The organism is Stenotrophomonas sp. Steno-Z10-BAI, assembly GCF_056393115.1.
Genome location: NZ_JBWJOZ010000002.1, coordinates 743,305 through 909,780 on the forward strand (window position 1 = coordinate 743,305; position 166,476 = coordinate 909,780).

142 protein-coding genes, 1 tRNA gene and 1 pseudogene (1 of these 144 only partly in view) are annotated in these 166,476 nt (G+C 66.6%); 73 read left to right on the forward strand and 71 right to left on the reverse strand.

The window, feature by feature from the left end; genetic code table 11:
* From AC06E9_RS08150 to AC06E9_RS08245, 20 genes and pseudogenes are all read left to right on the forward strand, one after another.
* Positions 1-526 carry the 3' portion of a protein phosphatase CheZ gene (locus AC06E9_RS08150; protein WP_121036727.1) on the forward strand. 89 nt of this gene lie to the left of the window's left edge, so 526 of the gene's 615 nt are visible here — the last part of the coding sequence; the start codon falls outside the window, past its left edge; the stop codon is at positions 524-526.
* Between the two features lie 5 nt (positions 527-531).
* Positions 532-2,364 (forward strand): chemotaxis protein CheA, encoded by a 1,833-nt coding sequence (locus AC06E9_RS08155; RefSeq protein WP_121036726.1) that lies wholly within the window; start codon positions 532-534, stop codon positions 2,362-2,364.
* Positions 2,365-2,443: 79 nt separating this feature from the next.
* Positions 2,444-3,184: a flagellar motor protein gene (locus AC06E9_RS08160; RefSeq protein WP_478055865.1), complete on the forward strand. Its 741-nt coding sequence runs from the start codon at positions 2,444-2,446 to the stop codon at positions 3,182-3,184.
* A 1-nt stretch (position 3,185) separates the two neighbouring features.
* Positions 3,186-4,187, forward strand: coding sequence for a flagellar motor protein MotD (motD, locus tag AC06E9_RS08165; RefSeq protein WP_121036724.1), 1,002 nt, complete (start codon positions 3,186-3,188; stop codon positions 4,185-4,187).
* 5 nt (positions 4,188-4,192) lie between these two features.
* Positions 4,193-4,975, forward strand: coding sequence for a ParA family protein (locus AC06E9_RS08170; protein ID WP_088435041.1), 783 nt, complete (start codon positions 4,193-4,195; stop codon positions 4,973-4,975).
* The gene (locus AC06E9_RS08175) at positions 4,972-5,985 is read left to right on the forward strand and encodes a chemotaxis protein CheW (RefSeq protein WP_478055866.1); all 1,014 of its coding nucleotides are present in this window, start codon (positions 4,972-4,974) and stop codon (positions 5,983-5,985) included. The genes AC06E9_RS08170 and AC06E9_RS08175 overlap by 4 nt, the downstream gene beginning before the upstream one ends.
* Positions 5,986-6,055: 70 nt before the next feature.
* On the forward strand, positions 6,056-6,364 hold the full coding sequence (locus tag AC06E9_RS08180) for an STAS domain-containing protein (protein WP_121036722.1): 309 nt from the start codon (positions 6,056-6,058) through the stop codon (positions 6,362-6,364).
* Entirely contained in the window at positions 6,361-6,726 is a 366-nt protein-coding gene (locus AC06E9_RS08185) for a response regulator (protein ID WP_088435039.1), read from the forward strand. The genes AC06E9_RS08180 and AC06E9_RS08185 overlap by 4 nt, the downstream gene beginning before the upstream one ends.
* A 45-nt stretch (positions 6,727-6,771) precedes the next feature.
* A complete protein-coding gene (locus AC06E9_RS08190; RefSeq protein ID WP_282259418.1) occupies positions 6,772-8,739 on the forward strand; it encodes a chemotaxis protein CheA in 1,968 nt (655 codons plus the stop codon).
* A gap of 392 nt (positions 8,740-9,131) precedes the next feature.
* Positions 9,132-11,375 carry a methyl-accepting chemotaxis protein gene (locus AC06E9_RS08195; RefSeq protein ID WP_152150760.1) on the forward strand — a complete coding sequence of 748 codons (2,244 nt, stop codon included), beginning with the start codon at positions 9,132-9,134 and terminating at the stop codon, positions 11,373-11,375.
* 182 nt (positions 11,376-11,557) lie between these two features.
* A complete protein-coding gene (locus AC06E9_RS08200; RefSeq protein ID WP_121036719.1) occupies positions 11,558-12,337 on the forward strand; it encodes a flagellar brake protein in 780 nt (259 codons plus the stop codon).
* 215 nt (positions 12,338-12,552) lie between these two features.
* Positions 12,553-13,044, forward strand: a complete 492-nt coding sequence (locus AC06E9_RS08205; RefSeq protein WP_121036718.1) for a chemotaxis protein CheW — start codon at positions 12,553-12,555, stop codon at positions 13,042-13,044.
* Positions 13,045-13,217: 173 nt separating this feature from the next.
* Positions 13,218-13,601: a hypothetical protein gene (locus AC06E9_RS08210; protein WP_121036717.1), complete on the forward strand. Its 384-nt coding sequence runs from the start codon at positions 13,218-13,220 to the stop codon at positions 13,599-13,601.
* Positions 13,602-13,697: 96 nt separating this feature from the next.
* Entirely contained in the window at positions 13,698-16,058 is a 2,361-nt protein-coding gene (locus AC06E9_RS08215) for a methyl-accepting chemotaxis protein (protein ID WP_121036716.1), read from the forward strand.
* A gap of 218 nt (positions 16,059-16,276) precedes the next feature.
* A complete protein-coding gene (locus AC06E9_RS08220) occupies positions 16,277-18,550 on the forward strand; it encodes a methyl-accepting chemotaxis protein (RefSeq protein ID WP_282262981.1) in 2,274 nt (757 codons plus the stop codon).
* Between the two features lie 53 nt (positions 18,551-18,603).
* Positions 18,604-19,464, forward strand: a complete 861-nt coding sequence (locus AC06E9_RS08225; protein WP_121036714.1) for a CheR family methyltransferase — start codon at positions 18,604-18,606, stop codon at positions 19,462-19,464.
* Positions 19,461-20,057: a chemoreceptor glutamine deamidase CheD gene (gene cheD / locus AC06E9_RS08230; protein WP_121036713.1), complete on the forward strand. Its 597-nt coding sequence runs from the start codon at positions 19,461-19,463 to the stop codon at positions 20,055-20,057. The genes AC06E9_RS08225 and cheD overlap by 4 nt, the downstream gene beginning before the upstream one ends.
* A complete protein-coding gene (locus AC06E9_RS08235; protein WP_282262987.1) occupies positions 20,054-21,124 on the forward strand; it encodes a protein-glutamate methylesterase/protein-glutamine glutaminase in 1,071 nt (356 codons plus the stop codon). Before cheD ends, AC06E9_RS08235 begins: the two co-directional genes overlap by 4 nt.
* A gap of 109 nt (positions 21,125-21,233) precedes the next feature.
* The gene (locus tag AC06E9_RS08240) at positions 21,234-22,472 is read left to right on the forward strand and encodes a hypothetical protein (protein ID WP_478055867.1); all 1,239 of its coding nucleotides are present in this window, start codon (positions 21,234-21,236) and stop codon (positions 22,470-22,472) included.
* A gap of 48 nt (positions 22,473-22,520) precedes the next feature.
* A pseudogene (locus tag AC06E9_RS08245) lies at positions 22,521-22,619 on the forward strand (LysR substrate-binding domain-containing protein); the annotation flags it as partial.
* 96 nt (positions 22,620-22,715) lie between these two features.
* On the opposite strand, the gene acnB reads toward AC06E9_RS08245, so the two are convergent.
* The 8 genes from acnB to AC06E9_RS08285 all read right to left on the reverse strand — a co-directional run bounded on the left by acnB (position 22,716) and on the right by AC06E9_RS08285 (position 31,466).
* The gene (gene acnB, locus AC06E9_RS08250; RefSeq protein WP_152150751.1) at positions 22,716-25,301 is read right to left on the reverse strand and encodes a bifunctional aconitate hydratase 2/2-methylisocitrate dehydratase; all 2,586 of its coding nucleotides are present in this window, start codon (positions 25,299-25,301) and stop codon (positions 22,716-22,718) included.
* A 49-nt stretch (positions 25,302-25,350) separates the two neighbouring features.
* Complete coding sequence (locus AC06E9_RS08255) at positions 25,351-25,749, reverse strand: type II toxin-antitoxin system VapC family toxin (RefSeq protein ID WP_121036709.1); 399 nt, start codon at positions 25,747-25,749, stop codon at positions 25,351-25,353.
* 7 nt (positions 25,750-25,756) lie between these two features.
* Positions 25,757-25,981: an AbrB/MazE/SpoVT family DNA-binding domain-containing protein gene (locus AC06E9_RS08260; RefSeq protein WP_121036708.1), complete on the reverse strand. Its 225-nt coding sequence runs from the start codon at positions 25,979-25,981 to the stop codon at positions 25,757-25,759.
* Positions 25,982-26,080: 99 nt separating this feature from the next.
* Positions 26,081-27,493 (reverse strand): OprO/OprP family phosphate-selective porin, encoded by a 1,413-nt coding sequence (locus tag AC06E9_RS08265; protein ID WP_478055868.1) that lies wholly within the window; start codon positions 27,491-27,493, stop codon positions 26,081-26,083.
* A gap of 121 nt (positions 27,494-27,614) precedes the next feature.
* Positions 27,615-28,391: an ABC transporter permease gene (locus AC06E9_RS08270; protein WP_121036706.1), complete on the reverse strand. Its 777-nt coding sequence runs from the start codon at positions 28,389-28,391 to the stop codon at positions 27,615-27,617.
* Positions 28,375-29,208, reverse strand: coding sequence for an ABC transporter ATP-binding protein (locus AC06E9_RS08275; protein WP_478055869.1), 834 nt, complete (start codon positions 29,206-29,208; stop codon positions 28,375-28,377). The genes AC06E9_RS08270 and AC06E9_RS08275 overlap by 17 nt, the downstream gene beginning before the upstream one ends.
* A 19-nt stretch (positions 29,209-29,227) precedes the next feature.
* A complete protein-coding gene (locus AC06E9_RS08280) occupies positions 29,228-30,274 on the reverse strand; it encodes an ABC transporter substrate-binding protein (protein ID WP_121041034.1) in 1,047 nt (348 codons plus the stop codon).
* A gap of 85 nt (positions 30,275-30,359) precedes the next feature.
* On the reverse strand, positions 30,360-31,466 hold the full coding sequence (locus AC06E9_RS08285) for a 4-oxalomesaconate tautomerase (RefSeq protein WP_478055870.1): 1,107 nt from the start codon (positions 31,464-31,466) through the stop codon (positions 30,360-30,362).
* A gap of 108 nt (positions 31,467-31,574) precedes the next feature.
* On the opposite strand from AC06E9_RS08285, the gene AC06E9_RS08290 reads away from it, so the two are divergent.
* From AC06E9_RS08290 to AC06E9_RS08305, 4 genes are all read left to right on the forward strand, one after another.
* The gene (locus AC06E9_RS08290) at positions 31,575-32,477 is read left to right on the forward strand and encodes a LysR family transcriptional regulator (RefSeq protein WP_121036703.1); all 903 of its coding nucleotides are present in this window, start codon (positions 31,575-31,577) and stop codon (positions 32,475-32,477) included.
* 175 nt (positions 32,478-32,652) lie between these two features.
* On the forward strand, positions 32,653-35,424 hold the full coding sequence (gene acnA, locus AC06E9_RS08295) for an aconitate hydratase AcnA (RefSeq protein WP_478055871.1): 2,772 nt from the start codon (positions 32,653-32,655) through the stop codon (positions 35,422-35,424).
* A gap of 248 nt (positions 35,425-35,672) precedes the next feature.
* Positions 35,673-37,349, forward strand: a complete 1,677-nt coding sequence (locus tag AC06E9_RS08300) for a long-chain fatty acid--CoA ligase (protein ID WP_152150741.1) — start codon at positions 35,673-35,675, stop codon at positions 37,347-37,349.
* Between the two features lie 158 nt (positions 37,350-37,507).
* A complete protein-coding gene (locus AC06E9_RS08305) occupies positions 37,508-38,377 on the forward strand; it encodes a crotonase/enoyl-CoA hydratase family protein (protein WP_121036700.1) in 870 nt (289 codons plus the stop codon).
* Between the two features lie 63 nt (positions 38,378-38,440).
* On the opposite strand, the gene AC06E9_RS08310 is transcribed toward AC06E9_RS08305, so the two are convergent.
* From AC06E9_RS08310 to AC06E9_RS08330, 5 genes are all read right to left on the reverse strand, one after another.
* The gene (locus AC06E9_RS08310) at positions 38,441-40,615 is read right to left on the reverse strand and encodes an ATP-binding protein (protein WP_478055872.1); all 2,175 of its coding nucleotides are present in this window, start codon (positions 40,613-40,615) and stop codon (positions 38,441-38,443) included.
* A gap of 1 nt (position 40,616) precedes the next feature.
* Entirely contained in the window at positions 40,617-41,756 is a 1,140-nt protein-coding gene (gene rpfG, locus AC06E9_RS08315; protein WP_152150734.1) for a cyclic di-GMP phosphodiesterase response regulator RpfG, read from the reverse strand.
* A gap of 201 nt (positions 41,757-41,957) precedes the next feature.
* Positions 41,958-43,475 carry a lysine--tRNA ligase gene (gene lysS / locus AC06E9_RS08320; RefSeq protein WP_121036697.1) on the reverse strand — a complete coding sequence of 506 codons (1,518 nt, stop codon included), beginning with the start codon at positions 43,473-43,475 and terminating at the stop codon, positions 41,958-41,960.
* Positions 43,476-43,601: 126 nt separating this feature from the next.
* Positions 43,602-44,727 (reverse strand): peptide chain release factor 2 gene (gene prfB, locus AC06E9_RS08325; RefSeq protein ID WP_121036696.1). Its coding sequence is split into 2 segments (ribosomal slippage): positions 43,602-44,651 and positions 44,653-44,727, totalling 1,125 coding nucleotides; the frame shifts between segments, so codons are not numbered across the junction.
* 105 nt (positions 44,728-44,832) lie between these two features.
* Positions 44,833-45,702 carry a LytTR family DNA-binding domain-containing protein gene (locus tag AC06E9_RS08330; protein WP_121036695.1) on the reverse strand — a complete coding sequence of 290 codons (870 nt, stop codon included), beginning with the start codon at positions 45,700-45,702 and terminating at the stop codon, positions 44,833-44,835.
* A gap of 175 nt (positions 45,703-45,877) precedes the next feature.
* On the opposite strand from AC06E9_RS08330, the gene AC06E9_RS08335 reads away from it, so the two are divergent.
* Positions 45,878-47,104 carry an acyltransferase family protein gene (locus AC06E9_RS08335; protein ID WP_478055928.1) on the forward strand — a complete coding sequence of 409 codons (1,227 nt, stop codon included), beginning with the start codon at positions 45,878-45,880 and terminating at the stop codon, positions 47,102-47,104.
* 4 nt (positions 47,105-47,108) lie between these two features.
* Here AC06E9_RS08335 and AC06E9_RS08340 read toward each other — a convergent pair whose 3' ends face one another.
* Positions 47,109-49,988: a VIT domain-containing protein gene (locus tag AC06E9_RS08340; protein WP_478055873.1), complete on the reverse strand. Its 2,880-nt coding sequence runs from the start codon at positions 49,986-49,988 to the stop codon at positions 47,109-47,111.
* Positions 49,989-50,136: 148 nt separating this feature from the next.
* Here AC06E9_RS08340 and AC06E9_RS08345 point away from each other — a divergent pair, with 148 nt between their 5' ends.
* Positions 50,137-51,186 (forward strand): DUF1176 domain-containing protein, encoded by a 1,050-nt coding sequence (locus AC06E9_RS08345; RefSeq protein ID WP_478055874.1) that lies wholly within the window; start codon positions 50,137-50,139, stop codon positions 51,184-51,186.
* Between the two features lie 15 nt (positions 51,187-51,201).
* On the opposite strand, the gene recJ is transcribed toward AC06E9_RS08345, so the two are convergent.
* The 7 genes from recJ to dapB all read right to left on the reverse strand — a co-directional run bounded on the left by recJ (position 51,202) and on the right by dapB (position 60,383).
* Entirely contained in the window at positions 51,202-52,866 is a 1,665-nt protein-coding gene (gene recJ / locus AC06E9_RS08350) for a single-stranded-DNA-specific exonuclease RecJ (RefSeq protein WP_478055929.1), read from the reverse strand.
* Between the two features lie 155 nt (positions 52,867-53,021).
* A complete protein-coding gene (locus tag AC06E9_RS08355; RefSeq protein WP_461770444.1) occupies positions 53,022-53,942 on the reverse strand; it encodes a phosphoglycerate mutase in 921 nt (306 codons plus the stop codon).
* Positions 53,943-53,947: 5 nt separating this feature from the next.
* A complete protein-coding gene (gene greA, locus AC06E9_RS08360; protein WP_183073734.1) occupies positions 53,948-54,412 on the reverse strand; it encodes a transcription elongation factor GreA in 465 nt (154 codons plus the stop codon).
* A gap of 8 nt (positions 54,413-54,420) precedes the next feature.
* Complete coding sequence (gene carB / locus AC06E9_RS08365; RefSeq protein WP_478055875.1) at positions 54,421-57,663, reverse strand: carbamoyl-phosphate synthase large subunit; 3,243 nt, start codon at positions 57,661-57,663, stop codon at positions 54,421-54,423.
* Positions 57,664-57,717: 54 nt separating this feature from the next.
* Positions 57,718-58,275, reverse strand: a complete 558-nt coding sequence (locus tag AC06E9_RS08370) for a hypothetical protein (RefSeq protein ID WP_152150721.1) — start codon at positions 58,273-58,275, stop codon at positions 57,718-57,720.
* Complete coding sequence (carA, locus tag AC06E9_RS08375; RefSeq protein WP_152150719.1) at positions 58,272-59,402, reverse strand: glutamine-hydrolyzing carbamoyl-phosphate synthase small subunit; 1,131 nt, start codon at positions 59,400-59,402, stop codon at positions 58,272-58,274. Before carA ends, AC06E9_RS08370 begins: the two co-directional genes overlap by 4 nt.
* 240 nt (positions 59,403-59,642) lie before the next feature.
* Positions 59,643-60,383, reverse strand: a complete 741-nt coding sequence (gene dapB, locus AC06E9_RS08380) for a 4-hydroxy-tetrahydrodipicolinate reductase (protein WP_152150717.1) — start codon at positions 60,381-60,383, stop codon at positions 59,643-59,645.
* A 94-nt stretch (positions 60,384-60,477) separates the two neighbouring features.
* Between dapB and AC06E9_RS08385 the strand changes: the two genes are divergently transcribed.
* Entirely contained in the window at positions 60,478-61,239 is a 762-nt protein-coding gene (locus AC06E9_RS08385) for a 3-oxoacyl-ACP reductase (RefSeq protein WP_121036684.1), read from the forward strand.
* Positions 61,240-61,274: 35 nt separating this feature from the next.
* On the opposite strand, the gene AC06E9_RS08390 is transcribed toward AC06E9_RS08385, so the two are convergent.
* The 3 genes from AC06E9_RS08390 to AC06E9_RS08400 are packed head-to-tail and all read right to left on the reverse strand — an operon-like array spanning position 61,275 to position 63,642.
* Positions 61,275-61,529, reverse strand: a complete 255-nt coding sequence (locus AC06E9_RS08390; protein ID WP_121036683.1) for a DUF6587 family protein — start codon at positions 61,527-61,529, stop codon at positions 61,275-61,277.
* Positions 61,529-63,388 carry a ferrous iron transporter B gene (feoB, locus tag AC06E9_RS08395; RefSeq protein ID WP_121036682.1) on the reverse strand — a complete coding sequence of 620 codons (1,860 nt, stop codon included), beginning with the start codon at positions 63,386-63,388 and terminating at the stop codon, positions 61,529-61,531. The genes AC06E9_RS08390 and feoB overlap by 1 nt, the downstream gene beginning before the upstream one ends.
* Positions 63,385-63,642, reverse strand: coding sequence for a FeoA family protein (locus tag AC06E9_RS08400; protein WP_121036681.1), 258 nt, complete (start codon positions 63,640-63,642; stop codon positions 63,385-63,387). Before AC06E9_RS08400 ends, feoB begins: the two co-directional genes overlap by 4 nt.
* A 114-nt stretch (positions 63,643-63,756) precedes the next feature.
* On the opposite strand from AC06E9_RS08400, the gene AC06E9_RS08405 reads away from it, so the two are divergent.
* The 7 genes from AC06E9_RS08405 to AC06E9_RS08435 all read left to right on the forward strand — a co-directional run bounded on the left by AC06E9_RS08405 (position 63,757) and on the right by AC06E9_RS08435 (position 70,499).
* The gene (locus tag AC06E9_RS08405) at positions 63,757-64,545 is read left to right on the forward strand and encodes an enoyl-CoA hydratase-related protein (RefSeq protein ID WP_121036680.1); all 789 of its coding nucleotides are present in this window, start codon (positions 63,757-63,759) and stop codon (positions 64,543-64,545) included.
* 11 nt (positions 64,546-64,556) lie between these two features.
* Positions 64,557-64,943, forward strand: a complete 387-nt coding sequence (locus AC06E9_RS08410; RefSeq protein ID WP_282261354.1) for a VOC family protein — start codon at positions 64,557-64,559, stop codon at positions 64,941-64,943.
* A 168-nt stretch (positions 64,944-65,111) separates the two neighbouring features.
* Entirely contained in the window at positions 65,112-66,005 is an 894-nt protein-coding gene (locus tag AC06E9_RS08415) for a hydroxymethylglutaryl-CoA lyase (RefSeq protein WP_121036678.1), read from the forward strand.
* Positions 66,002-68,590, forward strand: a complete 2,589-nt coding sequence (locus tag AC06E9_RS08420) for a sensor domain-containing protein (RefSeq protein WP_152150711.1) — start codon at positions 66,002-66,004, stop codon at positions 68,588-68,590. Before AC06E9_RS08415 ends, AC06E9_RS08420 begins: the two co-directional genes overlap by 4 nt.
* A 52-nt stretch (positions 68,591-68,642) precedes the next feature.
* A complete protein-coding gene (locus AC06E9_RS08425; protein WP_121036676.1) occupies positions 68,643-69,413 on the forward strand; it encodes an SDR family NAD(P)-dependent oxidoreductase in 771 nt (256 codons plus the stop codon).
* 68 nt (positions 69,414-69,481) lie between these two features.
* Positions 69,482-70,048, forward strand: coding sequence for an elongation factor P-like protein YeiP (gene yeiP, locus AC06E9_RS08430; protein WP_121036675.1), 567 nt, complete (start codon positions 69,482-69,484; stop codon positions 70,046-70,048).
* Between the two features lie 70 nt (positions 70,049-70,118).
* A complete protein-coding gene (locus tag AC06E9_RS08435; protein WP_478055876.1) occupies positions 70,119-70,499 on the forward strand; it encodes a hypothetical protein in 381 nt (126 codons plus the stop codon).
* Between the two features lie 60 nt (positions 70,500-70,559).
* Here AC06E9_RS08435 and AC06E9_RS08440 read toward each other — a convergent pair whose 3' ends face one another.
* The 4 genes from AC06E9_RS08440 to AC06E9_RS08455 all read right to left on the reverse strand — a co-directional run bounded on the left by AC06E9_RS08440 (position 70,560) and on the right by AC06E9_RS08455 (position 74,967).
* Positions 70,560-71,303, reverse strand: a complete 744-nt coding sequence (locus AC06E9_RS08440; RefSeq protein ID WP_478055877.1) for an MliC family protein — start codon at positions 71,301-71,303, stop codon at positions 70,560-70,562.
* 103 nt (positions 71,304-71,406) lie between these two features.
* A complete protein-coding gene (locus tag AC06E9_RS08445) occupies positions 71,407-73,221 on the reverse strand; it encodes a DUF7844 domain-containing protein (protein ID WP_478055878.1) in 1,815 nt (604 codons plus the stop codon).
* Entirely contained in the window at positions 73,221-73,517 is a 297-nt protein-coding gene (locus tag AC06E9_RS08450; RefSeq protein ID WP_282261365.1) for a DUF2388 domain-containing protein, read from the reverse strand. The genes AC06E9_RS08445 and AC06E9_RS08450 overlap by 1 nt, the downstream gene beginning before the upstream one ends.
* 61 nt (positions 73,518-73,578) lie before the next feature.
* Positions 73,579-74,967, reverse strand: a complete 1,389-nt coding sequence (locus tag AC06E9_RS08455; protein WP_478055880.1) for an FAD-binding oxidoreductase — start codon at positions 74,965-74,967, stop codon at positions 73,579-73,581.
* A gap of 204 nt (positions 74,968-75,171) precedes the next feature.
* Here AC06E9_RS08455 and serA point away from each other — a divergent pair, with 204 nt between their 5' ends.
* Positions 75,172-76,413, forward strand: coding sequence for a phosphoglycerate dehydrogenase (gene serA / locus AC06E9_RS08460; RefSeq protein ID WP_478049726.1), 1,242 nt, complete (start codon positions 75,172-75,174; stop codon positions 76,411-76,413).
* A 42-nt stretch (positions 76,414-76,455) separates the two neighbouring features.
* On the opposite strand, the gene AC06E9_RS08465 is transcribed toward serA, so the two are convergent.
* Entirely contained in the window at positions 76,456-77,037 is a 582-nt protein-coding gene (locus AC06E9_RS08465) for an NUDIX hydrolase (protein WP_121036667.1), read from the reverse strand.
* A gap of 185 nt (positions 77,038-77,222) precedes the next feature.
* Between AC06E9_RS08465 and AC06E9_RS08470 the strand changes: the two genes are divergently transcribed.
* The 5 genes from AC06E9_RS08470 to mtnC all read left to right on the forward strand — a co-directional run bounded on the left by AC06E9_RS08470 (position 77,223) and on the right by mtnC (position 82,331).
* Positions 77,223-78,701 carry an amino acid permease gene (locus AC06E9_RS08470; RefSeq protein WP_282261371.1) on the forward strand — a complete coding sequence of 493 codons (1,479 nt, stop codon included), beginning with the start codon at positions 77,223-77,225 and terminating at the stop codon, positions 78,699-78,701.
* A gap of 68 nt (positions 78,702-78,769) precedes the next feature.
* On the forward strand, positions 78,770-80,194 hold the full coding sequence (locus AC06E9_RS08475) for an amino acid permease (protein ID WP_121036665.1): 1,425 nt from the start codon (positions 78,770-78,772) through the stop codon (positions 80,192-80,194).
* A gap of 112 nt (positions 80,195-80,306) precedes the next feature.
* The gene (locus AC06E9_RS08480; protein ID WP_121036664.1) at positions 80,307-80,948 is read left to right on the forward strand and encodes a methylthioribulose 1-phosphate dehydratase; all 642 of its coding nucleotides are present in this window, start codon (positions 80,307-80,309) and stop codon (positions 80,946-80,948) included.
* Positions 80,949-81,065: 117 nt separating this feature from the next.
* The gene (locus AC06E9_RS08485) at positions 81,066-81,629 is read left to right on the forward strand and encodes a 1,2-dihydroxy-3-keto-5-methylthiopentene dioxygenase (protein ID WP_121036663.1); all 564 of its coding nucleotides are present in this window, start codon (positions 81,066-81,068) and stop codon (positions 81,627-81,629) included.
* Positions 81,630-81,632: 3 nt separating this feature from the next.
* Positions 81,633-82,331: an acireductone synthase gene (mtnC, locus tag AC06E9_RS08490; protein WP_282258856.1), complete on the forward strand. Its 699-nt coding sequence runs from the start codon at positions 81,633-81,635 to the stop codon at positions 82,329-82,331.
* Positions 82,332-82,404: 73 nt separating this feature from the next.
* Here the strand turns inward: mtnC and AC06E9_RS08495 are convergent, their stop codons facing one another.
* The 6 genes from AC06E9_RS08495 to AC06E9_RS08520 all read right to left on the reverse strand — a co-directional run bounded on the left by AC06E9_RS08495 (position 82,405) and on the right by AC06E9_RS08520 (position 92,331).
* Positions 82,405-85,047 carry a beta-mannosidase gene (locus AC06E9_RS08495; RefSeq protein WP_478055881.1) on the reverse strand — a complete coding sequence of 881 codons (2,643 nt, stop codon included), beginning with the start codon at positions 85,045-85,047 and terminating at the stop codon, positions 82,405-82,407.
* A gap of 87 nt (positions 85,048-85,134) precedes the next feature.
* Positions 85,135-86,328, reverse strand: coding sequence for an AGE family epimerase/isomerase (locus tag AC06E9_RS08500; protein WP_478055882.1), 1,194 nt, complete (start codon positions 86,326-86,328; stop codon positions 85,135-85,137).
* Positions 86,325-87,320 carry a carbohydrate kinase family protein gene (locus tag AC06E9_RS08505; RefSeq protein WP_152150688.1) on the reverse strand — a complete coding sequence of 332 codons (996 nt, stop codon included), beginning with the start codon at positions 87,318-87,320 and terminating at the stop codon, positions 86,325-86,327. The genes AC06E9_RS08500 and AC06E9_RS08505 overlap by 4 nt, the downstream gene beginning before the upstream one ends.
* Before the next feature lie 7 nt (positions 87,321-87,327).
* Positions 87,328-88,638, reverse strand: coding sequence for an L-fucose:H+ symporter permease (gene fucP / locus AC06E9_RS08510; protein ID WP_282258864.1), 1,311 nt, complete (start codon positions 88,636-88,638; stop codon positions 87,328-87,330).
* Between the two features lie 44 nt (positions 88,639-88,682).
* Complete coding sequence (locus AC06E9_RS08515) at positions 88,683-89,726, reverse strand: LacI family DNA-binding transcriptional regulator (protein ID WP_121036657.1); 1,044 nt, start codon at positions 89,724-89,726, stop codon at positions 88,683-88,685.
* Positions 89,727-89,844: 118 nt separating this feature from the next.
* On the reverse strand, positions 89,845-92,331 hold the full coding sequence (locus AC06E9_RS08520; RefSeq protein ID WP_478055883.1) for a GH92 family glycosyl hydrolase: 2,487 nt from the start codon (positions 92,329-92,331) through the stop codon (positions 89,845-89,847).
* A 568-nt stretch (positions 92,332-92,899) separates the two neighbouring features.
* On the opposite strand from AC06E9_RS08520, the gene AC06E9_RS08525 reads away from it, so the two are divergent.
* Complete coding sequence (locus AC06E9_RS08525; protein ID WP_478055884.1) at positions 92,900-95,965, forward strand: TonB-dependent receptor; 3,066 nt, start codon at positions 92,900-92,902, stop codon at positions 95,963-95,965.
* 120 nt (positions 95,966-96,085) lie between these two features.
* Here AC06E9_RS08525 and AC06E9_RS08530 read toward each other — a convergent pair whose 3' ends face one another.
* The 15 genes from AC06E9_RS08530 to hisS form a co-directional block, all read right to left on the reverse strand.
* The gene (locus tag AC06E9_RS08530) at positions 96,086-96,835 is read right to left on the reverse strand and encodes a copper homeostasis protein CutC (protein ID WP_478055885.1); all 750 of its coding nucleotides are present in this window, start codon (positions 96,833-96,835) and stop codon (positions 96,086-96,088) included.
* Positions 96,832-97,830 (reverse strand): glycosylasparaginase, encoded by a 999-nt coding sequence (locus AC06E9_RS08535; RefSeq protein WP_478055886.1) that lies wholly within the window; start codon positions 97,828-97,830, stop codon positions 96,832-96,834. The genes AC06E9_RS08530 and AC06E9_RS08535 overlap by 4 nt, the downstream gene beginning before the upstream one ends.
* A gap of 33 nt (positions 97,831-97,863) precedes the next feature.
* Entirely contained in the window at positions 97,864-98,865 is a 1,002-nt protein-coding gene (locus tag AC06E9_RS08540; protein WP_336619079.1) for a glucokinase, read from the reverse strand.
* 145 nt (positions 98,866-99,010) lie between these two features.
* Entirely contained in the window at positions 99,011-100,609 is a 1,599-nt protein-coding gene (locus AC06E9_RS08545; protein ID WP_121036651.1) for a calcineurin-like phosphoesterase C-terminal domain-containing protein, read from the reverse strand.
* 93 nt (positions 100,610-100,702) lie between these two features.
* On the reverse strand, positions 100,703-101,341 hold the full coding sequence (gene hisIE / locus AC06E9_RS08550; protein ID WP_152150673.1) for a bifunctional phosphoribosyl-AMP cyclohydrolase/phosphoribosyl-ATP diphosphatase HisIE: 639 nt from the start codon (positions 101,339-101,341) through the stop codon (positions 100,703-100,705).
* Positions 101,331-102,107 carry an imidazole glycerol phosphate synthase subunit HisF gene (gene hisF / locus AC06E9_RS08555; RefSeq protein ID WP_121036649.1) on the reverse strand — a complete coding sequence of 259 codons (777 nt, stop codon included), beginning with the start codon at positions 102,105-102,107 and terminating at the stop codon, positions 101,331-101,333. Before hisF ends, hisIE begins: the two co-directional genes overlap by 11 nt.
* On the reverse strand, positions 102,101-102,835 hold the full coding sequence (hisA, locus tag AC06E9_RS08560; protein WP_478055887.1) for a 1-(5-phosphoribosyl)-5-[(5-phosphoribosylamino)methylideneamino]imidazole-4-carboxamide isomerase: 735 nt from the start codon (positions 102,833-102,835) through the stop codon (positions 102,101-102,103). The genes hisF and hisA overlap by 7 nt, the downstream gene beginning before the upstream one ends.
* The gene (hisH, locus tag AC06E9_RS08565; RefSeq protein WP_478055888.1) at positions 102,832-103,434 is read right to left on the reverse strand and encodes an imidazole glycerol phosphate synthase subunit HisH; all 603 of its coding nucleotides are present in this window, start codon (positions 103,432-103,434) and stop codon (positions 102,832-102,834) included. Before hisH ends, hisA begins: the two co-directional genes overlap by 4 nt.
* Positions 103,431-104,504, reverse strand: a complete 1,074-nt coding sequence (gene hisB, locus AC06E9_RS08570) for a bifunctional histidinol-phosphatase/imidazoleglycerol-phosphate dehydratase HisB (RefSeq protein ID WP_478055889.1) — start codon at positions 104,502-104,504, stop codon at positions 103,431-103,433. The genes hisH and hisB overlap by 4 nt, the downstream gene beginning before the upstream one ends.
* Positions 104,501-105,589, reverse strand: a complete 1,089-nt coding sequence (hisC, locus tag AC06E9_RS08575) for a histidinol-phosphate transaminase (RefSeq protein WP_478055890.1) — start codon at positions 105,587-105,589, stop codon at positions 104,501-104,503. Before hisC ends, hisB begins: the two co-directional genes overlap by 4 nt.
* Positions 105,586-106,881 carry a histidinol dehydrogenase gene (gene hisD / locus AC06E9_RS08580; protein ID WP_478055891.1) on the reverse strand — a complete coding sequence of 432 codons (1,296 nt, stop codon included), beginning with the start codon at positions 106,879-106,881 and terminating at the stop codon, positions 105,586-105,588. Before hisD ends, hisC begins: the two co-directional genes overlap by 4 nt.
* Complete coding sequence (hisG, locus tag AC06E9_RS08585; RefSeq protein ID WP_478055892.1) at positions 106,878-107,789, reverse strand: ATP phosphoribosyltransferase; 912 nt, start codon at positions 107,787-107,789, stop codon at positions 106,878-106,880. The genes hisD and hisG overlap by 4 nt, the downstream gene beginning before the upstream one ends.
* 11 nt (positions 107,790-107,800) lie before the next feature.
* Complete coding sequence (locus AC06E9_RS08590) at positions 107,801-108,121, reverse strand: YerC/YecD family TrpR-related protein (RefSeq protein ID WP_121036642.1); 321 nt, start codon at positions 108,119-108,121, stop codon at positions 107,801-107,803.
* 166 nt (positions 108,122-108,287) lie between these two features.
* Positions 108,288-108,554 carry a hypothetical protein gene (locus tag AC06E9_RS08595; RefSeq protein WP_259462065.1) on the reverse strand — a complete coding sequence of 89 codons (267 nt, stop codon included), beginning with the start codon at positions 108,552-108,554 and terminating at the stop codon, positions 108,288-108,290.
* A 23-nt stretch (positions 108,555-108,577) separates the two neighbouring features.
* Positions 108,578-109,975, reverse strand: a complete 1,398-nt coding sequence (hisS, locus tag AC06E9_RS08600) for a histidine--tRNA ligase (RefSeq protein ID WP_478055893.1) — start codon at positions 109,973-109,975, stop codon at positions 108,578-108,580.
* A 141-nt stretch (positions 109,976-110,116) separates the two neighbouring features.
* Between hisS and AC06E9_RS08605 the strand changes: the two genes are divergently transcribed.
* On the forward strand, positions 110,117-110,878 hold the full coding sequence (locus AC06E9_RS08605) for a Crp/Fnr family transcriptional regulator (RefSeq protein ID WP_019183011.1): 762 nt from the start codon (positions 110,117-110,119) through the stop codon (positions 110,876-110,878).
* A 7-nt stretch (positions 110,879-110,885) separates the two neighbouring features.
* On the opposite strand, the gene thrC is transcribed toward AC06E9_RS08605, so the two are convergent.
* From thrC to AC06E9_RS08635, 6 genes are all read right to left on the reverse strand, one after another.
* A complete protein-coding gene (thrC, locus tag AC06E9_RS08610) occupies positions 110,886-112,178 on the reverse strand; it encodes a threonine synthase (protein ID WP_478055894.1) in 1,293 nt (430 codons plus the stop codon).
* A gap of 31 nt (positions 112,179-112,209) precedes the next feature.
* Entirely contained in the window at positions 112,210-113,127 is a 918-nt protein-coding gene (locus tag AC06E9_RS08615; protein ID WP_478049734.1) for a homoserine kinase, read from the reverse strand.
* A gap of 11 nt (positions 113,128-113,138) precedes the next feature.
* The gene (gene thrA / locus AC06E9_RS08620; RefSeq protein ID WP_478055895.1) at positions 113,139-115,661 is read right to left on the reverse strand and encodes a bifunctional aspartate kinase/homoserine dehydrogenase I; all 2,523 of its coding nucleotides are present in this window, start codon (positions 115,659-115,661) and stop codon (positions 113,139-113,141) included.
* Positions 115,662-115,750: 89 nt separating this feature from the next.
* Positions 115,751-115,891, reverse strand: coding sequence for a hypothetical protein (locus AC06E9_RS08625; RefSeq protein WP_478055896.1), 141 nt, complete (start codon positions 115,889-115,891; stop codon positions 115,751-115,753).
* A gap of 129 nt (positions 115,892-116,020) precedes the next feature.
* Complete coding sequence (locus tag AC06E9_RS08630; RefSeq protein ID WP_121036637.1) at positions 116,021-116,968, reverse strand: DMT family transporter; 948 nt, start codon at positions 116,966-116,968, stop codon at positions 116,021-116,023.
* 67 nt (positions 116,969-117,035) lie between these two features.
* A complete protein-coding gene (locus tag AC06E9_RS08635; RefSeq protein WP_152150647.1) occupies positions 117,036-117,725 on the reverse strand; it encodes a helix-turn-helix domain-containing protein in 690 nt (229 codons plus the stop codon).
* A gap of 103 nt (positions 117,726-117,828) precedes the next feature.
* Here AC06E9_RS08635 and AC06E9_RS08640 point away from each other — a divergent pair, with 103 nt between their 5' ends.
* Positions 117,829-118,317: a GNAT family N-acetyltransferase gene (locus tag AC06E9_RS08640; RefSeq protein WP_478055897.1), complete on the forward strand. Its 489-nt coding sequence runs from the start codon at positions 117,829-117,831 to the stop codon at positions 118,315-118,317.
* A 58-nt stretch (positions 118,318-118,375) separates the two neighbouring features.
* Here the strand turns inward: AC06E9_RS08640 and AC06E9_RS08645 are convergent, their stop codons facing one another.
* The 10 genes from AC06E9_RS08645 to AC06E9_RS08690 all read right to left on the reverse strand — a co-directional run bounded on the left by AC06E9_RS08645 (position 118,376) and on the right by AC06E9_RS08690 (position 124,919).
* The gene (locus tag AC06E9_RS08645; RefSeq protein WP_046272599.1) at positions 118,376-118,663 is read right to left on the reverse strand and encodes a hypothetical protein; all 288 of its coding nucleotides are present in this window, start codon (positions 118,661-118,663) and stop codon (positions 118,376-118,378) included.
* 159 nt (positions 118,664-118,822) lie between these two features.
* On the reverse strand, positions 118,823-119,272 hold the full coding sequence (locus tag AC06E9_RS08650; protein ID WP_019183020.1) for a PA2169 family four-helix-bundle protein: 450 nt from the start codon (positions 119,270-119,272) through the stop codon (positions 118,823-118,825).
* Between the two features lie 169 nt (positions 119,273-119,441).
* A complete protein-coding gene (locus tag AC06E9_RS08655) occupies positions 119,442-119,711 on the reverse strand; it encodes a PQ-loop domain-containing transporter (protein ID WP_121036634.1) in 270 nt (89 codons plus the stop codon).
* Positions 119,711-120,424: a glycosyltransferase family 2 protein gene (locus AC06E9_RS08660; protein WP_121036633.1), complete on the reverse strand. Its 714-nt coding sequence runs from the start codon at positions 120,422-120,424 to the stop codon at positions 119,711-119,713. Before AC06E9_RS08660 ends, AC06E9_RS08655 begins: the two co-directional genes overlap by 1 nt.
* Complete coding sequence (locus tag AC06E9_RS08665; RefSeq protein WP_152150636.1) at positions 120,421-121,008, reverse strand: class I SAM-dependent DNA methyltransferase; 588 nt, start codon at positions 121,006-121,008, stop codon at positions 120,421-120,423. The genes AC06E9_RS08660 and AC06E9_RS08665 overlap by 4 nt, the downstream gene beginning before the upstream one ends.
* Complete coding sequence (locus AC06E9_RS08670; protein WP_478055898.1) at positions 121,005-121,763, reverse strand: PIG-L deacetylase family protein; 759 nt, start codon at positions 121,761-121,763, stop codon at positions 121,005-121,007. The genes AC06E9_RS08665 and AC06E9_RS08670 overlap by 4 nt, the downstream gene beginning before the upstream one ends.
* On the reverse strand, positions 121,751-122,743 hold the full coding sequence (locus AC06E9_RS08675) for an acyl-CoA dehydrogenase (protein WP_478055899.1): 993 nt from the start codon (positions 122,741-122,743) through the stop codon (positions 121,751-121,753). The genes AC06E9_RS08670 and AC06E9_RS08675 overlap by 13 nt, the downstream gene beginning before the upstream one ends.
* Position 122,744: 1 nt before the next feature.
* Positions 122,745-123,908 (reverse strand): zinc-dependent alcohol dehydrogenase, encoded by a 1,164-nt coding sequence (locus tag AC06E9_RS08680; RefSeq protein WP_019183026.1) that lies wholly within the window; start codon positions 123,906-123,908, stop codon positions 122,745-122,747.
* Between the two features lie 190 nt (positions 123,909-124,098).
* A complete protein-coding gene (locus tag AC06E9_RS08685) occupies positions 124,099-124,338 on the reverse strand; it encodes a hypothetical protein (RefSeq protein WP_121036629.1) in 240 nt (79 codons plus the stop codon).
* A gap of 92 nt (positions 124,339-124,430) precedes the next feature.
* Entirely contained in the window at positions 124,431-124,919 is a 489-nt protein-coding gene (locus tag AC06E9_RS08690; protein ID WP_121036628.1) for a DUF421 domain-containing protein, read from the reverse strand.
* Positions 124,920-125,075: 156 nt separating this feature from the next.
* Here AC06E9_RS08690 and AC06E9_RS08695 point away from each other — a divergent pair, with 156 nt between their 5' ends.
* The 10 genes from AC06E9_RS08695 (at position 125,076) to AC06E9_RS08740 (ending at position 132,499) form a co-directional block, all read left to right on the forward strand.
* On the forward strand, positions 125,076-125,447 hold the full coding sequence (locus AC06E9_RS08695) for a hypothetical protein (RefSeq protein WP_121036627.1): 372 nt from the start codon (positions 125,076-125,078) through the stop codon (positions 125,445-125,447).
* A gap of 16 nt (positions 125,448-125,463) precedes the next feature.
* On the forward strand, positions 125,464-125,628 hold the full coding sequence (locus tag AC06E9_RS08700; RefSeq protein WP_183073613.1) for a hypothetical protein: 165 nt from the start codon (positions 125,464-125,466) through the stop codon (positions 125,626-125,628).
* 148 nt (positions 125,629-125,776) lie between these two features.
* A tRNA-Arg gene (locus AC06E9_RS08705) sits at positions 125,777-125,853 on the forward strand.
* Between the two features lie 184 nt (positions 125,854-126,037).
* The gene (gene amaB, locus AC06E9_RS08710; protein WP_121036626.1) at positions 126,038-127,570 is read left to right on the forward strand and encodes an L-piperidine-6-carboxylate dehydrogenase; all 1,533 of its coding nucleotides are present in this window, start codon (positions 126,038-126,040) and stop codon (positions 127,568-127,570) included.
* Positions 127,570-128,355 (forward strand): SDR family NAD(P)-dependent oxidoreductase, encoded by a 786-nt coding sequence (locus tag AC06E9_RS08715; protein WP_121036625.1) that lies wholly within the window; start codon positions 127,570-127,572, stop codon positions 128,353-128,355. The genes amaB and AC06E9_RS08715 overlap by 1 nt, the downstream gene beginning before the upstream one ends.
* Before the next feature lie 50 nt (positions 128,356-128,405).
* Positions 128,406-128,690 carry a DUF4190 domain-containing protein gene (locus tag AC06E9_RS08720; RefSeq protein WP_121036624.1) on the forward strand — a complete coding sequence of 95 codons (285 nt, stop codon included), beginning with the start codon at positions 128,406-128,408 and terminating at the stop codon, positions 128,688-128,690.
* Between the two features lie 7 nt (positions 128,691-128,697).
* Positions 128,698-129,468 carry a class I SAM-dependent methyltransferase gene (locus AC06E9_RS08725; protein WP_478055900.1) on the forward strand — a complete coding sequence of 257 codons (771 nt, stop codon included), beginning with the start codon at positions 128,698-128,700 and terminating at the stop codon, positions 129,466-129,468.
* A gap of 9 nt (positions 129,469-129,477) precedes the next feature.
* Positions 129,478-130,533 (forward strand): quinone-dependent dihydroorotate dehydrogenase, encoded by a 1,056-nt coding sequence (locus AC06E9_RS08730; RefSeq protein ID WP_121036622.1) that lies wholly within the window; start codon positions 129,478-129,480, stop codon positions 130,531-130,533.
* Entirely contained in the window at positions 130,530-131,579 is a 1,050-nt protein-coding gene (murB, locus tag AC06E9_RS08735; RefSeq protein ID WP_478049742.1) for a UDP-N-acetylmuramate dehydrogenase, read from the forward strand. The genes AC06E9_RS08730 and murB overlap by 4 nt, the downstream gene beginning before the upstream one ends.
* Before the next feature lie 32 nt (positions 131,580-131,611).
* On the forward strand, positions 131,612-132,499 hold the full coding sequence (locus AC06E9_RS08740; protein WP_282258972.1) for a DMT family transporter: 888 nt from the start codon (positions 131,612-131,614) through the stop codon (positions 132,497-132,499).
* Between the two features lie 112 nt (positions 132,500-132,611).
* Here the strand turns inward: AC06E9_RS08740 and AC06E9_RS08745 are convergent, their stop codons facing one another.
* Both AC06E9_RS08745 and AC06E9_RS08750 read right to left on the reverse strand, forming a co-directional pair.
* A complete protein-coding gene (locus AC06E9_RS08745; RefSeq protein WP_478049743.1) occupies positions 132,612-133,640 on the reverse strand; it encodes a phosphotransferase enzyme family protein in 1,029 nt (342 codons plus the stop codon).
* A 167-nt stretch (positions 133,641-133,807) separates the two neighbouring features.
* Positions 133,808-134,713 carry a LysR family transcriptional regulator gene (locus tag AC06E9_RS08750; RefSeq protein WP_121036620.1) on the reverse strand — a complete coding sequence of 302 codons (906 nt, stop codon included), beginning with the start codon at positions 134,711-134,713 and terminating at the stop codon, positions 133,808-133,810.
* A gap of 113 nt (positions 134,714-134,826) precedes the next feature.
* Here AC06E9_RS08750 and AC06E9_RS08755 point away from each other — a divergent pair, with 113 nt between their 5' ends.
* The 4 genes from AC06E9_RS08755 to AC06E9_RS08770 all read left to right on the forward strand — a co-directional run bounded on the left by AC06E9_RS08755 (position 134,827) and on the right by AC06E9_RS08770 (position 140,329).
* Complete coding sequence (locus AC06E9_RS08755) at positions 134,827-135,564, forward strand: SDR family oxidoreductase (RefSeq protein WP_478049744.1); 738 nt, start codon at positions 134,827-134,829, stop codon at positions 135,562-135,564.
* Positions 135,565-135,574: 10 nt separating this feature from the next.
* The gene (locus AC06E9_RS08760) at positions 135,575-136,105 is read left to right on the forward strand and encodes a hypothetical protein (protein WP_220668885.1); all 531 of its coding nucleotides are present in this window, start codon (positions 135,575-135,577) and stop codon (positions 136,103-136,105) included.
* Positions 136,106-136,149: 44 nt separating this feature from the next.
* The gene (locus AC06E9_RS08765) at positions 136,150-137,043 is read left to right on the forward strand and encodes an SDR family oxidoreductase (protein WP_121036618.1); all 894 of its coding nucleotides are present in this window, start codon (positions 136,150-136,152) and stop codon (positions 137,041-137,043) included.
* Positions 137,044-137,209: 166 nt separating this feature from the next.
* Positions 137,210-140,329 (forward strand): galactose-binding domain-containing protein, encoded by a 3,120-nt coding sequence (locus AC06E9_RS08770; RefSeq protein WP_478055901.1) that lies wholly within the window; start codon positions 137,210-137,212, stop codon positions 140,327-140,329.
* A gap of 72 nt (positions 140,330-140,401) precedes the next feature.
* Here AC06E9_RS08770 and AC06E9_RS08775 read toward each other — a convergent pair whose 3' ends face one another.
* Positions 140,402-141,037, reverse strand: coding sequence for a helix-turn-helix domain-containing protein (locus AC06E9_RS08775; RefSeq protein ID WP_121036616.1), 636 nt, complete (start codon positions 141,035-141,037; stop codon positions 140,402-140,404).
* Positions 141,038-141,426: 389 nt separating this feature from the next.
* On the opposite strand from AC06E9_RS08775, the gene AC06E9_RS08780 reads away from it, so the two are divergent.
* The 8 genes from AC06E9_RS08780 (at position 141,427) to AC06E9_RS08815 (ending at position 153,755) form a co-directional block, all read left to right on the forward strand.
* Positions 141,427-143,301, forward strand: a complete 1,875-nt coding sequence (locus AC06E9_RS08780) for a serine hydrolase domain-containing protein (protein WP_282258941.1) — start codon at positions 141,427-141,429, stop codon at positions 143,299-143,301.
* 33 nt (positions 143,302-143,334) lie between these two features.
* A complete protein-coding gene (locus AC06E9_RS08785; RefSeq protein WP_478055902.1) occupies positions 143,335-144,333 on the forward strand; it encodes a dipeptide epimerase in 999 nt (332 codons plus the stop codon).
* Entirely contained in the window at positions 144,330-146,330 is a 2,001-nt protein-coding gene (locus tag AC06E9_RS08790) for a serine hydrolase domain-containing protein (RefSeq protein WP_478055903.1), read from the forward strand. Before AC06E9_RS08785 ends, AC06E9_RS08790 begins: the two co-directional genes overlap by 4 nt.
* A gap of 19 nt (positions 146,331-146,349) precedes the next feature.
* Positions 146,350-147,681, forward strand: coding sequence for a peptide MFS transporter (locus AC06E9_RS08795; protein ID WP_478055905.1), 1,332 nt, complete (start codon positions 146,350-146,352; stop codon positions 147,679-147,681).
* Between the two features lie 484 nt (positions 147,682-148,165).
* The gene (locus tag AC06E9_RS08800) at positions 148,166-150,373 is read left to right on the forward strand and encodes a TonB-dependent receptor (protein ID WP_478055906.1); all 2,208 of its coding nucleotides are present in this window, start codon (positions 148,166-148,168) and stop codon (positions 150,371-150,373) included.
* 192 nt (positions 150,374-150,565) lie between these two features.
* A complete protein-coding gene (locus tag AC06E9_RS08805; protein ID WP_478055907.1) occupies positions 150,566-151,609 on the forward strand; it encodes an N-acetyltransferase DgcN family protein in 1,044 nt (347 codons plus the stop codon).
* Positions 151,606-152,607: a class A beta-lactamase gene (gene bla / locus AC06E9_RS08810; RefSeq protein WP_478055908.1), complete on the forward strand. Its 1,002-nt coding sequence runs from the start codon at positions 151,606-151,608 to the stop codon at positions 152,605-152,607. Before AC06E9_RS08805 ends, bla begins: the two co-directional genes overlap by 4 nt.
* The gene (locus AC06E9_RS08815; protein ID WP_478055909.1) at positions 152,604-153,755 is read left to right on the forward strand and encodes a YkvI family membrane protein; all 1,152 of its coding nucleotides are present in this window, start codon (positions 152,604-152,606) and stop codon (positions 153,753-153,755) included. The genes bla and AC06E9_RS08815 overlap by 4 nt, the downstream gene beginning before the upstream one ends.
* Here the strand turns inward: AC06E9_RS08815 and AC06E9_RS08820 are convergent.
* A complete protein-coding gene (locus tag AC06E9_RS08820; protein ID WP_121036607.1) occupies positions 153,725-154,636 on the reverse strand; it encodes a LysR substrate-binding domain-containing protein in 912 nt (303 codons plus the stop codon). The genes AC06E9_RS08815 and AC06E9_RS08820 overlap by 31 nt on opposite strands.
* Before the next feature lie 262 nt (positions 154,637-154,898).
* On the opposite strand from AC06E9_RS08820, the gene AC06E9_RS08825 reads away from it, so the two are divergent.
* The 8 genes from AC06E9_RS08825 (at position 154,899) to AC06E9_RS08860 (ending at position 164,849) form a co-directional block, all read left to right on the forward strand.
* Positions 154,899-156,149 (forward strand): thiamine pyrophosphate-dependent enzyme, encoded by a 1,251-nt coding sequence (locus tag AC06E9_RS08825; RefSeq protein ID WP_478055910.1) that lies wholly within the window; start codon positions 154,899-154,901, stop codon positions 156,147-156,149.
* Positions 156,150-156,153: 4 nt separating this feature from the next.
* Entirely contained in the window at positions 156,154-157,197 is a 1,044-nt protein-coding gene (locus AC06E9_RS08830) for an alpha-ketoacid dehydrogenase subunit beta (protein ID WP_123729076.1), read from the forward strand.
* A gap of 3 nt (positions 157,198-157,200) precedes the next feature.
* Positions 157,201-158,544, forward strand: a complete 1,344-nt coding sequence (locus AC06E9_RS08835; protein ID WP_478055911.1) for a dihydrolipoamide acetyltransferase family protein — start codon at positions 157,201-157,203, stop codon at positions 158,542-158,544.
* Between the two features lie 3 nt (positions 158,545-158,547).
* The gene (gene lpdA, locus AC06E9_RS08840) at positions 158,548-159,954 is read left to right on the forward strand and encodes a dihydrolipoyl dehydrogenase (protein WP_478055912.1); all 1,407 of its coding nucleotides are present in this window, start codon (positions 158,548-158,550) and stop codon (positions 159,952-159,954) included.
* Between the two features lie 728 nt (positions 159,955-160,682).
* Positions 160,683-161,252, forward strand: coding sequence for a TIR domain-containing protein (locus AC06E9_RS08845; protein WP_478055913.1), 570 nt, complete (start codon positions 160,683-160,685; stop codon positions 161,250-161,252).
* A 35-nt stretch (positions 161,253-161,287) separates the two neighbouring features.
* Entirely contained in the window at positions 161,288-162,124 is an 837-nt protein-coding gene (locus AC06E9_RS08850; RefSeq protein WP_478055914.1) for a macro domain-containing protein, read from the forward strand.
* 88 nt (positions 162,125-162,212) lie between these two features.
* Positions 162,213-164,276, forward strand: coding sequence for a hypothetical protein (locus tag AC06E9_RS08855; protein WP_478055915.1), 2,064 nt, complete (start codon positions 162,213-162,215; stop codon positions 164,274-164,276).
* Between the two features lie 222 nt (positions 164,277-164,498).
* On the forward strand, positions 164,499-164,849 hold the full coding sequence (locus tag AC06E9_RS08860; RefSeq protein ID WP_478055916.1) for a helix-turn-helix transcriptional regulator: 351 nt from the start codon (positions 164,499-164,501) through the stop codon (positions 164,847-164,849).
* Here AC06E9_RS08860 and AC06E9_RS08865 read toward each other — a convergent pair.
* Positions 164,777-165,864 (reverse strand): IS3 family transposase gene (locus AC06E9_RS08865; RefSeq protein WP_478055917.1). Its coding sequence is split into 2 segments (ribosomal slippage): positions 164,777-165,612 and positions 165,612-165,864, totalling 1,089 coding nucleotides; the frame shifts between segments, so codons are not numbered across the junction. The two genes, AC06E9_RS08860 and AC06E9_RS08865, sit on opposite strands and share 73 nt — an antisense overlap.
* Between the last annotated feature and the right edge of the window lie 612 nt (positions 165,865-166,476).

Genomic DNA, 166,476 nt, shown 5'->3' on the forward strand with positions numbered 1-166,476 from the left:
CCGGGAAATCGACGCCCTCGCCGCGCTGCGCACGCAGCCGATGATGGCCGGCCTGAACCGCCTGGCCCGCGAGCTCGGCCAGGCCTTGGGCGAGCTGCCCAGCCTGCCCAGCGAAGCCGGCGAGCTGGATGACGCCTGCGCGCGCCTGGACCACGTGGTGGCGATGACCGAACAGGCCACCCACCGCACGCTGGACCTGGCCGAAGAATGTCGCTCGCTCACCGAACAGCTGCGCGCCAACGGGTTGACGCCCGACCAGGGCCAGCAACTGGACCGGATCCGCCACAACCTCACCGAAATCGCGCTGACCCAGAGCTACCAGGACCTGACCGGGCAGATCATCCGCCGCGTGGTCGGGATCGTGCGTCGCGTGCATGAGGGCTTCGGTGCGCTCGGCCTGCCCCCGCAGGAAGACGAGAACAAGCGCGACAACAACGGCCTGGCCGGCCCGGCCCTGAAGGGCCTGGATCGCCATGCGGTGTCACAGAACGACGCCGACGACCTGCTCTCGGACCTGGGACTGTAACGATCATGAGTGCTGTGCCAGACGATATCGCTGCCGACTTCATCCTCGAGGCCCAGGAAATCCTGGATCGCCTCGGCGAACAGCTGGTGTCGCTGGAGCAGGCGCCCCAGGATGCCGACCAGCTCAACGCCGTGTTCCGTGGCTTCCACACGCTCAAGGGCGGTGCCGGCTTCCTCGGCATCCAGGCGATGGTCGAGCTGTGCCACGCCGCCGAGGAAACCCTCGGCATGGCCCGCTCCGGCCAGGCCACGCTGCAGGCCCACCACTTCGATGCGGCCCAGCAATCGCTGGATTACCTGCAGTCGATGCTGGATTCGGTCTCGGCCGGGACCGAGCCGGGCTACGCCCCGCCGGAGCTGATCGCCCAGTTCGACGTCAGCGGGCCGGCCACGCCGGCGCCGGCGGCCGCCACCACGGCCAGCGGCGGCGAGATGATCACCGATGATGAGTTCGAGGCGCTGCTCGACCAGTTGCATGGCGGTGCCGCACCGACCGCCATCGCGGCCCCGAAGAAAGATGACGGCCTGATCGGCGAGGACGAGTTCGAAGCCCTGCTGGACCAGCTGCACGGTGGCGCTGTTCCCGGCGCCAAGGCCGGTGCCGCCGCGCCGGTGGCTGCACCGCGGGCCGTGGCTGCGCCGGCCGCACCGGGCGCCAAGCCGGCCCCGGCCAAACCGGTCGCCGAAGCCGAACACACCGTGCGCGTGGACACCAAGCGCCTGGATGCGATCGTCAACCTGATCGGCGAGCTGGTGCTCTCACGCAACCGGCTCAAGACCCTGCGTGCGCGCCTGCACGATGAAGAGCTTGACCGTGCGGTCTCCACGTTGGACATCGCCACCGCCCGCCTGCAGTCGGCGGTCATGCGCACCCGCATGCAGCCGGTCGGCAAGGTGTTCTCGCGCTTCCCCAAGGTGGCGCGCGATGTCGCGCGCTCGCTGAAGAAGGAGGTCGAACTTGAGCTGATCGGTGCGGAAACCGAGCTGGACCGCAACCTGGTCGAAGCGCTGGCCGATCCTCTGGTCCATCTGGTCCGCAACGCGATCGACCACGGCGTGGAAATGCCGGACCTGCGCGAGGCCCAGGGCAAGCCGCGCAGTGGCCACGTGCGCCTGTCCGCGCAGCAGGAAGGCGACTACGTCAGCATCGAAGTGCAGGACGACGGCGCGGGTATCGACCCCGAACGCCTGCGCCAGAAGGCACGCGAGAAGGGCTTGATCGATCCGGAAGCCGCTGCCCGCCTGAGCAGCGAGGAGTGCCTGCACCTGGTGTTCCTGCCCGGTTTCTCGACCAAGCAACAGGTCACCGACATCTCCGGCCGCGGCGTGGGCATGGACGTGGTCCAGTCCCGCATCCGCGAGCTCAGCGGCCAGATCCAGATCCAATCCGAGCTGGGCCGCGGCAGCCGCTTCATGATCCGCGTGCCGCTGACCCTGGCGATCCTGCCGACCCTGCTGGTGCAGGCCGGCGAAGACGTCTACGCCCTGCCCCTGGCCCGCGTGATGGAGGTGCTGCATGCCCCCAACACCTCCCTGGGCTGGTTCGACGGCCGCGCCGTGCTGGACCGCAAATCGCACACGCTGGCGCTGGTCGATCTGCGCCACTGGCTCGATGTCGAGCCGATGCCGTCCTCGCTGCTGACCATCGTCGTACTGCAGGCCGGTGAAGCCCGCTTCGGCCTGGTGGTGGACCAGGTGCGCGGCCGCGAGGAAGTCGTGATCAAGCCGCTTCCGAAAGCCCTGCGCGGGTTGCGTGGCTATGCCGGCGCCACCCTCATCGGTGACGGCCGCATGGCGCTGATCCTGGACGTGGACGGGCTGCGTACCCACCACGATTGACCGCGTGAAAGTGTGACCGCCGCATCACTGGATTCCTTCGGCGTCTCAAGTCCCATTCACACAAGCCGATAACGGACCCATGGACAGACTCAGCCTCATTGGACTTTTCCTCGCGTTGGCCTCACTGGTCGGCGGCAGCATCCTCAAGGGGGCCGGTCTGGCGTCGCTGTGGTCGCCGGCCGCCTTCGTGATCGTCATCGTCGGCACCATCGCCTCGATCCTGCTGCATACCTCGCCGGCCGTGTTCAAGCACGCCTTCAAGATCGTGAAGTGGGTGATCCTGCCGCCGAGCAGCGACCGCCGCCACCTGATCCAGCAGATCGTGGAGTGGAGCAACATCGCCCGCCGCCAGGGCCTGCTCGGTCTGGAAGCGCAGGTCGACGCCCAGGACGATCCGTTCCTGCGCAAGGGGCTGCAGCTGCTGGTGGACGGCGTGGAGCCGGAGACCATCCGGAACATGATGGAGATCGAGCTGAGCAGCCAGGAAAGCCAGGATCTGGCCGCGTCCAAGGTGTTCGAGGGCATGGGCATCTATGCGCCGACGCTGGGCATCATCGGCGCGGTGCTCGGCCTGATCGCGGTGATGAAGAATCTTGCCGACCCGAGCAAGCTCGGCCACGGCATCGCGGCGGCGTTCACCGCCACCATCTACGGCATCGCCTCGGCCAACCTGCTGTTCCTGCCGGTCTCGGCCAAGCTCAAGAGCGTGATCCACCACAACAGCCGCGACCGCGAAATGATCATCGAAGGGCTGATTTCCATCGCCCAGGGTGAGAACCCGCGCAACATCGAAACCAACCTGTCCGGGTTCCTGCACTGACATGGCCCGCCGCAAGCACCACGAAGAACATGCCAACCATGAGGCCTGGGCGATCCCTTACGCCGACCTCATGACGCTGCTGCTCGCCTTCTTCGTGGTGATGTACGCCATCTCCTCGCTCAACGAGGGCAAATACCGGATCATGGCCGACGCGCTGACCACCGCCTTCGGTGGCGCGCCGCGCACCATCAACCCGGTGCAGGTCGGCAACCAGCAGGTCCAGGGGGGCGGCTGGGACAGCCCCTCGGTGATCAGGGCCGGGACCAAGATCGGCCCCTCCGCCCCCGCCCCCAGCAACGACCCGACCCTGCTGCCGGCGATGGCCTCGCAGATGCGCATGCCGGTCTCGATCCGCAACCAGGAACAGCTGCAGCGCGCCGAGCGCCAGCTCAACGGCATCGCCGACAAGCTCACCGCCACGCTGGCGCCGCTGATCGAACGCGGCATGATCACCGTGCGTCGCACCGAGCTGTGGATCGAAGTGGAGATCAACAGCGACATCCTGTTCCCGACCGGCTCGGCCACGCTGGATGTGCACGCGCGCGACACCCTCTCCAAGCTGGCCGTAGTGCTGCGTGATGCACCCAACGGCGTGCGCGTGGAAGGCCACACCGACAACATCCCGATCGCCACCTCGCTGTTCCCCTCCAACTGGGAGCTGTCGGCTGGGCGCGCGGCCAGCGTGGTGCACCTGTTCGCCGATCAGGGCCTGCAGCCGGCACGGCTGGCGATGGTTGGCTATGGCCAGTTCCGCCCGCGCGAAGACAATGCCAGCGCCGAAGGCCGCAACCGCAACCGGCGGGTGATGGTGATCATCCTGGCCGATACCGCGCAGAGCATCGATCCGATCACCGACCGGCTCAGCGCCGATGCCGACGCCGCCGATGCGGCCAAGGCACCGGCCGCCAGCACCCCTGTTACCCCCATCGCACCGGTGCAGTTGCCACCGGTGCCGGCCGGCAGCCGCGTTGGCGCCGCCGTTCCGCCCGCAATGAAGGAGTGAACCGCATGCGTATCTGGGCTGTTGCCAATCAGAAAGGCGGGGTGGGCAAGACCACCACAACGCTCGCGCTCGGCCGCGGCTTGGCTACGCAGGGCCACCGCGTGCTGTTGATCGATCTGGATCCGCATTCGTCGCTGACCCGCGCCTTCGGCGTGCCGCTGGATCCGCCGCCGCAGGGCGTGCTGGAACTGTTCGCCGCGCCACCGGCCGAGCTCTCCACCCTCGCCCACCACAGCGACATCCCGGGCTTGGACTACGTCTGCGCACAGGCCGCGCTGGCCACGCTGGAGCGCCGCAGCGCGAACCAGCCCGGCCTCGGCCTGGCCCTGCAGAATGCGTTGGGCCGCCATCAGGGACAGCACGATTACATCCTGCTCGACTGCGCGCCCACCCTGGGCCTGTTGATGATCAACGCACTGGCCGCAGCCGACCGCCTGATCATCCCGACCCAGGCCGAGCCGCTGGCCCTGCACGGCCTGGATGGCATGGTCCGCACCGGCGAAATGGTCGAGCGTTCGCGCCGCCGCCCGCTGCCGATGTCGATCCTGCCGACCCTGTTCGACCGCCGCACCCGCGCTGGCAACGAAACCGTCAAGCTGATGCAGGACAAGCACGGCCACCGCGTCTGGGAAGACGCGATCCCGGTCGACACCCGGATCTGCAACGCCGCCAGCCTCACCGTGCCACCGCAATCGGAGGACTACCCCGGGCGTGGCCTGGCCGCCTACCGCCGCGCCCTGGAATGGATCCTGGCCGACGATGCGCAGCAGATGGAGCGCGCGGCATGAACACCGCCGGTGTCCTGGACGACTACCTGGAGCAGCTGCTCGGCGACGCGATGCCGGCGCCGACAGAGGCGCCGGTGCCGGTCGCAGTGGCCGAGGTGGTGGATGCTGTCGCCGCAACCGAAGCCATCGAAGCAGGGGACGCCGGGTCTGCCACCGGCGACGTGGGCGTCACCGAAGCAGCTTCGGCGGCTGAATCAATTGCTGTCGCGCCGGGCTTCGACGACCTGCTCGATGAACTGCGCAACGATCCGCTGCTGAGCGGCGCGATGCCTGCCCCCGTGGACGAAGCCCGCCCCAGCTGGGACGACCTGCCGCCCGAGGTCGTCTACGAAATAGATCCCGTGGCCACAGGTGCCGACGCGCCCGCAACAGCCCCCGCCCCGGCACCGATCGCGGCGGTGCCAAGCGCCCGCGCACCGATCGCCCGGCCGATGCCCTCCATGACGCCGATGCCGCCGATGCCGGCCGCCACCAGCGTCCGCGCCGGCAGCCCTTCGCTGGCACAGAGCCGCCCCGGCAGCTGGGAGGAACTACAACGCCAGGCACGTGACCCGGCCTCCAGCCCGCGCGAGAACCGTCGCGCCAGCGAACGCACCTCCCGCTGGCTGCGCCTGCGCTGCGGCGCCCAGGCCTACGCGCTGGAACTGCTCAAGGTCCAGGAAGTGGTCCTGCCGGTGCCGTTGCTGCCGCTGCGCGGCACCTCGCCGGCAATGCTGGGCATCATGAACCTGCGCGGCCAGGTGGTGCCGGTGATGGACCTGGGCATCCACCTGGGCAGCAGCGCCGCCGGTAACGACGCCAATACCCGCATCGTGGTGCTGGAAGAGAACGGCGAGACCATGGGCCTGCGCGTCTCGGCCGTGGAGGATGTCGCCAACCTCACCGATTCGCAGATCGAGCCCCCCGATACCGCCCGCATCTGCCAGATCTCCAACGACCTCTTCCGAGGCGTGGCCCGCGGTGGCGCCCAGCCGATGATCCTGCTGGATGCGACGCAGCTGCTGAACTGACCGCCGGAACGGCTAAAGCTTCCCGGGTTATTGCCGTTATAGACCTCGGAACCGTTTGTCCGGAGCAATGATGAGCACTGTGGCCCTGGGTGATGATCTCGGCATCGAGACCAGCACCGAGCTGAAAACACGTTTGGCCCCCCTGGTGGATCAGGCCGGCGATCTGACGCTGGATGCCAGCCAGGTCGGCCGTATCCATACCGCCTCGGTGCAGGTGCTGTGCGCATTCGTCGAGGCCCGCCGCAAGGCCGGGCATCCCACCGGATTCCACGGTTGCACCGCAACCTTCCGTGATGCCGCGCGTCTGCTCGGCGTCACCCAGGCCCTCGGCCTGGATGCACCCCATGACAACCTGAAATCTGTGGAGAACGCTGCATGAGCGCACGTATCTTGGTGGTGGACGATTCGGCGTCGATGCGCCAGATGGTCTCTTTCGCCCTCACCTCGGCCGGCTTTTCCGTCGAGGAAGCCGAAGACGGCGCGGTCGCCCTCGGTCGTGCCAAGGGCCAACGCTTCAACGCGGTGGTCACCGACGTCAACATGCCCAACATGGATGGCATCGCGCTGATCCGTGAGCTGCGCCAGCTGCCGGACTACAAGTTCACGCCGATGCTGATGCTGACCACCGAATCGGCCGCGGACAAGAAGTCCGAAGGCAAGGCCGCCGGCGCGACCGGCTGGCTGGTCAAGCCGTTCAACCCGGAACAGCTGGTCGCCACCGTCCAGAAAGTCCTGGGCTGATCCCGCTTCACCCTTCCCTCCCCTCGCACCTGGACACCCCGCACCATGAGCATGGATCTGCAACGTTTCCACGCCACCTTCTTCGAAGAAAGCCGCGAGGGGCTGGATGCGATGGAAGCTGGCCTGCTGGCGCTCGAATCGGGCCAGCAGGACCCGGAGATCATCAACTCGGTGTTCCGTGCCGCGCATTCGATCAAGGGCGGCGCCGGCACCTTCGGCTTCGACGCGATCGCCGCGTTGACCCACGTACTGGAAACGCTGCTGGACGAACTGCGTGCCGGCAAGCGGGCGCTGGAGCCGGCCGCGGTTGATGCGATGCTGGCGTCGGTGGACGTGCTGCGCGCCCTGCTGCGCGAAGCCGAACACGGCCAGGCCGCAGATCCGCACGCGGTCGCTGAGGTCAAGGCGCGCCTGGAAGCGGTGCTGTCCGGCCAGGCCGCTGCTGCGGCACCGGTCGCCGCCGCCAAGGTCGATGACACCCCGGAGGCGTGGCAGATCGGTTTCGTGCCGGCGCCGTCGCTGTTCATGAGCGGCAACGACCCGCTGCGCATCATCCGCGAGCTCGAGCACCTGGGCTCGCTGCAGGTCGCCGCACGCCTGGATCGCCTGCCCGGCTTCGACCAGCTCGACCCGCTCGAAGCGCACCTGGCGTGGGACCTCGGCCTGGTCGGCAAGGTACCGCGCAGCAAGATCGAAGATACCTTCGCCTGGGTCGTGGACGACTGCGAACTGGACATCCGTCCGGCCGCACCGCCGAGCCTGGCCACCAGCGCGCCGGTCGAGGCCAAACCCGCCGTCGTCGCCCCCGCGGCTGCGGCCGCACCGCCCGCCGCCGCTCATGAAGCCGAGACCTCGATCCGCGTCAGCGTGGACAAGGTCGATGCGCTGATCAATCTGGTCGGCGAACTGGTCATCACCCAGGCCATGCTCAAGCAGGTCTCGCACGCGCTGGATCCGGCGCAGGCCGAGCAGCTGCTGACCGGCCTGGATCTGCTGGAACGCAATACACGCGATCTGCAGGAAGCGGTCATCGGCGTGCGCATGCTGCCGGTGGACGCGGTGTTCCGCCGCTTCCCGCGCCTGGTCCGCGATCTGTCCTCGCGCCTGGGCAAGCACGTGCGCCTGCGCACCATCGGCGAAGGCACCGAGCTGGACAAGGGCCTGATCGAGAAGATCGCCGATCCGCTCGTGCACCTGGTCCGCAACTCGATCGACCACGGCCTGGAGATGCCGGACGTGCGTCGCGAAGCGGGCAAGGACGAAACCGGTACGATCACCTTGGCGGCCTCGCATCAGGGCGGCCACATCGTGATCGAAGTCAGCGATGACGGCCGTGGCCTGAACCGCGACAAGATCCTGTCCAAGGCGCTCGAACGCGGCCTGAGCGTGCCGGACAACCCCACCGACGCGCAGGTCTGGGATCTCATCTTCCAGCCGGGCTTCTCCACCGCTGACGCCGTCACGGATCTGTCCGGTCGTGGCGTCGGCATGGATGTGGTCCGCCGCAACATCCAGGCGCTGGGTGGCGAAGTACAGCTGGAAAGCCAGGCCGGCAACGGCACCCGCGTGCTGATCCGCCTGCCGCTGACGTTGGCGATCCTGGATGGCATGACCGTCTCGGTGGCCGGCGAAACGTTGATCCTGCCCCTGGCCTATGTGCTCGAAGCCCTGCAGCCGCAGGCCGACGATGTGCGCACCATGGCTGGCGAAGGCCGGGTGCTGCGGGTGCGTGGCGAATACCTGCCGATCCTCTCGCTCAGCGAGTACTACGGCTACGGTGGCCGTGCCATGGACGATCCGCTGGTGGTGGTCGTCGAGGGCGACGGCCAGAAGATCGCGCTGGAAGTAGACGAACTGGTCGGACAGCAGCAGGTCGTGGTCAAGAACATCGAGAACAACTACCGCCGTATCAGCGGGGTTTCCGGTGCGACCATCCTCGGCGACGGCCGGGTCGCGCTGATCGTCGACATCGGCGGCCTGGTGCGGTCGCTCAAGGTGCCACAGGCCGCATAACGCGCCTACAGCATGCTGTCCCCGACGCCGCCGCTCCCCCGGGAGCGGCGGCGTTCGTTTGTGGGCGTGCGTGGGCGTCGGTGATCACGGTGCGCGGAACTGTGAACTCCATCAGCGGACGATGGCAGCGAGCATCCCCTCCCACCGTCCGCTTGCGTACGGACGAGCCCGCTCAAACCCTTGCAACAGCAACCATCGCCGCCCGCTGAACCGTGATGGCAAACGTGAAAAAAATGTGACGCAGCACTATCAAGTTGCGGTCGATCAGCGCCGCTATCCGAAGTAGCGACCACGGCAACCGTCGCGCTCCTCCGCTCCACTCTCTCCCATCCCCGCTGATTCCGCCCAGCACCCCACGGCTGTGCGTCACTGCCCTGCCCGGAGTTCCAATCATGAAGTGGTTCCACGACCTGCCCATCGCCCGCAAGCTGGCGGTAGGCTTCACCCTCACCACGTTGATGACACTGGCCCTGGGCAGCTTCGCCCTGCTCCGCCTGGGCGAAGCCAACGCCCAGCTGCGCGCGATGAGCACCAACGACATTCCCTCCGTGCAGCACCTGGGCGAAGTGCGTGCGCAGCTCGGCGAGTTCCGCACCTACGAAATGGCCCAGCTGACCGTGCTGGACAAGCCGGAGTCGGTCGCCGACTACGACAAGCGCATGGCCGACACCGGCAAGATCGTCAACGCCGAGCTGGCCGCCTACGCGCTGCTGCCGGCCGGCGACAAGGAACGTCAGTTGTACGAAGTGGTTGCCGCCCGCACCGCCGATTACTTCAAGGCCAACGGCCTGATCAAGGATGCCATCGCCGCCGGCGACGGCGTCACTGCCCAGCAGATTTCCGATGAACAATCGCGCCCGGCGCGCCGTGCGCTGTTCGCCGCGCTCAAGGACCTGGGTGAGTTCAGCAACGGCGTGATGGCCAGCCGCATCGAGAGCGCCAACGCCACGCACCAGAACAGCGTTTACGCGATCATCGGCTGCATCGTGCTGCTGTCGCTGCTGGCTGCCGTGATGGGCGTCGTGATCTCGCGCGCCATCACCCGCCCGCTCGGCCAGGCCGTGCACGCCATCCAGTCGGTCGCCCGTGGCGATCTGTCGGTCAACATCCAGGCCACCAGCAAGGATGAAGCCGGCAAGATGCTGACCGCCACCCGCGACATGACCGTGATGCTGCGCCGCTTCTCCGAGCAGACCCAGCAGATGGTGGAAATGCACGCCGGCCCGGACATCAGCCACCGTATTCCGGAAGATTTTCCGGGCGTGTATGGCCAGCTGGCCGTTGGCATCAACACGGTGATCTTCGAGCACCTGGATTCAATCAAGGACGCGATCAACGTCCTGAACCAGTACGCCGCCGGCGACCTCTCGCCGAACGCCCGCCGCCTGCCCGGCACCCGCGCGATCCTGCACGAATCAATGGATGCGGCCAAGGCGAGCCTGCTGGCGATCAACACCCAAATCCAGTCGCTGGCCCAGGCCGCTGCTGCAGGTGACTTCACCCAGCGTGGCGATGCGACGCGCTTCGACCACGACTTCCGGGTCATGATCGAGCACCTCAACACGATGATGCAGGTCGCCGACGGCAATCTGTCCCAGCTCTCGCACCTGCTGCAGTCCATCGCCAACGGCGACCTCACCGCGCGCATGCAGGGCGAGTTCCACGGCGTGTTCGCCTCGATGCGCGACGACGCCAACACCACCGTCGCCCAGCTGACCCAGATCGTCGGCCGCATCCAGCAGGCGTCCTCCAGCATCAGCACCGCGGCCGGCGAGATCGCCTCGGGCAACAACGATCTGTCGCGCCGTACCGAGCAGCAGGCCGCCAATCTGGAAGAAACCGCGGCTTCGATGGAGGAACTGACCTCCACCGTGCGCCAGAACGCCGAACACGCCCGTCAGGCCAACCAGCTTGCCATCGGCGCGCACTCGGTCGCGTCGCAGGGCGGTGATGTGGTGGGCCGCGTGGTCAGCACCATGCACGAGATCGACGCCTCCTCGCGCCGCATCGCCGACATCATCACCGTGATCGACGGCATCGCCTTCCAGACCAACATCCTGGCGCTGAACGCCGCGGTGGAAGCCGCCCGTGCCGGTGAGCAGGGTCGTGGGTTCGCGGTCGTCGCCTCCGAAGTGCGCACCCTGGCCCAGCGCTCGGCCGGCGCGGCCAAGGAGATCAAGGGCCTGATCGACGAATCGGTCGGCAAGGTCGCCGAAGGCTCGCAACTGGTCAACCAGGCCGGCGCTACCATGGGTGAGATCGTCGCCTCGGTGCAGCGCGTGACCGACATCATGGCCGAGATCTCCGCGGCCTCGCAGGAGCAGTCCGCCGGCATCGAGCAGGTCAACCAGACCGTGGTGCAGATGGATGAGACCACCCAGCAGAACGCCGCGCTGGTGGAAGAAGCCACCGCCGCCGCCCGTGCCATGGAAGAACAGGCCGGCCATCTGACCGATGCGGTCGCGCTGTTCAAGCTGGAGGGCCAGGCGCACGCAGCACCCGCAGCCGTCATCCGCGCACCCGCCCCGCCGCGCGCTGCGGCACCGGCCAAGCCGCGCAGCGTGGTGGCCGCGCCCCGCCGTGTCATGAGCCGTGAACCGGCCCTGGCCAACGATACCGAGTGGCAGGAATTCTGATCGCGTTCGGCACGTGATCGATCGACCTTCGACACCCCGCTCCGGCGGGGTGTCGTCGTTTCGCCGGTGCCATGCCACGCCACAGCCGCACAATTCCCCTACATAAATGTGAACTACTGCCGATAAACGGACTGAGCCCCGGCATCTACGCATGCCAGCACCCGCCCAACTCAGCAGATTCCATGTCCGAAGGCAGCCTCGACGCACACGACCGATCCCATGCCGCGCACGACGACGGCACGGATGACAGGTACCTGGTCCGCAATCCCCGCCAGATCCGGCAGTTGCTGCAGGCGCTGATCGACCAGCGTTCGTTGATCAACGCCCATCTGGGCGGCCGCGATCAATCCTTCCCCACCGCGGTGCTGGAACTGGACGAAGACGACGATTGGCTGCTGCTGGACGGCAGCCCGTCCGAGCCCGCCAACCGCGCCGCCGAAGACGCCGGCCACCTGCTCTGCTTCGCCCAGCTGGACCGGGTGATGGTGCGCTTCCGCCTGGATGGCCTGGAACGCGTTCGCAACGAAGGGCATGTTGCTTTCCGCGTGCCCTTCCCCGACGAGCTGGTGCACCTGCAGCGCCGCGAACTGTACCGGCTGGAAACGCCGATCACCGATTCGCCCCACCTGCAGTTCCCGATCAACGAAGACCGCAGTGAGATCCTGCAGTTGCGCGTGGTGGACATCAGCGGCGGCGGCCTGGCCGTCACGGTGCCGGTGGACTGCAACGTATTCTCCCTGCAGAAACGCTACGCCGCCCAGCTCGACCTCCCCGACGGCAGCCCGCTGCATGTCTCGCTGATCGTCTGCAACCAGTTGGCGGTCAAGCTGCCCAACGGTGTCGAGATGAAGCGCATCGGCATGCGCTTCGACGACCTCCCGCGCGGTGGCGACAGCGCGATCCAGCGCTACATCTTCCGCATCGACCGGCAGCGCAGTGCGAGGAAGAATGGGGAGAGTTGATGGCTGCCTCAACTGCTCGGCGGTTTGATGCTGCGTGACTGGGTCGGCGCGGGTGGGTTGGCGGGACACGCCCCCACCCACACCAGCCCAGCCGCCGAACGCAGCACCGCCAACGCCGTTGCTCTCGCCAAGCACCCTAAAGTCGCCCCCGGCCAGGCCGATATCCAGCGTGACCCCCGGTTATTCGACCGCCACGCCCGACCCAGGACCCCTCGATGAACGACAAGAATACCAACGCCGCCAGCGACGGCGGCGAATACCTCAGCTTCACCCTCGGCGCCGAGCACTACGGCGTGGACATCCTCAAAGTCCAGGAAATCCGCGGCTACGACTCCGTCACCCGCGTCCCCGATGCCCCGGACTACATCAAAGGCGTCATCAACCTGCGCGGCACCATCGTCCCCGTCATCGACCTGCGCCTCAAGCTGCGCCTGGAAAATGCCACCTACGACGCCTTCACCGTCATGATCGTGCTCAACGTCGAAGACCGCGTCGTCGGCATCGTCGTCGACAGCGTCTCCGACGTCATCCCGCTGGCTGCCGATCAGATCCGCCCGACGCCCGAGTTCGGCGCCGCCGTCGATACCCGCTTCATCTCCGGCATCGGCACCCAGGACGATCGCATGCTGATCCTGCTGGATATCGAAACCCTGCTCGACAGCGCCGACATGGGCCAGGCCCCGGTCATCGACGACGTCGCAGCCTGAGACATACGTCACAGAACAAAGCGCTGTCTGCGCCCGGTACGTACCGTGGCGGCCGCTGACGAAAAAACGTGCTTCAGTTCCGCCCGGACCGGCCGATAGCTGGTTTCAGAACCCGGCTGCACTGGATCGCCCATGGCCGGGCCAACTGCCCATATCCCCGGAGAATCTTCCCGATGAAGTCCCTGCTTGCCCTGTTCTCGGTCGCCGTGATCGCCTCTTCCACCTCTACTGCATTCGCCCAGTCCGGTGAAATGATTCCGCCGGAAATGGCCCCGCGCTCGGTCGGCAAGGACGGCATGGTCTGCGGCAAGGTCGAAAAGGCCCGGTACGCCGAAGGCTCTGAAGGCCAGCCGACCTTCCTGTACATGGGCGGCGCTTTCCCGCGCCACACCTTCTCGGCCCGCATCGCCGGCGCCAACCGCGACAAGTTCAGCTTCCCGCTGGAATCGCTGGAAGGCAAGACCGTCTGCGTGATCGGCAAGATCGCCCGCGATGCCTCGCGCGCTGAAATCGAAGTCAGCTCGCCGGCCGGCCTGAAGCTGGCCAACATCAAGTAATTCCCCGTACGCCCTGCCACGCCGGCCCAGGCCGGCGTGGTCGCTGCAACCGGCCCCGACGGCCGGACGCGTTTGCCACTGGAGACCGCACCTGCCATGCCGTGGATCAACAACCTCAAACTGATGCCCAAGTTGATGCTGACTTTCGGCGTCCTCCTGCTGGTAATGCTGCTGCAGGGCATCGTGGCCTATCGTGGCCTGCACTCACTCAACAACGTCACCACCGAACTGGCCGGACCCCGGATGGACAGCATCCGCATGGCCGGCGAGCTGCGTGGCATGGTCGGCGAGTACCGCAACTCCGCTTACCAGGGCCTCATCCGCGCCAGCGATGACGTCAAGGCCGAAGCCAAGTCCCGCGCGGCGGAGCTTCGCACCCAGATCGATGCCTCGATCAAAAAATACCCCGCGCTGATCGACAATCCGCAGCAGAAGAAGCTGTTTGACACCTTCGCCAAGGATTGGACGGACTCGCTGGCGTCCTACGACGCCGTCACCGAAATGCTCGAGCTGGACCTGCCCGACGATGCCGTGGACACCTTTGTCGGTGAAACCCGCGCCAAGCATCGCAAGGCCTCGGCCGCGCTCGAAGCGCTGATCGCCGAAGACAACCGCCTCTCGCGCGCCTCCCGCGAAGAAGCCGAATCCACTTATGCCGCCTCGGCCACGCTGACCGTCATCACCCTGCTCGGCGGCGCCGCCCTGGGCCTGGTGCTGGTGTATCTGTTTGCCCGTTCACTGGTGGGCAGCATGCGCGGCGCCGTCTCGGTCGCCAACGATGTGGCCAGCGGCAAGCTGGACGGCCATATCGATGTCAGCCGCAAGGATGAAGTCGGCGATCTGCTGCAGGCCATGCAGCGCATGCAGCGCGATCTGCGCGAGCGTACCGAAACCGACCAGGCCATCGCCCGCGAGAACCTGCGCATCCGGACTGCGCTGGATTACAGCTCCACTGGCGTCTACCTGACCGATGCGCACCACACCATCGTGTACAGCAACCGCGCCCTGCAGCAGACCCTGAGCCAGTACGAAGCCGACATCCGCAAGGACCTGCCGGACTTCGACGCCGCCGCCTCGCTGATCGGCAAGTCGGCCGCCGCGCTGGAGCACGGCAGCGAAATGGATCCCAAGACCCTGGCCCAGCTGCAGCAGCACGGCGTCAGCCGCCGCCCGATGCAGTTCGGCGAAGCCCAGTTCGCCCAGGTCATCTCCTCGATCGCCAACGAACAGGGTGAGACCGTCGGCCACGTCATCGAATGGCGCGACCGCACTCCGGAAGCCCTGGTGGAAGCCGAAGTGGCCCGCGTGATCGCCCAGGCCGCAGCCGGCGACCTCTCCGGCCGCATCGACAGCGATGGCAAGGAAGGCTTCTTCCTGCAGCTGGCCCAGCAGCTCAACGGCCTGCTGGATGCCAACTCGGCCAGCATCGAACAGGTCTCCAACCTGCTCGCCGCGCTGTCCCAGGGCGACCTGACCGTGCGTATGCACGGCGACTTCCAGGGCGTGTTCGCCAGGATGCGCGACGACGCCAACGCCACCGCCGAGCAGCTCAGCGGCATCGTCACCCGGATCAAGCACTCCAGCCAGCAGATCAACTCGGCCGCCAGCGAGATCGCCACCGGCAACAGTGACCTGTCGCGCCGTACCGAACAGCAGGCCGCCAACCTGGAAGAAACCGCGGCCTCGATGGAGGAACTGACGTCCACCGTGCGCCAGAACGCCGAGCATGCCCGCCAGGCCAATCAGCTCGCCATCGGTGCGCACACCGTGGCCTCGCAGGGCGGTGACGTGGTCGGCCAGGTCGTCACGACCATGAGCGCGATCCAGACCTCGTCCAAGAAGATCGCCGAGATCATCTCGGTCATCGACGGCATCGCCTTCCAGACCAACATCCTCGCGTTGAACGCGGCCGTCGAAGCGGCACGCGCCGGTGAACAGGGGCGCGGCTTCGCGGTCGTGGCCTCCGAAGTACGCACCCTGGCCCAGCGTTCGGCCGGTGCGGCCAAGGAGATCAAGGGCCTGATCGACGACTCCGTCGGCAAGGTCAATGATGGCTCGGCGCTGGTGCAGAAGGCGGGCGCCACCATGGGCGAGATCGTCGCCTCGGTGCAGCGCGTGACCGACATCATGGCCGAGATCTCCGCGGCCTCGCAGGAGCAGTCCGCCGGCATCGAGCAGGTCAACCAGACCGTGGTGCAGATGGATGAGACCACCCAGCAGAACGCCGCGCTGGTGGAAGAAGCCACCGCCGCCGCCCGTGCGATGGAAGAACAGGCCGGCCATCTGACCGATGCGGTGTCGATCTTCAAGCTGGACGAGCATGAGCTCGCACCCGCTCCGGTCGTGGCAGCCCCGCCGCGCGCCGTCCGCGCGCCGCTGGCGCAGGCTGCAGTGCGTCGCCCGGCCTCGCGCCCGGTGGCCACCGAACTGGCCGACGGCGACTGGCAGGAGTTCTAAGCCGCCCTGCGGCGTGTTGTGAATGACAGGCCCCGGTGCTTCGGCACCGGGGTTTTTTGTTGGCCGGCTGAATGGCCGATAGGCAACGCACTCAATACTCGCCGGATCCGGCCGATAACAGCATTGCCCGACACGTCGTCGCGGCCAGCCAGGATGGTGATCGCCACCGCGTGCTCCTGGCATCGCCACGTGCTTTTGCCCGCTCAGATGCCCTGCCCATGAATCTATTCCGCCGCTGGAACCCGTATTTCTCCAACCTGTCCGTCAGGCGCAAGCTCAACCTGCTGACCGTGCTGATCGCCCTGGGTGTCATCGCCCTGTCGGTGGTCGCTGCGCGCATGCAGTACCTGGATCTGACCGACACCCGCAAGGACAGCCTGAAGACCCAGGTCGAGCTCACTTACGGCATCCTGGAGCACTACCACCGGCTGGCGGACAGCGGTGAACTGACCGAAGCCGCGGCCAAGCAGGCCGCGCTGACGGCGCTGGAAAGCATGCGTGCCGACGGCGACACCTACTACTTCAACGTGTACGACACGAACTACCGCATGCTCATGCATCCGTTCCGCAAGGAGCTGATCGGGCAGGACATGAAGGACTACCGCACCGATGACGGGGTGCGCGTGTACTACGACCAGATCGGCATGGCCCGCCTCGGCGGCGGCTTCGTCTCCTACCAGTGGGCCAAGCCGGGCACCGAGAAGGTGGTGGAGAAAGTCGCCTATGCCGGCATGTACGCACCATGGAACTGGGTGATCAGCAGCGGCGTCTACATGGACGATGTGCAGCAGCAGGCATTGGTGTTCACCGCCATCATGGCGGCGACCGGCGGCGGCGTGGTGCTGATCGTGCTGGCGCTGAGCTGGCTGATCGGCAACCGCATCACCCTGCCCCTGCGCCAGGCCACCCATGTGGCCGAGAGCATCGCCCGCGGCAAGCTGGACAGCCGCATCGGCGAGCAGGCCCATGACGAACCCGGCCGCCTGCTGGAAAGCATGGCGCGCATGCAGGAACAGCTGCACGCGGTGATCAGCGGCCAGCGCGAGATGGCCAGCCGCCATGACGCCGGCAACACCGGCTACCGCATGGACGAAACCGCCTTCCCCGGCGAGTACGGCCTGATGGTGCACGAGACCAACACCCTGGTCGGCGCGCACGTGCAGACCATGGACGAAGTACTGGCGGTGGTGCAGCGTTACGCACAGGGCGACCTCAGCGCGGATATCGCGCGCTACCCGGGGGAGAAGGCCGCCATCACCAGCACCGTCGATGCGGTCAAGCAGAACCTGGGCAGCATCAATGGCGAGATCCAGCGCCTGGCTGCGGCCGCCGCCGCCGGCGATTTCAGCCAGCGGGGCGATGCCGCCCGCTTCGATCACGATTTCCGCCGGATGATCGGTCACCTCAACGCGATGATGCAGGTCAGCGATGAGAACCTGGGCAAGCTCTCGCAGTTGTTGTCGGCCATTGCCGAAGGCGATCTGACCGCGCGCATGCACGGCGATTTCCAGGGCGTCTTCGCCACCATGCGTGACGATGCCAACGCCACCGTTGCGCAGCTGACCCAGATCGTCGGCCAGATCCAGGAGGCCGCCGGCAGCATCAACCTGGCCGCCGGTGAAATCGCCACCGGCAACAGCGATCTGTCGCGCCGCACCGAGCAGCAGGCCGCCAACCTGGAAGAGACCGCCGCCTCGATGGAGGAACTCACCTCCACGGTGCGCCAGAACGCCGAACATGCCCGCCAGGCCAACCAGCTGGCAATCGGCGCACACACGGTGGCCTCCCAGGGCGGGAACGTCGTTGGCGAAGTGGTGACCACCATGGCCGCGATCCAGACCTCCTCCAGGAAGATCGCCGAGATCATCTCGGTCATCGACGGCATCGCCTTCCAGACCAATATCCTGGCGCTGAACGCCGCGGTGGAAGCCGCGCGTGCCGGCGAGCAGGGCCGCGGCTTTGCGGTGGTCGCCTCAGAGGTTCGCACGCTTGCCCAGCGCTCGGCCGGCGCGGCCAAGGAGATCAAGGGCCTGATCGACGACTCCGTCGGCAAGGTCGCCGAGGGCTCCCAGCTGGTCAACCAGGCCGGTGCCACCATGGGCGAGATCGTGGCCTCGGTGCAGCGCGTGACCGACATCATGGCCGAGATTTCCGCTGCCTCGCAGGAACAGTCCGCCGGCATCGACCAGGTCAACCAGACCGTGGTGCAGATGGACGAGACCACCCAGCAGAACGCCGCCCTGGTGGAAGAAGCCACTGCCGCCGCACGCGCGATGGAAGAACAGGCCACCCAGCTGGCGGATGCGGTGGCGATCTTCCGGCTGGACAATCAGGTCGCCCAGGCGGTCAGTGCCGTGACCGCCCGTGCGGTTGCCGAGCTGGCCCCGATGCGCCGCCCCAGCCGCCCGGTACCGCCGGCACCGCCTGCCGCCGCCCCGGTGCGCACCCCGCGCAGCACGCCGGCCGATGACGGCAACTGGCAAGCATTCTGAGTTCCCGCGGCGATCCCGCGATCACCGCACCCCCTTCCCCTGCGAGTCCGCCCGTGTCCACGCCCCCCGCCAACGCCGCTTCACCGAACGCTCGCGAATTCGAGTTCGCCGACCGTGACTTCCGCCGCGTCTGCGAGCTGATCTACCAGCGCGTCGGCATCTCGCTGGCGCCGGCCAAGCGCGACATGGTCTATGGACGGCTGTCGCGGCGGCTGCGTGCGCTCGGCATGCGCAGCTTCAGCGACTACCTGGACCAGCTCGAAGCCCACGGCGGTGACGAATGGCAGGCGTTCACCAACGCGCTGACCACCAACCTCACCGCGTTCTTCCGCGAACCGCACCACTTCGAGAAGCTCACCGAGGAACTGCGCCTTCGCGCCGGCCATGGCACGCTGCAGCTGTGGTCATGCGCGGCTTCGACCGGCGAAGAGCCCTACTCGATGGCCATCACGGCCTGCGAGACCTTTGGCACGCTCAAACCGCCGGTACGCATCCTGGCGACCGACGTGGACACCCAGGTGTTGGCCACCGCCAGCCGCGGCGTGTACGCGATCGACCGCGTCGCCGGGCTGGATCCGGCCCTCCGAAAGCGCTACTTCCAGCGCGGTACCGGGCCCAACGAAGGCCATTGCCGGGTCAATCCGGCCCTGCGTGACCTCATCGACTACCGCCCGCTCAACCTGCTCGCCAACCGTTACGACGTCGGCGGCCCGTTCGATGCCCTGTTCTGCCGCAACGTGATGATCTATTTCGATAAACCGACCCAGCGCGGGATCCTCTCGCGTCTCATCCAGCACATGGGCGATGACGGCCTGCTCTATACCGGCCACTCGGAGAACTACCTGCACGCCGCCGACCTGATCCAGCCCTGCGGCCGCACGCTGTACAAACGCGCGCCGGGAGCACCGGTATGAGTCTGCCGATCCGTAACGACGAGGTGATGCGCTATTTCGACAGCCGCTTCCAGGTGACCGCCGCCAAGCTGCTGCCGACCCAGTACCTGGCCGTGGATGACAACACCGCACTGACCACCACGCTGGGCTCCTGCGTGGCCGCCTGCCTGCGCGATCCAGTGCTCAAGATCGGCGGCATGAACCACTTCCTGCTGCCCGAGGGCAACGTCGGTGATGGCGCGCCCGCGCGTTACGGCAGCTACGCGATGGAACTGCTGATCAACGATCTGCTCAAGCGCGGCGCACACCGCAAGCGGCTGGAGGCCAAGGTGTTCGGCGGGGCCAACGTGCTCAAGGGCTTCACCAGCAACCCGGTCGGCACCCGCAACGCCGAGTTCGTGCGCCAGTACCTGCAGGCCGAGCACATTCCAATCATCGCCGAGGACCTGTGCGGCATCCATCCACGCAAGGTGTGGTTCTTCGCCGATACCGGCCGCGTGGTCGTGCAGCGCCTGCCGCACGCGCATGAAGCCGAAGTGGCCGCGACCGAATCGGCCGTGCGCGCCCGCCTGTCCAAGGCCCCGGTCACCGGCGGCGTGGAGCTGTTCGAATGACCCACGGTGTGCCCTGCAAAGTGCTGATCGTCGACGACTCGGCGGTCGTCCGCCAGATGCTGAGCGAGATCCTCGCCAGCGATCCCGGCATCGAGGTCGTCGGCACCGCTGCCGACCCCCTGCTGGCGCGCGAGAAGATCAAGCGCCTGGCGCCGGACGTGATCACCCTGGACGTGGAAATGCCACGGATGGATGGCCTGGCCTTCCTGGAAAACCTGATGCGCCTGCATCCGCTGCCGGTGGTGATGATCTCCTCGCTGACCGAGCGTGGCGCTGACACCACGCTGCAGGCATTGGCGCTGGGCGCCGTGGACTTCGTGTCCAAGCCCAAGCTGGATGTCGCCCGTGGCCTGCAGGGCTACGCCGACGAGATCATCGCCAAGGTCAAGATGGCCGCACGCTCGCGCGTGCGCCCGCTGTCCCGGCCCAATCCGCCGCGGATCACCCTGGGTGCCGTGGCGCCGGTGGCGACACCGCGCTCCATCCAGTTCCGCACCACCGACCGCCTGATCGCGATCGGCGCCTCCGCCGGGGGCACCGAGGCCCTGCGCGTGGTGCTGGAAGGCCTGCCTGCCGATGCCCCGGCCGTGGTGATGACCCAGCACCTGCCGGCGCAGTTCAGCACCCCGTTCGCCGAGCGCCTGGACCGCCATTCTGCAATGTCCGTGCGCGAAGCCAGCGACGGCGAAGCGGTCCTGCCCGGCCACGCCTACCTGCCGCCCGGTGGCAAGCACCTGCGCGTGATCCGCGACGGCGCCCGCTGGCGCTGCCGGATCGACGACGGCCCGCCGATCAACCGGCACAAGCCGGCGGTCGATGTCCTGTTCCGCTCGGTGGCCGAAAGCGCCGGCGCCAACGCGATCGGCGCGATCCTGACCGGCATGGGCGACGACGGTGCCCGCGGCTTGCTGGATCTTCGCAACGCCGGCGCCCCCACCCTCGTGCAGGATGAAGCCACCAGCGTGGTCTGGGGCATGCCGGGCAGCGCGGTGAGGATCGGCGCCGCGGAAGAAATGGTGCCGCTGGAGCGGATTGCGGAGCGGTTGATGGCGTTGGCGCGGGGTTGACGTGGAACAGCGTCGCGTTGAAGCTCCACGCGCGCTCTGCCCCGTCATCCCTCACATCACCGACCTGGATGGATAACCAGGCGTAGTCTGATTCCCAAGGAGCTTCACCATGGCATTACGCCTACACCACTTTCGCAACCTGATCTGTTCAACCTTCCTGCTGCCGCTCCCGGTCGTCGCCAGCGACAACCGCGATGCAGCTCCTTCGACGGCGCCATCGGCTGAATGGAGCTCGCATGTACAGATCAGCCCCGGGGCAGGAACCGTAGTCCATCGCGAACATCGCCCGGACGTAGTGCTGCGCGTCGTCAACCCATCCGATGGCGAGCGCATCAGCGCAACGGCAAAGAGCGGTCAGTTTGTCCGCCAGGTCTTCGGTGCCTCTTCGACGACACGTTTCGACAAGAACTACCTGAGCGGGACCAACGTTGATGCCGTGGCAAGCCCGGCAATAGAACATATGCCTGCGATGCTGGCGTCATGGCTTGATGGCTATTTCAGCGTCTTCCCCAACGCTGTTCCTTACGGCCGGGCGACCCTGCGGGTTGAAGCCAACGAATGGGCGCTGATCTATCAGGAGACGAAGCGGGGCGAACGACCCTACGAGCTCCGCCATTTCAGCATGCTGCGCCTGTTGCAGCCAGATGGCACGGCACATGAACTGCTGCGGTGTCACGATCAGGGCCGCAGTGCCACCATGGAACAGTGGCAGGCCGATGACTATGCTCGTCTGCGCGCCGCGTCACGCGAGTTGGCCGCTGCCTGTGTGCAGCAGTTCGTCGCCAAGATACCGCTGTACTTTCCCCAGCCGCCGGTTGCTGCACAGTTGCCAGCGGCCGATGGCAGCAGCGTCGGAACTGCACGTGTGCGCGTGCTCAGCCAAGCCACCCAGCGCGTGACCATGCTTACCAACGCCCGTTGCATGAGTGATCACGGCGCGACCTTCAACGACCCGCGCTGGAACGTCTCGCGCACAGAACCCGCTGGGGACCCGGACGCGCAGAACCTCAGCCTTGGCATCCCCGAAACCGAGACGCTGCGCAGCGTGAAGCATCCCAAGTATCGCGAGTACGCGGTGGAGGCTGGGCAGCCACTGATCTTTGATGCTGCAATGAGACTGAGCGGCTACTTCTGCTCAGGACACCTTGCTTCGCAGTTCGTGCCGAAGTCCGGAGAAGACTACGAGGTGGTGATGAACACCGCAGGCAGGGCGTGCAAGCTGAGCATCCATCGGGTGGACGCCGATGGCAGCCGGTTGCCGGTAGCGGCCCGGCAAGCGCCGCTAGTCTGCACCCGACCGGATGCCGACTACGATGCGATTGCCCGCAGCCAGAAGCCCCCGCTGTAAATATGGCGTCGCCGCGCAACCTTTGGGTCAGCGTTGAGTGGAGTGACGCCATGGCTGAGCATTGAATGCGCTTCGGCATTGATCACCCGCGGTCTTCTGCTCGAAGAAGATTGGCTCACGTTGATGTCGCGCGGTCAGTTCGTGTTCTTACAAAAACACCCGGCTCGCGCCGGGTGTTTTCGTCTTTCATCCACCGATCAACGATCGATGGCCATCGGAGCCGGGCACCGCTCGGCGCCCGGATCAGGCAGCAACCGTACCGGCCACTTCCTGGTAGTCCTCGATCTGGTCGAAGTTCATGTAGCGGTAGATGTCCTTGCTGCTGGCATCCAGCACGCCGATGTCGGCCATGTACTCTTCCTTGGTCGGGATGCGACCCAGACGCGAGCAGATCGCGGCCAGTTCGGCCGAACCCAGGTACACGTTGGAGTTGCGGCCCAGACGGTTGGGGAAGTTGCGGGTCGAGGTCGAGAAGACCGTCGCGCCCTCGCGCACCTGCGCCTGGTTGCCCATGCACAGCGAGCAGCCCGGCATTTCCATGCGTGCGCCGGCGGTGCCGAAGGTGCCGTAATGGCCTTCCTTGGTCAGCTCCGAGGCATCCATCTTGGTCGGCGGGGCCACCCACAGCTTGGTCGGGATGTCGCGCTTGCCTTCCAGCAGCTTGGCGGCCGCGCGGAAGTGACCGATGTTGGTCATGCACGAACCGATGAACACTTCGTCGATCGCCGCACCGGCCACGTCGGACAGCGTCTTCACGTCATCCGGGTCGTTCGGGCAGGCCACGATCGGCTCGTGGATGTCGGCCAGGTCGATCTCGATGACGGCGGCATACTCGGCGTCGGCATCCGGGGCCAGCAGCTCCGGGTTGGCCAGCCAGGCTTCCATCTTCTCGATGCGGCGCGCCAGCGAACGGGCGTCCTGGTAACCCTCGGCGATCATCCACTTCAGCAGCGTGATGTTGCTGGTGAGGTACTCGATGATCGGCTCCTTGTTCAGGTGCACCGAGCAACCGGCGGCCGAACGTTCGGCCGAGGCATCGGACAGTTCGAACGCCTGCTCGACCTTCAGCTCCGGCAGACCTTCGATTTCCAGGATGCGGCCGGAGAAGATGTTCTTCTTGCCGGCCTTGGCCACGGTCAGCAGACCGGACTTGATCGCGTACAGCGGGATCGCGTTGACCAGGTCACGCAGGGTCACGCCCGGCTGCATCTTGCCCTTGAAGCGGACCAGCACCGATTCGGGCATGTCCAGCGGCATCACGCCGGTGGCGGCCGCGAAGGCCACCAGGCCCGAGCCGGCCGGGAACGAAATGCCCACCGGGAAACGGGTGTGCGAGTCGCCACCGGTGCCGACGGTGTCGGGCAGCAGCATGCGGTTGAGCCAGCTGTGGATCACGCCGTCGCCCGGGCGCAGCGAGATGCCGCCACGGGTGGAGATGAACTCGGGCAGCGTGTGGTGGGTCTTGACGTCCACCGGCTTCGGGTACGCTGCGGTGTGGCAGAACGACTGCATCACCAGGTCGGCCGAGAAGCCCAGGCAGGCCAGGTCCTTCAGCTCGTCACGGGTCATCGGGCCGGTGGTGTCCTGCGAGCCCACCGAGGTCATCTTCGGTTCGCAGTAGGTGCCCGGGCGCATGCCCTGGCCTTCCGGCAGGCCACAGGCGCGGCCGACCATCTTCTGCGCCAGCGAGAAGCCCTTGCCGGTATCCGGCGGGTCCATCGGCAGGCGGAACAGATCGGTCGGGGCCAGGCCCAGCGCTTCACGCGCCTTGGCGGTCAGGCCGCGGCCGATGATCAGCGGAATGCGGCCACCGGCGCGCACTTCGTCGAACAGCACGTCGGACTTCACCTTGAACTCGGCAATGACCGCGCCGTCCTTCAGGGCCTTGCCGTCGTACGGGCGCAGCTCGATCACATCGCCCATGTTCATCTGCGACACGTCGAGTTCGATCGGCAGCGCGCCGGCGTCTTCCATCGTGTTGTAGAAGATCGGCGCGATCTTCGAGCCCAGGCATACGCCGCCGAAGCGCTTGTTCGGAATGAACGGAATATCTTCGCCGGTGAACCACAGCACCGAGTTGGTGGCCGACTTGCGGCTGGAACCGGTACCGACCACGTCGCCCACGTAGGCGACCAGGTGGCCCTTGTCCTTCAGCGATTCGATGAATTTGACCGGGCCGCGCTTGCCGTCTTCTTCCGGCTCGATGCCATCACGCTTGTTCTTCAGCATCGCCAAGGCGTGCAGCGGGATGTCCGGGCGGGTGGTGGCGTCCGGGGCCGGCGACAGGTCGTCGGTGTTGGTTTCGCCGGTCACCTTGAGCACGGTGATGGTCAGGCTTTCCGGCACCTGCGGACGGCTGGTGAACCATTCGGCATCGGCCCAGCTCTGCAGCACGCCCTGGGCGTTCGCGTTGCCGGCCTTGGCCTTTTCCTGCACGTCGTGGAACGCATCGAACACCAGCAGGGTGTTCTTCAGCGCATCGGCGGCGATGGCACCCACGGCGCTGTCGTCCAGCAGCTGGACCAGCGGGGCGACGTTGTAACCGCCGAGCATGGTGCCCAGCAGTTCGGTGGCGCGCTCGCGCGTGATCAGCGGATTGACTTCGCTGCCCAGGGCGATCGCGGCCAGGTACGAGGCCTTGACCTTGGCCGCGTCATCGACGCCGGCCGGCACGCGGTGGGTCAGCAGTTCCAGCAGGAACTCGGCTTCGCCGGCGGGCGGGTTCTTCAGCAGCTCGATGACGTCGGCCGTCTGCTGGGCGCTCAGCGGCAGCGGCGGGATGCCAAGCGCGGCGCGCTCGGCTACGTGGTGGCGGTAGGCTTCCAACATGACAACTCCCGGGTGATTCTTTGAAAGAATGCGGTTTAAAAGTATGGGCTCAGGCGTGCGGCACGATCAGCTTCAGGCCCTTGAAGTAGTCGCGGTAAAACGTGTCGTTCCAGGTGATCAGGCCATCGCACTGCAGCAGTGCATGGGCCCCCACCATGAAGTCGTCCAGGCTGCGCCGGCCTTGGCCACGCTGCCGGTGGCGGCGCTGCATCTCGCCGGCGCGCAGGGCGGATTTCGCCTCCAGCGCGTTGAAATGGACCCCCATCTCCTCCAGGGCCTCAAGCACTTCGGCGCCGCCGCGCAGCGAGGCACACAGCTCGGCCAGGGTCGCGCCGCAGACCACCACGCGCCCGCCGACCAGGCTCTGCCGCAGGCAGGCCTCCACGGCATCGGCCTGCGGGCCGTTGCTGAGCAGTTCGATCAGCACCGGCGAATCGACGGCGATCATGGCGGGCTCACTCTTCGTCACGGACAGCCTTCACCGCGGCCTCGGACGATTCGAAGCCATCGAGTGCGAATTTGCCGCGGGCGCGCGAGATCGCATCGTCCACGCTCTTGCGCAGGATGATCCGGCCGCCTTCCAGCTCCACGGTCAACTGGGTGCCCTTGGTCAGCCCCAGGGCATCACGCACGGCCTTGGGCAGCGTGATCTGTCCGCGTTCAGCAACAGTGGCTTCCATGGGTAGGCCCTCTTCGGTATGTACGAATTATACATACCTGCGAGGGCATACCGCCAGCATCCAGGGCGATCGGGGCTCAAGCGCCCCCCTGCCCTGCGTTCAGAACACCAGCTGCAGGCGGGTGTTGAAGGTCGTGCCCTCGTCAGGACCGGTGTAAGCGCCACTGCGGTTGTCGGTCCGCCAACGGACCACATCCAGCATCACCCGGCTGTAGTCGTTCAGGTACCAGTTGCCGCCGACCGTCCAGGCCCGGCCGGTACCGCCGGTGGGGAGTTCTGCGTAATCGACATCCTCATAGCGCGCCTTCAGCTCGAAGGCGCCATGCCCGCCTGCGGTGACTGGCTCGGCGACCTTGACCTTGCCCCAGGTGCCGGCCTTGGCCGAGTACGACGGCCGCGCGCCGGAAACGAACCACCCTGCCCCGACCGCCCACGCCGCATGATCCAGATCATAGCGGCCCCGCGCATCCACGCCCCGCAGCGTGCGGGTACCCCATTCGCCGCTGGTCCAGAACGGCCCGAAGAAGCCTGCGGCTTCCAGTCCCCAGGCATTGCTGCGTTCGGCGCCGAGCAGCGTGCCCGGCGCAATCTTGATCTCGTCATTGAAGTGACCACTGATCGCAGATGAGCGCAGCACACCGGAGGCGCGCGCGGATATCTCCTCGTGGAACGCCCAGCCGGCCAGATGCACGGTCGCGTTCCTGCCCAACACTGGATTCCAGTGCACGCGCGTGGCCCAGGTCAGACTGTCATTGTCGCTGCCGCTGTTGTTGAGATCGTTGCCGGCCACCGAAACGCTGGCGTGCCATCCGTTGCCGTACACCCGCTCGGTCAGACCGACACCGAACAGGCCGCGTTGCGGCAGCATCAGTGTGCCGACCACGTTGCGGTCCTGGAACGGCGTGTTGGACGTACTGCTGGAGCCATCCAGACCGCGGTCATTGAGGCGATTGCCGATGGTCAGGTCAGCCGCCTGCCCGAACAGCGTGTGATCCACGCTGGCGTACACGGACTTCCACGCCACCGCGTTGTCGGCGAAATCACCTTCCACCACGTAGCCCAGAACGCCATGACGGCCCTCCGCGCCCAGGCGCACCGAACGGATTTCGGTGCCCGACAGGTTGCGCGCACCGTATCCGGATCCGGAGGTGCTGGATTGATCCACGAACAAGCGTCCGCGCGGGCGGAATGTGGATTCGCCATCGGCACTGCTGAATTCCGGTGCGCCCTTGGACCAGGATACCTTCGGCGCCTTGGACTGGGCCGTTTCGACGGCGGCGACGCGCTGCTCCAATGCCGGTGCAGCGGCCGGCGCAGCATTGCCCTCCACTGCACGCAACCGGGCTTCAAGCTGCTGGATCTGCAGCGCCTGCCGCTGGACCAGTTGGCTGAGTTCGGCCTGGCTCAGTGGCGCAGGGGCGGTGGAAGTCTGGGCGCCGGCATGGCCGCTGGCCAACAGCAGGCCGAGCGCCACCGACAGCGCTGCGCGGGGCAGCACATGGGACGTATGCATGAGGTCTCTCCGGCCAACCGGCACGCAGCCGGTGCTGGCCTGTTGCAGGGGTGCGGAAAAAACGTGGGACGTCGCAGCAGCAGCGGCGCCGGCCAGAAAGCCGGCGCCGCCGGGCGATCGGTCAGCTGGTGGCTGACTGCTGGGCGTTCGGGCGCCAGGTGATGAGACGGTTCTCGACCACGTCGAGCAACGCATCGATGACCAGCACGAACGCGGCCAGGATGATGATGCCGGCGAACACGCCGACCGCGTTGAAGTTGCCTTCGGCCTGTGCGATCAGGTAGCCCAGGCCCGCCGAGGCGCCCAGATACTCACCGATGATGGCGCCGACGACGGCAAAGCCTACCGAGGTACGCAACGAGGACAGAATCCAGCTCGCGGCGGCCGGGAAGTACACATGGCGCAGCAGATCGCTGCGGCCTGCACCGAGAATGCGGGCGTTGGCCAGCACGACCGGGTTCACTTCACGCACGCCCTGCATGGCGTTGAAGAAGGTGGTGAAGAACACCAGCGTCACGGCCAGAGCCACCTTGGACCACAACCCCAGGCCGAGCCACAACACGAAGATCGGCGCGAGCACCACGCGCGGGATCGCGTTGAAGCCCTTGATGAACGGATCCAGGATGCGCGCCGAACGACGGCTCAGGCCGAGCCACACACCGCCGGCCACGCCCAGCGCGGTGCCGATCAGATAGCCCAGCGCGGTTTCGGTCAGGGTGATGTAGACGTGCTGGTAGAACGACGTATCAGCCAGCCAGGCATACATCTGCCGGCCGATATCCAGCGGTGCCGGGAAGAAGAACGGGTCGATGATGCCCAGCGTGGTGCCGGCCTGCCAGCCACCGAAGACGGTGACGACCAGCGCGATCTGGATGAAACGGTCAGTCTTGGCGTGCATAGCTCTTCTCCACTTCGCCGCGCAGGCAGGCCCAGATATCGCGGTACAGGTCGGTGAAACGTTCATCCAGCTTGATTTCGGCAACGTTGCGCGGCCGCTCAAGATCGACATCGAAACTGCGCACGACCCGTGCAGCCGGGCCGGAGGACAACACCACCACGCGGTCACCCAGCGCGATCGCCTCTTCCAGGTCATGGGTGATCAGGATCACTGAGCGGCGATCTTCCTGCCACAGCCGCAGCAGCTCGTTCTGCATCAGGTGCCGGGTATGGATGTCCAGGGCCGAGAACGGCTCATCCATCAGCATCACCTTGGGCTCCACGATCAGGGCCTGCGCCATCTGCACGCGCTTGCGCTGGCCGCCGGAGAGCTGGTGCGGGTAGCGGTGCTCGAAACCGGTCAGGCCGACTTTGGCCAGCCAGGCGTTGACCTTCTGCTTGCGTTCGGCGTCGGCAACGCCACGGAAACGCAGGCCGAGCTCAACGTTCTGATACGCCGTCTTCCACGGCAACAGCGCGTCCTGCTGGAACAGGTAACCAACCGCCTCCTGTACGCCGGCGACCGGCTTGCCATCGATGGCGATCTCGCCGGCCGACGGCTTGAGCAGCCCGGCGACGGAGTTGAGGATGGTGCTCTTGCCGCAGCCGGTTGGCCCCACGATGGCGAGGAACTCGCCATTGCCGACCTGGATGTCGACATCGCGGACGGCGGTGAAGTCGCCGAAGGACATGGTCATGCGGTTGATGCTGACCATGGTCTGCGCAGGCTCCAGCTGCGGCGCGCCATTGAACTGACGCACGGTGGCATTGAGTGCCATGGGGAGTCTCCCTTGTGGGTTACGGTTGGGCCGGCGCCGAGGCGCTGGCACGTTCGACGAAGGCGTTCGTATAGGTCTTGGACAGATCGATCTCGGTCCCGGCAACGTCCTTGTTGAACTCGCGCAGCACCGCCAGCGGGGTTTCCAGATCGGCAGGAACGAAGCGGCCGTCGGTGGTGAAGATGGCGCGGGCGTTTTCCACGGCGCGCGCATAGGTCTTGCGGTCACCGGAGATGTAGGCATCCGGCAACGCGGCGACGATGTCTTCGGCGGTGTTGTCGGCGATGAAGCGCAGTGCCATCTGCTGGGCACGGGCGATCTTGGTCGCCGCTTCCGGACGCTTGTCCAGGAAGCTCTGGTTGGCATACATCACCGAGGTCGGATACAGCCCGCCGTACACCTGACGCGCGCCCTCATCACTGCGTGCATCGATGATGATGCGCCCGACCTTGCGCTCGGTGATCAGCGTCGCTGCCGGGTCATAGTTCACCAGCAGATCGATCTTGCCCTGCTCCAGTGCGGCCACCGCGGCGGCACCCGAGCCGACCCCGATCAGCGCAATGCTGTCCACCGGGATGTCGTGCTGGGCAAGAAAATGGCGCACGAAGAAATCCGATGAAGAGCCCGGTGCGGTGATGCCCACCTTCTGGCCCTTGATCGTCTCCGGCCGCGCCGGGTCGAAGCTGCCGTCCTCGCGCCCGGCCATCACCAGGCCCGAGTTGCGTGACAGCAGGACGAAGCCGACCACCTCTTTGTGCTTGGCCTGCATCTGGATGGTGTGATCGTAGAAGCCCACCGCCACATCGGTGGAATTGGCCACCAGGGCCTGTAGAACCTTCGAGCCGCCCTGGGCGAAATTCTCCGTCTGCACCTTCAACCCGACCTGGTCGAAATAGCCGTTCGCATCGGCGATGAAAAACGGCAGGTTGTTGAGGTTGTAGGAGCCGACGCTGATGCGGACCGGCGCGTTGTCCGCACCGGCGGCGCCTTCGGCGTCACCTTTACCGCACGCGGCGAGCGCCAGCGTTGCCGCGACCAGCGCGGCCTTGAACATCTGCTTGTACATCATCCCTCCCAGGATTGTGGTGCGTTGTTGCTTTCAGGGGTCCGGAGGGCACACCAGCACGGCGCCCCCTCCCGACGAAGTCAGGTCATGCCGCGGACGTCCATTGGGCGGCGTCGGTCGCCAGAGACGAGGTGGCGAACACGCGACCCTCGAACAGGCGACGGGCGGTGCGCACCACGCTGGCCACGACCGGCGCGTGCTCCGAGCTGCGGCTCAAGCCCACCTCCAGGGCACCGCTCGGATGTTCGAGGGTAATCCCCACAGGCAGGTCCACACACCCGACGAAAGTGTTGGCCAAGGTGCCTTCGGTGACGGCCGCCGTGGCAATGCCGACGCCGCCGGTGATCGCCAGTGCCGTATGGCAGTGGTGGGGCATGAAGTAGCGCACCTGCAGGTCGCCGCCGTGTTCAGGGGCCGACAACAGCACCGGCTTGGGAATCACTTTGTCCCCGGCATCGGCAATGCCCATGCGTGCACCGGCCTCGATGCGGATCGCTTCGATCCGCGCCAGCAGTGCGCCATTCGTATTCAGTTCGGCCGGGCTCTCGCCGCCACGCAGGCCCAGATCGCACGCCCGCATCAGCACCATCGGCATCGCGCAATCGATCAGGCTTACCGTCACCCCGTGGATCTGTTCCTGCGCATTGCCGGTCGGCAGCAGGCGACCGGTGCGTGCGCCCGCCGCATCCAGGAACGACAACCGGACCGGTGCTGCACTACCGGGCGCACCGGCGATGCGCGTGTCACCGCGGTACACCACCTGGCCGCCCGGCGTTTCCACCGTGGCCAGGATGATCTTGCCGGTATTGACGTTGTGGATGCGCACCTCAGTGCGCGGATGGCGCGCAGCCACCAGGCCCTTCTCGATCGCATACGGACCTACGGCCGCCAGCATGTTGCCGCAGTTGGGCGAGGTATCCACCACACGCTGCTCGACCTTGACCTGGGCGAACAGATAGTCGACATCGGCGTCCGGCCGGCTGGCGCGATCAATGATCGCCACCTTGCTGGTCAGGGCGTTGCCGCCACCGATGCCATCGATCTGAAGCGGATGACCCGAACCCATGACCTCCAGCAGCAGGCGATCGCGGCGGGCGGTATCGGCAGGCAGGTCCGAGGCGAGGAAGAACGGCCCCTTGGAGGTGCCGCCGCGCATCAGAACGCAGGGAATGCTGGTGAGATCGTTGGACATACGTGTGCTAGATTGATGCGCCTATCAGATCAATGAACTTCTGTGATCCGATACTGGCATGAGCATAATTAATCTGTGAATTGCTCTTTTTTGGATGATTGATACCCCATGAGCATCAATTGCGAAATCCTGGATCTCCGCGCCTTTCTGCTGATCGCCGAGACGCGCAGTTTCCATCGCGCGGCCGAAGCGCTGCACGTGTCCCAGCCTGCGCTCAGCCGCCGCATCCAGAAGCTCGAACAGGCCGTCGGGGCGCCGCTGCTGGAGCGCACCACGCGCAGCGTCTCCACCACGGCCGTCGGCGAGAACCTGCTGCCGCTGGTGCGGCGCATGCTGGAAGAATTCGACGGCTCGCTGTTCTCGGTGCGGGGCCAGGACGACACCCGCGGTGCCCAGGTCACCATCGCCTGCCTGCCCACGGCCGCGTTCTACTTCCTGCCCAGTGTGATGGCCCGCTTCCACGAGGCCTTCCCGAACGTGCGCTTCCGCATCCTGGACATCCCGGCCACTGAAGGCCTGCAGGCGGTCGAACGTGGCGAGGTCGAGTTCGGCATCAACTTCATGGGTGCCAACGATCCCAATCTGGATTTCGACGTCCTGGCAGAAGACCCGTTCGTGCTCGCCTGCCGCCGCGACCACCCGCTGGCGAAAAAGAAGAAGGTTGAATGGGCCGACCTCGCCCGCCATCAGCTGATTACGGTGCACCGCACCAGCGGCAACCGGACGCTGCTCGATGGTGCGCTGGCGCGCGAGAACCTCAAGCTCAGCTGGCATTACGAAGTGACCCACCTGTCCACCTCGCTGGGCATGGTCGAGGCCGGCATCGGCGTGTCGGTGTTGCCGAAGATGGCGACCCCGGATGGCGAGCACCCGACCTTGGTCACCCGACCGATCGGCAACCCGGTGGTCTCGCGCACCATCGGCATCGTGCGCCGCCGCGGCGCCCTGCTCTCGCCCAGCGCCGAGCGCTTCCTGCAGATGCTGATGAGCCAGTGGCGCGGCCAGCCGTGACATCGGCACTACACATGCCCGTGTAACCTTGCGTCCTGAGCCCAAGGGCTGGCACGCCCCCGCCGCTGTCGCATACTGCGAGGGATCGGCGGGCGCAGCGAGCCCGACGGCAGCCGCAAGCAGGCGCGCGTTCCGGCGCAGCCGCTGCAAGCCATCAGCAAAGGAGTCATCTGCAATGAGCGATTCGTTCTCCACCCGCAGCCAGCTGGACGTCGGCGGCACCACCTACGACTACTTCAGCCTGCCCAAGCTCGGACAGACGTTCGACATCTCCCACCTGCCCTACTCGATGAAGATCCTGCTGGAGAATCTGCTCCGGCATGAGGATGGTGGCGTCACCGTCGGCAAGGACCACATCCAGGCCGTGGCCCAGTGGGACCCCAAGGCCGAGCCCGACATCGAGATCGCCTTCATGCCGGCCCGCGTGGTGCTGCAGGATTTCACCGGTGTGCCCTGCGTGGTCGATCTGGCCGCGATGCGCGATGCGGTGGTCAAGCTCGGCGGTCGGCCGGAGCAGATCAATCCGCAGATTCCCTCCGAGCTGGTGATCGATCACTCGGTGCAGGTCGATGTGTTCGGTACGCCCGACGCGCTGGACCTCAACGGCAAGATCGAATTCCAGCGTAATCAGGAACGCTATGGCTTCCTGCGCTGGGGCCAGAAGGCCTTCGACAACTTCAAGGTGGTGCCGCCCAACACCGGCATCGTCCACCAGGTGAATCTGGAAAACCTGGCCCGCGTGGTGATGACCGCCGGCTCTGAACAAACGCGCCAGAATGGCAAGGCGGTGGCGTACCCCGACACCGTGTTCGGGACCGACAGCCACACCACGATGATCAATGGCATCGGCGTGCTCGGCTGGGGCGTGGGCGGTATCGAAGCCGAGGCCGCCATGCTCGGCCAGCCGTCGTCGATGCTGATCCCGCAGGTGGTCGGCTTCAAGCTGACCGGCCGCATGCCCGAAGGCGCCACCGCCACCGATCTGGTGCTGACCGTCACCCAGATGCTGCGCAAGCACGGCGTGGTCGGCAAGTTCGTGGAGTTCTTCGGTGAGGGCCTGCAGCATCTGCCGCTGGCCGACCGTGCCACGATCGGCAACATGGCGCCGGAGTACGGCGCGACCTGCGGCATCTTCCCGATCGATGAGGAATCACTGACCTACCTGCGCCTGTCCGGCCGCAGCGAAGCGCAGATCGATCTCGTCGAAGCCTATGCCAAGGCTCAGGGCCTGTGGCACGACGCCAACACCGCGCACGCCAGCTACAGCGCCACGCTGGAACTGGACATGGGTCAGGTCAAGCCGTCGCTGGCCGGCCCGAAGCGCCCGCAGGACCGCGTGCTGCTGGAAGACGTCAAGCAGAACTACCGCGAGAACCTGGTCGGCCTGACCACCAACCGCGACAAGCGCAATGACGACGTCTCCAAGTTCGTCAACGAAGGCGGCGGTGCGGCGGTCGGCAACGAACAGCTGGCCAAGGGCTACAGCGATGTCGAGCTGGATGGTCACAGATTCCGCCTGAAGGATGGCGCGGTAGTGATCGCCGCGATCACCTCGTGCACCAATACCTCCAACCCGGCGGTGATGATCGGTGCCGGCCTGCTCGCCCGCAACGCTGCGGCCAAGGGCCTGGACCGCAAGCCGTGGGTCAAGACCTCGCTCGGCCCGGGCTCGCGCGTGGTCACCGATTACCTGGAAAAAGCCGGTGTGCTCACCGAGCTGGAGAAGATCGGTTTCTATGTGGTCGGCTATGGTTGCACCACCTGCATCGGCAACTCCGGCCCGCTGCCGACCGAAGTCAGCGCGGGCATCGCTGCTGGTGACCTGGTGGTGGCATCGGTGTTGTCGGGCAACCGCAACTTCGAAGGCCGCGTGCACCCGGAAGTCAAAATGAACTACCTGGCCAGCCCGCCGCTGGTCGTCGCCTACGCCATCGCCGGCACCACCGATATCGACCTGACCACCGAGCCGCTGGGCACGGGCAGTGATGGCCAGCCGGTGTACCTGCGCGATATCTGGCCCAGCAACAAGGAAATCGGCGACGTGATCGCCGCGACCATCGGGCCGGAGATGTTCAAGAAGAACTATGCCGACGTATTCAAGGGCGACACCCGCTGGAACACCATCAAGTCGCCCGATGGCGATCTGTATGAGTGGGATGGCACCTCGACCTACATCAAGAACCCGCCCTACTTCGAGGGCATGACGATGGACGTCGGCCACATCGACGACGTGCACGGCGCGCGCGTGATGGGCCTGTTCGGCGACTCGATCACCACCGATCACATCTCCCCGGCCGGCAACATCAAGAAGGATTCCCCGGCGGGCCGCTTCCTGCAGGAGCGTGGCGTGCAGCCGGCCGACTTCAACAGCTATGGCAGCCGTCGCGGCAACGATGACGTCATGGTGCGCGGCACCTTCGCCAACATCCGGATCAAGAACCTGATGTTCGGCGGCGAAGAAGGCGGCAACACGCTGTACTTCCCGAAGGACGGCGGCGAACCGCAGAAGCTGGCGATCTATGATGCGGCCGTCAAGTACAAGGCCGAGGGCGTCCCGCTGGTGGTGTTCGCCGGCAAGGAATACGGCACCGGTTCCTCCCGCGACTGGGCAGCCAAGGGCACCAACCTGCTAGGCGTCAAGGCGGTGATCGCCGAAAGCTTCGAGCGCATCCACCGCTCCAACCTGGTCGGCATGGGCGTGCTGCCGCTGCAGTTCAAGAACGGCGACAACGCACAGAGCCTGGGCCTGGACGGCTCGGAAGTGGTGGACATCACCGGCCTGGAGGATGGCGCCAGCAAGTCGGCCACCCTCACCGCGACCCGGGCCGATGGCACCAGGAAGACCTTCCAGGCGCATGTGATGCTGCTGACCCCGAAGGAAGTGGAGTACTTCAAGCACGGCGGCCTGCTGCAGTACGTGCTGCGCCAGCTGGCGGGCAAGAAGTAAGCCAGCCGCCGCGCTCTAGGCGGCACCGGGTCGCCCCGCCAACGGTCGTGATCCCCACGGTAGCCCACGACCGTTGGTCGTGGGCATCGACCGGGCATGTCGCAATCAGCGCGCCCGGGAACCCTCTCCGCCGCCTTTCTTCACCGGCCCTTCGCGTTTCCCATTCGGGACGGTATGCTGCCGAGGCATGAAACGACGGATACTCTCCGTCATCGCGTTACATCATCCACGTTTCCTGGAGGGGGAATATGAGTCTGGAACGACCCTGGCTGCAGAGTTATCCCAAAGGCGTACCCGCCGAGATCGACGTCAACGAGTTCCATTCGGTGTCGGCCGTCTTCGACACCTCGGTGGCCAAGTTCCGCGACCGCCCCGCCTACTCCAGTTTCGGCAAGGTTCTGACCTACGGGGAAACGGACGCACTGGTCGAACAGTTCGCCGCCTACCTGCTCGGTGAGCTGCAGCTCAAGAAGGGCGACCGCGTTGCCCTGATGATGCCCAACTGCCTGCAGTACCCGATCGCGACCTTCGGCGTGCTGCGTGCCGGCCTGACCGTGGTCAACGTCAACCCGCTGTACACCGCCCGCGAGCTCAAGCACCAACTGGTGGATTCCGGCGCGGCCGTGCTGGTGGTGGTCGACAACTTCTGCGACACCGTGCAGCAGGTCATCGCTGATACCCCGATCAAGCAGGTGGTGACCACCGGCCTGGGCGACATGCTCGGCGCCAAGGGCATCGTGGTGAACTTCGTGCTGAAGTACATCAAGAAGATGGTGCCCAACTACAGCCTGCGCGGTGCGATCCGCTTCAACCAGGCGCTCAAGCTGGGCAGCCGCCACACCCTGCCCAAGGTCGAGATCGATCACGACGACGTCGCCTTCCTGCAGTACACCGGCGGCACCACCGGCGTGGCCAAGGGTGCGATGCTGACCAACCGCAACCTGGTCGCCAACATGCAGCAGGCTTCGGCCTGGATCTCCGCCTCGGGGATCGAGATGGGCAAGGAGGTGATCATCACCGCCCTGCCGCTGTACCACATCTTCGCGTTGACGGCGAACGGCCTGGTCTTCATGAAGTTCGGTGGCTGCAACTACCTGATCACCAACCCGCGCGACATGAAGGGCTTCGTCAAGGAGCTCAAGGCGACCCGCTTCACCGCGATCACCGGCGTCAACACGCTGTTCAACGGCCTGCTCAACACGCCCGGCTTCGACGAGGTCGATTTCTCCTCGCTGAAGGTCACCCTGGGGGGCGGCATGGCGGTGCAACGCGCCGTCGCCGAGCGCTGGAAGAAGGTCACCGGCGTGACCCTGGTCGAGGCCTACGGCCTGACCGAGACCTCGCCGGCCGCCTGCATCAATCCGCTCAGCCTGGCCGAGTACAACGGCGCGATCGGCCTGCCGATCCCGTCCACTGATGCCTGCGTGAAGGATGACGCCGGCAAGACGCTGGCCGCCGGCGAAGTCGGCGAGCTGTGCATCAAGGGCCCGCAGGTGATGAAGGGCTACTGGCAGCGCCCGGAGGACACCGCGCAGGCGGTCGATGCCGAGGGCTGGCTGCACACCGGCGACATGGCGCGCATGGATGAGCAGGGCTTCTTCTACATCGTGGATCGCAAGAAGGACATGATCCTGGTGTCCGGCTTCAACGTGTATCCCAACGAGGTTGAAGACGTCATCGCGATGATGCCCGGCGTGCTCGAAGTCGCCGCGGTCGGCGTGCCCGACGAGAAATCCGGCGAAGTGGTCAAGGTGGTCATCGTCAAGAAGGACCCCAACCTCACCGCGGAAATGGTCAAGGAGCATGCGCGTGCCAACCTGACCGGTTACAAGCATCCGCGCATCGTGGAGTTCCGCAAGGAGCTGCCGAAGACCAACGTCGGCAAGATCCTGCGCCGCGAGCTGCGCGATACGCCCGCGCCGTAACGGTTCCCCAACGGCTGCATCTTCACAGGGCCCCTGCCGGCAACGGCGGGGGCCTTTTGCATTGCGTGAGATGCCGGGGGTGTAGGATCGCGGCGTGTGGACCCGTCAGGCCCGCCGCCCACCGTCCTCCCAGCGGGCCAGCCTCCGAGGAAATCGCCATGAGCACCATTGAAAAGCTGCCCGTCAACCACCGCTACGCCACCATCCGCACCGACACCACGGGCAACGACGATGCCCATTGGCTGTACATGCACGCCGATGCCGCCAGCGGCATCCGCCCGTGCTGCCGGAAGGACATGCTCGATGAAATGTGGAATTTCATGAGCGCCATCACCCGCACACCGGCCGAGCGCAACAGCGGCAAGCTGCGCCATTTCGTGCTCGCCTCCGATGCGAATGCCTACAACCTGGGCGGCGATCTGGATCTGTTCACCCGCCTGATCCGCGAGGGCAACCGCGACCGCCTGCTGACCTACGCACAGCGCTGCGTGGAAGGCGTGCACCACCTGCACACCGGCTTCGGTGGCGACGTGCGCTCGATCGCGCTGATCCAGGGCGACGCGCTCGGCGGCGGCCTGGAGATGGCGCTGGCCTGCCACACCATCGTGGCCGAGGAAGGCTGCGGCATGGGCCTGCCGGAAGTGCTGTTCGGCCTGTTCCCGGGCATGGGCGCGTACTCGTTCCTGTGCAAGCGCGTGGCCCCGCAGCTGGCCGAGAAGATCATCCTGGACGGCCGCGTGTATTCCTCCGAAGAGATGCACGCCATGGGCGTGGTCGACGTGCTGGTGCCGAAGGGCCAGGGGGTCAAGGCGGTCGAGGATCTGATCCGCCAGCATCAGCGCATTCCGCACTCGTACCTGGCGATGAATGCCGCGCGCAACCTGGCCCAGGCCGTGCGCTACGACGAACTGCTGGAGATCACCAAAGTGTGGGTCGATTCGGCGCTGGCGCTGGGCGACAAGTCGCTGCGCACCATGGACCGCCTGATCAAGGCCCAGACCCGCCGCGCCACCCTCGACGTCGCCTGAGTCCTCCCCTCCCCTGTGTTGTTCAAGCCCGGCTGCCGCCGGGCTTTTTTTAGTGTTGCCCGCTCAGCGCATGTCGCCGCCGTCGTCGGCGTGCCCCTGTGCCTTGCGCTGGGCACGCGCATCCAGTGCCTGACGGCCCTCCTTGATCCCGGCCTGCAGCAGGGTCACGCGCTGACGCCACTCACTCTTGAGCTGCCAATCGGCCATGCGCATCAGGTCGCCCGCGCGGTTGGCCACGCGGACCAGGCCCAGATTGCTGGCCACGCCCTTGATCGCGTGGGCCTGCTCACGGAAATGCACCCAATCGCCGCGCTCGCCGTCGGCCAGCGCCACACCGACGCACTGCTCGGCATCGGCCAGGCACTGGCGGATGAACTCGCGCTCGAAGCCATCGCCCATGCCGAGCGAAGCCAACTCGTCGAGCACGCCGGGATCCAGCACGCCATCCAATACGGTGGCGGTGCGCACGATCGGCGCGCTGGCCTTGAGTTGCCCGTTGGAGGCGATGTCGGCCAGCACGTCCAGCAGCCGCACGGCCACCACTGGCTTGGCCAGGAACGTGTGCGCACCGGCCTGGGTGCAGCGCTGGATCGCCTCGGGGGTGACATCGGCGCTGAGCACCAGCACCGGCGTGCGCGGACCGCCCCCGGCCTGCATCACGCGCAGCTCCTTGAGCATGTCCAGGCCACTCATGCCGGGCATGTGCAGATCGACGATGGCGGCATCGAAATCGCTCTCGGCCATCGCATCCAGCACCGCTTCGCCACCGTTGACGCACAGCACCTTGTGGCCCGCTTTCTGCAGCAGGCGCTGCAGCACCATCCGGTTGGCCTCATGATCATCGGCGACCAGGATGTGCATGCTGCGCACGCGCGCGCGGTGGCGCAGGAACGGATCGGCGAAGGCGATGACATTGCCGTTGCGGTCCGGCAGCCCGTCGCCGACCAGGGCCGGGGTGACCGCGCCCAACGGCACGCGCGGCGGCGCGAACGGCAGCTCGAACCAGAAATGACTGCCCTGCGGCGGGTTTTCTTCGTAGCCGATGTCGCCGCCCATCGCCTCGACCAGGCCCTTGGCGATGGTCGTCCCCAGGCCGGTGCCTTCGTGCCGGCGGGCCATGCTGACATCGGCCTGCTCGAAGGCTTCGAACAGACGCGGGCGCATTTCCGGCGCAACGCCGATGCCGGTATCGAGGATGTCAAAGCGCAGCCGCACCCCGCCATTGAATTCGGCATTGAGCACGCCGACGCGGATTTCGACCCGGCCATGGTCGGTGAACTTGACCGCGTTGCCGGCGATGTTGAGCAGGATCTGGCGCAGGTGACCGAGATCGCCGCGCAACAAAGGCGGCACGGTATCGGCGACCTTGACCCGGTAGTCCAATCGCTTGGCCTTGGCCTGCGGCAGCAGGATCAGCCCGATCGCCTGGATCACATCGGCCAGCGCGAAATCCTCGGCGGTCACGCGCAGCTTGCCCGCTTCGATCGCGGAGATGTCCAGCACCTCTTCCACCAGCGCCAGCAGACTGCGCGAGGAGGCCTGGATGGTATTGACGCACTCGCGCTGCTCTTCATCGAGCTTGGTGGTGGCCAGCAGCTCGGTCATGCCCGACAGCCCGTTGAGCGGCGTGCGGAATTCATGACTCATGTTGGCCAGGAAGCGGCTCTTGGCCTCGCTCGCACGGCGCGCCTCGGCCATCGCCCGGGTCAACTGGCGCAGCAGCGTGGAGAAATACAGCGGCACCGCGGCCAGGCCCAGCCACAGGCCGAACGCCAGCCGGGCATTGCGTTCCCAGTAAGGCGTAAGCAGCGCGGTGCTGCCGAAGCTGACCATGGCCATCGCCACGGCCACATAGAGATAGTTGTTGCCATAGCGCATGCCGTTGCCGACCGTCACCCACATCACCACGATGTAGACCCAGGCCAGCGGCTCACCCATCTGCACCATCCCCGCGGCGATCAGCCCGTAGTCCGCCAGCATGCCGGCCACCCGGCGTGGATCCGAACGCCCCGGCCGCCACAGCAGCCAGCCGAACAGCCCAAGCGAGAGGGTCAGGCCGGTCAGCACGATCGCCAGCACGCCGTGGTACTGCGCCGGCGGCAGATCGTGCCGCGGCCCCGGCATCAGCACATACAGCAGGATCAGGGTGATCAGCACGATGCGCACGATCGCCTGGCCGTGCTCGGTATCCGGGCGCTGCGCCAGACGTTGCTTCAGGCGCGGGTACAGACGACGCATATCACATCCCCGGGCGGGATGACGCAGTGGAGTGCTGTGCGCAGATCTCATCAAGCTGGAGGCGGCCGCGCAGCAGGGCATCAACGCAGCGCGGGTCGAACAACCGGCCACGCTGGGCGTACAGATAGGCCAGCGTGGCTTCCATGGTCCATGCTTCCTTGTACGGACGGGGTGAGATCAGGGCGTCGAACACATCGGCCACCGCCACGATCCGCGCTTCCAGCGGAATGGCATCGCCGACCAGCCCATCCGGGTAGCCGCTGCCGTCGTAGCGCTCATGGTGGCGCAGCGCGATCAGCGCGCCGACCTGGATGAACCGGTTCTGGCTGCCACTCAGCAGTTCATAGCCGATGCGCGGGTGCCGGCGCATGATCGCCTGCTCCTCATCGCTCAGCTTGCCCTGCTTGAGCAGCACGGCATCGGGAATGGCGATCTTGCCCATGTCGTGCAGGGGCGCGGCCATCTCGATCAGCTTGACCTCTTCTTCCGGCAGCCCGAGCTGCTCGGCGATCAGGCCCGCCACGTGCGCCATGCGCTCCAGATAGGCGCTGGTGCCGGCATCACGGAACTCGATCGCCCGCGCCAGGCGCGAGAGCGTCTCGCGCTCGCGCTCTTCCACCTCGTGCATGCTGGCCAGCAGCCGCTGCTCCAGCGACAGCGCGCGCTGCTTCACGTTCTCCGACTGCTGGCGCAGCTGCAACAGGTTGTAGCAGCGCGCGCGCAGTTCGCGCGGGCGGATCGGCTTGACCAGGAAATCGATCACCCCTGCTTCCAGCGCGGCCTGGCGGATCGGCTCATCGCCAACCACGGTGATCAGGATCACGGGGATGTCGCGGTGCTTGGGCAGGCGGCGGAACCGGCGGGCAAACTCGAGCCCATCCATTTCCGGCATGCGGTAATCGAGCAGGAGCAGATCCACGGCATGCGACTCGCACCAGGCGAGCGCCGTCAGCGGATCGCCGAAGTCGTGCACGGACAGTTCCGGCGCGATGTCTTCGATGACATGGCGCAGCATGGTACGCGCGGACGTCTGGTCGTCAACGATGACAATATTCAAGGCTGCTTCTGCCTTCTTCCTTGACCACACTGGAACATGCTGCGGAGAGGATACTCCGCCGCTCAGCACACTGGCACCTTGCATGGGTCCGCCTCCCGTCATGAACACCCCAGTTCATGATCGTCGTCACAGTGTGATGCCGATGTAAGCACCTGCTGCGACCCGTCATGGTCCGTGGCCATCACGCCATAGCACCTTGCTAAGGCCACGCAGAAACCATACTCGCGCGGCCACGGGAGCGGAACCCCCATCCGGACGCGCCCCAAGCACGCCCGGACCCAGGTCTCAGTTTTCGGGACGCATGTACGGGAACAGCAGCACGTCACGGATCGAGCTGCTGCCGGTCAGCAGCATCACCAGCCGGTCGATGCCGATGCCCAGGCCGCCGGTCGGCGCCATGCCGTACTCCAACGCGCGGATGTAATCGGCGTCGTAATGCATGGCTTCGTCATCACCGCCCTCCTTCGCCGTGACCTGGGCCTGGAAACGGGCCGCCTGGTCTTCCGGATCGTTCAGCTCGGAGAAGCCGTTGGCCAGCTCCTTGCCGTTGATGAACAGCTCGAAGCGGTCGGTATAGCCCGGCTGGTCATCGTTGGCACGGGCCAGCGGCGAGACTTCCACCGGGTGGTCGGTGATGAAGGTCGGCTGGATCAAGGTGTGTTCGACCGTGGCTTCAAAGATCTCCAGCAGCAGCTTGCCCCAGCCATAGGACGGCTTGATGCGGATCTTCAGGCGCTCGCAGTGGGCCACCAGCGCATCGCGGTCGGTACAGTCGGCCGCACTGATCTCCGGGTTGTGGTGGCGCACCGCCTCGTCCATGCGCCAACGGCGGAAGGCCGGGGCCAGATCGATCGTGGCGCCGTCCCACTCCACCGTGGTGGTGCCCAGCACCTTGCTGGCCACGTCACGGATCACGCCTTCGGTCAGGTCCATCACTTCGGTGTACGTGGCATAGGCCTCGTACAGCTCCATCATGGTGAATTCCGGGTTGTGGCGGGTACTGACGCCTTCATTGCGGAAGTTGCGGTTGATCTCGTACACGCGCTCCAGCCCACCCACGACCAGGCGCTTGAGGTACAGCTCCGGGGCCACGCGCAGGTACAGGTCCAGGTCCAGCGCGTTGTGGTGGGTGGTGAACGGCTTGGCCGTGGCGCCGCCGGGGATGTAATGCATCATCGGCGTTTCGACTTCCAGGAAGTCGCGGTTGTCCAGCCAGGCGCGCATGGCGCGGATGATGCGCGAGCGCTTGATGAACACCTCGCGCGACTCCGGGGTCACGATCAGATCGACGTAGCGCTGTCGGTAGCGCTGCTCCACGTCGGCCAGGCCGTGCCACTTGTCCGGCAGCGGGCGCAGCGACTTGGTCAGCAGGCGGATGCTGGTGGCCTTGACCGACAGCTCACCGGTCTTGGTGCGGGTCAGCCCACCCTCGACGGCGATGATGTCGCCCACGTCCCAGCCCTTGAAGGCGGTGTAGGCGTCACCCAGGGTGCTGCCCTGCAGGAACAGCTGGATGCGGCCGGACTCGTCCTGGATCTGGGCGAAGCTGGCCTTGCCCATCACGCGCTTGGCCATCAGGCGGCCGGCCATCTTGACCTGGCGGTCACTGGCTTCCAGTGCTTCGGCGGTCCACTGCTCGGCATCGGCGAACTCGGCCTGCAGGGTCCCGGCGAAGTGCTCGCGGCGGAAATCGTTCGGGTAGGCGATGCCCTGCCCGCGCAGGGCGGTCAGTTTCGCGCGGCGCTCGGCGATGAGGCTGTTCTCGTCGACGGGGGGCTGCGGCGCGGCGGTCTGATCGTTCATGGCGTGGGTCTATGTATGTCGGGGGGAGGGACGGTCCCCGCCATCATGCCGATGGTCGGGGCGGATTGCGAAACCGGGCGTGGCCCGGGCACAACGGATCGGGGCCGCGCGTGGCGGCCCCGACGGTCAGGCGTCGGTGCGTTTGGCACCCACGGCCAGGCCGGACTTCAGGCTCGCTTCGACGAATTCGTCGAGGTCGCCATCCAGCACCTTCTGCGTATCGGAGCGTTCGATGCCGGTGCGCAGGTCCTTGATACGGCTCTGGTCGAGCACGTAGTTGCGGATCTGGCTGCCCCAGCCGATGTCGGACTTGGTGGCTTCCACGGCATCGCGCTCGGCGTTGCGCTTCTGGATTTCCAGCTCGTACAGCTTGGCGGCCAGCATCTTCATCGCGTTGTCGCGGTTCTGGTGCTGGCTGCGGCCGGTCTGGCAGGCCACGACCGTGTTGGTCGGGATGTGCGTGATACGCACCGCCGACTCGGTCTTGTTGACGTGCTGACCACCCGCGCCGGAGGAGCGGTACACATCGGTACGCAGGTCGGCCGGGTTGATGTCGATTTCGATGTTGTCATCGACTTCCGGCGACACGAACACCGAGGTGAAGCTGGTGTGGCGGCGGTTGTCCGAATCGAACGGCGACTTGCGCACCAGCCGGTGCACGCCGGTTTCGGTCTTCAGCCAGCCATAGGCGTAATCGCCTTCCACGCGCAGCGTGGCCGACTTGATGCCTGCGACGTCGCCGCCGGAGACTTCCATCAGCTCGGTCTTCCAGCCGCGCGATTCGCACCAGCGCAGGTACATGCGCAGCAGGATTTCGGCCCAGTCCTGGGCTTCGGTACCGCCGGCGCCGGCCTGAATGTCGACGAAGGCCGCCGCGGTATCCATCTGCCCGGAGAACATACGCTGGAACTCCAGCTGTTCGACGTGCTTCTGGTACTTGTCCAGGTCGCTGACCACGGCCAGGGCGGTTTCTTCGTCCTGTTCGCTTTCGGCCAGTTCCAGCAGTTCACCCGATTCGGCCAGGCCGTCGAGGATCGTGGCGATGCCGCCGACGGTCTTCTCCAGATTGGCGCGTTCGCGGCCAAGGTTCTGGGCGTACTCGGCGTTGTTCCAGATATCCGGGTTTTCCAGTTCCCGGGTTACTTCTTCCAGACGCTCTTTCTTGGCGTCGTAGTCAAAGATACCCCCTGAGCGAGAGCACGCGATCGGTGAGATCGGTGATGCGCTGGCGGACAGGATTGAGCTCGATCATGTCGGCGATTAATGCGTGCGAAAAGACTGTCCATCATAGCGTATCCGGGGCTTGCCCGGCCAAGCCTGCGGGGTGCCGCCCCCCCCCCCCCCGTACGCATTGATCTCACGCCGCCCCCTGCACGGCCAGCGCCTGCCGGAACGAGGGCAGCTGCCGGCGGCTGCACGGCACCCGGCCGCCATCGTCCATGTGCAGCAGGGCCTCGCCCCCGTCCAGCGGCTCGATCGAGACCAGGTGCCGCACATTCACCAGCCAGCTGCGGTGGGCACGCACGAACAGCGCCGGATCCAATCGTTCTTCCAGCGCCGCCATGGTGCTGCGCAGCGGGTAGTCGTGCCCGCGCACCCGCAGGTTGACGTAGTTGCCGGCCGCCTGGGCGTACTCGATATCACCGGTGGCGACCAGGAAGTCGCGGCCCAGCTTGCGCACCAGAAACCGCTCCGGGCGCTCCACGGCGTCCACCGGGGGCGCATCATCCGGCGCCACCAGCAGGTGGGCCTCGCCCTGCCGGCGCCGCCCGAACCAGCTGAAGAAGTGCTCGATCGCCACGAAGGTGAAGAAGGCACGGACATCCTTGAGGTACTCGTACATCAAGCGTACCGGCCAGGTGGCATCGTCCTGGTAGTGGTAGCCGAGCGCGGCATAAGCGAGATGGCGCAGCCCCATCATCCCGGTGACATGCACCAGCGACCACGCCACGCTGGCCAGCAGGTACAGCGGCAGCCGTCGTTTCCAGGTATCGGCGTGCAGCGGCCAACGCTGGCAGCCCCACCACAGGACCGGCAGCGTCAGCAGGATCATCGTGACGCTGCTCAGCTCCCAGATCATCGGCTGCCACAGGCCCAGGTCTTCGCCACGGCGGCCCGCATCCATCACTTCCACCAGCGCATTGGCCACCGCCGTGGTCAACAGGATGACCGACCACACCAGCATCCGCGCACGCGGCCGCCACCGCGCGGCACGTCCGTTCGCCATTGAATCGTCCATTCGCAAAGGGTCGTCAGCCTGACTCATCAGGCCATGGTAGTGCGCCCCACCCGTCCCTTGGCGACCGCCATTCGTCACTTGCCCCCGGCGGCAGGCCCCTCCGCCATGGCGGACCGCGCGGCGACTGCGCACCGTGCAGTCTCCTTTCCTGCCTGCCCCGTCCATGCCACGCCGCCACGACATCGACGCCCTGCGCGTGCTCGCCTTCGCCCTGCTCATCCTCTATCACACCGCCATGGCCTACGTGGATGGCTGGGGCTTCCATCTCAAGAGCGAGTACACCGCCGAGTGGCTGCAGTGGCCGATGCTGCTGGTGAACCGCTGGCGGATGCCGTTGCTGTTCCTGCTCTCCGGTATCGCCATCGCCCTGATGCGGCCCGAGGCGCGCATCGCGCGCTTTGCCGTGCTGCGCACGTGGCGGTTGCTGCTGCCGCTGCTGTTCGGAATGTTCGTCGTGGTGCCGATCCAGCCCTACGCCGAGGCACTGACCAACGGACAGATCGAGCCCGGCTTCGGCGCCTTCCTGCTGCGCTACTGGCAGATGCCGGCCTGGCCGCAGGACACGTTTGCCGGCTGGCAACTGCGCATCACCTGGAACCACCTGTGGTACCTGGCCTACCTATGGGTCTACACACTGGTGCTGGCGCTGCTGATGCCGGTACTGGATACCCCTGCGGTGCGCCGCGCGGTGGAGCGCTATGCCCGGGCGCCGGCGCCGATGCTGATCGGATTGCCCTCGCTGCTCTCCTTCGGCTGGGTGGCCTGGCTCGATCCCCTGTTTCCCTCCACCAACCTGCTGTTCGGCGATTGGTACCAGCACGCCAAGTACGGCACGGTGTTCCTGGCCGGCTATCTGCTTGCCCGCGCCACCCCGTTCTGGGCACGCGTGGTCGAGCTGCGCCGGCTCACCCTGGGGGTGGCGGTCTTTGCGGCGTGCTGGTACTTCGGCATCCGCATCCTGGGGCGGGTGTTGCCGGCCGATTCCCTGTTGCGGCAGTGGCCGGACAGCATCTGGACGGTGCAGGTGATGGCCAGCCAGTCGCTGTACCTGTGGGCCGTGCTGCTGACCGTGCTCGGCTGGGCCAAGGTGTACCTGGATCGCCCATTCCGCTGGCTGCCGTACTGCACCGAGGCGGTGTATCCCTGGTACATCCTGCACCAGAGCCTGATCATCGTGCTCCTGTTCTGGCTCAAGCCGCTGCATCTTGGGCTGTGGTGGGAGCCGCTGCTGGTCGTGGCCGGGACGGTGGCGGGCTGCCTGCTGCTGCACGAAGGGCTGATCCGTCGCGTCGATTGGTTGCGCCCTCTTTTCGGACTGCGCCGGCAGCGGTTGCAGGGGCAGAGTCCCACCGCCGTTGGAGCAGCAGCGGGATCGCCGCGGGCCGGCTAGGCGGCTACTTCACCTCGAACTCCCCGACCAGCACCGTCTCCGCCCGGTCCTTCAACCGCAGCGTGACCTGCTGGTCGCGCTGGTCGCGGCTGCCCCACTTGGTGCTCAGGCGCAGCATCAACGTGGTGGCGCCGGTGACCAGCTGCTCGCGGCTGCCGAAGTAGTTCGCTTCGATCCTGTAAGTGCCGGGCTTGGCATCACGCAACGAAAACTGCTCCGGGCCATAGCCGCCGGTGAAGTCCTGCGACATCTGCCCGCCCTGGTAGGTCAGCCGGTTGCCGTAGTACGCGCGCTCGCCGTTGGGATCGGTGACCCACAGGTCCATGTCGCTGTTATCGCTGTCCCAGCTCAGCACCACGCGCAGGTCCAACGGCATCGCACGGCGCAGACGCGGGTCGACCGCGGAAGCATCCACACGCTCGCGCGCGATCAGCCGGGTCAGTTCGTCCAGCGCGATCAGCGAGATACCGTCGAACCGCCCATCCCACGGGCGCACCACCACTTCATACAGCGATGCCACCGCCGCCTGGTACTGCCCGGCCGCTTCGAGCGCCAGGCCGAGGTCACGGAAACTCTGCGGCTCCTCCTCGCCCATCGCCAGCACCTGGCGGAACACCGGCACGGCCAGTGCCGGCGCCTTGGCCTGCATCAGGCGATAACCGAGCACGCGCAGCACGTGGCGGTTTTCCAGCTGCATCTCGGCCAGGTTGGAGAGCACGCGCAGGGCCAGGTCACGCTGTCCGCTGGCCAGCAGCAGATCGGCCACGTCCAGATAGAAGGCGCTGCTGCCAGCGTGCTGTTCGCGCTCCTGCAGATACAGCGGATACAGCTGCGCCGGCGTGGCATCGCGCAGGCGGCGTGCATAGGCCGAATCCGGTGCCCACGGCGCCAGCGTCAGGGTGATCTGGCCGCTGTTGGCCTTGGGTGCAGATTTAGCGCGGCGCTCGGTGGTTGCCTCTTCCTGATCGGCAACCGCCGACGCGGTCAGCTCGAAACGGTCCAGCGCCATCGGCGCCGCAGGTGCCGGCGGTGGCGCGGCCATCGCCATGGCGACTGGCGCGGCGACGGATCGGGATTCCGGCTTGGGTCGCGGCGGCGCATCCTTGGGCCAGCGGGTATTCCACCACTGTTCGCGCTCGGCGAACTGGCGGGCGATGCCATCCAGGCGGCGCTTCCGCTCGCTTGCCGCATCGGCCACCGTCAACGCATGGCGCTGGTCGTAGGCCGCGCGCAACGGGCCAGGCGGACGGATGCCGTAGCGCAGATAGTCCTCCAGCGTCTCAAGGACCAGCAGCGACGTATCGGCCGTCACCATCCCGAACTGCTGCGCCAGCGCCTTGGCGGCCTGCGCCCCGGCCGGGTCAGCGGCGAGCGCGGCCAACCGCGCATTCGCCCACGCGTGGGCGACCATTCCGCCTTCCACCCCCCGTGCGTTCGCGACGTTGAGCGTGATCGGTTGTGGATCGGTGCCGCCACCGCGCAGAGACAGCAGCACCGTCGCATCGGGACGCAGCACGCGGCCGGTGACGCGGATCCAACCCTGTGTGGCGCTGGAGGCATCCACGTTCACGTCCTCCACGCCACGTGCCCGCACCTCGGCAACCTCGACCGGCTGCTGGAGCAGCAGCGGCATCACGCCTGGCACCTCCGCCTCGCTGCTCACCTGCAGCAGCTGGCCATGATGGGCGCCGGTCCAGGCGCGCAGGCGCGGTGTGTCGGTCTTCGCACCGGCGCTGCTCAGCGCATACAGGCGTTGATCGGGCGACAGCGTGGGCAGCGTCTGACTGCCGTAGTTGGCCAGGCCATCGCTGACCAGCAGGTACTCGCCGATGGCCGGGTTCGGCGTCCAGTCGCCCAGCGCACTGGCGCCATCGTTGGGCAGTGCCCTCAGGTACTCGCGCAGTGCTGACCAGTCGCCCTTGTTGATGGTGAACTCCCGCGGCGTTTCGCTGCGGTCACGCAGCACGGTCAACTGGACCTGACCGGTGCCGAGGGCGTTGAAGTAGCGATCCAGCACCGCCAGTTCGGCCGCGCGGTCGCGTGACCCTGCCGAGCCCGACGCGTCCCAGAGCAGGCCGATGCGCCGAGGCAGAGCGCGCGGCGCGGTGGACGCACGCACCGGCACGCTGGCCAGCAGATAGCGCTGCCCCTCATGCAGCCCGGTGACCACGTCAGTGCTGCGCGCGAGCGGAAGGCTCCACTGCAGCTGTGCAGGCAGATCCGCGCCCCGCCCCTGCCACTGCGCCGCATAGGCGCCGGTCTTCACTGTGAATCCCAGTGGATTGGCGCCCACGGCGACCGGCTTGCCCGTCCCGCTCGCCTCGAGCTTCACCGTCACCTGCTCGGCCTGGCGTGCGAAGAACACGGGCAGTGACCACTGCAGGCCCTGCGGAACGGTCGGCAGGCTGTCGCGCAGCTCCAGACGGACGCGACGCTCACCACGCGCCGGGATGGGATAGAGCCGCAGCCGGAACTGATTGCCGGCGGTCTGTTCCAGCAGCCCCGGATCAACCTGGCGGCGCTCGATCGCCTCGAACACCTGGCGGCCCTGCGCCTTGGGGACCGGCACCGCGTCGCGCAGCTCACCGTCGATATCCAGTGCGAACCCGGCCACCTGTTGGCCCGCGGCCAGCGGGAACGCCAGCTGCCCTTCCAGCACCCGCGCGTTGGGATTGTGGAAGGTCAACTCGATCGTGGTCTCACCCAGCCCCGCCATGACGCGGCTGTCGATACGGGCCTCGGTCAGCCGCACCGGCACCTCGGCGCCGGCGACCTGCAGGATCGGCGGGCGTGGCGGCGGGAAACGCCGCGCCTGTGCGTGGGCGCTGGGCAGCTGCCAGCACAGCAGCGCGAGCAGACCGATACTGCGCAGTGCGAGTCCCATGTGACGCTCCTGATCCGATGACACCTCATTGAACGCACGGCGCACGAGAACGGGGTTGAGCGGCGGCAATCGCCTGTTCCGGTCATGGACGCCTCATCCGTGCTGGGCCAAGATCGCCCTCCACGGATTGATGGACCAAGGATGCCGCATGCGCCTGTTGTTGACCGCCCCGCTGTTGATGGGGCTCACCCTGCCCGGTCACGCCGCCGCCCCCATCGAGGGCGTGACGTTCACCCACCACGACTGGACGCTGGCCTGCGACAACACCCGTACCTGCCGCGCCGCCGGTTATCAGGCCGACGACAATGGCGGCGACCCGGTCTCGATCCTGCTCACCCGCGCGGGCGGGCCGGACCAGCCGGTGCAGGCTGAACTGATGCTCGGCCAATACGACGACAACACCGCCACCCGGCGGCTCAGCCTGCAGATCAACGGCACCTCGCTGGGCCCGATGCAGTTTGATGCCGCCGAGGGCACCGCCACCTTTTCTGCGAAGCAGCTCGCTGCCCTGCTTACCTCGCTGACACGCAACAGCCGCATCGAGCTGATCGGCGACGATGGCGCGCGCTGGAAGGTCTCTGATCAGGGCGCCTCGGCCGTGTTGTTGAAGATGGATGCGTTCCAGGGCCGCCTGGGCACGCCGGGCGCCCTGATGCGCAAAGGCACCCTCGCCGAATCCTCTGTGCCGCCGGCACTGCCGGTGCCGGTCGTGCGGCTGGGCAAGCCGGTGGCGACCCGCCCGGCGGACACCGCGCTGGCCGCATCGCCGGCGCTGCGTGCCGCCCTCGCAGCGGTGACGTCAGCCGACGATTGCGAAGCGCTGGGACCCAGCGGCAGCCTGTCACCCGGCGAGGAACCCGAAGCGCTGACGGTGCAGCGGCTCAGCGCCGACAAGCTGCTGGTGTCACTGAGCTGCTGGCGCGCCGCGTACAACACCGGTGATGGTTACTGGGTGGTCAACGACCGCGCGCCGTACCAGCCGCGGCTGGTCACCACGGCAGCCGTGGGTGATGACGTACGCACCATCCAGGAGGCGCACAAGGGCCGCGGGCTGGGCGATTGCTGGTACTCCACCACCTGGGGCTGGACCGGCACGCAGTTCGTCAGGACCGCCGACAGCAGCACCGGCTTGTGCCGCCTGGTCGCCGCCGGTGGCGCCTGGGAAATGCCGACACTGGTGACGCAGGTGCGCGAATAATCCGCACCCGCCCGGTTACGCGTCGGCGCAGTGCTCCACGATCAGTTGGATCGCGCCACCGCCGCGGTAGTCGTCGCTGACGAGGCGGTACGCGATATGGACGCGGTTGGCCGGCGCGTTGCCGCTCCAGCCGCTGAAGTGGATGGCGCTGACCGGCTCGGCCCGGCCCGGCACGCGCAGGCTCAGTTTCAGGTGTTTCTCTTTGAGGACCTGCCAGCGCGCTACCTGGAAGTGACCATCGAACAGCGGCTCGGGGAAGCCCTGCCCCCACGGCCCGGCCAGGCGCAGCGCCTCGGCGTGGGCGAAATCCAGTTCCTGCGGCAACAGCTCGCCATCGGTCAGCAGCAGCTGCTGCAGCGACAGCGGATCCAGCGTGCGCTCCACCACGTCCACGAAGGCCTGCTCGAACGCGGCCAACTGCGCATGCGGCAGGCTCAGGCCGGCAGCCATGGCGTGGCCACCGAACTTGTCGATCAGGCCCGGGTGCGCCGCGTTGACCAAGGCCAGCGCGTCACGGATATGGAAGCCGGGAATCGAGCGCGCCGAGCCCCGCAGCGAATCGCCGCCGGGCTCTGAAGGTGCGAACGCGATCACCGGCCGGTGCAGCCGATCCTTCATCTTGGACGCCACCAGCCCGACCACACCGGGGTGCCATTCGGCATCGAACAGGCAGGCCGCAACCGGGCGCACGCCCTCGGCGCTGAGCACTGCACGGGACACTGCCAGCTCCGCGTCGTCGGTCATCAGCTGTTGGACCGCACGGCGCTCGGTGTTGATCGACTCCAGCGTCGTGGCGATCTCACGCGCGTGGGCGCGGTCTTCAGTGAGCAGCAGCTCGATGCCCAGTGCCATGTCTTCCAGCCGGCCAGCGGCGTTCAACCGTGGGCCGAGCGCGAAACCAATGTCACTGCCAGTGAGCCGCGAGGCGTCACGACCACTGGCCTCGATCAGCGCCTGCAGGCCGACGCAGCCCTTGCCGCTGCGCAGCCGGCGCAGGCCGGCCGAGACCAGGGCGCGGTTGTTGTCATCCAGCGCGACCAGATCGGCAACGGTGCCCACTGCGACCAGATCCAGCAGGGTCAGCAGGTCCGGCTCAGGTGCCGTGGCGTACGCGCCCTGCTCGCGCAGGTGGCGGCGCAGCGCCATCAACACGTAGAAGATGACCCCGACGCCGGCCAGTGCCTTGCTGGGGAACGCATCGCCGCTGATGTTGGGGTCGACGATGGCATCGGCCGGCGGCAGGTGCTCGCCCGGCAGATGGTGATCGGTGACCAGTACTTTCCAGCCCAGTGCCTTGGCCGCGTTGACGCCGGCATGGCAGGCGATGCCATGGTCGACCGTGACCAGCAGGCCCGGATTGAGCGGGGCCAGTTCGGCCACCAGCGATGGCGACAGCCCATAGCCATGCAGCATGCGGTTGGGCACCGCGTGCACCACATCGCGCGCGCCGAGCATGCGCAGGCCGCGCACCCCGACCGCACAGGCGGTGGCGCCATCGCAGTCGAAATCGCCGACGATCAGGATGCGTTCGTTGTTGGAGATCGCATCGGCCAGCAGCGTTACCGCGGCCTGCATGCTGCCCAGCAGATCCGGCGCATGCAGCTGGGCCAGCTTCGGCTGGGCCTGCGCGGCATCGGTCACCCCGCGCGCGGCGTACAAGCGCTGCAGCAACGGCAACATGGAGGACGGCCACTCGCTGACGGCGGCGGCAGGACGGCGCTGGATACGGGGTGCTTCAGACTGGGTCAAAACGGGCTCGATCGATGACATCCGAGAGCATGATACCGCCCCGCTCCCGTTAGAGCCGGCCGCTGGCCGGCTGTCCTTCGACGCACTCAGAGGTCGTGCAGCTGCACCGGCTTCTTCCAGAACCGCCAGCGCTGGCTCTTGTCGATCTCCACGCGGGCCCCGTCCTCGAAATCCAGCACCAGACGTTTCAATTCCCCGCGTGCGATCGCCGCCAGCAACGGGCGGATCGCCTCATTGCCCAGCTGCTCCAGTGAGCGCAGCTGGCGCAGGTCCACCAGCGCATCCACGGTCTGCTCGCCATCGGCCTGCAGGCCCGCCGCCCTGGCCAGCGCCTGCAGCAGCGCATCGCGGCTGCGGACCTGGGCATGCGCGGTGGTCACGCGCTCAGGCAGCTCACCGCCACCCCAGAACCACAGCGAATTGATCGCGCGCTTGCCGTCGGCCACGCGCTGCTGGTTCCATTCATGCTGGTGCAACACCACCTGTGCCTCGGTCAACAAGGCGCGCCAGCGGCGGCCTGCATCGCCTTCGGGCAGATGGGCGAACAGATCATCGCCGAGCACTTCATCAGGCTCGGCGAATGCGGGCAGCGTGGTGCCCGGCGGCAGCCGCAGGTACCAGCGTGACGGCACCGGGGCATCCAGCACGAAGCCGAACCCGGCAAACAACGGCTGCAACGCCGGCAGCAGGTGCATGACATCGGCCAGATCCGGCCGCAGGGTATCCCCGTGCCCCATCAGGCGTGCGCCATGCATGTCCGGCACCACATTGGCCGGATCGGCCCGCAACCACACCGCCCCATCGGCATCGCCGCCATCCAGCTGGCGGGTCAGGGCGGCGGCGGACCACGCGTCCGGCTGCGTCTGGAAGTGCCGACGCAGCTGGGCGCGTTCGCCCGCCTCGGCGCTGTGGCGCTGCGCACGCCCCAGCGCGTTGGCGACGTCATCGGGCAACGGCGCCGCCGGAAACCGGCTGCGCGCCGGCAGCAACAACGTCGCCGTGGCCATCGCCGTCAGTCCAGGTACTGGACGCTGACGATTTCGTACTCGCGCTGGCCGGCCGGTGCGTCGATGGTGACCGCATCGCCTTCCAGCTTGCCGATCAAGGCACGGGCCAGCGGCGAGGAGATCGCGATCAGGCCCAGCTTGATGTCCGCTTCCAGGTCGCCCACGATCTGGTAGCGCTTCTCTTCATCATTCTCCACGTCCGACAGCTCGACCGTGGCGCCGAACACCACCTTGCTGCCGGCGTTGAGCTTGGTGATGTCGATGATCTCGGCATGCGAAAGCTCACCTTCCAGCTGCTTGATGCGGCCTTCGATGAAGCCCTGCTCTTCGCGCGCGGCGTGGTACTCGGCGTTCTCTTTCAGATCGCCGTGTTCGCGTGCCTCGGCGATCGCCGCGATGACCTTCGGGCGCTTGACCGACTTCAGGTGGTCAAGCTCTTCGCGCAGACGCTGCGCGCCCTTCAGGGTGATCGGTGCTCTCATGCGTTCAACTCCTTGTGCAGTTCCTGCAGCGACCAGACGGGGCCGGTACCGCGGAATTCCAGTGATTGCACCAGCGCCATGGCGCCGGCGATGGTGGTCGAATAGGTCACGCGATGCTGCAGCGCTTCGCGACGGATCGAGAACGAGTCATTGATCGCCGCACGACCTTCGGTCGTGTTGACGATGTAAACGATCTCGCCGTTCTTGATCGAATCGACGATGTGCGGACGGCCTTCGACCACCTTGTTGACGATTTCGCAGGTCATGCCGTGCTCCTGCAGCCACGCGCCAGTGCCACGGGTAGCCACCAGGGTGTAGCCGCGCTCGACCAGTGCCTTGGCGACCGGCAGCACGCGCTTCTTGTCCGGGTCACGGACCGACACGAACGCCTTGCCCAGCGGCGGCGCCTTGATGCCACCGGCTTCCTGCGCACGCGCGAAGGCGGCGCTGAAGCTGCGGCCCACGCCCATCACCTCACCGGTGGAGCGCATCTCCGGCCCGAGGATCGGATCGACGCCCTGGAACTTGGCGAACGGGAAGATCGCTTCCTTGACCGAGTAGTACCCCGGCACGATTTCCTTGGTCGCGCCCTGCTCGGCCAGCGTCTTGCCGGCCATGCAGCGCGCGGCGATCTTGGCCAGCGGCATGCCGGTGGCCTTGGAGACGAACGGCACGGTGCGCGAGGCACGCGGGTTCACTTCCAGCAGGTAGACGATGTCTTCGCCGTTCTCGCCGGTCTGGATCGCGAACTGGGTATTCATCAGGCCGACCACGTTCAGGGCCTTGGCCAGCTCGACCACCTGGCGACGCAGCTCGGCCTGGGTTTCAGCCGACAGCGAGTACGGCGGCAGCGAGCAGGACGAATCACCCGAATGCACGCCGGCTTCTTCGATGTGCTCCATCACGCCGCCGATCAGCACGTTGCCGTCCTTGTCGGCAATGATGTCCACGTCCACTTCCACGGCGTTGTCCAGGAAGCGGTCCAGCAGCACCGGCGAATCGTTGGAGACCTTCACCGCGTCGCGGACGTAGCGGGCCAGATCGGATTCACCGTAGACGATTTCCATCGCACGGCCGCCCAGCACGTAGCTCGGGCGCACCACCAGCGGGTAGCCGATCTCGCGGGCCAGCAGCAGGGCTTCCTGGTCGTTGCGGGCGATGCGGTTCGGCGGCTGCTTCAGGCCGAGCTTGTCGACCAGCTGCTGGAAGCGCTCGCGGTCTTCGGCCAGATCGATGGAGTCCGGCGAGGTGCCGATCACCGGCACGCCGTTGGCTTCCAGCGCGCGCGCCAGCTTCAGCGGGGTCTGGCCACCGTACTGCACGATCACGCCCTTCGGCTGTTCCAGCTCGACGATCTCCAGCACGTCTTCCAGCGTCAGCGGCTCGAAGTACAGGCGGTCGGAGGTGTCGTAATCGGTGGAGACGGTTTCCGGGTTGCAGTTGACCATGATGGTTTCATACCCATCCTCGCGCAGCGCCAGTGCCGCATGCACGCAGCAGTAGTCGAACTCGATGCCCTGGCCGATACGGTTCGGACCGCCACCCAGGATCATGATCTTGTCGCGGTTGCTCGGCGCCGCTTCGCACTCGTCCTCGTAGGTCGAATACAGGTAGGCGGTGCTGGTGGCGAACTCGGCGGCGCACGAATCCACGCGCTTGTATACCGGGCGCACCTTGTGGGCACGACGCAGCGCGCGCACGGCCGCTTCGTTGGTGCCGGTCAGTTCGGCCAGGCGGGCATCGGAGAAACCGGCGCGCTTGAGCTTGCGCAGACGTGCAGCATCGAGTGCGTCGATGCCGTCGGTGGCCACCTCGGCTTCGGCCTGGATGATCTCTTCGATCTGGTCCAGGAACCACGGGTCGATGTGCGACAGCGCGAAGACCTCTTCCACGCTGAAACCGGCGCGGAACGCATCCCCCACGAAGAACAGGCGCTCCGGGCCCGGGGCCTTGAGCTCGCGCTTGATGGTGGTGATGTCGTCTTCGTTGGACAGGTCCAGACCGGTCGGGTCCAGGCCGATCTTGCCGGTTTCCAGGCCACGCAGGGCCTTCTGCAGCGACTCCTGGAAGGTGCGGCCCATCGCCATCACCTCGCCCACCGACTTCATCTGGGTGGTCAGGCGCGCATCGGCGGCCGGGAACTTCTCGAAGGCGAAGCGCGGAATCTTGGTGACGACGTAATCGATCGACGGTTCGAACGAGGCCGGGGTCAGACCACCGGTGATTTCGTTCTTCAATTCGTCCAGGGTGTAACCCACGGCCAGCTTGGCCGCGACCTTGGCGATCGGGAAGCCGGTGGCCTTGGAGGCCAGCGCCGAGGAACGCGATACGCGCGGGTTCATTTCGATCACGACCACGCGGCCGGTGGTCGGGCTGATGCCGAACTGCACGTTCGAACCGCCGGTATCCACGCCGATCTTGCGCAGCACGGCGATGGAGGCATCGCGCAGGCGCTGGTATTCCTTGTCGGTCAGGGTCTGGGCCGGGGCCACGGTGATCGAGTCACCGGTGTGCACGCCCATCGGGTCCAGGTTCTCGATCGAGCAGACGATGATGCAGTTGTCGGCGGTGTCGCGCACCACCTCCATCTCGAATTCCTTCCAGCCCAGCACCGATTCTTCCACCAGCACTTCGGTGGTCGGCGACAGTTCCAGGCCGCGGGTCACGATATCCACCAGCTCTTCGCGGTTGTAGGCGATGCCGCCGCCGCTGCCGCCCAGGGTGAAGCTGGGGCGGATGATGGTCGGGTAGCCGACGCGGGTCTGGATGTCGATCGCTTCTTCCAGCGTGTGCGCCACCGCAGCGGACGGGCACTCCAGGCCGATCTCGCCCATGGCCACGCGGAACAGCTCGCGGTCTTCGGCCATGCGGATCGCGTCGCGCTTGGCGCCGATCAGTTCAACGTTGTACTTCTCCAGCACGCCGTTGTCGGCCAGATCCAGTGCGCAGTTCAGCGCGGTCTGGCCGCCCATGGTCGGCAGCAGCGCGTCGGGCTTTTCCTTGGCGATGATCTTCTCGACCGTCTGCCAGTTGATCGGCTCGATGTAGACGGCGTCGGCCATCTCCGGGTCGGTCATGATGGTGGCCGGATTGCTGTTGACCAGCACCACGCGGTAACCCTCGTCGCGCAGTGCCTTGCAGGCCTGCGCGCCAGAGTAGTCGAACTCACAGGCCTGGCCGATGACGATCGGGCCGGCACCGATGATGAGGATGGTTTTAAGGTCAGTGCGCTTGGGCATTGTCTTCTCTAAGTCTGGACAGCGAGGCAGATGGGGGTGATCGCACGCTGTCGATCAGGAAATATCGTCGGGGTTCAGCGCGATCCGGCACTGGTCCTGCAGTCCTTTCGCCAGCCGCACGCCGATGTCGTCGGGCAGCTCCGATTCGGTGTCGAACGTGGCGATGAAGCGGGTGTACGCCGGGCTGGCCAGGAACGCGGTCACCTCGGCGCGGTCCTTCTCGCTCAGGTTCACGTTGGCCTTTTCCGCCATCGTCGCGGGATTGGCGCCGGCGAAGGCCGAGGACAGGCTCTTGCCGCCGGGCGTCCCCAGGAAGCGCGACCACTCGGCGATCACCTGGTCGCCGTCGTTGCCGAGGCCGGTGATCACCGAATGACGAAACTGCGCATCGAGCAGATTCTGGATCGGCGCATGCGCGCACTGGCGATCGGTCTCGGGCAGGGCCTTGAGCGCCGGCACGTTGTCGATCATCAGCTTGGCCATGTCGGTGCCCAGCGTGCCCATGCTCAACTTCTGCATGACCGCCTGCACCTGCGTATCGGACGCCGGTGCAGCCTGGGCCACACCGGTCAGGCACACCAGCGACAGCAGCAGCGCGGGGCTGCGCATCACGCCTTGGCCTCGGCCATCATCGTCACGAACCGGTCGAACAGCGGACCGACATCGTGCGGGCCCGGCGAGGCTTCCGGGTGGCCCTGGAACGAGAACGCCGGCACGTCGGTGCGGGCGATGCCCTGGTTGGTGCCGTCGAACAACGAGCGGTGGGTCACGCGCAGGGTCGCCGGCAGCGAGGCCTCATCCACCGCGAAGCCATGGTTCTGCGACGTGATCATCACACGGCCGCCGTCCAGATCCTGGACCGGGTGGTTGGCGCCGTGGTGGCCGTGGCCCATCTTGACCGTCTTCGCGCCGGAGGCCAGCGCCAGCAGTTGGTGGCCCAGGCAGATGCCGAAGGTCGGCACCTTTTTCTCCAGGAAGGTCTTGATCGCGGCGATCGCGTAATCGCACGGCTCCGGATCGCCCGGGCCGTTGGACAGGAACACGCCGTCCGGATTCATCGCCAGCACGTCGGCAGCCGGAGTCTGCGCCGGCACCACGGTCAGCTCGCAGCCGCGCTCGGCCAGCATGCGCAGGATGTTGAGCTTGGCGCCGAAGTCATAGGCCACCACCTTGAAACGCGGTGCGGCGTTGACGAAGGCATTGCTGTCCAGATCCAGCTGGCCCTCGGTCCAGGTGTAACGCTTGTCGGTGCTGACCACCTTGGCCAGATCCATGCCCTTCAGGCCCGGGAACTTGCGCGCCGCTTCCAGCGCCGTTTCCACGCTCAGGCCTTCGCCGGCCATCAGCGCACCGTTCTGGGCGCCGCGCTCGCGCAGGATGCGCGTCAGCTTGCGGGTATCGATGCCGGAGATGGCGACCACGCCGCGCTGGATCAGCCAATCCTGCAGCGACACCTGGCTGCGCCAGTTGCTCGGGCGGCGCGGGACATCGCGCACGATCAGGCCGGCCGACCACACCTTGGCCGCTTCATCGTCCTGGTCGGTCATGCCGGTGTTGCCGATATGCGGGTAGGTCAGCGTGACCATCTGCCGGGCGTAGGAAGGATCGGTCAACACTTCCTGATAGCCGGTCATGGCGGTGTTGAACACCACCTCACCGACGGACAGGCCGGGCGCGCCTACGGATTCGCCCTCGAATACGGTGCCGTCTTCGAGGACGAGGATTGCGGCTTGGGTCACGGAAATCTCACTTTGGCTACCGAGGGGTCGCCGAAGTCACGCCTGCGCTTCACGAAAAAGCGGCTGCAAAAAAGCGCGGACTGCGGTTCTGGACCGGTCCGGCTGTCGTGATTCGGCGAGCGGGAATTGTAAAGGCAAGCCGGGTGCGGCGCCAGTATCCGCGTGCAATTGCCCTATTCAGGCCGACGGAGGGCGCAGCGCCGGTTCAGGCGCCCGCCCATCCTGCCCCGAGGCCCCAATTCAGACGGCGGGCGGCGGCGTGGCCCCATCCAGCAGATCCCGGACCCGGTAGCTGCCCGGCGCGCGACCCGGCAGCTGGCTGGCCGCGAACAGGGCCCCACGGGCAAAAATGTCCCGATTGGTGGCACGGTGGGTCAGCTCGATGCGCTCGCCCAGCCCGGTGAACTGGACCAGATGCTCACCCACGATGTCGCCGGCGCGCAGGCTGGCGTAGTGCGGATGCGCCCCGCCCTTCTCCGCCGCCGCGCCCAGGGTCAGGGCCGTGCCGGAGGGCGCGTCCTTCTTCTGGGTGTGGTGGGATTCGACGATGTCGCAGTCCCAGCCGGCCAGTGCAGCGGCAGCCCGCTCGACCAGCTCATCCAGCACCGCCACACCGAGGCTGAAGTTGGAGGCCCAGACCAGTGGAATCCGGCCGGCCGCCCGGATCAGTGCCTGGCGCTGCGCCTCACTGATGCCGGTAGTGCCGGACACGAAGCCCGCACCGCGCTCCACGCACAGCGCCAGCACCGGATCAAAACCCTCGGGCAGGCTGAAATCGATGGCGACATCGAACGGGGGGGCACCAGCCAGCTCGCTGCTGGCGAAATGCGGCACGCCCTCGACCACGCGCTGGGCCGGCGAGCGGCGGTTCACCGCGGCCACCACCTGCAGGGCGGGATTGTCAGCGGCAAGGCGGAGCAGTGCCTGGCCCATGCGGCCGGACGCACCGTGGATGAGCAAACGTAGGGGAGTGGTAGTCATGCATGCAGGCTAGCGGGTGCCGGCGGCGCTGCACAAGAGGAAATCCGCGCACCGCTTGCTACGCTAGCGGGTGGATCCCCATGGCAGCCCCTCCATGCAGCTTTCGCAGCAGCTCGTTCTCGTCACCGGCGGTGCCCGCGGGCTCGGCCAGCATCTGGTCCGCGCCTTCGTCCGCGAGGGCGCACAGGTCGTCATCAACTACCACGCCAGCGCAGAAGCCGCGCAGAAGCTGGCGGCCGAGCTGGGCAGCGCCTGCGTGGCGATCCAGGCCGACGTGACCGACCGCGCCCAGGTCGATGCCCTGTTCGCACAGGCGCGCCAGCACTTCGGCCGTGACATCACCACGGTGGTCAACAACGCACTGGCGGCGTTCTCGTTCAACGGCGATGCGCGCGACAAGGCCGACGTGATCGGCTGGGACGCCTTCAACCAGCAGTTCGAAGGCAGCGTGCGCGGCGCACTCAACACGGTGCAGGCCGCCCTGCCCGGCATGCGCGCGCAGCGCTTCGGCCGCGTGATCAACATCGGCACCAACCTGTTCCAGAACCCGGTGGTGCCGTACCACGACTACACCGCGGCCAAGGCCGCCCTGCTCTCGCTGACCCGCACGCTGGCGGGCGATCTCGGCCCGGACGGCATCACCGTCAACATGCTCTCCGGTGGTCTGCTGCGCACCACGGATGCCAGTGCGGCCACGCCGGAGGCGGTGTTCGACTACATCGCGGCCAACACCCCGTTGCGCAGCGTCACCACCCCGGCCGAGTTCGCCGATGCGGTGCTGTTCTTCGCTTCGCCATGGTCACGCGCGGTGACCGGGCAGAACCTGGTGGTGGATGGGGGGCTGGTGCGCGATTGAGCAATCACGCAGGGCGTGCTCTACCGCCGAGCGCCTCAGTGCCGCTTCGGCGGCGTCGGCCCGCAGCTGTCACAACCACCGCACGCACCACCGCCACCGGTCGCCGGTGGTGCGATCTTCCGGCCCAGCGCCTGCAACCAGGCGGCGCGCTGCGGTTTGACCAACCCCAGCGCGATCGCCCCGCGTGCCTTGCGCACGGTGCCCGGGAACTGCTTCTTCATCACCACCCACGCGCTGACCAGCACGGCCAGCGCGATCACGACGTACTGCAGCAGCAGACCGGTCTCCATCAGCCGCCGCCCAGGGCCACGGTCACCTGGTAGGTGATCAGCGAGGCGATGTAGGCGGCCGCGAACAGGTAGAACGTGGCAAAGCCCATCTGCTTCCACGAGTTGGTTTCACGCTTGATCGTGGCCAGCGTGGAGATGCACATCGGGGCGTAGATGTACCAGACCAGCAACGACAGCGCGGTGGCCAGCGACCAGCCGTCGCTGATCAGCGGGGTCAGCGCCTGGCTGGCGGCATCGTCATCGGCGGCGGACAGCGCGTACACCGTGGCCAGCGAGGCCACCGCCACTTCACGCGCGGCCAGGCCCGGGATCAGTGCAATGCAGATCTGCCAGTTGAAGCCCAGCGGCGCGAAGAACACCGCCATGGCATGGCCGATCTGGCCGGCGAAGCTGTAGTCGATCGCCGGCATGGTCGCGTTTTCCGGCGCCCCCGGGAACGACAGCAGTACCCACAGCAGGATGGTCAGCGCCAGGATGATGCCACCCACGCGCTTGAGGAAGATCATGCCGCGCTCGTACAGCCCCACCGCCAGATCGCGCGGGTGCGGGATGCGGTAGGACGGCAGTTCCAGCATCAACGGATGCTCGCTCTTGTCGCGGCGCCACTTCTTCATTGTCCAGGACATCAGCAGCGCGCTGAGGATGCCGGCCGCGTACAGGCCGAACAACACCAGGCCCTGCTGGTTGAAGACGCCCCAGATCTGCTTCTGCGGGATGAAGGCGCCGATCAGCAGCGCATACACCGGCAGGCGCGCCGAACAGGTCATCAGCGGGGCCACCAGGATCGTGGCGAGCCGGTCGCGCGGGTCCTGGATGCTGCGGGTGGACATGATGCCCGGCACCGCGCAGGCGAAGCTGGACAGCAACGGGATGAACGAGCGCCCGGACAGACCGGCCGCCGCCATCATGCGATCCAGCAGGAACGCCGCGCGCGGCAGGTAACCGGATTCTTCCAACGCCAGGATGAAGGCGAACAGGATCAGGATCTGCGGCAGGAACACGATCACGCCACCCACGCCGGCAATGATGCCGTCGGTCAGCAGGCTGTTGAGCGGGCCTTCCGGCAGCGCGCCACCGATCCAGCCGCCCAGTGCCGCCGTACCGGCCTCGATCAGGTCCATGACCGGCGTCGCCCAGGCATACACCGCCTGGAAGATCAGGAACATCACCACGGCCAGGGTCAGCAGACCGAACACCGGGTGCAGCAGCCAGCGATCCAGTGCGTCATCGATCTTCGCCGTACGTGTCGGCATGCTCACCGAAGCGGCCAGGATGTCGCGCACCTGGGCGTGGTAATCGGCCTCGGCGGCAGGCACCGCCACCGGGGCCTGCAGGTGCGGCACCATCGCGTCCAGGCGCTCGACCAGCCTGGCCGCGCCGTTGCGACGCACCGCCACGGTCTCCACCACGGGCACACCCAGGGCCTGTTCCAGCGCCTGCACATCGATCTTGATGCCGCGGCGCTCGGCCGCATCGACCATGTTCAGGGCCACGATCATCGGCTTGCCCAACTCACGCAGCTCCAGCGCGAAGCGCAGGTGCAGGCGCAGGTTGGTCGCATCGATCACACACAGCAGCACGTCCGGCGCGGCCTCGCCGGGGTAGAAGCCCCGGCACAGGTCACGGGTGATCGCTTCGTCCAGGCTGGCCGGCTGCAGGCTGTAGGCGCCCGGCAGATCCAGCACGGCGAACTCGCGGCCGGACGGCGCACGCAGGCGGCCTTCCTTGCGTTCAACGGTGACGCCGGTGTAGTTGGCCACTTTCTGGCGGCTGCCGGTGAGCTGGTTGAACAGCGCGGTCTTGCCGCTGTTCGGGTTGCCGACCAGGGCGATGCGCAGGGCGTTGCTGGCGGCGCTCATGCGCGGGCCTCCTGGGACTGCAACGCGGTTACCACGATGCGGGCGGCCTCACTGCGGCGAAGCGCGAAACGCGTGAACCCCACCTGCACCAGCAGCGGCTCGGCGCCGACGGGACCACGGGCGACCAGACGCACCTCTTCCCCTTTGACGAAGCCAAGCTCCTTCAGTCGGCGGGCGATCGCATCGTTTGCGTGTGTTTCCTGCACGGACTCCACCACGGCGGAGCTGTACAGCGCCAGATCGGACAACGTCACGGAGCGCCTTCTCGATGATAGGAATGGTTATCAATTCTACCATCGACGCGCCGCGCCATTGCCCGTGACCGATGGCCCGCTATGATCTGTACATGTACTGGAGCAAGCCGACCCATGAGTGATGCACTACGGATTGAACGCAGCGCCTCGGTGCTGACCCTGTGGCTGAACCGCCCGGCCCTGCACAACGCTTTCGACGCCTCGTTGATCGCCCAGCTGACGGCCGCCCTGGAGGCCGCCGGCCGCGACGACCACGTCCGGGCGGTGGTGCTGGCCGGCGAAGGCGCCTCGTTCTCGGCGGGCGCGGACATGCAGTGGATGCGTGGCATGGCCGCCGCCAGCGAGGAGGACAACCGCCAGGACTCGCTCGCCCTGGCCCGCCTGATGCGGACCCTGGATGAGCTGCCCAAGCCGACCATCGCCCGTGTCCAGGGCGCCGCCTTCGGTGGCGGGGTCGGCCTGGTGGCCTGCTGCGATATCGCCATCGCCAGCACCAGCGCCCGCTTCGGCCTGACCGAGAGCCGCCTGGGCCTGCTGCCCGCCGTGATCTCGCCCTATGTCATCGACGCGATCGGCCCACGCCAGTCGCGGCGCTGGTTCGCCACCGGCGAGCATTTCGACGCCGAGACCGCCCTGCGCATCGGCCTGGTCCACCAGCTGATCGAGCCTGAACGGATCGACGAGGCCGTCCAGCGCCAGCTCGGGCTGCTCGACAAGGCCGGTCCGGTGGCCTCTTCCTCTGCCAAGGAGCTGGTCCGGCGGGTCGCGCTGGGCCGCGACCGCGACGCCACCGACCGCGACAACGCGGCCCTGATCGCCCGCCTGCGGGTCTCGGCCGAAGGCCAGGAGGGCCTCGGCGCCTTCCTGGACAAGCGCGCCCCGCACTGGGTCACCCAGGACTGAGGAGAAGCACCATGCTCGACCACGTTGGCATCCGCTGCGGCGATTTCGCGCGCAGCCTGTCGTTCTTCCAGCAGGCCCTGGCCCCGCTGGGCATCGCGGTGGTGATGCAGGTCTCGGCCGCGCAGACCGGCGACCATGACCATGCCGGCTTCGGCCGCAGCGGCAAGCCGGACTTCTGGATCGGCAACGCCCCGGGCGCCCATGGCGGCGTGCACATCGCTTTCAGCGCGGGCAGCCGGGCCGACGTGGATGCTTTCCACCGCGCCGCACTGGCAGCCGGCGGCACGGACAACGGTGCCCCGGGCATCCGCGAGCATTACCACCCCGATTATTACGGGGCGTTCGTGCTCGACCCGGATGGCAACAACATCGAAGCGGTCTGCCACCACCCGGGCTGACCGCTCATCGCCGGCGGGATGGCCGCTTTGTCGCCCATCCCGCGTATCCCCCTTTCGTGGCCTGCCGGGGACCGTGGGCCGCCTTTCGTCTGACAGGAATCTCCGTGATCTCTACCCCGCCCCGCCCCCTGCTGGTCGTCCGTCGCTCCGTTCGCGGAGGGCTGGCGAATGAATGACTTCGTGCGCATCGTCGAGGTCGGCCCGCGCGACGGGCTGCAGAACGAAGCCCAGCCGGTGGCCACCGCCGACAAGATCGAACTGATCCGCCAGCTCTCGCTGACCGGCCTGCGCACCATCGAGGCGACCAGCTTCGTCAGCCCGCGCTGGGTGCCGCAACTGGCCGACGCTGCCGAGGTGTACACCGGCATCGAGCGCCGCCCGGGCATCGACTACCCGGTGCTGGTGCCCAACGAACAGGGTTACGACCGCGCACGCACGGTGGGCGTGCAGGAAGTGGCGGTGTTCACTGCCGCCTCGGAAACCTTCAACCGGACCAACACCAACGCCGGCATCGACGAGTCGCTGGCGCGCTTCGCACCCATCCTTGAGCGGGCCAAAGCCGACGGGGTCAAGGTGCGTGGCTATGTCTCCACCGTACTCGGCTGCCCCTACCAGGGCGAGGTCGCGGTGAGCGAGGTGGTCCGGGTCGCGCGTGCGCTGCATGACATGGGCTGTTACGAAATCTCGCTCGGCGACACCATCGGCGTGGGCACGCCACGCAAGGCGCGCGCGATGCTCAACGCGGTCGCCAGCGAACTGCCGATGGCCGCGCTGGCCGTGCACTTCCATGACACCTATGGCCAGGCCCTGGCCAACATCGATGCCTGCCTGGACGAAGGTGTGCGCGTGGTCGATTCGGCGGTCTCCGGTGCAGGTGGCTGCCCGTATGCCAAGGGCGCCAGCGGCAATGTCGCCAGCGAAGACGTGGTCTACATGCTGCATGGCATCGGCATGCGCACCGGCATCGATCTGCCGGCGCTGGCCGCCACCGGGCGCTGGCTGGCCTCACGGCTGGGCCGCGAGACCGGCAGCAAGACCGGCAGGGCCCTGGCGGCGACATGAAAAGCGGCGGCCCGCGCAAGGACGCTGCGGTGGGTGATCACCTCACCCCCCACGTCCACGCGCTGGCTGCCCTGGAACGCGCCCTGGCCCACTCGCCGGGCGACCTGCGCGGCCTGTTGGAGGAGGTCCAGCAGGCCCTGCAGGAAGCGATGGACGAGCGGCAGCTGGCCCTGCGTCGCTACGCCGCCTTGTTCGATGCCGTCCCGGACCCGGTCAGCATCCTCAGCGAACGCGGCGTGGTGCTGGACCTCAACAAGGCGGGCGTGCGTGCCTATGGCCGCCCCCGTGAGGAGATCGTCGGCCAGCCGATCGAACTGTTGAACCCGGACCTGCCCGGCGACCACCTGGACCCGGTCTGGGAAGCCCTGCATCGAGGCGAGACCTACGTCATCGAAGTCACCAACATGCGCGGCGATGGCAGCCGCTTCCCGGTGGAGGTGCATTCGGCCGGCTTCGAGCACCAGGGCGAGCACTGCATCGTGGCGGTGGCGCGCGATCTGAGCAGCCGCTGGCAGGCCGAATCGCGTTACCGGCTGCTGATGGAATCCATCGACAAGGGCGTGGTCCTGTTTGACCGCCAGTTGCGGGTGGTCTCGGCCAACCCGGCCGCGCACCGCATTCTGGGCACCGCCGGCAATGGCGGCAGCCTGCAGGCGATGCTGGCGCCGGAGGACTGGATCAGCGTGGACGAGCACGGCCACCCGCTCACCCGCGATCAATGGCCCGCCAGTGTCTCGCTGCAGACCGGGCGCATCGTGCGCAGCACCATCGTCGGCCTCTACCACCGCCCGCGCGGCCGGATGATCTGGATCTCCACCACCAACGTGCCGGTATACGGCAACGGGCGCGACGCGCCGGACCACGTGTTCGGGCTGTTCAGCGACATCACCGAGCTCAAGCGCAACAACACCCTGTTCGACCGCGCGCAGTCGCTGGCGCACATCGGCGGCTGGGAGTGGGACCGCGGCCTGCAGCGCCTGTACCTCACTGACGAGGCGACCCGCATCCTCGGCCAGAACCTGCCGATGCGCGACATGGCCGAGCTGCTGGAGTGCCTGCGCGTGGATGATCGCGCGCTGCTGCAGCAGGCGCTGCTGGATGTGATCGACCGGCAGGTGTCCTTCGAACTGGAGCTGCAGGGCCAGCGCAGCGATGGACATTCGTTCTGGGTGCGCATGATCGGCGAAGCCGAGGCCGGCGATGTCGACGCCGCCCGCATCGCCGGCACCGTGCAGGACATCACCGCGCGCAAGCAGGCCGAAGAGACGCTGCGCATCCAGGCGCGCACCGATCCGCTCACCGGCATCATGAACCGCGATGCGGTGCTCAATGATCTCGCCACACGCATGGCCAACCCCACCCATTGCCGGGTGGCCGTGCTGTACATCGATCTGGACCGCTTCAAGATCGTCAACGATCTGCTCGGCCACAACGCCGGTGATGAGCTGCTGATCGATGCCACCCGCCGCATCGCCACGGCGATCGGTACCGAGGGGCTGCTGGCCCGGTTCGGCGGCGATGAGTTCCTGGTGGTCTGCGATACCCGCGACCAGGCCGATCAGCCCGAGCGGCTGGCCGATGCGATCACCCGTGCGTTCAGCACCCCGTTCCGCTTCGGTGCCGACGAATTCCCGGTGACCACCAGCATCGGCATCGCGCGTGCGCCCCAGGATGGGCTGCGCCCGCAGCAGCTGATCCAGAACGCGGACATCGCCATGTACGACTGCAAGCGGCGCACCCGCAACGGCTGGCAGGTGTTCTCGCCCGAGCTGGCCCAGCGCCAGCATGATCGGCTGCAGATCGAGAGCCGGCTGCACCGGGCGCTGGACGACGATGAGTTCCACCTGGTCTACCAGCCGCAGGTCAACCTGCACAGCGGCCAGCTGATCGCCGCCGAGGCGCTGATTCGTTGGCGCAACACGCAGCTGGGCGAACTGCGCCCGGACATCTTCATCGGCCATGCCGAGAGCACCGGCGACATCGTCCGGATCGGCCTGTGGGTGCTGCGCGAGGCGTGCCGGCAGGTGCGCCAGTGGCAGGACGACGGGCTGGGCATCGTGCGGGTGGCGGTCAACGTGTCCTACCGGCAGTTCGTCGGCGAGGATCTGGCCCGGAACGTGCGCGCCGTACTGGACGAATTCCACCTGCCCGGCAGCGCACTGGAGCTGGAGTTCACCGAGCGGGTGTTGATCGAAGACGCCCCGGACACCCTGCGCACCTTCGCGCAGCTGCGCGAGATGGGCGTGCTGTTGACCATCGACGACTTCGGCGAAGGCTACAGCGCGCTGAACTATCTGCGCCGGCTGCCGATCCATGGCCTCAAGCTGAGCCAGCTGTTCGTGGAGGGCGTGCCGACCAACCGCTCGGACGTGGCGGTCTGCGAGGCGGTCTGCGGCATCGCGCGCAGCCTGGGCCTCGGGTTGGTCGCCGAGGGCATCGAATCGGAGGCCCAGCGCCAGTTCCTGACCACGCTGGGGGTCTCGGTCGGCCAAGGCTTCCTGTTCGCCCCAGGGCTGGCGGCGGACGAGTTCGCCCGGCGGCTGGCACTGCGTGCGAAGGTCGCCGTGGGCAGTGCACAACGGTGAAGGCGGCCGCTTCCGCTAGAATCGGCGGTTCTTGAACCAGCGGGATCGTGCAATGCAGCTGTCTTCTGTCCGCGCCGTCATCACCGGCGGTGTCTCCGGCCTTGGCCTGTCCGTGGCCCAGCACCTGGTCGCCCATGGCGGCAAGGTGGCCCTGTTCGATCTCAATGACGACAAGGGCGCGGCCGCCGTGGCCGCGCTTGGCGAAGCCAATGCGCGCTACTACAGCACCAATGTCAGCGACGAAGCCGCCGTGGCCGCGCAGATCGATGCCGCCTGCGACTTCCTGGGCGGGCTGAACACCGCGATCAACTGCGCCGGCATCCTGGGCGCGGGCCGCGTGCTCGGCAAGGAAGCGCCAATGCCGCTGGCCAACTTCCAGGGCACGGTGATGGTCAACCTGGTCGGCAGCTTCAACGTCGCCAAGGCCGCCGCCAACCGCATGCAGCACAACACCCCGGGCGAGGATGGCGAGCGCGGCGTGATCATCAACACCGCCAGCGTGGCGGCCTACGAGGGCCAGATCGGCCAGGCCGCCTATGCCGCCTCCAAGGGCGGCGTGGTCAGCATGACCCTGCCGATGGCCCGCGAACTGTCGCGCTTCGGCATCCGCGTGATGACCATCGCCCCGGGCATCTTCTGGACCCCGATGGTCGATGGCATGCCGCCGGCCGTGCAGGAATCGCTGGCCGCCTCGATCCCGTTCCCGCCCCGCCTGGGCAAGCCGGAGGATTTCGCCGGCCTGGTCGCCTATATCCTGGGCAACACCTATCTCAACGGCGAGACCATCCGCCTTGACGGCGCCGTGCGTCTGGCGCCGAAGTAAGCGAGCACGCAACCCGCTGGGTGCCCGGTTCCGGCACCCGCCACCTCCACGAACCGACCTTCATTCCCATGAAAGCCAGCGACATCAAGAAAGGCAACGTCGTCGAATTCAACAACGGCGTCTACCAGATCCGCGACATCGAACGCAGCTCCCCGCAGGGCCGCGGCGGCAATGTCCGCTTCCGTTTCATCATGTACAGCGTGCCGGGCGGCAACAAGCTCGACTCCAGCTTCGACGCCGACGACAACCTGCCGGAAGTCGAGCTGCTGCGCCGCCAGGCCACCTACTCGTACATGGATGGCGACGCCTTCGTCTTCCTGGATGACGAGGACTACACCCCGTACATGGTCGATGCGGATGTGCTCGGCGATGACGCCGGCTACATCACCGATGGCCTGACCGGCATCTACGTGCAGGTGATCGACGAGACCCCGGTGGGCGTGCAGTTGCCGACCAGCGTGGTGCTGGAAGTGGTCGAAACGCCGCCGGAGCTCAAGGGCGGCACTGCCACCAAGCGCCCGAAACCGGCCAAGCTCAGCACCGGCATCGAAATCATGGTGCCGGAGTACATCGCCAACGGTGAACGTGTGCTGGTCAATACCACCACCGGTGAATTCGCCGGCCGTGCCGACTAAACGGTCTGCACTGATCGTCCTGCTCCTGCTGCTCGCGGCGTGCTCGCCGCGGGCGGTGGAGAGTGAGACATTGGATACCCCGCGCGCACCCACCACGTTGGCTGAGACCGCCCACGGTGAGCGCTGCGACGTCCCGGCGGAGGTGTTCGTGGCCGAGGACATCCGCATGTACTGCGCGATGCCCGGCGATGTGCAGGCCTTCCTGGCGCGCGAAAGCGCGTGCCAGCACTTCGCTGGCGAAGAAGCGTACGACGAAGACCGTGCGCGCGAATTGGCCTACGCGATCCACGAGAGCTGCGACGACCGTGCCCGGCGCTTCAATCAACTCCTGCAGCGCCATGCCGACAACTGCCTGGTGCACACCGAACTGATGCTGCTGGGCACCCGCAATGAGCTGATGCTGGATGCCGACAGCCGGGCGCTGCCCAACCCCTGCCCGCGCGGCATGTGATGGTTCACCGGACGCGCATGCGCGCATCCGGTGCCTTCAACTGAGTCAGAGCTTGCTGGATCAGGGCTTGGCCGCCAACGAGGGCGCGCCGGCAAAATCCCCGCAGCCGTGGTACTGGCGCGCGCCGACCGTGAGCATGGCCGTGGCACCGAAGGCCTGGCCGCTCATGTCGTCCTGGCACACCGTGCGCTGGAAGGTCAGCTTGACCGGGGTGCCATCGGCGGCAGTACCCGACCAGCCGTCACGGCCTTGGGTGGGGCTGGAAATCTCGAGCTTGCGCTCGCCGTAATCCATCTCGATGTGCAGCGCCGGGGTGGCACCCGCACCGACCTGGGCCAGCCAGCCGGGCTCATTGCCGGTCGCGCGGAATCCGCCTGCCGCATCGGCGTCCGTCTCCGCATGGGCGGTCGCATTGGCCGGCGGTGCTTGTCCGCCCTGCTCGCCGGTGCCGGTGCAGGTGCGGTCCGGCTCGCCCTTCAGGATCAGGCTGCCTTCGGTGGTGCCCTTGGTCCACAATTCGTTGCCCTGGCCATCGCCATACTTCGCGCCGGACGCTGCAGGCTGCGAGGACATCGGGAAAGTGCGGTCGCCCACCACCACCGTTGCCGAATCCTGACCGCGGTAAGTGGCATGCACTTCCAGCTCCCCACAGCGGAACGCATACGCGCGCTCTTCAGCAGTGGAGGCATCGATCGGGGGCGGCGCTTCGCTGCCATAGGCGGCGGGGCTGCTCTGGCTGGCCGGTTGGCAGGCGGCGAGTGCGCCGGTAATGGCCAGGCTCAACAACCAGGGGGATGCGCGCATGAGGGACTCCTTGCGATAACGTCGACAACACTTGATCGTACCTGCCGGGCCGTGAGAACAGGTGAAGCGACGCTGACCTCCCGGGCATCGCTGAACACGCGGTTCAGTGCGGTGCGACCCGTCCTTCGTCCTCTCGCGCCAGCGCACGCATGCGCGCACCCAGCCGTACCAGGTTGCTGTCGATCAGGGCCAGTTCGCGTTGCTGTGCCTGTGGCAGGCGGTGTTTGAGCTGCAGCTGCAACGCCTGCCAGGCCGGCACACCCTGTGCACTGAGCCGCGCCGCCGCCTCGCTGGCCTGCGCCCGCTCGTGCGCCGACGGCAGCCCGTAGCCGCCCCCCGCCACCAGTGCGGCCGGGCTGATCAGCTGGCCGGTGTCTTCCAGCAACGCGCGCAGCGTGTCGCGCGCCGCAGCATCTTCTTTGGCCGGATCGCCCAGCAGCCGCTTCAGCACGTCGCGTGCGCGCAGTTCTTCGCGACGCAGGGCGGCCTGTTCCAGCAACAGCAGGGCGGCGGTGGCACGTAGATCACCCTGCTCTACCCAGCGTGCACGCTCGCTGGCCGGCTGCCGCAACCACTCGCCGACGGTTGTCGTGCCCAGCCGTAGCTGCTGGCGCGCCGCATCGAACAACTGCTGGTAGTGATCCTCGGCGGAGGCGAAGTAGTAGCCCTGTCGCGTCGCCTGCCCGCGATCGGCCAGCACGCTGGCGTCGGCCACGCCCTGGCGCTCCAGGCGGGTCAGCAGGCCGCGCGGGGTGAGCCGGTTCAACCCCGGCGAAGCCAGACGTGGCACGCCTTCCTGCAGCAGCTTGCCGGTCTCCACCGCGCAGTTGTTGCTGACGAACAGATAGCGCCCGTCATAGCTCCAGTGCACCTGCGCGACGCGCTCCAGCAGGCTGGCGATGTCCGGCGCATCCAACGCCAACGGCACGGAAGACAGCCCCCGCAGTTCCACCTGTGTGTATTCGTTGATGACCTGGTTGAGCGGCAGCACGAACAGGCGCGAAGGATAGGCACCGGTCAGCCCGCGCCAGCTGGAGATCTGTACATCGCCGACGAAGGCACGGTAGGACAGCACGCGGTGATGGGACAGATCCATCCGGCAGGCCGGCCCACGCGGGCGGCCTGGCGCGCAGATCACCAGGCGCAGCATGCTGTGGCCCCAGCGACTCATCAGCTGGTCATTGCCTTCGGCGAGCAGGTAGTCCACCGCGTAGATCCGGGCCGGATCCAGTTCGAGCAGCGTCGCCGCGCCCGCCTCCTCTTCGGCCTGCATCAACGGCAGACGGGTGTCGCATCCCTCGGCCGGGTCGTTCGGCCCAAGGTGCTCGGCAAACCACGCGGCGACGGCCGGACGGCGGCAGGGGTAATCCGGATCGAGCAGCAGGTGCTCGGCGTTGACCGCCAGGAACTCGGCCGGTCGCGTGCGCTCGTAATCGTCCGGACTGCGCTCGCTGAAGGCATTCGCTGTACGCCCCAGCTTCCACGGGCGTCGCTGCCAGCCGGCCAGGTCACGCAGACGCGCATCGCGCGACCAGCCACCCTGCGGCGAACGATCCAGCACATGGGTCAATTCATGGATCAGCGCGGCTTCGAGCGGGTGTGGCAGCGGTTGATCGTCCTGCACGGTGTCCAGCAACGTGCGCTGCAGGGTGATCGTGCCGTTGCGGGTGCGGCCGTGCACGTGGGCCGGCAGCGTGTCCGACCAGCGCACCTGCACCGGGTGCTGGAAACGTGCCTGCCACGGCGCTGGCAGGCGCGTGTGCACCTGCTGCAGGGCACGCTCGGCGGCCACGATCTGCGCCACGCTCAATCCCTGCGGCTGCAACTCCAGCTGCAGCGCCGCCTGTGCGAACGGCGCGGCGAGCCACGCGATCAGGACCGCCCAGCGCCAGCGGCGGACCTGACCACGCGTTCGCATCAGCGGGCCAGCAGGGTCCTGGCCAGCGCCATGTCACTGGCCTGCTGCTGCGCAACGCTCTGTTCGCGCAGGTGCAGCAGCGCAGCTTCCAGACGGGCACCACGGATCGCACCGTCGCTGGCCACGAAGGCGGCTGCATCATCGCGCGCATCAAGCACGATCTTGTCATCGCCCGAGCTGGACGAACCGGCCGAGGACGCGCCGGAGGCGGAACCGGCAGAGCTGCCGGCAAAACTGGAGGCCATCGCCGACAACGGCAGGGCGAGCACGGCAACAAGCAGGATCGGACGCATCATCGGGGTGTCGTTCGCGGTGGAAAGCACAGAGCGTATAGGCTGCGTGAAATCCTGTCTTGCCTCAGAGGTCGAAGAGCTTGCCGGGATTCAGCAGCGCTTGGGGATCAAACGCACGTTTGACCGCCTTCATCAGTGCGATTTCCGGCGCGCTGCGCGTGCTGTCCAGGTAGCCCTTTTTGACCAGGCCGATCCCGTGTTCGGCCGAGATGCTGCCGTCAAAGCGGGCCAGCACACCGGCGAGCAGCTTGGTGACGTGCTCGCATTGGGTCAGGAACTCCGCCTCGGCGGTCTCGTCCGGCTTGAGCACGTTGATGTGCAGGTTGCCGTCGCCGATGTGCCCGAACCAGACCACCTCGAACTGCGGGTACGCCTGCCCGATCAGCGCCTGGGTTTCGGCGAGGAAGGCCGGCATCGCCGAAATCCGCACCGAGACATCGTTCTTGTAGGGCGTGTAGCGCGCCACCGCTTCGGTGATGCCCTCGCGCAGCCGCCACAGCTGCGCGGCCTGCGCGTCGCTCTGGCTGACCACGCCATCGCTGACCCAGCCGTGCTCCATGCAGTCTTCGAACGCGGCCATCGCGGCGGCTTCCTGCGCCCCGTCGCCGGCAGCGAATTCGGTTACCACGTAATACGGGTGGACCTCGTCGAACGGTGCCTGCGCGCCATGCGCCAGCACATGCCCGAGCGCGCGGTCGGTGAAGAACTCGAAGGCCTGCAGCTGCAGCCGCTCGCGGAAGGCGGCAAACACCTGCATCAACACCTCGAACGAGGGCAGCGCCAGCAGCATCACGTTGCTGGCCGGCGGCGGATCGGTGAGCTTCAAGGTGGCTTCGACGATCACGCCGAGCGTGCCTTCCGAGCCGATCAGCAGCTGGCGGAAGTCATAGCCGCTGGAGTTCTTGATCAGGCCCTTGTTGAGCTCGACCAGCTCACCGGCCATCGTCACCACCTTCAGGCCGGCGATCCACTCGCGGGTATTGCCGTAGCGGATCACGCGGATGCCACCGGCATTGGTGGCGATGTTGCCGCCGATCGAGCACGAACCACGCGCGGCGAAATCCACCGGGTAGATCAGGCCATGCTCGAGCGCCGCGTTGTGCACCGCCTCCAGTGGCATGCCCGCCTGCACGGTCAGGGTGCGGTCGACCGCATCGAAGGCCAGCGGCTTGTTCATCCGCTCCAGGCTGAGCACCAGCTCACCGTGGGCTGCCACCGCGCCGCCGGACAACCCGGTACGGCCACCGGAGGGCACCACGGCCACCCCTTGGGCACTGGCCCAGCGCAGCGTCGCCTGCACCTCTTCCACCGTGCCGGGCAAGGCGATCGCCAGCGGCGCGGGTTTCCAGCGCCGGGTCCAATCGCGGCCGTAATGCTCCAGATCGGCTGGATCGGTCTTCAGGCGCAGCCCGGGGCAAGCGAGCAACAGCGAATCGAGGCGCGGATCGGTCATGGGGCGTCTGGCGGTGCCGGGGGAGCCCGCAAGCCTGCCAGCCGCTACCGGCCGCGTCCAGTAGCAGGCGCGCCTGTGAAGGCCACACGTACTCACGAAATTAGGTGCATCTGAAACCGTTCGGACGTTGATTGGCGCACCGCACCATCGCCGCCCGCTTCTGGCATAGTTGGGGGCTCCACCGCCATACGTCGCACGCCGCCCATGTCGCCGAAAAAGACCTCGTTCCCGAAGCAGGATATCCGCGTACTGTTGCTCGAGGGGGTCAGCCAGACCGCGATCGACGTGTTCACCGCGGCCGGCTATTCGCAGATCGAACTGCACAGCAAGGCGCTGCCCGAAGACGAACTGAAGGCGCGCATCGCCGAGGCCCACATCGTCGGCATCCGTTCGCGCACGCAACTCAGTGCGGAGGTGCTGGCGAACGCCAAGCGCCTGATGGCGGTCGGCTGCTTCTGCATCGGCACCAACCAGGTCGACCTGGAGGCGGCGGAACTGGCCGGCATCCCGGTGTTCAACGCCCCCTATTCCAACACCCGCAGCGTGGCCGAGCTGGTGATCGCCGAAGCGATCATGCTGACCCGCGGCATCCCGCAGAAGAACGCCGAGTGCCATCGCGGCGGCTGGTCCAAGTCGGCCGCCGGTAGCCATGAGGTGCGCGGCAAGACGCTGGGCATCATCGGTTATGGCCATATCGGTACCCAGGTCGGCGTGATGGCCGAGGCGATGGGCATGCAGGTGATCTTCCACGATGTGGAAACCAAGCTGTCACTGGGCAATGCCCGCGCGGCGATCAGCCTGGATGACCTGCTGGCGCGCGCCGACATCGTGACCGTGCATGTGCCGGAAACCCCGGCCACGCAGTGGATGATCGGTGCCGACGAACTGGCGCGCATGCGCCCCGGCGCACACCTGATCAACGCCGCGCGCGGCACCGTGGTCGACATCGACGCGCTGGATGCGGCGCTGCGCTCGGGCCACCTCGGTGGTGCCGCGCTGGATGTGTTCCCGGTCGAGCCCAAGGGCAACGGCGATGCGTTCGTGTCACCGCTGACCGCGCACGACAACGTGATCCTGACCCCGCACGTGGGCGGCAGCACACTGGAAGCACAGGACAACATCGGTGTGGAAGTGGCGGCCAAACTGGTGCGCTACAGCGACAACGGCAGCACCCTGTCGGCGGTCAACTTCCCGGAAGTGACGTTGCCCGAGCACGCCGAGAGCCTGCGCCTGCTGCACATCCACCAGAACGTGCCGGGCGTACTCTCCAAGGTCAACGAGATCTTCTCGCGCCACAACGTCAACATCGACGGCCAGTTCCTGCGTACGGACCCGAAGGTGGGCTACGTGGTGATCGACATCACCGCCAGCGAAGCCCAGGCCGGCGCGGTGCGCGACGAACTGGCCGCCATCCCGGGCACGCTGCGCACCCGCGTGCTGTATTAATGGGGACGGGGGTAATTAATAATTACCCCCGTCCCTGTTAAATCACCGCGCCAGCCAGCGCTTGGCCATGCGTGGCAACGAATCATCCCCATCGGGGGTCTCGATCGCCGCATTGGCCACGTCACGGATCTCGCGCCAGGCCAACGCCAGCGATTCGTCGCTGATCGCGAACTGCTCACTGCCCAGCGCCCGCACGACGTAGCGCGCGTCGTAGTGCCAATGCCCCGGGACGTCCTTGCGTTCGGGAATCCAGTGCTTGTCGATGTCGAACAGTTCGCCATCCTCCAGCACCAGCGCGGTCAGCCCGGATTCCTCCTCGGCTTCCTTCAGCGCCACCTGGGCCAGATCGCGCTCGCCATCCGCGTGGCCGCCCAGCTGCAGCCAGCGGTCCAGCTTGCGGTGGTGGGTCAGCAGCACGCGCTGCCCGTCGGCGCTGACCAGCCACGCGCTGCCGGTGAAGTGCCCGGCCAGGCGCTCGCGCAGGAACGGGTTGTCCGGATCGTCCAGCACTGTGCTGAATTCGTCAGCCAATGCCGCGTGCTCGGGGTGTCGGCGGGCGTAAGCATCAAGCTGACTGCGCAGGGCGGCGTCAGGAATGGCAACGGATTCGAGGTTCAGCGACATGGCAGGTGCAGGCATCGTGCGGATTTGGCCGATTATCGCTCGGCCATGCTGCATTTGTGCTTGTACAGCGGCTTCAGCTTTGGCTAAGGTACAGCGGGCCCCGCACCGCTGGGGCGCCCAGTCGCCATCAGGGCGTGCGGCAATGTACCGCGCGCCTCACCTTTGTTCATTTAGGGAAGCACTGCATGCTGAAGTCTCTGTTGAGGGTCAAACCGGTCGCACCGGCACCGCACGTCGATGCCGGCGAGCCCATCGAAGGCAGCCTGGACGGCGAGCCCACACTGAGGCGGACCCTCACAGCGAAACACCTGATCCTGCTGGGTATCGGCGCGGTGATCGGTGCGGGTATCTTCGTGCTCACCGGCCAGGCCGCGGCGAACCATGCCGGCCCGGCGGTGATGCTCTCGTTCGTGTTCGCCGGCTTTGCCTGCGCGCTGGCCGGCCTGTGCTACGCCGAGTTCGCGGCGATGATGCCGGTCTCCGGCAGCGCCTATTCCTATTCGTACGCCACCCTCGGCGAAGGCATGGCCTGGTTCATCGGCTGGTGCCTGGTGCTGGAGTACCTGTTCGCCTCGGCCTCGGTCGCGGTGGGTTGGTCGGCGTACCTGATCAGCTTCATCACCACGACGCTGAACATGCCCTTCCCCGATGCGCTCAGCGCCGCGCCCATCGCCTGGACCGGCCAGGAGTTCATCTCCTCCGGCAAGCTGTTCAACCTGCCGGCGGTGCTGATCGTGGCGGCCGTCTCGGGCCTGCTGTACGTCGGCGTGACGCAGTCGGCCTTCGTCAACGCGATCATCGTGGCGATCAAGGTCACCGTGATCTGCCTGTTCATCGGCTTCGGCGCCGCGCACCTGGATACGGCCAACTGGACCCCCTTCATTCCGGAGAACACCGGCGTGCCGGGTGAGTTCGGCTGGAGTGGCGTGTTCCGTGCGGCAACCATCGTGTTCTTCGCCTACATCGGCTTCGATGCGGTCTCCACCGCCGCCGGCGAGACCAAGGACCCGCAGCGCAACATGCCGATCGGCCTGCTCGGGTCGCTGGCCGTGTGCACCATCGTCTACATCATCGTCTGTGCCGTGCTGACCGGCATGATGCCGTACCACCTGCTGGGCACGGACAAGCCCGTCGCGACCGCGCTGGAGCCCTACCCGACCCTGTCCTGGCTGAAGACCGCCGTGGAAATCGGTGCGATCGCCGGCCTCTCCTCGGTGGTGCTGGTGATGATGATGGGCCAGACCCGCATCGCCTACACGATCTCGCGCGACGGCCTGCTGCCGAAGATCTTCGGCAAGGTGCACAAGCGCTTCCGTACCCCGTACTGGAGCACGATCGTTGTCGGCGCCATCGCCGCCACCCTGGCCGGTACCGTGCCGCTGAACGTGCTCGGTGAACTGGTCTCGATGGGCACCCTGCTGGCCTTTGCCACCGTCTGCATCGGCGTGCTTGTCCTGCGCTACACGCGCCCGGAACTGGAGCGACCGTTCCGCGTGCCGCTGGTGTGGGTGATCTGCCCGCTGGGCGCGCTGGCCTGCCTGTTCCTGTTCTACCAGGCGTTCGTCGTGCATTGGCACCTGTTCGTGGCCTGGACCCTGCTGGGTCTGTGCATCTACTTCGGCTACGGCATCCGCCACAGCAAGCTGAACAAGAAGAACGCCTGAGTGCTGCCGGGCCGGCCACGTGCCGGCCCGGTCGTTTGATACGTCGCGCCTGAGAAGACATCCAAACCATGTTCAAGCAACTGTGGGCCACCAAGCATCCGCACGCCGCCCATGAAGACGCCAACGGCCTGAGCCTGCGCCGCACCCTCGGCCCCTGGGGCCTGACCGCGCTGGGCATCGGCGCGGTGATCGGCGGCGGCATCTTCGTGATCACCGGCCAGGCCGCGGCCAACCACGCCGGCCCGGCGATCATGCTGTCGTTCGTGCTCGCCGCGATCTGCTGCGCATTCTGCGCGATGGCCTACGCCGAGTTCGCGGCGATGGTGCCGGTCTCCGGCAGTGCCTACACCTATACCTATGCCACCTTCGGCGAGCTCTCGGCCTGGTTCATCGGCTGGATGCTGGTGCTGGAATATGGCGTCTCCGCCTCGGCCGTGGCGGTCAGCTGGACCGGCTATTTCCTGAGCCTGCTCAGCCATTTCGACATCCATCTCCCCGCCGCGCTGGTCAGCGCGCCACTGGATGGCCAGCTGCGCCCGACCGGCGCCATCGCCAACATCCCGGCCGCGGTGCTGGTGCTGCTGCTGACCTGGCTGTGCTACGTGGGCATCAGCAAATCCTCGGCCATGAACATGGCGATGGTGGTGCTCAAGACCGCGCTGATCGTGCTGGTGATCGTGGTTGGCTGGAAGTACGTGGACCCGGCCAATTGGACCCCGTTCATTCCGGAAAACGAAGGCCCGGGCAAGTACGGCTTCGACGGCGTGCTGCGCGGTGCGGCAATGGTGTTCTTCGCCTATATCGGTTTCGAGGCGGTGTCGGTAGCCGCGCAGGAGTCGCACAAACCGCAGCGCGACATGCCGATCGGCATGCTGCTCTCGCTGGTGATCTGCACCGTGCTGTACATCGCCATGGCCGCGGTGATGACCGGGCTGGTGCCGTACCAGCTGCTGGGCACCGATGAGCCGGTGGTGACCGCGGTGGCGGCGCATCCGCAGCTGGGCTGGTTGCGCGTGGTCGTGGAGATCGGCGCGCTGATCGGGCTGTCCTCGGTGGTGCTGGTGATGGTGATCGCGCAGCCGCGCATCTTCATGATCATGGGCCGCGACGGGCTGTTGCCGCCGCTGTTCACCAAGATCCATCCCAAGTACCGCACGCCGCACATCAACACCGTGATCACCGGTATCGGCATCGCGCTGCTGGCGGCAGTGTTCCCGCTGGACGTGCTGGGTGAGCTGACCTCGATGGGCACGCTGATCGCGTTCGCGGCGGTCTGCGCGGGCGTGCTGATCCTGCGCCGTACCCAACCGGACCTGCCGCGTCCGTTCCGGATGCCGATGGCGTGGCTGATCTGCAGCCTGGGCGTGCTCAGCTGCATCGCGCTGCTGACGGCGATGACGGCCCACAACTGGATGCTGATGGGCTTCTGGACGCTGGGCGGTTTCGCGATCTATTTCTGTTATGGGTATCGCCATAGCCGGCTGCGCAAGTAGTGCCGGCCGCTGGCCGGCTCCACCTGCACCCAACACGCTCATGAGGAGCCGGCCGGCGGCCGGCACTACCGCAGAGCGCGCGAAATCGATGGAAGCGCCGTAAAATAGCCCCATGAGCACCCCCACCTTCCCGTACGACACCGCGCGCCTGAGCGAACTGGCCCAGCTGCTGATCGACAACGTCCGCGAGCTGGCGCACGCCGGCTGGACCCCGGCCACCAGCAGCAACTTCTCCCACCGCCTGGATGACCGCCACGCGGCGATCACCGTGTCCGGCAAGGACAAGGGCCGGCTGGTGGAGGACGACATCATGGTGGTCGATTTCGACGGCCAGGCCGTCGGCCGCCCGCTGCGCCCGTCCGCCGAGACGCTGCTGCACACCCAGCTGTATCGCCGGTTCCCGGAGATCGGCTGCGTGCTGCACACCCATTCGCCGGTGCAGACCATCGCCTCGCGCCTGTATGCGCCGCAGGGCCATATCCGCCTGGAAGGCTACGAGCTGCTGAAGGCCTTCCACGGCAACAGCACCCACGAGATGGCGATCGATGTGCCAGTGTTCGCCAATACACAGGACATGGACGTGCTCTCGGCCCAGGTCGATGCCCTGCTCGACACCCAGCCGCTGTGGGGCTACCTGATCGACGGCCACGGCCTGTACGCGTGGGGCCGCACCATGGCCGAGGCGCGCCGCCACATGGAAGCCTTCGAATTCCTGCTGCACTGTGAGCTGGAACTGCGCAAGCTGCGTGGCTGATCGCGCTCAGATTCCTGAAGAGAATCTGTATTCCGCGCATCGGCATCAGTACGTCGCCCCCACCCCGGCGCCGCACTGGTACCCTTTCCTTCCCCTCTTCGCCTCGATGCCGCCGCCATGAGCCGACTCCGTATCTTTGATGACACCGCCCCGGATGTCCCGCTGTTCGACAGCCGGGATGGCGAGGCGATCGCTGCCGAACTGAAGAAGATCGGCGTCACGTTCGAGCGCTGGCAGGCGGCCCACGAGGTCGCGCCGGGCGCCAGCCAGGACGAGGTCTTCGCCGCCTACAAGGTCGATATCGACCGTCTCGTCGCCACGCACGGTTTCAAGAGCGTGGACGTCGCCTCGATCGCGCCGGACAACCCGAACCGCGCCGAGCTGCGCAGGAAGTTCCTGGACGAGCACTTCCACAAGGAAGATGAAGTCCGCTTCTTCGTCGCCGGCTCCGGGCTGTTCACCCTGCACGTGGACGGCAAGGTCTACGAGATCGAGTGCGTCAAGAACGACCTGATCGCCGTGCCCGATGGCATCACCCATTGGTTCGATATGGGCGAGGAACCGAGTTTCGTGGCGATCCGCTTCTTCACCGAGCCGGATGGCTGGGTCGGCCATTTCACCGGCAGCGACATCGCCCAGACCTTCCCGCGTTACCACCCCGCACAGCACCAGGCCGACTGATCCATGCCGCAACCGACCGTCATCCTCACCGATATCGAGGGCACCACCAGCAGCATTTCGTTCGTCAAGAACGTGCTGTTCCCGTATGCGCGCAAGGCGCTGCCGGCGTTCGTCGCCGCGCACGGCCAGGAGCCGCAGGTGCGCCGCTGGCTGGACGCGGTGGCGGTGGAGATCGGTGGTGCCTGCCAGGACAGCCTGATCGTGGAGACGCTGCAGGGCTGGATCGACCAGGACCGCAAGCACACCGCGCTCAAGGCGCTGCAGGGCATGATCTGGGAAGCCGGCTACCGCAACGGCGATTACAAGGCGCACTTCTATCCGGAAGTGGCCGCCGTCCTGAAGGGCTGGCATGCGCAGGGCAAGCCGCTGTACGTGTATTCCTCCGGCTCGGTGCCGTCGCAGAAGCTGTTCTTCGGCTTCAGCGAAGCCGGTGACCTGACCGGGCTGGTCTCGGGCTGGTTCGACACCGAAGTGGGCGGCAAGCGTGAGGCCGACAGCTACCGTCACATCGTCGAGGCGATCGACGTACCGGCCGCGCAGATCCTGTTCCTGTCTGACGTGGTGGAAGAGCTGGATGCCGCGCGCGACGCCGGCCTGCAGACGCGCCTGATCGACCGCCTGGACGATTACCCGCTGCCGCGCAGCGGTGAGGCCACCCACGGCCACGACCGCGTCGAGAACTTCCAGCAGATCACGCTGTAACGGGTGGATCCACGCCACGCGTGGATGCCTTTCGCGCGATTCCGGTACCACGCCAGCCACGCATGGCGTGGCCCTACCTCCGGATATCTGCCAAAGAGTGCAGGCGCAACGCGCCGCGCAGCGTGGCCAGATCCGCCTCCGCGCGCAGCCGGATCGTCACCGTTTCACCCGGCAACAGGTCGAGCGCATTGTTCTCCAGCGCGGCATCCAGCCCATCGAAGTCGATCCACAGCGCCCGCACCAGCGTCGGCGAGCGCAGCGTCAGCAGGTAGCCGTCGCCATCGGCGCGCAGCGCGCTGTCGATCTTCGCCGGTGACAGCGCCAACGCTTTGGCCGGGACGAAATACACCACCTGCTGCGACAACAGCGTGGCGCCGTCGAACAGCTCGACCACCGCCACGGTCCGCGCAGGATCAGCGCCCTTCAACAGGTCGGCATCGGCAAATCGTCCTACCTCCAACGCTGACAGCGGCGGCACTGCGACGGTGTGCTGCTGCTCGCTGCGCTGGGTGCCATCGAGGTCCATCACCCGCAGCCGCCACGTCGCCTGCAGGCCCTGCTGACGATCATTGAGCAGGCTCACCCGGGTCACGCCCTCGTCGCGCAACGCCGCCACCGCGTGGTCGGCGAAGAAACGTTTGGCGTGGAAGTGCAGCGCCTTCCAGCGGCCGGCGTAATCGATGCTGGACCACGACGCCCCCGGCCATACATCGTTGAGCTGCCAGTACAGCGAGCCCATCATGTACGGCCGCGAGGCCCGGTGATGCAGGGCAGCGAGCTGGATGCCATCGGCCTGCATCACCTGGCTCAGGTAGACGAACGTGGGGAAGTCACGCGGCGTGCCGTACTCCTCCTCGATGTACTTGAGCAGGCGCTGGTTGCCCTCGCCCGCCATGAACTTCTGGTGCGCGCGCACCGTCGGGCTGTCCATCTGCTGCTCGGCGGCGGGAATGATGCCGTCCAGCGTGCGCAGCACCGGCCAGGCCTGCAGCCCGTATTCGGACATGAAGCGCGGCGTTTCACGCAGGTAGGCGGTCACCGGCAGCGCCGGGTTGCCCCACACCTGCCAGTAGTGCTTGTCGCCACGGGTGGAATCGTTGGCCTTCTCGTCCAGATCATTGCTCGGCGAGCTGGACCAGTACGGCACGCCCAGCCCTTCCTCGGCCACCACCTGGCGCAGGTCGTTGCCGAACAACTCCACATAGCCCTGCCAGACCTTCGCGGCGAAGGCAGGATCGGCAGCGGTCAGGTCACGGCCGTGGCCCCAGTCCTTCCATGCGGTCTCTTCTTCGTTGTTGCCACACCACAGCACCACGCTGGGGTGATGGCGCAGACGACGCACATTGTCGCGCACCTCATGGACCACGTTCGCGCGGAACGCTGGATCGTAGCCGGGCTGCATGCCGCCACCGAACATGAAGTCCTGCCAGACCAGCAGCCCCAGCTCGTCGGCGATATCGAAGAACACATCCTCTTCGTAATAGCCACCGCCCCAGTTGCGCAGCATGTTCATGTTGGCATCGCGCGCCGCGGTCAGCTCGCGCCGGATCCGCGCCGCGTCCACACGCGCGGGAAACATGTCGAACGGAATCACGTTGGCGCCCTTGGCGAAGATAGGCACACCGTTGATCACGAACACGAAGCCCTGTCCGCCGTTGCGGTCCACCTCGCGGCGCAGTTCGACGGTACGCAGGCCGGTGCGCTGCTCGATGTGCGTCGCCTCCGCCGTCTCAGGTGCCAGCGTGGCACGCACGGTATAGCGGGCCTGCTCGCCCTGCCCGGCCGGCCACCAGCGCCGCGGCTCCTGCAGCGCCACCGGCACCGCGACGCGGTTGTCACCGGCCTTCAGCATCGTCCTGCGGTCGATGCGCGCCACGCGCGTGCCGTCCGGATCCAGCACCTCGATCTGCACCGACGCGGAACCAACCACTGCGCTTTCCACCTCGACCGCGATCTCAAGCTCAGCCTGTGCGGCATCCAGAGCACGGGTCTGGACCACCAGTGCGGTCAGGCGCTGTGCGTCCCAGCTCTCCAGCGTCACCGGCCGCCAGATGCCCGCGGTCACGTAACGCGGGCCCCAGTCCCAACCGAAGTGGTAGCCCGGTTTGCGTACGAAATTGCCGACCATCGCGTCTTTGGGCTCATCGCCATACGGCGAGGGGTAGTTGCCGGCGATCTTGTGCGGCATCGCCTGCACGCCCGGCAGCAGCGTGCGGATCGGCGAGCGCAGCACGACGCGCAGTTCATTGCCGCGAGGCCGCAGCCTGCCCTCCACCCGCGCACGCCAGGTGCGATGGCTGTTGTCGGCCTGCAGCAACGGCTGGCCGTTGAGCGTGACCGTGGCGAACGTATCCAGGCCTTCGAAGGCCAGCTCGGCGTGCGCGCGCGCCAAGGTCGTCGCATCCACATCGAATCGTGCGCGGTACTCCCAGTCGGCCAGGCCGATCCACTGCAGCTCGGCCTCCGGCGCACCCACGTAAGGATCGGGAATCTGCCCCCGCGCCAGCAGGTCGGTATGCACCGCGCCGGGCACCTGTGCGGCACGCCACTCGGCCAGCTGCGGGTGGGCACGAAGCTGCGCATCGCCGGGCATCAGGCGGAATGACCACTCGGCCGCCAGCGGGGCGGCTGCCACGGGCAGCGCCCATGCTGCCAGCAGGACCAGCATCAGCCAGCTGGCCGGTGCAACGACATGGAGACGGCTGTGCGCGCGCATGGGGACCTGCCTGGCTGCGGGGGCAGCCGACCAACGGTCGGCGCTACCGGGATGTCGGGGAAGCCGACCGACGGTCGGCTTCCGGATTCAACGGACCACGTTGAGCACTTCGTAGCACGCGCCCATGGTGTGGTAATCGGTCTTGCCGGCCGGGCTCTTCTCATCGCTGTACTTGCGGTTGTCCGCATCCAGGATGCGATACCAGGCACCGTAGCGATGATCGATCATGTGCTGCCACGCGTAGCCCCACAGGGCGTCGTACCAGTCCCAGTACACGGCATCGCCGGTGCGCTTGGCCAGCAGCGCGGCGGTGGCCAGCGATTCGGCCTGTACCCAGAAATATTTGTCGTCATCGCAGACGCTGCCATCCGGCGCGAAGCCGTAATACAACCCACCACGCTCGGCGTCCCAACTGCGCGCCACCGCCACATCGAACAGATGCCGTGCGGTCGGCACCAGCCAGTCGGCGTGTACGTGGCGATCCAGGATCAGCAGCAGCTTGGCCCACTCGGTCTGATGCCCGGGTTGGAAACCCCACGGACGGAACAGGTGCTTGGGGTTGTGGCGGTTGTAGTCCCGGTCGATCTGCCACTGGGTGTCGTAGTGCTCCCACACCAGGCCGTCGCCCTGCGCCGCCTGGCGGCGGGTCATGTGGTCGGCCAGCAACAGCGCACGATCAAGGTAGCGCTGCTCGCCACTGGCCTCGAAGGCGGCCAGCATCGCCTCGCACATGTGCATGTTGGCGTTCTGGCCGCGGTAGTCGGTGAAGTTCCAGTCGGCATCGGCTTCATCCTTGTACAGGCCGAACGCCGGTTCCCAGAAGCGCGTTTCCAGCAGCTGCCAGGTCTCGTCCATCCACGAACGCGCCTCGGCAATGCCGGCCTTCAGCGCGCAACTGTAGGCCAGCAGCACGAACGCCACGCCGTAGCAGTGGTTGGTCGCGTCTTCGACCACGCCGTCGCGCAGCGTCCACGCATAACCGCCGGTGGCCGGATTGCGATGCACCTCGCGCAGGTAGCGCACGCCGTGTTCGGCCGCCGCCAGATCCTCGGGCTTGCCGAATTCGCGGTAAGCCATCGCATGGTTGAACACGAACCGGGTGCTGCTGACCAGATGGCGGTGGCTGGCATCGTACACGCTGCCATCGTCACGGTAGTAGTGGAAGAAACCGCCCTTGGGGTCGATTTCATGCGGCTGGTAGAACGCCATCGTCTGCGCGATGTGGGCGCGCAGGAACGCGGGCGAGCGGAAGTCGGGGGTCGGCGGAACCGGCGTGGTCATGCGGCGTCATCCTGTTGTTGCTGCAGCAGTTGCTGGACTTCATGAAGGCTGGGCATCGCGGCGAAGGCGCCCTTGCGGGTCACGGCCAAAGCACCGACGGCCGCGCCGAACCGGATCGCCTCCACCAGCGCGGTGGGGTCCTGGCAGAACCCGGCAAAACCGGTGCCGTCGCCGCCGCGCTCGCCAATCCCGAACAGCAGGCCGCCGACAAAGGCATCGCCGGCCGCGGTGGAATCGACCGTCGTGACACGGAAGCCGGTGAGCACGCCGTGGGCGTGGCGGGTATGCCAGCGGATCGGCGCGGCACCGTCGGTGATCACCACCGCCTGCGCCTGCGCACCCAGCAGGCGCGCGATCACGGCGGCGTCGCCGCCCGGCACTGCGGCCGCCAGGTACTCCAGTTCTTCGCGCGAGAGCTTGACCAGATCGGCCAGCGACAGCGCTTCCCACAACCGCGGCAGCGGGTCGACAGCGGTCGGCCACAGCGCGGGGCGCAGGTTGAGGTCGAGGCTCACCATCGCACCGGCCTGGCGGGCGCGGCGCATGCCCTCCAGCGTGGCCTGCGCGATCTCGGCCTCGGTCAGGCTGTTGGAGCACACGTGGAAGCTGCGCGTGCCTTCAAAGCAGTTCGGGTGGAAGTGCACACTGCGGAACAACAGATCGGCCGCCGGCGGGCGGTAGAAGCTGAAGCTGCGCTCGCCGCTGGCATCCAGGGCAACGAACGCCAGCGCGGTCTTGGCGGCGTCGGTGCGCACGATGCAGTCGGTCGCCACGCCGGCACTGGCCAGGCTCTCGGCGAGGAAGTCGCCGAACATGTCCTGGCCGAGCATGCCGGCAAAATGGGTGTCCGCACCGAGCCGCGCTGCGGCAACGGCGACGTTGGCCGGCGCACCGCCGGCATACTGCAGGAAGGCACGCGGGGTGTCCGGGGTGGCCGGCGGTTGGGCAAGTAGATCGATCAAAATCTCGCCGAAACAAACAATCTTGGACATCGTGGCCTCAAGCTCCCTGTCGGAATCCGACGGCCGGGCGCGAACCGGACAGGCCGTAGAAGATGATGTAGCCGTAGCACAGCAGCGGCAGGATGAAGGACTCATGCAGCCCGATCTGGTCGGCCAGCAGGCCCTGCAGGTACGGCACCACCGCGCCGCCGACGATGGCCATGATCAACAGGCTGGATGCCTTGTTGGTCAGCGTGCCCAGGCGTTCGATGCTCAGCGCGAAGATGGTCGGGAACATGATGGAATTGAACAGGCCCACCGCCACGATCGAATACAGCGCGACCTGCCCTTGGCTGAGCATGGTCAGGGCCAGCAGCGCCACGTTCATGCCCGCGAACAGGGTCAGCAGCACACGCGGCGAGAACCGGGTCATGATCGCCGAGCCGGCGAAACGACCGATCATCGCCAGCGTCCAGTAAGCCGAAACGTAATGGGTGGCTTCCTTCTCGGTGAAGCCGCCGATGTTGGGCAGCGACAGGTAGTTGACCAGGAAGCTGCCGATCGACACCTCCGCCCCCACGTAGAAGAAGATCGCCAGCACGCCGAACAGCACGTGGCGATGGCGCAGCGCATCCAGCAGGGTGTGCTTGCTGGTATCGGCCTGCTCGGTGGTCTCGGTCAGCGCGGGCAGACGGAACAGGTAGACGAACACGGCCAGCAGGAACAGCGCCACGGCCAGGCCGACGTACGGGCCCTGCACCGATTGCGCTTCCTGCACGCGGTAGGCGATCTGCTCGGCAGCCGGCAGCGCGCCGATCTCGTCGGCACTCTTGACCGTGTTGCCCAGGATCAGCAGGCCACCGAAGATCGGTGCGATCGCGGTCCCCAGCGAGTTCAGCGCCTGGGCCAGGGTCAGCCGGCTGGAGGCCGTCTGTTCCGGACCGAGCAGCGCCACGTACGGGTTGGCCGCGACCTGCAGCACCGTGATGCCGGTGGCCAGCACGAACAGGGCGCCCAGGAAGGCTTCATACACGCGCAGTTCGGCGGCCGGCCAGAAGCCCAGCGCACCAACCGCGGCGATCGCCAGGCCAGCCACGATGCCCTTCTTGTAGCCCAGATGCGCAACCAGCCGGCCGGCCGGGAGCGACATCAGGAAGTACGCACCGAAGAAGGTGAACTGCACCAGCATCGCGCGGGCATAGTTCAGTTCGAACACCGCCTTCAGATGCGGGATCAGGATGTCGTTGAGGCAGGTGAGGAAGCCCCACATGAAGAAGATGGTGGTCGCCACGGCCAGCGCGACACGCGTGTTCACCACGGGCGCAGCGGAGGATGAGGAGGGGAGGCGGGGCGTAGGAGAGATGGGCATTCAGGTACGCGCCTCAGTGCGCGAGCAGGTGATTGGGGAAACCATCAGACGGTCATCGCGCCACTGCTCTCGCGAACGCGGAGCTGGACCGGTGCAACGGTACGGGCCGGCGCCGCGTCGGGATGATCCAGACGCAGCAACAGCAGTTCGGCCGCCTGTCGCCCGCGCTCGCGCGGGTTGACGGTCAGCGTGGTCAGCGGCGGCGATGCCACCGAGGCCTCGGAAATATCATCGAAACCGGTCACCGCGAAGTCGCGGCCCGGCTGCACGCCGCGCGAGGCCAGGCCCAGCATCAGGCCCAGCGCGACGCTGTCGTTGTAGCAGACCGCTGCGGTCGGCACGGCATCCAGCGCGAACAGCTCGCCGGCGCGCGCAGCCGCATCCAGGCGGCTGGGCGAGGTTTCGATCAGCCACGCCGGCTGCACCGGCATGCCCGCCTCGACCAGCGCCTGCGCATACCCGGTACGACGCTGATGGCACGAACTGGAGACCGCGTGGCCGCCATAGAACGCGATGCGGCGGTGGCCCTGTTCGATCAGATGACGGGTGGCAAGGTAGGCACCCTGCTGGTTGTCCAGGGTCAGGAAGTCCCAGTCGGCCCCCGGCAGTTCGCGGTTGAACAGCAGCACGTTGGCATGGCCGAGCACCTGGCGCAGCTGCCCGGCATCGCTGCCTTCGGCCGGCGACAGGATCAACCCGGCGGGCATGTGCTCCATCAGCGTGGTCAGCACCGCCTGCTGCCGCTCCGGCGATTCGCCGGTGCTGCCAAGCAGGGTCACGAAGCCCTTGCCGCCGAGCGCTTCATCCACCCCGGAGGCGAATTCGGCGAAGAACGGGTTGGACAGGTCGTTGATGACCAGGGCCACGCTTGAGGACGTGCGGCGACGCAGATTGGCCGCGCCGCGGTTGTACACGTAGCGTTGCCGTCGCAGTTCGGCCTCCACCTTGGCACGGGTGTCGACGTTCACCAGCGGGCTGCCACGCAGCACCAGCGAGACGGTCGCGCGCGACACGCCGATCGCTTCGGCGATGTCGGTCACGGTGACCGCGCGCGTGCCTTTGCCGGCGGGGGTGGCCTTGTCTTTCATCGGGTCGTCGGGTTCCTCAAGCAAGGTGCAAGCCTAAACGATCGCATTGACCAGCGGTCCCTGCCCGCGCCGAGGGTCAACCCCGGTGGGCTGGCCACGGCGCGGACCAGCGTGTGGCTCATTCCAGTACCGCGCCGGGGGTGGCGCAGAAGGACGCCGGCAGCGCCTCGGCCTGGGTACCCCAGCCGTTCTCCTGCGCGGTGCTGCCCAGGGCGAAGGCGATGGTGCCACCGCGCTGCAGCTGCGCCCAGTCCAGCCACACCGGCGCATGCGCTCGGCCATCGACCTGCACGTTCTGGACATACTGCAACTGGCGGCCATCCGCGCCCGGCGCCTTCAGGGTGAGCGTCCTGCCCTGGCCCAGATCGATCTCGGCGCGGGCGAAGCGCGGCGTATGCAACAGGAACTCGCCGCTGCCCGGCACCGCCGGGTACAGGCCCAGCGCACTGAACAGGTACCAGGCCGACATCGTGCCCAGGTCATCGTTGCCGGTGACGCCGTTGGGCGCGTTGGTGAACAACTGCTGCGCGGCGCGCACCACGGTGGCGGTCTTCCACGGCTGCCCGATCAGCGTGTACATCCAGGGCGCGTGCAGGTCCGGTTCGTTGTTGGGGTTATAGCGGTACTGGTTGTAGTAGCTGTAGGGACCGACCACCCATTCCTTGCGGGCGGCGGTCAGCGGCGACTTCACCAGCGCGTCGTAAGCGAAGAAGGTATCCAAGCGCCGCGCGGCCTGCTCGCGGCCGTGCATGGCCTGGACCAGGCCCGGCACGTCCTGCTGCGCCAGCCACTGGTATTGCCACGCGGTGCCTTCATGGAAGCCATGGTGCGAGCGCGGGCTGTACGCGCCATCGGCCGGCAGGTACCACGCGCCATCTTCCATGCGCGGCCGCGGGAAGCCGTTGAAATCGCCCTCTTCATCGCGCACCGACGGGTCCCACACCTTGTGCCAGTTGCGGCCACGCTCGCGCAGCACGCCGGCATCGGCGGCATGGCCGAGGCCATCGGCCATCTGCGCCAGGGCGCAGTCGGCCAGCGCGTACTCCAGCGTCGCCGAACCCCCGTGGTGCGGATCCACGTCCATGCCCTTGGAGGGGAAGGCGCGGTCGTACTGGACATAGCCATTGGCCAGGTAGCTCGGGTTGCCCGAACGGCCCGCATGACGCGAGTTCATCGGCGGCACCTCGAACGCATTCTTGCGCAGCGCGGTGTAGGCCTCCCTTTCGCGGCCGGCCAGCGCGCCGAAGCGCCACAGGTCCACCAGGAACGGCGTGACCGGGTCACCCGTCATCACGTTGGTTTCGAAGTTGGCGTAGCCCCAACGCGGCAGCCAACCGCCCTGCGCTTCAATCGCCAGCAGGGTGCGGCCGATATCGCGCGCGACCTCCGGCTTGGTCAACGCCAGCCACTGGTTCTGTGCGCGGTAGGTATCCCACAGCGAGAAGTACTCGTAGTAGGTCCAGCCATCGGCGCGATGGATGTTGTCGTCGTAGCCACGGTAACGGCCGTCGGCATCGCTGCCGGTCAGCGGCTGCAGCAACGCGTGGTACAGCGCGGTGTACAGCACGGTGCGGTCGTCGCTGCTGCCGCCCTGGACACGCACGGCAGCCAATTCCTTGCGCCACTGCTGCTGGGCCATCTGGCGCATCTGATCGAAGCCGAGCAGGCGACCGCCCTGCATGCCATCGCTGCGCAGATTGGCGCGCGCCCCTTCGGCATCCACGTGCGAGATCGCGCTGACCGCGGTCACCGCACGGCCCTTGGCCAGATCGAAGCTCAGCCAGGCGCCGCTGGGCTTGAGCTCGCCTTCCATGCCATGGCGTGCGCCCGGCAGGCCGCCGCCCTCGCCCCAGGTACCGAACGCCTTGAACGGGCGGTCGAACTCGATGCGGAACCAGGTGGTGTACTGATGCCCGCCACAGAAGCTCTTGGTGACCAGCTTGCCTTCCACCGCGCGGTCGCCGACAACATCAACCACGCTGCCGATCACCGAATGGCGCTCGTTGGCCTGGCCGAGGTTGACCAGCACGTGGCCGGTGCCCGCATCGGCGGCGAAGGTGTAACGCTCGGCCGCGGCACGCGTGCGTGCGGTAGCCTCCGCGTCGATGCCGCCGTAGTTGGTCAGGCGCACCTTGTAGTAGCCCGCCTGCCCGATTTCACCCTCGTGGGTGTAGCTGGAGGCGTAGCGCTTGTGGTCGAAGCTCTTGGCGTCGTCGGTATTGAAGTCACCGCCCGGGCCGATGCTGCCGGTCACCGGCAGGACCGAGACCTGGCCGCCCTGCTCCCAGCAGCCGGCGCCGGACAGGAAGGAATGACCGAAGCCACGGATCTTGGGATCGTCGTAGCGCCAGCCAGCATAGTGCTCACCGATCGGGCTGACCTGGATCAGGCCGAACGGCGCCGAGGCACCCGGGAACGTATTGCCATCGTCCTTGCTGCCGATGAAGGTGTTGACCTCGCGCTCCAGCGCCGCAGGCGCGGCCTGAAGCAACAGCGGCGCGCAGCTCAGGGCCAGCAGGCAGGCCAGACCCGCCAGTGGGCGGCGGCGGGCCGGGACGGCACCGGCGGCGGGAACAACGGAAGGACGGTGAGAAAAACAGGTCACGGACACGGACTCCTTGGCGGACGTGGCGGCAGCGCGAACCAGTGGCGGCGGGCGCCGCTGGTTCCCTGGACTGGGCGACCCAATCCACACCCCGGTGAATTTAGATCGATTTAAGTAAAGCACGGGAATTTCGGGGGATGCATTCTGCGCTGCAACATCGGCGGCACCCTGGGGGCCAGCAGCAGCGTGTCCAGTTGCGCACTCGGCCGCACCGCCCACGCGTGGGCAAGCGGATCGGCACCCGTCGGCCCGCCGACAGGGCTGGGGCGGCCAACCCAGCGCCGCCGCGGCCTCGGCCCGGCACAAGCGAAAGCACCGCCGGGATCCATATTGCGGAGCAGCATGCGTCCCCCGCGCGGTCGTGCTAAAAATCCCCCGCCAATCGTTTAGATCGATCCAACTTAAAACGGTCACGATTGCCGGAAGTGGGGAGCCGGGGGACTGCCCCACGCGATGCATGCGGGACGCGCCAGGCAACTCGACGCTCGAGAAAGTCGGCTTCAAACATTAGATCGATTCAAAGAATTCGTATCGCCACCGTTTCAATCCAGGAGAGGGAGAGAGTGGAATGAAGATGTCACGCATGCACCGCCGCGTTGCGTTGTCCGCGGCCATTGCCAGCGCGTTGGCCACGGCCATCGTGCCGGCCAGCGCCTTCGCGCAACAAGCAACCCCGGCCACCGGCACCCCCGATGCGACCACGCTCGACAGCGTGACCGTCACCGGCTATCGCTACGCCATCGAGAAGAGCCTGCAGCAGAAGCGCGATGCCAACGCCGTGGTCGAAGTGATCACCGCCGAAGACGTGGGCAAGTTCCCCGACAAGAACGTGGCCGACGCGCTGCAGCGCGTGCCCGGCGTGGTGATCACGCGCAGTGGCGGCGAAGGCAAGAGCGTCAGCGTGCGCGGCCTCGCGCCGGACCTGACCCTCACCCAGTTGAACGGCAACTACGTCGCCACCTCGGAAACCAACAACGAGGCGTCGCGTTCGTTCAACTACACGCTGCTGCCGTCGAACATGCTGTCCAGCGCGGAGCTGTTCAAATCCCCGGAAGCGCGCATCGACGAAGGCGGCATCGGTGGCACCGTGATCCTGCATACCCGCCGCCCGCTCGATATGGAAGCCAACTCCGGTTACGTCAACCTGGAAGGCACCTCATCGGACACCAGCCACGACATCGATCCGCAGGCCTCGGCGCTGTATTCCTGGCACAGCAAGGACGAACGCTTCGGCGTGCTGGTGGGCGTGACGCAGCAGAAGCGCACCAGCCGCACCATGGAAGCCAGCACCGAGGACTACCAGTGGTATGGCGCAGGTGACGCGCGTGATGCCAACGGCAATGCGCTGCCGCAGGATGGTATCCACTACTGGTGGGGGCAGTCCGGCTTCAACAACCAGACCGGCGGCAACTACAGCGACTTCTTCATGCCGACCTCGGTCAACTTCGCGGTGAAGGAAGAAAAACGCGAGCGCAAGGGCGGCCAGCTGACCTTCCAGTTCAAGCCGCTCGACAACCTGACCCTGACCGCCAACTACTTCCGCTTCGAGCTGCAGGGCGATTACACCCAGAACATGCTCAAGGTGCCGGAGTGGAGCATGGCCCGCTTCAATGGTGACGGTAACTGGGCCGGCGGCCGGCTGCTCAACGGGCTCGATTTCGATCCCAGCGGCAGCATCGTGACCGGCGCACAGTTCGAGAAGCTGCCAGGCAAGGCCTACATCTGCAGCGAAGAACAGGCCGCGGCGGCCGGCCTTGCGCCGGGCGGCTGGGGGCCGGACGACTGCACCCTGCCCACCCCGCAGCTGACCGGTGGCTACAGCAAGGAAAAGGCGCTTTCGCAGACCGCCGACCTGTCGGTCGAATGGGACATCAGCCCGCTGTGGAAGGCGTCCTTCACCGGTGGCCGTACCTGGTCCGAAGGTGGCCCGTCGATGAACTTCCGGATGTCGGCCAAGCCGCGCCGCAAGGTCGGTCCGGACTATCTGTCGGGTAACCAGTACACCGCATGGGACCTGACCGGCACGCCGTCGGTGCAGTTCTCCCCGGACCTGCAGCAGCAGCTGATGGCCGGCATTGCCGAAGTCGACACCGGCTCGACCGACTCGTCGTGGATGCAGACCGAGGTTGAACAGAACTACTTCCAGGCCGATTTCACCAAACTGTTCGAGACCGGCTGGCTGGATTCCATCCAGTTCGGCACCAAGTACCGTGACGGCAAGGTCCACCGCAACACCGGCAACACCTACTGGGTGTGCCAGGGCCTGGATCCGGCCGACTACGACAACAACCGTTACCAGGCCGGCTGCGATTCCACCGCCGGTGATGCCCAGCCGGGCTTCTTCCTGTCCAACCCGATCAGCAACATCGCCGGCGGCTTCAACGCCAACGTGTTCCCGGGCATCAACTACCCGGCCTACATCAATTACCTCAACCAGACCTACGGCGGCTCGCACAACCGCACCGAAGAAGACTTCGTCTACGACGTCAACGAGAAGATCTACTCCGGGTACTTCCAGGCCAACTTCCGTACCGAGCGCCTGCGCGGCAATGTCGGCGTGCGCGTGGTGCGTACCGAGCAGTTCGCCCAGTCGAGCGATTCGGTCGAGCGCTTCAACGATTACTTCGTCGATAATGCCAACGGGTCGCCGATGAGCTGCGATGACCCGGCCGCGGATCCGACCCTGCGCTGCCAGGGCGGCTTCGTGCGCCTGCCGGACAACCAGGTGCGCGACAAGGTCTACACCCTCAGCTCGCTGGACAAGACCTATACCGACTTCCTGCCGAGCTTCAACATCGCCTGGGACATCAACGACAGCCTGGTGCTGCGCGGCGCAGCCTCGAAGGTCATCGCGCGGCCGGGCTATACCAGCATCGCCTACCCGGGCGGCCTGAACTACATCAGCGAGGAGTACAGCAACGACCGCCGTGTGGCCGGTGGTACTGACACCCCGGGCTGGTACGGCTCGGGCAGCAACAAGAACCTGGAACCGTTCAAGGCCGTCCAGTTCGACCTCGGCCTGGAGTGGTACTTCAAGCCCGGCTCTGCCGCGGGCGTGGCGCTGTTCCGCAAGAACGTGGACAACTTCACCGTGCCGGTGGTGCGCGACCAGCAGATGACGGTCGGCGGGCAGTCGGTCACCGTGCAGAAGTACCGCACCGAAGCCAACGGCCGTGACGGCGTCTCGCAGGGCGTTGAAGTGTACGGCCAGTACACCTTCGACATGGGCTTCGGCGTCCAGGCCAACTACACCTACAACGACACCAACCTCGCCTCGATCGTGCTCGATGGGGAAGAAATCGGTGCCTCGCCGCTGGTGGGCAGCGCCAAGAACCAGGCCAACGTCACGATCTTCTATGAGAACGACACGATCCTGGCCCGCGCCTCGTACAACCGCCGTGGCGAAGTGGTGGGCGGCCTGAACAACGGCATGACCACCTGCACCAAGCCGTACGACCAGCTCGACCTCAACGTGGCCTACAACATCACCCCGGACTGGACGGTCACCGCCTCGGTACTGAACGCCACCAAGTCCGAGCTGCAGAGCTACATCGGCGATGACAGCCAGGCCCGCCTGCTGTCCAACATCTATGCCGGCCGCCAGCTGTACTTCGGCGTGAACTGGAAGTTCTAAGCCTCACCCGCCCCCGCCTTCGGGCGGGGCAACGGTCCTCCACGGCAGCTGCGCTTGTACAGGCGGCTGCCGTTTTTCTAATGGGGACGGAGGTAGTTAATTGCGGCCGGGCGTCGCGGATTAACTACCTCCGTCCCTATTATCAAGAGCCGCGCGCAGTGCTCTGACGTGCGCTGTGTCGGTCACGCTCCAGTCCGGCGACAACCCGGTCAACGCGGGATTGTGGTGACGCATTGCCGACGGCTGCGTCGTCTTCGCTGAGGCGTGCAGTTCAACGCACCCACTGCGTTGGGCTACCTCCACGGCGTTGGCCGCAGTGATTCCCGCACCGGCCATGAGTGAGATGCGGTCGCCGGCCTGCGCCACGAGGGCGGCCAGCACATCGGCACCGGCCAGTGCACTGGCCTGCCCGCCCGAACTCAGGATGCGTTGGCAGCCCAGCGTCACGATCTGCTCCAGCGCCGCCGGCAGATCACGCGCCGCATCGAAGGCGCGGTGGAACGTGATGCCGAGTGGACCTGCCGCGGACACCAGTTCCCGGCACAGCGGCATGTCGATGCCACCGTCGGCATCCACCGCGCCGATCACCACGCCCTCGCAGCCGAGTGCACGGCAGTACGCGATATCGCGCAGCATGATCTCGGCCTCCAGCGCGGTGTAGAGGAAATCGCCAGGCCGCGGCCGGATCAGCACGAACAAGGGAATCTGCAGGCGATCACGGGCGACCGCGATGCTGCCCTGCGACGGGGTGGTGCCCCCCTCGGCGAGGTTGTCGAACAGTTCGATCCGATCCGCTCCGCCTTGCTGGGCGGCCAACGCAGAGGCCACCGAATTGGACGCGATCTCCAGCACCCGGCGCGGCGCGCTCACGTCTGTTCGCTCGTGTATACCGAGGCGGAATCGCGCAGGTCGTCCTGCCGGTCTTTATCGCAGACCGCGTAGACAAAGCCGCGATGCAGCGCGTAGGCGCCGACCTCACCGTGCTTGTTCAACGCGAGGAAGCACACCTGCAGGGTCTTGCTTGCCTCAGGGCGCTTGCGCACTACCCGGGCGATCGCCTCGCGGCAGGCCTCGGCCGGCGAGCGGCCTTGGCGCATCAGCTCGACCACCAGGAACGAGGCGGCATTGCGGATCATTTCCTCACCGACACCCGAGGCGGTGGCCGCCCCGACCTCGTTGTCGACGTACAGGCCGGCCCCGATGATCGGGCTGTCGCCAACGCGGCCGTGCATCTTCCAGGCCATGCCACTGGTCGTGCAGGCACCGGCCAGGCGCCCCTGCGCATCGATCGCGAGCATGCCCAGTGTGTCGTGGTTGCTGCTGTCGCCGGGGCGGCTGCGCCGTTCGGCATTGATCTCGGGCGTGTACTGCGCGGTCTTGAGCCACTCGCGCCAGGCTTTTTCAGCTTCCTGGGTAAGCAGCTTCTTGCGTTCAAAGCCCTGCTGCACCGCGAACTGCTGCGCGCCCTCGCCCACCAGCATCACGTGCGGCGTCTGTTCCATCACCCGCCGTGCCACCGAGACGGGGTGCGCGATATCACTCAGCGCCGCCACCGAACCACAGCGGCCATCGCCGTCCATGATGCTGGCATCCAGGCTCAGCACGCCGTCACGGTCCGGATTGCCGCAGCGCCCGACCGTGGGATTACACAGATCGCTCTCGGCCCAGCGCGCGCCGGCCTCGACCGCATCGAGCGCGGAGCCGCCGCTCGCCAGCGTTTTCCAGGCCACCTGGTTGGCTCCCACACCGAAATCCCAGGTGGACACGACGCGCGCGCCGGAGGCAGTACGTGCCTGCAACGTCGGCAGCGCGAGGGCGCCAGCGGCCAAGGCACTGGCCTGGAGAAATCGCCTGCGGTCAGTCATGGGTAGGTCTCCAGCGAACGGAAAATGAGGGAATTACACGACGATACAGCGATGCTCCGCATGCCAGACCGCCGCGCCAAGCACGCCGAGCTCGCCGTGGTCCACCCGCCAGATCGGCACCTGGCGCAGCACATCGTGCATCACGCCCTTGGCCAGGAAGCGCGCGCGGAAACCGCCATCGCGCAGGAAGCGGTCCACCCGGGTGGAGATGCCACCGGCCAGGTAGACCGAGCGCGCACCGAAGGTCGTGGCCAGGTCGCCGGCCAGACTGCCGAGCCAGGCGCAGAACACCTCCAGCGTCTCGACCGCCACCGCATCCACGCCCTCATGGGCGGCCGCGATCAGGGCTTCGGTGCTCGTCCAGTGCGGCGTGACGCCACGGATATCGCACAGGCAGGGATACAGGTTCATCAAGCCGCCACCTGACAGGACGCGCTCGTTGTCCACGTGCTCCCAGCGCTGCAGCAGGCGCGAGAGCACCTCCAGTTCCAGCGGATTGCAGGCGTTCAACGCGGCGTGGCCGGCTTCGCTGGCCAGCACCGGACGCTCGCCGCCCTCGAAGCGCAGCGCTGCGCCCAGGCCGGTGCCCGGGCCCAGCACCAGCGCCGGCCAGCGCGGTCCCGGCTCGGGATCGCCATTGAGGGCCACCATCGTCTCCGGCGCCACGTGCGGAATCGCATAGGCCACCGCTTCGAAATCGTTGATCAGCGCCAGCGACGCCAGCCCGGAATCGTGACGGGTCCGGGCGACCGAGACCGGCCACGGCAGATTGGTGTTGACCAGGTGATCACCGTCCAGCAAGCCAGCGATCGCGACCACGGCACTGTCCGGCGCTGCCGGCAGCGTGGCGATGAAAGCGGCCAGGATCGCGGCCAGACTGGGGTGCTCGGCGCAGGCATAACGCTGCAGGCCGCTCAGCTGTGGCGCAGCACCCGCCCGCACAGTGGCCAGCGCGACGCGGGCGAACGTGCCGCCCACATCGGCCACGATCAGCGTGTCAGGGGGGGAATCCCGGTGGGCCGCGGTCCGCGCCACATCAGGTTGAGCCGGAACCGGTACCGCTGCGCTCACTCGCTTGCCTTGGTTGAATCGATTGAATCCCGGCGATTCTCAGGCATCGCCGGGGGAATGCAAAGCCGCCTGCGCCATACAGCGCCGTACTGAACCCACGGCGCCGTGATCAGGGCTTGGCGGTCTGCAGGCGGTAGCTGGTGCTGGCCGTGGCCGTCGGGCCATCGCCCTGCACGGCACGCACTTCCACCTTGTGCTCGCCCACGGCCAAGTGGGTCGGCAGCGCGCCGCGCCACAGGTGCGGTGACGGCGTGGCTTCCGGCGAGCGGTCGAAGCCACGCAGGCGCTCGGCGGTGTCATCGGCGACGTTCTCCTGCAGCAGGCGCGGATCGGGCTGCTCGACGCGCTTCATTGGCTGCCAGGCGCCATCGTCCACGCGGTACTCCACCAACGAATCGGCCTGGCCCATGAACACGTTGGCGTATACGCCCCAGGCCGGATACGCGCCCTGGCGAAGCACCTTCGGCGCATGCAGGGCGATCTGGTAATCGTCCGGCGCACGCGCCACGTAATAGCGCAGGCCGTAGTCGCCACCGGGCTTGACCGACAGCACCGCATAGCCGTTCGGGGTGCCATCGCTCATGGTCGCATCGGGGATGCCGTTGCTGTCCTTCACGCCCGACCAGAATGCCCCGCAGGCCGCGCCCACGTTGTACTCGTGCAGCGGCTTGCTGCCCTGCCAGCCTTCGGCCGCACCGTGGTAGTAGTGCTGCTGGGTGTGACTGTGGCCGCTGAGCACCAGTACGTTCGGGAAATCCTTGAGCAGCGCGAACAGACGCGTGCGGTCGGCATGGCGGAACGTCTCCCGGCCGGGCGCGGCATCGAACAGCGGGATGTGCATGCCGAGCACGATCAGCCGATCACGCGGCAGCCCCTTGAGATAATTGCCGAGGAAGGTGAACTGGTCCGCGCGCAGGCCACCCACGTAGCTCGGTTTGGCCTTGGGGTCGTAGACCACGTCATCGAGGAACACGAAACTCGCGCCGCCCTCTTCCACCGCATAGGTATCCGGGCCGTACACGGCGCGCCAGCTGTCCAGCGAGTGCGCATCGTTGCCGGCGTCCATGTCCAGGTCGTGGTTGCCCGGCACGTGGAACCACGGCACCTGCAGCTGCGCGGTGACCTTGTTGATGTCCGGGTACAGGCTCAGGTCGTCGTTGACGATGTCGCCCAGGGTGGTGCCCAGCCGCGCCGGGTGCTTGCCGATGATCGGCTCGACGATGGCGCGCTGGTAGTAGCCGATGTCCTGGCGACTGGCGGTCTGCGAATCGGTGAACACCAGCATCTCGAAACCGTTGCGTGCCGCATCGGTGCCCTTGGCCGGTTCCAGCGCGAAATCCCAGTTGCGGGTGGCGCCGCCGGTGGCGCGGATGCCGTCGTACTTCAGCTTTGGCGACCCCTGGGGCGCGTAGTGTCGCCAGTAGGAAGGCAGCCCATTGGCCGCTGCCGGGAAGCGGTACTCGTCCGGCTTGATCACGAAGATGGTCTGGCCCTCGCGCACCGGCAGGCTGTAGCTGCCATCGGCGGCGGTGCGCACGATCGTTTCGCCGTTGGAGACCTGTACCCCGGCCAGGCCGGGATCGGTCGGGCCGCGCCCGGGCTTGCCGTCGCGCTCCTGATACACCTTGCCGGTGACGGTCGTTTCAGCAGCCCAGGCAGGCGAAGTCATCAACAGCAGGCAAGCCAGCCAGGCGGCAGTACGGGTCATCGGGGGCGGTCCGGTCGGGGGTGGAGAATTGTAGAGCGGCACATCATCGCCTGCACCGCGTTTCACCGACGTTAAACGATGTGCAGCCCTGCCCTACCCGGCGTGGCGCGCCGCCAGCACCGCGACCGCATCATCCAGCGACAGCCCACGCGCACGCAGCAGCACGGTCAGATGGAACAGCAGATCGGCCGACTCGCCCAGCAGCGCGTCATCGTCCTGCACCACCCCTGCCAGCGCGGTCTCCACGCCCTCCTCGCCCACTTTCTGCGCGATGCGGCGGATGTCGCCCTCGAACAGCGACGTGGTGTAGCTACCGGCCGGGCGCTGCTGCTCGCGTTCGCGCACCACGGTATCCAGCCGGCCCAGGAAGTTGCCGGGTGCCTGCGGGAAGCAGCTCTCGCTGCCGGTATGGCAGGTCGGCCCGGCCGGGCGCGCACTGACCAGCAGGGTGTCGCTGTCGCAATCGATCCGCACGGCAGTCACCGCCAGCACGTTGCCGGAGGATTCGCCCTTGGTCCACAACCGCTGCTTGCTGCGGCTGTAGAAGGTCATGTGGCCCGTGGCCAGGGTCTGCGCCAGCGAGGCCGCATTGGCATAGCCGAGCATCAGCACGCGCAACGTATCCGTGTCCTGCACCACCACCGGCAACAGGCCATCGCCCTTGCCCCAGTCCAGCTGCGCCAGCGCCTCGCGCGATGGCTGCACGTCAATGGAATTCACGTCAATAGACATCTCGAACCTCGATCTGCTGCTCGCGCAGGAACTGCTTGAGCGCGGGAATGGCAATGGCGCCACTGTGGAACACGCTGGCGGCCAGCGCACCGTCAACATCGGCCTGGTCGAACACATCGGCGAAGTGCTGCATCTCGCCAGCGCCGCCGGAGGCGATCAGTGGCACCTGGCACAGCGCACGGGCCTGGCGCAGCTGCGCCACATCGTAGCCGCGGCGCACGCCATCGCTGTCCATGCAGTTGAGCACGATCTCCCCGGCACCCCGGCGCTGTGCCTCCACCACCCAGTCCAAGGTACGGACCGCCACCGCCTGGGTCTTGTCCGGATCGCCGCTGAAGCGGCGCACGCGCCATTGTCCGTCCGCCTCGCGCACCGAATCGATGCCGACCACCACGCACTGGACGCCGAAGGCATCGGCCAGCTCCTCGATCAGTTCGGGCCGACCGAGGGCCGGCGAGTTGATCGAGATTTTGTCGGCGCCGGCATGCAGCACGCGCCGTGCGGTCTCCACATCGCTGATCCCGCCGGCCACGCAGAACGGAATGTCGATCAGGCGCGCGATACGCTCGATCCAGGCCACGTCCACCGCGCGCCCTTCCGGGCTGGCGCCGATGTCGTAGAACACGAGTTCATCCGCGCCCTGGTCGCGGTAGCGCATCGCCAGTTCGGCGATATCGCCCATGTCCACGTGATCGCGGAAGCGCACGCCCTTGACCACGCGACCATCGCGCACATCCAGGCAGGGAATCAGGCGGCGGCTCAGCATGCCAGCGCCCCTTCCAGGGTCATGCGCCCTTCCAGCAATGCCTTGCCGAGGATCGCCCCGCCGCAGCCGACCGCCTTGGCCTGGGCGACATCATCGGCATCGCGCACGCCACCGGAGGCCTGCACCGCCACGCCGGGAAGCCGTGCGGCCAGATGCCGGTAGAGATCGATGTTCGGCCCGGACAGCATGCCGTCGCGCGCGATATCCGTGCACAGCAGGTGCTGCATGCCCGCCTCTGCGTAGCGCTGGGCCAACACGTCCAGCGTGTCCTCGGCGGTCTCGGTCCAGCCATGCACCGGCAACAGCCAGCGGCCGTCCTCGGCCTGGCGCGCGTCCAGCGCGATGGTCAGCCGCTCCGGACCGAACTCGCGCAGCCAGCCGATCACGGTGTCGGGCTCGCGGACCGATACCGAGCCCACCACCACGCGGGTGGCACCGGCGTCGAGAATCCGGGCGACGTCATCGCGCGAGCGCACACCGCCGCCGGTCTGCACCTTCAGGCCGGCCTGCGACGCGATCGAGGACAGCAGCGGTGCCAACGTGTAACCACCGCCGCGGGCCGCATCCAGATCCACCAGATGCATCCAGCTTGCGCCCGCCGCGGCAAACGCCTGCGCGCGCGGCAGCGGGTCATCGCCGTAGGTGGTCTGCTGCGCGTAGTCACCCTGCAGCAGCCGCACCACGCGGCCTTCGCGGATATCCAGGGCGGGATAGACGATGAAACTCATGTCGGTTCGTTCTCGATGAAATTGCGCAGGATGCGCGCGCCGGTATCGGCCGAGCGCTCCGGGTGGAACTGGGCGCCACTGTGCCGGCCGCGCTGCACGACGGCCGCGAACAGCCCGCCGTGATCGCACGCGGCCACGGTGTCCTCGCCCAGGGGCGCGGCGTAGCTGTGGACGAAATACGCGCTGGCCCGCGCCGGCACGCCGGCCAGCAGCGCTGACTCGCGCAGGGGCAAAAGCCGGTTCCAGCCCATGTGCGGCACACGGATGCCGGTGGCAGGACGCAGGTGGCGCACGACCCCGGGCAACAGGCCCAGGCACTCGACGTGGCCTTCCTCGGAGCCGTCGAACAGCAGCTGCATGCCCAGGCAGATCCCGAGCAGTGGCACCTCCAGCTCGCGCAGCGGCTGCACCAGACCCTGTGCATGCAGACGCGCCATGCCGTGCGGGGCCGCGCCGACGCCGGGCAGGATCACCCGCGAAACGCCCTGCAGGCCCTGCGCATCGCGCACCAGCCGCACCTGCACGCCCAGCCGTTCCAGCGCATAGCGGACCGAGCCGAGGTTGGCGCCGCCCGCATCGATCAGCGCAACTTCCGTCACAGCGCCCCCTTGGTGCTCGGCAGCGCGGTGCCCTGCCGCGGCAAGGCCTGGCGCAGCGCGCGCGCCAGCGCCTTGAAGCAGGCCTCGACCTTGTGGTGGTCGTTGTCACCGCGCACGCTCAGGTGCAGGTTCAACCCGGCCGCATCGCACAGCGAGCGGAAGAAGTGCGGCACCAGCTCGGTCGGCATGTCGCCCACGCGCTCGCGCTTGAACTCGCCTTCGAAGACGAAGTACGGGCGGCCGCTGAAATCCAGCGCGGCACTGGCCAGCGTCTCATCCATCGGCAGGGTGAAGCCGTAGCGGCCGATACCACGCTTGTCGCCAAGTGCCTCGCGCAGGGCCTGGCCGAGCGCCAGGCCGGTGTCTTCAATGGTGTGGTGCTCGTCGATGTGCAGGTCGCCCTCGGCCTGCACGCTCAGCGCGAAGCCGCCGTGCTTGCCGATCTGCTCCAGCATGTGATCGAAGAACGGCAGCCCGGTGTGGGTCTGCGGCTCGGCGGTGCGATCCAGATCGACCTCGACCCGGATCTTCGTCTCCTTGGTATTGCGCTGCACAGTGGCGCGGCGCGGTGCATCGGCCAGCTCATGCGCGATCGAGGTCCAGTCCCAGTCGCCGCCGAACTGCTCGGTGAGCAGCTGGAAACCTCGGATCTTCATGTTCTCCGCGAACTGGATATCGGTCAGGCGGTCACCCACCATCGCCGAGCGCGACCAGTCGATGCTGCGGTCCTGCAGGTACGGCAGCATCAGGCCGATACCCGGCTTGCGGGTCGGCGCGTTGTCCTGCGGCCAGGTGCCGTCGATCAGCACGTCACGGAAGGTGATGCCCTGGCTGGCGAAGATCTGCAGCATAAGATCGTTGGGGCCATCGAAGCTGGCCTGCGGATAGCCTTCGGTGCCCAGGCCATCCTGGTTGCTGACGATCACGAACTGATAGCCCGCATCGCGCAGCTTGAGCATCGCCGGGATCACATCGCGCACGAAGCGCAGCTTCTCGTAGGCGTCGATCTGGAAATCGGCGGGTTCTTCGATCAGGGTGCCGTCGCGGTCGACGAACAGAATCGGGGTCATGCGGCAGCCCTCCGGGCCATCAGGGCGGCGAGTACACGGTCGTTCTGTTCCGGGCTGCCGATAGTAATGCGCAGCGCATCGCCCAGTTGCGGCGCGGCACGCTGGTCACGCACCACCACACCGGCGGCGAGCAGCGCATCGAACGCGCCCTGTGGGTCGGCAAAGCGGGCCAGCAGGTAGTTGCCCTGCGAGGGATAGACACGCACCACGCCTGGCAGTACTGCCAGGCCGGACTGCAGGCGGGTACGTTCGGCCTTGACCTGCGCGATGCGCTGGGTGGTGATGGACAGACTCTCGGCGCCGAGACCGGCCAACGCCAGCTCGGCACAGGGCGCGGGCACCGGGTACGGCGCCTGGCAGCGGCGCAGCACCTGGATCAGGGCAGCATCGGCGATCAGGCTGCCGATGCGCGCGGCCGCCAGCGCATGCGCCTTGGACAGCGTGCGGAGCACGGCGATGTTTTCGTAACGGCTCAACAGTGTGGTCGCGGACGGCTGCTCGGCATATTCACCGTAGGCCTCATCCACCACCACCATCGCCCTGCCCTGCAACGCCGCAGCCACACGCTCTATCTCAGCCAGGGTGATCACGCTGCCTGCGGGATTGGACGGCGAGCACAGGAACACCAGCTTGGCGTTACCACCCAGCGCGGCGGCGATCACCGCATCGATATCGGCGACCAGCGCATCGCCCTGATCGACCAGGGGCACCTCGATCAGCGGCGCGTTCTGCAGGCGGGCGCAGACGGCATACATGCCGAACACCGGCGGCGTGGTCACCACTGCATCGCGGCCCGGCTCGCACAGCGCGCGCACCAGCAGATCGATGGCCTCGTCACTGCCACGGCCGATCAACAATTGTTCGGCGGAGCAGCCGTACAGCTCGGCCAGTCGATCGCGCAATGCTGCCGGCTGCGGGTCGGGATAGCGCCGCGCGCCGCCAGCGACGTCGGCCGGATTGGCCCACGCCGATTCATTCGCGTTGAGCCAGACATCCCCGACCAGCGCACTGCTGCGCGCTGAGGAATAGCCGGCAAACGCCTGCAGGTCGGCGCGTACCAGGGCCAGGAGGGAGCCAGTGCTCATGCGGCCGCCTCCATGCGCAGGGTCACCGCGTTCTCGTGGGCATCCAGGCCTTCGGCGCGTGCCAGCACACGGGCACACTCGCCGATCGCCGCGATGCCGGCGGGCGTGGCCGACTGCACGCTGATCAGGTTCTGGAAGCTGGCCACGCTGACACCGCTGTAGGCGCGTGCGGCACCGGCGGTGGGCAGTACGTGGTTGGTGCCACTGCAGTAATCGCCCAGCGCTTCGGGGGTGTAATCGCCAAGGAACACCGAACCGGCGGCCTCCACCTTGCGCAACCAGGCGCGCGGCTCGCGCAGCGCCAGGATCAAGTGCTCCGGGGCATACCGGTTGCTGATCGCGAAGGCGTCGTCCAGCGACTCGACCAGGATCAAACGCGAGGACGCCAGCGCCTGCGCCGCGATTTCCGCACGCGACAACTGCGCCAGCTGCGCCTCCACCGCCGCTTCAACCTGATCCACCATCCGCGCATCGTCGGTCAGCAGCAACACCTGCGAGTCCGGACCGTGCTCGGCCTGCGAGAGCAGATCGGCGGCAACGAATGCCGGAGTGGCACCGGCATCGGCAATCACCAGTACTTCGGACGGCCCGGCCGGCATGTCGATCGCCGCGGCACCGTCCTGGGCAACCTGTTGCTTGGCTTCGGTCACGTAACTATTGCCCGGGCCATACAGCTTGTCGCAGGCCGGCACGCTGTCAGTGCCATAGGCCATCGCCGCGATCGCCTGCGCGCCGCCCAGCTTGAACACGCGGTGCACGCCGGTCAGGCGCGCGGCCACCAGCACCGCAGGATCGGCACTGCCGTCCTTGCGCGGCGGCGTGCACAACACGACTTCACGACAGCCGGCCAGCTGTGCGGGCACGCCCAGCATCAACGCGGTGGACGGCAACGGCGCGCTGCCAGCCGGCACATACAGACCCACCCGACCGATAGGGCGCACCACGCGCTCGCAACGCACGCCGGGCGCGGTCTCGACCGAATAGCCCTGGCTCATGCCGGCCTGGTGGAAGGTACGGATGCGCGCGGCGGCATCGATCATCGCCTGACGCAGTTCGGCCGAGACGGCCTGTTCGGCCGCAGCGAATTCACCTTCGCTCACCTCGAACGTCTCCGGCGCCACCCCGTCGAAGCGCAGGGTGATCTCGCGCAGTGCGGCATCGCCGCCTTCGCGCACCGCTGCGATCAAGGCCGCGACAGACGCACGGGTACGCGCCGCCACGGCCTGGACCGGGCGTTGCAGCGCCTGCGCCTGGGCGCCGGCATCCAATTGGGACCACGTCAAACGATTCATGCCAGCGACCGCTCCACACTCAACACCATCAACCCCTGCGCGCCCGCGCGCTCCAGGTCCTCCAACCGCTGCCAGGTCAACGCACCGTGGCACATGGTCTGCAAACGCAGGTGGCCGCCGTCATCGGGCAGCTGCACCAGCGGATCGGCATCGGGCAGCAGGCGGGTCAACTCGGAGACGCGGTCCAGCGCGGCGCGGAACATCAGCAGCTTGCTGTCCTGCACCTTCACCACGCCATCAAGACGACGCAGCAGCATCGCCATCAGACCGGCGCGGGCGTCATCGGGCGTGCGGACCGGGCCGGCCAGCACCGCTTCGCTTTCCAGCAGGATTTCGACCGGCTTGAGCTGGTTGGCGGCCAGGGTGGCGCCGCTGGACACCAGATCGCAGATCAGATCAGCCGTGCCCAGGCGCGGGGCGATTTCGACCGAGCCGGACAGCTCGACCACCTGGGCATCCACGCCGCGCTCGGCCAACCAGTCGGCCAGGATCGCGGGGTAGCTGGTGGCGATGCGCTTGCCGGCCAGCTGCTCCACGCCCGTCCATTCCCACTCCTCCGGCACCGCCAGCATCAAGCGGCACTGGCCGAAGTTGAGCCCGCGCAGCGCCTGGTACGCATCCGGCAGGCCGATCCGGCGGCGGGCGGCGCCCTGCTCGTCCAGCTCGTTGCGCCCGACGATGCCGAAGTCGCACACGCCATCGGCGATCAGGCCGGGGATATCGTCGTCGCGGACCAGCAGCAGATCCACCGGCAGCGATTCGCCGTAGCAGAACAGCTTGTCGCGGCTCTGCCGCCAGCTCAGCCCGCAGGCGGTCAGCAGGCTGCGGGCGGGCTCGGCCAGCCGCCCGTTCTTCTGGATGGCGATACGCAGCCGGTCACGTGCCGGGGCGGTCTGGGTTGCACTCATGGGGGAGGTCTCTACTCGGATTCGGGGGAGGTCGGCGTGGCGGCGATGGCGGCGGCGTAACCGCCGTGGCCGTGGTCCAGCGAGCGCGCCACGCGTCCGGTGGTGGTCACGCTGACCCCGGTCAACTCATGGATCTCGCGATACGGCACACTCTGCTGCAGCAGCGGCACGACCTTCCAGCGGTCGGACAGCGCTTCCAGCTCGGCGGGGGTGCACAGATCGCGCAGGAACGCGGTCACCGCGTCCGGATCGGACAGGGCAGCAAAGGCACGCGCCAGCGAGGCCAGGTCGGCCTGGGCGTCTTTTTCGCGGGGGACGGGACGTAGTTTCATCGTATCAATGTAATAGCGTGCTATTACATTAGCGCAAACGAAACCGCGCAGTCAAACCGCCGCCGCAAGCGAAATGGACCGGTTCAGGGTCTGGAAACGCACAACGCCCGCGTTAGCGGGCGTTGTGATGGATCTCCAAGGAAGCGCGCCGACGAACAGTCGGCCCCTACCGGCAGCGGACCTCGGCACGCAGGGCACCGCTGCGCAGGCATTCGCCGAGCAGGCTGCCCTGGCGGCTGGGGAACGACTCCACGGCCTGCAGGGGGCCGGCGCCGCCGGGACAGCGGTTGCCGGCCAGCGCGCGCAGGTCGTGTTCAAGCTGTTCCCGATCGATCACATGGCAGCGATCGACCGAGAGCTGGTAGTGCCCCGGGCCGATCCGCTGGCTGCGCAGCGCCGGATCACTCTGGCAGGCCGCGAGCAGGAGCACCATCAGCGCCCCTGCCCCAAGCCGCTTCATGCCATGGCCTTGGCCTGCTCCAGCTCGACCTGCAGCGCGCTGGCCAGCTCGTCGCGGGCGACCTCGAACTGCTGCTCGCGCAGCAGATCCTTGACCGCCACCACGCCACGCGCCAGCTCTTCTTCACCGGCCAGCACGACGAAACGGATGCCGGCCTTGGCCGCGTACTGGAACTGCTTGCCGATCTTCTTCGGCTCCATCTGCACTTCGGCGTTGATGCCGCCCACGCGCAGGCGACGGGCGATATCCAGCGACTCGGGCAGGCCGTTGTCATCCATCAGGGCCACCAGCGCATGCACGCTGCTGTCCTCGATACCGGCGATCAGGCCGGCTTCGCGCAGCTGCCAGAACAGGCGGGTCAGGCCGATGGAGATGCCCACGCCCGGCAGCTTGGACTTGCTGTAGTGGCTGGCCAGGTCTTCGTAACGGCCACCCGAGCAGATCGAGCCGATCTGCGGGTGGTCGGTCAGCGTGGTCTCGTAGACGGTGCCGGTGTAGTAATCCAGGCCGCGCGCGATCGAGAAGTTCAGGCAGTACGCGGTTTCGGGCACGCCCAGCGCCTTGACCAGCTGCAGCACTTCGCGCAGCTCGGCCACGCCCAGCTTCAGCGTCTCGCCGGCGGTGCCGTCGGCCAGCAGCGCATCCAGCTGCGCCAGTGCATCGGCATGGCTGCTCGAACGCACCGCCACCAACGCCAGGATGCGCTCGACCTGCTCGGCCGGAATCGCAAAGCCCTCGCCCACCAGCGTCTCGCGCACGTAATCGGCGCCACGCTTGTCCAGCTTGTCCACTTCGCGCAGCACGGCCAGCTGGCGTTCGCCATCGGCCACGCCCAGGCTTTCGAAGAACCCCCGCATCAGCTTGCGGTTGTTGAGCTGCACCGAGAAATCACCGATGCGCAGCTCGGCGAACACCGCGTGGATGACCGCCAGCACTTCGGCGTCATAGCGGGTGCTCAGCGCGTCCTTGCCGATCACATCGATGTCGCACTGGTAGAACTCGCGGAAACGGCCCCGCTGGGCACGCTCACCGCGGTACACGCGCTGCATCTGGTAACGGCGGAACGGGAAGGTCAGGTCGTGTTCGTGCTCAGCGACGTAGCGCGCCAGCGGCACGGTCAGATCGAAGCGCAGGGCCAGCTCGGGCAGCGCTTTCTCTTCGGCTTCAGCAGCATTGGCCAGCGCGCCGGTCGACTGCACGAAATACACCTGGCGCTCGGTCTCGCCACCGGATTTGGTCAGCAGCACATCGGACAGCTCGAACACCGGGGTTTCCACCGGCAGGAACCCGAACCGCTCGTAGTTGCGGCGGATGACGTCCAGCATGCGCTGGAACGCGATCTGCTCACGCGGCAGCAATTCCATGATGCCGGGCGGCGTACGGGGCTTGATCACTTGCGGGACTCCTGCGGAAACGGGGGGATGAGCGAGCGGCATATTCTAGCCGCAGCCGGCGCAACGAGCCGCATCCGGACATCGGGGCCGGGCCAATGGCGGCATGACGTATCATAGGCAGGTCCCGCTTGCTGACCTGACATGACCCGGCCCCACTCCGGTACCGCGCTTTCCGCTGTTGAAGACCCCGCCGCCCCCGGTTGTTCGCCGCTGCGCGACTGTCTGCATTGCTCGGTACGGCACCTGGCGGTCTGCTCGGCGCTGTCGCCGGATGAAGTGCAGGCGCTGGAGCGGGTCACCGTGTCCCAGGCACTGCCGCTGGGCTCCACCCTGGCCCGTGCCGGTGAGCCGCGCCAACATGTCTATACGATTACCGCCGGTGCGCTGCGCCTGGTCCGCACGCTGGCCGATGGCCGCCGCCAGATCAGCGGCTTCGTGCTGCCCGGCGATTTTCTCGGGTTGAGCGGCAGCGATCACCACCGTTATGACATCGAGGCCATCGCCGACAGCCGGGTCTGCCGCGTGGCCCTGCCGCAGATGAAGGACCTGCGCTCGCGCTTCCCGCATCTGGAGCGCAAGCTGCTGCAGCGCGCCTGCCAGGAGCTGGATGCCGCGCAGGATGCCGCGATGGCGCTGGGCCGGCTGCAGCCGGCCGAGAAGGTCGCCGATTTCCTGCTGCGCCTGGCCGCGCGCGAAGCGCTGCTCGGTGAGCCGGGGCTGCGCGTGACCCTGCCGATGGGCCGTGGCGACATCGCCGACCATCTCGGCCTGACCATGGAAACCGTCAGCCGCACCTTCACCAAGCTGCGCCAGCAGGGCCTGATCGCTCTGCCCCATCTGAACACCGTCGAGATCCTGGACGAAGCCGGCCTGCAGAAGCTCTCGGCCGACGAGTCGTACTGACCCCGCCTCACCCGCGCAACAGCACCTCACGCAGCGCCCCATACGCCGGTGCGCAGGCTTCGGCCTGCGCGGGCCGCTCCAGCAGCGCGGCCAGGGCCGGCGGCACGTCCAGCGCCCGCCCGATCAATGGCTCCACCACCGATTCGAACTTGGCCGGGTGTGCGGTCGCCGCCACCGCCCAGTGGCCCTGTGCGCCCGCGGCCCGCAGATGCTCCAGGCGCGCCACCGCCGTCGCCGTATGCGGGCAGAACACCTCGCCATACAGGTCATGTCGCCGACGGATCAGCTCGCGGATCGCCGCATCGTCGATCGCTTCCGCGCTGAACGCAGCGCGCAGTACTGCATCGTCGTCGTTGTACAGCCACCGCAGCCGCTCGAAATTGCTCGGGGCCCCCACGTCCATGGCATTGGCGATCGTCGCCACGCTGGTCTGTGCCTGGTAGGCCTCGCCGTGGAAGTAGCGCGGCAACACATCATTGGCATTGGTCGCCAGCGCGATCTGCCCCAGCGGCAGGCCCATCGCCCGCGCCAGGATCGCTGCCATCGCATTGCCCAGGTTGCCGGTCGGAATCACCAGGTTGAGCACGTGGCCGGTCTGCGCCTGATGGACCAGGGCAGCGTGGGCGTAATAGCTCATCTGCGGGAGCCAGCGGCCCAGGCTGATGCTGTTGGCCGAGCTCAACGGCACCGCGTCCTGCAGCTCGCGATCGCCCAGCGCCTGTTTCACCATCGCCTGGCAATCGTCGAACGATCCGGCGACGCGCAGCGTGTGGATGTTGTCGCCGAAGCACCCCAGCTGATGCGCCTGGCGCGGCGAGACACGGCCATCCGGGTACAGCACCACCACCCGGATTCCCGGCTGCCGATGGAAGGCCGCGGCGACGGCGGCGCCGGTGTCGCCGGAGGTCGCGACCACGATCGTCAGCGGACGCTCGCGCCCCTGCTGCAGGCGCGCAAGACACGCCGCGAGAAAGCGCGCACCGAAATCCTTGAAGGCGGCCGTGGGGCCATGGAACAACTCCAGCACATGGTCATCGGCGGTCGCCAGGGGGCGCAGTGGCGCATCGAAATCGAAGGCCTGCTCGCACAGTTCGGGCAGCGCTTTCTCCAGGGCATCGTCATGGAAATACGGCGCCAGCAGCGCCGCAGCGGTCTGTGCGAAGGACCCCTGCGCTGACCAGTGCTGCAGGCGCGGGCGGTGTTCGGGGACATACAGGCCACCGTCCGGGGCGAGGCCAGCGGCGAGCGCGTGGCTGAGTGAAGCGGCAGGTGCAACGTGACGCGTGGAAACGAACTTCATCGGACATCCCAGAGTAGAAAGAGTGGACGCGTCACAGCAGGCGCGCGGCGGGCGCATTCAAGGGCGACACCCAGGCCTGGCTGTCGAAGCCGGCCTCGGCAAATGCCTGTTGCACGGCCGCCTGCGCAGCAAGGGCAGCGTTACGCTGCTCGAACCAGGCAAACACGCTCGGCCCTGCGCCGGAAATACTGGCGCCCATCGCCCCGCCCGCCAGCGCCGCGTCGCGCGCGGCGGCAAACCCGGTGATCAGACCGGCACGGCGCGGCTCGACCAGCACATCACGCAGTCCGGCACGGATCAGCGAGGCATCGCCGGTGAAGCAGCCACTGAGCACCAGTGCCAGATTCGCGCTCTGCGCGACGAACTCGCCCAACGCGTAATGCCCCTGCAGCGCGGCGCGCGCACGGCGGGTCTCCAGCACGGCATCCGGGTGCACCAGCAGGCTGTGCCACGCCGCCGGGACCGGCACCGGCACCAGCCGGTCCGCCGTGCTCAGTACCAGCCCGCCCAGCAGCATCGGCCCGAGGTTGTCGCCATGCCGGCCCCCGCTGGCCACGGCCTCACCGGTCAACGCGAACGGATACAGCGCCTCGCGCGACAAGGGCTGCGGCAACAGCGCATTGGCCGCGACCAGCGCCGCCACGCACGACGCGGCCGAACCGCCCATGCCCGAGCCCAGCGCGATGCCCTTGTCGATCTCCACCTCGAAGCCGAACGGCAGATCCAGCGCGGCACGCAGCGCGATCAACGCGGCGCCGGCGGTGTTGTCCTCGGCCACCCGTGGCAGATCCACCGTGGTACCGCGGATCGCGTGGATGCGGACCACCGGTTCCCCGATTCGCCGCACCGTCACGGTATCGCCAACGCCCTCGATGGCGTGGCCAAGGATGTCGAACCCGACCCCCACGTTGCCGACCGAGGCCGGCGCAAATGCACGTGCTTCCGTCATGCTGCCCTCAGTCACAGACGTGCTCCTTCACCCACCGCCACGCGCAGCACATCGGCGAACACGCCGGCGGCGGTCACCTCCGGCCCGGCGCCCGGGCCCTGCACCACCAGCGGATTGTCGCAGTAGCGGCGCGTGGTGAACTGCACGACGTTGTCGGTCAGGCGCAGGTTGGCGAAGGCATGGCCTGCCGGCAGCGCGACCAGGCCCACTTCGGCGCCGTCCGGCGTCAGGCGCGCCACATAGCGCAGCACGGCACCGTCCGCGCGGGCGGCCGCCAGGCGCTCGGCGAACACCGCATCGATCTGCGGCAGGCCGGCGATGAAGTCGTCCACGCTGGCCTGGCGCAATGCTTCGGGTACCAGGCTTTCCACGCGCACCTGCGCCAGGCTGAGCTCACGGCCTGCCTCACGCGCCAGGATCACCAGCTTACGCGCGACATCCACGCCGGAGAGATCATCGCGCGGGTCCGGCTCGGTATAGCCCATGCCACGCGCCTGGCTGACCAGTTCGGAGAACGGCACCTGGCCGTCGTACTTGTTGAACAGCCACGCCAGCGTGCCGGAGAAGATGCCGTCGATCGCCAGCACCTCATCGCCGGTATCGACCAGGTCGCGTAGCGTGGTGATCACCGGCAGGCCCGCGCCGACCGTGGCTTCGTAGCGGAAGCGCGCGCCACTGCCAGCCGCTGCCTCGCGGATCGCGTGATAGCGCTCCAGCGGGCCGGCACCGGCCTGTTTGTTCGGGGTGACCACATGGATGCCCGCGGCCAGCCAGCCGGCATAGCGGTCGGCCACGTCGGCGCTGCCACTGCAATCGATGATCAGCGCATGCGGCAGATGCGCGGAGAGCAGATGCTCCGTGAACGCCTCCAGATCACTCGGTTGCGCCGGGCCGGACAGCACCGCGCGCCAGTCACCTTTCAGGCCGCGCTCGTCCAGGACCATGCGGCTGCGCGAGGCGACCGCGCGCAGGCGCAGATCCACATTGGCGCGGCCGAGCAGCTGCACCTGGGCGGCCTGCAGCTGATCCAGCAGCGCCGCGCCCACATTGCCCGGGCCGATCACACCGACCGAGAACGTCTGCGGCGACAGCCAGAATCCGGCATGTGCCGCGCGCAGCGCCTTGGTCGCATGGCGGCTGTCCACCGCCACCGAGATGTTGCGCTCCGAGGAACCCTGCGCGATCGCCAGGATGTTCACCTGTGCGCGGCCCAGCGACTCGAACAGCCGCGCGGCCACGCCGGGCTGCCCGGCCATGCCATCGCCCACGGCGGCCAGCACGCTCACGTTGTCGGTCAGCTGCACGCGCTGCACCTGGCCCAGGCTCAACTCATGCGCGAAGGCCTGCAGCAGCGATTCGCGTGCGCGCACCGCCTCGGCCTGCTTCACCACGCAGCAGATCGAGTGCTCGGAGGAGCCCTGCGAGATCATCACCACCGACACATGCGCATTGCGCAGCGCGGCGAACACCCGCTCGGCCGTGCCGGGCACGCCGATCAGGCCGGTGCCTTCCAGGTTGATCACGGCCAGGTCCGGACTCAGGGTCAGCCCCTTGATCGGACCGGAGACGGTGCGCTCGGCGGTGATGCGCGTGCCCGGATGGTCCGGGTGGAAGGTGTTGCGGATGATGATCGGCAGGCCGCGCTCGATAGCTGGCGACATCGTCTGCGGGTGCACCACCTTGGCGCCGAAATAGGCCAACTCGCAGGCTTCGTCGTAACTCAGCGCTTCCAGCTGGACCGCCTCGGGCACCACCCGCGGGTCGGCCGAGAGTACACCGTCCACGTCGGTCCAGATGTGCAGCTCGTCGGCATTGAACAAGGCGGCGAAGATCGCGCCGGAGTAGTCGCTGCCGTTGCGGCCCAGCGTGGTGATGCGGTCCTGGCGATCACGGGCGACAAAGCCGGTGGCCACGATGCGCGATTGCGGATGCTGCAGCCGCCACTGGGCCAGACGCTCGGCGCTGCGCACCCAGTCCACGTCCACGCCCAGTTCACCGCGCTCGATCACCAGCACATCGCGCGCGTCCAGCACCGCGCAGTCTTCGCCCAGCGTCTGCAGGTACTTCCCGAGCAGCTGGGCCGAATACACCTCACCCATGCCCTGCACGCGGTCCAGCACTTCGGTGGGCAGGCCGCCGATCACTGCCAGCGCACCCAGCACCTCGGCCAACTGATCGAAGCGCTGGTCCAGCCATTCCACCGTCGCCCCGGCGTGCTCGCCGAGCAAGGCAACGGCGGCACCGCGGTGGCGTGCCCGCAAGGCGTGCCACTGTTCGCGCCAGGCCGAGGCGTCTTCTGCGGCCAACGTGGCCACCCCGATCAGCGCATCGGTCACGCCCTTCATCGCCGAGACCACGGTGACCTGCATCGTCTCCTCACGCGCCAGCAGCAGCTGCGCCACATGGCGATAGCGCTCGGCATCGGCCACCGAGGTGCCGCCGAACTTGTGGACCACGGTGGTCACGCCGGCCCGCGCGGCGACGGAAGCGGCGGGCTGGGCGGAAGGTGGAGCGGAAGCGGCGACAGAAGACATGCTGACCTCGATGGGAGGCCCCGCGTCACATCAGGTTTGAGAGTTTCCCCCGCCACCTGATCTGGGTGCGGGGCCGTGGTTTTCGGAAATTACGCGAAGACGACGGGCCGCACCGGGCGAGTGGTGGCGGTGGTAATGATGGTGGTAATGATGGTGGTACCGGTCGACACGGCCAGGGCGCCCGCGGAGGCGGGAACGAGCAGGTAGGCGTGGGCGGCGGTGATGACCATGGATCAAGAAAACTACGCCGCCGCCCTGCTTGTCAAGTGCTGCGCTGCAAAAGATGGTGGCACGTAAACCGCTGCCATCGTCGGCCAACAAGTTGCGATTGTGACCATCCAGCCGCGGCAAGGCCTTCCCTATCCCACATGCTCCGCCACCGCCGCCGGTGGGCGATGCGCGTGCGCGCACATCAGCACGCCCGAGACCAGGCAGACGATGGCGACCGTTTCCATCGGCGTCGGCCAGCGCTGCTGCCAGGCAAAGCCGTACAGCAGGGCGAACAGGGTCTCGAAGACGATCATCTGCCCGGTGAGGGTCAGTGGCAGGTGGCGGCTGGCGCGGTTCCAGCAGGCATTGCCGAGCACCGAGGCGACCACCGCCACGCCCGCGCTGATCAGCCAGAAGTTCAGCCACTCGCCCGGCGGATGCACCGTCGCGCTGGTCAGGAACGCACTGGGCACCAGTACCAGGGCAAGCCCGCCGGTGGTGATGCCGGTCAGCAGCGACCAGTCATGCCCGGACAGATCCGGCCGGCGCGCCAGCCAGCGGCTGTTGCCGATCGAATACACCGCCCAGGACAACAACGCCCCGACCGCGCACAGCAGCCCCAGCAACCGGCGCCCGGCCGAGCCCTGCGCATGTTCGGCCATCAAAGCTTCATAGCCCACCAGCGCCACGCCGAGCAGGCACAACAGCAGCGCCGGAGCCAGGCGTCGCAGCGGGACGGCGCCTTCCTCGCGCACGCCAGCCAGGGTCACCACCACCGGCATCAATCCCACGATCAGCGAGGCGGCCGCACCACCGGCCCACTGCACGGCATTGGCCAGCAGCAGGAAGTAGACCAGGTTGCCGGCCAGGCTCAGCCACAGCAGACCACGCCACTCGGGCCACGCCAGCCGGTCCTTGAGCTGCCGCCAGCGCGGCGCGAGCAGAACGACGGCAATCAGGCCGTAGACCAGATAACGGCCGGCCGAGAGCTGTACCGCGTTGAAGCTGTGCAGCACCGCCGGGGCCAGGAACACCACGCCCCACAGCGCGCCGGCGGCAATGCCGTTGGCGATGCCCACTCCCATCGATCGTTTCATTGCAGCTCACGCGGTATGCATTGGCCGCGCAGTGTAGAAGCCGCTCACCGCGACGTCTTGACCGAGGCTACTGCCGCCGGAAGGCCTGCGGGGTCAGCCCGGTCTCCCGGCGCAGGGCACGGGTCAGCGCACTGTGCTCGGAATAGCCGGCATCCAGCGCGATCGTGGCGATGCTGTCGCTGCTGGTAAGCAGCCGGTGCTTGGCCCAGCGTAACCGGCAGGCACTCAGCCACGCCTGGGGAGGCACCCCGAATTCCTGTACGAAGGCCGCGTGCAGGCGGCTGCCGCTGATGCCGACCAGCGCGGCCATGCGGGCTACGTTCCAGTCCGCGCCGGGGTTGGCCGAGAGCCGGGTACACAGGGCATGCAGGCGTGCCGCGCTGCCAGCGGGCGCGTACTGCTGCAGCAGGGTCGCAAGCAGACCCTCGCTGCCGTGTGCGGGCGCACCGGCCAGGCGCTGGCGCACTCCCTTCGGCAGTGCCAGCCAACGCTGACGGCGCAGGTGCTCCAGGGTGTGGTCATCGATCACCCCCGCCGGGCAATCGACGATCAACATCAGATGATCGCCATCGCCGGTCTGCGCATGTCCCTCGCCGGGCGCCACGAAGGCTCCCTGCAGCACATCCAGGCGGCCGCCAAACGCATCGACCTCGACATCCAGATCGCCGCGCAGCGGCAGCACCCATTGCGCAAAGTCATGCCGGTCCACATCGCTGGACGTTCCGTAACACCGCAGATGGCAGGCGCTGGCGTGCATGGCGATAGTCTGCGCGCAGGGTGAAGGCCGCTGCAAGCGGCGGCGAAATGCCCGCGCATCCGCGTACCATGGCAGCCGACCCGTCCAACATGGAGCGTTCACCGTGGCCTGCACCATCGTTCCCCTCAGTGACCGCCCCGACCTGCTGCCCATCCTGGCCGAGTGGTACTTCCAGCAATGGGGACGCCACGTGCCGGACCTGACCCTGCTCGATCAGCAGCAGCGGCTGGAAGTGTTCCTGCAGGACGACGAGTTGCCCCTGCTGCTGATCGCGCTGGATGACGCGGTGCCGGTCGCCGCAGCGCAGCTCAAGTTCCATGAGCGGACCGAACGGCCCGAACGATTGCACTGGCTGGGCGGCGTCTATGTCCATCCGGCGCACCGCGGGCGCTGCCTGGCCGAGAAAGTCATCGAAGAATTGCTGGTGCGCGGTCGCGCGCTTGGCGTACGCGATCTCTACCTGCAGACCGAAGCCGATGATGGCGGCCTGTATCGTCGGCTGGGCTGGGCACCGCTGGAATCACTGCAGCATGCGGCCGGCATGCCGGTCCGGATCATGGTCCGCAGCGTGGCCGCCGACCGCGTCGACTGAACGCGCGGTTGCGGCGCCCTGGTTCAAGAATGAATGAATGCGCCGCCGGTGAACGGCGTCAGCGGAAGCGCACCGGCTGCGGTGCCGGGCGGTCGGCCAGCGAGCCGAGCGTGAACGTGTATCCAGCCTCTTCCAGCAGCTTGCGCATGCGCAGCTCCGCGCGCTTGGGGTAAGCCAGCGAGGTCGGTGCGTGCAGGGCGTAGGAGGTCGATTTTCCGGGCAGCGTTTCGCGGGTCACCGAGGACTGATTGGTCTCGCACGCGTTGGCCCACAGGTCCATCAGCACCTTCGGGCCGATGGATTGATTGTTGCTGAGACGAAGCGTCAGCCAACGCATGTGTTCCATGACAAATCCAAGCGGCTCTTTGTCCCGAGTATGCACCAATTCCCCCACTACCGTTCGGCGCCGTCTGGACCTTGGCCGCCACCCCGCCTGCCGGACACAAACAAACAGCCCCGGCAGTGCCGGGGCTGTCTGGATACCGCTTCAGGAAGCGACTGGAACTCAGTGCTTCATGGCGTGCTTGCGGTCGCGCATGACGGCATGGCACTCCTGCACCTGCGGCAGCAGACGCTGGACTTCCTGGCGCGCGGCCGGCGAGGTGTCGGCGTCGGTCAGGGTGTCCTTGAACGCCTTCAGCAGGCGATCCTCGGATTCTTCCAGCTCGGCCACGTAGCCGTACTGCTTGTCGCCCAGGGTGGCGCGCACCTTGCCGTAGAACTGCTGCATGGAACCGACGAAGGTGCCATGGTCGGCCGGCTTGCCGCCAGCGGCGACAACGGTGGCGCTTAGCGAGCGGACGATCTCATTCTTGACACCGGCGATACGGGTGAAGAGCGCCGCCAACTCGGCATCTTCGACCTTGCCTGCGGCCTCGGTGTAGAACTCCTGGCCATCGCGGGCGATTTCGATCAGGTCGTTCAAGTTATGCGCGGTCTTCGATTCGGTATTCACTGCGATGTACTCCTGTTGGTCCGGTTTGGCCCGTGTGTTGTTGTCGGGGTGAGTCGACTTTTCCGCATTGGCCATGAAGTCGGCGTGACACTGAAATGCGAGTGTTCAGCGAGCTCAACGCACTGCGCGGCAGATGTGCACGGCGCGTCGTCGAGGCGCGAAATACGTGTTACTTCCCCGCCCGTCTGCGCTTGATCCAGGACAGCCATTGCCCGGCGATCGCCGTGAGCAGAATCAGCGAATTGGTCACCACGAAAACGATCGATCCGGTCGCCGCGCTGTACGCAATGAACAATACCGAGGCAGTGATCTGGCCAACGAACAACCACGTCGATACCGCCTGCGCATCCTCGGCGGTCCACTGCTTCCAGATCTGCCGCCACAGCGTGGCGATCAGCACGGCGGTCGCCGCCCAGCCGAGCAGATCGATGGGGGCCATCAGCGCGCCAGCAGTGACAGCGGCGGCACGTCGCTCACCACCTCATCGGCCGCCAAACCAACGCGCTGTTCCAGGCGGCGCAGGAAGTCACTGAAACCGTGCGGTGCACGCGCGTACCGGCGTGCGCTGGTGATCACCCGGGGGCTGGCCAGCCGCGCCACCTGCATGCCAGCGCCGTACATGGCCTGGATCAGCGCAACGTCCTCACCGGTTGCCAGCGGCGCGAAGCCGCCGGATTGCCGATAGGCCAACGCGCTGAAGCCCATGTTCGCGCCGTGTACGTGCGGGTGCCCATCCACCGCATGCTCGCGCTGCAGGAACTGCTCGCGCACGGCCTGCGGGTAGTCCAGCCAATCGCCCACCGCCACCACGCCACAGAAGGCATTCGCACCGCATTGCAGCTGGCGCGCCAGCCAGTCCGGCGGCACCGCGCTGTCCGCGTCGGTGCAGCCGATCCAGCGAGCCCCCAGTGCCAACGCGCGCTCACTCGCCGCCGCGCGCGCGACGCCAACACAGCCCGCCTCCACAGTCACCACCTCCACCCCCATGCGCTGGCAGATCCACTCGGTCGCGTCACTGCAGCGATCAAGGGCGACCACGATCACCACCGGCTCGCCACGCAGCGCGGGATGCAACGCGGCCACCTGCAGCGACTGCAGGCAGGCCGCGATCAATTGTTCCTCGTTGTGCGCGGGAACGGTCACGGCAATCATCGCAGGCCCTCGTGTTCGGCCACCGAGGTGGTCTCGGCCGACCAGCCTTCCAGCAGCATGTCCTCGTCACGATACGAGAACAGGCGGGGCAGGCTGTCATCAAACTGCGCGTGCACGAACGCGGCGCTGCAACGCGCCTGCTCGAACGGCACGCGCCAATGGCAGGCAATCACCACGCCCTGCGGCGTGAGCGATTGAACCACCTGCGCCGCCACCTGACGCATGTCGTCTTGTGAGAGGTAGTAGCCCATTTCACCGAGCACGATCAGATCGAACGTGCCTGCTGGCCAGTCCTGAGGATGACGCGCCTGCTCGATGGAAACGTGCGCGTGGCGCCGGGTCATCGCCTGCGCCGCGACGACAGCGCCTTCGCTCAGATCGGTGGCGAGCAGGTGATCGCAGCGCTCGGCCAAGGCCGCGGTCAGCACCCCGTTGGAGCAGCCCAGCTCCCAGCCACGGCCAAAGCGCTCGCGCGGCAGGCTTGCAAGGGTGAGCGCGCGCTTGCGCTGTTCGTACCAGCGGGTGCGGTACTGGAAGGGATCCTCGTTCTCGTACAGCGCGTTGAAGTAGGCGACATCGCTCATCCAATCAATACCTCGTAGTTCCGTTCAAACCGCTGCAGCACAGCGGCAGGCAGGATGGGCTCGCACTCGAGCCCGGCCACCGCGCCGGTCTGGGTCACGAATTGCTGGATGGCATCGCGCTTGCAGCCCAGCAGGTCGTCCTCCAGCGCATAGCGCGTGGCAGGCTCCCAGGCCGTCGGTGCCGCCTGCGGGTCCAGCCAATGCCAGCCCCACACTGGGTATTCCTTCAACGCGGCGCCGCGCGCGGTGCAGGCCTGCACGCAGGCACGCGCGACCGCTTCATGGTCCGGATGCCCATCCAAGCGCCACGGTGCCAACACCAGATCATCCGGCTGCAGCAGGGCCGCCAGCTGCTCGCCGATCCATGCCTCGCTGGCCGTCACCGCGCCATCGCCGATGTGCCAGGCGATCCGCGCTGCACTCGCCAAGCCCAGGCAGCGCAGCGCGTCGTCCAGCTCAGCGGCACGGGCCACGCGCAGCCGCTCGGGCAACCACGCAGGTTGATCGGGATAGCAGGCTTCGCCGTCCGTCACCGAGATTACCGTGATGGCCAAGCCGGCGTGGTGCGCAAGCGCCATCAGGCCGCCGCATGCCAACACTTCATCGTCCGGATGCGGCGACACCACCACCAGCCGCCGCGCATCGCCGAACAGCGCCGCAAGGGACGCCAGGGGCAGCGCCTGCAACCACGGCGATGCCGCCCACTGCGCTTCGGTCACGCCGCCGCCTTCGATCTGACGATTCACAGCGTCCACGTGCGGCCCTCGCGGTGCATCAGGTTGCCAAGATGCTGCCAGTCGCGGTCGGCATGGCTCTGCCGGATGAACACCGTCAGGTCGGCCCAGCGCCGGGCGTGCGCCGGGTCCATGCACATCGGACCAGGCCCCAACGCCCTGCCCACCCGATCCAGGGTCAGGGTGGCAGCCCTTTCCACCGCGCTGCGTGCCCGCACGATTTCCTTCTGGTGAGGCAGCTCGGGCTGCGCATCGATCAGCGCGGCCAGCTCGCGCAGCAGTGAGGCGCACGGCGACAGCGCCAGGTCGATCTCACCCAGCAGGCCGGCCACCGTGCCCGGCTCATCGGCCCGCGCGTTGTGCAGCAGCGGCTCGGCCAAGGCACTGGCGCCACCAAACCAGCAGGCGGCAATACCTGCGCCGCCGTGCCAGAACCCCGGACGCTGCAGATAGGCGTCCGCCGCGCCAACCTCGACGGCCGGCACCTGGTCGAAACGGGCTGTCCCGCTCGGCACCCGCCCCATGCCCGTGGCCTGCCACGTCTGTGGCAGGAAACTCACGCTGGCGCGGCGCACCGGCACCAGGAACAGCCGCGAGCGCCCATCATCGCGCACCGTCACCAGGGCATGGTCAACCCAGCCTGCACCAGAGCACCATGGCTTGTCACCGGACAGCGTGCCGGTGGCCCGATCAAAGCGCAGGGTCGCCGCCGGCCCTTCGGCCGCCCATACGGCGCCCAGCCGATCGCGGTCCGGCATCGAGGCGCCGAGTTCTTCCAGGATCGCCTGCGCGTCGTAATGCGCTTCCAGCACCTTGGCCAGGCAGAGATCGCGCGCGGCGATATGCGCCAACGCCTGCCAGCGCAGCAACGTGTCCCCACTGCCGGGGCGCGACAACGAGGGTTGGTGTTCGATCCACGCACGCGCCTGCGCCTGCAGGTCATCGCCATCGGTCACCGGCTGCGGTGCCGCCGGCGGTACAAGAGAAGCCACGGCATTCATGTCAGGGCGTCAGGATCACCTTGCGGCAATCCTCCTCTTTGCGGTCGAAGATCTCATAGCCACGCACCGCGTCTTCCAGCGACAGCCGGTGCGTCACGATCACGCCCGGATCCAGCCGGCCTTCGCCGATATGGTCGAGCAGCTCCGGCATCAGCTTCTGCACATGGGTCTGGCCCATCTTGAAGGTGAGGCCCTTGTCGAATGCATCGCCGAGCAGGAAGCCGTGGATGAAACCGGCATACACACCCGGGATGCTCACCGTGCCGCCGCGACGGGTCGCGGCGATGCACTGGCGGATCGCCACGCCGCTGCTGCCTTCCACTTTGAGCGTGGTCAGCGCCGATTCCAGCGCACTGCCCTCCGCCTCGAAGCCGACCGCTTCGATCGTGGCATCCACGCCGCGGCCGTTGGTCTGGGTGATGATGTATTCCGCCGGATCCTCCACCTGGGTGAAATCGATCGGGGTCACGCCGTAGGTCTGCTGCGCGAAGGCCAGGCGATACGGCAGATGGTCGACCATGAAGATGGTCTCCGCGCCCAGCAGGCGGCAACATGCCGCACTCATCAGCCCGACCGGGCCGGCACCGAAGATCGCCACCGTGGAGCCCGGCTTCACCCCTGCGTTGATCGCCGCCTGGTAGCCGGTCGGCAGGATGTCGGAGAGGAACAGCACCTGCTCATCGGCGAGCGCATCGGGAATGCGCAACGGCCCCACATTGGCCTTCGGCACACGCACGAACTCCGCTTGCCCACCCGATACACCGCCATAGAGATGGCTGTACCCGAACAGCGCCGCCGGCGGGCGGATGCCCTTCTGGTTCACGGCGGCGCCCTTGCCGGTATTGGTGGTCTCGCAGGCAGCAAACTCGGCCAGGCGACAGTGGAAGCATTCGCCGCACGCAATCACGAACGGAATCACCACGCGGTCGCCCGGGCGCAGATCCATCACGCCAGCGCCCACCTCCTCCACCACGCCCATGAACTCATGGCCGAGCACGTCACCGGTGTGCAGATCCGGGATCTTGCCGCGGTACAGATGCAGGTCCGAGCCGCAGATCGCCGTGGCGGTGACGCGCAGGATGATGTCGTCCGGGGCAGCGAGTGCGGGATCGGGCACGGTATCGACCCGTACATCCTTGCTGCCGTGGTAAGTCAGTGCGCGCATAGCAAACTCCGTGTCCAAGTACCTCTGTGGTACGTGGTACGGCGTGGCAGCGTCGTGACCGCAACGTGTGCGGCGTGTCTATCCGGGTGAACGCGTCGCACTGCAGAGGCTGGAGCGCATGCGCTCCGCAGGGCATGAGGACTGAATCATTCATTCTGCGGGCGCGGCCAGCGCCTCATGCGTGGTTCGCCTACTCCACCGAGGGCGCCGAAGGCGCCTCCGGATCCGGCGGCAGTTCCTGCGGCGGCGATGCAGGTGCCGGGTCGCCCTCCGGTGGGATCTCCTGCGGCGGCTCCTGCGCAGGCGGATCACCACGGCCCGGTTCTTCCACTGGCGGCGCGGGCGGCACGGGTTCCGGGGTCGGGTCCGGCACCTGGGCGATCACCTCATCGCATCGGGCCGTCGTTTCACTGTCCAGTGGCATGTGCATCGCGCGTGTTCCTGTTGTGGGACTGCGCACGACGCTACGCGGTACACCGTCAACATCCAGCGAGGGCGAGAGTGACCGGCGAACGCTCCCGCTCAGTCATCGCCTTCGGCGCGGCGCTTGTGCACCGTGATCTCGCCGGAGGTTTCCAGCACCGCCAGCTCCACCTGCCCGAAGCCCTCGCAGCCGTTGGCGCGCATCGCCACTTCCAGATCCGCCGGGCTGACATTGCAGCGCTTCACCTGCTCCCAGTAGATCGTACCGTGCCGCGCCAGCACCACCGGCACGCCCTCCACGATCTCGTTGAGGCGCTTGCTGCGCGCACCCAGAAAGCCGACGAACCAGTTCAGACCGATCAGCGTCGCGGCCAGGATGAGCCCGCCGGGCAGCGAAGTGTCCTCACCGATCAGCGAGTTCTGCACCGCCGTGCCCAGCAGCACGATCACCAGGATGTCGAACGGCGTGGACTGCCCCATCGAGCGCTTGCCGCTCATACGGGTCAGCAGCAGGACCACCACATATACCGCAACCGCGCGGACCACGAACTCCCACCATTCCATTCCCAGCTCGAACATCTCATGCATCGCGGCAGCCTCTGTGTGGCGAGGTCTGGACGATAGGAAGTCCGAAGTGAAGCCGGTGGGAGCACCCGCCCTTCACGGGATCCCTGCCGCTTCGTAACAGCGCCAGGGCTAGCGTCGAGGCATCACCGCCCTACCCGTTCGCGCAGGAGACACGCCATGCAGCACGACAAGACCCCGCCCGCCTCCACCGAAGACGCCCACGCCACGCACACCTGCCCACCGGCCGAAGGCACGGTCGACAAGAAGCGCACCTCGGAGAACCACGACGAAGCGCTGGAAGAGACCTTCCCGGCCAGTGACCCGATCTCTCCGTTCGTGGCGGCCAAGCCGCCTGAGGACGACAAGGACGCGAAAGATCCGGATGCGGAGCACCTGAAGATCGAGAACGAGGGCTACAACCAGCACGGCCACGGCAAGGGAGGCAAAGCCGGTGAAGGTGAGCCGGACGGCGTGCGCGAGGACGACGGCATTACCCAGCCAGACTTCGGCCAGCACGGTACGGCCGGCAAACAGACGCTGGATCGCTGATCAACGAGGAGATGTCATGACCACTGCACCGCGAGCACCGGCTACCAAAGAAGATGACCAGCAGAAAAGCCACACGCCGGACACGCTGAGGAACGATGACGCCCGCTGGAAGGACAAGGACATGCCGGAGGCGGAACACACTGCCAGACCCCAGGATTACGAGCGCCCAAAAGCACCGTAGCCGGCGTACCCTCCGCTGGCGCAGACCGCTTGCGGCCACCGGAGGATGAGAACCCCCAACGCCCGCCTCGTCTGAGCGGGCAACACGCGTGTGGATGCACGCCCGGCTGCAGGGGGGCCTGTTTGCCTGTATCCTTGCAGGCCGTTTTGGCCCCGTAGCTCAGCTGGATAGAGCGTCCCCCTCCTAAGGGGAAGGTCGCCCGTTCGAATCGGGCCGGGGTCACCAGCATCGGATGCTTTGGCGCCATCGCCGGCCGCGCGGGTTCCTGCCGCCATGGGCGTCTGCCGATCCTTGCGCTGCACCGCCAGATGAGGCATTGCGCCCCTCTGTTACCATTCGTGGTTCAGCTTGCCGCCCCCCACCCTGCCAGCGGCCAGCGCCTTACAAACGCAACGCAACAGGAGTTTGCATGTCCTCTGACCTGCTCAAGGCCCTCGGCCTCGACGCGACCAACGCTGGCACCTACCTTGGCAACGGCGAGTGGTCCTCGGCCACCGATGCCGGTGTGATCACCCCGGTGAACCCGACCACCGGCGAAGCCATCGCCGAGGTCTACGCGACCACCGACGCCGACTACGAAACCATCGTGGCCCGCGCCCAGGAGTCCTTCAAGGTCTGGCGCACCACCCCGGCCCCGCGCCGTGGCGAAGCCGTGCGCCTGTGTGGCGAAGCCCTGCGCGCCAACAAGGATGCCCTGGGCTCGCTGGTCGCGCTGGAGATGGGCAAGAGCAAGCCCGAGGGCGATGGCGAAGTGCAGGAGATGATCGACATCGCCGATTTCGCCGTGGGCCAGAGCCGCATGCTCTATGGCTACACGATGCATTCCGAGCGCCCGGGCCACCGCATGTACGAGCAGTACCAGCCGCTCGGCCTGGTCGGCATCATCAGTGCGTTCAACTTCCCGGTCGCGGTGTGGGCATGGAATTCGTTCCTGGCCACGATCTGCGGCGACATCTGCCTGTGGAAGCCGTCCAACAAGACGCCGCTGACCGCGATCGCCTCCATGCGCATCTGCAATGAAGCGCTGCGTGACGGTGGGTTCCCGGACCTGTTCTTCCTGATCAACGATGCCGGCACCGAGCTGTCGCAGAAGATGGTGGCCGACAAGCGCGTGCCGCTGATCAGCTTCACCGGTTCGACCCAGGTCGGCCGTCAGGTCGCCGAGAAGGTTGCGCATCGCCTGGGCCGCTGCCTGCTGGAGCTGGGTGGCAACAACGCCATCATCCTGGATGAAACCGCCGATCTGAAGCTGGCGATCCCGGGCATCGTCTTCGGCGCCGTCGGTACCGCCGGCCAGCGCTGCACCACCACGCGCCGCCTGATCGTGCACGAATCCATCCATGACGACGTGCTGGCCACGCTGATCAAGGCGTACAAGCAGGTGGAAGGCAAGATCGGCGATCCGACCGACCCGGCCAACCTGATGGGCCCGCTCAACAGCGACGGCGCCGTGCAGCAGTTCCTGGCCTCGATCGAGAAGGCCAAGGCCAGCGGCGGCACCGTGCAGACCGGTGGCACCCGCCTCGACCGCGCCGGCAACTTCGTGCTGCCGGCCATCGTGACCGGCCTCAAGAACAGCGATGAGGTCGTCCAGCACGAGACCTTCGCCCCGATCCTGTACGTGATGAAGTACAGCACGCTGGACGAAGCGATCGACATGCAGAACGGCGTGCCGCAGGGCCTGTCGTCCTCGATCTTCACCACCAACCTGAAGACCGCCGAGCGCTTCCTGTCGGCAGCTGGTTCGGATTGCGGCATCGCCAACGTCAACATCGGCACCTCCGGTGCGGAGATCGGCGGTGCGTTCGGTGGCGAGAAAGACACCGGCGGTGGTCGTGAGTCCGGCTCGGATGCCTGGAAGGTCTATATGCGCCGCCAGACCAACACCATCAACTACTCCGATTCGCTGCCGCTGGCCCAGGGCATCAAGTTCGACCTGTGATGGACCCCGCGCCCCACCTGCCCGCCGGCCCACGCCTGGAGTTCACCGGGCGCCGGGTGCTGATTGCCGGTGGCAGCAGGGGCATCGGGCGCGCGATGGCGCTGGCGTTTGCTTCGGCAGGCGCCCGCGTCTCGGTCTGCGCACGCGGTGAGGCCGGTCTGGCCGCGCTGCGTGCGGATGCCGGCGCGCTCGGCCTGGCCGTGCATACGGCCACGGCCGACCTCTCCCAGCTGGGCGACATCGGCCGCTGGCTGGCCGATGCCGCTCAGGCCTTGGGCGGCGTCGACGTGCTGGTCAACAACGCGACCGGCTACGGCATGACCGACGATGAGGCGGGCTGGGAAGCCAGCTTGAACGTCGACCTGATGGCGGCCGTGCGTGCCTCGCGGCTGGCCCTGCCCTGGCTGCAGCAGTCCAGTGATGCCTGCATTCTCAACCTGGCCTCGATCGCTGCCCAGCAGCCGCGCCCGGGTGGCGCGCCGTATGCGGCGGCCAAGGCCGCGCTGATGCACTACACCACTTCGCAGGCCCTGGCCCTGGCGCCACAGCGGATCCGCGTGAACGCCATCGCCCCCGGCTCGATCGAGTTCGAGGATGGGCTGTGGGCGCGTCGGCGCGAGCAGGACCCGGAGCTGTATCGAAACACCCTGGCGAAGATCCCGTTTGGCCGCTTCGGCGAGCCAGCGGCCATCGCCAACGCCGCGCTGTTCCTGTGCTCGCCGCTGGCGGGCTGGATCACCGGGCATACCTTGAATGTGGATGGTGGCCAGGTCCTGATGGGATAAACCCGCCGCTGGCCCTATCATCGAACCACCCCACCGCGACCAGGACCTGCATGAGCCTCCCGCCCCGACAAACCAGTGCCATGGCCGTGGTCAGCCTGATCATGGGCATCCTCGGCTGGACCGCCCTGCCCTTCATCGGCAGCATCGCGGCGATCATCACCGGGCACCTGGCCCGCGCGGAGATCCGGCGCCGCCCGCTGGAGCTGGAAGGCGACGGCATGGCCTTGGCCGGCCTGATCCTGGGCTGGATCATCGTGATCGGCAGCCTGCTTGCCCTGGTGGTGGTGCTGTTGTTCTTCGGCGGACTGGCCTGGTTTGCCGCTACCCAATCGTGAGGTGCACATGAGCCGCTCGGATTCGACCGAACGCTTCAGCAGTCGGGTTGCCGACTACGTCCGCTACCGTCCCGACTATCCCCCGGCGTTGCTGGACTGGCTGCACCAGGACATCGGTGTTCCCACCGAGACCCTGGTCGCCGATATCGGCGCCGGCACCGGCATTTCCACCCGGCTGTTCCTGGCCGCCGGCCACCCGGTCATCGCGGTGGAGCCGAATGCGGCGATGCGCGAGGCGGCCGAGCAGCTGCTGGCGCCGGATTATCTGCGCCTGAAGGTGGCCGACGGCACCGCCGAAGCGACCGGCCTGGCCGACAACAGCGTGGGTCTGGTCGCCGCAGCGCAGGCCTTCCACTGGTTCGATACCACTGCAGTGCGCCGCGAATGGGCGCGCATCCTGCAGCCCGAAGGCATGGCGCTGGTGTTCTGGAATTCGCGCCTGCTCGATGCCTCCCCGTTCCTGATCGGCTATGAGCAATTGCTGCTCGAGTTCGGCACCGACTACACCGAGGTGGCCGAGCGCTACCAGGACGATGACACCATGCGTGCGTGGTTCGGCGAGGGCCTGCGCGGCATGGCCCGGCTGCCGAACGTGCAGCGCATGGACCTGGATGGCCTGCGTGGCCGCCTGCTCTCCTCTTCGTATGCACCGCAGGCCGGTCACCCGCGCCACGCGCCGATGCTGGCCGCGCTGCAACAGCTGTTCGACGCCCATGCGGTGGACGGCCAGATCGCTTTTGAATACCAAACCCGTGCCTTTGTCGGCACGCTGGACTGATTGAACGCCATGTACTCGTTTGCCCGCCCCTTCCTGTTCGCCCTTGATGCAGAACGCGCCCACGGCCTTGGTCTGAGCGCGCTGGACCTGGCCTATCGCACCGGCACCACGCCGCTGATGGGCCGCCGCATCGACCCGCTGCCGACCAACGCGTTCGGAGTGAGTTTCCCGAATCCGGTGGGCCTAGCTGCCGGCCTGGACAAGAACGGCGAGCACATCGATGCGCTGCTGGCCCTGGGCTTCGGCTTCGTGGAGATCGGCACGATCACCCCGCGCCCGCAGGCCGGCAACCCGAAACCGCGCCTGTTCCGGCTGCCGGAGCACCAGGCCATCATCAACCGCATGGGCTTCAACAACCTGGGCGTGGATGCGCTGGTGCGCAATGTCGAGCGCGCCAAGCGCCGCACCGGCCTGCTCGGCATCAACATCGGCAAGAACAAGGACACCCCGAACGAACAGGCGTTCGACGATTACCAGCACTGCCTGCAAAAGGTGTATCCGCTGGCCGACTACATCACCGTCAACATCTCCTCGCCGAACACGGCCGGCCTGCGCGAGCTGCAGGAAGAGACCGCCCTGCGCCAGCTGATTTCGCAGCTGCGCGAGAGCCAGGAAAGCCTGGCCGCCAAGCACGGCAAGCGCGTGCCGATGCTGGTCAAGGTGGCCCCGGACCTGAGCGACCGCGATATTGACGCCGCAGCGCGCGTGCTCGGTGAGCTCAAGGTGGACGGCGTGATCGCCACCAACACCACCATCGACCGCAGTGCGGTGGCCGGTGACCCGCGTGCTAATGAAGCCGGCGGCTTGTCCGGCGCGCCGTTGCTGGGCCAGTCCACCCTGGTGCTGCGCCGCCTGCGTGCGCGCCTGCCCGAGTCGATGCCGCTCATTGGCGTCGGCGGTATTCAATCCGGCGCGGATGCGGTCGCCAAAATGGCGGCCGGCGCCGCGCTGGTGCAATGCTACAGCGGCCTGATCTTCCGTGGTCCGGAACTGGTGCACGAGTGCGTGGAAGCGATCCGCCGCCGCAGAGAGGCGCCCAGCCGCGGCGCGGTGGCACCGCTGTGAACGACGCCATGACTGCCTGGGCCATCACTGAAAACGCCTCGCTGAAGGCGCTCAACACGTTCCACGTCGACGCCACCGCTGCGCAGCTGCTGGAGGTGTTCGATCCTTCCGTGCTGCCGGAGGTACTTGCCATCCCGCGCGTCGCCGAACAACCGCTGCTGGTGCTGGGCAGCGGCAGCAATGTATTGATCGCCGACAACGTGGAAGGCACCGTACTGGTGTTCGCCAACCGCGGCATCGAGATTCTGGAGCACCGCGCCGACCACACCATCGTGCGCGCCGGTGCCGGCGTGAACTGGCATGGGCTGGTCATGTGGTCGTTGCAGAACGGGCTGTCCGGGCTGGAGAACCTGGCCTTGATCCCGGGCACCGCCGGCGCCTCGCCGATCCAGAACATCGGCGCCTATGGCGCGCAGGTCGGCGAGTTCATCCAGGCCGTGGATGCCTGGGACCGACACGAAAACGACTGGGTGCGCCTTGATGCGGAAGGCTGCCAGTTCGCTTACCGCGACAGCATCTTCAAGCACGACCCGGACCGTTACCTGATCACCGCGATCGAACTGCGTCTGCCGCTGCTGCATGGCCTGCGCCTGGGCTATGCCGGGATCGCCGAGGAAATGGAGGCGATGGGCGTGGAACTGCCGGTGGCCGCCGATGTGGCCAACGCGGTGATCAACATCCGCCGCCGCAAGCTGCCCGATCCGGACGTGCTCGGCAATGCGGGCAGCTTCTTCAAGAACCCGATCCTGCCGCTGGAACAGGTGGAGGTGCTGCTGCAGCACTTCCCCGAGCTGCCGGTGTTCCCGGCCGACGACGACAGCCGCCGCAAGATTTCCGCCGCCTGGATGATCGAGAGCTGCGGCTGGAAGGGCTACCGCGATGGCGATGCCGGCGTGGCGCCGAGCCATGCACTGGTGCTGGTCAACCATGGCCAGGCCACCGGTGAAGAACTGCTCGCACTGGCGCGGCGGATCTCCGCCTCGGTCGTGGAGAAGTTCGGCGTGCCGATCGAACCGGAGCCCAGGCTGATCGGCGCACAGTGGTGAACCCCGCCCCCGCGTTACCGGTGGCCACGCCGCTGCGGGCCGCCCTGCTGATGCTCGGCAGTACCTTGGCCTTTGGCCTGATGGCGATTGCGATCCGCTACGCCACCCGCTACGTGCCGACCCAGGAAGTGGCGTTCTTCCGCAACGCCTTCGGCCTGCTGGCGCTGCTGCCGATGCTGATCCGCCCGGGCAGCGCACCGCTGAAGACCCAGCAGCTGCCGCGCTACTTCCTGCGCAGTGCGATCGGGCTGGCCTCGATGCTGTGCGCGTTCTGGGCGATCGGGCACCTGCCGATCTCCCAGGCGATCTCGCTCTCCTACTCCACGCCGCTGTTCGTCACCATCGCCGCGGTGCTGTGGCTGGGGGAGACCGTGCGCATGCGCCGCTGGGCGGCGGTGATCATCGGCTTCATCGGCGTGCTGATCATCGTGCGCCCGGGCTCGACCACCTTCACCCCCGGCACCCTGGTGGCCGTGGGCGCCGCGGTACTGAGCTCGCTGGTGGCGATCCAGATCAAGCAGCTCACCCGCGTGGACAGCGCCGATACGGTGGTGTTCTACACCTATGTGTTCTGGGTGCCGCTGTCGCTGGTACCGGCACTGTTCGTGTGGGTCTGGCCGACCGGCCTGGCGTGGGTCTGGCTGGTCGCGACCGGCGTACTCGGTACGCTGGGCCAGCTGCTGTGGACCCGTGCGCTGCGCCTGGGCGAGGTCTCCGCGCTGACCCCGATCAGCTTCATGCAGCTGCCGCTGGTGAGCCTGCTGGGCTGGCTGCTGTTCAACGAAACGCTGGACCGCTGGACCGTGATCGGCGCCGGCATCATCCTCGGCGCGAATGCCTACATCGCCCACCGCGAAGCGGTACTGGCACGCCGGGCGAAGTCGCAGGCAGTCACGGCGGCCGCCAAGCCGGGGGAATAGACCCGCGCATGGGGTGATGCGCGGGAGCGATAGAAGGTCGGCTCGGTCAGCACGCGACGGGTGCGGTCAGATCCGCGGCAGCCTGCGTACGGACATTCGCTGGGCTGCAGCCTCAGCCCTGCGCGGCCTGCCACGCACGGGTCGCACAATCGGCCACGTTGCCGGGCGCGAACTGCTCGGCCATGTAGCGCAGCGCCTGGCGTCGCTGTGCAGGTGGGCGCGCGGTGGCGCCGGGCTCGAGCAGCAGATCATGGAACTCCTGCAGGTCCTGCAGGATCCGCCAGTGGCGGTGGTAGGCAACCCGCAGCGGATCCACCGTGACCGGCCCGTAGCCTTCCGCGAATCCCGGCGGCTGCTCGCGCCCCCAACGACCACCGATGCCGGCGCCGACGAACATCAGATCGCGTTCGCGCGGCGCCAGCACCATCTCGTCCCAGTCGATCAGATAGACACCGTCCTCCGGCCCGACCAGCACATTGCCCGCGTGCAGATCAGCGTGGCACAGCACGCGGGAAGTGCGTCCCTCACCGATACGCGCACGCAGCTCGCGGCAGCGCTGCCAGATCGCCTCGATACGCTGGCGGTGGCGGCACCACAGCGCCAGGTACTCCTCACCCAGTGCATCGCGCACCGGTATCCGTGCGTCGGCCCGCTGCAGCCACGCGCCCACCCGCTCCACGGCGGTGTCGTCGTCGAAGCCAGGGCAACGCAGGCGATCGGACAGCTCGGCCGGAAGCGGCACGTCGTGGACCTGGCGCAGGACGCGCCCGAGCCGCTGCCAATGCGCACGCGAGAGCGCTTCCTCGAAACCGGAGAACGCGTCGACATACGGGAACAGGGTCCACTGCAAACCCGCCCAGCTCGCTGCCGCCGCCCCATCGCGCGTGGGCAGCGGTGCGATCACTTCGCGCAGGCCGACGCGGTCGCGCAGGTGGTGCAGCACCTCCCACACGACCGGGTCCACGGCATAGCGGCGGCACTTGAGCCACCAGCCCGCGCCGTCCGGGCCCGCCACCTGGTACACCGTCGCGCCTGCATCCGCACCACCGGCGCGCTGCAGCACCGTCGTGGCATGCACGCCGAACACCTCACCCAGCACCTGGCTGATCTGCGCCGCGGACAACTCTTGTGGATGGAGCATCAATCCAACGCGCGTAATGGATATATCTCGACTATCGCAGACCGGTCCCGTACCGCCCAGCGCAGTGCATCACGAAAGCGACAACGCGTGACAGGGCGTTGTCGCCTCCTCCGACCGATGCTGGCTGCGCGAATAGTTCGCGGCGGCGGTGGCATGACGATCTGCTGTCAGGGGGATGCTGCGGTGCCCGCAGCGCGTTCGAACAACGCGGCCAGCCATTGCGCGAACACCCGCACGCGGGCGGACAGTTGCCGGTTCTGCGGATACAGCACGGACACCGGCATCGGCGGTGGCGGGTGATCCGCGAGCACGATGCGCAGCTGATCCTCGGCAAGCGCCTGCGCAATGCGATAGCGCGGCACCTGGATCAAGCCCAGCCCCGAGAGCGCCGCGCCGGTGTACAGGTCAGCGCCCGTCACCGAGATGCGCGACTGCAGCTGCCGCTCCACCACGTCGCCATCAAGCAGGAAATCCAAGCCGGCCGAGTGCGCGCCGCCGGGGCCGTAATCAACCGCGTAGTGCTGCGCGAGATCGTCCAGGCGGGTCGGCACACCCTCGCGCGCCAGATACGCGGGGCTGGCCACGGTGACCTGCTCCAGCAGCGCGACCTGCCGGCCGATCAACGACGAATCCTGCAGAACGCCCGCGCGCAGCACGCAGTCCACGCCCTCGCGGACCAAGTCCACCAAGCGGTCGTCCTCGCCCACGTGCAGGGTGATGCCGGGATAGCGTGCAAGGAATTCGCCCATGGCCGGCATCACCACGTACCGGGCCAGCGTGCCCTGCAGATTGACCCGCAGCAGCCCCTTGGGCGGGGCATCGCGGAAGGCGCTTTCGGTTTCTTCCAGATCGGTCAGCAACCGCACGCAGCGATGGTAGTAAGCCTCGCCGTCATGGGTCATGCGCACCTGACGAGTGGTCCGTTCCAGCAGGCGCACGCCGATGCGCTGCTCCAGCCGCTTGATCAGGTTGGTCACCGTGGCGCGCGGAATCTGCAGATCCTCGGCCGCCAGGGTGAAGCTCTGGCGTTCGGCGATCCGGACGAACACCTGCATCTCCTGGAAGCGGTCCATGACCCACCCATTGTTAAAGCAATTGGAATTGTGATCGCAACTTTAGCAGGATTATCCCTGCCGCCGAATGATCCATCCTTCCTTCCGTGCCCACCACTGAAGGAAGCCCCACCATGTCCACCTCCTCCCGCGTCGCCCTGATCACCGGCGCCTCCCGCGGCATAGGCGCCGCCATCGCCCGGCGCCTGGCTGCCGATGGCTTCGCCGTCGCCCTCAACTACGCCTTCAACACCGCCGAGGCCGATGCGCTCGTCGCCGAGTTGACCCGCGGCGGTGCGTCCGCCATCGCGATCCAGGCCGATGTCTCCCAGGCCGATCAGGTCGGCGCGATGTTCACCACGGTTGAACAGCAGCTGGGCCGCATCGATGTGCTGGTCAACAACGCCGGCATCCTCAAGACCGCCCCGCTGGCGCAGACCAGCGACGCGCTGTATCTGCAGAACTTCGCGATCAACACCCAGGGCGTGTTCAACACCCTGCGCGAAGCGGCAACGCGCCTCAACGACGGCGGCCGCATCATCAATCTGTCCAGCACCACGCTGGCCCTGAATCTGCCGGGCTATGCGATCTACAACGGCACCAAGGCCGCGGTGGAAGCGTTCACCCACGTGTTCGCCAAGGAGCTGCGCGGCCGCGCGATCACCGTCAACGCGGTGGCCCCGGGCCCGGTCGCGACCGCACTGTTCCTCGACGGCAAGACCGAAGAGCAGATCAACACCTTCGCGCGGATGCCGCCGTTGGAACGCCTCGGCCAGCCGGACGATATCGCCGGCGTGGTTGCCTTCCTCGCCGGGCCGGACGGCGGCTGGGTCAATGGCCAGATCCTGCGCGCCAACGGCGGCGTGGCCTGAGGTCGCCCGGATGTCGCCCCGCCACCTGGCCGTGCTGCTGCCCCTGCTCTGCGCGACCGTCATGACGGCGTCGTGCGAAGCGCGCACGCCCTCGCCACACCCCGCCATGAAGCCGTCCATCACCTATCTGCACCTGCTTCGCAACACCCCGTTCTTCACCGCGTTGACCACCGCGCAGCTGCGCCACGTGATCGACCATTCGCGGGAATGGGAGGTGAGCGCCGGCGCCCCCATCCTCGGCAACGTTACCGCCGAGGGCCGCGATGACGTCTGGGTATTGCTGGATGGCGGCTGGGAACTGCATTACCGCGGCCAGGTACTGCGCAGCGGACATGCCGATGCCGGCAAATGGTTCAGCGCTGCGTCGCTCGGCCCGGAGGCGTTCGAACTGGTCGCCAACGACCACAGCTACGTCATGCAGATTCCCGCGCAGGACATGGACGCGATGCTGGCCCAGGGCTTCGATTTCACCCCCCACCTGGATGCCGGTCGCGTGCTCTACCGCCGCCTGCGCGACAGCACGCGCCCTCTCACTCCCTAGTTGTCCTTCTCCCTCGCCGCCCCCTTTTCAACCTGGAGATTCCCATGCCGCACACCATCCTTGTCACCGGCGCGTCCTCCGGCTTCGGCCTGATGAGCGCCAAAGCCCTGGCCCAGGCCGGTCACACCGTCTACGCCTCGATGCGCGACATCGGCGGACGCAATGCCGCACGCGTTGCCGAGATCGCCGCGTGGGCCGCCCAGCAGCGCGCCGACCTGCGCACCGTTGAACTGGACGTGCAGTCCGAGGCTTCCAGCAACGCTGCCATTGCACAGGTACTCGCCGAGGCGGGCACGCTCGATGTGATCATCCACAACGCCGGGCACATGGTGTTTGGACCGGCCGAGGCGTTCACGCCTGAGCAACTGATGCAACAGTACGACGTCAACGTGCTGGGTACGCAGCGGGTCAACCGTGCTGCGCTGCCCTTCATGCGCGGGCGCGGCAGGGGTCTGCTGCTGTGGGTCGGATCGTCCTCCACCCGCGGGGGCACACCGCCATTTCTCGCGCCCTACTTCGCTGCGAAGGCCGCGATGGATGCGTTGGCGGTGGCCTACTCAACCGAACTGGCGCGCTGGGGCATCGAGACCACGATCATGGTGCCGGGCGCGTTCACCCAGGGCACCAATCATTTCGCGCATTCGGGCACGCCGGAGGATGCCGACATCGCCGCCGAATACGAGAACGGTCCGTATGCCGGCGTTGCCCAGCAGGCACTGCAGGGCCTGGCCAGCCTGGAGCCGGCCGATGCCGACCCCGAGCAGGTCGCGCGCGAGATCGTGCGTGTGGTCGGCCTGCCGCATGGCAAGCGCCCGTTCCGCGTGCATGTGGATCCGTCGCAGGACGGTGCCGAAGTGGTCAATGGTGTAGCCGACCGGATGCGCACCGAGATGTACAGGACGATCGGCCTTTCCGACCTGCTCTCGCCGCGCGCCTGACATGGCTGTGTGACGCACCATCACGGGCACCTGCGGGTGCCCGTGCCGTTTCAGCCTGGACGACACGCCTGTTCAGTATTGCGACGCGTCATGTAAACGGTTACATCCCCTGCTAGCGTGTCCTCCACCCCGCCGTCGGCGGTCGTTTCAGAACAGGAGCGCATTGATGGGGCTGCATGCTGACCGTTCAATTGTGGTGCACCGGCCGGGCCGCGTCATGGCCGGCACCGTGCTCTTCTCCGCCCTCTTACTGAGCCTCGGCGCTGCCGCCCGGACCTTGCCGCCGCGCGGCCAGTGGCAGGCCAGCAGTTCCTCCCAGCAGGTGCCGGCGATGGCGGTCAGCCACCTGATCGATGGTGACCCGAAGACAGTCACCGGCGGCGCCTTCAGCCCCGGCCACTGGTTCCAGGTGGACCTGGGCACGCCGAGCACGCTCAGCGGCGCGCAGATCACCTGGGACGTTTCCAATCCCGAGGGTTACACCCTGCAGACCTCGCTGGACGGCCAGCAGTGGCAGCCGGCTTACACCATGCGCGATTCACTCGGCGGTATCGAGACGCTCTACTTCGCGCCACGCCAGGCCCGCTACCTTCGCCTGGCGAGCCCGGAGCGCACGTCGGACTGGGGCGTGTCGATCTTCGAACTGGAGCCATTGGACAGCACCACCAGTGCGCGCGTGGCCGGTGTGGATGCAGCCCAGGCCGCGGCGCTGTGGCAAGGCGGCAGCGCGGTCACGATCCCACGTGGCAAGGACGGTACGCACACGCTTGAGATCACCTTGCCGCGTGCCGTGGCCACCACCGGCCTGGCCGTGGACTGGACAGGCGCGCATGGCGCCGCACGGCTGCAGGCACGTGATGCCCAGGGTGGCTGGGTGGAGCTTGCGCGCGATCCGCAGGCCGGTGCACGCCAGCAGAGTTGGCTGGCCGGCACTGCGGCCGTGACCGCCACGGCGCTGCGGCTGACGGTGGAGGGCGACGCGCCACAGGTCGACCGTCTGCGCCTGCTGGGGCCGAAGGCGGTGATGACGCCAATGAAGCGTTACCAGATCGCCGCCAGTGGCGCGCAGCGCGCGTTGTTCCCGGCCTCGCTGCACCTGCAGCAGACCTACTGGACCGCGGTCGGCATCCATGCCGGCCGGCAGAAATCGATCTTCGACGAGTACGGCAACATCGAGGCCTTCAAGGGCGCACCGCTGGTGCAGCCGATCTGGCGCAATGCCGACGGTGTTGCCGCAGGCTCGGCCGACCAACCGGTGCAGCACGCACTGCGCGACGGCTGGAAGCCGATGCCCTCGGCCACCTGGTCGCCACAATCCGGGCTTGAACTGCAGAGCGAAGCGTTTGCGGTCGAGCTCGATGGCCAGCCGGTCACCTTCGTGCGTCACCGCCTGCGCAACACCGGCAGTGCGCCCGTCGACGGCACCCTGACCCTGGCGGTGCGGCCGATGCAGATGAATCCGCCGTGGCAGAACGGTGGCATCTCACCGATCCGCGAGGTCGCCATCGAAGGGCAACGCGTGCGTATCAATGGTCGCGCCCTGCTGCAGTCGCTGACCCCGGTGGATGCTGCCGGTGCGGCACCATTCGGCCCGGACGGCAGCAGCGAGATCACCGCGGCGATCGCCAGCGGCACCTTGCCCGCCGCCACGCAGGCACGCGATACCGACGGCCTGGCCTCCGCAGCGCTGGCCTACCGCGTGCAGCTCGCACCCGGTGCCAGCCGCTCCGTGGTGGTCGCCTTCCCGCTCGGGACCGCCGCCTCGGCCGCAGATGGCGCCCTGCCCGACGCCCCGGCGCTGGATCTCGCCGGCGTCCCGCGCGCACCCGATGCGGCGTACGACGCGCTGGCCAAACGTGCATCGGACGACTGGCAGGCACGCCTGGGCCAGGTCGGGCTGCGTCTGCCCGATCCCTCCCTCGTGGACATGCTGCGCGCGCAGGCCGCCTACATGCTGATCAACCAGACCGGCCCTGCGATGCAGCCCGGCCCGCGCAACTACAACCGCTCCTTCATCCGCGACGGCATGGCGACCTCGGCGGTGCTGCTGCGCATGGGGGAATCCCAGGTCGCACGCGATTACCTGGCCTGGTACAGCGAGCACGGCGTGCACGCCAACGGTCTGGTCTCGCCGATCCTCAATGACGACGGCAGCGTCAACACCGGCTTCGGCTCGGATATCGAATACGACAGCCAAGGGCAGTACATCGCCTTGGTTGCCGACGTCGCGCGGCTGGATGGCGGACCGGATTCGGTGCGCGCGTACCTGCCCAAAGTGAAAGCGGCGATGCGCTTCCTGCAGGAACTGCGCGAGCGCACGCTGGTGCCCGGCTACATGGCCAGCCAGCCCGCGCCCGAGCGTTTCGCCGGCATCCTGGCGCCATCGATCAGCCACGAGGGCTACCCGTCGCCCACGCACAGCTACTGGGACGACTACTGGGGCCTGAAGGGCTGGCATGACGGCGCGTGGTTGGCCGAGTCGCTCGGCGATCACGAAACCGCCGCATGGGCGCGCGGACAGTACGCCGCCCTGCACGATGCGCTGGCCGCTTCGATCCGCGCCACGATGGCGTGGAAGGGCATCGACTTCATTCCCTCTTCGGCCGACCTTGGCGATGGCGACCCGACCGGTGTGTCGATCGCACTCGACCCGACCGGCGCGCAGGATGTGCTGCCGGCGGACGCACTGCGCACCACGTTCGCGCGGTATCTGCAGGATGTGCGCAAGCGCGGCGAGCCGGGCGCGTTGTACGCCTACACGCCGTATGAAATCCGCAACGTGCTGAGCTACGTACATCTGGACCAGCCCGAGGCTGCCGACGAACTGCTGCAGGGGTTGCTGCATGACCGCCGCCCGCTGGAATGGCAGGTGCTGGCCGAGGTGGTGCACTCGCGGCTGCGCTTCCCGCGCTACCTCGGCGACATGCCGCATACCTGGATCGGTGCGGAGTACGGGCGCACGCTGTTCGGAATGCTGATGCGCGAAGACGATGACGCGCTGTCACTGCTGCCGGGCACCCCGCCGTCATGGTTGGCCGGTGATGGGCTGGCAGTGGATCGCCTGCCGACTGCCTATGGCACCTTGGCGCTGCAGGCCCGGCAGCGCGAGGGAGCGCTGCAGGTCACGCTGGGCAAGGGACTGCGCAAGGACACCGCGGTGCGCGTGTGGTGGCCGAGCCGCACCCGCCCCACCACGGTGCGGGTGGATGGACGCAACGTCACCGACTACGACGCACGCGGTGTGCTGCTCACCCAGCCGTTCCGCCGGCTGGAGGCGAACTGGTAAGCGTTCGTTTCGGCCGACTGCGATCCGGCGCTACGGGCACAGGGTCCTCGCAGCGCCACGCAGGGCGCAGAATCAGACCCCACCCTCCTGCTCATGCAGGGTGATCAGCGATTCCATCAGATCCTCGTCCGCGCTGGCACAGACGGCCAGCAGCACCGCTTCCTCGCAGCCGGTATCGACGATGTAGGCGTGGCCCATCTGGCTGTCGATGTAGATGCCCTGCCCGGTCTCCAGCACCACCGGATCGTAGAACTCGGTGTGGACCTGGATGCGGCCTTCGATCACATGCACGTATTCCTCGCCCGGGTGGCGGACCAGCTCACCGAATTCGGCGGTGGTCTTGGCGCGCACCTTGGTGAGGATCGGGATCATCCGCTTGCGCCGCAGTTCGGTGCACAGGTAGTAGTAATCGTAGTTGTCGGTCTGCACCCGCAGTGCCTTGTCGAGCGAGCCGAGGCTGCGCCGCGCGGTGACCGGCTTGGGCGCGCTGTCGCTCTCCGGCTCGGAGAACAGCTCGGACATGCGCAGGTTCAAGCGCTGGGACAGGTGCTGCAGCTTGTCGTAGGTCAAGGTCAAGCGGTCATGCTCGATCTTGGACAACGTGGACAGCGGAATTTCGGTGTGCTCGCTCATTTCCTTGAGCGTCCATCCCTGGCGGGTGCGCAGACCGCGCAGCAGGGTTCCGAGCGTCGGGCTTTTGGGGCTCATCGACAGGACCTTTGGGCTATTGCTGGTGAAGTTGCCGATACGATACTACGTAGAGATGAATGCCATCCTGATCAGGATGCTTTCTTGTCGCGTTCGCCGCCTTAAGCGCTTCTCTGCGCCCTGAAAACGTTCTCAATGGCCGAAGAACGGCCTGCGCAGGGCATCCAAACGTCACATTCAGCCCGGTTGGCGCGATCCGATCACGATCACGCGCATTTGACATTTCTCTGATCAGGAATATTGTTGTCTGATTGAGATGGTTTGAAGGGGATCGTCACATGCGTGCGTTGTCAGGGCTTGTCGGCTTGTGCTGTGGGCTGTTGCTGTCTTTCCAGGCCGACGCACAGCGGCCACCCGCCCCACCCCAGGCGGCAACACCGCCTGCCGGCGTGGATTCCGTTGCCCGGCTCACCGCCGACGATGCGACCACCTGGCTGGATGGCTTCATGCCGTACGCCATCGCGCGGGGCGATATCGCCGGTGCGGTGGTCACCGTGGTCAAGGACGGCCAGATCCTGGTCCGCCGCGGCTACGGCGTTTCCGATGTGGCCGCGCAGACGCCGGTGGATCCGGACCGCACGCTGTTCCGGATGGCCTCGGTCTCCAAGCTGATGACCTGGACCGCAGTGATGCAGCTGGTGGAAGCCGGCAAGCTGGATCTGGACGCGGACATCAATCAGTACCTGGATTTCAAGGTGCCCGAACGCGGCCTGCCGATCACGCTGCGCCAGCTGATGACGCATACCGGCGGCTTCGAGGCCAACATCAAGTACATGTGGACCAGCGAAGCCGTGGCCGAGGCCGGCGGCATCGAACTGGGCCCGTATCTCAAGCGCCGGGTGCCGGCGCAGATCTTCGCGCCGGGCACGGTGCCCGCGTACTCGAACTACGGCACCAGCCTGGCCGGCTACATCGTCGAGCGCGTGTCGGGCCAGCCCTTCGCCGAGTATGTCGAGCAGCACATCTTCGTGCCGCTGCAGATGCAGCACGCCAGCTTCCGCCAGCCGTTGCCGCCGGCGCTGCGCGCCCTGGTGACCAAAGGCTATGCCCTCGGCTCGGGCAAGCCGCGTGCGTTCGAAGTGACCCCCTCCGCGCCGGCCGGCGCACTCTCGGCCACCGGCAGCGACATGGCGCGCTTCATGATCGCGCACCTCAGTGCCGCCGGCGGTCATGACACCGCCATCCTGAAGGCGGCGACCAGCCAGCTGATGCTGACCCCGCAGACCCGCTTCGCGCCGCCACTGAACACCATGGCGCTCGGCTTCTACGAGATCGATGTCAACGGCCAGCGCGTGGTGTCGCACGCCGGCGACACCTACTCCTTCCACTCGCAGCTGTTCCTGTTCCGCGATCACGATGTCGGCCTGTTCGTCTCGCTCAACAGTGCCGGCGCCAATGGCATCACCGGCCCGATCCGGCGTGAACTGCTGGAGAACTTCGCTGACCGTTACTTCCCGGCGGGCGCCCCGGCCCCGGCAGCGGCCGTCGACGCGGCGCTGGCCAAGGCGCAGTCACGCCAGCTGGCGGCACCGAGCTACCTCGATTCGCGTCGCGCCGAGACCGGCATCGGCCGTACCGGCATCCTCACCCAGACGCGCCTGGAAGCCCTCGACGATGGCAGCCTGCGCTTGCCGCGCCTGAAGCAGCCCAACGGGCAGCCGACCACCTTCAAGCCGATCGGCCCGTGGCTGTGGCAGGCGAGCAACAGCGAACTGCGCCTGGCCGCCATCCTCAAGGACGGCACGCCGGTCGGCTTCGCGGTGGATTCCTCCTCCCCGTTCAACGTGTTCCTGGCCGCGGAAGGCTACCGCTCGGCGCTGTGGCTCAAGCCGTTGCTGACCGCTGCTGTGGCGGTGTTGGCACTGGCCGCGCTGGCGTGGCCCATCGCCGCCCTCGTCCGCCGCCGTCATGGCCGCGTGCTGGGCTGGCCGCGCAGCACCCTGCTGGCCTATCGCCTGAGCCGCGCCGCCTGCTGGCTCCTGCTGCTGGTGCCTGCGGCCGCGATGGCCGTGATGGCCTGGGCGTCAGCCGATTTCGCCCGCCTGGATGATCGTCTGGATCCGGCGGTGATCGGGCTGGGCATCGCCACGGTGATCGCGATCATCGGCGGGATCGGCGCAACGGCCTGGAACCTGGTGCAGACGTTCCGCGCTGGACGCGGCTGGCTGGCGCGCCTGTGGGCCGCGCTGCTGCTGCTGTCGGCCTGCGTGCTCGCTTACGCCCTGGTCCTGATGGGCCTGGCCGACTTCGCTCTCAACTACTGACCCATGGCCCCGCCATGGGGCTGGAGACATCCTGTGAAACTGACCCTGCAGATCGACTCGCTTGCGTTGCTGGCCCCGTTCCGGATCAGCGGTTACGTGTTCGAAAACGCGCCGGTACTGCGCGTGGAACTGGAAGAGGACGGCCATCGCGGCCGTGGCGAAGCCAGCGGCGTGTACTACTTCAATGACACGCCCGAGCAGATGCTGGCCACGCTGGAACTGCTGCGTGCGCGGATCGAAGCCGGCATCACCCGTGCCGAACTGCAGCAGCTGCTGCCCCGCGGCGGTGCGCGCAACGCGCTGGACTGCGCGCTATGGGATCTGGAAGCAAGCCGCACCGGCAAGCATGCCTGGGCGCTGGCCGGGCTCTCGCAGACGCGCCCCTTGCTGACCACCTGGACGCTCGGCGCCGATGACCCGGCGACGATGCAGTCGATCGCCACCGGACGCTATGCGCCGGCCAAGGCACTCAAGCTCAAGCTCAGCGGTGACCTGGATATCGACATCGAGCGCGTGCGCGCGGTGCGCAAGGTGCGCCCGGATGTGTGGATGGGCGTGGACGCCAACCAGGGCTACAGCGTGGATGTGCTCGATGCACTGATTCCGGTGCTGCTGGACAACGACATCAAGCTGCTGGAGCAGCCGCTGCCGCGCGGTCGCGAAGCCGAGCTCAGGGGCTTTGCGCGGCCGCTGCCGTTCGCCGCCGACGAGAGTGTGCAGGACGTTTCCGAGATGGACGCGCTGGCAGGCCTGTTCGACGTCATCAACATCAAGCTCGACAAGGCCGGCGGCCTCACCGAAAGCCTGGCGATGGTCGGCAAGGCACGCTCGCTGGGCATGCAGGTGATGGTCGGCAACATGATCGGCAGCAGCTGGGCGATGGGCCCGGCCTTCATCGTGGGCCAGCATTGCGACGTGGTGGATCTGGATGGCCCGCTGTTCCTGCGCGACGATCGCGTGCCGGGCCTGCGTTACGACGAGGGCCTGGTGCATTGCGACGATGCGGTGTGGGGCAAGGGAGTGCAGGCATGAGTCTCTGGCGCCCGCTGATCTGCGGCCTGCTGCTGGCCTCCACCGCCGCGTTCTCGCCGCTGCATGCGCAGGCACCCACGCCCGTCGCGGCGCCCGCCGCACCTGTGGCTGCCGAGACGCCGGACACCATCACGCCCGCACCGGCCGCCACCGGCACGCTGGATGCGGCCCGCGTGGATACCTTCCTGGATGGCCTGGTGCCCTATCTGATGGCGCAGGGCGATCTCGCCGGCGCCGTGGTGACCGTGGTCGAGAACGGCAAGGTCGTCACCGAGCGCGGCTTTGGTTTCTCCGATGTTGAAAAGCGCACGCCGGTGGATCCCAGGACCACCCTGTTCCGCCCGGGCTCGATCTCCAAGCTGTTCGTCTGGACCGCGGTGATGCAGCTGGTGGAACAGGGCAAGCTGGACCTGGACACCGACATCAACACCTACCTGGACATCAAGGTCCCGGCCAAGGGTGAGCCGATCACGCTGCGCCAGATCATGACCCACACCAGCGGTCTGGAAGAGCGCATGCGCTACCTGATCGTGCTCGGCCCGGACCATCCGGCCAACCGCGACAACTACCTCAAGGAATGGGTGCCCAACCAGATCTCTGCGCCGGGCACCACGCCGGCGTATTCCAACTACGCCACCGGCATCGCCTCGTACATCGTCGAGCGGGTCAGCGGCCAGCGCTTCGAGGATTACGCCAGGCAGCACATCCTGCAGCCGCTGGACATGCAGTACGCCAGCTTCGAACAGAAGCTGCCGGCAGAGCTGCTGCCGCACGCTGCCAAGGGCTATCTGCTGGGCTCGGGCAAAAGCTACCCGGCCGAGAAGAACACCGCGCCGGGCGTGGGCGGGCTGTATGCCTCCGGCTCGGCGATGGCGCGTTTCATGATGGCCACGCTCAACCATGGCGAACTGGACGGCCAGCGCATCATGCGCGCGGAAACCAACGCGCAGATGCTGACCCCGCAGCCGGCGATCCTGCCGCATCTGCCGCGCATGGCCCTGGGCTGGATGGCCTCGGACACCGGTGGCTACGACACCCGCTCGCACGGCGGCACGATGCTGTTCTTCTACTCGTGGCTGTGGATGATTCCGGAACGCAACATCGGCGTCTTCGTGTCCACCAACAGCGTGGGGCGTGACGCGGCCGGTTCTGCCCTGCGCGCCCAGGTGTGGGAGCGCTTCGTCGAGAATTTCCTGCCGACCCTGCCGATCGAACGCGCTGGCCCGGGCGTCGATGCTGCGATGGCGCGCGAGCACGCCGCTGCGCTGGCCGGAACGAGCTGGCAGAGCACGCGCCGTTCGGACAGTTCGTATCTGCGCATGCTGACGCTGTTCGCACCGATCCGCGTGCACCCGCAGGAGGACGGCACCATCACCGTGGATGGCCAGAAGGGCCTCAACGGCCAGCTGCTGCGCTGGCGCGAGGTGTCGCCGTGGTTGTGGCAGCAGGAAAACGGCCGCGGCCTGTTGGAAGTGAAGGTCAAGGACGGCCGGCCGGTGTATTTCTCCGGGGGTCCGTTCGCCTCGGTGTTCGGCTTTGAACCGATCCCGGGCTGGCGTTCGCCGGCATGGCTGCGCCCGGCGCTGTTCGTCGCGCTGGGGTTGTTGACGCTGTCGGCCGTGCTGCGCATCGGGGGCGTGTTCGTGCGCCGCTACTACCGTGTCAGCGCGCCGGCAGAACGCCGCGGCCTGCGCTGGCTGCAGACGCTGTCGATCACCACGCAGCTGGGCACCGTCGTCGCCTGGGCGCTGTACGTGAAATCGATCGCTGGCCCGGGCGCGATCTCGTCGTACACCAACGGGCCGTTGATCCTGGTGCAGGCGTTGTCCTGGCTCAGCGTTATCGCCGCCCTCGCACTGGTCTGGGTGGCCGTGCGCGCGCCGGCCAGCTGGCCGCGCGTGCGCCGCTACGGTGCCTGGGTCGTCGCACTGGCAGGCCTGGTGGTGGCGTTCGTCGCCATTACCCAGCGCCTGATCAGCACCGGCCTGCAGATCTGACCCCCGGACGCCCCGCCCCATGACCCTCGATGCCCCGCGCAAGGCCTGGTTCGGGCAACCGCCTGGCCTGACCATCCTGTTCCTCACCGAGATGTGGGAGAAATTCTCCTACTACGGCATGCGGGCGCTGCTGGTCTATTACATGACCAAGCAGCTGCTGTTCTCGCAGGAACAGGCCTCGATGGTCTACGGCCTGTACACCGCGCTGGCCTACCTCAGCCCGGTGTTCGGCGGCATGCTCGCCGACCGCTGGCTGGGCAAGCGGCGGGCGGTGATCCTGGGCGGGGCGATCATGGCGTTCGGCCATTTCCTGATGGCCTTCGATGCGCTGCTGTATCCGGCCCTGCTGGCGATCGTGCTTGGCAACGGGCTGTTCCTGCCGACCCTGCCCGGCCAGGTCGGCGATCTGTACCAGCGCGATGATCCGCGCCGTGGCTCGGCGTTCAATGTGTACTACGTGGGCATCAACCTCGGTGCGTTTCTCGCCCCGCTGATCTGCGGCACGCTGGGTGAGGTGTATGGCTGGCACGTTGGCTTCTCCGCGGCCGGCATCGGCATGCTGCTCGGCCTGGTGATCTACATCACCGGCCGCCGCCATCTGCCGCCGGATCCGCCGCGCAGCGAGCGCGCCACACTGCCCTTCTCCGCCCTGTGGCAGCCAGCCTACCGCCCGCTGCTGCAGGTGATGGCGATGATTGCCGGCTTGATCGTGGTGTTCCGCCTGGCCTACGAGCAGATCGGCAACACCATCGCGATCTGGCTCGATACCGGCGTGGACCGCGTGCTCACCGCCGATTTCACCCTGCCCATGACCTGGTTCTTCTCGCTCAATCCCCTGCTGGTGTTCCTGATCACGCCGATGCTGGTGCAGCACTGGACCCGCCAGGCCCGCAACGGCCGCGAGCCGGCCGCACTGACCAAGATGGCGATCGGTGCTGCGGTGGTCGGCCTGTCCTTTGCCCTGGTGGCTATGCTGGGCGGTGAACCGTCGGCCAAGGTCGGCTGGCTGTGGGCCGTCCTGTTCTTTGCGATCTTCACCTTCGGCGAGCTCTTCATCCTGCCGGTGGGGCTGGGCCTGTTCGCACGGCTGGCGCCGGTCGGCTTTGGCGCCACGATCATCGCGTTCTGGTTCCTGGCCTCGTTCGGCGGCAACCTGCTGGCCGGCGCGGTCGGCACGCTGTGGTCAACGCTCTCCAGTGCCGTCTTCTTCTCGCTGATGGCCGGCACCTGCATGCTGGTTGCGGTGCTGCTGCTGCGCCTGGAGCGACGTACCCGGCCATTGATCGCCGGCAATGCTGCACCTGCACCACAGAATGCCGCCGCGGCCGACGGTGCCGTGACATCGGGTTGAGGCCGCAGCGTTGAGCAGGGCGATCGGCCGTGGCGACGATAGTGGTCGATAGCGACCCGTTTCCCGGCGTACGCCCCCGGGACAGATCAGAACGCCGGGAAACGCGATTCCGCATCCGCTGAATTGCTGCGGCGCAATAGTCCGTAATGGGATGATGTTTTCTGATTGAGCTTGACATAAACCTGATCAAGCTAAATATTCCTTACATAGGATTTGTAGGGATGTCGAAATGCCCGATCAGTTTCCGTACAACCCCACCGCCAGCCTCCGCGCCGATCGCGCCGCTGGCCAGCAACACGGCCTTGCACCTGCCAACGCCCGTCGTCTGCCGTTTCCTTCCCCCACGCCTCCTCCCCTGACCGACGTGCCAACCCGGCGCGGCGTCGACAGCGCGCGCCTCCACACCCCTCCACGGCTGTTACCGCCGTGCATGGCCGTCGTTTTTCCTGCCTGACCCCGTTCCTGATTCCGGAGAGCCCGCCACATGCGCAAGCCGATGAAACGTTCGATCCTCGCCTCCACCGTCACCCTGTGCTGCATGGGCCTTGCCACCGCGGCGATGGCCCAGGATGCCGACGCCGATGGCAGCCGCAGCACACCCGATGTGGTGGAGCTCGATCGCGTGGTGGCGACCGCACAGAAGCGCGCCGAGAACGTGATGGAGGTGGCCGCCGGCGTCAGCGTGATCAGCGAAGAACGTCTCGAGGCGTTCGGCGCCACCCGCCTGAACGACTTCGCCGCCTACGTGCCGGGCTTCCAGGTGGACAGCGGCGGCGCACCGGGCCAGACCACGATGGCACTGCGCGGTGTCGCGCCTCTCGGGGGCGGCTCGATCATCGGCACCTACATCGATGACACGCCGATCGGCCCGAGCAGCAACAAACAGCGCGCGACCACCTACGCACTGGACCTGCTGCCGTATGACATCCAGAGCGTGGAAGTGCTGCGCGGCCCGCAGGGCACGCTGTACGGCGCCAGTTCGATGGGCGGGCTGTTCAAGTACATCACCAAGGCGGCCGATCCGGATGCGTTCGAGTTCCGCGCCGGCACGGATGTGAACGCGACCAAGGAGGCCGGTGATACCGGCATCGGCGTGCGCACGGCCTTCAACGTACCGCTCATTGAAGGCAAGCTGGCCATGCGCGCCAGCCTGTCGCGCCAGAGCACGCCCGGCTACGTCGACCAGCCTGACCTCACCGGCGAGGATGCCAAAGACAGCAACGGCTACTACCAGCTGGCCTCCCGCCTGGCCCTGACCTGGCGCATCAGCGACACCGCCAACCTGCGCGTGCAGGCGTTGTCGCAGATCGTGGACGCCGACAACTCCAGTGCGGTGGGCTTGACCTATCCCACGCTGGAGCCGATCCGCGGCCCGCTCGAAGGCATCCTGCAGCGCGCGACGCCGTACCGGATGGAAACCGACTACTACTCGGCGATCCTGGACTGGGATCTGGGCAACGTCGATTTCGTCTCCGCCACCAGCTTCTCCGAAACCCGCATGGACGAAGTGCAGGATTCCACGCTGGTCTATGGCGTCGCCTGGCCGCTGCTGACACCGTACCCGGCCGGCCAGGCGCAGTTCGATGTCTTCCTCGGCACGCGCAAGTGGACCCAGGAATTCCGCATCAGCTCCAAGGAGAGCGAGCGCTTCGAATGGTTGCTCGGCACCTTCTTCACCGGCGAGAAGAACACCAACCGCCAGCAGGTCAGTGCCTACGATGCCAACGGCATCCCGCTGCCGTTCAACCCCGGCACCGCCAGCCTGCCCGGCACCTATGACGAGCAGGCGATCTTCGCCGACGTCACGTACAAGTTCAGCCCACGCTTCGATGTCTCCGCCGGTGTGCGGCACGCGCGCAACCAGCAGGATTTCGAACAGCACAGCATCGGGCTGCTGTACGGCCCGCGGCCGATCGATCTGGCCGACTCCGCCGATGACAGCGTGACCACGTGGAAGCTGGCCTCGCGCTGGCACCTCAACGACAGCGCGATGATCTACGCGCGTTACGCCACCGGCTATCGTCCGGGTGGACCGAACGTCTCGACCTCCGGCGTGGTGCCGATGACCAAGGCCGACACGCTGGACAACCTCGAGCTCGGCTTCAAATCGCACTTCTGGGACCGCCGCGCGATGATCGACCTGGCGTTGTTCCGGATCGACTGGGACGACATCCAGGTGCGCGTCTCCGAGAACGGCCTGAGCTGGATGGGCAATGCCGGCAGCGCGCGCAGCCAGGGTGCGGAACTGAGCTTCATGGTCCGCCCGGCCGAGCGCCTGACGATCGGCCTCAATGCGGCCTACATCGATTCGAAGATCGGTGATGTACCGCCCTCCAGCGGCCTGGTATCCGGCAGCCGGATGCCGATGACGCCGCGCCTGAGCTGGTCGAGCACGATCGACTACGACTTCAATGTGAGCGACCAGTGGCAGGGCCGGGTCGGTGCTGGCTACCGGGTCACCGGCGAGCGCGTCGCCGGCGCGTACGACATCGACAGCTACAACGCGCTGGACCTGCATGCCGAGCTGACCAACATGACGTGGACGGTCCGCCTGTACGCCCGCAATGCCACCGACGAGCGTGCCTACGTCTCAACCGGCTCGGTACGGGACGCGCTCAACCGCTACGTCGCGGTGACCGGCGTGCCGCTGCAGCCGCGCACGATCGGCATGTCGATCGACTACCGCTACTGAGTGCCGTAGCGCCGTGCCCGGTGGCGCGCAAGCCGTCGCCGGGCCCACCGTCGGAAGAGACTAAAGGAGTATCCTGATTGGGTTGCATATTCTCTGATTAGGACTTATACAGATCCAACCAGGTCTAACAACTGCGAGCCCCTCGTCGTGAATGCCTCCCCTCTCTTCTCTCCCCCGACTACTGGATCCCTCATGAGCGCAACGCCCACCGCTGCCGTACAGGCCCTCGCCGCCCTCCCCCAGCCGTACCTGCTGTTCCTGGGCGATACCACCGAAGCGGGCTTCGCCAAGACCGCGATCGGCCTGCACGACTGGGCGCCGGAAGTGTGCGTGGCCGAGTGGAGCCTGCCGGGCTGCCCGATCACCACCGGCCTGCCGAGCATGACGCCGGCGCAGGCGCGCGCCGCCGGTGCCCGGGCGATGGTGATCGGCGTGGCCAACGGCGGTGGGGTCATTCCCCCGCAGTGGCTGCCGGCGCTGGTGGACGCACTGGAAAACGGCCTGGACCTGGTCGGTGGCATGCACCAGAAGCTGGGTGACATTCCGGAACTGGCTGCGGCGGCCGAACGCCACGGGCGCGAGCTGATCAACGTGCGCGTGCCGCCACGCGGCATTCCGGTCGGCAACGGCCGCAAGCGCACCGGCAAGCGCGTGCTGACCGTCGGCACGGATTGCGCGCTGGGCAAGAAGTACACCGCGCTGGCGCTGGCACGCGGCCTGCGTGGGCTCGGCGTGGATGCCGACTTCCGCGCCAGCGGCCAGACCGGCATCCTGATCGCCGGCAGCGGCATTCCGATGGACGCGGTGGTCGCCGATTTCTCGGCCGGTGCCGCCGAACTGCTCAGCCCGAATGCGGCCGACGATCACTGGGATGTCATCGAAGGCCAGGGCTCGCTGTTCCATCCTGCCTACGCCGGTGTCAGCCTCGGTCTGCTGCATGGCAGCCAGCCGGATGTGTTCGTGGTCTGCCACCAGCCGGGGCGCAAGCACGTGCTGGGGTATCCGGACTATCCGCTGCCCTCCATCGAAGAGGTCATCGCATTGACCGTGCAGCTGGGGCGCCGTACCAATCCTGATATCCGCTGCGTCGGCGTCAGTCTCAATACCCATGGCATGACCGACGCCGCGGCAGCCGCCGCCTGTGCCGAAGTCAGCGCGCGTCTTGGTCTGCCGGTGGCCGACCCGATGCGGCAAGATGGGGAATTCAACCGTTTGCTGGAGGCCTGCATCGCATGAAGATGACATCCCGTACCTTGAGCCTGTGCGTTGCCGCGTTGCTGGGCCTGAGCCCGCTCGCTGCGTTCAGCGCCACCACCAGCCCGGTTGAAACCGAAGTCGCGCGCCTGGCCACCCTGGTCGACGGCAAGGTGGGGGTCTCGGCGTGGCGCCTGGATGGCAAGGGCGCGCAGGTCCATCTCAATCCCGACGAAGCATTCCCGATGGCCAGCACGTTCAAGGTCGCCGTGGCGGCCGTGATCCTGACCAAGGTCGATGCCGGCGAACTGGCACTGACCACGATGGTGCCGGTGCCGAAGGCGTTCTATGTCGATTCGGAAGTGATCGCGGACCGCTTCATCCATGATGGTGTGAGCCTGTCGGTGCACAACCTGCTGGAAGTGATGCTGACCCAGAGCGACAACACCGCCACCGACGTGCTGGTAGCGCAGGCCGGCGGACCGGCCGCGGTCACCGCCTGGCTGCGCGCACAGGGCATTGAAGGCCAGCGCCTGGATCGCAACACCCGGCAGCTGCTCAGCGATATCTTCGGCCTCGGCGATGAGCCGCTGACCAAGGAACGCGTGGCCGAACTGACCCTCGACCCCGAGGTGGTCAAGCGCACGAAATCCGGCAGCGAAGCCTTCGACAAGGATCCGCGCGACACCTCCACGCCGCGTGCGATGTCGACCCTGCTGACCAGGCTGTTCACCGGCAAGGCGCTGAGCCCGGCCAGCACCGAGGTGCTGGTGCAGATCATGGAACGTTGCCGCACCTGCAGTGCACGCCTGCGTGGCAGTCTGCCGCCGGGCACCAAGGTGGCCGACAAGAGCGGCACCGTGGCCGGCACCGTCAACGATGTGGGCGTGGTCACCCTGCCCGATGGCAGCCAGTTCGCGATCTCCGTGTTCGTCAAAGCCAGCAATGCCCCGCGCAGCGAACGTGAGCGTGTGATCGCCGAGATCGCCCGCACCGTGCGCGACTTCTACCTGCTGCAGCCCACGGCCGCCCGCAAGTGACCGCCGCCGCCAGCCGCTTCCAGCGGTATCTATTGCCCGGTCTGGCGTTCAAGTCGGCCGTGATCGGCGGCGGATACGCCACCGGCCGTGAGCTGGCGGAGTTTTTCCTGCCCTCGGGCCCCTGGGGCGGCCTGGCGGCGATGGTGTTGTCGATGCTGATCTGGAGCGTGATCTGCATCCTGACGTTCCTGTTGGCACGGGCGATCCGTGCCAACGACTACCGCACCTTCTTCCGGCATCTGCTCGGCCGTGGCTGGTGGACCTTCGAGGTGGCCTACCTGGCGCTGATCGTGGTGGTGCTGGCCGTGTTCGGCGCCGCCGCCGGCGAACTGGCCGCGACCATGTTCGGCTGGCCGCGCATCGTGGGCACCCTGCTGCTGGTGGCGATCATCACCGGCGTAGTGCAGGCCGGCACCAATGCCGTCGAACGCATGTTCAAGCTGATGTCGGCCTTCATGTATCTGGTCTACGCCATTGCCGCGTGCCTGATCCTCTATCGCTTCGGCGGCGGCGCGATGGCGCAGCTCTCCAACACCTATGAACTGGGCAAGGACTGGGTGCTCAACGGCGTGACCTACGCCGGTTACAACATGTTCGCGGCGGTCTCGATCCTGCTGGTGGTGCGCCACCTGCTGTGCCGGCGCGATGCGGTGATCGCCGGCGCCCTGGCCGGCCCGTTGGCGATCCTGCCGGCGATCGTGTTCTACGTCTGCATGATCGCGTTCCTGCCGGACATCGCCGACGCACCCCTGCCGTCGGACCTCATGCTCGGCCAGCTCGGCCTGCCCTGGTTCCAGCTGTTGTTCCGCCTGATGATCATGGTGGCCCTGGTGGAAACCGGCGTCACGCTGATGGCCTCGGTGGATGGCCGCATCAGCGTCAACTGGAAGGAACGCACCGGTACCGCACCGAAGCGCGGGGTCCGCGTGGCGATCATCGTGGCGATCCTGCTGATGGCCGTGTTCATGGCCGATGGCATCGGCCTGGTGGCGCTTATCGCCAAGGGCTACCGGCTGCTGGCCTACGCCATCCTGGCCACCTACGTGGTGCCGTTGCTGGCCTATTCGGCGTGGCAGATCTGGTCACGCCGCGAGCAGGCGTTCGAGGTCATCGCCACTCAGCCGCCACAGGCGAAGACCAGGAACTGATGCAGTGCGCGTGCCGGCGCGGACAGGTCTTCGTCCGGGCGCCAGACCAGGCCGACCTCCATCGGCGGTACCGCATCGGTGAGGGTGCGTACGTCGATCCGGCGCCCCTCCAGCGACCACGGCCGATAGACCATGTCCGAGAGGATGCTGACCCCGAACCCGTAGGCGACCATGCCGCGCAGCGCTTCCAGCGACGAAGTGCGGAACACGACGTTGGGTTCGCGCCCGACCGAGCGCCAGTAGCGCATCGCAGACTCCTGGCCCTCGTCGACCATCAGCATGATGTACGGATACGGCTCCACGTCGGCCGGGCTGATCACCGGCAGTTGCAGCAACGGATGCGACTCGGCCAGCCACAGCTGGCGGCGCGAGCGGATCAGCACCTGGCGCCGCAGCACATAGGGCTCGGCCATGTTGGAGATGATGCACAGCCCGAAATCGAGCTCACCGCTGCTGACGCCCTGTTCGATCGCCGCGCGGTCCATGTCGACCAGATCCACCTCCACCTGCGGGTAGGAGCGTTTGAAGCGCGCCAGCAGGCTCGGCAGGAAGTAGCCCAGCACCGTGTAGGAGGCGCCGATCCTCACCCGGCCCGGTAGCGTGTTGGCCAGGAACATCGGCTCGCTGAGCGCGTCCTGCAGCGTATCCAGGATGTGCCGCACATGCTGGTGGAAGCGGTGCCCCTCCGCGGTCAGCCCGACCCCGTGCGGCATGCGGTCGAACAGCTTCAGGCCCAGCGAGGCTTCCAGCTGGGCGACCGCGGTGGTGATGACCGACTGGGAGACGTGCAGCTTGCGCGCAGCCTGCGAAAACTGCCCCAACTCGGCCGCTTCGGCAAAGTACCGCAGCTGGCGCAGGGTCATGTTGGCGGGGATTTGCATGCACGGGCTCCCACGGAATGAAGATATCTGAATAAACAATACCTCATACGCAATTAAACAAATTTACGATAAGCCGCTGTGCCTCTAGACTTCACACCGGGTGCAATGCGCCATGGCCCCAGCCGCCTTGCAAGCGCTGGCCCTTACCCGCTTCGCGACGAGATCCTGACCGGATGTCGGCGCGCCAACATCGCCATTACCGTTGCCCCCCGCCTGCGGTATGCCTGTAGCTCCATGACCCAAGCCCAGCGAGGCCCCTGACATGTCATCACCCCAGATCCCCGCCACGCGTGAACCGTTGCGTTTGCACGTGCCCGAGCCCAGCGCCCGTCCCGGCCAGGCCACCGACTTTTCCTATCTGAAGCTGAGCCCCGCCGGCGCGGTCGACAAACCGCCCGTGGATGTGAGCGCCAGCCAGACCGCACCGCTGACCGGCCAGCTGATCCGCGTGCTGGACGACAACGGCGACGCCGTGGGCCCCTGGGCTGCCGACATCGACGACGCGGTGCTGCTGCGTGCGATGCACGCCATGCTGAAGACGCGCGCGTATGACGCGCGCCTGCTGATCGCCCAGCGCCAGAAGAAGACCTCGTTCTACATCCAGTGCCTGGGTGAAGAAGCGATCGCGGTCGGCCAGACCCTGGCGCTGCGCGATGACGACATGCAGTTCCCGACGTACCGCCAGCAGGGCATCCTGATCACCAAGGAAGTGTCGCTGGTCGACATGATCTGCCAGGTGCTGTCCAACGCGGCCGACCCGCTGAAGGGCCGCCAGCTGCCGATCATGTATTCGTACAAGGATTACGGCTTCTTCTCGATCTCCGGCAACCTGACCACCCAGTACATCCAGGCCGTGGGCTGGGCGATGGCCTCGGCGATCAAGGGCGATACCCGCATCGCCACCGCATGGGTCGGCGATGGCGCGACCGCCGAAGGCGACTTCCACGCCGCGCTGACCTTCGCGCACGTGTACCGCGCACCGGTCGTGCTCAACGTGGTCAACAACCAGTGGGCGATCTCCACCTTCCAGGCCATCGCCGGCGGTGAGAACACCACCTTCGCCGCGCGCGGCGTGGGCTACGGGATTCCGTCGCTGCGTGTGGACGGCAACGATCTGCTGGCCGTGTACGCTGCCTCGCGCTGGGCCGCCGAACGCGCCCGCAGCAACCTGGGCCCGACCCTGATCGAGTGGGTGACCTACCGCGCCGGCCCGCATTCGACCTCGGATGATCCCTCCAAGTACCGCCCGGCCGATGATGCCCAGCACTTCCCGCTCGGCGATCCGATCGACCGCCTGAAGCAGCACCTGATCAAGCGCGGCCTGTGGAGCGAGCAGCAGCACGACGAAGTCCGCGCCGAACTGGATGCCGAGGTCCTGCGTGCCCTCAAGGAAGCCGAGACCCATGGGTTGCTCGGCAGCGACAACCGTCCCGGCGCGGCCCTCATGTTCGAAGACGTCTACAAGGACATGCCCGAACACCTCCGTCGCCAGCGTCAGCAGTTGGGAGTCTGAACACATGAGCGGGATTGAACAGAACAACACCGGCGGCACGCCGATGACCATGATCCAGGCGCTGCGCTCGGCGATGGACGTGATGCTGGAACGCGACGACAACGTGGTGGTCTTCGGCCAGGACGTGGGCTACTTCGGCGGCGTATTCCGCTGCACCGATGGCCTGCAGACCAAGTACGGCAAGCAGCGCGTGTTCGATGCGCCGATTTCCGAGAACGGCATCGCCGGCGCGGCGATCGGCATGGCTGCTTACGGCCTGCGCCCGGTCGCCGAGATCCAGTTCGCCGATTACATCTACCCGGCCTACGACCAGATCGTGTCCGAAGCGGCGCGCATGCGCTATCGCTCCGGCGGCAGCTTCACCTCCTCGCTGGTGTTCCGCACCCCGTGCGGTGGTGGCATCTACGGCGGCCAGACCCACAGCCAGAGCCCGGAAGCGATCTTCGCCCACGCCACCGGCCTGCGCACGGTCATGCCGTCCAACCCGTACGACGCCAAGGGCCTGCTGATCGCCTCGATCGAGAACGACGATCCGGTGATCTTCCTGGAGCCCAAGCGCCTGTACAACGGCCCGTTCGACGGTCACCACGACCGCCCGGTCACCGCGTGGTCCAAGTACCCGGACAACCTGGTACCGGAGGGCTACTACAACGTGCCACTGGACAAGGCCGCCATCGCCCGCGAAGGCAAGGCACTGACGATCATCACCTACGGCACCACCGTGTGGGTGGCCAAGGCCGCCGCCGAAGATGCCGGGATCGATGCCGAAGTGATCGACCTGCGCAGCCTGTGGCCGCTGGACCTGGAGGCCATCGTGAATTCGGTCAAGAAGACCGGCCGCTGCATCGTGCTGCACGAAGCCACCCGCACCTGCGGCTTCGGCGCCGAACTGGTCGCGCTGGTGCAGGAGCACTGCTTCTACCACCTGCAGGCACCGGTGGAACGCGTTACCGGCTGGGACACCCCGTATCCGCACGCGCAGGAATGGGACTACTTCCCGGGTCCGTCCCGGGTCATCGATGCAATGCAGCGCGTGCTGGAGGACTGAACCATGGGACATCACGTCATCAAGATGCCGGACATCGGTGAAGGTATCGCCGAAGTCGAACTGATCACCTGGAAGGTCGAGGTCGGTGGCCCGGTCGCCGAAGACCAGGTCGTGGCCGAGGTCATGACCGACAAGGCCATGGTCGAGATCCCCTCGCCCGTGGCTGGCACCGTGGTCTCGCTGGGCGGCAAGCCCGGCCAGATGATGGCCGTCGGCAGCGAGCTGATCCGCCTGGAAGTGGAAGGCGCGGGCAACGCCAGCGCCGCCAGTGCACCGGCCGCTGCCACGCCGGCCGAACCGGTTGCTGCGCCCAAGGTGGCTGCGCCTGCTGCTGTACCTGCGGCCGCCGCCGAGGCTGCACCAGCCGCGGCGCCCGCCAAGGCTGCCTCTGCATCCGCACCCGCCTGCGCCGCCAAGCAGGACGCGCGTGGCGCGGTGACCAACGGCGTGCTCAACGCCGGTGAAGCTCCCCTGGCCTCGCCGGCCGTGCGCCGCCGCGCTTGGGACCTGGGTGTCGAGCTGCGCTACGTGCCGGCTACCGGCCCGGGCGGTCGCATCCTGCAGGCCGATCTGGATGCCTACGCCGCCGCCGGTGGCAAGGCGCAGCCGGTCGGCGGCAGTGCCGGTGGCAGCAGCTACGCACGCCGTACCGGCGAGCAGCAGGTGCCGATCATCGGCCTGCGTCGCAAGATCGCGCAGAAGATGCAGCAGTCCTGGACGACCATTCCGCACATCACCTATGTGGAAGAAATCGACGTCACCGAAGTGGAAGCCCTGCGCGCCAAGCTCAACGAGCGCTGGGCCAAGGAGCGCGGTAAGCTGACCCTGCTGCCGCTGCTGGCACGCGCGGTGGTGCTGGCCGCACGCGACTTCCCGCAGATGAACGCCCGTTTCGATGACCAGGCCAACATCGTGACCCGCTATGAAGGCGTGCAGCTGGGCATCGCGACCCAGAGCGAGGTCGGCCTGTCGGTACCGGTGGTCGCGCATGCCGAGTCGCTGGACCTGTGGCAGACCGCCACCGAGATCGCGCGCCTGGCCAACGCCGTGCGCGTGGGCAAGGCCACCCGTGAGGAGCTGTCCGGCTCCACCATCACCATCAGCAGCCTCGGTGCGGTCGGCGGTGTGGTGTCGACACCGATCATCAACCATCCGGAAGTGGCGATCGTCGGTGTGAACCGCATCATCGAACGCCCGATGTTCCGCGAGGGCCAGGTGGTGGCCCGCAAGCTGATGAATCTGTCGTCTTCGTTCGACCATCGCATCGTCGATGGCATGGATGCGGCCGAGTTCGTGCAGGCGATCCGTACGCGCCTGGAAACCCCGGCCCTGCTGTTCGTGGAGTAAGCGATGTCCAATACCCTTCAAACCCAGCTGCTGATCATCGGCGGCGGTCCCGGCGGCTACATCGCCGGCATCCGCGCCGGCCAGCTCGGCGTCAAGACCATCGTGGTCGAGGGCGTCAATCCGGGTGGCACCTGCCTCAACATCGGCTGCATCCCGTCCAAGGCGCTGATCCATGCCGCCGAGGAATTCGCCAAGGTCACCGCCTATGCGGCAGGCACCTCGCCGCTGGGCATCAGCGTGCAGGCACCGTCGCTGGATCTGGCCAAGACCGTCGCGTGGAAGGCCGGCATCGTCAAGAAGCTGACCGGTGGCGTTAGCGCACTGCTGAAGAAAAACGGCGCGCAGCTGATCAAGGGCTGGGCCACGATCGTCGACGGCAAGACCGTCGAGATCGCCGGTGCCGCCGAAGATGGCGGCACGCTGCGCATCACCTGCGAGCACCTGCTGCTGGCCACCGGCTCGGTGCCGGTGGAACTGCCGTTCCTGCCGTTCGGTGGCAAGGTCATCTCCTCCACCGAAGCCCTCTCGCCGACCATGCTGCCGAAGCAGCTGATCGTCGTCGGTGGCGGTTACATCGGCCTAGAATTGGGGACGGTGTACCGCAAGCTCGGCTGCGAGGTGACGGTGGTCGAGGCCCAGGAACGCATCCTGCCGGCCTACGACGCCGAGCTGACCAAGCCGGTGGCCACGCACCTGGAGAAATCCGGCGTGAAGCTGCTGACCGGCCACAGCGTGCTCGGCCTGGCCGACACCGGCCAGCTGCGCGTGCGTGACAAGGACGGTAACGAAATCGCGCTGGACGCCGACCAGATCCTGGTCGCGGTCGGCCGTCGCCCGAAGACCGACGGCTTCAACCTGGAATCGCTGCAGCTGGATCTGACCGGCAAGGCGATCAAGATCGACGACCAGTGCAAGACCTCGATGCGTAACGTGTGGGCGATCGGCGATGTCGCCGGTGAGCCGATGCTCGCGCACCGGGCGATGGCGCAGGGCGAACTGGTCGCCGAGATCGTCAGCGGCAAGAAGCGCCACTTCGTGCCGGCCGCGATTCCGGCGGTGTGCTTCACCGACCCGGAAATCGTGGTGGTCGGGCTGTCGCCGGACGAAGCCAAGGCACAGGGCATCGAGACCAAGGTCGCGCTGTTCCCGTTCGCCGCCAATGGCCGTGCGATGTCGCTCGAATCCACCGATGGCTTCGTGCGCGTTGTTGCACGCAGCAGCGACCACCGCATCCTCGGCTGGCAGGCCGTGGGTGTGCAGGTGTCGGAGCTTTCCATCGCCTTCGTGCAGTCGATTGAGATGGGCGCCACGCTGGAAGACATCGCCGGTACGATCCATCCGCACCCGACGCTGGGTGAGGCGGTGCAGGAAGCGGCGCTGCGTGCGTTGGGGCATGCGTTGCATATCTGAGGCAGGTCTGTAGGTCCGAGCCATGCTCGGACACCCTACCTGGTACCACGACAAACGGCCCGCATTGCGGGCCGTTTGTTTCTTGCTCTTCGGCCTGCGGCCAGACTTCGGCTGTCGGAGGCAGGCCACGTTTTCGACCTGCGCTCTTTCGGGCGCTTTGCCGGGCGCCCCAACGTAGCGACCGGGTGGCCGGGCGACACGACCGAGCTCTTCCGGAACACTTGGCAGCAGCAGACATAGGCGAATGGCGGCAGAACCACTGCGAACCCGCTGCACTGATCCCCCTCCCTTGGGTAGAAAAATGCACCGGTGGATCGGGAAATTTTTCGCTGAGCGCACGCACGCTGTCGACCAGCGGCGCGTTCGGAACCCAACGGATCGATCGCGATCGTCAGCTCCGGCTCCCCGCTCGCCCTCGTACTGGTCGCGACGGCTTCGAAACGGGAGGCGCTTGCCAGCACTAGGCGCGCCTAGCCCACCAGTCCGCACGCAAGCGAAGCGCGCAGGCCCGAAGCAAGAAGTCGGGCCGAAGGCGTCAGGGATGTGGAAGGCTGGCGATAGCCAGTCCCGTCAGGAATGGGCGAATAGCGAACCTGGAGCAGCACGGTCTGCGAAGCAGAGACGCCCGGCAGTCGTCTCCAAGTGTTATCTATTTCTGATAAATTTGGAAATTAAATGAGCACGCTGGCGACAGTCGACACGGGCAAACAACAACGGAGAAAACAACAATGTCTGTACGAAACGGAAACTACAGCGCCTTTTATGTGGCCGAGCCATTCAACCCCAGCGCGCTAGGTGCACATGCAACCAAGGACTTTTGCTACTACAACCTGCTCCGATCCTGGAAAGGTGCAGATTCGAGCTTTCCGTTCATTGATTCTCACGCGACGACATACAACGTTCGTGATGGCAGTGACTGGGAGACAACCCTGAAGCCTAGATTGCGGACACGCCTGCGATCGTCAAAAAATATTGTCCTTTTTCTAAGTTCGACCACGGTCAACTCTAGAGCGATCAGGGAAGAGATTGATTACGGCATCAATGACCAGGGATTGCCCATAATCGTCATCTATCCAGAATATGCCACCAAGGAAGATTTGTTGATTAATGGTTCGCTCAAGCAGACGGTGAAGAATTTGTGGGCGCAAATTCCTGTTTTCAAGGATTCAATGGGCAGTGTGCCCACGCTTCATGTGCCCATCAAGAAGGATCTAATCAAAACGGCGCTCAATGATTCTGGATTTATGCTAGCGACGAAAAAAGAGGCGGCTGTTTATCGTTACCCGGCCACTCCTTAAACCGAAATATATTGCGCCTTCGGGGAGAAATTGTAGTGGCAAAGGTAAGTCTTTTTGATAGGCGAATATTTAAGAAATTTCTGGAAATATCGTCCGGTTTTTTTGCAGCACTTTCTGGAACCCTGATATTCGTTGATATTCCGGACGAGTATCGGGTTATGGCTGGTGCCGCGATTTTGGTGCTGTTGATTTTGATGTATCTCATCTTATGGGCAAGATCAAACAACCTCCAAGATGTAAGCCTGAGCATCGAGGGTAGCACTGTCAACATCAAGACCGGTGACATATTCCAGCAATCAGGACTAAAGGCCATCGCCTTTAACGAATACTTCGATACCGTGGTAGATGACAGAATCATCGCCAAGCGATCACTCAATGGAATCTTTCTAGAGAAGTATCTCGGAACAAGTGTCGCCGACCTTGACCGGCATATTGATGAGTATCAATTTGAAGATGACGATGTATTGGGCAGAGAGGTAGATAGAACGGCTGGCAAGAGGGTTAAGTACAAGGTCGGCACAATCTGCGTTTATAAAGATTACCTCGTTACAGCCTTTGCCAAGTTTGACGGCAGCAACAGGGCAAACCTGACAATGCCCCAGTATCTAGAGTTTTTGATTAATTTCTGGGACAAAGTAAACAGAGTTTACGCACAACAAAGCGTATCCACTACGATCTTCGGATCTGGTATTACGCGAATCAAGGGACACAAGAATATCAGCGACGAAGATCTGTTGAAGATCATGCTGTGGACGTTTCGCATCAGTGAAATGCGATTCAAGCACCCTGCCAAGTTGACCATTGTTATTCACAAAGAAAAAATTGATCAGATAAATCTTCTCGACATCAAATCCGCCAGAAATGGCATGTAGCATTGAGGACTTAGCTTTTTGCTGAATATGGTTTCATGTGGCTGCAAAGGCAGCAAGACCTCATGTAGGAAACGCAAAAGGAAGTGCCATGTCCGGTAGAATACAGCACCACATTCCGCAGTCATTTCAACGCGGCTTCCTTATATGCGCCAAATCCAAGCAGACGTACGTTTACCGCGTTGATAAACATTATGTCTCCAATATCGACCGCATAGCCGCACAACGCGACTTCTACTCCAAACCGTCGAGTGATGGAAGAAAAACTCTTGACGACCTAATCACCAGCTACGAAGACAGGCTAGGTCACTTGTTAGGTACGCTACGCGCCATTGAGATGGGCGCAGCTGCAGATGCCAGCATGGCAGCGGAGGTTATTGCGCACTTGACTCCCCGCGGAAATAGTGTGCGCCGCATGTTCGGCAGTGGCGCCATGAATCTCATGGTAGGCGTATCGGAGATATTCGCCGACAAAGAGGCGATTGTGTCCCTACTTGGTTTAGGGGAGGCTGCGCCAAATATAACCTGGAATGAGCATATTGCATCCGCTTTTGATAAGGAAGAAAAATTAACTCAAACCATTCGTCTTTTTCTTAGCCAAACAAAAATTCCAAAAGCGTCGTTGGATAGAATGATTTTCATGCTTGCAAAGGAGAACATGCTAGGGGATACAAACCCCATACCCGACCAATTTCAACAGGCTTTTTCTGGCCTGTTTTCACGCATCGACGAGATTGTAGGCGATAGCCATAGAAAATTGCTGAATAATGGATTGATTGCAGAGCCACGCAAGCAGGACTTGGAAGAATTTACATGGAATATATGTCCGGCGCCAGAAGATGGCGCAATCATGCCGGACTGCATCGCGCTTGGCCTCGATGAGAAAGAAGGCCGATTCCTCCCCTATATCATGACATCGACGGCTTCTGCCGTCGTCATGCCCCTGACATCACGAAAGTTGCTTGTAGGGGTGCGCGCAGGCAGCACTGCTCCTGATCTATCTAGTTTTAATCATGAAGCGTCAGAGTGTAGCGATGAGATTTTTATCGCAGCATCATCTACTCATGTAGATTTAAGCGAGAAAATCGGGAAACGCTGGAAAGGCAAGATGGACTCCGTTGTCCAAGAGGCTTTAAGCAGCCTCTTGCCGCACAAAAACCCACAAGGCAAAACTATACCCCCATTGGCTCCAACGCCGTTTTCGGGTTATCAGCTTGCTTTCATTGGCTGGTCCACCGAGGAAGATGTTTCCCATATAAGCGGAGCTGTTCAATCCCTTGTTGAAAAGTTGCGCCAGCGGCTAAACTTGACACGTCTGGACGGCATCACATTTACGTCCGATTTTGGAAAGACGCTTACCGATACAGAGCGCGGCTTCGGCGCAAATACGAATCCGGAAGGTATACCGGATTATATTGCACAGGGAGCTGCCGCTCTCTTGGTTTTGCAGGACGGGAAGCTCAAGGTACGTATCGTGCTGAACAAAGAATACGCCATGTCCTTGGTTGGCGAGGAAATGCAAGATGCAGGAGTCACGTTGCATTTGCTTGTCGCGGGATTGTCTCTCGCACATACGGTGAACCAATTTGAAAGTACGCTACCGGGTTTCCTGATGGAGCCTGTAACGGAAAACCAGCATGATGCAGTATTGCATTGCGCTATGCGTAAGGTGTTGCGTGCTTATCGCTATGCTTACGACAGCGCGGGATTTGGAGTGGAAAATTTGTTTGAGCAGGAGTTCTCAAGTTACCTTACCCAAACCTTTGACTTGACTTATGCTCGTATCGCCAAGGCAAAAGAAGAACATGCGATAGACGGCGATCACCCTAAACTGTTTAACACCGCCCACGCTGCCATAACCGATATCCTGATTGCCTCGGCCCGGCTGATTGGACATCTGGACGGCATGGGGAAAGCACCCTTGCCAACTCCAGAAACGTCTGCTGGTGCTGCGATAGCCGCACGACAGCTTACCGGGTGGGTCAATGCGTTTGCGTATGATCTGCTACAGTTCTGGAAGCGGGAATCCTGGACGCGAGAAGACCTTTATGGGCTGAATATCCATGTTGAGCGCCTATTGTGGCCGTGCGGCATCTTTCTTTACCCCGCCGACAGTGGTCAGGGAACGATGATTTTGTCACTCCAAGCTGGCTAGACGCTTCTATAGTTCATTGCTCCCGCAATGTCGGCGAGTGATGTGCAATCGCTCGCTTAGCTGTTTGCTGCAATTTTTCCCTCAGAGCGACATGAGGCAAGCGGCGCAACGGCGGAACGCCGAAATACCTGTTCCATACGCCCAGCCTTGCTGCAGCAAGTTGTCACGATCGCCACCGGTAGCCACCATAACGCTTATTGCATACATCATGGACTCTGGACGATGGCTGCCGACTCGAAACCGCTCACGGAACCAGCACAACCCAACGCTTCGCTGCCCTACCCCGGCACTGAGCAATACGTCGAGCTTCCGCAGTTCCCGAAAGGTTCTCCACTCCCCTTTCGCCGCACGATCCGCCGACGTGAGCTGCATCAAATCGCGCCACTGGCGGGCACCACCATCTACGAAATGGAGCAGCGCGGCGAGTTTCCCCGGCGCTTCCGGCTGACACCGCGGTGCGTGGGTAATCCCCCCGCTTTTAGCGGTCGCCAAAAATGGAACTACGCTGCCAGTGCAAGCTTCTGCATTGGCGTGATGCCGCCGAGCACCATGTTTGGGCGCTCGTGGTTGTAAGTCCATAGCCAACGAGTGGCGATGTCCTGGACCTGTTCGATGTCATTGAACAGATTGCTAGCAAGCCAAGCGTAACGCACGGTCTGGTTGTAGCGCTCGATGTAGGCGTTCTGCTGAGGATTGCCTGGCTGAATGTAGAGCAGCGCAATGTCTTGCCGCTCGGCCCATGCTTGCAGCGCTCCGCTGATGTACTTGGGCCCGTTGTCGCAGCGTATGGCGTGGGGCTTTCCGCGCCATTGAATGACCTCTTCCAAGCTGCGGATGACGCGCGCCGCAGGCAAGGAGATGTCGACCTCCATCGCCAGTCCCTGACGGTTGAAGTCATCCAGTACGTTGAGCATCCGGAAGCTGCGTCCATCAGCCAACTGGTCGTGCATGAAATCCATCGACCACGTCTGGTTGACCGCCTCAGGCACCGCCAAAGGCTCCGGCACTTTCCGGACGATGCGCTTGCGCGGCTTGATGCGCAGATTCAGCTCCAAATCGCGATAGATCCGATACACGCGCTTGTGGTTCCAAGCGAAGCCCTTCACGTTGCGTAGGTGCAGGAAGCACAGCCCAAAGCCCCAATCGCGGTAGGCGCTGGTCAGCCTGAGCAACCAGTCGGCGATGATCGCATTTTCTTGGCAGGCCTTGGCCTGATAGCGGTAGCAGGTCTGACTCACCTCGAACGTCCTGCACGCATGAACGATGCTGGTGATGCCTGCCTGGACCGCCCGTCTGGCCATCTCGCGACGCTGAGATGGCCTCACCATTTTTTTGAGAGCGCTTCCTTCAACAGCTCGGCACTGAGCTGGGCATCGGCGTACATCTTCTTCAGCCGCCGGTTCTCGTCCTGCAGTTCTTTTAGCTGGGACACCATGGACGCATCCATGCCGCCGAACTTGCTGCGCCACTTGTAGAACGTCGCTGAGCTGATGCCATGCTGTCGGCAAAGGTCAGGGACAGGCGTGCTGGCCTCGGCCTGCTTGAGTACGGCGATGATCTGGCTGTCGGTGAATCGTGATTTCTTCATGGGATCTCCTCGGGTTAGGTTACGAGAAAATTCCACTTCTGGCTGCGGCTAACCTGCGGGGGGATTACCATTCTTCCCGATGCACTCTACGGTGAGAAGGGATTTTGCTGGCGCTCCATGGCAGCATTGGAGGTAATAAGGCTCGCCTCCTCGGCGGCATAGGGACTGTGGGTCAACAGGGCCATCATCAGAGAGAGCTGTTCGCATACCCCAGTACGCAGCACAATCTTCCACGATCCGGACTTTAGGCAGACGCAGGTCTCAATCCTGTTGTCGAGCCTCTTCAGCACTACCGGATCATCCTTGCGCTGGCCCCATCTTCTCTTCACCGCGGGCCTGATGATCACCGTGCCTGGGAACTAGAAGAGCCGCTCAGTAAGCACGCGAGGTATGACGAAATCAATTACTCTTCCGTCCTTCTCGATCCTGCGCACGATGCACCTGGACCTGTTGCAATCTCGGAGCAGGCCGCATTATGAGGGATTGATGCCTCACACGAGATACCCCCAATTTCGCCACACAATTTTTAATATACCCCATAAATAATATGAAAAAAAGAAGCGTAATTTATTATCTTCCGTCACTTCGAACTGAAGACGCAGTTCGGCAGAG

Coding starts and splice junctions, on each gene's coding strand:
- AC06E9_RS08155 (WP_121036726.1), top strand. CDS start 532: ATGAGTGCTGTGCCAGACGATATCGCTGCCGACTTCATCCTCGAGGCC.
- AC06E9_RS08160 (WP_478055865.1), top strand. CDS start 2,444: ATGGACAGACTCAGCCTCATTGGACTTTTCCTCGCGTTGGCCTCACTG.
- motD (WP_121036724.1), top strand. CDS start 3,186: ATGGCCCGCCGCAAGCACCACGAAGAACATGCCAACCATGAGGCCTGG.
- AC06E9_RS08170 (WP_088435041.1), top strand. CDS start 4,193: ATGCGTATCTGGGCTGTTGCCAATCAGAAAGGCGGGGTGGGCAAGACC.
- AC06E9_RS08175 (WP_478055866.1), top strand. CDS start 4,972: ATGAACACCGCCGGTGTCCTGGACGACTACCTGGAGCAGCTGCTCGGC.
- AC06E9_RS08180 (WP_121036722.1), top strand. CDS start 6,056: ATGAGCACTGTGGCCCTGGGTGATGATCTCGGCATCGAGACCAGCACC.
- AC06E9_RS08185 (WP_088435039.1), top strand. CDS start 6,361: ATGAGCGCACGTATCTTGGTGGTGGACGATTCGGCGTCGATGCGCCAG.
- AC06E9_RS08190 (WP_282259418.1), top strand. CDS start 6,772: ATGAGCATGGATCTGCAACGTTTCCACGCCACCTTCTTCGAAGAAAGC.
- AC06E9_RS08195 (WP_152150760.1), top strand. CDS start 9,132: ATGAAGTGGTTCCACGACCTGCCCATCGCCCGCAAGCTGGCGGTAGGC.
- AC06E9_RS08200 (WP_121036719.1), top strand. CDS start 11,558: ATGTCCGAAGGCAGCCTCGACGCACACGACCGATCCCATGCCGCGCAC.
- AC06E9_RS08205 (WP_121036718.1), top strand. CDS start 12,553: ATGAACGACAAGAATACCAACGCCGCCAGCGACGGCGGCGAATACCTC.
- AC06E9_RS08210 (WP_121036717.1), top strand. CDS start 13,218: ATGAAGTCCCTGCTTGCCCTGTTCTCGGTCGCCGTGATCGCCTCTTCC.
- AC06E9_RS08215 (WP_121036716.1), top strand. CDS start 13,698: ATGCCGTGGATCAACAACCTCAAACTGATGCCCAAGTTGATGCTGACT.
- AC06E9_RS08220 (WP_282262981.1), top strand. CDS start 16,277: ATGAATCTATTCCGCCGCTGGAACCCGTATTTCTCCAACCTGTCCGTC.
- cheD (WP_121036713.1), top strand. CDS start 19,461: ATGAGTCTGCCGATCCGTAACGACGAGGTGATGCGCTATTTCGACAGC.
- AC06E9_RS08235 (WP_282262987.1), top strand. CDS start 20,054: ATGACCCACGGTGTGCCCTGCAAAGTGCTGATCGTCGACGACTCGGCG.
- AC06E9_RS08240 (WP_478055867.1), top strand. CDS start 21,234: ATGGCATTACGCCTACACCACTTTCGCAACCTGATCTGTTCAACCTTC.
- acnB (WP_152150751.1), bottom strand. CDS start 25,301: ATGTTGGAAGCCTACCGCCACCACGTAGCCGAGCGCGCCGCGCTTGGC.
- AC06E9_RS08255 (WP_121036709.1), bottom strand. CDS start 25,749: ATGATCGCCGTCGATTCGCCGGTGCTGATCGAACTGCTCAGCAACGGC.
- AC06E9_RS08260 (WP_121036708.1), bottom strand. CDS start 25,981: ATGGAAGCCACTGTTGCTGAACGCGGACAGATCACGCTGCCCAAGGCC.
- AC06E9_RS08265 (WP_478055868.1), bottom strand. CDS start 27,493: ATGCATACGTCCCATGTGCTGCCCCGCGCAGCGCTGTCGGTGGCGCTC.
- AC06E9_RS08270 (WP_121036706.1), bottom strand. CDS start 28,391: ATGCACGCCAAGACTGACCGTTTCATCCAGATCGCGCTGGTCGTCACC.
- AC06E9_RS08275 (WP_478055869.1), bottom strand. CDS start 29,208: ATGGCACTCAATGCCACCGTGCGTCAGTTCAATGGCGCGCCGCAGCTG.
- AC06E9_RS08280 (WP_121041034.1), bottom strand. CDS start 30,274: ATGTACAAGCAGATGTTCAAGGCCGCGCTGGTCGCGGCAACGCTGGCG.
- AC06E9_RS08285 (WP_478055870.1), bottom strand. CDS start 31,466: ATGTCCAACGATCTCACCAGCATTCCCTGCGTTCTGATGCGCGGCGGC.
- AC06E9_RS08290 (WP_121036703.1), top strand. CDS start 31,575: ATGAGCATCAATTGCGAAATCCTGGATCTCCGCGCCTTTCTGCTGATC.
- acnA (WP_478055871.1), top strand. CDS start 32,653: ATGAGCGATTCGTTCTCCACCCGCAGCCAGCTGGACGTCGGCGGCACC.
- AC06E9_RS08300 (WP_152150741.1), top strand. CDS start 35,673: ATGAGTCTGGAACGACCCTGGCTGCAGAGTTATCCCAAAGGCGTACCC.
- AC06E9_RS08305 (WP_121036700.1), top strand. CDS start 37,508: ATGAGCACCATTGAAAAGCTGCCCGTCAACCACCGCTACGCCACCATC.
- AC06E9_RS08310 (WP_478055872.1), bottom strand. CDS start 40,615: ATGCGTCGTCTGTACCCGCGCCTGAAGCAACGTCTGGCGCAGCGCCCG.
- rpfG (WP_152150734.1), bottom strand. CDS start 41,756: ATGCAAGGTGCCAGTGTGCTGAGCGGCGGAGTATCCTCTCCGCAGCAT.
- lysS (WP_121036697.1), bottom strand. CDS start 43,475: ATGAACGATCAGACCGCCGCGCCGCAGCCCCCCGTCGACGAGAACAGC.
- AC06E9_RS08330 (WP_121036695.1), bottom strand. CDS start 45,702: ATGGCGAACGGACGTGCCGCGCGGTGGCGGCCGCGTGCGCGGATGCTG.
- AC06E9_RS08335 (WP_478055928.1), top strand. CDS start 45,878: ATGCCACGCCGCCACGACATCGACGCCCTGCGCGTGCTCGCCTTCGCC.
- AC06E9_RS08340 (WP_478055873.1), bottom strand. CDS start 49,988: ATGGGACTCGCACTGCGCAGTATCGGTCTGCTCGCGCTGCTGTGCTGG.
- AC06E9_RS08345 (WP_478055874.1), top strand. CDS start 50,137: ATGCGCCTGTTGTTGACCGCCCCGCTGTTGATGGGGCTCACCCTGCCC.
- recJ (WP_478055929.1), bottom strand. CDS start 52,866: ATGTTGCCGTTGCTGCAGCGCTTGTACGCCGCGCGCGGGGTGACCGAT.
- AC06E9_RS08355 (WP_461770444.1), bottom strand. CDS start 53,942: ATGGCCACGGCGACGTTGTTGCTGCCGGCGCGCAGCCGGTTTCCGGCG.
- carB (WP_478055875.1), bottom strand. CDS start 57,663: ATGCCCAAGCGCACTGACCTTAAAACCATCCTCATCATCGGTGCCGGC.
- dapB (WP_152150717.1), bottom strand. CDS start 60,383: ATGACTACCACTCCCCTACGTTTGCTCATCCACGGTGCGTCCGGCCGC.
- AC06E9_RS08385 (WP_121036684.1), top strand. CDS start 60,478: ATGCAGCTTTCGCAGCAGCTCGTTCTCGTCACCGGCGGTGCCCGCGGG.
- AC06E9_RS08390 (WP_121036683.1), bottom strand. CDS start 61,529: ATGGAGACCGGTCTGCTGCTGCAGTACGTCGTGATCGCGCTGGCCGTG.
- feoB (WP_121036682.1), bottom strand. CDS start 63,388: ATGAGCGCCGCCAGCAACGCCCTGCGCATCGCCCTGGTCGGCAACCCG.
- AC06E9_RS08405 (WP_121036680.1), top strand. CDS start 63,757: ATGAGTGATGCACTACGGATTGAACGCAGCGCCTCGGTGCTGACCCTG.
- AC06E9_RS08410 (WP_282261354.1), top strand. CDS start 64,557: ATGCTCGACCACGTTGGCATCCGCTGCGGCGATTTCGCGCGCAGCCTG.
- AC06E9_RS08415 (WP_121036678.1), top strand. CDS start 65,112: ATGAATGACTTCGTGCGCATCGTCGAGGTCGGCCCGCGCGACGGGCTG.
- AC06E9_RS08420 (WP_152150711.1), top strand. CDS start 66,002: ATGAAAAGCGGCGGCCCGCGCAAGGACGCTGCGGTGGGTGATCACCTC.
- AC06E9_RS08425 (WP_121036676.1), top strand. CDS start 68,643: ATGCAGCTGTCTTCTGTCCGCGCCGTCATCACCGGCGGTGTCTCCGGC.
- yeiP (WP_121036675.1), top strand. CDS start 69,482: ATGAAAGCCAGCGACATCAAGAAAGGCAACGTCGTCGAATTCAACAAC.
- AC06E9_RS08440 (WP_478055877.1), bottom strand. CDS start 71,303: ATGCGCGCATCCCCCTGGTTGTTGAGCCTGGCCATTACCGGCGCACTC.
- AC06E9_RS08445 (WP_478055878.1), bottom strand. CDS start 73,221: ATGCGAACGCGTGGTCAGGTCCGCCGCTGGCGCTGGGCGGTCCTGATC.
- AC06E9_RS08450 (WP_282261365.1), bottom strand. CDS start 73,517: ATGATGCGTCCGATCCTGCTTGTTGCCGTGCTCGCCCTGCCGTTGTCG.
- AC06E9_RS08455 (WP_478055880.1), bottom strand. CDS start 74,967: ATGACCGATCCGCGCCTCGATTCGCTGTTGCTCGCTTGCCCCGGGCTG.
- serA (WP_478049726.1), top strand. CDS start 75,172: ATGTCGCCGAAAAAGACCTCGTTCCCGAAGCAGGATATCCGCGTACTG.
- AC06E9_RS08465 (WP_121036667.1), bottom strand. CDS start 77,037: ATGTCGCTGAACCTCGAATCCGTTGCCATTCCTGACGCCGCCCTGCGC.
- AC06E9_RS08470 (WP_282261371.1), top strand. CDS start 77,223: ATGCTGAAGTCTCTGTTGAGGGTCAAACCGGTCGCACCGGCACCGCAC.
- AC06E9_RS08475 (WP_121036665.1), top strand. CDS start 78,770: ATGTTCAAGCAACTGTGGGCCACCAAGCATCCGCACGCCGCCCATGAA.
- AC06E9_RS08480 (WP_121036664.1), top strand. CDS start 80,307: ATGAGCACCCCCACCTTCCCGTACGACACCGCGCGCCTGAGCGAACTG.
- AC06E9_RS08485 (WP_121036663.1), top strand. CDS start 81,066: ATGAGCCGACTCCGTATCTTTGATGACACCGCCCCGGATGTCCCGCTG.
- mtnC (WP_282258856.1), top strand. CDS start 81,633: ATGCCGCAACCGACCGTCATCCTCACCGATATCGAGGGCACCACCAGC.
- AC06E9_RS08495 (WP_478055881.1), bottom strand. CDS start 85,047: ATGCGCGCGCACAGCCGTCTCCATGTCGTTGCACCGGCCAGCTGGCTG.
- AC06E9_RS08500 (WP_478055882.1), bottom strand. CDS start 86,328: ATGACCACGCCGGTTCCGCCGACCCCCGACTTCCGCTCGCCCGCGTTC.
- AC06E9_RS08505 (WP_152150688.1), bottom strand. CDS start 87,320: ATGTCCAAGATTGTTTGTTTCGGCGAGATTTTGATCGATCTACTTGCC.
- fucP (WP_282258864.1), bottom strand. CDS start 88,638: ATGCCCATCTCTCCTACGCCCCGCCTCCCCTCCTCATCCTCCGCTGCG.
- AC06E9_RS08515 (WP_121036657.1), bottom strand. CDS start 89,726: ATGAAAGACAAGGCCACCCCCGCCGGCAAAGGCACGCGCGCGGTCACC.
- AC06E9_RS08525 (WP_478055884.1), top strand. CDS start 92,900: ATGAAGATGTCACGCATGCACCGCCGCGTTGCGTTGTCCGCGGCCATT.
- AC06E9_RS08535 (WP_478055886.1), bottom strand. CDS start 97,830: ATGACTGACCGCAGGCGATTTCTCCAGGCCAGTGCCTTGGCCGCTGGC.
- AC06E9_RS08545 (WP_121036651.1), bottom strand. CDS start 100,609: ATGACCCGTACTGCCGCCTGGCTGGCTTGCCTGCTGTTGATGACTTCG.
- hisIE (WP_152150673.1), bottom strand. CDS start 101,341: ATGTCTATTGACGTGAATTCCATTGACGTGCAGCCATCGCGCGAGGCG.
- hisF (WP_121036649.1), bottom strand. CDS start 102,107: ATGCTGAGCCGCCGCCTGATTCCCTGCCTGGATGTGCGCGATGGTCGC.
- hisA (WP_478055887.1), bottom strand. CDS start 102,835: ATGAGTTTCATCGTCTATCCCGCCCTGGATATCCGCGAAGGCCGCGTG.
- hisB (WP_478055889.1), bottom strand. CDS start 104,504: ATGACCCCGATTCTGTTCGTCGACCGCGACGGCACCCTGATCGAAGAA.
- hisC (WP_478055890.1), bottom strand. CDS start 105,589: ATGAGCACTGGCTCCCTCCTGGCCCTGGTACGCGCCGACCTGCAGGCG.
- hisD (WP_478055891.1), bottom strand. CDS start 106,881: ATGAATCGTTTGACGTGGTCCCAATTGGATGCCGGCGCCCAGGCGCAG.
- hisG (WP_478055892.1), bottom strand. CDS start 107,789: ATGAGTGCAACCCAGACCGCCCCGGCACGTGACCGGCTGCGTATCGCC.
- AC06E9_RS08590 (WP_121036642.1), bottom strand. CDS start 108,121: ATGAAACTACGTCCCGTCCCCCGCGAAAAAGACGCCCAGGCCGACCTG.
- AC06E9_RS08595 (WP_259462065.1), bottom strand. CDS start 108,554: ATGGTGCTCCTGCTCGCGGCCTGCCAGAGTGATCCGGCGCTGCGCAGC.
- AC06E9_RS08605 (WP_019183011.1), top strand. CDS start 110,117: ATGACCCGGCCCCACTCCGGTACCGCGCTTTCCGCTGTTGAAGACCCC.
- thrC (WP_478055894.1), bottom strand. CDS start 112,178: ATGAAGTTCGTTTCCACGCGTCACGTTGCACCTGCCGCTTCACTCAGC.
- AC06E9_RS08615 (WP_478049734.1), bottom strand. CDS start 113,127: ATGACGGAAGCACGTGCATTTGCGCCGGCCTCGGTCGGCAACGTGGGG.
- thrA (WP_478055895.1), bottom strand. CDS start 115,661: ATGTCTTCTGTCGCCGCTTCCGCTCCACCTTCCGCCCAGCCCGCCGCT.
- AC06E9_RS08625 (WP_478055896.1), bottom strand. CDS start 115,891: ATGGTCATCACCGCCGCCCACGCCTACCTGCTCGTTCCCGCCTCCGCG.
- AC06E9_RS08630 (WP_121036637.1), bottom strand. CDS start 116,968: ATGAAACGATCGATGGGAGTGGGCATCGCCAACGGCATTGCCGCCGGC.
- AC06E9_RS08635 (WP_152150647.1), bottom strand. CDS start 117,725: ATGCACGCCAGCGCCTGCCATCTGCGGTGTTACGGAACGTCCAGCGAT.
- AC06E9_RS08645 (WP_046272599.1), bottom strand. CDS start 118,663: ATGGAACACATGCGTTGGCTGACGCTTCGTCTCAGCAACAATCAATCC.
- AC06E9_RS08655 (WP_121036634.1), bottom strand. CDS start 119,711: ATGGCCCCCATCGATCTGCTCGGCTGGGCGGCGACCGCCGTGCTGATC.
- AC06E9_RS08660 (WP_121036633.1), bottom strand. CDS start 120,424: ATGATTGCCGTGACCGTTCCCGCGCACAACGAGGAACAATTGATCGCG.
- AC06E9_RS08665 (WP_152150636.1), bottom strand. CDS start 121,008: ATGAGCGATGTCGCCTACTTCAACGCGCTGTACGAGAACGAGGATCCC.
- AC06E9_RS08675 (WP_478055899.1), bottom strand. CDS start 122,743: ATGAATGCCGTGGCTTCTCTTGTACCGCCGGCGGCACCGCAGCCGGTG.
- AC06E9_RS08680 (WP_019183026.1), bottom strand. CDS start 123,908: ATGCGCGCACTGACTTACCACGGCAGCAAGGATGTACGGGTCGATACC.
- AC06E9_RS08685 (WP_121036629.1), bottom strand. CDS start 124,338: ATGCACATGCCACTGGACAGTGAAACGACGGCCCGATGCGATGAGGTG.
- AC06E9_RS08690 (WP_121036628.1), bottom strand. CDS start 124,919: ATGCATGAGATGTTCGAGCTGGGAATGGAATGGTGGGAGTTCGTGGTC.
- AC06E9_RS08695 (WP_121036627.1), top strand. CDS start 125,076: ATGCAGCACGACAAGACCCCGCCCGCCTCCACCGAAGACGCCCACGCC.
- AC06E9_RS08700 (WP_183073613.1), top strand. CDS start 125,464: ATGACCACTGCACCGCGAGCACCGGCTACCAAAGAAGATGACCAGCAG.
- amaB (WP_121036626.1), top strand. CDS start 126,038: ATGTCCTCTGACCTGCTCAAGGCCCTCGGCCTCGACGCGACCAACGCT.
- AC06E9_RS08715 (WP_121036625.1), top strand. CDS start 127,570: ATGGACCCCGCGCCCCACCTGCCCGCCGGCCCACGCCTGGAGTTCACC.
- AC06E9_RS08720 (WP_121036624.1), top strand. CDS start 128,406: ATGAGCCTCCCGCCCCGACAAACCAGTGCCATGGCCGTGGTCAGCCTG.
- AC06E9_RS08725 (WP_478055900.1), top strand. CDS start 128,698: ATGAGCCGCTCGGATTCGACCGAACGCTTCAGCAGTCGGGTTGCCGAC.
- AC06E9_RS08730 (WP_121036622.1), top strand. CDS start 129,478: ATGTACTCGTTTGCCCGCCCCTTCCTGTTCGCCCTTGATGCAGAACGC.
- AC06E9_RS08745 (WP_478049743.1), bottom strand. CDS start 133,640: ATGCTCCATCCACAAGAGTTGTCCGCGGCGCAGATCAGCCAGGTGCTG.
- AC06E9_RS08750 (WP_121036620.1), bottom strand. CDS start 134,713: ATGGACCGCTTCCAGGAGATGCAGGTGTTCGTCCGGATCGCCGAACGC.
- AC06E9_RS08755 (WP_478049744.1), top strand. CDS start 134,827: ATGTCCACCTCCTCCCGCGTCGCCCTGATCACCGGCGCCTCCCGCGGC.
- AC06E9_RS08760 (WP_220668885.1), top strand. CDS start 135,575: ATGTCGCCCCGCCACCTGGCCGTGCTGCTGCCCCTGCTCTGCGCGACC.
- AC06E9_RS08765 (WP_121036618.1), top strand. CDS start 136,150: ATGCCGCACACCATCCTTGTCACCGGCGCGTCCTCCGGCTTCGGCCTG.
- AC06E9_RS08770 (WP_478055901.1), top strand. CDS start 137,210: ATGGGGCTGCATGCTGACCGTTCAATTGTGGTGCACCGGCCGGGCCGC.
- AC06E9_RS08775 (WP_121036616.1), bottom strand. CDS start 141,037: ATGAGCCCCAAAAGCCCGACGCTCGGAACCCTGCTGCGCGGTCTGCGC.
- AC06E9_RS08790 (WP_478055903.1), top strand. CDS start 144,330: ATGAGTCTCTGGCGCCCGCTGATCTGCGGCCTGCTGCTGGCCTCCACC.
- AC06E9_RS08795 (WP_478055905.1), top strand. CDS start 146,350: ATGACCCTCGATGCCCCGCGCAAGGCCTGGTTCGGGCAACCGCCTGGC.
- AC06E9_RS08800 (WP_478055906.1), top strand. CDS start 148,166: ATGCGCAAGCCGATGAAACGTTCGATCCTCGCCTCCACCGTCACCCTG.
- AC06E9_RS08805 (WP_478055907.1), top strand. CDS start 150,566: ATGAGCGCAACGCCCACCGCTGCCGTACAGGCCCTCGCCGCCCTCCCC.
- bla (WP_478055908.1), top strand. CDS start 151,606: ATGAAGATGACATCCCGTACCTTGAGCCTGTGCGTTGCCGCGTTGCTG.
- AC06E9_RS08820 (WP_121036607.1), bottom strand. CDS start 154,636: ATGCAAATCCCCGCCAACATGACCCTGCGCCAGCTGCGGTACTTTGCC.
- AC06E9_RS08825 (WP_478055910.1), top strand. CDS start 154,899: ATGTCATCACCCCAGATCCCCGCCACGCGTGAACCGTTGCGTTTGCAC.
- AC06E9_RS08830 (WP_123729076.1), top strand. CDS start 156,154: ATGAGCGGGATTGAACAGAACAACACCGGCGGCACGCCGATGACCATG.
- AC06E9_RS08835 (WP_478055911.1), top strand. CDS start 157,201: ATGGGACATCACGTCATCAAGATGCCGGACATCGGTGAAGGTATCGCC.
- lpdA (WP_478055912.1), top strand. CDS start 158,548: ATGTCCAATACCCTTCAAACCCAGCTGCTGATCATCGGCGGCGGTCCC.
- AC06E9_RS08845 (WP_478055913.1), top strand. CDS start 160,683: ATGTCTGTACGAAACGGAAACTACAGCGCCTTTTATGTGGCCGAGCCA.
- AC06E9_RS08855 (WP_478055915.1), top strand. CDS start 162,213: ATGTCCGGTAGAATACAGCACCACATTCCGCAGTCATTTCAACGCGGC.
- AC06E9_RS08860 (WP_478055916.1), top strand. CDS start 164,499: ATGGCTGCCGACTCGAAACCGCTCACGGAACCAGCACAACCCAACGCT.